Annotated in this window: 214 protein-coding genes, 6 tRNA genes and 1 riboswitch (2 of these 221 cut by a window edge); of the genes, 109 read left to right on the forward strand and 111 right to left on the reverse strand. The window is 66.5% G+C overall.

Features of this window, described 5'->3' with window-relative positions; translation table 11 throughout:
• The 4 genes from P6144_RS02775 to P6144_RS02790 all read left to right on the forward strand — a co-directional run.
• Window positions 1–697, forward strand: the 3' portion of a protein-coding gene (locus tag P6144_RS02775) for a ParB N-terminal domain-containing protein (protein ID WP_277766191.1). 1031 nt of this gene lie to the left of the window's left edge; the window shows 697 of its 1728 coding nt (coding positions 1032–1728); its start codon lies off the left edge, out of view; its stop codon occupies window positions 695–697.
• 57 nt (window positions 698–754) lie between these two features.
• Window positions 755–991: a sigma-70 region 4 domain-containing protein gene (locus P6144_RS02780; RefSeq protein WP_277766192.1), complete on the forward strand. Its 237-nt coding sequence runs from the start codon at window positions 755–757 to the stop codon at window positions 989–991.
• Window positions 992–1059: 68 nt separating this feature from the next.
• Window positions 1060–1983, forward strand: coding sequence for a HEPN domain-containing protein (locus tag P6144_RS02785; RefSeq protein ID WP_277766193.1), 924 nt, complete (start codon window positions 1060–1062; stop codon window positions 1981–1983).
• Window positions 1984–2340: 357 nt separating this feature from the next.
• A complete protein-coding gene (locus P6144_RS02790) occupies window positions 2341–3219 on the forward strand; it encodes a DUF6602 domain-containing protein (protein WP_277766194.1) in 879 nt (292 codons plus the stop codon).
• A 2-nt stretch (window positions 3220–3221) separates the two neighbouring features.
• Here the strand turns inward: P6144_RS02790 and P6144_RS02795 are convergent, their stop codons facing one another.
• The 4 genes from P6144_RS02795 to P6144_RS02810 form a co-directional block, all read right to left on the reverse strand.
• Window positions 3222–5444: a hypothetical protein gene (locus tag P6144_RS02795; protein WP_277766195.1), complete on the reverse strand. Its 2223-nt coding sequence runs from the start codon at window positions 5442–5444 to the stop codon at window positions 3222–3224.
• Window positions 5441–6214 (reverse strand): hypothetical protein, encoded by a 774-nt coding sequence (locus P6144_RS02800; protein ID WP_277766196.1) that lies wholly within the window; start codon window positions 6212–6214, stop codon window positions 5441–5443. The genes P6144_RS02795 and P6144_RS02800 overlap by 4 nt, the downstream gene beginning before the upstream one ends.
• 313 nt (window positions 6215–6527) lie before the next feature.
• On the reverse strand, window positions 6528–6737 hold the full coding sequence (locus P6144_RS02805; RefSeq protein WP_277766197.1) for a conjugal transfer protein TraD: 210 nt from the start codon (window positions 6735–6737) through the stop codon (window positions 6528–6530).
• Between the two features lie 16 nt (window positions 6738–6753).
• On the reverse strand, window positions 6754–7077 hold the full coding sequence (locus P6144_RS02810) for a conjugal transfer protein TraD (protein ID WP_277766198.1): 324 nt from the start codon (window positions 7075–7077) through the stop codon (window positions 6754–6756).
• Between the two features lie 172 nt (window positions 7078–7249).
• On the opposite strand from P6144_RS02810, the gene traA reads away from it, so the two are divergent.
• Window positions 7250–10156, forward strand: a complete 2907-nt coding sequence (traA, locus tag P6144_RS02815) for a Ti-type conjugative transfer relaxase TraA (RefSeq protein WP_277766199.1) — start codon at window positions 7250–7252, stop codon at window positions 10154–10156.
• Between the two features lie 10 nt (window positions 10157–10166).
• The gene (locus tag P6144_RS02820) at window positions 10167–10787 is read left to right on the forward strand and encodes a DUF6118 family protein (protein ID WP_277766200.1); all 621 of its coding nucleotides are present in this window, start codon (window positions 10167–10169) and stop codon (window positions 10785–10787) included.
• Window positions 10788–10904: 117 nt separating this feature from the next.
• On the opposite strand, the gene P6144_RS02825 is transcribed toward P6144_RS02820, so the two are convergent.
• From P6144_RS02825 to P6144_RS02870, 10 genes are all read right to left on the reverse strand, one after another.
• A complete protein-coding gene (locus P6144_RS02825; protein WP_277766201.1) occupies window positions 10905–11780 on the reverse strand; it encodes a DUF3800 domain-containing protein in 876 nt (291 codons plus the stop codon).
• A gap of 2 nt (window positions 11781–11782) precedes the next feature.
• On the reverse strand, window positions 11783–16144 hold the full coding sequence (locus P6144_RS02830) for a hypothetical protein (protein WP_277766202.1): 4362 nt from the start codon (window positions 16142–16144) through the stop codon (window positions 11783–11785).
• Window positions 16145–16269: 125 nt separating this feature from the next.
• Window positions 16270–17475 carry a hypothetical protein gene (locus P6144_RS02835; protein WP_277766203.1) on the reverse strand — a complete coding sequence of 402 codons (1206 nt, stop codon included), beginning with the start codon at window positions 17473–17475 and terminating at the stop codon, window positions 16270–16272.
• 43 nt (window positions 17476–17518) lie between these two features.
• On the reverse strand, window positions 17519–18418 hold the full coding sequence (locus P6144_RS02840) for a hypothetical protein (RefSeq protein WP_277766204.1): 900 nt from the start codon (window positions 18416–18418) through the stop codon (window positions 17519–17521).
• A 255-nt stretch (window positions 18419–18673) separates the two neighbouring features.
• Window positions 18674–18749, reverse strand: a tRNA-Lys gene (locus P6144_RS02845).
• A 101-nt stretch (window positions 18750–18850) separates the two neighbouring features.
• A complete protein-coding gene (rodA, locus tag P6144_RS02850) occupies window positions 18851–19987 on the reverse strand; it encodes a rod shape-determining protein RodA (protein WP_277766205.1) in 1137 nt (378 codons plus the stop codon).
• The gene (mrdA, locus tag P6144_RS02855; RefSeq protein WP_277766206.1) at window positions 19987–22020 is read right to left on the reverse strand and encodes a penicillin-binding protein 2; all 2034 of its coding nucleotides are present in this window, start codon (window positions 22018–22020) and stop codon (window positions 19987–19989) included. The genes rodA and mrdA overlap by 1 nt, the downstream gene beginning before the upstream one ends.
• On the reverse strand, window positions 22020–22529 hold the full coding sequence (mreD, locus tag P6144_RS02860) for a rod shape-determining protein MreD (protein WP_277766207.1): 510 nt from the start codon (window positions 22527–22529) through the stop codon (window positions 22020–22022). The genes mrdA and mreD overlap by 1 nt, the downstream gene beginning before the upstream one ends.
• Window positions 22530–23435, reverse strand: a complete 906-nt coding sequence (gene mreC, locus P6144_RS02865) for a rod shape-determining protein MreC (RefSeq protein ID WP_277766208.1) — start codon at window positions 23433–23435, stop codon at window positions 22530–22532. It lies immediately after the preceding gene.
• Between the two features lie 15 nt (window positions 23436–23450).
• Window positions 23451–24491 carry a rod shape-determining protein gene (locus P6144_RS02870; protein ID WP_277766209.1) on the reverse strand — a complete coding sequence of 347 codons (1041 nt, stop codon included), beginning with the start codon at window positions 24489–24491 and terminating at the stop codon, window positions 23451–23453.
• Between the two features lie 149 nt (window positions 24492–24640).
• Between P6144_RS02870 and mutL the strand changes: the two genes are divergently transcribed.
• On the forward strand, window positions 24641–26458 hold the full coding sequence (gene mutL / locus P6144_RS02875) for a DNA mismatch repair endonuclease MutL (RefSeq protein WP_277766210.1): 1818 nt from the start codon (window positions 24641–24643) through the stop codon (window positions 26456–26458).
• A gap of 6 nt (window positions 26459–26464) precedes the next feature.
• Here mutL and P6144_RS02880 read toward each other — a convergent pair whose 3' ends face one another.
• The 9 genes from P6144_RS02880 to P6144_RS02920 form a co-directional block, all read right to left on the reverse strand.
• Window positions 26465–27733 carry a S41 family peptidase gene (locus tag P6144_RS02880; protein WP_277766211.1) on the reverse strand — a complete coding sequence of 423 codons (1269 nt, stop codon included), beginning with the start codon at window positions 27731–27733 and terminating at the stop codon, window positions 26465–26467.
• A 100-nt stretch (window positions 27734–27833) separates the two neighbouring features.
• Complete coding sequence (locus tag P6144_RS02885; RefSeq protein WP_277766212.1) at window positions 27834–28121, reverse strand: hypothetical protein; 288 nt, start codon at window positions 28119–28121, stop codon at window positions 27834–27836.
• A gap of 55 nt (window positions 28122–28176) precedes the next feature.
• Window positions 28177–28893, reverse strand: a complete 717-nt coding sequence (locus P6144_RS02890) for a CAP domain-containing protein (RefSeq protein ID WP_277766213.1) — start codon at window positions 28891–28893, stop codon at window positions 28177–28179.
• Between the two features lie 128 nt (window positions 28894–29021).
• On the reverse strand, window positions 29022–29624 hold the full coding sequence (locus P6144_RS02895; RefSeq protein WP_277766214.1) for a CAP domain-containing protein: 603 nt from the start codon (window positions 29622–29624) through the stop codon (window positions 29022–29024).
• A gap of 322 nt (window positions 29625–29946) precedes the next feature.
• Window positions 29947–30558 (reverse strand): 50S ribosomal protein L9, encoded by a 612-nt coding sequence (rplI, locus tag P6144_RS02900; RefSeq protein ID WP_277766215.1) that lies wholly within the window; start codon window positions 30556–30558, stop codon window positions 29947–29949.
• A 12-nt stretch (window positions 30559–30570) separates the two neighbouring features.
• On the reverse strand, window positions 30571–30795 hold the full coding sequence (gene rpsR, locus P6144_RS02905; RefSeq protein WP_010543816.1) for a 30S ribosomal protein S18: 225 nt from the start codon (window positions 30793–30795) through the stop codon (window positions 30571–30573).
• Between the two features lie 13 nt (window positions 30796–30808).
• On the reverse strand, window positions 30809–31195 hold the full coding sequence (rpsF, locus tag P6144_RS02910; protein ID WP_277766216.1) for a 30S ribosomal protein S6: 387 nt from the start codon (window positions 31193–31195) through the stop codon (window positions 30809–30811).
• A gap of 290 nt (window positions 31196–31485) precedes the next feature.
• Complete coding sequence (locus P6144_RS02915) at window positions 31486–32421, reverse strand: hypothetical protein (protein ID WP_277766217.1); 936 nt, start codon at window positions 32419–32421, stop codon at window positions 31486–31488.
• Window positions 32422–32582: 161 nt separating this feature from the next.
• Window positions 32583–32918 (reverse strand): RcnB family protein, encoded by a 336-nt coding sequence (locus P6144_RS02920; protein WP_277766218.1) that lies wholly within the window; start codon window positions 32916–32918, stop codon window positions 32583–32585.
• Window positions 32919–33144: 226 nt separating this feature from the next.
• Here P6144_RS02920 and fabD point away from each other — a divergent pair, with 226 nt between their 5' ends.
• The 6 genes from fabD (at window position 33145) to mltG (ending at window position 38204) form a co-directional block, all read left to right on the forward strand.
• Entirely contained in the window at window positions 33145–34080 is a 936-nt protein-coding gene (gene fabD, locus P6144_RS02925; RefSeq protein ID WP_277766219.1) for an ACP S-malonyltransferase, read from the forward strand.
• A 26-nt stretch (window positions 34081–34106) separates the two neighbouring features.
• Complete coding sequence (fabG, locus tag P6144_RS02930; RefSeq protein WP_277766220.1) at window positions 34107–34844, forward strand: 3-oxoacyl-[acyl-carrier-protein] reductase; 738 nt, start codon at window positions 34107–34109, stop codon at window positions 34842–34844.
• A 29-nt stretch (window positions 34845–34873) separates the two neighbouring features.
• On the forward strand, window positions 34874–35410 hold the full coding sequence (locus P6144_RS02935) for a hypothetical protein (RefSeq protein WP_277766221.1): 537 nt from the start codon (window positions 34874–34876) through the stop codon (window positions 35408–35410).
• A gap of 111 nt (window positions 35411–35521) precedes the next feature.
• Complete coding sequence (locus P6144_RS02940; protein ID WP_180140491.1) at window positions 35522–35770, forward strand: acyl carrier protein; 249 nt, start codon at window positions 35522–35524, stop codon at window positions 35768–35770.
• A 159-nt stretch (window positions 35771–35929) separates the two neighbouring features.
• On the forward strand, window positions 35930–37189 hold the full coding sequence (gene fabF, locus P6144_RS02945) for a beta-ketoacyl-ACP synthase II (RefSeq protein WP_277766222.1): 1260 nt from the start codon (window positions 35930–35932) through the stop codon (window positions 37187–37189).
• A 103-nt stretch (window positions 37190–37292) separates the two neighbouring features.
• A complete protein-coding gene (gene mltG, locus P6144_RS02950) occupies window positions 37293–38204 on the forward strand; it encodes an endolytic transglycosylase MltG (protein ID WP_277766760.1) in 912 nt (303 codons plus the stop codon).
• A gap of 94 nt (window positions 38205–38298) precedes the next feature.
• Here mltG and P6144_RS02955 read toward each other — a convergent pair whose 3' ends face one another.
• The 4 genes from P6144_RS02955 to glk form a co-directional block, all read right to left on the reverse strand.
• On the reverse strand, window positions 38299–38727 hold the full coding sequence (locus tag P6144_RS02955) for a group III truncated hemoglobin (RefSeq protein WP_277766223.1): 429 nt from the start codon (window positions 38725–38727) through the stop codon (window positions 38299–38301).
• Window positions 38728–38863: 136 nt separating this feature from the next.
• Window positions 38864–39151: a GIY-YIG nuclease family protein gene (locus P6144_RS02960; protein WP_277766224.1), complete on the reverse strand. Its 288-nt coding sequence runs from the start codon at window positions 39149–39151 to the stop codon at window positions 38864–38866.
• 102 nt (window positions 39152–39253) lie between these two features.
• Window positions 39254–39844, reverse strand: a complete 591-nt coding sequence (gene eda / locus P6144_RS02965) for a bifunctional 4-hydroxy-2-oxoglutarate aldolase/2-dehydro-3-deoxy-phosphogluconate aldolase (RefSeq protein ID WP_277766761.1) — start codon at window positions 39842–39844, stop codon at window positions 39254–39256.
• A gap of 14 nt (window positions 39845–39858) precedes the next feature.
• Complete coding sequence (glk, locus tag P6144_RS02970; protein WP_277766225.1) at window positions 39859–40827, reverse strand: glucokinase; 969 nt, start codon at window positions 40825–40827, stop codon at window positions 39859–39861.
• Between the two features lie 187 nt (window positions 40828–41014).
• Between glk and P6144_RS02975 the strand changes: the two genes are divergently transcribed.
• Window positions 41015–41683 carry an OmpW family protein gene (locus P6144_RS02975; RefSeq protein ID WP_277766226.1) on the forward strand — a complete coding sequence of 223 codons (669 nt, stop codon included), beginning with the start codon at window positions 41015–41017 and terminating at the stop codon, window positions 41681–41683.
• A 95-nt stretch (window positions 41684–41778) separates the two neighbouring features.
• Here the strand turns inward: P6144_RS02975 and edd are convergent, their stop codons facing one another.
• The 6 genes from edd to P6144_RS03005 all read right to left on the reverse strand — a co-directional run bounded on the left by edd (window position 41779) and on the right by P6144_RS03005 (window position 47816).
• The gene (gene edd / locus P6144_RS02980) at window positions 41779–43599 is read right to left on the reverse strand and encodes a phosphogluconate dehydratase (RefSeq protein WP_277766227.1); all 1821 of its coding nucleotides are present in this window, start codon (window positions 43597–43599) and stop codon (window positions 41779–41781) included.
• Between the two features lie 116 nt (window positions 43600–43715).
• Window positions 43716–44423 carry a 6-phosphogluconolactonase gene (pgl, locus tag P6144_RS02985; RefSeq protein ID WP_277766228.1) on the reverse strand — a complete coding sequence of 236 codons (708 nt, stop codon included), beginning with the start codon at window positions 44421–44423 and terminating at the stop codon, window positions 43716–43718.
• Window positions 44424–44575: 152 nt separating this feature from the next.
• A complete protein-coding gene (gene zwf, locus P6144_RS02990; protein ID WP_277766229.1) occupies window positions 44576–46033 on the reverse strand; it encodes a glucose-6-phosphate dehydrogenase in 1458 nt (485 codons plus the stop codon).
• Window positions 46034–46211: 178 nt separating this feature from the next.
• On the reverse strand, window positions 46212–47153 hold the full coding sequence (argC, locus tag P6144_RS02995) for an N-acetyl-gamma-glutamyl-phosphate reductase (RefSeq protein ID WP_277766230.1): 942 nt from the start codon (window positions 47151–47153) through the stop codon (window positions 46212–46214).
• The gene (locus P6144_RS03000) at window positions 47150–47344 is read right to left on the reverse strand and encodes an SH3 domain-containing protein (protein WP_347275089.1); all 195 of its coding nucleotides are present in this window, start codon (window positions 47342–47344) and stop codon (window positions 47150–47152) included. The genes argC and P6144_RS03000 overlap by 4 nt, the downstream gene beginning before the upstream one ends.
• A gap of 118 nt (window positions 47345–47462) precedes the next feature.
• Window positions 47463–47816 carry a MarR family transcriptional regulator gene (locus P6144_RS03005; protein WP_180140508.1) on the reverse strand — a complete coding sequence of 118 codons (354 nt, stop codon included), beginning with the start codon at window positions 47814–47816 and terminating at the stop codon, window positions 47463–47465.
• Window positions 47817–48022: 206 nt separating this feature from the next.
• On the opposite strand from P6144_RS03005, the gene secG reads away from it, so the two are divergent.
• From secG to P6144_RS03020, 3 genes are all read left to right on the forward strand, one after another.
• A complete protein-coding gene (gene secG / locus P6144_RS03010) occupies window positions 48023–48406 on the forward strand; it encodes a preprotein translocase subunit SecG (protein WP_277766231.1) in 384 nt (127 codons plus the stop codon).
• A 121-nt stretch (window positions 48407–48527) separates the two neighbouring features.
• Complete coding sequence (locus P6144_RS03015; protein WP_277766232.1) at window positions 48528–50162, forward strand: CTP synthase; 1635 nt, start codon at window positions 48528–48530, stop codon at window positions 50160–50162.
• A 163-nt stretch (window positions 50163–50325) separates the two neighbouring features.
• The gene (locus P6144_RS03020) at window positions 50326–50889 is read left to right on the forward strand and encodes a hypothetical protein (RefSeq protein ID WP_277766233.1); all 564 of its coding nucleotides are present in this window, start codon (window positions 50326–50328) and stop codon (window positions 50887–50889) included.
• Here the strand turns inward: P6144_RS03020 and P6144_RS03025 are convergent.
• Window positions 50886–51716, reverse strand: a complete 831-nt coding sequence (locus P6144_RS03025) for a helix-turn-helix transcriptional regulator (protein WP_277766234.1) — start codon at window positions 51714–51716, stop codon at window positions 50886–50888. The two genes, P6144_RS03020 and P6144_RS03025, sit on opposite strands and share 4 nt — an antisense overlap.
• A gap of 94 nt (window positions 51717–51810) precedes the next feature.
• Between P6144_RS03025 and P6144_RS03030 the strand changes: the two genes are divergently transcribed.
• Window positions 51811–52704, forward strand: a complete 894-nt coding sequence (locus P6144_RS03030) for an SDR family oxidoreductase (RefSeq protein ID WP_277766235.1) — start codon at window positions 51811–51813, stop codon at window positions 52702–52704.
• A 150-nt stretch (window positions 52705–52854) separates the two neighbouring features.
• Here the strand turns inward: P6144_RS03030 and P6144_RS03035 are convergent, their stop codons facing one another.
• Window positions 52855–53247, reverse strand: coding sequence for a GFA family protein (locus P6144_RS03035; protein WP_277766236.1), 393 nt, complete (start codon window positions 53245–53247; stop codon window positions 52855–52857).
• 99 nt (window positions 53248–53346) lie between these two features.
• Here P6144_RS03035 and P6144_RS03040 point away from each other — a divergent pair, with 99 nt between their 5' ends.
• Both P6144_RS03040 and P6144_RS03045 read left to right on the forward strand, forming a co-directional pair.
• Window positions 53347–53985 carry a peptidylprolyl isomerase gene (locus tag P6144_RS03040; protein ID WP_277766237.1) on the forward strand — a complete coding sequence of 213 codons (639 nt, stop codon included), beginning with the start codon at window positions 53347–53349 and terminating at the stop codon, window positions 53983–53985.
• 204 nt (window positions 53986–54189) lie between these two features.
• Complete coding sequence (locus tag P6144_RS03045; protein WP_277766238.1) at window positions 54190–56046, forward strand: methyl-accepting chemotaxis protein; 1857 nt, start codon at window positions 54190–54192, stop codon at window positions 56044–56046.
• Between the two features lie 427 nt (window positions 56047–56473).
• Here P6144_RS03045 and P6144_RS03050 read toward each other — a convergent pair whose 3' ends face one another.
• Window positions 56474–56944 (reverse strand): Hsp20 family protein, encoded by a 471-nt coding sequence (locus tag P6144_RS03050; protein ID WP_277766239.1) that lies wholly within the window; start codon window positions 56942–56944, stop codon window positions 56474–56476.
• A gap of 252 nt (window positions 56945–57196) precedes the next feature.
• On the opposite strand from P6144_RS03050, the gene P6144_RS03055 reads away from it, so the two are divergent.
• Together P6144_RS03055 and P6144_RS03060 are read left to right on the forward strand one after the other, a co-directional pair.
• Window positions 57197–59671, forward strand: a complete 2475-nt coding sequence (locus P6144_RS03055; RefSeq protein ID WP_277766240.1) for a TonB-dependent receptor — start codon at window positions 57197–57199, stop codon at window positions 59669–59671.
• Between the two features lie 211 nt (window positions 59672–59882).
• Window positions 59883–60524 carry a hypothetical protein gene (locus tag P6144_RS03060; RefSeq protein WP_277766241.1) on the forward strand — a complete coding sequence of 214 codons (642 nt, stop codon included), beginning with the start codon at window positions 59883–59885 and terminating at the stop codon, window positions 60522–60524.
• Here the strand turns inward: P6144_RS03060 and P6144_RS03065 are convergent.
• Window positions 60518–61342 (reverse strand): PAS domain-containing protein, encoded by an 825-nt coding sequence (locus tag P6144_RS03065; RefSeq protein WP_277766242.1) that lies wholly within the window; start codon window positions 61340–61342, stop codon window positions 60518–60520. The genes P6144_RS03060 and P6144_RS03065 overlap by 7 nt on opposite strands.
• A 190-nt stretch (window positions 61343–61532) precedes the next feature.
• Complete coding sequence (locus P6144_RS03070; protein WP_277766243.1) at window positions 61533–61691, reverse strand: hypothetical protein; 159 nt, start codon at window positions 61689–61691, stop codon at window positions 61533–61535.
• A 14-nt stretch (window positions 61692–61705) separates the two neighbouring features.
• On the opposite strand from P6144_RS03070, the gene P6144_RS03075 reads away from it, so the two are divergent.
• From P6144_RS03075 to P6144_RS03105, 7 genes are all read left to right on the forward strand, one after another.
• Window positions 61706–62155, forward strand: a complete 450-nt coding sequence (locus P6144_RS03075; RefSeq protein ID WP_277766244.1) for a TadE/TadG family type IV pilus assembly protein — start codon at window positions 61706–61708, stop codon at window positions 62153–62155.
• 65 nt (window positions 62156–62220) lie between these two features.
• Entirely contained in the window at window positions 62221–63810 is a 1590-nt protein-coding gene (locus tag P6144_RS03080; RefSeq protein WP_277766245.1) for a TadG family pilus assembly protein, read from the forward strand.
• 10 nt (window positions 63811–63820) lie between these two features.
• Window positions 63821–64186 carry a PilZ domain-containing protein gene (locus tag P6144_RS03085; RefSeq protein WP_277766246.1) on the forward strand — a complete coding sequence of 122 codons (366 nt, stop codon included), beginning with the start codon at window positions 63821–63823 and terminating at the stop codon, window positions 64184–64186.
• A 346-nt stretch (window positions 64187–64532) separates the two neighbouring features.
• Window positions 64533–65783, forward strand: coding sequence for a lipoprotein-releasing ABC transporter permease subunit (locus tag P6144_RS03090; protein ID WP_277766763.1), 1251 nt, complete (start codon window positions 64533–64535; stop codon window positions 65781–65783).
• A complete protein-coding gene (locus P6144_RS03095) occupies window positions 65776–66450 on the forward strand; it encodes an ABC transporter ATP-binding protein (protein ID WP_277766247.1) in 675 nt (224 codons plus the stop codon). Before P6144_RS03090 ends, P6144_RS03095 begins: the two co-directional genes overlap by 8 nt.
• The gene (locus P6144_RS03100; RefSeq protein WP_277766248.1) at window positions 66447–67043 is read left to right on the forward strand and encodes a GNAT family protein; all 597 of its coding nucleotides are present in this window, start codon (window positions 66447–66449) and stop codon (window positions 67041–67043) included. Before P6144_RS03095 ends, P6144_RS03100 begins: the two co-directional genes overlap by 4 nt.
• Window positions 67040–67519: a glutathione peroxidase gene (locus P6144_RS03105; protein ID WP_277766249.1), complete on the forward strand. Its 480-nt coding sequence runs from the start codon at window positions 67040–67042 to the stop codon at window positions 67517–67519. The genes P6144_RS03100 and P6144_RS03105 overlap by 4 nt, the downstream gene beginning before the upstream one ends.
• Here P6144_RS03105 and P6144_RS03110 read toward each other — a convergent pair.
• Together P6144_RS03110 and P6144_RS03115 are read right to left on the reverse strand one after the other, a co-directional pair.
• Window positions 67476–67943, reverse strand: coding sequence for a hypothetical protein (locus P6144_RS03110; RefSeq protein ID WP_277766250.1), 468 nt, complete (start codon window positions 67941–67943; stop codon window positions 67476–67478). The genes P6144_RS03105 and P6144_RS03110 overlap by 44 nt on opposite strands.
• Window positions 67943–68452 (reverse strand): hypothetical protein, encoded by a 510-nt coding sequence (locus P6144_RS03115; protein ID WP_277766251.1) that lies wholly within the window; start codon window positions 68450–68452, stop codon window positions 67943–67945. The genes P6144_RS03110 and P6144_RS03115 overlap by 1 nt, the downstream gene beginning before the upstream one ends.
• A gap of 286 nt (window positions 68453–68738) precedes the next feature.
• Here P6144_RS03115 and P6144_RS03120 point away from each other — a divergent pair, with 286 nt between their 5' ends.
• Entirely contained in the window at window positions 68739–69989 is a 1251-nt protein-coding gene (locus P6144_RS03120) for a tetratricopeptide repeat protein (RefSeq protein WP_277766252.1), read from the forward strand.
• Window positions 69990–70047: 58 nt separating this feature from the next.
• On the opposite strand, the gene P6144_RS03125 is transcribed toward P6144_RS03120, so the two are convergent.
• Complete coding sequence (locus P6144_RS03125; protein WP_277766253.1) at window positions 70048–70509, reverse strand: Lrp/AsnC family transcriptional regulator; 462 nt, start codon at window positions 70507–70509, stop codon at window positions 70048–70050.
• Between the two features lie 180 nt (window positions 70510–70689).
• Here P6144_RS03125 and P6144_RS03130 point away from each other — a divergent pair, with 180 nt between their 5' ends.
• Complete coding sequence (locus P6144_RS03130) at window positions 70690–72948, forward strand: histidine kinase dimerization/phospho-acceptor domain-containing protein (protein WP_277766254.1); 2259 nt, start codon at window positions 70690–70692, stop codon at window positions 72946–72948.
• Between the two features lies 1 nt (window position 72949).
• Window positions 72950–73960 (forward strand): polysaccharide deacetylase family protein, encoded by a 1011-nt coding sequence (locus P6144_RS03135; RefSeq protein ID WP_277766255.1) that lies wholly within the window; start codon window positions 72950–72952, stop codon window positions 73958–73960.
• A gap of 1 nt (window position 73961) precedes the next feature.
• Here P6144_RS03135 and P6144_RS03140 read toward each other — a convergent pair.
• The 5 genes from P6144_RS03140 to P6144_RS03160 form a co-directional block, all read right to left on the reverse strand.
• Window positions 73962–74038: transfer RNA gene (locus P6144_RS03140), tRNA-Pro, on the reverse strand.
• A gap of 50 nt (window positions 74039–74088) precedes the next feature.
• Window positions 74089–74165 (reverse strand) — tRNA-Ile (locus P6144_RS03145).
• Between the two features lie 50 nt (window positions 74166–74215).
• Window positions 74216–75514, reverse strand: a complete 1299-nt coding sequence (dctA, locus tag P6144_RS03150) for a C4-dicarboxylate transporter DctA (RefSeq protein ID WP_277766256.1) — start codon at window positions 75512–75514, stop codon at window positions 74216–74218.
• 120 nt (window positions 75515–75634) lie between these two features.
• Entirely contained in the window at window positions 75635–75868 is a 234-nt protein-coding gene (locus P6144_RS03155) for a hypothetical protein (protein ID WP_277766257.1), read from the reverse strand.
• Between the two features lie 183 nt (window positions 75869–76051).
• Window positions 76052–77428, reverse strand: coding sequence for a M20/M25/M40 family metallo-hydrolase (locus tag P6144_RS03160; RefSeq protein WP_277766258.1), 1377 nt, complete (start codon window positions 77426–77428; stop codon window positions 76052–76054).
• Window positions 77429–77935: 507 nt separating this feature from the next.
• Between P6144_RS03160 and ettA the strand changes: the two genes are divergently transcribed.
• From ettA to P6144_RS03175, 3 genes are all read left to right on the forward strand, one after another.
• Window positions 77936–79615 carry an energy-dependent translational throttle protein EttA gene (gene ettA, locus P6144_RS03165; protein WP_277766259.1) on the forward strand — a complete coding sequence of 560 codons (1680 nt, stop codon included), beginning with the start codon at window positions 77936–77938 and terminating at the stop codon, window positions 79613–79615.
• 25 nt (window positions 79616–79640) lie between these two features.
• Window positions 79641–80087: a ribose-phosphate pyrophosphokinase gene (locus P6144_RS03170; protein ID WP_277766260.1), complete on the forward strand. Its 447-nt coding sequence runs from the start codon at window positions 79641–79643 to the stop codon at window positions 80085–80087.
• A gap of 143 nt (window positions 80088–80230) precedes the next feature.
• A complete protein-coding gene (locus P6144_RS03175; protein WP_277766261.1) occupies window positions 80231–81148 on the forward strand; it encodes a hypothetical protein in 918 nt (305 codons plus the stop codon).
• A gap of 36 nt (window positions 81149–81184) precedes the next feature.
• Here P6144_RS03175 and P6144_RS03180 read toward each other — a convergent pair whose 3' ends face one another.
• From P6144_RS03180 to P6144_RS03195, 4 genes are all read right to left on the reverse strand, one after another.
• Window positions 81185–81568, reverse strand: coding sequence for a DoxX family protein (locus P6144_RS03180; RefSeq protein ID WP_277766262.1), 384 nt, complete (start codon window positions 81566–81568; stop codon window positions 81185–81187).
• 114 nt (window positions 81569–81682) lie between these two features.
• Window positions 81683–81961 (reverse strand): acylphosphatase, encoded by a 279-nt coding sequence (locus tag P6144_RS03185; protein ID WP_277766263.1) that lies wholly within the window; start codon window positions 81959–81961, stop codon window positions 81683–81685.
• Between the two features lie 104 nt (window positions 81962–82065).
• Complete coding sequence (greB, locus tag P6144_RS03190; protein WP_277766764.1) at window positions 82066–82542, reverse strand: transcription elongation factor GreB; 477 nt, start codon at window positions 82540–82542, stop codon at window positions 82066–82068.
• A gap of 95 nt (window positions 82543–82637) precedes the next feature.
• Window positions 82638–84644 (reverse strand): lytic transglycosylase domain-containing protein, encoded by a 2007-nt coding sequence (locus P6144_RS03195; protein WP_277766264.1) that lies wholly within the window; start codon window positions 84642–84644, stop codon window positions 82638–82640.
• A 71-nt stretch (window positions 84645–84715) separates the two neighbouring features.
• Here P6144_RS03195 and dapA point away from each other — a divergent pair, with 71 nt between their 5' ends.
• Window positions 84716–85597, forward strand: a complete 882-nt coding sequence (dapA, locus tag P6144_RS03200) for a 4-hydroxy-tetrahydrodipicolinate synthase (protein ID WP_277766265.1) — start codon at window positions 84716–84718, stop codon at window positions 85595–85597.
• Window positions 85598–85720: 123 nt separating this feature from the next.
• Here the strand turns inward: dapA and P6144_RS03205 are convergent, their stop codons facing one another.
• From P6144_RS03205 to P6144_RS03215, 3 genes are all read right to left on the reverse strand, one after another.
• Complete coding sequence (locus tag P6144_RS03205) at window positions 85721–86443, reverse strand: 2OG-Fe(II) oxygenase (protein WP_277766266.1); 723 nt, start codon at window positions 86441–86443, stop codon at window positions 85721–85723.
• Between the two features lie 90 nt (window positions 86444–86533).
• Window positions 86534–87421 (reverse strand): RcnB family protein, encoded by an 888-nt coding sequence (locus tag P6144_RS03210; protein WP_347275104.1) that lies wholly within the window; start codon window positions 87419–87421, stop codon window positions 86534–86536.
• A 117-nt stretch (window positions 87422–87538) separates the two neighbouring features.
• Complete coding sequence (locus tag P6144_RS03215) at window positions 87539–88045, reverse strand: (2Fe-2S)-binding protein (protein WP_277766267.1); 507 nt, start codon at window positions 88043–88045, stop codon at window positions 87539–87541.
• Window positions 88046–88212: 167 nt separating this feature from the next.
• On the opposite strand from P6144_RS03215, the gene P6144_RS03220 reads away from it, so the two are divergent.
• Both P6144_RS03220 and P6144_RS03225 read left to right on the forward strand, forming a co-directional pair.
• Entirely contained in the window at window positions 88213–89013 is an 801-nt protein-coding gene (locus P6144_RS03220) for a class III extradiol ring-cleavage dioxygenase (RefSeq protein WP_277766268.1), read from the forward strand.
• A gap of 66 nt (window positions 89014–89079) precedes the next feature.
• Window positions 89080–89400, forward strand: coding sequence for a GIY-YIG nuclease family protein (locus P6144_RS03225; protein WP_277766269.1), 321 nt, complete (start codon window positions 89080–89082; stop codon window positions 89398–89400).
• Between the two features lie 58 nt (window positions 89401–89458).
• Here P6144_RS03225 and P6144_RS03230 read toward each other — a convergent pair whose 3' ends face one another.
• Window positions 89459–90217, reverse strand: a complete 759-nt coding sequence (locus tag P6144_RS03230) for a class II aldolase/adducin family protein (protein ID WP_277766270.1) — start codon at window positions 90215–90217, stop codon at window positions 89459–89461.
• A 121-nt stretch (window positions 90218–90338) separates the two neighbouring features.
• On the opposite strand from P6144_RS03230, the gene P6144_RS03235 reads away from it, so the two are divergent.
• Complete coding sequence (locus tag P6144_RS03235) at window positions 90339–90737, forward strand: hypothetical protein (protein ID WP_277766271.1); 399 nt, start codon at window positions 90339–90341, stop codon at window positions 90735–90737.
• Here the strand turns inward: P6144_RS03235 and P6144_RS03240 are convergent.
• Entirely contained in the window at window positions 90722–92119 is a 1398-nt protein-coding gene (locus P6144_RS03240; protein WP_277766272.1) for a short-chain fatty acyl-CoA regulator family protein, read from the reverse strand. The genes P6144_RS03235 and P6144_RS03240 overlap by 16 nt on opposite strands.
• Window positions 92120–92359: 240 nt before the next feature.
• On the opposite strand from P6144_RS03240, the gene P6144_RS03245 reads away from it, so the two are divergent.
• The 9 genes from P6144_RS03245 (at window position 92360) to P6144_RS03285 (ending at window position 107252) form a co-directional block, all read left to right on the forward strand.
• Entirely contained in the window at window positions 92360–93886 is a 1527-nt protein-coding gene (locus P6144_RS03245; RefSeq protein ID WP_277766273.1) for an acyl-CoA carboxylase subunit beta, read from the forward strand.
• 96 nt (window positions 93887–93982) lie between these two features.
• On the forward strand, window positions 93983–94402 hold the full coding sequence (gene mce / locus P6144_RS03250; protein ID WP_277766274.1) for a methylmalonyl-CoA epimerase: 420 nt from the start codon (window positions 93983–93985) through the stop codon (window positions 94400–94402).
• Window positions 94389–96521, forward strand: a complete 2133-nt coding sequence (scpA, locus tag P6144_RS03255; RefSeq protein ID WP_277766275.1) for a methylmalonyl-CoA mutase — start codon at window positions 94389–94391, stop codon at window positions 96519–96521. The genes mce and scpA overlap by 14 nt, the downstream gene beginning before the upstream one ends.
• 104 nt (window positions 96522–96625) lie before the next feature.
• On the forward strand, window positions 96626–97618 hold the full coding sequence (gene bioB, locus P6144_RS03260; RefSeq protein ID WP_277766276.1) for a biotin synthase BioB: 993 nt from the start codon (window positions 96626–96628) through the stop codon (window positions 97616–97618).
• Between the two features lie 124 nt (window positions 97619–97742).
• Complete coding sequence (locus P6144_RS03265) at window positions 97743–99761, forward strand: acetyl/propionyl/methylcrotonyl-CoA carboxylase subunit alpha (RefSeq protein ID WP_277766277.1); 2019 nt, start codon at window positions 97743–97745, stop codon at window positions 99759–99761.
• A gap of 109 nt (window positions 99762–99870) precedes the next feature.
• On the forward strand, window positions 99871–100512 hold the full coding sequence (locus P6144_RS03270) for a hypothetical protein (protein ID WP_277766766.1): 642 nt from the start codon (window positions 99871–99873) through the stop codon (window positions 100510–100512).
• Window positions 100513–100684: 172 nt separating this feature from the next.
• Complete coding sequence (locus tag P6144_RS03275; RefSeq protein WP_277766278.1) at window positions 100685–102463, forward strand: arylsulfatase; 1779 nt, start codon at window positions 100685–100687, stop codon at window positions 102461–102463.
• A gap of 315 nt (window positions 102464–102778) precedes the next feature.
• Window positions 102779–105556, forward strand: coding sequence for a TonB-dependent receptor (locus P6144_RS03280; RefSeq protein ID WP_277766279.1), 2778 nt, complete (start codon window positions 102779–102781; stop codon window positions 105554–105556).
• Window positions 105557–105593: 37 nt separating this feature from the next.
• Window positions 105594–107252: a sulfatase-like hydrolase/transferase gene (locus tag P6144_RS03285; RefSeq protein ID WP_277766280.1), complete on the forward strand. Its 1659-nt coding sequence runs from the start codon at window positions 105594–105596 to the stop codon at window positions 107250–107252.
• A gap of 205 nt (window positions 107253–107457) precedes the next feature.
• On the opposite strand, the gene P6144_RS03290 is transcribed toward P6144_RS03285, so the two are convergent.
• The 7 genes from P6144_RS03290 to P6144_RS03320 all read right to left on the reverse strand — a co-directional run bounded on the left by P6144_RS03290 (window position 107458) and on the right by P6144_RS03320 (window position 112838).
• A tRNA-Glu gene (locus P6144_RS03290) sits at window positions 107458–107532 on the reverse strand.
• 83 nt (window positions 107533–107615) lie between these two features.
• Window positions 107616–107963: a DUF952 domain-containing protein gene (locus P6144_RS03295; protein WP_277766281.1), complete on the reverse strand. Its 348-nt coding sequence runs from the start codon at window positions 107961–107963 to the stop codon at window positions 107616–107618.
• Between the two features lie 160 nt (window positions 107964–108123).
• Window positions 108124–110886, reverse strand: a complete 2763-nt coding sequence (gene gyrA, locus P6144_RS03300) for a DNA gyrase subunit A (RefSeq protein ID WP_277766282.1) — start codon at window positions 110884–110886, stop codon at window positions 108124–108126.
• Between the two features lie 137 nt (window positions 110887–111023).
• Window positions 111024–111596 carry a hypothetical protein gene (locus P6144_RS03305; protein WP_277766283.1) on the reverse strand — a complete coding sequence of 191 codons (573 nt, stop codon included), beginning with the start codon at window positions 111594–111596 and terminating at the stop codon, window positions 111024–111026.
• A 136-nt stretch (window positions 111597–111732) separates the two neighbouring features.
• Complete coding sequence (locus P6144_RS03310; protein WP_277766284.1) at window positions 111733–112158, reverse strand: hypothetical protein; 426 nt, start codon at window positions 112156–112158, stop codon at window positions 111733–111735.
• Between the two features lies 1 nt (window position 112159).
• The gene (locus P6144_RS03315) at window positions 112160–112648 is read right to left on the reverse strand and encodes a hypothetical protein (RefSeq protein ID WP_277766285.1); all 489 of its coding nucleotides are present in this window, start codon (window positions 112646–112648) and stop codon (window positions 112160–112162) included.
• 13 nt (window positions 112649–112661) lie between these two features.
• Window positions 112662–112838: a hypothetical protein gene (locus P6144_RS03320; RefSeq protein WP_277766286.1), complete on the reverse strand. Its 177-nt coding sequence runs from the start codon at window positions 112836–112838 to the stop codon at window positions 112662–112664.
• A gap of 120 nt (window positions 112839–112958) precedes the next feature.
• On the opposite strand from P6144_RS03320, the gene dnaE reads away from it, so the two are divergent.
• Together dnaE and P6144_RS03330 are read left to right on the forward strand one after the other, a co-directional pair.
• Window positions 112959–116432 (forward strand): DNA polymerase III subunit alpha, encoded by a 3474-nt coding sequence (dnaE, locus tag P6144_RS03325; RefSeq protein WP_277766287.1) that lies wholly within the window; start codon window positions 112959–112961, stop codon window positions 116430–116432.
• Between the two features lie 223 nt (window positions 116433–116655).
• The gene (locus P6144_RS03330; RefSeq protein ID WP_277766288.1) at window positions 116656–118248 is read left to right on the forward strand and encodes a long-chain fatty acid--CoA ligase; all 1593 of its coding nucleotides are present in this window, start codon (window positions 116656–116658) and stop codon (window positions 118246–118248) included.
• Here the strand turns inward: P6144_RS03330 and P6144_RS03335 are convergent.
• The 3 genes from P6144_RS03335 to P6144_RS03345 form a co-directional block, all read right to left on the reverse strand.
• On the reverse strand, window positions 118245–118442 hold the full coding sequence (locus P6144_RS03335; RefSeq protein WP_277766289.1) for a hypothetical protein: 198 nt from the start codon (window positions 118440–118442) through the stop codon (window positions 118245–118247). The two genes, P6144_RS03330 and P6144_RS03335, sit on opposite strands and share 4 nt — an antisense overlap.
• A gap of 10 nt (window positions 118443–118452) precedes the next feature.
• Window positions 118453–119418, reverse strand: a complete 966-nt coding sequence (locus tag P6144_RS03340) for a hypothetical protein (protein WP_277766290.1) — start codon at window positions 119416–119418, stop codon at window positions 118453–118455.
• Between the two features lie 288 nt (window positions 119419–119706).
• On the reverse strand, window positions 119707–122316 hold the full coding sequence (locus tag P6144_RS03345) for a M1 family metallopeptidase (RefSeq protein WP_277766291.1): 2610 nt from the start codon (window positions 122314–122316) through the stop codon (window positions 119707–119709).
• Between the two features lie 327 nt (window positions 122317–122643).
• On the opposite strand from P6144_RS03345, the gene P6144_RS20430 reads away from it, so the two are divergent.
• Window positions 122644–124755 carry a GDSL-type esterase/lipase family protein gene (locus P6144_RS20430; protein ID WP_347275113.1) on the forward strand — a complete coding sequence of 704 codons (2112 nt, stop codon included), beginning with the start codon at window positions 122644–122646 and terminating at the stop codon, window positions 124753–124755.
• Window positions 124756–124881: 126 nt separating this feature from the next.
• On the opposite strand, the gene P6144_RS03360 is transcribed toward P6144_RS20430, so the two are convergent.
• The gene (locus tag P6144_RS03360; protein WP_277766292.1) at window positions 124882–125952 is read right to left on the reverse strand and encodes a PA0069 family radical SAM protein; all 1071 of its coding nucleotides are present in this window, start codon (window positions 125950–125952) and stop codon (window positions 124882–124884) included.
• Window positions 125953–126004: 52 nt separating this feature from the next.
• On the opposite strand from P6144_RS03360, the gene P6144_RS03365 reads away from it, so the two are divergent.
• From P6144_RS03365 to P6144_RS03375, 3 genes are read left to right on the forward strand one after another with little or no spacing between them, the layout of a single operon-like run.
• A complete protein-coding gene (locus P6144_RS03365; protein WP_277766293.1) occupies window positions 126005–126346 on the forward strand; it encodes a VOC family protein in 342 nt (113 codons plus the stop codon).
• 49 nt (window positions 126347–126395) lie between these two features.
• Window positions 126396–126899, forward strand: coding sequence for a YbjN domain-containing protein (locus P6144_RS03370; RefSeq protein ID WP_277766294.1), 504 nt, complete (start codon window positions 126396–126398; stop codon window positions 126897–126899).
• A gap of 9 nt (window positions 126900–126908) precedes the next feature.
• Window positions 126909–127442, forward strand: coding sequence for a YbjN domain-containing protein (locus P6144_RS03375; RefSeq protein WP_277766295.1), 534 nt, complete (start codon window positions 126909–126911; stop codon window positions 127440–127442).
• 118 nt (window positions 127443–127560) lie between these two features.
• Here the strand turns inward: P6144_RS03375 and moaB are convergent, their stop codons facing one another.
• Genes moaB through P6144_RS03390 form a run of 3 tightly spaced genes read right to left on the reverse strand, consistent with a single transcriptional unit; the run spans window position 127561 to window position 130590 of the window.
• A complete protein-coding gene (moaB, locus tag P6144_RS03380) occupies window positions 127561–128088 on the reverse strand; it encodes a molybdenum cofactor biosynthesis protein B (protein ID WP_277766296.1) in 528 nt (175 codons plus the stop codon).
• On the reverse strand, window positions 128075–129871 hold the full coding sequence (locus tag P6144_RS03385; protein ID WP_277766297.1) for a lytic transglycosylase domain-containing protein: 1797 nt from the start codon (window positions 129869–129871) through the stop codon (window positions 128075–128077). Before P6144_RS03385 ends, moaB begins: the two co-directional genes overlap by 14 nt.
• 2 nt (window positions 129872–129873) lie before the next feature.
• Entirely contained in the window at window positions 129874–130590 is a 717-nt protein-coding gene (locus P6144_RS03390) for a uracil-DNA glycosylase family protein (protein WP_277766298.1), read from the reverse strand.
• A gap of 125 nt (window positions 130591–130715) precedes the next feature.
• Between P6144_RS03390 and P6144_RS03395 the strand changes: the two genes are divergently transcribed.
• From P6144_RS03395 to P6144_RS03435, 9 genes are all read left to right on the forward strand, one after another.
• On the forward strand, window positions 130716–132368 hold the full coding sequence (locus tag P6144_RS03395) for an electron transfer flavoprotein-ubiquinone oxidoreductase (protein ID WP_277766299.1): 1653 nt from the start codon (window positions 130716–130718) through the stop codon (window positions 132366–132368).
• Between the two features lie 757 nt (window positions 132369–133125).
• Complete coding sequence (locus P6144_RS03400; RefSeq protein WP_277766768.1) at window positions 133126–133953, forward strand: tetratricopeptide repeat protein; 828 nt, start codon at window positions 133126–133128, stop codon at window positions 133951–133953.
• Window positions 133950–134750, forward strand: a complete 801-nt coding sequence (locus tag P6144_RS03405; protein WP_277766300.1) for a 4-(cytidine 5'-diphospho)-2-C-methyl-D-erythritol kinase — start codon at window positions 133950–133952, stop codon at window positions 134748–134750. Before P6144_RS03400 ends, P6144_RS03405 begins: the two co-directional genes overlap by 4 nt.
• Before the next feature lie 288 nt (window positions 134751–135038).
• Window positions 135039–135761, forward strand: coding sequence for an enoyl-CoA hydratase/isomerase family protein (locus P6144_RS03410; RefSeq protein WP_277766301.1), 723 nt, complete (start codon window positions 135039–135041; stop codon window positions 135759–135761).
• Window positions 135758–136456 (forward strand): N-formylglutamate amidohydrolase, encoded by a 699-nt coding sequence (locus P6144_RS03415; RefSeq protein ID WP_277766302.1) that lies wholly within the window; start codon window positions 135758–135760, stop codon window positions 136454–136456. The genes P6144_RS03410 and P6144_RS03415 overlap by 4 nt, the downstream gene beginning before the upstream one ends.
• Window positions 136457–136646: 190 nt before the next feature.
• Complete coding sequence (ilvD, locus tag P6144_RS03420; protein ID WP_277766303.1) at window positions 136647–138368, forward strand: dihydroxy-acid dehydratase; 1722 nt, start codon at window positions 136647–136649, stop codon at window positions 138366–138368.
• A gap of 90 nt (window positions 138369–138458) precedes the next feature.
• Complete coding sequence (locus tag P6144_RS03425) at window positions 138459–138890, forward strand: hypothetical protein (RefSeq protein WP_347275118.1); 432 nt, start codon at window positions 138459–138461, stop codon at window positions 138888–138890.
• Complete coding sequence (locus P6144_RS03430) at window positions 138887–140281, forward strand: NAD(P)H-hydrate dehydratase (RefSeq protein ID WP_277766304.1); 1395 nt, start codon at window positions 138887–138889, stop codon at window positions 140279–140281. Before P6144_RS03425 ends, P6144_RS03430 begins: the two co-directional genes overlap by 4 nt.
• Entirely contained in the window at window positions 140272–141462 is a 1191-nt protein-coding gene (locus tag P6144_RS03435) for a class I SAM-dependent RNA methyltransferase (RefSeq protein WP_277766305.1), read from the forward strand. Before P6144_RS03430 ends, P6144_RS03435 begins: the two co-directional genes overlap by 10 nt.
• A gap of 112 nt (window positions 141463–141574) precedes the next feature.
• On the opposite strand, the gene truA is transcribed toward P6144_RS03435, so the two are convergent.
• Both truA and fmt read right to left on the reverse strand, forming a co-directional pair.
• A complete protein-coding gene (gene truA, locus P6144_RS03440; RefSeq protein ID WP_277766306.1) occupies window positions 141575–142318 on the reverse strand; it encodes a tRNA pseudouridine(38-40) synthase TruA in 744 nt (247 codons plus the stop codon).
• Window positions 142315–143274, reverse strand: a complete 960-nt coding sequence (gene fmt, locus P6144_RS03445; protein ID WP_277766307.1) for a methionyl-tRNA formyltransferase — start codon at window positions 143272–143274, stop codon at window positions 142315–142317. The genes truA and fmt overlap by 4 nt, the downstream gene beginning before the upstream one ends.
• A gap of 144 nt (window positions 143275–143418) precedes the next feature.
• On the opposite strand from fmt, the gene recR reads away from it, so the two are divergent.
• The 4 genes from recR to P6144_RS03465 all read left to right on the forward strand — a co-directional run bounded on the left by recR (window position 143419) and on the right by P6144_RS03465 (window position 146921).
• The gene (gene recR, locus P6144_RS03450) at window positions 143419–144015 is read left to right on the forward strand and encodes a recombination mediator RecR (RefSeq protein WP_277766308.1); all 597 of its coding nucleotides are present in this window, start codon (window positions 143419–143421) and stop codon (window positions 144013–144015) included.
• Window positions 144016–144171: 156 nt separating this feature from the next.
• The gene (def, locus tag P6144_RS03455; RefSeq protein WP_277766309.1) at window positions 144172–144699 is read left to right on the forward strand and encodes a peptide deformylase; all 528 of its coding nucleotides are present in this window, start codon (window positions 144172–144174) and stop codon (window positions 144697–144699) included.
• Between the two features lie 205 nt (window positions 144700–144904).
• Window positions 144905–146182, forward strand: coding sequence for a DNA recombination protein RmuC (locus tag P6144_RS03460; protein ID WP_277766310.1), 1278 nt, complete (start codon window positions 144905–144907; stop codon window positions 146180–146182).
• 55 nt (window positions 146183–146237) lie between these two features.
• The gene (locus P6144_RS03465; protein ID WP_277766311.1) at window positions 146238–146921 is read left to right on the forward strand and encodes a tetratricopeptide repeat protein; all 684 of its coding nucleotides are present in this window, start codon (window positions 146238–146240) and stop codon (window positions 146919–146921) included.
• 46 nt (window positions 146922–146967) lie between these two features.
• Here P6144_RS03465 and P6144_RS03470 read toward each other — a convergent pair whose 3' ends face one another.
• From P6144_RS03470 to P6144_RS03505, 8 genes are all read right to left on the reverse strand, one after another.
• Window positions 146968–147663, reverse strand: coding sequence for an META domain-containing protein (locus P6144_RS03470; protein WP_277766312.1), 696 nt, complete (start codon window positions 147661–147663; stop codon window positions 146968–146970).
• 89 nt (window positions 147664–147752) lie between these two features.
• On the reverse strand, window positions 147753–148553 hold the full coding sequence (locus P6144_RS03475) for an RNA methyltransferase (protein WP_277766313.1): 801 nt from the start codon (window positions 148551–148553) through the stop codon (window positions 147753–147755).
• A gap of 32 nt (window positions 148554–148585) precedes the next feature.
• Window positions 148586–148858: an HPr family phosphocarrier protein gene (locus P6144_RS03480; protein WP_277766314.1), complete on the reverse strand. Its 273-nt coding sequence runs from the start codon at window positions 148856–148858 to the stop codon at window positions 148586–148588.
• Window positions 148855–149262: a PTS sugar transporter subunit IIA gene (locus tag P6144_RS03485; protein ID WP_277766315.1), complete on the reverse strand. Its 408-nt coding sequence runs from the start codon at window positions 149260–149262 to the stop codon at window positions 148855–148857. The genes P6144_RS03480 and P6144_RS03485 overlap by 4 nt, the downstream gene beginning before the upstream one ends.
• 1 nt (window position 149263) lies before the next feature.
• Window positions 149264–150187 (reverse strand): RNase adapter RapZ, encoded by a 924-nt coding sequence (gene rapZ, locus P6144_RS03490; protein ID WP_277766316.1) that lies wholly within the window; start codon window positions 150185–150187, stop codon window positions 149264–149266.
• A complete protein-coding gene (locus P6144_RS03495; RefSeq protein WP_277766317.1) occupies window positions 150184–150609 on the reverse strand; it encodes an aldolase in 426 nt (141 codons plus the stop codon). The genes rapZ and P6144_RS03495 overlap by 4 nt, the downstream gene beginning before the upstream one ends.
• Window positions 150609–152189, reverse strand: a complete 1581-nt coding sequence (locus P6144_RS03500; protein WP_277766318.1) for a stimulus-sensing domain-containing protein — start codon at window positions 152187–152189, stop codon at window positions 150609–150611. The genes P6144_RS03495 and P6144_RS03500 overlap by 1 nt, the downstream gene beginning before the upstream one ends.
• Window positions 152158–152865: a response regulator transcription factor gene (locus P6144_RS03505; protein ID WP_277766319.1), complete on the reverse strand. Its 708-nt coding sequence runs from the start codon at window positions 152863–152865 to the stop codon at window positions 152158–152160. The genes P6144_RS03500 and P6144_RS03505 overlap by 32 nt, the downstream gene beginning before the upstream one ends.
• A gap of 175 nt (window positions 152866–153040) precedes the next feature.
• Between P6144_RS03505 and P6144_RS03510 the strand changes: the two genes are divergently transcribed.
• The 3 genes from P6144_RS03510 to P6144_RS03520 are packed head-to-tail and all read left to right on the forward strand — an operon-like array spanning window position 153041 to window position 155526.
• The gene (locus tag P6144_RS03510; RefSeq protein ID WP_277766320.1) at window positions 153041–154672 is read left to right on the forward strand and encodes a phosphoenolpyruvate carboxykinase; all 1632 of its coding nucleotides are present in this window, start codon (window positions 153041–153043) and stop codon (window positions 154670–154672) included.
• A gap of 38 nt (window positions 154673–154710) precedes the next feature.
• Complete coding sequence (locus P6144_RS03515) at window positions 154711–155160, forward strand: hypothetical protein (protein WP_277766321.1); 450 nt, start codon at window positions 154711–154713, stop codon at window positions 155158–155160.
• Between the two features lie 57 nt (window positions 155161–155217).
• Window positions 155218–155526, forward strand: a complete 309-nt coding sequence (locus P6144_RS03520) for a hypothetical protein (RefSeq protein ID WP_277766322.1) — start codon at window positions 155218–155220, stop codon at window positions 155524–155526.
• A 95-nt stretch (window positions 155527–155621) separates the two neighbouring features.
• On the opposite strand, the gene P6144_RS03525 is transcribed toward P6144_RS03520, so the two are convergent.
• Genes P6144_RS03525 through P6144_RS03540 form a run of 4 tightly spaced genes read right to left on the reverse strand, consistent with a single transcriptional unit; the run spans window position 155622 to window position 159273 of the window.
• Entirely contained in the window at window positions 155622–155945 is a 324-nt protein-coding gene (locus tag P6144_RS03525) for a DUF2809 domain-containing protein (protein WP_277766323.1), read from the reverse strand.
• Between the two features lie 44 nt (window positions 155946–155989).
• A complete protein-coding gene (locus P6144_RS03530; protein WP_277766324.1) occupies window positions 155990–157810 on the reverse strand; it encodes a DUF885 family protein in 1821 nt (606 codons plus the stop codon).
• 22 nt (window positions 157811–157832) lie between these two features.
• Complete coding sequence (locus P6144_RS03535; RefSeq protein WP_277766325.1) at window positions 157833–158282, reverse strand: NfeD family protein; 450 nt, start codon at window positions 158280–158282, stop codon at window positions 157833–157835.
• A 1-nt stretch (window position 158283) separates the two neighbouring features.
• On the reverse strand, window positions 158284–159273 hold the full coding sequence (locus tag P6144_RS03540) for an SPFH domain-containing protein (RefSeq protein ID WP_277766326.1): 990 nt from the start codon (window positions 159271–159273) through the stop codon (window positions 158284–158286).
• A 63-nt stretch (window positions 159274–159336) separates the two neighbouring features.
• Between P6144_RS03540 and P6144_RS03545 the strand changes: the two genes are divergently transcribed.
• The 3 genes from P6144_RS03545 (at window position 159337) to guaB (ending at window position 162138) form a co-directional block, all read left to right on the forward strand.
• Window positions 159337–160149 carry a CoA ester lyase gene (locus P6144_RS03545; protein WP_277766327.1) on the forward strand — a complete coding sequence of 271 codons (813 nt, stop codon included), beginning with the start codon at window positions 159337–159339 and terminating at the stop codon, window positions 160147–160149.
• Window positions 160150–160214: 65 nt separating this feature from the next.
• Entirely contained in the window at window positions 160215–160712 is a 498-nt protein-coding gene (locus P6144_RS03550) for a hypothetical protein (RefSeq protein WP_277766328.1), read from the forward strand.
• The gene (gene guaB, locus P6144_RS03555) at window positions 160681–162138 is read left to right on the forward strand and encodes an IMP dehydrogenase (protein ID WP_277766329.1); all 1458 of its coding nucleotides are present in this window, start codon (window positions 160681–160683) and stop codon (window positions 162136–162138) included. Before P6144_RS03550 ends, guaB begins: the two co-directional genes overlap by 32 nt.
• A gap of 3 nt (window positions 162139–162141) precedes the next feature.
• Here guaB and P6144_RS03560 read toward each other — a convergent pair whose 3' ends face one another.
• Window positions 162142–163176 (reverse strand): hypothetical protein, encoded by a 1035-nt coding sequence (locus P6144_RS03560; protein ID WP_277766330.1) that lies wholly within the window; start codon window positions 163174–163176, stop codon window positions 162142–162144.
• Between the two features lie 165 nt (window positions 163177–163341).
• Window positions 163342–163563, forward strand: a riboswitch (cobalamin riboswitch).
• Between the two features lie 182 nt (window positions 163564–163745).
• On the opposite strand from P6144_RS03560, the gene P6144_RS03565 reads away from it, so the two are divergent.
• The 3 genes from P6144_RS03565 (at window position 163746) to P6144_RS03575 (ending at window position 166645) form a co-directional block, all read left to right on the forward strand.
• On the forward strand, window positions 163746–164267 hold the full coding sequence (locus P6144_RS03565) for a hypothetical protein (protein ID WP_277766331.1): 522 nt from the start codon (window positions 163746–163748) through the stop codon (window positions 164265–164267).
• On the forward strand, window positions 164264–165187 hold the full coding sequence (locus tag P6144_RS03570) for a cobalamin-binding protein (RefSeq protein WP_277766332.1): 924 nt from the start codon (window positions 164264–164266) through the stop codon (window positions 165185–165187). Before P6144_RS03565 ends, P6144_RS03570 begins: the two co-directional genes overlap by 4 nt.
• Before the next feature lie 93 nt (window positions 165188–165280).
• The gene (locus P6144_RS03575) at window positions 165281–166645 is read left to right on the forward strand and encodes a hypothetical protein (RefSeq protein WP_277766333.1); all 1365 of its coding nucleotides are present in this window, start codon (window positions 165281–165283) and stop codon (window positions 166643–166645) included.
• 165 nt (window positions 166646–166810) lie between these two features.
• Here P6144_RS03575 and purT read toward each other — a convergent pair whose 3' ends face one another.
• Window positions 166811–167980, reverse strand: a complete 1170-nt coding sequence (gene purT / locus P6144_RS03580) for a formate-dependent phosphoribosylglycinamide formyltransferase (protein ID WP_277766334.1) — start codon at window positions 167978–167980, stop codon at window positions 166811–166813.
• 373 nt (window positions 167981–168353) lie between these two features.
• Between purT and P6144_RS03585 the strand changes: the two genes are divergently transcribed.
• Both P6144_RS03585 and P6144_RS03590 read left to right on the forward strand, forming a co-directional pair.
• A complete protein-coding gene (locus P6144_RS03585; RefSeq protein WP_277766335.1) occupies window positions 168354–169538 on the forward strand; it encodes an RsmB/NOP family class I SAM-dependent RNA methyltransferase in 1185 nt (394 codons plus the stop codon).
• A 29-nt stretch (window positions 169539–169567) separates the two neighbouring features.
• Complete coding sequence (locus P6144_RS03590; protein WP_277766336.1) at window positions 169568–170086, forward strand: tetratricopeptide repeat protein; 519 nt, start codon at window positions 169568–169570, stop codon at window positions 170084–170086.
• 46 nt (window positions 170087–170132) lie between these two features.
• Here P6144_RS03590 and rsmA read toward each other — a convergent pair whose 3' ends face one another.
• The 4 genes from rsmA to lptD all read right to left on the reverse strand — a co-directional run bounded on the left by rsmA (window position 170133) and on the right by lptD (window position 175722).
• Window positions 170133–170948: a 16S rRNA (adenine(1518)-N(6)/adenine(1519)-N(6))-dimethyltransferase RsmA gene (rsmA, locus tag P6144_RS03595; protein ID WP_277766337.1), complete on the reverse strand. Its 816-nt coding sequence runs from the start codon at window positions 170946–170948 to the stop codon at window positions 170133–170135.
• Entirely contained in the window at window positions 170945–171940 is a 996-nt protein-coding gene (pdxA, locus tag P6144_RS03600; RefSeq protein ID WP_277766338.1) for a 4-hydroxythreonine-4-phosphate dehydrogenase PdxA, read from the reverse strand. The genes rsmA and pdxA overlap by 4 nt, the downstream gene beginning before the upstream one ends.
• 1 nt (window position 171941) lies before the next feature.
• Window positions 171942–173327, reverse strand: a complete 1386-nt coding sequence (locus P6144_RS03605; RefSeq protein WP_277766339.1) for a peptidylprolyl isomerase — start codon at window positions 173325–173327, stop codon at window positions 171942–171944.
• 94 nt (window positions 173328–173421) lie between these two features.
• Window positions 173422–175722: an LPS assembly protein LptD gene (lptD, locus tag P6144_RS03610; protein WP_277766340.1), complete on the reverse strand. Its 2301-nt coding sequence runs from the start codon at window positions 175720–175722 to the stop codon at window positions 173422–173424.
• 122 nt (window positions 175723–175844) lie between these two features.
• Here lptD and P6144_RS03615 point away from each other — a divergent pair, with 122 nt between their 5' ends.
• On the forward strand, window positions 175845–176285 hold the full coding sequence (locus P6144_RS03615; RefSeq protein ID WP_277766341.1) for a DNA polymerase III subunit chi: 441 nt from the start codon (window positions 175845–175847) through the stop codon (window positions 176283–176285).
• 498 nt (window positions 176286–176783) lie between these two features.
• On the forward strand, window positions 176784–177206 hold the full coding sequence (gene ndk / locus P6144_RS03620; RefSeq protein WP_277766342.1) for a nucleoside-diphosphate kinase: 423 nt from the start codon (window positions 176784–176786) through the stop codon (window positions 177204–177206).
• Between the two features lie 209 nt (window positions 177207–177415).
• Here the strand turns inward: ndk and P6144_RS03625 are convergent, their stop codons facing one another.
• The 6 genes from P6144_RS03625 to P6144_RS03650 form a co-directional block, all read right to left on the reverse strand.
• A complete protein-coding gene (locus P6144_RS03625; protein ID WP_277766343.1) occupies window positions 177416–178819 on the reverse strand; it encodes a HAMP domain-containing sensor histidine kinase in 1404 nt (467 codons plus the stop codon).
• A 136-nt stretch (window positions 178820–178955) separates the two neighbouring features.
• Complete coding sequence (locus P6144_RS03630) at window positions 178956–179675, reverse strand: response regulator (RefSeq protein ID WP_277766770.1); 720 nt, start codon at window positions 179673–179675, stop codon at window positions 178956–178958.
• Window positions 179676–179793: 118 nt separating this feature from the next.
• The gene (locus P6144_RS03635) at window positions 179794–180228 is read right to left on the reverse strand and encodes an EF-hand domain-containing protein (RefSeq protein ID WP_277766344.1); all 435 of its coding nucleotides are present in this window, start codon (window positions 180226–180228) and stop codon (window positions 179794–179796) included.
• A 110-nt stretch (window positions 180229–180338) separates the two neighbouring features.
• Window positions 180339–181112, reverse strand: coding sequence for a thioesterase family protein (locus P6144_RS03640; RefSeq protein ID WP_277766345.1), 774 nt, complete (start codon window positions 181110–181112; stop codon window positions 180339–180341).
• Entirely contained in the window at window positions 181109–182632 is a 1524-nt protein-coding gene (locus P6144_RS03645; protein ID WP_277766346.1) for a class I adenylate-forming enzyme family protein, read from the reverse strand. The genes P6144_RS03640 and P6144_RS03645 overlap by 4 nt, the downstream gene beginning before the upstream one ends.
• A 58-nt stretch (window positions 182633–182690) precedes the next feature.
• Window positions 182691–183920, reverse strand: coding sequence for an MFS transporter (locus P6144_RS03650; protein WP_277766347.1), 1230 nt, complete (start codon window positions 183918–183920; stop codon window positions 182691–182693).
• A 272-nt stretch (window positions 183921–184192) separates the two neighbouring features.
• On the opposite strand from P6144_RS03650, the gene P6144_RS03655 reads away from it, so the two are divergent.
• From P6144_RS03655 to P6144_RS03670, 4 genes are all read left to right on the forward strand, one after another.
• Complete coding sequence (locus tag P6144_RS03655) at window positions 184193–185413, forward strand: acyl-CoA dehydrogenase family protein (protein WP_277766348.1); 1221 nt, start codon at window positions 184193–184195, stop codon at window positions 185411–185413.
• Between the two features lie 149 nt (window positions 185414–185562).
• A complete protein-coding gene (locus P6144_RS03660; RefSeq protein WP_277766349.1) occupies window positions 185563–186633 on the forward strand; it encodes an acyl-CoA dehydrogenase family protein in 1071 nt (356 codons plus the stop codon).
• A gap of 355 nt (window positions 186634–186988) precedes the next feature.
• Window positions 186989–189682 (forward strand): TonB-dependent receptor, encoded by a 2694-nt coding sequence (locus P6144_RS03665; protein ID WP_277766350.1) that lies wholly within the window; start codon window positions 186989–186991, stop codon window positions 189680–189682.
• Between the two features lie 174 nt (window positions 189683–189856).
• On the forward strand, window positions 189857–190216 hold the full coding sequence (locus tag P6144_RS03670) for a hypothetical protein (protein WP_277766351.1): 360 nt from the start codon (window positions 189857–189859) through the stop codon (window positions 190214–190216).
• A 13-nt stretch (window positions 190217–190229) separates the two neighbouring features.
• On the opposite strand, the gene P6144_RS03675 is transcribed toward P6144_RS03670, so the two are convergent.
• Entirely contained in the window at window positions 190230–191468 is a 1239-nt protein-coding gene (locus P6144_RS03675) for a TetR/AcrR family transcriptional regulator (RefSeq protein ID WP_277766352.1), read from the reverse strand.
• Window positions 191469–191610: 142 nt separating this feature from the next.
• Here P6144_RS03675 and P6144_RS03680 point away from each other — a divergent pair, with 142 nt between their 5' ends.
• The 5 genes from P6144_RS03680 to P6144_RS03700 all read left to right on the forward strand — a co-directional run bounded on the left by P6144_RS03680 (window position 191611) and on the right by P6144_RS03700 (window position 196840).
• Entirely contained in the window at window positions 191611–192894 is a 1284-nt protein-coding gene (locus tag P6144_RS03680) for an acyl-CoA dehydrogenase family protein (protein WP_277766353.1), read from the forward strand.
• Between the two features lie 96 nt (window positions 192895–192990).
• The gene (locus P6144_RS03685) at window positions 192991–194076 is read left to right on the forward strand and encodes a Zn-dependent alcohol dehydrogenase (protein WP_277766354.1); all 1086 of its coding nucleotides are present in this window, start codon (window positions 192991–192993) and stop codon (window positions 194074–194076) included.
• A complete protein-coding gene (locus tag P6144_RS03690) occupies window positions 194073–195089 on the forward strand; it encodes a phosphotransferase family protein (protein WP_277766355.1) in 1017 nt (338 codons plus the stop codon). Before P6144_RS03685 ends, P6144_RS03690 begins: the two co-directional genes overlap by 4 nt.
• A 100-nt stretch (window positions 195090–195189) precedes the next feature.
• Window positions 195190–195957: an SDR family oxidoreductase gene (locus P6144_RS03695; RefSeq protein ID WP_277766356.1), complete on the forward strand. Its 768-nt coding sequence runs from the start codon at window positions 195190–195192 to the stop codon at window positions 195955–195957.
• Between the two features lie 97 nt (window positions 195958–196054).
• A complete protein-coding gene (locus P6144_RS03700; RefSeq protein WP_277766357.1) occupies window positions 196055–196840 on the forward strand; it encodes an SDR family oxidoreductase in 786 nt (261 codons plus the stop codon).
• A 17-nt stretch (window positions 196841–196857) separates the two neighbouring features.
• Here P6144_RS03700 and P6144_RS03705 read toward each other — a convergent pair whose 3' ends face one another.
• From P6144_RS03705 to P6144_RS03725, 5 genes are all read right to left on the reverse strand, one after another.
• Window positions 196858–197748, reverse strand: a complete 891-nt coding sequence (locus P6144_RS03705; RefSeq protein ID WP_277766358.1) for an acyl-CoA thioesterase II — start codon at window positions 197746–197748, stop codon at window positions 196858–196860.
• A gap of 111 nt (window positions 197749–197859) precedes the next feature.
• Window positions 197860–198966, reverse strand: coding sequence for an acyl-CoA dehydrogenase family protein (locus P6144_RS03710; protein WP_277766359.1), 1107 nt, complete (start codon window positions 198964–198966; stop codon window positions 197860–197862).
• Between the two features lie 91 nt (window positions 198967–199057).
• Window positions 199058–200215: an acyl-CoA dehydrogenase family protein gene (locus P6144_RS03715; protein ID WP_277766360.1), complete on the reverse strand. Its 1158-nt coding sequence runs from the start codon at window positions 200213–200215 to the stop codon at window positions 199058–199060.
• Window positions 200216–200362: 147 nt separating this feature from the next.
• Window positions 200363–202390 (reverse strand): 3-hydroxyacyl-CoA dehydrogenase NAD-binding domain-containing protein, encoded by a 2028-nt coding sequence (locus tag P6144_RS03720; RefSeq protein ID WP_277766361.1) that lies wholly within the window; start codon window positions 202388–202390, stop codon window positions 200363–200365.
• A 160-nt stretch (window positions 202391–202550) separates the two neighbouring features.
• Window positions 202551–203774, reverse strand: a complete 1224-nt coding sequence (locus P6144_RS03725; RefSeq protein ID WP_277766362.1) for a serine hydrolase domain-containing protein — start codon at window positions 203772–203774, stop codon at window positions 202551–202553.
• A 217-nt stretch (window positions 203775–203991) separates the two neighbouring features.
• Here P6144_RS03725 and P6144_RS03730 point away from each other — a divergent pair, with 217 nt between their 5' ends.
• A complete protein-coding gene (locus P6144_RS03730; RefSeq protein WP_277766771.1) occupies window positions 203992–205692 on the forward strand; it encodes a class I adenylate-forming enzyme family protein in 1701 nt (566 codons plus the stop codon).
• 142 nt (window positions 205693–205834) lie between these two features.
• Here P6144_RS03730 and P6144_RS03735 read toward each other — a convergent pair whose 3' ends face one another.
• Complete coding sequence (locus P6144_RS03735) at window positions 205835–206122, reverse strand: GIY-YIG nuclease family protein (RefSeq protein WP_277766363.1); 288 nt, start codon at window positions 206120–206122, stop codon at window positions 205835–205837.
• A 19-nt stretch (window positions 206123–206141) separates the two neighbouring features.
• The gene (locus P6144_RS03740; RefSeq protein ID WP_277766364.1) at window positions 206142–207632 is read right to left on the reverse strand and encodes a glycerol kinase; all 1491 of its coding nucleotides are present in this window, start codon (window positions 207630–207632) and stop codon (window positions 206142–206144) included.
• A 56-nt stretch (window positions 207633–207688) separates the two neighbouring features.
• Between P6144_RS03740 and P6144_RS03745 the strand changes: the two genes are divergently transcribed.
• The 4 genes from P6144_RS03745 to P6144_RS03760 all read left to right on the forward strand — a co-directional run bounded on the left by P6144_RS03745 (window position 207689) and on the right by P6144_RS03760 (window position 209956).
• Complete coding sequence (locus P6144_RS03745) at window positions 207689–208369, forward strand: DUF2971 domain-containing protein (protein WP_277766365.1); 681 nt, start codon at window positions 207689–207691, stop codon at window positions 208367–208369.
• Between the two features lie 190 nt (window positions 208370–208559).
• Window positions 208560–209666 (forward strand): AI-2E family transporter, encoded by a 1107-nt coding sequence (locus P6144_RS03750; protein WP_277766772.1) that lies wholly within the window; start codon window positions 208560–208562, stop codon window positions 209664–209666.
• A gap of 46 nt (window positions 209667–209712) precedes the next feature.
• Window positions 209713–209789, forward strand: a tRNA-Asp gene (locus P6144_RS03755).
• A 90-nt stretch (window positions 209790–209879) separates the two neighbouring features.
• A tRNA-Asp gene (locus tag P6144_RS03760) sits at window positions 209880–209956 on the forward strand.
• Between the two features lie 119 nt (window positions 209957–210075).
• Here P6144_RS03760 and P6144_RS03765 read toward each other — a convergent pair.
• Window positions 210076–210318, reverse strand: a complete 243-nt coding sequence (locus P6144_RS03765; protein ID WP_277766366.1) for a helix-turn-helix transcriptional regulator — start codon at window positions 210316–210318, stop codon at window positions 210076–210078.
• A gap of 141 nt (window positions 210319–210459) precedes the next feature.
• Between P6144_RS03765 and P6144_RS03770 the strand changes: the two genes are divergently transcribed.
• Window positions 210460–210714, forward strand: coding sequence for a hypothetical protein (locus tag P6144_RS03770; RefSeq protein WP_277766367.1), 255 nt, complete (start codon window positions 210460–210462; stop codon window positions 210712–210714).
• Between the two features lie 3 nt (window positions 210715–210717).
• Here the strand turns inward: P6144_RS03770 and P6144_RS03775 are convergent, their stop codons facing one another.
• From P6144_RS03775 to P6144_RS03790, 4 genes are all read right to left on the reverse strand, one after another.
• Window positions 210718–210966, reverse strand: coding sequence for a DUF2842 domain-containing protein (locus tag P6144_RS03775; RefSeq protein WP_277766368.1), 249 nt, complete (start codon window positions 210964–210966; stop codon window positions 210718–210720).
• Window positions 210948–211499 (reverse strand): 5-formyltetrahydrofolate cyclo-ligase, encoded by a 552-nt coding sequence (locus P6144_RS03780; protein ID WP_277766369.1) that lies wholly within the window; start codon window positions 211497–211499, stop codon window positions 210948–210950. Before P6144_RS03780 ends, P6144_RS03775 begins: the two co-directional genes overlap by 19 nt.
• Before the next feature lie 339 nt (window positions 211500–211838).
• A complete protein-coding gene (locus P6144_RS03785; protein ID WP_277766370.1) occupies window positions 211839–212141 on the reverse strand; it encodes a cell division protein ZapA in 303 nt (100 codons plus the stop codon).
• Window positions 212141–212326 carry a hypothetical protein gene (locus P6144_RS03790; protein ID WP_277766371.1) on the reverse strand — a complete coding sequence of 62 codons (186 nt, stop codon included), beginning with the start codon at window positions 212324–212326 and terminating at the stop codon, window positions 212141–212143. The genes P6144_RS03785 and P6144_RS03790 overlap by 1 nt, the downstream gene beginning before the upstream one ends.
• 172 nt (window positions 212327–212498) lie before the next feature.
• Here P6144_RS03790 and tkt point away from each other — a divergent pair, with 172 nt between their 5' ends.
• From tkt to P6144_RS03810, 4 genes are all read left to right on the forward strand, one after another.
• Complete coding sequence (gene tkt, locus P6144_RS03795) at window positions 212499–214475, forward strand: transketolase (protein WP_277766372.1); 1977 nt, start codon at window positions 212499–212501, stop codon at window positions 214473–214475.
• Complete coding sequence (gene gap, locus P6144_RS03800) at window positions 214472–215479, forward strand: type I glyceraldehyde-3-phosphate dehydrogenase (RefSeq protein WP_277766373.1); 1008 nt, start codon at window positions 214472–214474, stop codon at window positions 215477–215479. The genes tkt and gap overlap by 4 nt, the downstream gene beginning before the upstream one ends.
• 118 nt (window positions 215480–215597) lie before the next feature.
• Complete coding sequence (locus P6144_RS03805; protein WP_277766374.1) at window positions 215598–216791, forward strand: phosphoglycerate kinase; 1194 nt, start codon at window positions 215598–215600, stop codon at window positions 216789–216791.
• Window positions 216792–216854: 63 nt separating this feature from the next.
• Window positions 216855–217382, forward strand: coding sequence for a thioredoxin domain-containing protein (locus P6144_RS03810; RefSeq protein ID WP_277766375.1), 528 nt, complete (start codon window positions 216855–216857; stop codon window positions 217380–217382).
• Between the two features lie 9 nt (window positions 217383–217391).
• Here the strand turns inward: P6144_RS03810 and P6144_RS03815 are convergent, their stop codons facing one another.
• Both P6144_RS03815 and P6144_RS03820 read right to left on the reverse strand, forming a co-directional pair.
• Window positions 217392–218465, reverse strand: coding sequence for a glycoside hydrolase family 43 protein (locus tag P6144_RS03815; protein WP_277766376.1), 1074 nt, complete (start codon window positions 218463–218465; stop codon window positions 217392–217394).
• 116 nt (window positions 218466–218581) lie between these two features.
• On the reverse strand, window positions 218582–219766 hold the full coding sequence (locus P6144_RS03820) for an MFS transporter (protein WP_277766377.1): 1185 nt from the start codon (window positions 219764–219766) through the stop codon (window positions 218582–218584).
• Window positions 219767–219897: 131 nt separating this feature from the next.
• Between P6144_RS03820 and P6144_RS03825 the strand changes: the two genes are divergently transcribed.
• Genes P6144_RS03825 through P6144_RS03835 form a run of 3 tightly spaced genes read left to right on the forward strand, consistent with a single transcriptional unit; the run spans window position 219898 to window position 221690 of the window.
• Window positions 219898–220812: a class I fructose-bisphosphate aldolase gene (locus tag P6144_RS03825; protein ID WP_277766378.1), complete on the forward strand. Its 915-nt coding sequence runs from the start codon at window positions 219898–219900 to the stop codon at window positions 220810–220812.
• 9 nt (window positions 220813–220821) lie between these two features.
• Window positions 220822–221301, forward strand: a complete 480-nt coding sequence (locus P6144_RS03830) for a hypothetical protein (protein ID WP_277766379.1) — start codon at window positions 220822–220824, stop codon at window positions 221299–221301.
• Window positions 221298–221690 carry an antibiotic biosynthesis monooxygenase family protein gene (locus tag P6144_RS03835; RefSeq protein ID WP_277766380.1) on the forward strand — a complete coding sequence of 131 codons (393 nt, stop codon included), beginning with the start codon at window positions 221298–221300 and terminating at the stop codon, window positions 221688–221690. The genes P6144_RS03830 and P6144_RS03835 overlap by 4 nt, the downstream gene beginning before the upstream one ends.
• Here P6144_RS03835 and P6144_RS03840 read toward each other — a convergent pair.
• Window positions 221680–222114: a hypothetical protein gene (locus P6144_RS03840; protein ID WP_277766381.1), complete on the reverse strand. Its 435-nt coding sequence runs from the start codon at window positions 222112–222114 to the stop codon at window positions 221680–221682. The genes P6144_RS03835 and P6144_RS03840 overlap by 11 nt on opposite strands.
• A gap of 68 nt (window positions 222115–222182) precedes the next feature.
• Here P6144_RS03840 and P6144_RS03845 point away from each other — a divergent pair, with 68 nt between their 5' ends.
• The 7 genes from P6144_RS03845 to P6144_RS03875 all read left to right on the forward strand — a co-directional run.
• Entirely contained in the window at window positions 222183–222848 is a 666-nt protein-coding gene (locus P6144_RS03845; protein WP_277766382.1) for an O-methyltransferase, read from the forward strand.
• A 21-nt stretch (window positions 222849–222869) separates the two neighbouring features.
• Window positions 222870–223559 (forward strand): thiamine phosphate synthase, encoded by a 690-nt coding sequence (gene thiE / locus P6144_RS03850; protein WP_277766383.1) that lies wholly within the window; start codon window positions 222870–222872, stop codon window positions 223557–223559.
• A gap of 198 nt (window positions 223560–223757) precedes the next feature.
• Entirely contained in the window at window positions 223758–224711 is a 954-nt protein-coding gene (locus tag P6144_RS03855; RefSeq protein WP_277766384.1) for a L,D-transpeptidase family protein, read from the forward strand.
• Window positions 224712–224716: 5 nt separating this feature from the next.
• Window positions 224717–225316, forward strand: coding sequence for a M23 family metallopeptidase (locus P6144_RS03860; protein WP_277766385.1), 600 nt, complete (start codon window positions 224717–224719; stop codon window positions 225314–225316).
• Window positions 225317–225478: 162 nt separating this feature from the next.
• The gene (efp, locus tag P6144_RS03865; protein WP_277766386.1) at window positions 225479–226042 is read left to right on the forward strand and encodes an elongation factor P; all 564 of its coding nucleotides are present in this window, start codon (window positions 225479–225481) and stop codon (window positions 226040–226042) included.
• Between the two features lie 129 nt (window positions 226043–226171).
• Entirely contained in the window at window positions 226172–226993 is an 822-nt protein-coding gene (locus P6144_RS03870; protein WP_277766387.1) for an inositol monophosphatase family protein, read from the forward strand.
• Window positions 226994–227072: 79 nt separating this feature from the next.
• On the forward strand, window positions 227073–227410 hold the 5' end (the start) of the coding sequence (locus P6144_RS03875) for a diguanylate cyclase (RefSeq protein ID WP_277766388.1). Its footprint extends 865 nt past the window's final position; only the first 338 of its 1203 coding nucleotides appear in the window; it begins with the start codon at window positions 227073–227075; the stop codon falls past the right edge of the window.

Here is a 227410-nt window from a genome sequence, read left to right on the forward strand (position 1 = left end):
GGCCGATCTTGCCGGGCAGACCTCGGTCGCGCTGCGGCTGATGGTGGCGCATGCCATTGCGGGGTCTCCGCTCTGGACTGTCCGGGTGGAAGACCAGCATGCCGTCAGTCCGGAAATCGGCGAGAGCGTGCGGGCCTGTGCTTCCGAGGAGCCGTTCGGCGAGAAGCGGCGGGCGGTGCTGGCGCTGCTCGGCTTCGACGCGGACAGCGCGTCCGTCACCGGCGGCTATGACGGCGATCATGGGCTGGCGGGGCTGTTCCTGCGCTTGCTCGATCTTCCCGATGCTGCGCTGCTCGATGTGGTGGCGGTGGTGATGGCCGAGACACTGCAGGCAGGCAGCGCGCTGATCGAAGTGCTGGGACCGTTGCTCGGCACCGACATGGCCAAGGTCTGGCAGGGTGACGACGCCTTGCTCGACCTGATCCGCGACCGCGAGGTGCTGGGCGCGGTGCTGCGCGATGTGGCGGGCGAGACGGTGGCGAACGCCAACGACGCCGCGACCGGCAAGGTCAAGCGCCGGATCATCCGCGACTGCCTGACCGGCAATGGCCGCGCCAAGGTCGAGGGCTGGGTGCCCCGGTGGATGGCGTTTCCGCCCGAGGCCTACACCGAACGCGGCGGCGTGCCGACCGTCGCTCGTGCCGCCAAGGTCGCTGGCCTTTCCGTGGTCGCCGAGCCGCTGCGTCAGGCGGCCTGAGCCTCATGCTGGCGGCCACCGTGCCGCCAGCGTCCTTTTCGTGTCGGGAGATTCCCCATGACCGACCAACTCGATTCCCGTCTGGCACGCCGGATGCGGCGTGCGATCCGCAACCTTCCGCGTGATCAGCGCGAGGTGTTCTGCGCCATCCGCTTCGAAGATCTCGACTATCATCAGGTCGCGGCGCGGTTCGATATCAGCCTCGCCGAAGTCGAGGCGCGCTTCGCCAAGGCGCTCGCCAGCTTCGTCCGCGCAGTCGATGCGCCGCCGCGTCCGTGGTGGCACTTCTGGTGACTTCCTGCCGCGCGGGGCAACCCGCGCGGTTGTTCTTTTCGGCAATGCTCGGATAGGATCGTTTCGCAATGCGCACCGACCTCGATCATCTTCCCCCGGCCAAGCAGCGCGAGCTGGAACGCGTCGTCCAGATTCTGTTCGAGGAGTTCGGCGACGCGGTCGCCATCGCGACTTCCGATTGGAAGAAGAACGCGCGCATCCTCAAGGTCATCCTGTACGGCAGCTATGCGCGCGGGGGCTGGGTCGATGAGCCGCACACCGCCAAGGGCTATCAGTCGGATTTTGACCTGCTGGTGATCGTCAACAACGACAAGCTGACCGACCGCATCGAATTCTGGTCGACCGCCGAGGACCGGCTCAACCGCGAACTGGCGATCACCAAGACGCTGCGCACGCCGGTCAACTTCATCGTGCACACCATGCATGAGGTGAACGACGGGCTGGCGCACGGGCGCTATTTCTTCATCGACGTCGCCCGCGACGGGATCGCGCTCTATCAGAGCGAGGACACCGAATTCCACGAGCCCAAGCCTAAAACGCCTGCTCAGGCACTGGCGATGGCGCGGGAATATTTCGAGGAGTGGATGCCGGCCGCAATGTCGCGTTTCAAGCTCGCCCGCTATGCGATGGCCGAAGGGCTCAAGAAGGATGCGGCGTTCGATCTTCATCAGACCGCCGAGCGCCTGTATCACTGCGTGCTACTGGTCTGCACGTTCTACACGCCGCACGTTCATAATCTCGGGTTCCTGCGCACCCAGGCTGAACGCATCGATCCTCGGCTGGTCGATGCATGGCCGCGTGACAATCGTGCCGACCGGTCCCGCTTCGAGAAGCTCAAGGAAGCCTATGTGAAGGCACGCTATTCGAAGCACTATCGAATCAGCGAGGACGAATTGGCTTGGCTCAGCGAGCGCGTTGAGGCGCTCGGCCAAGCGGTGCAGGTGATCTGCGAAGAATGGATCGCTGCGCTGGAGCAAAGCGCAGCAGCTTGACCGAGGGCTGCGGAAGCGAAGAGTCAGCTTCCGATCAGACCCGGACATTCTTTTGAATGACCGGCCGAGCCAGAAGCGGCCATTCCAGTCACGCCGAGCGGGCAATCTGCCTCGCCCCGTCTCGGTCATTCAGGTAACCCGAACCCGATCCCAATGGCCGGTGTTCATGTGATGCTATATTTCTCGGACCCCGTTTGTGCAGATCCGGCCAGATCCCGCGGCACCAAACGCCTCCGTCGTTTAAGCTTCGATGACGGGCGATTGCCACTTCGTGCGAAATTCCTCAGACGGGATCGCCCGCTGGCTATCCCTCCGCCAAATGTGTGTGGCTCCAGCTTAGACGAGAGTGATCTGCTGATGACTGACAGTAGCCTGCACAATGCGGCCAAGGGGCTTCGTGTTCGAGATTTCTTTGCGATCGAAGCCGATACACTGCTTCAAAGATACAAGGTGATCGAAACCCTATTGCCGCATCACAAGACGAGCGGAGCAGCCCATCGGGGCGAAGAGGGACGATATATCGAGGCTCTCGTGCGTACATTTCTCAATAAGCATCTGCCGGCCAATCTGCGCGCCGTTTCGGGATTTATCCTGTGCCCAGCGACGAAGACTGGCGTGCAGGACACCGCACGCGTGACTGAATACCCCGATCGGCACAGCTCCCAGCTCGACATCATAGTCTATGACATGGATGACTATCCGGTGTTCGAACAGTTCGAGGAGTTCTGCATCGTCCCGCCGGAAGGCGTGATCGGCGTCATCTCGGTCAAGAAGACCCTATATGACCAGGCTATCGCAGACGAGATCGCCGCGCTGAAAGGCGCTGCGGATCTGTGTCGCGCCTCGGGGCGGCGAGGGCCTTTCACCGCGCTGATGGCTTTTGCCGCGAAAGAGGCGAGTGACACGAAGCTGAACGAACGAATCTTTACGGCCATCCGCGACGTACATGCTGGAGCGGCATTCGATCCAATGGTCAACGAGGTATCGGTGCTCTCCCGCACCTGCGTGTTCAAGACGCGGATCGACAATGGTGGCGATGCCGGCGCCCGCTACATCGCCGTCGATTGTCGAACGGAAACGCACATCCCTCTCCAGCGTCTCCTCCAAAGCCTTATGTCGGTCTATTATGATCCAACCCGGATGGACGAGAAGCGGCGGCCGGGATTCGCGTCATTCCGCCAGCGAACCTTCGCGGACGCTTCTGAACTCGGCTATGTCCCACACAGCGGAATGTAGCTTCACTCATAGAAGCTGCTGGTGTCGGCGCTCGCCTTGACGAGCCGGCCACCGTCGTCCGGGCCGACCTCGTAGAGGAAGGTGCCGGGATAATTGTCGCTTATGTTGACGTCGCCATTACCATAGTTGAGCTCGACAGCCAGTTGAAGCGAGCCTTCGAACCGGAGGCAATAGCCCGGCTGGCGGGTGACCCGATCGATGCTGATATCGGCACCCTCGATCCGCGTATTTTGAGAAAGATCCAGTAATGTTTGATAGAGATCGTAGCGCTCGGGTCGCGTGAGCACTGCGTGGAGTATGTCGGCTTCAATCTGTTCGTGATACCGCTCGATCAGCTCTGAGGGCGAGCCTAGCGTCGATGTCATATATCGGGCGAGCCCTACCGGATTATCACTGCCCTGGAGAAAGGCGAACTCATCGAAGCGCAGGACGGGCGGTTCTTCGTCGAAGAACGCGGCGAAGCCTTTTCGCGCCTTGCTTGATCCGACCGACACAATGCTGTCCGGTGCCCCCAAATCGATATCGTCGCTATACGAAAGTGCGGCGATCACCTTGAAGGGCGCTACTCCGCCAATCAGAAGCGTGACTGCGTCATCATAATAGTCACGCCCCTCGATTTCGAAGCCGGCTGCCCTCATCACGATTTCGGTCGCTTCCGATATTGCCTTGAGGTCCGGTCCTTGCTCTTCGAACTCAACGCCGTGGACCAGAAGGCTAGTCTGGACCGGCACTGGCTGCTGCTGCATCCGGATCTGGTGCCAGCCGATATCGATCGTGTTGATATCCAGCATGCTGGATAACGATTTTTTCAGCTCGTCGCGGGCGTCTAGTCCGAGACGTCCGACTGAGGCGACGCGCACATCGGCGCTGAGAGCGGATCGCGCGCTGAAATGCAAATTGGCGAGACTGGCCACCGCTTGGCGCAGCGCGCGGCCCGCATTGGCGACGCCGCCGGGTTGAGATCCCAGCGAGAAGGCTGCCCAGTCATCGGCCCCCCCTGGCTCCTTAATGAGGGTTTCCGGTGTATGGATATGGTCCAGCCACGCGCGGACGAGGCGCGCGAGAGGATAGCGCGAGCGCGGGCCGAACAGTTCAGCATGACCGTCGACGATGATGTGGTGCTGGCTGAAATGGCCGAGCCATGCTGGCCAATAGGTGGACGGCCGCCTTGCGGTTTGTGCGCCGAGGATCAGGCCGAGCGTCACTGTAAAATGCTCGGCGGCTGTTTGATTTGCAGCCAGCGCCTCCGCCTGGCTTTGATCGTCCATGTCACATACGAACGCCATGTCGATCCTGCGACCGGCAAGAGCCTCAGCCAATTGTTCGAAGACATGAGGCTCTTCGGGATCGATAACGAGCATATCGCTGCGCGCTGAGAGTTCGCGCCCTCGCATCGCCCTCTGCGCGCGGCGACCGAAGGGACAAATCAGCCAGTTGGCTCTCTCAAGCGTATGGGCAGACCAAGATGTCCGGGTCGCTGGCTGCTTGGCGGTGACGGGAGCAGCGGCGGAGGAGGCCACGAACTGGAATGCCAGCTCGTCGACGCGCATCTGGAAAACGTCGAAGAATCGCGCGACTGATGCGCCAACCTCGACCTGCCACGCACCCGATTGATCGAGATCGGCTCGAAGGTCGGCACCAATCTCCACCGTCGGCCTGCCATCTGACTTGGTTAGGAAGACGGAGTTCAACTGCTCGTAATAGGAGAGCGGATCCTTCGTCCACCCAAGCACACGCGCAACGGCGAGCCGAAGTTGCCGGGTTAAAAAGACCCCGTCGCGCCAACGTTCCGCGTTTCTGGGCGAAACTTGCCCGAGTAGGTGTAGGGCCTGAGAAGCGGCATCGGCCAGCCGATCCCACCTTTGCGCAAATTCGACGGCGTCGAGCCGCAACAAGGGTCTGGTTTTAAGACGCGGATCGTCGATCAGCTGGGAGAGGCGAGGGGCGATCTCGTCCCGCGTTCCAATCAGAATGTGCTGCTCAGAGAGGCAGAAGCCGTGCAGGGCATGCCCACCTTCCTCGACGAAGTGCTCCTCATTCAGGGCATAGAAGGGAGATTCTGGTGCAGGTTGATAGTCAACGACCTCTCTCATCCGGCCATCAATCCCGATTACCTGCAGAAACATGCCATTGCCGGCGCCCACGCTGGAAAAGACCGGATGAACGAAGGTCGGCCATATGCCCGTTGCATTCATCATGCCCGAGGTTCGATAGCGCTTGGTCATGCTAGAGATCCGGGGCGATAATAATCTTGGACGGCGAATTGGATCGAGCGCAGAAAATCCTCGGGGCGAAACGGTGTTTCGTAGCGATAGGGGATCAGCTCTGCGCCCAGTCCGACAGCAAACTCGATCAAATCCTCGTCCATCGCCTCATCGGGAACGATGACAGCTGCAATCTTGCCGTCGAGGGCGAGCGGAACGGTGAACTGGAGTTCAACGGTCGAGCAGCGAGTGTCGAATGTCCTCGTTAGTGCTGCCGTGATCAGCCGGTGATATTGGCGCAGCCGGTCGTGTGACGCTGGAATATCGAGGGTCATTTTCGGCCGCGAGGAGAGATAATCCACGTCGCTGGCCCAGAAAGTCGAGACGACGGCAGTGACGCTGTCAGGCGTGCATCCGATCTCGAAATCATCCTTCGTCCAGCTTGGATGCATGGTCGGACCATAATGGACATAGCCACCGCTATCGAATGGCAGCGCACGTTTGGCGTCGCCAATGACAGATGGTTTTACAAGGAAGCAGACTGGCGCATAAATTATGTCGTCATAGACAACGTCCTCTTCGCTGCGCGTCGGCCGATATGCCGCGCGACCGTAGAACGTGTAGACCAACCTTTCGCCATAGACTTTGCAGTCCCGGTCAGATCGGAACGCACCCTCGCGCAGGATGGTCATCATCTTCGCATGCGAAGTGACATGGGTCAGGTTGAGCGCCGGGGGAGCTGAGGGGCCGGCATGTTTGCGTAATTGTCGCTCGAACTCACTGGCCGCCAATTTATACACACCCCTTAAAGTGCTGAAGCTGGCTTTCTAGGCAGGGTTACAGGACGCTGCCAATGGGCAGCAGTATAGTAAAGCCCGTCTTGAAAGGTCCGTGCGTGACCTCGCGGCAGTGTGGCCGCCGCGATGGATGGACGGATCGGCGGCCCGCTTTTTGGTTTGCTGGCCCGCTTACGGCCAGCTCGCCCGTTCCGGCATGGGATGCTGGGAGCTTCTGAACGTCCGATAATGCTGAAAGGGAACCGTCGACACCGAGCTGGCGAACGATGGCTCCCCAATTGCAGTCGCTTGTGACCGGCGACCATCATTAGCCATCCGTTTCTTCAAAAGCTCGTTTACCTCGCCGTCGCCACAGCGTGATTGCTTGATCGCGCTCGCCGCTCTGCAAGGTAGCCGCAGCGCTGACCAGCAGCCCAAAGATTATGGCCCGATCGTCCTCGGTCAATTCGATGAGCCCAGCCTTGGCGACCAGCCCGCCCAGTTCAATCAGCTGTCGGGTCCGCTCGCGACGCTTCACGACCCAGGCTCGCGCATCATTCCGCGCGATCCGGGCCTGACGGCGATGCCGCGCCGCTACCAGCCGCCGCAGCGCCGCGCGGTTGCTCGCCAGTGCTGCCGCTAGTTGCCGGTGCACGTTGAAAGAAGGCCGCGCCGCGCTTGCGCCAACCCTCCTTTGTCGCAGCGTCCTTTATCTCGACGGCATGCAGCAGCACACCGGCAAGCTGTTCGACCGGCAGCGCGTCAGCGCCGCTGGCCACGACCAGCTCGCCAAGCTGGCGCAGCTTCTGCTCGCGCAGTTGCCTGGCCTTGTCGGTGAGCGCCTTCAGTTCGGCATCGTAATCGCGGGGTTTGCGCATCGCTCTATCCTCATTTGCACGATGAGGATCGACCAGTTATCGCTGTCTTCGATCAGCGACAACGCCCTGAAATATCATGGGATTACGCAGTCCCGAGAAAGATGAATTCTTTCGAGGGCGCGCTTATACGTCGTGCCGACGTCGCTTGTTAGGTGTAGTTGGTGTGGTCGCCATGGCGATCTACCATTTCTCCGCGAAGATCATTTCCCGCGCCAACGGGTCCTCGGCGCTGGCGGCCGCCGCCTATCGCTCCGCGTCACGGCTCCATGACCAGCGTCTCGATCGCCATCATGATTTCTCGAATAAGGCCGGCGTCGTCCATTCCGAAGTGATGCTGCCCGAGGGCGCACCCGAGCGTCTGCGCGACCGCGAAACCCTGTGGAATGAGGTCGAAGCCGTCGAACTGCGCAAGGACGCGCAGCTTGCGCGGGAGATCGAGTTTGCAATTCCGCGTGAGCTATCCCCAGAAAGGGGGATTGCGCTCGCGCGCGACTTTGTTCGGCGCGAGTTTGTCGACTCCGGCATGGTCGCCGATCTCAATGTGCATTGGGATGTCGGTGCCGATGGCGAGGCCAAGCCGCATGCGCACGTGATGTTGGCCCTGCGCGACGTTGATGCGGACGGGTTCGGCAAGAAGAACCGCGACTGGAATCGTACCGATCTTCTGGAGAAATGGCGCGAGCGCTGGGCCGAGCACGTCAACACGCGGCTCGCCGAACTCGATATTGATGCGCATGTCGATCATCGCAGCCTTGAGGCGCAGGGCATCGACCTAGAGCCGCAAAACAAGATCGGTCCGGCGGCATCGCGCATGGCGGCGCAGGGGCTCGAACTTGAACGCGTCGACGAGCATCGCGAGATTGCGCGCGCGAACGGCGCAAAGATCATCGCGGACCCACGTATCGCGCTCGACGCGATCACCCACAACCAGGCGACCTTCACCACACGCGACCTCGCCATGTTCGTGCACCGGCATAGCGAGGGGAAGGAGCAGTTCGATCATGTGATGGCGGCCGTGCGCGGCTCGGCCGATCTGGTCGCACTCGGCAAGGACGGTCGCGGCGAGGACCGCTTCACCAGCCGGGCAATGGTCGAGACCGAACAGCGGCTGGAGCGCGCGACCGTTCGGCTGGAGGCGAGCCGGCGGCACGCTGTCGCCAGGCCGCATCGCGAACATGCGCTCGCCGCTGCCGCGAAGCGTGGCCTGGTGCTGTCGAGCGAGCAGCGTTCCGCATTCGAGCATGTCACCAGCGCCGAGGGGATCGGCGTCGTCGTCGGCTATGCCGGCACTGGTAAATCCGCGATGCTTGGCGTCGCGCGCGAAGCTTGGGAGCGTGCCGGCTATCAGGTGCAGGGCCTGGCGCTATCCGGCATCGCGGCGGAGAATCTGGAAAGCGGTTCGGGTATCGCATCGCGCACCATCGCCAGCATCGAACATCAATGGTCGCAGGATCGGGAGTTGCTGACCCGCGATCATGTGCTGGTGATCGACGAAGCCGGGATGATCGGCTCGCGGCAGATGGAGCGCGTGATTGCCGAAGCCGAGAAGCGCGGCGCCAAGGTCGTGCTGGTCGGCGACCCCGAACAGCTTCAGGCGATCGAGGCGGGTGCGGCCTTCCGCTCGATTGCCGAGCGCCATGGCGGCATTGAGATCACCGACATTCGCCGCCAGCGTGAAGACTGGCAGCGCGACGCTACGCGGCAGCTTGCCACCGGTCGGACTGGCGAAGCGCTGCAGGCCTACACCGAGCATGATCGCGTCCATGCCGCTGGAACCCGCGAGCAGGCGCGTACCGAACTGATCGAGCGCTGGGATCGCGATCGTCAGGCGATGCCGGCTGCGACCCGCATCATCCTCACCCACACCAATGACGAGGTGCAGGCGCTCAACCAGGCCGCGCGCGAGCGGCTGCGTATCGCTGATCAGCTCGGCGAGGATGTCTCGCTGCGCGCCGAGCGCGGGGCGCGGACCTTTGCCTCGGGGGACCGGATCATGTTCCTCAAGAACGAGCGCAGCATGGGCGTGAAGAACGGCTCGCTCGGCATCGTCCAAAGCGTGACCGCTGCGCGCATGGCTGTCACGCTCGATGATGGTCGCATGGTCGCGTTCGACCTCAAGGATTATGGGCATGTCGATCACGGCTATGCTGCCACGATCCACAAGGCGCAGGGCGTGACGGTCGATCGTGCCCATGTGCTCGCAACGCCAGGTCTCGATCGGCATGCCGCCTATGTCGCGTTGTCGCGGCATCGCGAGACCGTGGATCTGCATTACGGTCGCGGCGACTTCGCTGAACCCTCCCAGTTGGTCAGTGCATTGTCGCGCGACCGGGCCAAGGACATGGCCTCGGATTACACGCTCGACTTCGCCGACCGACGGCAGATCCAGTTGCCAGAGCCGGTGATGGTGAAAGGGAAGCCCGCCCCCGCGCGCGATCCGTTCGCGGGCCTGGGCCTGCGGCCCATGTCGCCACCGCCGACGCGCAGCATGTTCGATGGCGTGCCGCTTGCGACTCCTAAGCCGACGCGTGCGCCCCTATCGATCGGCTTGGAAACCGCGGTGCAGCGCTTTGCCCGAGCGGCCGCCGACGTCCTGCGGATGCGCAACGACGGCTATGCCGAATTGCCGCATCAGCGGATCGCCTATGACAAGGCGCGCGAGGCGCTGGACACGGCGCGGCCGGAAGCGTCGCGCGATTTGCGCGCCGCCTTTGCCCGCGATCCCGGCATGATCAGCGAAGCTGCGCGGGGGCGCACCAACGCCGCGCTTCGCGCGATGGCGCTGGAAGCAGAGTTGCGCGCCAATCCTGAGAAGCGCGCCGACCGGTTTGTCGAGGATTGGCAGAAGCTGGCTAAGGCGCATCGCGCGTTCCGCCACGCCGGTGACGAGGCGGGCACCCGTGCCATCGGCCAGCAGATGGGCGCCTGGAGCAAAAGCCTCGAACGCGATGCCCAGGCCGAGTCGCTGGTCAAAAAGCGGCTGCCGGAACTCGGGATGAAGGCCAGGGAAGGCGCTTCGATATCCCACAACGTGCAGGAATGGCTCGGCCTCTCGCGTGGCCGCGGGCTTGAGCGATAGACCTTCGCGAATGGATCAGAACACCACCCGCGAAGTCGATACCAGCCTTGCCGCCCATGCGTTTGGCGAGCTGCGTGCAGAGATCAGCCTGCTGCGTCGGGCCGTCGAAAGGCTGACCGACGAGCGAACATCGCAGCCCGATTATGCGCCCAGCCTTGAGGCGATCGCCAAGCGGTTGGAGGATGTCTGCGCCTCGATGCAGCGGCTATCAGAGCGGCCGGCGCTGAAGCTTACGCCCGAAGCCATGGCGCGGGAGATCACGGCGGCGGCGGCCGCAAGCCGGGAACGCGACCGGGAGATGTTGCGGAGTGCGGCCGCCAACATGAACGGGGTCGCCGGCAATCTCAGCACGGCGCTTGCAGGCGCGCGATCTGCTGCTGAGCAGAACCGCGAGTTGCTGCACAACCGTGTCGCCTTTGCCGTCGCTGGCATGGTGACGTTTGCGATCCTGCCCGGCGCTGTCGCGCGATCGCTGCCAGTCAGTTGGGCAGTACCCGAGAGGATCGCCGCGCGCATGCTGGGTGCCGATATGTGGCAGGCCGGACAGCAGATGATGGCAAAGGCCGATCCAGAACGCTGGGAGCAGATTGTCGTCCGCGAACCGCGGCACCCGCCAGCCAAACGAGACTAGCGGCGGCTTCGCGCCTAATCTCGGTCATTCCGGGCCCGCTACATCGATCCTGAAAACTGCCGTCGCAATCGACCAAAGAATCTTGCAACTCGTTCCATGCTGGCGCTCGGCGACGAGTCAGCAAGACGGTGGGCGATCGGCCGGCTTCCAGTCTTTCGGAGGATACAGACCAGCTGCAGTCACGGCATCGTTGAGCGCTTTAGCATGACCGCCCTCCCAGATCGGGATCATCTCGCGCCAACCTTGCTTGTCGATCCAGTCCACGCCCGGGATCGCAGCCAAACCGGCAGCATCGCGTTCGAGGGTCGCACGGTCGACCTCGATGAATCGGTTGACACCATAAACAACGAGCTTGTCCAACAGGCCATCATAGCCGGGCGGAAGCGGGCCATCGCCCTGACGCCGGATAAGCCAAGCGAGCATGTCAGCCGCCTGTATCGCGACCTCGTCCTTGTCGTCGGCAAACTTCACGCTGCCACTTATCCGGTCGCCCCAACTCCCGCCCGAGGTCGCGATCATGTCGTTGAGCATCGGCAGCGTCTTCTTGTCGAGCCCCGAATAATTGTCGAATACGAAGTCGCACGGCTCATCAACCGCTAGCGCTTCATGCATCCGTGCGACCCCGAACACGATCGCGTAGAACAACAAGAAATACGGCGTGCGCATTGGATAAGGCGCAACGGGCTCGACCAACTCGCGATAGTCGCGGGTGCTGACCGAGGCGTGAAAACCCCAAAGCGCATGCCGCGCGACAACGTCGGCAAGCGCGTGTAGCTTCCGGTTGCGTTCCTTCTCCGAAAATCCTTTGAACTGGTCGCGGCGGTTCTGCGCTTCAGCCATCTTCAGATAGGCGATCGCAGGGGGCGCGGCGAGCGCGTGTCGCCAGTCCAACTCAAAGGCGGACCAGGTCGCGTCGGTCTGGATCAAGGTCGCGAGGACGAGCCGCCGCTCGCCCACGCTGGAGATGGAGTCGTCGACATAAGCGCGTAACATCTTCAGGCGGCTTTCTTTGCTGCTGTCCGCGCGCGGGCCGCGGCGCGCTTGGCTTTCAGCGGTAGGATCGCCGAGACGTCGATCGCGACAACGATTGGCTGCGGCCCCGTCGCCGAAGCTTCGCGGAGCGCTTGAGCCTTGGCCTCCAGATGCGACACGACGGTGGAAAATGGGACAAGCGGCTCGCCCGAAACCATAGTCCAACCCCGGCGCGGCTTCTGGTGGACGAGCAGCAGGATACCATGTCGGGCCGTGCGGTGGCGCAGATACTGGCCGCATAATTGTGTTTCGAGCGCGGCTTCGATGTCGGCGACGGTCATTCCGTCGACGACTTTGATCTCAATCGGTAAATCAACCCCGCTATGCCTGCTGGTCAGCATGATGTCGGGCGCCTTGCTGTCGGGCACTTCGGTTTCGCGCTGCACTGTGTAGGATTCCTTTTGCCGGGCTTCCAGTTGGGTCGCCAACCAGCGCTGCACGGCATCCTCGTCGGCCATCGCCTGCAGCGTGTCGCCTTGCTGGAACTTGTGATGGAAGAGATCGTGCACAAGGTCTTCGAACCTCCGCCTTGCGAGCAGTTGGAGGTCGGCGGTCGTGACCGGCGCGCGATCCATGGTCCGCTCCATCACGATTACGTCGCCAGGGAACCAAGGCTCCAGTGCCGCATCGTTCTCGGCGCGCCGCATCGACTGTATCTGGAGCCAGTCCGGTTGAATCGAAAAGTTCGGGATCACCATCAACCGACGAAAAACGGCTTGGGTCGCCTCGCCTGGAGTCGCGGTGATCCGGGTAAAGATCGCATTGCGTGCTCCCTCGGCCTCGTCCCGCGCGCCGATCGAATAAGCCTCGCCATCGGGATGTTTGATATCCTCGTCCACCCTAATGCCCTCGAAGGCGAGGATCAGCATTTCCTCAAGCCGCGCGACAGAGAACTCCTGCTCGACGACCGCCCCGCGACTGAACCGGCCGCCGACCACGCGCGGCAACAGCCCCGAACACAAGGTCGTCTGATCAGCGGGATCGAACTGGGTCATCTTGGCGCGCAGTGCGTCCACCGCGTCGTCGCCGACGGCGGCGAACAGCAACAAGAGGTAATAGGCGGCGATAACCGGATCGGTGGCCGCTTCGGCGCGTGCCTGCGACAATGTAGCAAGCTCCGTCGTATCGCTGGGCAGAGCGCGTATCAGCACCGAGACGATCTTCTCCAGCATCGCCATCGAGATCGTCGGATGATCGGCGACATACGTCGCGAGGTCGTCGGCGATGAGTAGCGATAGCGCAGGATCGGCATATTCGAGGCGATCGAGCATGCCGTGCGCATCGGGCTTGTCGGCCGCGAGTTGCGACAGGACACGCCGCAGCAGCATCTGACGCACGATCTCGGTCTTCGCGCTGGCCAGGTCGAGCAGAAAGGCGGGGAAGCCATTGAGTTCCATTGCGGCCAACCGCGCGGCTTCACGCGCCTGATCGAGAGACAGAGTTGCCGCCCAGTTCGGGGTGGTTGCAGCCGCCAGCGACATACCGCCGAGGGCCATCAGATCGAAATTCGTCTCGCGGGCTTCGCCTTCCTTCGGCGCGGTGCGATCCACTCTAGAGCGCTCATAGGCGAACGCAATCAACGCGGCGCCGAATTTGGCCGTCAGCTCAGGGCCGAAAATGGGTTCGACCATCTCCAGTCCATCGATCGCGTACCGCGACCGGTTGGCGTCGCGCCAAGTGAGGAACTGCCACATGTGGAAGAGCCGCGAATCGACCGTTTCTTCGGTTGTCGGATTCAATCGATCGAGTATCGACGGGTCGGCCTTGAGGTTGGCGATCAACTCGATCCAGCTATTGTCACGCGTATTCTCCCGCCTTCGACTTTTCGCCTCGCTGCTCTTCATCTCGGCCATGAGTTTCGCGAGCGCCGGGTCCTCGGGGGGCGGGGTCAGCCATGTATCGACCTGCGCGGAAAGGATGGGGTCCGAGGCCACCGCCGCCTTGATCCTGTCAAACATTGCAGGCGTCGCGCCGTCATTCCGCCAGATCTGCGAGGCGGTCGACAGCGCGTTACGTCGGTCGATCGGCTCGGGGCGATGAACGGCATCGTCGAGCAGCCAAGCTAGGTCGCTCTCGTCGACCATGACCGGCCAGCCGTGATGAGTCAGATGAAAGAGGTTCACATCGTCGGATGCGCGGTGCCACGGGTGCGCGCGGGCCAGGGCGACCGCCCGCCAATAGGATGTGCGCCGCCGCCCGAACGATGTCCCGAATTCCCGGTCCAAGGCGCCGAGCAAAACATCGGCATCGCTCAGGCGCCGCGCTTCATGAAGCAGCAAGGCAAGGTCGGTGACCATGTTCGGGATTTCATTGGGATAAAATCCCAGCAGCCGGATGGCGGCATTTGCTGCCAGTTTCGCAAACGCCTCGCGGAAAGCCATATCGGCATCCTGCTCACCACGCCCCTTCATCTCACCCGATCGCGCGACGACCTGGGCGACGAACACCCAGAGATCGTCGCGGGTGGTAAGCCCGGCCAATAACCCCTCGTCGATTGGTAGGATCGACTTATACCCGCTCTCATCCCGGATCCCGATCGCGTCGATCAACGCGAAGAACTGGTCCATCGAAAAGAATCTCGGCGTCAGCCCGGCAAGCGCTTCGAGCACCATCGACCGGCGAAGGTCGCCAGCATGAGCGATGACGTGCTGCGCCAGGCGATTCTTGTCGGTATCGTTGCCTAGTTCGATGATCAGGCGGGCGGCGAGCAATTGCGTGATCTCGTCGCCATTGTGGTCGAATGCGACGGTTCGTGCCAGCACGACACCAGCCGGATATCTGCCGAACGAGGCGAGTCTAAGGACCAGATGCTGCGCTTCGGTATCGTCACCGGCTTGCTTCCACCAACTCGCAATTTCAGCATCGAGGGCAGGGTCGGCGAACCGGCGCAGGTTGCGGTCCATGAACCACAATTTCTCCTTGTCGATGGCCGCAACCCGATCGAGTATGATCGTGAAGGCCTTGATGCGGGTGGGGATTGGCAACGATCCTGGATCGCCGTTGCGCAAAAGCGCGAGAGGCGCGCGGGCGATCAACTCGTCGGCAATCGTCGGGTTGAGGTTTGCGAGCCACGCCGAGACGTCCTCCATTTGTGGCCGCAACAGGCGATAACCGTAGAGATCGGCGAATAGCAGATCGATCACGACCGAGACCGGGCAACCCCGTTCGAGCAGCCGATTGAGCCAGCGCGCCGCCAGATAGCTCCTGAGCGTGCCCTCATTATCGTTGTGGAGTTGGGCGCGGCCCAAAGTCGCCGGGTCGAAAACGGGACGACCTAAAAGGGCGAGGCGATCGCCATCGGACCACTCGGGCAACAGATCCTCGATCGGGATGGAATTTTCGGGCGGCGTGAGATCTATCCCCGAGGTCGGCACGCGCAATGAGTCCCGTCCGCAGAAGATGAATCCTGCGCCAATCCGGTCGAGCGCCTCGCCGCTCCGGATTCGGTTGAGTGAATCATTGCGGCGCCGTCTCGTATCGGGATCGATCATACGCGCAGCGAGGCTCGCTTCGATCATTTCGCGCAAAGTGCCGAGGCGGCGATGATCGCGCCAGAAATCCACCATCCAGGTCAGGTCGAGCGGTCGCGCGGCGAACCGCCACAAATCGTTATGCTCGATTGCATGGAGTAGTTTCTCGACGTCGGCGATGCCTGAAGCTTCGGCGAACCGTTTGACGCGGCTCGCATCGAGTCCGGCCATGCGCAGAACGGTGATCGGGTCCGTCGATGCCGGCTTCTCCGCTTTTGCTTGATTGCGCAGCGTCGCCTTCACTTCATCCGCGAGCGCCGGGACAGGTTCAGGGGGCGGCGGCGGCATCCGCAACCATTTATCGACGGTCAGGCGATCGGCGGTTGCATCCCAATCGGTAAAGCGGCTCGAAATGATCAGCCGGACGCGCTCCTCGCGACCTGCAATCGCTTCGGCGAGTTGGCGCGCCGCGTCTTCGAAATGGTGGCCTTGGTCCTTGGCCTCGTCGACGGAGTCGATGAACAGCCAGCACAGCGCCTCGTCGCTCGCCTTCCACGCGTCGAACCTAGTGCGATCGGCGGGCGTCAGCGAAGCAGCTAGCCCCAGCCGCGCGACGTTGCTGACACTGGCACCGAACGCGAATTGGCCGGCATCGGACAGTACCGCGCGCCGATGGTCGAACTCCTCGGACTTGCCACTGCCCGCTTCCGCAAGGACGACTGCACGCGGTTTTTCGAGTAAATCAGCCCAGACAAGGGACCCCCGTTCGAACCCGAATAACCGCGGATGCGCCCGCTCGTCATTCGCCGACGCGACGCTGAATTCCCGGTTGAGATCGATATGCGTGCTTGCCATTTGACCAGTATATTGCGCGCCATGCCGAGCGCCAACGAGCGCCATATCGGCGTGGATCATTCGACGATGAATATCTCGATGGCGTGGTCCTAAGCGCGAGGGAAGGGGCGAGCTGGCACAGCAATTCACTTGGCCGGGCTTGAAACCAGCTTCGCCTCGATTGCCCTGGGTAGCTCAGCCAGCGATCCACAGATTCGGTCCCTGTATTGAGGGAGCGCTCTCTGGAGCATGGCGCTGAACCGTCGGTCGCCTCTCCATAGGTCGACGTACGGCAGGTAGAAGGCGTGGAGGACGTCACCACCGATGCTACCCTCGATTGTCGAGCCACCGGTCGTGACGCCCACGATCTGGAGCGTATATGCCTCGAGCGCTGCTGCTGCGATCTCTGCCGACGGGAGCGGCAGGGCTGCATCAACATCCGCCGCGATCGAGTCGATGATCTCATCGCTGAGTTCAAACTCAGCGGCGGACAACCGGGCGAGCTCGAAGCTGATCGCTCGGAAGGCCGGCTTCAGGCGAGACACCAGCAGTGTTGCCTGTTTTCTGTCCTTAGCGCTCCGCAATGGGCCGACATTGTCCCGCACGGCGCTGAGGTAGCGAGACACCATTGTGCTGGCAGCGTTAATCCAGTTGGGCAGTGTCCCCATTGGGCCCCAGCGTTCGAAATACATGTCCACGAACACGGACGGCTTCGAAATTCCGGAGAGCATGCGCCGGCTAGCCTCCGCTGATGATATCTCGCCTCGCAGGAAAGGCACTACCGAGGCCAGCACCGCCTCGGTTGGGAGGCCGACCTCCTCCGCGATCTTCGGCGCTAAGCCCTCCACCTCGACACCCCAGTCGACAGTCTCCAGTATCTGCTCGGCGCGGTGGCGCATCGTCAGATCCTTAAGGCTCGTAGCCAGCGAATGCCGCGCTGCGGCATGCATACTCGCCCGAAGATCGTGCAACGTGTCCGTCAGGGACGGGAACCACAGACGGTCATCGGAAAGCATCTCAACGTGTGGAGAGTTGGGTATGAGGCCAGATTGATGGGCTCTGCGCGCCATCTCGATAGCGGCCAGCCTCGTCGTGGAAGGCATTGCATATAGGCCGCAGAGGCGTTCGACAGCCTCCGCCTTCCTGACTGTCGTTTGGCGATGGGCCGCATCGTACTGCAATAGCTCGCTCATGAGCGGCATGGTCACAGGGAATACCACATCGCCAGCCAGCTTTCGGGCCTCGAGATCGTTGAACAGCCTTTCGTGTTGGGCATCTCCCTTGCCACGCAGGACGTCGCCGAAGCGCGACAGGTCCTGAGTGTCGAGATAGACGATCAGTGGATGCTTCAATGCCCTGGCCTTCGGCTGAACCCAAAGGCGACACGATCGCGGGTCATGCTTGCCATCCGCGGTTGGCGTAGATCGCGTCGTAGCTACTCGCTTCGACGCACCGGATACCGATGTTCTCTAGGAAGAAGTGCCGACCCTTCTGTGTGATGTCGTCGGGATTGTGGGTGTAGGCATACCAAGCCGGTTTTCGTCGGTCCGGGAACTTGGCGAAGTAGCGGGCTCTTTCGATTAGCAGCCAGCGCAGGAAGACCTCATTCTCGCGAAGTCCGAGGCCGAAGATCAGAAGCGGCTTGTTGAAAACGAGGTGCACCCAGGTGCTCCGCCCTGCCCAGCGTTCGCGGTCCTTCGCCTCGAATAGCCGCTCCTCCCCCCGATGCAGCCAGCTGCGGGTGCGTTGGACTGAACCCATGTAGTGGGTCAGCCCGAGACGGATGCTGCGCGCGTAATTGGCCATTCCATTGACGTGCCAAATCCCAAACCCATCGCAGGGGTTCTTGAACAGCTCGAGCGCGTACCGACTATCCCACGGATACCAGTCAGTGAAGCCCTCGACCTTCGGCCGCATCAGTTGGGCGCCTGCGGCTTCGCTCAGGACCTCATCGAAATTCGTGGTGAGGACTGGCGTGGCGTGCCGGATGGACCAGTCTATGATCTGCCGGTGGTGTTCAAGCGGCCGCCAGTCGCGCATCAGCTCGCAGAACTCCTTCGCAAGCTCCCCGCTCCGACCGCGCGCATGCAACTCGATGACGTCGAATATCTCGGTCGCTGATGCCCCGACTGGCATCTTGTCGAGCTCAACACCGTGCCGATGCGCGAGATTGAGTAGTAGGTCGTCCCATGAGTTCACCCGTCGCGGGCCGTAACGATGGATGCCGTTACCGATCACCAGCGCCAGATTGTCACTATTCTCCCGCAGGACATCGGTAAGCGCCATGGCGTCCATCTCCCCGCGGCAAGAGTACGCTGCGGCAGTCATGGTTGCTAGGTGACGTGTGTTCGCGCTGATGTTCCGACAGAGCGGGAACTCGAGTCTGCCCCCGGACGAGGAGCGGATGTCATGCACAAGGTGCTGGAGCAGGGCCGGAAGCGCACCATCCCGCCGCAAAAAGATCTCACGGCGTCGCATGACGTCCGCTACCTAAAATGCTACCTTGGGGTATGACTGCTGCTCACGATGGGCGCTAAGTCATTGAAAAGGTGGTGGACGCACTTGGGCTCGAACCAAGGACCCGCTGATTAAGAGTCAGCTGCTCTACCAACTGAGCTATGCGTCCATTCCGGTGTGTTTCGGCGCCCTTGGTGCGTGCGCCTCCGCAGTGGAGGTGGGCCTTTAGCGGCGCGGTTCGCGGCTTGTAAACCCCCTATTTCGAAAAAATCACCAGCGCTGCACGCGGCGGCTCTGGCGGTCGATCGAAAGCAGGATTCCGAAGCAGATCATGAAGGTCATCACCGCGGTGCCGCCGAAGCTGATCAGCGGCAGCGGCACCCCCACCACCGGCGCCAGGCCCATCACCATCGCCATGTTGATCGCGCAGTAGAAGAAGATCGTCGCGGCGAGGCCGGAGGCGGTCAGCCGGGCGAAACGGCTCTGCGCGCGCATGCTCACGCCGATCGCCCAGCGGATCAGGATGCTGAAGCCGATGATCAGGAAGAAGCCGCCCATCAGACCCCATTCCTCCATCATCGTCGCCAGCGCGAAGTCGGTATGGCCTTCGGGCAGATAGTCGAGATGGCTCTGCGTGCCCTGCAGGAAGCCCTTGCCGAACACGCCGCCCGATCCGATCGCGATCTTGGACTGGCTGATGTGATAGCCGGTGCCCAGCGGGTCGCTTTCGGGATCGAGGAAGATCAGCACGCGGTTGCGCTGATAGTCGTGCAGCACGAAGTTCACCGCCAGCGGCGCGGCTACTGCCACCGCCAGCGCGCCGCCCAGGAACAGGCGGAGCGGCAGCCCGGCGAGGAACATCACGGTCACGCCGCCGAAGCTGATCGCCAGCGCGGTGCCCAGATCGGGCTGGAGCATCACCAGCGCGGCCGGGATGCCGATCAGCACGCAGCCCGGCCATAGCGCGCCGAACTTGCGGATCTCGCCGGCGGGCAGGATCTCGTAGAAGCGCGCCATCGCCATGATGATCACCGGCTTCATCAGCTCGGAGGGCTGCAATCGAATGAAGCCCAGGTCGAGCCATCGCTGGCTGCCGCCGGCGACTGCGCCGAGCAGCTCCACGCCCACCAGCATCAGCACCACGACGATGTACATCGGGAAGGCGCCCAGCGCCCAGAAGCTCTCGGGCACGCGCGACATGCCGATCGCCATCGCCAGGAACACGAAGAAGCGCAGCCCCTGGTTGAACGCCCAGGGCGTGATGCTGCCGCCCGCCGCTGAATAGAGCACCACCAGCCCGAACATGCCGATCGCCACCACCAGGCCGATGATCCGCCAGGGAAGCTGCGCCAGCGGCCCGGGAACGATGCCGGAGGGGCCAAGGCTCGAGGTGTGAAGCGTCGCCATCAATCCTGCTCCACACTACCGCGCTCGGCCGCGCTGCTGTCCACCGTATTGCTCGTCGTCGCATTGGCCGCTTCGGAAGCGACCGTGCTGGCGGCCTCCACCGCGTCCTCGGGAGTCTCGGGCGGCGGTGCGCTCTGTGCCACTTCGAAGGCCTTGGCCTGCTCGGCCATCCGGGTGCGATAGTCGCCGCCCCAGGTCGGCTCCTCGCGGTGCAGCGATTCCATTGCCGCCTTGCGATCGAACAGGAAGGTCATGATGTCGCGGCCGATCATCGGCGTGTCGAGGTTGCGCACGGTATGGCCATTATGCTCGAGCACGATGCCCGCGGCATATTTGGGATTGTCGGCCGGCGCGAAGCAGACGAGCAGCGCGTGGTCGCGCAGCTTGAACGGCAGCGAGGCGTTCTTGAGCACGCCCGAGCGGCGCTCCGCCATGGTGATACGGCGCACCTGCGCGGTGCCGGTCTTGCCGGCCAGGGTGATGCCGGGGACCTGCATGCGCGCGGCGCCGCCGGTGCCGCCCGAATTGATCACGCCGAACATCGCGTCGCGGATGATCGCCAGCTGTTCGGGCGTGGCGGCGAGGGGCGGGGCCTCCTGATGCGGGGCATCGGCGATCAGCCGTGGGACGAGCTGGCGGCCCGAAGCGAGCCGGCTCGCCATCACCGCCAGTTGCAGCGGATTGGCGAGCACATAGCCCTGGCCGATCGACGCGTTGAGCGAATCGGCGACGGTCCATTGCTGCTTGTAGCGCTTCAGCTTCCAGGCGCTGTCCGGCACCGTGCCGAAGCGCTGGGTGGTGAAGGGCAGGTCGAAGCGCTGGCCCAGGCCCAGCGCGCGCGCCATCGGCGCCACCGCGTCATAGCCCACGCGCCGCACCATCTCGTAGAAATAGATGTCGCAGCTCTGCATGATCGCATGCTTCAGGTCGAGCGGGCCATGGCCGCCGCGCTTGTGGCAGTGGAACACGCCATTGCCGACGCGCATCGCGCCCGAGCAGACCACGCGCGCGTTGGGATCGATGCCGGCATGCATCAGCGCAAGGCCGTTCATCGGCTTCACGGTCGATCCCGGCGGATACAGGCCCTGCAGCGCCTTGTTCATCAGCGGGACGTGATCGTCCTCGCTCAGCATCTTCCATTCGTTGCGGCTGATGCCGTCAGAAAAGCTGTTGGGGTCGTATGCCGGCATCGAGACCATGGCGAGGATGTCGCCATTGGTGCAGTCGATCACCGTCGCCGAACCCGAATTGGTGCCGAGGCGCCGCGCGACATATTCCTGAAGCAGCGCGTCGATGGTGAGCTTCACCGTCTCGCCGGGCTGATCGGGCCGCGTGGCAAGCTCCTTGACCAGCCGGCCATGCGCAGTGACCTCGACGCGCTTGGCGCCCGGCGTGCCGCGCAGCCGGTCCTCCAGCGTCTTCTCCAGCCCGTCCTTGCCCAGCTTGAAGCCGGGGGCGACGAGCAGCGGGTCCTTTTCCTTCTTGTACTGCTCCGCCGATGCCGTGCCGACATAGCCGACCAGATGCGCGACGCCGGCGGCCAGCGGATAGTTGCGCGAGAAGCCGCGTGTCGGCTGCACGCCCGGCATTTCGGGCACGCGCACGCTCACCGCGGCGAACTGCTCCCAGGTCAGGCTGTCGGAAACCTGGACCGGCTGGAAGCCCGATGCGCGCTTCAGATCGGTGCGGATCCGCGCCATCTCCTCCTCGTTCAGGCCAAGGATCTGCTGGAGCATGCCCAGCGTCTTCTCCTTGTCCTCCATCCGGTCGGGGATCATGTCGACGCGGAAGGCGGTGCGGTTGTTGGCGATCGGGATTCCGGCGCGGTCGACGATCCAGCCGCGCCGCGGCGGGGTGAGTGTCAGGCGCACGCGGTTGCTCTCGGCGGTCAGCCGGTAGCGTTCGTTCTCGAACACGGCGAGCCAGGTCATGCGGCCGGCCAGCACCAGCGCTGCGGCACCCTGCAACCCGCCCAGCACCAGCGCGCGGCGGGAGAAACTATAGGCCTGCGCTGCGTCGGTGATCCGTACCATTATCGCTGCTTCTTACCCCGATCGAGCCAGGCACAGAAGCGCGCGATAACGGGAAACAGCGCGGCGGAGACGCAGATCTGGATCAGCAGCGCGGTGTCGACATGCGCGATAAAGGGCGAGGCGATCAGCCGCCCGGCCGCCAGCACGAAGGCGATGGCGCCGCTGGCGATCAGCCAGTCCTGCCAGAAATCGCGCCACACCAGCCGCGTGTCGAGAATGTCGATCATCAGGATCGTCGCCGACCAGAGCAGCATCGCGCTGCCCAGCGGCTGCCCGCTCAGCATGTCGTCGAAGAAGCCGAGCGGCACCGGCATCCACACCTTCATCGCATCGCCGCGCACCAGCCGCCAGGCGAGCAGCAGCATCAGCCCGAAGGGCGGCAGGAAGGGGACGGTGGCGACGATGGGCAGCAGCGTCATCATCGAGCCGAGCATCACCGATACCGGCGCCAGCCACAGGCTGCGCGGCATCTTCTCGCGGCGCCCGAGCGGGATGAAGTCGGTCGCCACCTACTTCTTCTCGGCCTTGGGCTTGCTGCTGGGCGAAGGGGTAGGGGTCGGCGTGGGCGTCGGCTCGGGCAGGAAGGTCGCCTGCACCAGCGCGAAGTCGAGCGCGTCGGGATTGGCCGAAGGCTGGCCAACCGCGATGTCGCGCGAGGTGCGGATGACGCGCGCCACGGGGATGTTCGGCGGGAAGATGCCGCCGGTGCCCGAAGTGACGAAGGTGTCGCCGGGCTGGAAGATCATCGTCGCCACGCTGGCCGACCGGATGTCGAGCAGTCCGTCGCCGCGCCCCGTGGCGATCGCGGGCAGGCCGTCGCGCGTGCGGCGCACCGGCACGATGCTCTCCGAATCGACGATCAGCAGCACGCGTGCGGTGTTGGGGCTGGTCTCCACCACCTGGCCGATCAGCCCGTCGGGCTGGCGCACCGGCTGGCCGGCCTTCACGCCCTGCCAGTTGCCGGCGTTGAGCGTGGCATAGCGGCGCGTGCTGGTCATCGAGCTCGCCACCAGCCGCGCTACAACGATCGCATCGGTGGAGACGTCGCGCAGCTTCAGCATGTCGCGCAGGTGCCGGTTCTCCTGGTTCAGCGTGCGCGCACGCTCCACCAGCAGCTCGTTATCCGCGATCTGCTTCTTCAGCCGGGCATTCTCGCCGCGCACGTTCCAGTAGCTGGAAACGCCCCCGGGCACCCCGGCGACGCTGGTGCGCACCCAGGTGAGCCCGCTGGCGACGGGCGTGGTGATCTCCGAAAAGAAGCCGCGCACCGCGCCAAAGGCCGGCGGGTTGAAGATCGAGAGCAGCAAGAGGCCAGCCGCGATCAGCATGCCGCCGACCACGCCCACGTAACCGAGGAACAGCCCGTATTGCGCCCGCCGTGAAAAGCCCGGGCGCCGGTTGCGTGGCGGCGCCATGCCCCTTTGCTCCGATTAGACCGAGATCAGCACGCCGCGGAACACCGGATCCTCGAGCGCGCGGCCGGTGCCGAGAGCAACGCAGGTCAGCGGATCCTCGGCAATCGTGACCGGCAGGCCGGTTTCGTCACGCAGCACTTCGTCAATGCCCTGCAGCAGCGCGCCGCCGCCGGTGAGCACGATGCCCTGGTCGACGATGTCGGCGGCCAGTTCCGGCGCGGTGTTCTCGAGCGCGATGCGCACGCCCTCGACGATCGTGCCGACCGGTTCCGAGAGCGCCTCGGCGATCTGGCCCTGGTTGATCTGGATTTCCTTGGGCACGCCGTTGACCAGGTCGCGACCCTTGATGTGGATCGTCTGGCCGATGCCGTCCGCCGGCGGCTTGGCGACGCCGACTTCCTGCTTGATGCGCTCGGCGGTGGCTTCGCCGATCAGCAAATTGTGGTTGCGGCGCACGTACGAGACGATCGACTCATCCATCTTGTCGCCGCCGACGCGGACCGAGGTGGAGTAGGCGAGGCCGCGCAGCGAGAGCACCGCGACTTCGGTGGTGCCGCCGCCGATATCGACGACCATCGAGCCGATCGGCTCGGTCACCGGCATGTCGGCGCCGATCGCGGCCGCCATCGGCTCCTCGATCAGCCACACCTGCGAGGCGCCGGCGTTCGACGCGGCGTCGCGGATCGCGCGCCTTTCAACAGAAGTAGAACCGGAGGGCACGCAGATCACGATCTGCGGCCAGCGCATGAAGCGCCGCTGGCCGTGCACCTTGCGGATGAAGTGCTTGATCATCTCTTCGGCGATGTCGATGTCGGCGATCACGCCGTCGCGCAGCGGGCGGATCGCCTCGATGCTGCCGGGGGTCTTGCCCATCATCAGCTTGGCGTCGTCGCCGACGGCCTTGACCTTCTTGACGCCGTTCAGCGTCTCGACCGCCACCACCGACGGCTCGTTGAGGACGACGCCGCGCCCGCGGAGATACACCACGGTATTCGCGGTGCCGAGGTCGATCGCCATGTCGTGGGACATGAAATTGAACAAGCGGGAAAAGGCCATTTATCTTCCGTCCTGCCGTGCGGGCGCCCGCCGCCGGCTTTGCGTACAAAAACTTACTCCGGAACCCTTCCGGGACGGACTGTAAAATCCGGCCTGGTGCGATGCGGTTGGGGTCGCGGGATGCCGCCGCTTGGGCTAGAGCAACGACCATGTCAATACGCCGTCTCCCCGAACATCTTGTCAACCGAATTGCAGCGGGAGAAGTGGTCGAACGCCCCGCCAGCGCGCTGAAAGAACTGGTCGAAAACGCGATCGACGCAGGAGCCACCCGGATCGCCGTGAAACTGGCGGGCGGCGGCACCGATCTGATCGAGGTGACCGACGACGGATGCGGCATGTCGCCGCCCGAAATGGCGCTCGCGCTGGAGCGGCACGCCACCTCCAAGCTGCCCGATGACGAGATCGACCAGGTCACTACCCTGGGCTTTCGCGGCGAGGCCTTGCCCTCGATCGCCAGCGTCGCGCGGATGACGCTCGAAAGCCGGGTGCGCGGGCAGGAGGGGTGGAGCCGAATCGTCGACAATGGCGCGCTGGTTTCCGAAGGCCCCGCCGCGCTGCCGCCGGGCACCCGCGTGCGAGTCGAGCAGCTGTTCGGCCGCGTGCCCGCGCGCCGCAAGTTCCTGCGTTCGCCGCGCGCCGAATATGCCGCCAGCCTCGACGTGATGAAACGCCTGGCGATGGCCCGGCCCGACATCGCCTTCTCGGTCGAGCATGACGGGCGCAAGGCGCTCTACGTCCAGGGCAACGAGACCGGTCCCGAGCGCGTCGCCGGCCTCACCGATCGCGCGCTCGCCGAGAACAGCGTCGCGGTCGATTTCGAGCGGGAAGGGATCACGCTCGGCGGCGTCGCCGGCCTGCCGACCTTCAATCGCGGCGTCGCCGACCACCAATATCTGTTCGTCAACGGACGCCCGGTGAAGGACCGCCTGCTGATCGGTGCCTTGCGCGGCGCCTATGCCGAGATGCTGGCGCGCGATCGTCACCCGGTGGTCGCGCTGTTCCTCGACGTTCCGGCCGACCAGGTCGACGTCAACGTCCACCCTGCCAAGACCGAGGTGCGCTTCCGCGATCCCGCGCTGATCCGCGGCATGATCGTCTCGGGCCTGCGTCGCGCGCTCGACGAGGCAGGCCACCGCAGCGTCCAGCGCCCGAGCGAGGCGGCGCTGGGGATGTGGAAATCTGAAAGCCCCTCCCCTTCAGGGGAGGGGTTGGGGTGGGGCCTGGCCGCGGGCGCCAACCTCTTCGAGAATTCCCCCACCCCAAACCCCTCCCCTGAAGGGGAGGGGCTTAGATACGGCTATGTCTCCGATCGCCGTCCGAGCTTCTCGGCTCCGCCGCCGCTCGCCCGCGCCGAGCCGGCGATCCAGCCCGTCCCGCAAAGCATCCAGCACCCGCTCGGCGTCGCCCGCGGCCAGGTCGCCAAGACCTATATCGTGGCCGAGGCCGAGGACGGGCTGGTGCTGGTCGACCAGCACGCCGCGCACGAGCGTCTCGTCCTCGAGCGGATGCGCCGCGCGATGTCGGAGGGCGGCGTCGCCTCGCAGGGCCTGCTCGTCCCCGAAGTCGTCGAGCTCGACGAGCCCGGCTGCGACCGGCTCGAGGCCCGCGCCGCCGAGCTTTCCGAATTCGGCCTCGATATCGAGCGCTTCGGCCCGCACGCGGTGCTGGTCCGCGCCGTTCCGGCCGCGCTCGGCAAGGGCGATGTCCACGCGCTCGTCACCGATCTCGCCGACGAGCTTGCCAGCTTCGACGAAGCGCTCAGCCTCAAGGAAAAGCTCGACCATGTCGCCGCGACCATGGCCTGCCACGGCTCGGTCCGCGCGGGCAGGGTGCTCTCGGTCGCCGAGATGAACGCGCTGCTCCGCGAGATGGAAGTCACGCCCCACTCGGGCCAGTGCAACCATGGCCGCCCGACCTGGGTGAAGCTGGCGCATGGCGATATCGAGAAGCTGTTCGGGAGGAAATAGCCCGTTTCAGTCCGATCGCGAGGCCTCGCGCCGGTCGCCGTCGATCCATTCGATTGTCAGTGCGGAGCCACGGCCGTTCGTGCCGCGAAGAAAGGTGTAGCGAGTCGTCGGATCGCCGGCTGGATAGAAGCGATCCGCGCCTAACCAGCCCAGCGGCGTCTCGGTGCCCGTGGCGCCGATCAGATATAGTGTGCCTGCTCGGGCGATGAAACGATAGGTGCCATAAAGCCCCGCCAAGGCGGCAATGGTGTCCGGCGCGGGGCCGCTGGGTGCGCGCAGGGTTTCAAGCACGCGCGCCGCTTCGATCTTCTCCGCTGCCGGAAGTCGCGGCATGGCGTCCTCCAATGCCCGGCGCTGTGCGATGGCGAGCGTATCGGCATCCTCGACCTGCGTGTCCGGCTGAACGCCAACGCCTTCCCAGTTTGCATTGGTAATCGGATTGATTGGGGTGGCGTTGGAAATGAACACACTGAAGCCGCCCTTGAGCGCTACTGCGTCGCCCGGATTGGCTCCGCCGGCGCTGGGCTGGCCGATCACGATCGCGCGCTTCGCCGCCTGGAGTGTGTAGGCAAAGCTCTCCGCGGCCGATCCGGTCCGTCGGCTGGTGAGGATATAGACCGGCATCTGCAGCGCCTCTCCGGTGAAGGGGCGGGGCGGGCGCTCGCTCTGAGTCTGCCCGCGCGCATGGAAGACATTGTACACGTCCCGATCCGGCCCGATCAGCGCGCTCACCAGATAACCGACCATGCCGGGGTCGCCGCCATTGTTCCGCCGCAGGTCCACGATCAGCGCATCCGCCTTGCTGACCAGCCCAAGCGCGTTGCCCGCGGCCAGGGTCGCTGGCCATTTCGCATTGCCAAAGTCGATGGCAGCGAACAGTCGCAGGTCAATATAGGCGATATTGCCGGGAAGGATTTCGACCCGACGAAAGCCGTAGCCCGCGCGACGCTCCTGTTCCTCGGGCCCGTAGAAGGGCTCCCCTGGCCGGGAGCCTGCGTCATCGGCATCGGGACGCCAATGCACCGCGAAATGCCGATCGATCGCGCCAAGGCCGGCGGTCAGCCTGGCCGCGAGCTGTGGTGGCGTAAGCTTGTCGAACCGTCCGGCTCGTGCATCGGCCCGCAGGCGCGTCGCAATTTTGGCGGCGGCTGCAGGATCGAAATAGTGTTCCTCGATCGCATGGGCCACGGCTTCCACCGTTGCGCGAGGCGCGGTCGCCTGGGCCATTGCGGGAGGCGAGGCGGCGAGAGACATCGCGAAGAGGAAGTGGCGCATGCAGACCCCGAAGTTCGACGTGAGTGACTTATGTCACTAACACGCGTGACGGAGATTTTCGCGATGAGACCGGATATACACGCGATGAAGCCAGCTTCTTCTACCGCCGCACCTTCCCGAAATGCCACGCGCAATATGTCCCGACCACCAGCCAGCCGGCGATCACCGGCCACACGCCATGATCCTTGAGCGAATAGCTGAGCAGCGCCGCGATCCCGATCAGCAGGTTCGCCGTGCCCCAGTAGAAGTTCATCAGCGGCGAGGACGGGCCCACGCCGCGCGGCTGGGAGAAGGGGGTGGGGAAGGACTCGCCGCGCAGGCCCGCGGCAAGGTGCGGGATGGCGTTGCAGAGCAGCGCCCCGGCAAGGAACAGTACGAGATAGCCCATCGCCGCCGATCCTCACCGATAAGTGAGCATCTGGCAATTGCGCATTTCGGCAGGTTCAGCGCTTGGTCGTCGCCGGCATCCGGAAAACCTGGCCGCCGCGCGCCTTGGCCCAGGCCGGCACCACCGGCGAGCCATCGGCGGTGCCACTGAAATCGACGACGCAGATATTGCCGAAGCGGCGATGCGCGCCGCAGCCGACCCCGGCGAAGCGGAAGTCCGCCTGGAACAGCAGCGCCCGGTGCCCGCGCGAGCGCACCCCGTCGTCGACGATCAGGCTGCGCACCACCGCGCCGGCATCGCCATTGCCGTACCAGATGCCCTCGCCGACATAGATGTCGCCACCGCGCCGCTTCACGCGGTCGCCGGGCGTGAGGCCGTCGCGCGAGACATGGCCCGAGCCGCCATAGGCGCCCTGATCGTCGGCATGGTCCTGCGCCGCCAGCATCAGCAGCTCGGCGCGGCTGAGCGCGGGCAGGGGATCCTGGCGCTCGAGGAAGTCGATCGCCTCGTCCACTGCGTCGAGGCCCTCATTGGTGATCACGCCATTGGGGTCGCCCGGCAGGAACAGCACGCGGCCGTCGAAATAGCGGCGATAGTCGCGCAAGGTCTCGGCATATTCGCGCGGATGCTGGCGCGCATAGTTGATCTCGGTGAGCACGTCGCGCTCCAGGCGCGAAATGTCGGTGGCGCGTTCGCCTGCATGCGCGGCGGCGCTCGACAGCAGCATGGCGCACGCGCTCAGCGCGGCGACTAGGCGGCCCTTGGCAATCACTGTTGGAGCTCCCCCCGGAGCCGGTCGGGCCCCGCGCCCGTCCGTGATGTCTCACCGGTAGCGATACTGGCTTAACCGCTTGAGAAGGCAAGCGGATATTCGGGAGTTAACCTTAGGTCGAGATGCGCCTAGGGGCGCCCGTCCGGCTTGCGCCCCAGATCCGCCACGCACATCACCCGATAGTCGCGGTGCGGACCGCAGGCGACGCCGGCATAGACCATCTCCGCCGCGAACAGCGTCTTGCGGTGGCCGCGCCCGGGCACGGCGTCGTCGACGATCAGCTGGCGCACCACTTCCACGCCGCTCGGCGGGCCATAGGTGATCACTTCCGCCACATAGTCGCCGCCGCCGCGCCGCTGCACGCGCGTGCGCGGATTGCCGCCGTCTGGCGAGTAATGCCCGGTCGCGCCGCTCGGTCCCTGGTCCTGCACATGGTCGCGCGCCGCCCTGGCGAGCAGCGCGGCCGGCGCGATCGGCGGCAGCGGCGCCTGGCGCTCGAGGAATCGGATCGCCTCGTCCACCGCGCGCGTGCCCTCGCTGGTGCGCAGCCCGTCCGGATTGCCCGGATACCAGACGATCTTCCCCTTGAAGTATTTCCGATAGTCGCGGAGCCGCTCGGCATAAGCACGCGGCCGGGTGCGGGCGAAGTTGATCTCGGCCAGCACCGCCGCCTCGAGGCCCGATTGGGCCGGGGCGCCCAGCGCCAGCATCAGGGGCAGGATCGGCAGCATCGCCCGCCTATAGACCAGTTCGAGGTGAACGCTTCCCGAACAAAAGATTAACGGGCGCTGCAACCTTGCCCGGCCAGGCTCGTTTTACCTTCCGAGCGACAGAAAAAGGTTCGGGAAGATGACCAAGGTTCTGCCAGTGGTATTGGCTTTGATCCCGCTAGTCGCGGTGGTCGGTGCCTGTGTTTCGTGCCCGTAACGCCATGGCGTTACTTGGATAGCGCGAAGCTATACTGAGAATTTCGAATCCCTCGGTGGTCGCGCCAAGGAAAAAGGGCCGCCCCGGTATCCCGGAGCGGCCCTTCTTTTTACCTTGTGGCTGCGATCAGCCCTCGGCGGTCTCGCCTTCGTCGGCGGCCGGAGCTTCCTCGCGGACCTCGGCGGTCGCGCCCGGCTCGGCGTTGGGATCGTAATCCTCGACGAAGCCGGTCTCTTCCTTCTCGAACATCGCGGCCATCACGTCGACGCCCTGCGCCTGCATGTCAGCCTCTTCCGGCGAACGTGCAACGTTGACCTTGACGGTCACCGAGACTTCCGGGTGCAGCGCGACGCGCACTTCGTACACGCCGATCGCCTTGATCGGCTTGTCGAGCACGATCTGCGCCTTGTTGACCTTGTGGCCGTCGGCGACGAGCGCTTCGACCAGGTCACGCACCGCGACCGAACCATAGAGCTGACCGGTGTTCGAAGCCTGACGGATCAGGGTGACGGACACGTCGTTGAACGTGCCGGCTTCCTTTTCGGCGTCGGTGCGGCGCGAAGCGTTGTCGGCCTCGATGCGCGCACGGTTGGCCTCGAAGACCTTCTTGTTGGCTTCGTTGGCGCGCAGCGCCTTCTTGCGCGGCAGGAGGAAGTTACGGGCGAAGCCGTCCTTCACCTTCACCACGTCGCCGATGCCGCCGAGCTTCTCGACGCGCTCAAGCAGAATAACGTCCATGGGGTGCGCTCCTTACTTAACGATGTAGGGCAGCAGGCCCAGGTGGCGGGCGCGCTTGATGGCCTGGGCCAGCTCGCGCTGCTTCTTGGCGCTCACCGAAGTGATGCGCGACGGGACGATCTTGCCGCGCTCAGAGACGAAGCCCTGCAGCAGACGGACGTCCTTGTAGTCGATCCGGGGAGCGTCCTTCGCGGAGAAGGGGCAGCTCTTGCGGCGACGGAAAAACGGGCGTGCCATGGTCTATATCTCCTTATTCGCCGCCGAAACCGGTGCTGCCGGCCTCGTCGCGGTCGCGACGGCCACGGCGCTCGCGGTCACCCTTGCGCATCATCACGGTCGGACCCTGCTCCAGCTCATCGACCTTGACGGTCATGTAGCGGATCACGTCTTCGTTGATCTGCGTCTGGCGCTCGAGCTCGGCGACGACACCCGCGGGGGCATCGATCTCGAGCATCACGTAGTGCGCCTTGCGGTTCTTGGCGATGCGATAGGCGAGCGAACGAAGACCCCAGGTCTCGGTCTTCACGACCTTGCCGTTGTTGTCCTCGATGATCTTGGTGGCGGCTTCCGCCAGAGCGTCCACCTGCGCCTGTGCCAGATCCTGGCGCGCAAGGAACACGTGCTCGTAAAGAGCCATGCGTCTTTCTCACTGTTGGCCGATCGCTGACGCCACCCCGTGTGACGCCCCTCCGGCTGTCGTTCCAAATTCATGGTTTCGCGCGGGCGGGAATCGCTTCTGCTCGAACGAAGGGGCGCCCTTAGCGAAGGTGGCGGAGGAAGGCAACTGCCTTGCGTCGAAGTGCTTGGCGCTGCCGCGCTTAAATAATCGTCGTCCCCGCGAAGGCGGGGATCCAGGGTGACAGAGCGACGTCCTTCGTGACTCTGGATCCCCGCCTTCGCGGGGATGACGATCTAAACTAGCTAAACTCAGTACCGATCCCCATTCCCGCCGCCATTCCCACGCGGACGCGGGGCCGGGCGGGGCGGCTCGTTGCCCGGTACGATCGGCGCCGGGCTGCGCGAGAGCCAGCCGCCATCGTCGTCGAGCCGCGGCTTGGGGAATTCCGCCGGCGGATGGATCGGCCCGCACGCCTCGTCGTCCCAGGACAGGCAGCGCAGCCGGTCGTTGTAGATCACGCCGCGGATGTTGCCGGTGCTTCCGTCCATCCGGGTATAGCTGCTGTCGAGATACCATTCGCGGTTCTTCTTGCGCTTGCCCGTCTGGACCGGCTCGGAGACGCGGCCCATGTCGATGCCGCGGAAGTGGCGCGAATAGCCGTCGAGCTCGATCGCCGCCCGGAAGCGGCTTTCGGGGGCGCCCGGGCCGTCGAGCTTCTGGGTCAGCCAGTTGATCCGGCGGTCTCGGCGTGCCTCTTCCTCGCCCAGCTTGGTGATCCAGCCGGTGTCGCGCACGAACATGCCGACGGTGGAGAAGCTCACTTCGGATTGCTTGGGGATGCCGCGCACCGAGACGATCTGGCCCTGGAAGCCCTTGCTGCCGCAGGTCGTCGCCTGCCACATCGTGCCGTCGGCCTCGTACAGCTCGCAGCCGACCTGGGTGCGCCGCCCGATCAGCGTGCCTTCGCGCAAGCCGTTCGGCCCTTCGAACCCGCCGACCGAGTAATAGAAGCCGGTGACATGCTCGCCGTCGAAGCTCAGCACCACCTTCACGCCGCCGCCGACGACCTGCTGGTAGCAGCGCTGGTCCTGATAGGGGCAGGGTCCCTGGTCGCGGCGGCGCTGATCGGCGGTGACCGAGGTCTTGCCGGTATAATTGCCGAAATAGGCCACCTGGCCTTCGAAATCGGGGGAGAGGTTGCCGTCTTCGCGGTCGCCGGCATGGGCGGCGAGGGGCGAAAGCACTGCGATAGCTAGGGCCGTAAGGGCTGCCCGAAACATCCTGCACTCCTCCCAGTCGATCGCGTTAACCATAACACTAACGCGGGCGAAACGAGGAGTCGGATTCTTCTCATAGATGTAAAACGGCAGGGCATGGCCCTGCCGTTTCGTGCTTTTTCTTGGGGTTAGCGGATCGCGCCGGTGATCACTGCCGCGATGATGCCCGAGGTGATGCCCACCAGCACCGCATCATTGCCCGACTGGACGTAGCGATAGCCGCGCGGCGGAGCCTTCAGGCCGCGATACTTGCGATAGTCGATCTGGCGATAGTTGCGGGCATAGCGGCTGTCGAAGCGCTCGCCCTTGCGCCAGTTGCGATAGGTCGGCTTGGCGACGACGACCTTCTTCTTCACCACCACCTTCTGCACCGGCGGCTTGCCGTGCTGCGGCTGCGGGGCGGCGGCGAGCACCGGGGTCGCAACCAGCGAGGCGGCGACGGCTGCGAGAATGAACTTCTTCATGACTACACTCCTCTTTTCTCTCTGGCGCCGGCTGTCCCTCCGGCGTTGAGGTCAATTTGGGGAGGACGTGTCGCAGCGGTTTGTCTCGGGCATTGCGAAATGGTCGCAATGTTTCGCAATCCTGTCTGGAGCGTTCATCTTCGGGTGAAGCGGCGCAGGGTTGCGTCGGGAGGGGCGGCGGCCTAACGCGCCGCTCCATCACAGCGCCGCTGAGCAGGAGAGACATATGCGCGCCTTCATCTTCCCCGGCCAGGGCAGCCAGGCCGTCGGCATGGGCAAAGCACTCGCGGAAGCCAGCGCCACCGCGCGCGAAGTCTTCCAGGAAGTCGATGAGGCGCTGGGCCAGAAGCTGTTCCAGCTGATGAGCGAGGGCCCCGAGGATCAGCTGACCCTCACTGCCAATGCCCAGCCGGCGATCATGGCCAATGCCATTGCGGTGCTGCGCGTGCTCGAGAAGGAGGGCGGCATCCGCCTCGCCGACAAGGCCGATTTCGTCGCCGGCCACTCGCTCGGTGAATATACTGCGCTCTGCGCCGCCGGCACCTTCGATCTCGCCACTACGGCCAGGCTGCTGCGCGTCCGCGGCGATGCGATGCAGGCCGCCGTGCCGGTCGGCGTCGGCGCGATGGCCGCCATCCTCGGTGCCGATCGCGAAAAGGCCCAGGCGATCGCCGACGCCGCGGCCGAAGGCCAGATCTGCACCGTCGCCAACGACAATGATCCCTCGCAGGTCGTGATCTCGGGCCATCGCGAGGCGGTCGAGCGCGCATTGCCGATCGCCAAGGAAATGGGCGCTAAGCGCGCGCTGCTGCTGCCGGTCTCAGCGCCGTTCCACTGCCCGCTGATGCAGCCCGCGGCCGACGCCATGGCCGAGGCGCTGGCCAGGGTATCGCTCCAGGCGCCGCTCGTGCCGGTCTATGCCAACGTCACCGCCGCCCCGGTTGCCGATCCGGACACGATCCGCGCGCTGCTGGTCGAGCAGGTCACCGGCATGGTCCGCTGGCGCGAATCGGTGCTGGCGATGTTCGCGGCGGGCGTGACCGACTATGTCGAGTTCGGCGGCAAGGTGCTGGGCGGCATGGTCAAGCGCATCACCCCCGACGCCGCGCCGGTGAGCGTGGTGACGATGGAAGACATCGAAGCGCTGGCCAAGAGCCTCTGATCTCTCCGGATAGAAGGAAGAAGAACATGTTCGACCTCACTGGCATGACCGCTCTCGTCACCGGCGCCTCGGGCGGGATCGGCTCGGCGATCGCCAAGGCGCTTGCCGCGCAGGGTGCCCGGCTCGCCGTGTCCGGCTCCAATGCCGAGAAGCTCGAGGCGTTCCGCGCCGAGCTGGGCGGCGACCATGTCGCGTTGCCGTGCAACCTGTCCGACAAGGCCGAGGTCGATGCCCTCGTCCCGCGCGCGGTCGAGGCGCTCGGCAAGCTCGACATCCTCGTCAACAATGCCGGCGTCACCCGCGACAATCTGGCGATGCGGATGAAGGACGAGGAGTGGGAGCAGGTCATCTCGATCAACCTCGAGGCCGCCTTCCGCCTGATCCGCGCCGCCGCCAAGCCGATGATGAAGGCCCGTTTCGGCCGCGTCATCTCGATCACGTCCGTCGTGGGTGCGACTGGAAACCCGGGCCAGGCCAATTACGCGGCCTCCAAGGCTGGCCTGGTCGGCATGTCCAAGGCGCTGGCGCAGGAGCTGGCCAGCCGCAACATCACGGTCAACTGCGTCGCCCCGGGCTTCATCCGCTCGGCGATGACCGACGTGCTGCCCGAGGCGCAGAAGACCGCGCTGCTCACCCGCATCCCGGCCGGCGACCTCGGCACCGGCGAGGATATCGGCGCCGCCGTCGTCTATCTCGCCAGCAAGGAAGCCGGCTATGTCACCGGCCAGACCTTGCATGTGAACGGCGGTATGGCGATGCTGTGATCCTGGCGGGGGCCTGGAGTAGGAAGTCTATGCGTTTTCTCGGAATCATGGCCCTGGCGGCCGCAGCCCTCGCGGCGCCGGCCCAGGCGGCCGATCTCGCGACGATCGATTGCGTGGTCGGCAAGCTCAAGCCGGCACTCACAACGCAGATCACAGGCGACATCACCCGCAATATGGGCGATGCCGCCGCCGTGCGCCCCACCTATGATCCGGCAGTGGGCAGCGGCATCTCGATCGCGGCGAACGAGTGCGCGACCGAAAATAAATGGTCCGAAGCGGCGGTAGAAGCCGCCCGGGTCTATACGCTCGCCAAGCTCGGCCAGCCGATCGCCGAGAAGTTCGTCATCGCGGCAGGTTTCGACACCGGTGCGCTCGAGGCACAGTTCGACAGTCTGCCCGAAGACACGCAGAACCGGCCGCTTACCAAGGAGGAGATGCAGGCGCTCGTCATTGCCTCGGTCACTGACGAGGCGAAGCAGACGCGCGCCAACGCCGCGCTTCTCAACAAATATTTCCTCTTCCTCAGCACCGTGCGCTACGCTGCCTGGCAGTTTTCGCAGGCCTGAGGGAAAGGCTAACGTGAAGCTGCGCTCGCGCAGCCTCTTGCAACGGCACCATGTGCGATCTAGGTGCGTTCCAACGAATTGAGCCCCTAGCAACAAAGGAAAACAGGGACCATGGCCACTCAGGAAGAGATCACCACCCGCGTGACCGCGCTCGTTGTCGATCACCTCGGCGTCGACAAGAACGATGTGACGCTGACGGCGAGCTTCATCGACGATCTGGGCGCCGACAGCCTCGACATCGTCGAGCTGGTGATGGCGTTCGAAGAAGAATTCGGCGTCGAGATCCCCGACGATGCGGCTGAGAAGATCAGCACCGTCGGCGACGCGGTCAACTACATCTCCGAGCACCAGGCGGGCTGATCGCCCTCCGGCGATCGCGCCCCTATGGGCCGAGCTTGAATCAGCGGCTCCCCGTCCCGGGCTCGAAAAGAGTTGGGCGGGGAGCCGTTTTGTTTATGGCATGAAATCGCTGTTTTTCAGTGGCTTCGTGCAAGAATTGAAGTTTGACGGAGAAGACGGATGCGCCGTGTAGTTGTCACCGGCCTTGGCCTTGTCACCCCGCTGGGTGCCGATGTCGAAACGGCTTGGAAGAACATCATCGCCGCCAAATCGGGCGCCGCGACGATCACGCGCTTCGACGCGACCGATTTCCAGAGCAACTATGCCTGCGAAGTAAAGGGTCCGGAGCATGAATATGGCTTCGATCCGGGCAAGCGCGTCGATCACAAGATCCAGCGCCAGGTCGATCCGTTCATCGTCTATGGCATCGACGCCGCCGGCCAGGCGATCGAGGATGCCGGCCTCACCGACATGTCGGAGGAGCTGCGCTTCCGCGCCGGCTGCTCGATCGGCTCGGGCATCGGCGGCCTGCCGGGCATCGAGAGCGAATCGCTCGTCCTCGCCGAAAAGGGCCCGAAGCGCGTCAGCCCGCACTTCGTCCATGGCCGCCTGATCAACCTGATCTCGGGCCAGGTCAGCATCAAATACGGCCTGATGGGCCCGAATCACGCCGTGGTCACTGCCTGCTCGACCGGCGCCCACTCGATCGGCGACGCTGCGCGCATGATCGCGATGGACGATGCCGACGTGATGCTCGCCGGCGGCGCCGAGAGCACGGTCTGCCCGATCGGCATCGCCGGCTTCGGCCAGGCCCGCGCGCTTTCCACCGGCTTCCGCGACGATCCCACCAAGGCCAGCCGCCCCTGGGACCAGGGCCGCGACGGCTTCGTCATGGGCGAAGGCGCCGGCGTGGTCGTGCTCGAGGAATATGAGCATGCCAAGGCGCGCGGCGCGAAGATCTATTGCGAAGTGGTCGGCTATGGCCTGTCGGGCGACGCCTATCACGTCACCGCGCCGCATCCGGAAGGCTCGGGCGCGTTCCGCTCGATGCAGATGGCGGTGAAGAAGTCGGGCCTGGCGCTGAGCGAGATCGACTATATCAACGCCCACGGCACCTCGACCCCGCTCGGCGACGAGCTCGAGCTCGGTGCGGTTCGCCGCCTGTTCGGCAGCGACATCGGCGGCTTGTCGATGAGCTCGACCAAGTCGGCGATCGGCCATCTGCTCGGTGGCGCCGGCGCGGTGGAGAGCATCTTCTGCATCCTGGCGCTGCGCGACCAGATCGTGCCGCCGACGCTCAACCTCGACAATCCGAGCGAGAATTGCGCGGGCGTCGATCTCGTCCCGCACAAGGCCAAGGAGCGCAAGGTGAAGGCCGTGCTGAACAACTCGTTCGGCTTCGGCGGCACCAATGCCAGCCTGGTGATGAAGGCTGTCTGACGACACGCCTGCACCGGCAGCAGGGCCAGCCCGGAAGCCGCGCAAGCGGCGGCTGGGCGGCTGCGCGCTGCTGGTGGCGATCCTGGTGCTGGTCGCGCTCGGCATGGGCGTGCTCCAGCTCTGGGGCGGGGCAGGGCCGGCGAAGCAGAATGTCTCGGTCCTGATCCCCGAAGGCTCCAGCCTGTCGCGCGCCGCGACCGAGCTGGAAAAAGCCGGCGCGATCGGCTCGGCGCGCCAGTTCCTCTTCCTCGCCAAGGTGCTGGGCAGCAAGGATCCGATCAAGGCGGGCGAATATCGCGTGCCGGCACATCTCAGCCAGTCCGACATCCTGCGGATGATGCAGGGCGGCCGCACGCTCCAGCGCTTCGTGACGATCCCCGAGGGCACGCCGTCGATCATCGTTTACGAGACGCTGATGAAGGCGCCGCAGCTCACCGGCGAGATCCAGGTGCCCGCCGAAGGCTCGGTGCTGCCGGACAGCTATGCCTATAATCGCGGCGACACCCGCCAGTCGGTGCTCGATCGCATGCAGAAGGCGATGGCCAATTACCTCGCCAAGGCTTGGGAGGCCCGCAAGCCCGGCATCGCAGTCAACAGCCCGACCGAGGCGCTGAACCTCGCCGCGATCGTCGAGAAGGAAACCGGCAAGCCCGAGGAGCGCCGCACGGTCGCCGCGGTCTATTCGAACCGCCTGCGCCAGAACATGATGCTCCAGGCCGATCCGACCTTCATCTACCCGATCACCCGGGGCAAGCCGCTCGGCCGTCGTCCCTTGCTCTCCGAAGTGCACGCTAAGAACGACTACAACACCTATGAGAAGATCGGCCTGCCGGCGGGCCCGATCACCAACCCCGGCCGCGCCAGCATCGATGCGGTGCTCGATCCAGCCAGCTCCTCGGCGCTGTATTTCGTCGCCGACGGCACCGGCGGCCATGTGTTCACCGACACGCTCGAGCAGCACAACGCCAACGTCCAGAAATGGTATGCCATCCGCCGCGCGCGTGGGGAGATGTGACGACTTAGCCGTCATCCCGGCGAAAGCCGGGATCTCAGGCGAGGGTGGGAAAGAGCTGCACGAGATCCCGGCTTTCGCCGGGATGACGCGAGATTTACGCAAACCCCTCGCCCGGGGCCAATCCCATCTTCCCGTGACGATGGATCGCGATCCCGTTGAGGAAGCTGTTGGCGATCATCCGGGCGCGCTCATGGACATGCTCGGCGGCATCCCCGCCGCCGATCTCGGCCAGCGTCGCGGCGAACAGGTCGAGCCATCGCGCGAACATTGCCTTGTCGAGCCCGGGGATGGCGAGGTGGAGCGGCATCGGTCGCCCGAGATACTCGCCGCTGCTGAACAGGATCGAGCGCCAGAAGCGCTTCATCTGGGCGAGGTGCGGGCCCCAGTCGGCAATCCGCTCGGCGAACACTGGCCCCAGCACCGGATCGGCCTGCACGCGCCCGTAGAAGCGATCGACCAGTTCGGAGACGAACGTATCGTCGATCCCCATCTCGGCCGCCGTCCGGCGCTTCTCGACACGCATCGCGGTGGCATGGGGGAGGGGGTGCCGGTCTTTTCCATGGTTGCGATGTGGGGACGCGGGCGTGCGGTGGGAATGGGACATTCGGTCCCAGAGAGATAGACCGTCATCCCGGCGAAAGCCGGGATCTCAGGCGGTTCTATTCCCGAATGTCATCAAACAGATCGCGCCATTCTGGGTTGAAGCGCTCGATCAGTTCGATCTTCCAGTCCCGCTTCCACTCCTTGAGCATTTTCTCGCGGCGGATCGCGTCCTCGATCGTGTCATGGGGCTCGGCAAGGACGAGAAGCTTGAGATTGTACCGGGCGCAGAATTTGGAGCCTTTGCCTTCGCGGTGCTGTTGTACGCGCTGCGCGAGATTGGCGGCAACCCCGACATAGGGAATGCCGCGGGGCTTGTTGGTCATGATGTAGGTCCAGCCGGCCACCCTTCTCCTCCATCGCCTGAGATCCCGGCTTTCGCCGGGATGACGATGATATCAGATGGTCAGCTGAACCGTCATCCAGGCGAAAGCCGGGATCTCAGGCGGTTATCCCTTCAGCCCCGCCGCTTCGCGCGCCAGTGCCTCGACCTGCTCGTAGCTCGCGCCCTTCGGCGTAACCCACGACCCGCCCACGCACAGAATCGGGTCGAAGGCGAGCCATTCCGGCGCGGTCGCGGCCGAGATGCCGCCGGTCGGGCAGAATTTGCACTGGTAGAAGGGCGCCGCGAGCGCCTTCAGTGCCTTCAGGCCGCCCGAGGTCTCGGCCGGGAAGAACTTGAAATGGGTGAGGCCCAGGTCGAGCCCCCGCATGATGTCGCCGGCATTGGCGATGCCGGGGAGGTAGGGCACGCCGCTGCGCACGATCGCATCGCCCAACCGGTCGGTCAGGCCCGGCGAGACGATGAACTCGGCGTCGGCCTTCATCACCTGCTCAAACTGGTCGGTGTTGACCACCGTGCCCGCGCCGACGATCGCGCCTTCGACCTTCTTCATCTCGGCGATCGCTTCCAGCGCCGCCTCGGTGCGCAGCGTCACTTCGAGCACGCGCAGGCCGCCCTTCACCAGCGCCTCCGCCAGCGGCCGGGCCGTGGCGGCGTCTTCGATCACGAGCACCGGGATCACCGGTGCGGTCTTCATGATGGCTTCGATATTCAAAGGGCATGCTCCTGCGCGAACGCCGCGGCGGCGCCGTACAGGCCCGGTTGCGGGTGCGTGATGAGCTTCACCGGTATGGAAGACATCAGGCCCTGGAACCGGCCCTTGGCGACGAACCGCTGGCCGAAGCCCGACTGCAACAGATGGTCCTTCAAGCGCAACCCCAGACCGCCGGCAATCACTACGCCCTTGGGGCCGTGGCACAGCGCCAGGTCTCCGGCGACGGCGCCCAGGCTCAGGCAGAAGCGGTCGAGCGCGGCCACTGCCAGCTCGTCCTTGCCTTCGAGCGCCAGGCTCCAGATCGCCTTGTCGTCGAGCCGGTGGACCGGCTTGCCCTCCAGCTCGGCCAGCGTTTCGTAGAGCGAGACGATCGCCGGGCCGGCGACCACGCGCTCCTTGGAGACACGCGTATAGGTCTTGCGCAGCCGCTTCACGAGCGCATCCTCGATCGGATCGAGCGGTGCGAAGTCGCTATGGCCGCCTTCGGTGGCGATCACGTCATAGCCGGCGCGGTGGCGGAAGACCTGCGCGACGCCCAGCCCGGTGCCCGGGCCGCACACGGTGATCGCGCCCTTGTCGGGCAGCGCCGCGTCGGGGCCGCACAGGTGCAGGAAATGCTCGGGGCCCATCTGCGCCACCGCATGGCCGATCGCCTCGAAATCATTGACCACGGTCCAGGTGTCGGCACCGAGCCGGTCGGGAATCAGCGCGGGACGGATGATCCAGGGATTGTTGGTCAGCTTGATGATGTCGCCGCCTACCGGCGATGCCACCGCCAGCGCCGCGGCCTTGGGCAGCGGGCGGCCGAGCGCCTCGCCATATGCCTGCCAGGCGAGCTGGAGGCTGCCATGCTCGGCTACCTTCTGGGTGATCGGCTCGCTGATCGAGACGACGCGGCCATTCGCCACTTCCGCGACGGCAAAACGGGCATGCGTCCCGCCGATATCGACCGCGACGACTTCCATGCCTTCTCCTTCACGCCTCTCCAACCGCTGCGCGTCACATATGGCAGCGTTGTCGGCGCCCTTCTCTAGCTTAGTTGCACGGAAGTAAAGCGGCATCGGCAAATCCGACGGAATGCCTTTTGCGCCGCGTCAAATCGCTCCGGCGATCGCGGGCGTAACCGGGCCTCCTCAACCAAGGAGACCCAAGATGCGTCGCGCTATTCCCCTCGCACTGGCACTTGCCGCCGGCATCGCCATGCCCGCTCATGCCCAGGAGGAGACCGGCATCTCGGCCGGGGACGTGCTCGTCCGCCTGCGCGGCATCATGGTCTCGCCCACCGAGAAGGCCGGGCCGATCACCCCGGGCGTGCCCACCGGCTCGGTGAAGGTCGATGACGGCTACATGCCCGAAGTCGACTTCACCTATATGGCGACCGATCATATCGGCGCCGAGCTGATCCTCTCGACCACCAAGCACAATATCCAGGGCGCCGGTGCCATCTCGGGCCTGGGCAAGGTCGCCGATACCTGGGCGCTGCCGCCCACGTTGACGCTGCAATATCATTTCGCGCCGAAGAGCCATGTACGGCCCTATGTCGGCGCCGGCGTCAACTACACGATCTTCTATTCGAGCGACGCGAGCAGCTCGCTCAACAACGCGCTCGGCGCCACCAAGGTGAAGCTCGACGACAGCTTCGGTTATGCGCTCCAGGCCGGCGTCGACGTCGACATCACCAGGAAGATCTTCGTCAATCTCGACGTGAAGTTCATCGACATCGACACCACTGCGCGGCTCACCACCGGCGGCGCGGTGAACAAGGTCAATGTCAGCCTCGATCCGTTCGTGTTCGGCGCCGGCGTGGGCTTCCGCTTCTAGGGGCGGGGCGGCCTCTGGCGCGCCTTCTTGCCCATTGGGCGCGGAAGAGGCCGAGGGCGGCCGGCGGCTTTATCCCAGCCGCCGGCCGTTTTGTTTCAGAGCCCGGCCTCGGCCAGCATCGCCGAGGCGCCCTTTTCGGCCTCGTCGCAGTGATGGCGCAGCATCGCGAACAGCTCGCGGCCGGTGCCGATCGCCGGCGGCGGCGCAGCGACATGCTCGCGCGCATCCCACTCGGCGGCATCGACCAGCGCGGTCAGCTCGCCCGTCTCGGCGCAGAGCCGCACGACGTCGCCGTCGCGCAGCTTGGCGATCGGCCCGCCGCCCAGCGCCTCGGGACTGAGATGGATCGCGCACGGCACCTTGCCGCTCGCGCCCGACATCCGCCCGTCGGTCACCAGCGCGACCTTGAAGCCGCGATTCTGCAGTACGCCCAGCGGCGGGGTCAGCTTGTGCAGCTCGGGCATGCCGTTCGCCTTGGGTCCCTGGAAGCGCACCACCACGACCACGTCGCGCTCCAGCTCGCCCGCCTTGAAGGCGTCCTGCACCTCGGCCTGGTCCTGGAACACGCGGCACGGGGCCTCGATCGTCCAGCGCTCGCGCTCGACCGCGCTCACCTTGATGCAGGCGCGGCCCAGATTGCCCTTGAGGATACGGAAGCCGCCCTCGCTCGAGAAGGGATCGGCGGCGGTGCGCACGATGCTGTCGTCGCCGCTCTGCGCGCCGTGGTCGACCCACACCAGTTCGTCGCCCGCCATCTCGGGCTTGCGGCCGTAATCGGCCATGCCGCCCTTGCCGACGGTCATCGTGTCGCCGTGCATCAGCCCGGCGCCGAGCAGCTCGCGGATCACGAAGCTCGGCCCGCCGGCATCCTCGAAGCCGTTCACGTCGGCCGAGCCATTGGGATAGACGCGCGCCAGCAGCGGCACGATGCGCGAGAGACGGTCGAAATCGTCCCAGTCGATCGTGATCCCCGCCGCCCGCGCGAACGCCGGCACGTGGATCAGGTGGTTGGTCGATCCGCCGGTCGCGAGCAGCACGATCGCCGCGTTCACGATCGCCTTCTCGTCCACCACATGCCCGATCGGGCGATAGTCGTTGCCGTTCCAGCCGATGTCCGCCAGCCGGTGCACCGCGGCGCGGGTCAGCTCCTGGCGCAGCTTGGTGCCCGGATTGGCGAAGGCCGCGCCTGGCATGTGCAGGCCCATCGCCTCCATCATCATCTGGTTGGAATTGGCGGTGCCGTAGAAGGTGCAGGTGCCCTTGGAATGATAGGCGGCGATCTCGGCGTCGAGCAGCTCGTCGCGGCTCACCTTGCCCTCCGCATAGAGCTCGCGGATCTTCGCCTTCTCCTTGTTGGCGAGGCCCGAGCGCATCGGCCCGCCCGGCACCATCACCATCGGCAGATGCCCGAAGCGCAGTGCGCCCATCAGCAGCCCCGGCACGATCTTGTCGCAGATGCCGAGCAGCGCCGCGCCTTCGAAGGTCCGGTGGGAGAGGGCGACCGCCGTGCTCAGCGCTATCGTGTCGCGGCTGAACAGCGACAGCTCCATGCCCTGATAGCCCTGGGTCACGCCGTCGCACATCGCCGGCACGCCGCCCGCCACCTGCGCGGTGGCGCCGGCCTCGTGCGCCCAGATCTTCATCTGCTCGGGATAGCGGTAATAGACCGCGTGCGCCGAGAGCATGTCGTTGTACGCGGTGACGATCCCGATGTTCATCTTTCGGCCCGATTTGAGCTCGTCGCGCTGCTCGTCGGTGCCGGCATAGGCATGGGCGAGGTTGGCGCAGCCCAGCTTGGGCCGGTCGTTGCCCGATGCCAGCTCGGCCTCGACCAGCGCGAGATAGGCGCGGCGCCGGGCGCTGGAGCGCTCGATCACGCGATCGGTGACGGCGGCGATTTCGGGGTGGAGGGTCATAGTCTCATTCCATTTGCGGTACCTGTTCCCCGGCGAAAGCCGGGCCCCAGGGTTTCTCTGCCGGATCGCTCGTGACCCTGGACCCCGGCTTTCGCCGGGGAACGGCTAACGGGCAATCACGCCGCCCAGTGGATATCCACCGGCAGCTCGACATCGGCGAGCACGCGCCCGACCGGGTAGTTCGACGAGGCGCCCTGATCGATCGCCGCTTCCAGCACTTCCTTCTTCGCCTCGCCGGTGATCGCGATCATCAGCGCGCGGGCCGAGACGATGGCGGCGCGGCTCAGCGTCACGCGGGCCACCGGCGCCTCGGGCGGCAGCGGATCGGGCATCACGCCCAGCGCGCGGCGCTCCTTGGGGCCGTTCAGCGCCTCGTCGAAATCGGGGCCCGGGAAGATCGAGGCGCAATGCCCGTCGCCGCCCACGCCGAGCAGGCACAGGTCGAGCGGCCAGTGCACGTCCTGGAGCAGCGCGTCGGCCGAGCGGCCCGCCGCCTTGTAGTCCGGCGCCTTGTCGCTGACGAGCGGGATCACCCGCGCGCCCTTGGGGATGAAGATCTTGCCGATCGCGGTGACGTTCGACAGCGGGTCGCCCAGCGGGACGATGCGATCGTCGCCCGGAATGATCGTCACGCGCTTCCAGTCGATCTTGGCCTTGGCCAGCTTCTCGTAGATCGGCAGCGGGGTCTTGCCCCCCGCCAGCGCGATCACTGCGGCGCCGCGCGCATCGATCGCGCTCTCGATGATGAAGCCGATATCGCCCGCGACGGCCTCGGCCATCTCATCGGCGTCCTCATAGTCCCACCATTCGATTTCGGTCGTCATGTTCGTTCCTTGCGTTGCAGGTGGGTATTCCTGGCTCAAAAATCATCGTCATGCTGAACTTGTTTCAGCATCCAAGGCTCCACTCGGGAAGCCGTCGCCGGTGGCGCGTTGGACCCTGAAACAAGTTCAGGGTGACGGGCTTCCCTAAAATCCTACTCGTTCCACGTCACCCCGTCGCGCTCGGTGAGCGCAACCGAGGCGGACGGGCCCCAGCTGCCCGAGGCATAGGGCTTGGGCTTCACGCTTGCCGTCTTCCAGCCCTCGCGGATCGCGTCGATCCATTCCCACTGCGCTTCCACTTCATCGCGGCGGACGAACAGCGTGGGGTCGCCTTCGATCAGGTCGAGGAACAGCCGTTCATAGGCGATGCGGCGACGCGAGCCTGCGAACTCATGCTCGAGGCTGAGGTTCAGCGGCACTTCCTTCAGATGGATGCCGTCGCGGTCAAGGCCAGGCTCCTTGGCCATCACCAGCAGCTGGATATATTCCTCGGGCTGCAGGCGGATCACCAGCACGTTCGGTTTCAGCGCGCCGCCGCGATCCTCGAAGATCGAGTGCGGCACCGGCTTGAAGGTGATCACGATCTCGCTGCGACGTTCCGCGAGGCGTTTTCCGGTGCGCAGGTAGAAGGGCACGCCGTGCCAGCGCCAATTGTCGACATGCGCCTTGATCGCGACGAAGGTCTCGGTGTCCGAGCTCTTTTCCAGGTCGGTGTCGTAGGAGCGGACGATCTCGCCCTTCACCGCGCCGCCGCCATATTGGCCGGTCACGGTCAGGCTCGGCACGTCGGCGCCCTTGATCGGGCGCAGCGAGCGCAGGACCTTCACCTTCTCGTCGCGTACCGAAGTGCCGTCGAAGCGGGCAGGGGGCTCCATCGCGATCAGCGCGAGCAGCTGGAGCATGTGGTTCTGCACCATGTCGCGCAGCGCGCCGACATCGTCATAATAGCCCGCACGGCCTTCGAGACCCACCGTCTCGGAGATGGTGATCTGGACGTTCTCGATGCCCTGCGCATTCCACACCGGCTCGAACAGCGAATTGCCGAAGCGCAGCGCGAGGATGTTCTGCACCGTCTCCTTGCCGAGATAATGGTCGATCCGGAAGGTGCGATCCTCGGGAAAGGCCTCGGCTACGATGTCGTTGACTTCGCGGCTTGATTGCAGGTCGAAGCCGAGCGGCTTCTCCAGCCCGATGCGCACGTTCGCGCCGGTCAGCCCCGCCGATTCGAGTCCCTTGATCGTCGGGCCGAACAGCGAGGGCGCGGTCGACAGGAAGATCGCCAGCCCGCCCGAGATGTCGCCCAGCTTCTCGGCGAGCGCGGCGAAGCCGTCGGTCTTCGATGCGTCGAGCGCCTGGTAGAACAGCCGCTCGAGGAAGCTTCCGACAGCGCTGTCATCTTTCCTGTCGGCAGGCAGGAATTTTTCGAGCGACTCCCGGGCGAATTCGCGGAAGCCCGCATCGTCATGATCGGAACGTGCGGTGCCGGTGATGGTCAGGCCCTGGGGCAGCAAACCGTCGGCGTGGAGGCCATAGAGCGAGGGGAGCAGCATCCGCTGGGAAAGGTCGCCGGTGGCGCCGAACAACAGCAATTTGCCCGCGGGCTGGCTCATGGATCGCCTCTCTTTTTCGTTTCGGCCCCCGGAGACACCAACGCGCGGGAAAGATCAAGGCCACCCTTCCGTCATCCCGGCGAAAGCCGGGATCTCGCGCGACTCTATCCCCGCGCCTTCGCACGAGATCCCGGCTTTCGCCGGGATGACGATCAGGGGCGCTCGCGGTCTGGGTAAACTAGAGCACCAGCCCCTCGGTCGGATCGAACCCCGCCATCACGTTGAGGTTCTGCACCGCGGCACCCGCCGCGCCCTTGCCGAGATTGTCGAGCGTCGCCACCAGCCGCGCCTGGCCGGTCTCGGCGTTGCCGAACACCCGGAGCGACAGCCGGTCGGTGCCCGCGTCTTCCTCGATCGTCACTGCCGTCACGTCGTTCGGCAGCACCCGCACGATCGGCGAATCCTTGTACGCATCGCGCAGCGCGTTCTCGATCGCTTCCAGCGACGGCCGCCGGGTGAAGGCATGCAGGGGCAGGGGCACCTCGACCAGCATGCCGCGATAGGTCCGCGCCACTGCCGGCTGGAAGATCGGCGGATGCACGATGCGGGCGTGCTTGGTCATCTCGGGCACATGCTTATGGCCAAGGCTCAGGCCGTAGTTGCGGAACGCCGTCTCGGTATAGCCGGCGGCCTTCTTGTCCTCGAACTCGGCGATCATGCTCTTGCCGCCGCCCGAATAGCCCGAGACCGCGTTGACGGTCAGCGGATGGTCGAGCGGTACCAGCCCGGCGCGAATCAGCGGGCGGACGAGCGCCAGGAAGCCCGTGGGGTAGCAGCCGGGATTGGAGACGCGCGCTGCTTCCGCGATCTGCGCGGCCTGGCCCGGCTCCAGCTCGGGAAAGCCATAGGTCCACCCATCCGCCACGCGGTGCGCGCTCGAGGCATCGATCACGCGCACCTTGGGCGCCTTGATCATCTCCACCGCTTCGCGCGCGGCATCGTCGGGCAGGCAGAGGATCACGAAGTCCGCCGAATTGAGCGCGTCCTCGCGCTTGGCGGCGTTCTTGCGGTCCTTGTCGCTCAGGATGATCTGCTCGATCGCCGGGCGGCCTTCCAGCCGCTCGCGAATCTCGAGCCCGGTGGTGCCCACGGCACCGTCGATGAAAACCCGAATCGTCATGCTGCCGGCCGCTCCAGCACGGATGCAGGCAGATAGCCGACCAGCTGATGCGCCGGGGCGACACCCCAGGCATGATCGCCTGCCAGCTCGAGCACTTCGAAGATCTCGCCCTGCTTGAGCTCGATCAGCACGTCCGAATCGGGCTGCGGGCTCGCATGGAGCGGCACCTGGGTCTTGATCGCACGTGGCATAGGCGCAGCATAATGGGGTGCGAACACCCGATCCGCCAGACGCACGTCTGCCAGGTCACGACGAACGGCATCGACCCTGGGATCGATGGCTACCGAACGACCCTTCAGCGAGAAGCGCTTACGCGCTGGCCCTGCGGGCGACTGGTTCGGCGATGTGCCCCCCAGCGAGGAAATGCCCGAATTCTGCAAGAAACTCTGCCCCTTCCGCGGTCTTGGCGACGAAGATGTTCCGTTTGTCGGTATCGTCGCGTTGGCGGCGCAGATAGCCGAGCGTGCCCAGACGATTCAAGGCACGCGTTACAACGGGCTTCGATACATTCAAAGCCCGGGCCAATCCGCGCACGGTGTGGGGGCCGGGATCCAGATAGACGAGCATCAGCAGTGCCATTTGCCTATTGGTCAGGTCCGGTTCGCCCGATCGCACATAGTCGATCAGCGTGTTCTTCCACGAAGAAAGCGAGCTGTCGGTCATTGCGTTCACGGCATCTACTCTGTTGTTACGCCCGCGATACGCCGGGCTGTTCGTCTTAACGCGCATCAAGCGATCGGGTTTCGCTCCGGATGCGAAATGTTACATCTTTGTTGGGCATGCCTTTCAGTTAGGGGCGAGCCGGTGGTTGATCGCGGCGGGCTGCTCCCCTATGTGCCGCCTTTCTCAAAGAGGTCCGGCGCACTTTCATGTTCACCTTCCTGCTCGTCATCCAGGCAATCATCGCGGCACTGCTCGTGACCGTGATCCTCATGCAGAAGTCGGAAGGCGGTGGTCTCACGTCGAGCGGCAGCCCGTCGGGCCTGATGTCGGCACGCAGCGCGGCGGACTTCCTGACGCGCACCACGGCGATCCTCGCCGGGCTGTTCATCGCCATGTCGATCCTGCTCGCCTTCATCGCGGCGAACCGCCACGGCGCGACGATCGATGCCTCGCTGCAGCGCGCCGCCCCAGCGACCGCGCCGCAGGCGCTGCCGACCTCGGCGCCTCCGGGCGGAGCCTTCGCGCCGACCCAGGGCAACAGCACGGCACCGGCCGCGCAGGGCAACAGCGCGGTCCCGCTGGCTCAGTAAATCTGCCGGCTTGAAATTCGCTGGCCCCGGCCTTGCCGGGGCTATCCACAAAAAATTGTGCGCGGTTGCGTGATTCGCACGCTTGCCGCCGCGCGCCCATTGACGTTAGGCGTTTTCTCCCATGGCGCGGTATATATTCATCACCGGCGGCGTGGTCTCCTCGCTCGGCAAGGGTCTCATGGCAGCGAGCCTCGCGGCTCTGCTCCAGGCTCGTGGCTATCGAGTCCGCATCCGCAAGTTCGATCCCTATCTCAACGTCGATCCCGGCACGATGTCGCCGCACCAGCATGGTGAGGTCTATGTCACCGACGACGGCGCGGAGACCGATCTCGATCTCGGCCATTACGAGCGCTTCACCGGCGTCGCCTCGCGCCAGTCGGACAACATCACTTCGGGCCGGATCTACAAGACGATCATCGAGCGCGAGCGCCGCGGCGACTATCTCGGCGCCACCGTCCAGGTGATCCCGCACGTCACCGACGCGATCAAGGCATTCGCCCAGGCGGATACCGAGGATCTCGATTTCGTGCTGTGCGAGATCGGCGGCACTGTCGGCGACATCGAGTCGCTGCCCTTCGTCGAGGCGATTCGCCAGCTCCGCAACGATCTCGGCCGCAACCAGTCGGTCAGCGTCCACCTCACGCTGGTGCCGTACATCGCCGCAGCCGGTGAGCTGAAGACCAAGCCGACCCAGCACAGCGTCCGCGAGCTCGCCTCGCTCGGCGTCCATGCCGATGTCATCGTCTGCCGCAGCGAAAAGCCGCTGCCCGAGAGCGACCGCGCCAAGATCGCGCTGTTCTGCAACGTGCCCGCCTCCTCGGTCATTCCCGCGCTCGACGCGAAGACGATCTACGGCGTGCCGCTCCAGTATCACGAGCAGGGCCTCGACATCGAAGTGCTCCGCGCCTTCGGCATCGACGCGCAGGGCTCGCCCGATCTCACCCGCTGGGAAGAGATCGTCGATCGCGTCCTCAATCCCGAGGGCGAAGTCACGATCGGCGTGGTCGGCAAATATATGGGCGTGCCCGACGCCTATAAGTCGCTCACCGAGGCGCTCACGCACGGCGGCATCGCCAACCGGGTGAAGGTCAACATCCGCTGGCTCGACGCCGAATTGTTCGAGCACGACAATGAGGAAGAGATCACCGCGCAGCTCGAGCCGCTGCACGGCATCCTCGTCCCCGGCGGCTTTGGCGAGCGCGGCAGCGAGGGCAAGATCGCCGGCGTCAAGTTCGCCCGCGAGCGCAACGTGCCCTTCTTCGGCATCTGCCTCGGCATGCAGATGGCCTGTATCGAGGGCGCGCGGGCAGGGGGCGTCACCGACGCCTCCACTACCGAATTCGGCCCGACGCAGGAGCCGGTGGTCGGCATGATCACTGAGTGGATGACCGCGGACGGCCTCCAGAAGCGCGAGGCCGGCGGCGATCTGGGCGGCACGATGCGTCTCGGCGCCTATACCGCGAAGCTCGGCGGCAATTCGGTCGTCTCCTCGATCTACGGCACCGACGAGATCAGCGAGCGCCACCGCCACCGCTACGAGGTCAACACCGCCTACAAGCCGGTGCTCGAGCAGGGCGGCCTCGTCTTCTCGGGCATGTCGCCCGACGGCGCGCTGCCCGAGATCGTCGAGCGGCCCGACCATCCCTGGTTCGTCGGCGTGCAGTTCCACCCGGAGCTCAAGTCCAAGCCCTTCGAGCCGCACCCGCTCTTCGCCGGCTTCATCGAAGCCGCGGTGCGGCAGAGCCGGCTGGTCTGATAGCCGTCTTCCCGGCGAAAGCCGGAATCTCAGGCGAAGGCGCGATACGGCACGAGATCCCGGCCTTCGCCGGGATGACGATCTGGAAGAAGGCCGGGGCGCTAACCCCGGCCTTTTCTTTTGCGATCGCCCCACGCTAAGGCCCCGCACAAGGGGGCGCCGCATGTCGGATTTCGAATTCATCTTCTCGCTGTTCGGCCTGCTGCTCGGCCTGTCGATCGCCGAGGTGCTGGCCGGGCTTGCCCGCGCGATCGAGGCGCGGCTGCGCCCGGGCGCCGCGATCCGCATCGGCTGGCTCACGCCGCTGCTCGGCGCCTTCGTGATGCTCGACCTGCTGTCCTTCTGGCAGGCTGCCTGGGTGGTGCGCGACCTGATCGGCGTCTCGGGCAAGGCACTGATGGCGATCACCGTGTTCGCCAGCGCCTATTATCTCGCCGCGCATCTCGTCTTCCCGCGCGAGGCCGAGGCTCAGCCCGACTTCGATGCGCATTTCTTCCGCGTCCGCCGCGTCGTGATCGGGGTGATGTTCGGCCTGCTGTTCTGCCAGCTCGGCTATTACGCCAGCCTGCCCGGGCTCGCCCCGCATCTGCTGCGTCCGCTCGCGCTGGGGATGACGGTGATCCTGGTGCTGCTGATGGCCGCCGCGATGCTCGTCCGCGGCGAGCGCTGGGCGCGGCTGGTAATGCTCGCGCTCGTCGCGCGCTACGTCGTGGTGTACCTGCTCTAGCCCTTCGCCTCGATCGCCGCCCGGATTGTCGCCGCCACCTCGGGGGTGGCAGGGTTGTAGATCATCAGGTTGAGTTCGGGCCGCCCTTCCACTGCGAAGGTCGAGAATTCCAGCGCGATCAGCCCCAGTTCCGGATGGCGCAGCTTCTTCACCCCGTCGCCGGGATAGCCGGCGACGTCGTTGCTCCGCCACAGCGCCTCGAACTCGGCGCTGCTCCGTGACAATTCCTCCACCAGCTCGGTGATCTCGGCCGTGGCGCCTGCCCGCGTCACATCGGCGCGGAACGAGGCGACGACATAGCGCGCCACGCTGCGCCAGTCCTCCTGCGCCGCCTGCATCGCCGAATCGGAGAAGAGCCGCCGCAGCACGTTGCGCTCGCGCACCGGCACCTGGGCATAGTCGGTCAGCACGATCGCCGCGGCGCGGTTCCATGCCACCACGTCCCAGGTCGCGGTGCGGATCATCGCCGGGGCATAAGGAATCGCGTCGAGCACGCCCTGCAGCCGCGGCGAGATGCCTTCCATCCCGCGATATCTCGCCTCTGGCGGATGGCCGAAGGCGAGCATGTACATATGCGCGCGCTCGGGCTCGGTGAGCATCAGTCCCGCCGAGATCCGGTCGAGCACATCGGCCGAGGGCGCGCCGCCGCGGCCCTGTTCGAGCCAGGTGTACCAGGTCGGGCTGATGTTCGATCGCTGCGCCACTTCCTCGCGCCGCAGCCCCGGCGTGCGCCGCCGCCCGGGGCCGAAGCCGAAGCTTGCGGGATCGAGCCGGGTGCGCCGGTCACGGAGGAATTGCCCCAGGGGCGTGGCGCTGTCTTCGGGCATAGCCTGTTGGTCTTTATACTAGGATAACGTCACTACTTTAACAGGAAGATGGCCAGCGCCACAATGGCCTCCGAACAGACAAACGGAGTATCCCATGCGTGTCTTCCTCACCGGCGCCACCGGCTTCATCGGCTCGCGAATCGTCCCCGAGCTGCTCGCGGCAGGTCATCAGGTGCTCGGCCTCACCCGCTCCGATGCCGGCGCCGCCGCGCTCGCCGCGCAAGGCGCCCAGGTCCATCGCGGCACGCTCGAGGACCCTGCCGGCCTCGCCGCCGGCGCGGAACAGGCGGACGCGGTGATCCACACCGCCTTCGATCACGACTTCGCCAATTTCGTCGCCAATTGCGAGAAGGACGGTCGCGTCATCGCTGCGATCGGCGAAGTGCTCAAGGGCAGCGACCGACCGTTCCTGATCACTTCGGGCACCGGCATGGGTTCCCCCGGTCCAGGCCAGCTCGCCGATGAGGACGTATTCAACCTCGATCACCCCAATCCGCGCGCGATCTCCGAAACCACCGGCGCGGCGCTGCTCGATGCCGGTATCGACGTCCGCATCGTCCGCCTGCCGCAGGTGCATGACACGCATCGCCAGGGCCTGATCAGCCCGATGGTCCAGATCGCCCGGGCGAAGGGTTTCGTCGCCTATATCGGCGACGGCGCCAATCGCTGGCCGGCCGGCCCGGTCGATGCCGTCGCGAAGCTCTACCAGCTTGCACTCGACAAGGGCGCGGCAGGTGGCCGTTATCACGCGGTGGCGGAGGAGGGCATCACCGCCCGTGCCATTGCCGAGGTGCTGGGGGAGGGGCTCGGCATGCCCGTCCGCTCGATCGCCGCCGAGGAGTCGACGGCCTATTTCGGCTGGCTCGGCATGCTCGCCGGGCTCGATATGCCCGCCTCCAGCGCCAAGACCCGCGCCCGCCTCGGCTGGGACCCGCGCGGCCCGAGCCTGATCGAGGACCTCAAGGCGATGGACTATTCGGCGATCTGAGCGGTTCGTTTGCGGGAGTGAACGACCCCGTTCCCCGGCGAAAGCCGGGGCCCAGTATCGGTGAGGTAGTGAGGCAGCGGAACCTCTCGAAGGACGTTGCAACTGGGCCCCGGCTTTCGCCGGGGAACGGTAGGCGGCGGGGCGCCATCTCTATGCTTCCGAGCGCCCACCCCCCTCCCGATCCCGCTCATAGCTATGCTCCAGCGGAAACGCCGGCAGCCATTCCTCGCGCCGCACCGTCCACAGCTCATAGCCGGGCACGAAAGCGTCAGGAGCGTCCAGGGCGCCCAGCATCACTTCGATCTCGTCGCCATGATGCGCGAACACCGAAGAGCCGCAGGTCGGGCAGAAATGCCGCCCCTGATAGGCATGCGTCTCGCCATGGACCGTCACCGCGCCCTCGGGAAAGATCGCCCCGGCATAGAAGAGCGCGCCGTGATGCTTCCGGCAGTCCAGGCAATGGCACAGCCCCACGCGCCAGGGCGCACCGCGTGCCTCGATCCGCACCGCGCCGCACAGGCACCCGCCGCCATGTCGCTCCACGCCGCATCCTTCCACACGCCTCGGACGCGGAAGTTTAGGCACGTGGCGGAAACCCGAAAAGCCTTTCAAACCGGCCCCCGCATCGACTAGCGAACCCGCATGCGTATCCTGGTCGCGCTGCTCGCGCTCTTCCTCACTCCGTTGCTGATTGGCGCCGCCGCTCCGCAGGGTCCGGGCACGATACGCGTCCGCCTGGTCACCTCGGCGGGCAATATCGTCGTCGCGCTCGATGCCCGGCGCGCACCCAAGACCGTCGCCAACTTCCTCGCCTATGTCGATGACGGCCGGCTCGAGAACACGCAATTCTATCGCTCGGCGCGCCGCAAGGGCGATCCCACGCACGGCTTCGTCCAAGGCGGGATCGGCACCGATGCCCGGCGCATGCTGCCCTCGGTGCCGCTCGAATCGACCGCGCAGACCGGATTGAAGCATCTCGACGGCACGATCTCGATGGCGCACGGCCCGAACTTCGACGGCGCCAATTGCAACTTCTCGATCATGGTCGGCCCCAATCCGGGGCTCGACGCGCGCGGCCCGTTCCGCGGCTTCGCGGCCTTCGGCAAGGTGATCCAGGGCATGGACGTGGTGAAGCGGATCCTCGCGATGCCCACCGGCGGCGGCCGCGATGCGATGAAGGACCAGATGATCCTCAAGCCGGTGAAGATATTGCGCGCCGAGCGGCTGGACGGGGTTGCTCGGCCCACCGGCCGGGTCAAGCCCTGGCTGATCGGCGCATGATCGCCGGGTGCCGCACCCGAGCAATGTTTTGATTCAAAGCCGACATGGACCGGAAGAATATTTCCCGCCGTTTTGGTCCTAACCGCCCGCACTCTCCTATGACGGTAGTGGGATAGATCGAAACGGCCCTCCGCTCGCAGGCTCTACGTCTCGCCCGAATCTATTTCGGATGCCGGCCCCCCGGGGTCGGCTGGGAGGGAATTGATGTTTATTCAGAACATGCCGATTCCGCGCAAGCTCGCGGCGGCCTTCATCACGCTTGTCTGTATCTTCGCCGGCATCGGCTGGCTGCTCTTCTCGAGCCTGCACACCGTGGGCACCGCGTCGGAGGACAAGGAACGCGCTTTCGACGTCACGGCCAGCGCGCACGAGATCATGACGCAGATTCTCGAGGAGCAGAGCGCGATCCGCGCCTATGTCATCCTGCGCAACGCCGATTTCCTCAGCACCTATGGCGATGCCCGCAAGAAGATCGACGCGTCCGCCGAGACCTTCCGCACTCATACCAAGCTGCCCGAGCAGCGCGCTCGGCTGGAGAAGCTCATGGCGGCCATTGCCGAGCTTAACGGCAAGCTCGATCGCATGATCGAACTCGCCCGCAACCCGGCTACCCAGGCCGAGGCCGAGCGGCTCGCCGGCGTCAAGCAGCTCGGCACGATCCGTCAGGTCATGGGCGAGATCCTCGAGGTCCAGGAACAGCGCGTCGAATCGACTCGCAAGGTCGAGGCTGCGGCGCGCGCCGGCGCCGTCACGGCGCTTACGGTCGGCGGCATCTTCGGCATCGCCGTCGCCATCCTGCTCGGCTGGCTGCTCACCTCGATGATCGCACGCCCGATCAAGCGGATGACCGCGCTGATGGGCCGCCTCGCCGGTGGCGAGAACGGCATCGACGTGCCGGGTACCGATCGCAAGGACGAGGTCGGCGGGATGGCCCAGGCCGTGCTGGTCTTCCGCGATGCCGCAGTCGCCAAGGAAAAGGCCGATGCCGCCAAGCTGGTCGCCGATGCCGAGCAGAAGCACGTCGTCACCGAGCTCACCAACGGCCTGGAAAGTCTGGCCAAGGGTGATCTGACGGCCGAGATCAAGAGCGAGTTCGCCTCGGACTACGTCGCGCTCAAGGCCAATTTCAACTCGGCGCTCGATGCACTGCGCACGCTGATCGGCTCGGTCGTCGAAGGCGCCGCCAGCATCCGCACCGGCTCGGGCGAGATCGCCCAGGCCTCGGAGGATCTCGCGCGTCGTACCGAAAGCAACGCCGCCTCGCTCGAGGAGACCTCGGCTGCGATCAGCCAGATGGACGGCCGCCTCAAGGCGACGGCCAAGGCTGCCGGCACCACGCTCACGCGCGCCGACCAGGCGATCGCCACCGTCGGCGATGGCCGCTCGATCGCCGACGATGCCGTCCAGGCGATGACCCGCGTCTCGGAGAGCGCCAAGGGTATCGACAGCGTGATCGAAGGCCTCGACAAGATCGCCTTCCAGACCCGCGTGCTTGCGATGAACGCAGCAGTCGAAGCCGGCCGCGCCGGCGAGGCCGGCCGTGGCTTCGCAGTCGTCGCCGATCTCGTCTCGGCGCTCGCCATGCGTGCCGAAGAGGAAGCCGGCCGCGCTCGCGACCAGCTCACCGCTACTCAGACCGACATCGTCGCCGCGGTGGAGATGGTGCAGAAGGTCGATGGCGCGCTGCTCGCCATCTCGGGCGATGTCGATCAGGTCCACGATCTGCTTGCCAACATCGCTGCCGACAACGAGGCACAGTCCTCGGCGGTGACCCAGATCGCCGTCGCGATCGGCACGATGGATCAGGCGACCCAGCAGAACGCTGCGATGGTCGAGGAAACCTCGGCTGCCTCGCGTAACCTCAGCTCGGAAGTCCAGCTGCTCTCGGAGCAGGCCTCGGCGTTCAACATCGGTGCCGGCCAGGCGCCGGCCCGCCGTCCTGCCGCTTCCGGACGCTCCATCCGCGAAAAGGTGGCGCCGGCCTATATGTCGCCCGTCGCGCCCTTGCCGACCGCCGCGGTGGCTGCGCTCACCCGTCCGGACGAATGGGCGTCCTTCTGAGTAAAAATACATAAATTACGCATTTTATGCCCGGTTTCTCTAGGATTCACCTATAGTGAGAGTGCGAGCATTGGAGAGGGGAGGGCGAAAGCTCTCCCCTCTTTTTTTGGTCCGGGTATGCTTTCCTACATGCATATGTTCCACTAATGTTCCTGAGCCCCCGCAAGGGCCGCTCTTTGAACCAGTGAAGCAGCAGTGCGAACATCCACGTCCGGGCTATCTGGTCGTGCAACCCGCCATCCTCTCCGTGCAGCGGACGGAAACGTTCGCAAGCCACGGCACGAAAAGGCGCCCCGGCCGCAACGCTAGCGAACATCGGCGTGCGAAAGTGTATGGAAAAACAAAGGGCGCCCGAACCGATGGTCCAGGCGCCCCCCGCTGCGACGTCCAAAGGGAGGAAGACGTCGCGAGCCGTGGTCGGTCTTGCTTAGGCCGCGTCGGCCTCGCGATGCACGATCGGGGTCGGCTGGGTGCCGGCGTTCACCGCGATCTTCTTGGGCTTCATCGCCTCGGGCACCTCGCGCACCAGATCGATCACGAGCAGGCCGTCGGCAAGATCGGCGCTCTCGACGCGGACGAAGTCGGCCAGCTCGAAGCGGCGCTCGAAGCTGCGGGTGGCGATGCCCAGGTGCAGATAGGCGCCCTGGTTGTTCTCGTTCTCCTCGCGCTTCCGGCCGGCCACCAGCAGCAGGTTCTGCTGCGCGGTGATGTCGATCTCGTCGGCCTTGAAGCCGGCGACGGCGAGGGTGATCCGGTAGCGGTCTTCGGCGACGCGCTCGAGGTTGAACGGGGGATAATTCTCGGATGCCTGCTGGCGGGCGCTTGCCTCGAGCAGGTCGAACAGCCGGTCGAATCCGATGGTCGAGCGGCGGAAGGGAGTGAAGTCGAACTGGCGCATATCAAGACCTCTAGTCTGAGCGAATTGATCCTTCCCCGGCGCCCGGAAGGGCCCCGAAACGCCTGGGCCGCGGCCCCTTCTGGGCACCGCGCTTAACTTAGGTTGTGTTGAAGATCGGGGCTTTCAAGTGCGCCGAAACGAGGGTCCTGCGCGGCGATCAACCGCGGCTAGGGATCGCTAAACATCTCCTTGCTCGCTAATATCCACCAAATTAGTGGAAATTAAATGCGACACGGCCCAAAGGGGATGATGATGAGCCTTGCTTCGCTTTCGCTGCTGCTTCTGACGAGTACCGCGCCTGCACCTGCCGCTGCGCTGTCCGACGATCCGAAACCCGCCGCCGCGGCCGCTGCCGAAGGGCAGGACCAGGCCCGGCCAGCGCAGGACGGCGGCGAGATCGTCGTCACCGCGCGCCGCCGCGAGGAGAAGGCGCAGGACGTGCCGATCGCGATCTCGGTGATCGGTGGCGCGACGATCGAGAACACCGGCGCGACCAACCTCAACCGCCTGCAGACCTCGCTGCCCGCGGTGCAGTTCTACTCGAGCAACCCGCGCAATTCCGCCATCAACATCCGCGGTCTGGGCGCGCCGTTCGGCCTCACCAACGACGGCATCGAGCAGGGCGTCGGCTTCTATCTCGACCAGGTCTATATCGGCCGCATCGGCGCCTCGACCTTCGATTTCGTCGATGTCGAGCGGGTCGAGGTGCTGCGCGGCCCCCAGGGCACGCTCTACGGCAAGAACACCACGGCCGGTGCGATCAACATCACCACCCGCGCACCCAGCTTCACGCCCGAGGCCAAGGTCGAGCTGAGCCTTGGCAACTATGACCTGATCTCGGCCAAGGCCTCGGTCTCGGGTCCGCTGGTCGATGACAAGCTGGCCATCCGCATCTCGAGCGCCGTCACCAGCCGCCGCGGCACGATCTACAATGTCGCCACCGACGAATATGTCCACAAGCAGAGCACCAGCAGCTTCCGCGGCCAGCTCCTGTGGAAGGTCAATGACGATCTCGACCTGACCTTCGCCGGCGACTGGAACCTCCAGAACCCGGTGTGCTGCGTCCAATATTATGTCCGCACCGGCGCCACCCAGCGCGCGCTGACCCGCCAGTACGCCGCGCTCGCCGCCGCGCTCACTTATGCGCCGCCCAGCACCGATCCGTTCGACCGCAAGATCGATCTCGATGCCGATCTCAATTCGCGCCAGGAAATCGGCGGTGCCTCACTGGTCGCCAATTGGAACCTGGGCCCGGCGACGCTGACCTCGGTCACCGCCTGGCGCTATTGGGACTGGCAGCCGAAGAACGACCGCGACTTCGTCGGTCTGCCGATCACCACCGTCTCGCAGAACCCGTCGCAGCAGAAGCAGTTCAGCCAGGAACTCCGCCTCAGCTCGAACGGCGACGGCCGGCTCGACTACACGCTCGGCGCCTTCTTCTTCCACCAGACGATCGATACCCAGGGCTCGCAGGTCCAGGGTGCCGCGGCGAGCCGCTGGCTGCTCTCGGGAGCCGATGCGCTCAACCCGAATGTGCTTAACGGGCTGACCTCGACCAACACGATCAATTTCGACAACACCAGCTTCGCGCTGTTCGGCAAGCTCAACTGGGAGCCGCTGGACGGCTTCCACATCCAGCCGGGCCTGCGGCTGAACTATGACAAGAAGTCGGGCTATTACGACTCCGTCGTCAGCATCCACAACGCGCAGTATAATTTCGACGCCACGGCGGATAACGTCGCGGCGCTGTTCGCCGCCACCTCGGGCGCGGCGCGCACTACCTTCCAGAACCAGATCAACACGCTGGCGCCGCAGCGCTACAGCCCGCGCTTCAGCGACTGGAACGTCTCGGGCGACATCACGCTGTCCTACGACGTGGCGCCCGACGTGCACGCCTATGCCACCTATGCGCGCAGCTTCAAATCGGGCGGCATCAACCTCTCGGGCCTGCCGCTCAACTCGACCAGCACCGGCGTCGATCTCACCACCCAGACGGTGAAGCCGGAGAAGGTCGATCACTTCGAGATCGGCCTGAAGACCCAGTTCCTCGATCGCCGCCTGACGATCAACGCGGCAGGCTTCTGGACCGAGATTAGGGACTATCAGGCGACGGTGAACAACAACGCGATCAACGTGATCCGCGGCTATCTCGCCAATGCCGGCAAGGTCCGTTCGCGTGGTTTCGAATGGGATGCCTCGTTCCGACCCAGCCGGGCGTTCAACGTCTATTTCAACGGCGCCTATACCGACGCCAAATATATCGACTTCAAGAACGCGCCGTGCCCGCCCGAGCTGAGCGGCGGCACCGCGACCGCGCCCGGCGGGGTCACCGATCCGGCGGGCACGGCGGGTGGCCGCAGCCCGGCCTATTGCGACATTTCAGGGCAGGTGCTGCCGGGCATTTCCAAATGGTCGCTGAGCTGGGGCGGCGAGGTTCGCCAGCCAGTCGGCGATGGCGATATCTATCTCGGCTATGACGGCAACTGGCGGTCGAAATTCTCGTCCAACCCGTCGCCCTCGGCCTATACCTGGATCGACGCCTATTCGCTCTCGAACGTCCGCCTCGGCTGGCGGCGCGTCGATCTCAACATCTATGGCTGGGTGCGCAACCTCTTCGACCAGAACTATTTCGAGCTGCTCTCGACTCAGTCCGGCAGCACCGGCCTGATCGTGGGGCAGCCGGGAGATCCGAGGACCTATGGCCTGACGATCAGCAAGAGCTTCTGAGTATCACGGTCTGACCTCCTGCCATGGCCGGGGGAGGTTAGGGGAAGGGAGGCGGCGCCCGCACCGCCTCCCTTCTTTTTCCCGAAGATATTTCAAGACCGTTTCCGGCGTTTTGAAGCCGGCTTAACTGCCTCAAGCTATGTTCGTCCTCTATATTGGGGAGATCATGCGGGTAGTCAGGGCATCTGTACCGAGCTTCAGTGGGCCAGGGTTGCTCGCTGCGTTCGTGTGCGCATGCCAGATCGTCGGTGGCCTGGTCTGGGTGCAGTCGGCAGCCTTCAGCAATGCCGGCTATGCCAATGTCCTGCTGATCGCGTCGCTGTGCATCTCCGTGCTGGTCGTCTCGCGCCTGCGCATTCCCAATCCGGTCCGGGCAGTGCTGGTCCTCGGCTCGATCATGGTGCTGCTCGGCATCTCGGTTCGCGGGGACCTCACCGGCGTGAAGACCGTCAGCGAGACAGTGATCTCCGTGCTCGGCAAGCCGGGCAACGACATTCGTCAGCCCGATGAGCAGGCGGTCGGCAGGGCAAAGGCCAAGGCCGGCGCTGCCCGCGTCGAGCTTGTGGCGGGCGAGGGCGGGGACGGCGGCTGGGCCAATCGCCTCAACAATGAAGCGCGCGCGCGGATCGAGGGCGGCGCCCCGGCGGAGATCCACGGCAATGTTACGTTGGCCGGTGGCGATGCCGCGCGCCCGCGGATCGGCTGGTCGGTTGCCTGGGCGGGCGCCACGGTTTCCTGCGGCCGGTTGAGCGCGGTGGCAACCCGACCCGAGGGGCTTACCAACCAGGTGCTCGGTACGTTCCAGCGTTCGCTGGCGCGAACCGCGGAACTGAAGCGCCCGTCCTGCTACTGAACCGTTTCGGTACCCTGATCGAGCGTGACGATCACCATCGCACCGCCTACGGCATAGCCGCTGGCAAGCGGGGCGACCGAGATCCGCGCGCCGATTTCCTCCGCGCCACCGCATAGCAATCGTGCGTCGAACGCTTCGGCTTCGGCGCGGCCGCTCAGTACCCTTTCGATCGCTTCCCGGGCGACGGGCCGGTCACGCACGGCCAGCAGATCGGAGAAGCGCAACCCCAGGATGCGTTCGCGCGCCAGGCCAACCAGCTTGGCGAACTCGGCCTCGACCATCGTCACGGTGCCGCGCACGGTGAGCCGCAACACTTCGATCCGGCCATGCGCTTGCCGCGCCTTTTCCAGAGCGGTCTGCTCGACGAGCCGGGCTTCCTCGTCATCCTCATAGCTGACGCGCAGCAGCAGTGCGACGCCTTCCACCCACGGGAAGGCGCGGACACGCAGCCGGGTGCCATTCTCTTCGTCGAGCAGCAGGTCGAACTGTGCCTGCTCGCCGCTGCGCAGCACATGGCGCAGACTCGAGAGCACCGTGGCGTGCGTCGCACTGGGCAAAACGTCGGTGATCGGGGACCCGACCAGCGTCGCCGCGGAACGGCCGACGATCAATGCAGCCGCGCTGGAGGCATCGGTGATGCGCAGCGACGTGTCGGCGACCAGCAGGCCGCCGTCCATATGCTCGACGAGAAACTGATATTCGAGCTCGCGCTTGGCGCTCTCGCCATCGCTGATCGAGCGTTCGGCATCCCAGCTTTCGGCGGCGAGCAGCACGTAGCGCGGCCGACCATGATAGGTGATCGTGACGGGGCCGTGCATTGCGCGGTCCTGCCAATAAGCAAAATTACGGGTAAGTTCTGCGGATGAAACTGTCTGTGCAGAGGATCGTTGCATGGGGCGAAACTCCGAACGTTTTCTATTGATGTTAAATTGTTTCCTTGGAGTCCCAGTAAATCTGATAATTACGTAAATTACTCAATTTCAGTTGGACTCCAAGAATATCAGGAGATTAACGTAAATCAATACCCGGTTGATCGAAAATGGAGTTAAAAATCAATAGGATCGCCTGGAGGATGTCGATTCCGGGGCCGTTTGGCGGCGGCATATGTTTACTGAAAATGCGGATATCCAACTTGTAGCGACGCGAGGGAATTGAAAGCTCCGCCATGCGACACATCGCGCATGTACCCGCGTCCTCTCCGGCAAGATTTTGAGCGCTTCCGTGCCGCCCCCGGGCTGTGGCGCGATCGGCGGGGTGCGGCGGCGATCGAAATGGCATTCTCGCTGCCGATCCTGCTGATGCTGATCTGCGGCATCGTTACCTATGGCGGCTGGTTCCTCTGCGCCAATAGCGTGCAACAGGCTGCGAACGAGGCGGCGCGCGCCGCGATCGGCGGGCTCGATCCCAGCGAGCGTGCCGGGCTTGTCCGCCAGGCGCTCGACGCAAATATGCGCAAGACCGGCACGCTCAAGGCCGAGCGGATGAACAGTCTGATCGACGACGACGGGCATACGCTCACCGTCCATCTCAGCTACGACGCGGCGAAAGATCCGCTGATGTCGATCAAGCTCGTTCCGCTGCCTGCCACGATGATCGAGCGCAGCGCGACCATCACGCTTTCCGCACCATGAGCCGCGCCATGCCGATCCTGCCGCTTTTCCGTACTCTCGCAACCGATCGCCGGGGCAACATTACGATGTTGTTTGCGGGGGGATTCGTAATGCTCGCGGGCTCGGCGGCTTTCGCGGTGGATACCGGCTCGCTTTATCTCGAAAAGCGCCGGTTGCAGGGCGTGGCGGATGCGGCGGCGCTCAGTGCGGCAAGCAGCGCGTCGGCGGAAAGCGCGGCGCGATCGGCGATCAGCGCCAACCAGGTGAACGACGCCAATATCGAGCAGATCGAACGCGGCAGCTATTCGCCCGACACCTCGCTGACCCCCGATGCGCGCTTTTCCCCCTCGGGCAGCGACGGCAATGCCGTTCGGCTGACGATCGGGCGCGACGTCCCGCTGTTCTTCGGCAAGTTCCTGACCGGCCGCTCCACGGCACGGGTCTCGGTCCGCGCAGTCGCAGCACGCGTCGACCTCGCTTCCTTCTCGATCGGCTCGCGGCTGGCCTCGGTCGGCGGCGGGCTGCCCGGCCAGCTGCTCTCCAGCATCGCCGGGACCGATCTCAACATCAATGTGATGGATGCGAACGGGCTGGTGAACGCCGATGTCGACATCCTCGCCTTTTCCGACGCGTTGCGCACCCAGGCCAACCTCCAGGGACTGACCTTCGGCGAGACGCTGGCAAGCAATGTGAGCCTGCCCAAGGCGATCACCGCGCTGGCGAGCGCCGTATCCGGCGCGAGCGCGAAATCGGCGCTGCACGCGATTGCGGTCAAGGTGCCGCCGGTCAGCATCAAGCTTTCCCAGCTGATCGATCTCGGCCCGCTTTCGGGAGAGAGCAAGGTCGATCCCAACCGCCCGATCAACGCCAGCGCCTATGCGCTGGTACGCGAGGCGCTGGAGACCGCGACCGGCAAGCGCCAGCTGGACCTGGATCTGGGCGCGACGATCCCGGGCGTGGCGTCGACCAAGGTTACGCTGGCGATGGGCGAGCGCGAGGCACATTCGCCCTGGCTCGCCGTTGCCAAGGACAATAGCGTCAAGGTGCGCACCGCCCAGACCCGGCTGTACGTCGATGCCAGGGTCGGCGGATCGGGCTTGCTGAGCGCTGCGAGCGTGCACCTGCCGATCTTCGTCGAGCTCGCCAAGGGCGAGGCGTCGTTGCACAGCATCTCGTGTCCGACGCCTTCCACGGCGAAGGTATCGCTCGACGTGACCGCCGCAGCCGGCCAGATCGCGATCGGCGATATCGACACTGCCATGCTCGGCAATTTCAACGCTGCGATCGCGCCGCGACGCACGACCCTGGTGAAGCTGCTGGGCATCGCCGAGGTGACCGGCCAGTCGAATGTCACCCTGGGCGGAACGGGGGCGCAAAAGGCGACCTTCACCGCGCAAGAGATCGCGGCGGGCACCGCCCATTCGGTCTCGACGCACGACCTGACCGCGGGTGTCGCGGTCTCGCTGATCCGTGGGATGGACATACAGGCAAGCGCGCTGGGCATCGGCATCAACCTCACCCCGGTCACGAGTGCCGTTGGCACCTTGCTGCAGGGTGTCGCGGCGCCGATCGATTCCGCGCTGACCGATCTGACCGGGCTGCTGGGTGTGAATGTGGGGCAGGCGGATGTGCGGGTGAACGGGCTGCGTTGCGGCAAGCCCATCTTGGTGGGGTAGGATAGAAGAAATGCCGGGCGATCGTAGAGGACTGAAGATTACGCAGGGCATCGATCGGCGCGACGCGATGCGCTGGCCCGTGTCGATTGCGGCGAGCGTGAAGGAATCGCGCCTCTGCTATCAGAATGTCGCGCTGGTCGAGATCTCGCGTACCGGTTGCCGGCTCGAGACCGGCTTCGTGCTGCCGCCCGGCATGCAGACCATCGTCCGCCTGCCGGGTTTCAAGGAGCTCAACGCCACGGTGATCTGGAGCGATCGCAATGCCGCGGGCCTGCGCTTCGCCGCGCCGCTGCATCCGGGGGTGGTGACGCATCTGATGAGCCTGCCCACCCGGCAGGAACAGGCGGAATATCGTCCGCTCTCCGCACTGCGCTGAAGCAATCCCGGAGCCCGGAAACGGCAAACGCCCGGACCGTTTCCGATCCGGGCGCCTGCGTGACGAATGCTCGTCAGCCCCCTTTGTCAGGTCCATGCCCACGCACTCGTACTTGCCTACGAGCGGGACTTGGAACCTCCCCGAACCACGGCCTTTCGCCTGCGCTTCGACAGGGGTTTTGCTAGGCGCCCGAACCCGCTTTGTCACTGGCATTACAAGGGGTAGGCGCAGATTGGTGTCACCCTGTGTTGAATCGGCAACATAGCGGTTGCCAGTAGGAATTCGCGCGCTTCTGCCCTAGATCGAGGTGAGAGCTGTTTCCCCTGGCGAGTTGCTGGCCCGCATGTTGTTGATTTCACGTTACGAGCGGATGATCGCCCGCCGCTATCTGCTGCCCGGGCGGAGCGAGGCGTTCATCGCCGTCGTCGCCGGATTCAGCCTTGTCGCCGTCATGCTCGGAGTCGCCGCGCTGATCGTGGTGATGAGCGTGATGAACGGCTTCCGTGCAGAGCTGTTCGACAAGATCACCGGGCTCAACGGCCATGCCGTGGTGCAGGGCTATGGCGGCCAGCTGCGCAACTGGCGCGAGGTGCTCGAGGAAGCCAAGAAGACTCCGGGCATCACCAGCGCTACGCCACTGATCGAGCAGCCCCTGTTCGCCACCTATAATGGCCGCGCCGAGTTCATTCAGCTGCGCGGCATGCGGATGGAGGATATCCTCGGCAACCCGTCGCTCAAGGGCAAGGAGATCCTCGGCTCGCTCAAGAGCCTGAAGCCCGGCGGCGAGCAGGTGGCGATCGGCTCGCGGCTGGCGGAAGCGCTGGGCGCGACGGTGGGCAGCGAGATTTCGATCCTCAATCCGGCCGGCGCCGCCACGCCCTTCGGCACCATGCCGCGCATCGTGAAGTACAAGGTCGCCGCGATCTTCGAGATCGGCGTGTACGATTATGACAAGGTGTTCGCGATCATGCCGATCGAGGACGCGCAGACGCTGCTTCTGCTGGGCGATGGCGTCTCGATGATCGAGCTGGAGACGACCAATCCGGACAAGGTGGGCGAGATTCTCCAGCCGCTCAACGAGAAGGTGAACATGGTCGGCCAGGTCACCGACTGGCGGATGATGAATGCCGAGCTGTTCGAGGCGCTGGCGGTCGATCGCACCGTTTCCTTCACCATCCTGTCGATCATCCTGGTGGTGGCGGCGTTCAACATCGTCTCCTCGCTGATCATGCTGGTGCGCTCGAAGACGCGCGACATCGCCGTGCTGCGCACCATGGGCGCCACGCGCGGCGGGCTGATGCGCATCTTCGTGACCGTGGGCACCACTATCGGCGCGCTGGGCGTGGCCGCGGGCGGTGTGCTCGGCTTCCTGTTCATTACTTTCCGCGAGCAGGTGGTGAGCCTGATCGGCCTGGTGAGCGGTCAGAATATCTGGGATCCGTCGATGCGGTTCCTGACCGAGCTTCCCGCCAAGACCGATCCGTTCCAGACGATCGGCATCTGCGTGATGGCGCTCATCTTCTGCTTCCTCGCCACGCTCTATCCGGCCTGGAAGGCTGCCAATACCGATCCGGTGCAGGTGCTGCGTTATGAGTGAGGCTGTTCTCCAGACGCGCGGCCTGAAGCGCAGTTTTAGCCAGGGTGGCGAGACCATCGAGGTGCTGCGCGGTGTCGATCTCGACGTGCAGCCGGGCGAGATCGTCGCGCTGCTCGGCCCTTCGGGCTCGGGCAAGTCGACACTCCTTCAGGCTGTCGGCCTTCTCGAAGGCGGGTTCGACGGATCGATCCGCATCGCCGGCAAGGAAGCGGCCCAGCTCGACAGCCCGGGCCGCACTGCGGTGCGCCGTGACAATCTGGGTTTCGTTTATCAGTTCCACCATCTGCTGCCCGATTTCAGCGCGCTCGAGAATGTCGTGCTGCCGCAGATGATCCATGGCGCAGTGCGTGCCGATGCCGACAAGCGTGCCGAGGAACTGCTCACTGCGCTTGGCCTGGCACATCGGCTCACCCACCGCCCCAGCCAGCTCTCTGGGGGCGAGCAACAGCGTGTCGCCGTCGCCCGCGCGCTTGCCAATCGCCCGGCCCTGGTGCTGGCCGACGAGCCGACGGGCAATCTGGACGAGGCGACCTCGGACAAGGTGCTCGCCGAGTTTCTCACCCTGGTGCGCACCCAAGGTTCGGCGGCGCTGATCGCCACGCACAACGAGCGGCTCGCCGCGCGGATGGACCGGGTAGTAAGGCTGCATGAGGGGCATCTGGAGTGAGCGCCTGGCGCGACGTGCCGACGCTCAGCGGCCGTCACGTCACGCTGCGGCCGATGGTGCGTGCGGATCGCGAGGGCATCCTGTCGGCCTTTGACGGGTTGCACGGCCAGTTCACCACCATCGTCCCCGATGCGGCGAGCTTCGATGGCTGGATGGCCGGCATCGAGAGCGCGCGCGAAGCGGGCAGGGCGCTACCGTTCACCGTGCTCGATGCCGAGGGGGCTATCGCCGGCGTCACCCGTTTCATGCGCATGAACGAGCCGCACCGCCGGCTGGAGATCGGCGGGACGATCTATGCCCGCCGCGTCCAGCGCACCGGGCTCAATAGCGAGGCGAAGAAGCTGCTGCTCGCGCATGCCTTTGACGTGCTCGGCGCCAATTGCGTGCAGCTGCGCACCGATTTCCTCAACCGCGAATCGCGCCGCGCCATCGAGCGGCTGGGCGCGCGTTTCGACGGGGTGCTGCGCGGGCACATGATCCTGAACGGCCATCACCGCGACAGCGTGGTCTATTCGATCCTCGCGCATGAATGGGCCGGCGTGCGCCGCAACCTGGATCTGCTGATGGCGCGTTACGATGGAGAAGCCGCATGACTGCGATCACCGATATCCCCGTCACCAAGCCGGGTGGCGAGCAGACCACGCTTGCCGAGCATGCCGGCGAAGTGCTGCTGATCGTCAACACCGCTTCGAAATGCGGCTTCACCCCGCAATATGAGGGGCTGGAGGCGCTACACCGCAAGTACAAGGATCGCGGCTTTTCGGTGCTGGCCTTTCCCTGCAACCAGTTCGGCGCGCAGGAGCCGGGCGACGCGGCCGAGATCGCGAACTTCTGCTCGCTGACCTATGACGTGACCTTCCCGGTCTATGCCAAGATCGACGTCAACGGCGACGCCGCCGCGCCGCTGTTCGAAGCGCTCAAGAAGGCCGCGCCCGGCGTGCTGGGCAGCAAGGGGATCAAGTGGAACTTCACCAAGTTCCTGGTCGATCGCAGCGGCAACAAGGTCGAGCGGTTCGCGCCGACGACTAGCCCCGACGCGATCGGACCCGAGATCGAGAAGCTGCTGTAAGCCGAGCGGGCGCCGGCAACAGGCGCACGGGCTGCGGCACCGGTCGGGCAGGGCGCCGCAGGCGATCGAAGATGCTCGCCATCACGAACCGCCCCGTTAGTCCCACCAGCATCGCAACCCCGGCGCGGTAGGGGCGGGTGCGGCGCTGGCCGCGCGCCTCGATGGGTGCCGCGTGGCGCGGGCGATGGCGGCGCGGTGCGGGCGGCAGGGTCATGCGCTCGGCTACGGCCGCGGCGGTGCTGCCCTGGTCGCGGCGTCGCCACACTACCTTGTGGCCGGCGGGCACTTCCGCCCATTCCTCGCCATCGACGGCGCGAAGCAGGTCGTCGCCGCACCGGATGCAGAGCGAGAACTCGGTTTCGCCGTTGCGATAATGGGTCGGCATCGCCGCATGGCCGAGCAGGCAGCAGCGCAGCGCGCCCATCAGCGACGGACCGGGCGCGCGCGGCGGCTGCCGGCGCGCGGCGCATGGCGATGCGTCACCTGCCAGCTGGCAAGCTCGCGGAAGCGGCCGTCGCTGTGCGCAACGGCGAGCTGCGGGTTCCAGATCTCAAAGCGGTCTCCGGCGCCGACGACCAGCGCGACGCTCTCGATCCGACCGAGATGACGCATCACGGCCGGCAGCAGCAGCCCGTGATCGTTGCGCGGGGCGACTTCGACGATGCCGAACAGGCGGCGCATGCGATCTTGATGGAGGCGGGCGTCCCGGCCGGCATCCTCGTCGGCCAGCCGCCAGCGCTCGGTGCGCGTCTGGATTTCCTGGAGGTGGGACCGCGCGTAACCGACCAGGCATTGGTCGCGCTCATGCGTGGAGAGGAACAGGGGCTCGTCAGGGGCGGGCAATCCCAGGGCCCGGGCGGTGGGTTCGGCCAACAGGATATTGCCGTCCGCATCGACTTCGCAAAGCGCGCACCCGAGATAGAGCGAACCCATATTACCCCTTCCAACGCAACGCGTTACGTCAACTTTCCACAAACTTATCCACAGGGTTAATGCACATCAACCAAAATGTTTCCGACAGACCGGGCCGTTCCCGCGACGAAGCGGACTTTTGGTGCGGGAATGGTGGGATTTCCGGCCCGGCATGGGACAGCCGTTAAAACGACATTCATCGGAAACGCGTCATCGGCATGGGGGATCGGCTTGAACGGGGCGAGCGTGGCAACTAGAGGTTGCCCCGAAAGCCCCCCGCTCTTTCCCCGTATATGGAGAGTTTCGCATGAACTTCGCTTCCAAGCTCGCGCTGGCCGCCGTGCTGTCGCTGGGCACCACTGCGCTTACCGTGGCCCCCGCCGCCGCGCAGAAGAAGGATGACAAGAAGGCCGATCCCAACGCGCTCAAGGTTAGCGACGAGTTCCGCAAGCCTGCCGCTCTCGCCGAGGCTGCGGTCAAGGCCAAGGACTGGGCCACCGCCGAGCCGCAGATCGCCGCCGCCGAAGCCGCCGCGAAGAACGACGACGAGAAATATTATTCGGCGTGGCTCCGCCTTCAGCTCGAGCTGTCGCGCGGCAACGAAGCCGGCCAGGCGATCCCGCTCCAGGTGCTCGTCAGCAACCCGCGCACGCCGCCGGAGAATGTGCGCCCCTATAATGCGCGCCTCGCCTTCCTGCAGGGCAAGGCTGCCGCATCGGCGAAGAAGCCTGCCGACGTCATCACCTTCATGACCAAGGCGCGCGAGCTCGGCGAGAAGAATGTCGACATCCCGCTGATGATGGCCAATTCCTATGGCGCCATGGGCAAGAATGCCGAGGCCGCTGCCGAGGCGCGCAACGCGATCGAATATGCCAAGTCGAACGGCCAGAAGGCGCCGGAGGCCTGGTACCAGTTCGCCATCCCGAAGGTGAATGCCACCGGCAACCGCGATGCGATCGCGGACTGGCTGGCCTATTATCTGAAGGACTATCCGACGGTGAAGAACTGGCGCTGGGCGATGGAAGTGCTCGGCCAGGGCGCCAAGGGCACTGATCGCAACGCCAAGATCGAGCGCATCGACCTGTTCCGCCTGCGCCGCGTGACCAACGCGCTCGCCGATCGCGGCGACTATGCCGACTATGCCTATGTCGCCCAGTCGGCGGGCCTGCCCTGGGAGTCGATCTCGGTGATCGAAGAAGGCCGCAAGGCCGGCAAGGTGCCGCAGACCGATCCCGATACGGTGAAGATCCTGAGCGCGGCCCAGAAGGGCGTCAGCGGCAGCCCGTCGCTCGACGCATTGGTCAAGCAGGGCGGCGTCGACAATGCCGATGCGCTGCTCGCCGCCGGCGACAATGCCCGCGCGCTGCAACTCTATGATGCGGCGCTGGCCAAGGGCGGCGCCAATCTCGAGGAAATCAACCTGCACCGCGGCATCGCGCTCAGCCGCCTCGGCCGCAAGGATGAAGCGAAGACGGCGTTCCAGGCGGTGAAGACCGGCCCGTTCGTCAATGTCGCCTTGCTCTGGCAGGTCTCGCTCGAATCGCCGCCGCTCAGCTGAGTACGGCCTCGGGTCCGAGAACAGGAAAGGGGCGGCCTGGTGCCGCCCCTTTTTCGTTTCAGGCGACCGGAACGCCCGGCAGCGCCTTGGACGTGCGGATGGTGAGCGACGTCTTCACATGCTCGACATTCGGCGCCGGGGTGAGGCGCGTGGTCAGGATGTGCTGGAAGCTCTGCAGGTCGGGCGCGACGATCTTGAGGATGAAGTCGATCTCGCCGTTGAGCATGTGACACTCGCGGACCTCGGGAATCTCGGCCATCATCTGCTCGAAGGCGCGCAAATCCGACTCCGCCTGGCTCTTCAGGCTGACCATCGCGAACACGGTAAGGTTGTAGCCGAGCGCGGCCGGATCGAGCGCGGCATGATAGCCGGTGATCGCCCCCTGCTGCTCGAGCGCCCGGACGCGCCGGAGGCACGGCGGAGCGGTCAAACCGACACGTTCGGCAAGCTCGACATTGGTCATCCGGCCATTATCCTGCAACAGGCCCAGGATCCGTACGTCGATTTCGTCGAATCGCATTTATGTTCCTTTTGCTTTTGATTCGTTTCCTTGTGTTGCGTTTAGACATAATATTATTACGTCGCAACGCAATTGTCCCACAATGCGACGTGCCGAAATGGACGGTTCCGAACGGGCGGCTGGCGGGTTAAGGAATCGTTACGGCGCGCGTTGCGGCGCCGGGTAAAGGGTGGGCACGCGTTGCGCTTCGACGACACATTGGAGACCGTGCTCGCTTCGGATTTGAGCACGCCCTATGGCGTGCAGTCCGCGTGGCGCCAGATCGTTGATCTGATCGGCCGCCGACGCGCGGTGGCAGGCAGCCGCGCGATGGGCGTGCTGCGATCGATCCGCGAATCGGTGCCGCTTCCTGTCCGTGCCGCCAGTGCCCGGGCGCTCGAATCCGCCGATCCGCCGCCGCCGCTGGTGCGCCTCTTCGCGATGGACGAGCTTCAGGTCGCGCTGCCGGTGTTGCGCAGCGCGCGGATGAATTCGTCCGAATGGATCCAGTTGCTACCCGAACTCGCCCCCGCCGGCCGCGCCGTGCTGCGCAATCGCCGCGACTTGAGCCCGGTGGTGCGCCGCGCGCTTGAGAGCTTCGGCCCGATCGACTTCGTGCTTCCTGACGAAACGGTGAAGGACGTGCCGGTCGAGGTCACGGCGTCCGAGCCGGAATCCGTGGAGGAAATCGTCGAGGCGGTGGCGATCGACTGGTCTGCCGTGGTTGACGCCGGTCCCGCCGAAGTCGAACCGATCGATGCAGGGGTGCCGGCCCCGGCCGAGGCGACGGAAGAGCGGGTCGTCGCGGACGCGACGTCCGAACTCCCAGAGCCGGTCTCCGCGGCGGCGGAGTCGGACGAAAGGCCGATAGTCTATTGGAGCGCCACGGCACCGGCGCGGGCGGCGGCATCGTCCGAGAGCCTGTCGGCACTGCTCGCGCGGCTGCCCGATCCTGGCGCACCGGTCGAGCCTGTGGCGGAGATGCCTGTAGAAGCGTCGGCGCTCGATGCCGGCGAAGCCGAACCAGTCGAGTCGATGACGGACACCGCAGTCGTTGCGGCCCCGGAGTCGGCCATCCCGCTGCCCGACGCGGAGGACCTTTCCTTCGTCGCACTGGCCGGTCTCGCGCCGTCGCTGACCGCTGCTGCCGCGCAAGCCGTTGAAACCCCCAAAATTCCGATCCGCCCGGTCCAATCCGGGACAGACGAGTCAGTCATTTCCGCCGAACCGATTGCGCGCCCCGAGGACCGCGCGCAGGGTCTCACCATGGATTACGGGGATGCTCTGGTTGCGCAGAATGCGCAGCGGCTTGCGGAAGGCGCGACCCAGGACGACGGCACGTTCGAGATCGCCGAAGTCGTGGCGCGGATCGACGCGTTCTGGCGCCACCGCGAGGAAGCGGGAGCTGTCGAGCCGCCCGTGCTGCGCCCCGCCGACGAGTTCCGCTTCGAGACCGATGCCAAGGGCATGATCCGCTGGGTCGACGGCGTAAGCCGCGCGCCGCTGGTGGGCGTGTCGCTCGACAGTCAGGCCACGCCGGGTGTCGCCGAAGCATCGCGGGTCGATGGCGTTGCTGCCGGCGCGTTCCGTCGGCGCGCCGGCTTCTCCAACGCCCGTCTCGCCGTCGAAGGTGAGTCGGACGCTGCCGGCGACTGGCTGATCTCCGCGATTCCCGTGTTCGATCCCGCCAATGGCCGCTTCACCGGCTATCGCGGTACCGCGCGCCGCCCGCGCATCGACGAGCGCGCCGAGCCGGTGCGTACCGCCGGGCCGGCAATGCCTGCCGATTCGCTACGTCAGCTCGTCCATGAGCTGCGCACGCCCACCAATGCGATCGCCGGCTTTGCCGAGATGATCGAGGCGCAGATGCTCGGTCCGGTCGGCGATGCCTATCGCGATCGTGCCCAGGTGATCCGGGCGCAGGCGCGCGAGCTGCTCGGGGCGATCGACGATCTCGATCTCGCCGCGCGCATCGACAGTGCGGCGCTCTCGCTGGTGCCGGGCCAGATCGCGCTGCGCCCGGTGCTTGCCGCGATCATCGACGATCTCGCGCCGCTTTCGGAGCTGCGCGGATCGGTGATCGCGCTGCCGATCGCCGACCTGGCGGTCACCGGCGACCGCCGCGCGGTCGAGCGACTGCTGGCGCGGTTGCTGGCGACCCTGGTCTCGGCGAGCGGGCAGGGTGAGCGCATCGGCGTGCACATGGCGGCCGAAGGTGCGGACAAGGTGGCGATCACGATAGACCGGCCCCAGGCGCTGGCCGACTATCCGGGCGACCAGGTGCTCGACATCGACGACGAGCGCGAGGACGCGACGCTGCTCGGCACCGGCTTCGCGCTGCGCCTCGCGCGCAATCTCGCCCGCGAGCTGGGCGGCGCGCTGGTGATCGGTCCGGAAAGCTTGACTTTGCGGCTTCCGGCCGCCGTAAACGAGCAGGTGGGCCAGGCACATCTGAACTGAAGTGGGAGAGGGGGCTCCCGAGCGTGGCGGCTATCGCGTGCCGGCGCCTGAGCGCGACGCGTGCGTCGTGTGGCCGGACGATTTCGGCACCCGCTTCACCATCTTCGTCGATACCGAGGAAGAGTTCGACTGGGGCGCCCCGCTGCGCGCCGATGCGGACGGCACCGGCCATCTCGCTGCGTTGCCGCCGGTCCACGCCCGCTTCGCCGCCGCTGGCGTGCCGCTCACCTATCTGATCGACTATCCCGTTGCCTCATCGCCGCTCGCGATGGACGTGTTGGGCGGCCTGATGGCCGACGGTCGCTCGGCGATCGGCACGCAGCTCCATCCCTGGGTGAACCCGCCGTTCGAAGAGGAAGTGAGTGGCTTCAACAGCTTCACCGGGAATCTCCCGCTCGCACTCCAGCGCGCCAAGCTGGTGGCGCTGACGGATCAGGTGACGCGGGCCTTCGGCAAGCGGCCGGTGGTCTATCGCGCGGGGCGGTATGGGATCGGCCGCGACACGCCGGCGCTGCTCGCCGAGCTCGGCTATCGGCTCGATAGCTCCATGCGGTCGGGCTACGATTATTCGGCGGAGGGCGGGCCTGATTTCGGCGCGGTGCCGAACCAGGCCTTCCGCTTGCCGGGCGGCGTGGTCGAGCTGCCTTTCACCACCGTGTTCACCGGGCGGCTGCGCGCACACGGCGCGGCGCTGCACCGCAGGCTGGGCCGGTTGCCGCGCGGGATCGGCGTGGCAGCGCGGCTGGGGCTGCTTTCCCGGGTGTCGCTGACCCCGGAGGACATGCCGCTGCACGAGGCCAAGGAGGCGGTGCGGGTTGCGCTGGGCGAGGGCGTGCGACTGCTCAACTTCGCCTTCCATTCGCCTTCGGTAGAACCCGGCCACACGCCCTATGTGAAGACACAGGCCGATCTGGCGGCGTTCCTGCGCTGGTGGGACGAGATGCTGGCGCTACTCAACAAACTGGGCGCCAGGCCCGCATCGGTGGACGAAATCGTTCGCGCGATTGGGTAAGTGGTCGGGGAGACAGGATTCGAACCTGCGACATCCTGCTCCCAAAGCAGGCGCGCTACCAGACTGCGCCACTCCCCGACGCGGATTGCGGCCCTAGGCGGTACGGCGCGCCGACACAAGGGTGCTGCTGGTGGGCCCGGCAGGACTTGAACCCGCAACCTAGCCGTTATGAGCGGCCAGCTCTAACCAATTGAGCTACAGGCCCCCCAGCGAACCGCTGCCCTAGCGGAAGAAAAGCCCGCCCCGCAAGCCGCCTCAGACCGGCTTGCCATCGAGTGCGCGGGCCAGCGCCTCGCGGTCGAGCCGGCCCTCCCAGCGCGCCACCACGATCGTCGCAACTGCATTGCCGATGAAGTTGGTCAGGCTGCGGCACTCGCTCATGAACCGGTCGACGCCCAGGATCAGCGCCATGCCCGCCACCGGGATCGACGGCACCACCATCAGCGTCGCCGCCAGCGTGGCGAAGCCTGCGCCGGTAACGCCGGCAGCGCCCTTGGAGGTGAGCATCGCGGTGCCGAGCAGGATGAGCTGATCGGCGAGCGACAGATGCACGCCGGTCGCCTGGGCGATGAACAGCGCAGCGAGCGTCATGTAGATGTTGGTGCCATCGAGATTGAACGAATAGCCCGCGGGCACGACCACGCCGACCACTTCCTTGTCGCAGCCGGCGCGCTCGAGCTTGTCGATCAGCGCGGGCAGGGCGGCTTCGGACGAGGAAGCGCCGAGGACGAGCAGCAGCTCGGCCTTGAGATAGCGCAGCAGCTTGAGGATCGAGAAGCCCGCCAGCCAGCCGACCACGCCCAGCACGCCGAGGATGAACAGGAGCGAGGTGAGGTAGAAGGTCGCGACCAGCCCGCCCAGGCTGAGCAGCGCGGTGAGGCCGTATTTGCCGATGGTGAAGGCCATCGCGCCGAACGCGCCCACCGGCGCGGCGCGCATCAGGATGGCGACGATGCGGAACACCATCTCCGATGCCTGTTCGAGCAGGTCGACCAGGCCGCGCACCCGCTCGCCGATGCTGGCCAGCGCGATGCCGCACAGGATCGCGACGAACAGCACCTGGAGGATCGATCCGGCGGTGAGCGCCGAGACCAGCGTGGTCGGGATGATCGCCATCACGAAGCCGGTGATCGTGGTCTCGTGGGCCTGCTTCTCGAAGCCGGCAACCTTGGCCTCGCTCAGGCCGTGCGGGTCGATGTGCATGCCGGCGCCCGGCTGGACGACATGGGCGACGATCAGGCCCAGGATCAGCGCCAGGGTGGAGAAGAACAGGAAATAGCCCAGTGCCTTGAGCACCACGCGGCCGAGCGAGCCCAGTTCGCGGGCGCCGGCGATGCCGGTCACCAGCGTGAGGAAGATCACCGGGGCGATGATCATCTTGACCAGGTTGACGAAGGCGAGGCCCAGCCATTCCAGCGAGGCGCCGAACGCGGGCCAGAGCGCGCCGACCAGCACGCCCAGGGCAATGCCGATCAACACCTGGATGTAGAGCACCTGCCACCAGCGCTGCGGCTTGGCCGGCCCCGCAGCGGGGCTGGTTGCGACTAGGCTCATATCCTCTCCTTCACCTGCCGGCCCCGCATAGCGGAGATGGCCCCCGACGGAAAAGGGCGCCCCCTTGCGGGAGCGCCCTTCCTATCTCTCGGTCCGGCCAGGCCGGGTGCCGATCAGAGATCAGTGCGCGTTCGCCTCAGCGGCGTCGGCCTTGTTCTCTTCCACGTCGGCAGCGTTCTCGAGGACGGCCTCGGCAGCGGCGTTGGTGGTGTTGTCGGCAGCGGCTTCGTACGCAGCAGCGTTCGCAGCGGCGTCGGCAGCGACGTTCTCGGCGGCGGTGTTGGTGGTGCCACCGTTGCAAGCCGCGAGCGACATCAGGCCGGCGGTCGCAGCAACAATCAGGATCTTCTTCATGTGGTGCTCCTAGAGGAACTCAAACGTTTCGCAGGCGGCCCGAATGCCGATGCGAACCGCTGGAATAGCGGTCGTTGCGTTTGCGTCAATCGCAAATTCACCCGAAGGCAGGATTTAGGACATTTTTTTGCCCAAATCTTGCCCGCTGGCCGCCATCAATGAACCGAGCCCTGATAGGTTCCCTTACTCGCCCTCGCCCTTGGGGATCGGGCCGATATCCTCGGGCGCGTTGGCGGCGATCGCCAGCATCGCCGTCCAGGCTGCCACATTCTGCCGCAGTTGCTCGGGATCGATCTTGTCGAGCGTGTCGTCGGGCGTGTGGTGATAATCGAAATAGCGCAGCCCGTTCTGGCTGAGATCGATCACGCCGACGCCGGTGTTGATCACCGGGCCGACATCGGTGCCGCCATGCGCGGTGCCGCGTCCGCGCGAAATGCCGAGCGGGAACAGCGCCTTGGCCAGCCGGTCTGCGATCGGCTTGGCGCCTTCGGGCAGGTTGGTCTCGAACTTCCAGACGCGATCGGCGCCGAAATCCGATTCCTGCGCCAGCACATGGCGCTCGTTCGCATGCGCCCTGGCATAGGCCGCGCCGCCGAAGCCGCCCGGCTCCTCCGCACCGAACCAGACGACGCGGATCGTGCGGCGCGGCTGGCCCGCATCCATGATCCGCTTGGCGGCGGCGGTGGTGATCGCCACGCCCGCGGCGTCGTCGATCGCGCCGGTGCCGAGGTCCCAGCTGTCGAGATGGCCGCCGATCAGGATGATCCCGGCGGCGGGATCGCTGCCCGGCACTTCGGCGATGACGTTGCCCGATTCGGCCTCGCCCTTCATCCCTGCGGTGATCTGGACGCGCAGCTTGACCGGGCCGCGCTTGAGCAGCCGCTCGAGCTGCTCGGCATCGGGGAGTGACAGGGCGGCGGCGCCGATCGGCTTCACGTCCTTCGCCCAGTTGGTCACGCCGGTGTGCGGGTTGCGGTGATAGTCGGTGCCGATCGAGCGGATCAGGATCGCTGCGGCGCCCTTGGTCGAGGCGATGTTCGGGCCGGCACGGCGGGCGGCGCCGTAATAGCCATATTGCGAGCCGTCCTGGGTCGCGGTCATCGCATTGCTGACGAAGACGATCTTGCCCTTCACCGCCTCGGCCGGAGCGGCCTGGAGATCGGCGAGGGTGGGGAAATAGGCGACCTCGGCCTCGATCGGCCTGGGGCCGGTCGAGCCCGAATTGCCGAGCGCGGCGATGGTCAGCTTCTGCGCCGAGCCGCCGAGCACTTCGGCGGTCTCGATCCCGCGCTCCCAGAGCGGCATCTTGTACGTCTCGATATGGACGTTCTTGAAGCCCAGCGCGGTGAGCTTCTTCACCGCCCAGGCCCGGGCCCGTGCTTCCGCCTCGGTCGCGGCCAGCCGCTGGCCGATCTCGGTGGTGAGGCCTTCGGTGATTTCCCAGGCGAGGTCGTCCTTCAGCGCGGCGTCGCGCAGGGCGACCACGTCATGCGTCTGGGCGAGGGCGGGAAGGGGGAGGGCAAGGGCGGCGACGGCCGCCAGCAGGATGCGCTTCTTCATGGCAGTGGAGGCTAGTCGCCGCCGAAACATTCGGCAATGCGCCGCGCGTTTCCCCTGCGTTTCCGAGCGACATTCAACCGAGTGGTTGTCCAATTCATTGACTCCGTTGACGCGCTCTTACGTGTGGCAAAGCACAACCGGACGGTTGAATGTCACCGCCCGGCCGGCACCCGCCGACCCAGTCGACGACAACAGACGAAATCCAACATTGCAAGCGGATTGGGGGACTGGAAACCAGAAGTGGGATCAAAAACTTCTCGTCACCCTGACCCCGGATCAGGTCTGGGGTTCAGGGTCCAATTCTCCACGTGCGATACCGTCTGTGGCGCGTTGGATGCTGAAACAAGTTCAGCATGACGCAGGTGGAAAGGTCCGGCGCAAGGCGAGGGAGACGGGCCGGGGTTTGTCGACGCCCGCCCGCCACCGGCGCGTTGCCATTTGGCCGGGCCATCGCTACATCGCGGCCAAACTTCCTGCATATCCAGACCTGCGAACGGAGACCGCCACGTGGCCGCCCAATACGCCTTCGTCATGAAGGACATGACCAAGACCTTCCCCGGCGCTCCCAAGCCGGTGCTGAACAACATCAACCTGCAATTCTACCAGGGTGCCAAGATCGGCATCGTCGGCCCCAACGGCGCCGGCAAGTCGACCCTGATGAAGATCATGGCAGGCATCGACAAGGACTTCTCGGGCGAGGCCTGGCCGGGCGAGTACATCACCGTCGGCTATCTGGCGCAGGAGCCCGAGCTCGATCCGAGCAAGAACGTGCTCGAGAACGTCAAGGACGGCGCGCGCGAAACGGCCGACATGGTCGATCGCTTCAACGCGATCTCGGCCGAGATGGGCGACCCGAAGGACGACACCGACTTCGACGCGCTGATGGAAGAGATGGGCGACCTCCAGACCAAGATCGACGCGGTCGACGGCTGGACGCTCGACAACCAGCTCGAGATCGCGATGGAAGCGCTGCGCTGCCCGCCGAGCGACTGGCCGGTCGAGAACCTGTCGGGCGGTGAGAAGCGCCGTATCGCGCTCACCCGCCTGCTGATCCAGAAGCCGGACATCCTGCTGCTCGACGAACCGACCAACCACCTCGATGCCGAGAGCGTCGAATGGCTGGAAAACCACCTGAAGGAATATGCCGGCGCGGTGCTGATGATCACCCACGACCGCTACTTCCTCGACAATGTCGTCGGCTGGATCCTCGAGATCGATCGCGGCAAGTATTTCCCGTACGAGGGCAATTACTCGACCTATCTCGAGAAGAAGGCCAAGCGCCTCGAGCAGGAGGACCGCGAGGAGTCCGGCCGCCAGAAGGCGATCAAGGACGAGCTCGAGTGGATCCGGCAGGGCGCCAAGGGCCGCCAGACCAAGTCTAAGGCGCGTATCGCCAAGTTCGAGCAGCTCCAGGCCGCGCAGGACAACCGCACCCCGGGCAAGGCCCAGATCGTCATCCAGGTGCCCGAGCGCCTGGGCGGCAAGGTGATCGAGGTAGAGAACATCTCGAAGGCCTTTGGCGACAAGCTGCTGTTCGAGAATCTCTCCTTCACGCTGCCGGCCGGCGGCATCGTCGGCGTGATCGGCCCGAACGGCGCCGGCAAGTCGACGCTGTTCAAGATGATCACCGGCCAGGAAACCCCGGACACCGGCACCATCGAAATGGGCTCGACCGTGCGCCTGGGCTATGTCGACCAGAGCCGCGACCACCTCGATCCCACCAAGAACGTCTGGGAGGAAATCTCCGACGGGCTCGATTACATGAAGGTCAACGGCCACGACGCCTCGACCCGCGCCTATGTCGGTGCGTTCAACTTCAAGGGCGCCGACCAGCAGAAGAATGTCGGCAAGCTCTCGGGCGGTGAGCGCAACCGCGTCAACATCGCCAAGATGCTGAAGCGCGGCGGCAACGTGCTGCTGCTCGACGAACCGACCAACGACCTCGACGTGGAAACGCTGGGCGCGCTGGAAGAAGCGATCGAGAATTTCGCGGGCTGCGCCGTGGTGATCAGCCACGATCGCTTCTTCCTCGATCGTCTTGCCACGCACATCCTCGCCTTCGAAGGCAACAGCCATGTCGAATGGTTCGAAGGCAATTTCGAAGCCTATGAGGAAGACAAGCGCCGCCGCCTGGGCGACGCTGCCGACCGCCCGACCGCGCTGGCCTACAAGAAGCTGACGCGCTGATGATGAACCGGGCGCCTGCGTTCTGATGGCACGCAAGGCGCCCGGCTTCGGCGAGACGCTCGACCAGTGGCTGGTCGCCGAAGGCCTGGTACCCGACGACAATGGCGCGGCTGCGATCGCGGACGTGGCGCGGGTGCGGGCGATGCTGATCGCCGCGGCGCGCGAGCGGCGGGTGCTCAGCTATTCGGAGGCGCTCGCCGGGCTCGGCCTGCGCTTCAGCCGGCCCAAGATGCGGGCCTTCTGCAAGACCCTGGACAAGATCGACGCGGACGGCGCGACCGCCGGCGAACCGGGGCTGGCGGTGCTGGTGGTCCGCGAGAGCGACCGGCTGCCCGGACAGGGCTGGTGGACCGGCGCTGCAGAGACGCATGACTATGCGGGCGATTGGACGGGCGCCGAAGCGACGGCGCTTGTGGCCCGGCTTCAGGCCAAGGCCTTTGATCATTGGGTGGCCATGGGCCGTCGGGACTAGCTTGTGTCGACAGCCAGCAATGGCAAGTCGGCACCTGTCCGCTATCACGCGCTGAAGGACACGCCCGACAAGCTCGACTATGACCGTCTGCGCGGGGCACTGGCTGGAGCGGCTGGTGCGCGGGTGGAAACAAGGGGACGCCAATGCTGAAATCGATCGTCGCGGCCGTCGCGCTGCTGGCCGCCATGCCCGCCGCGGCGCAGGCGCCGGCGCTGCAATCCACCACCGATGCCTTTGACGGCTTTGCGACCTCCACCGCGACGATGCCGCCTGCCGAGCGCGTGAAGGCGTTCCGCGCGAAGTTCGATGCGCTGGTGCCGGGTTTCTATGAGCCGCGCTTCGGGGCGACCGAGGCGCAATATGACGCGCGGGTGCAGAAGGCGCTTGAGGGCTATCCGGCGGAGCGCGACAAGTTCCTCGACGCCGCCAAGCGCTTCCAGGCTTCCTATGCCACCGCGAGCGCGCGTTTCCGCACCTTCTTCCCCGATTATGCGCCCGACATGCCGGTCTATCTGCTCCATTCGCTCGGCGAGATGGACGGGGGCACGCGCGATCTGCGCGGCCGGATCGCGGCGGTCTTCGGCGCGGACATGATCGCCAGGATCCACGATCCGGCGTCGATCGGGCCGTTCCTCGACCATGAGATGTTCCACTTCCACCACGCGAAGTTCTTCCCGGACTGCCCGGCCTTGTGGTGTTCGCTGTGGCAGGAGGGACTGGCGGTCTATGTCGCGGCGCGGATGAACCCGGGGACGGACGATCGGGCGCTGCTGCTCACCTTCCCGCGCCCGATCCGGCCGGAGGTGGAGCCGCGGCTGGCCGAGGCGATGTGCTTCGTGCGCGGCAAGCTCGCGTCGACCGACGAGGACGACTACGCGACCTTCTTCTTCGGCAGGGGCTCCGAGGCGCAGGGCGGCTGGCCGCCGCGCTTCGGCTATTATCTGGGATATGTGCTGGCGAAGCAGCTGGGCGACAGCCTGTCGCTCGATGCGCTGGCCAAGCTGCCGCCGGAACAGGTGAAGGCGAAGCTGGAAGCGGCGCTGGCCGGCTATCGCTGCTGACCGTGCCGGGGGTGCCGGCACGGTCGACACGGAGGGTCAGGCCTTTTTGGCGAGGACCGCGTCCGCGCTCCACGAACCGCCGCCGGCGGCTGCGAAGAACAGGAAGATGAAGCAGTAGAGCATGATCGCCTCACCGCCATTGGCGGCGGGGAAGAAGCCGTTCGGCGCATGCACCATGAAATAGCCGACCGCGCACATGCCCGAGGCGATGAACGCCACCGGGCGGGTGAACAGGCCGATCAGGATCAGCGCGCCGCCGACCAGCTCGATCACGCCGGCGGCGGTGAGCATGCCGCTCAGCGGATAGGGGAAGGGCGGCACCCCGAAGAATTTCGAGACGCCGTGCTGCAGGAAACCGAGGCCCGCGACGATGCGCAGGACGCTGAGAAGCTTGTCGGACCAGGTGGCGGGAATGGGCATGACCATCTCTCCTCACGGCCACGCCCCAAGCGCGCCGTTTCGAGGCTGAAATGTTTCATCTCATGTCCCGCCGGTCAACCGACGCCCCGGAAACCGTCCGTTTCCCGAAGCGCGTCAGGCCGTGAAGCGCTTGGTGAAGCCCTTGGCGTGCTTGTCGCCCGCGGTCTGGAAGGCCTCGACATTGTCGACCACCGCCATGGGCGGGCCCTCTCGAAGTGCTTCGGTGAGCGAGACCAGTGCCTCGTCATCCCCTTCGGCGAGCAGTTCCACCCGCCCGTCATTCAGGTTGCGAACCCAGCCCCTCACGCCAAGCTGCTTGGCCAGGCGCACCGCCCAGTCGCGATAGCCGACGCGCTGCACGCGCCCCGACACATAGATACGCTGTGCCGTCATATATCCCCACGCTCTTGTACACGGCCGGCGTCCCTCGCGGCCTGGCACAACTCTATCAATTTGAAGATGCAAGGGAATCGGGGTGCGGTGCGGCTCGTCGCGCCTTAGGGGTAAGTGATCGCAATCACTTCATATTCGCGCTCGCCCGCGGGCAGCATCACCTTGCGCAGGTCACCGATCCCGGCGCCGCGCAGCGCACGGGCAAGGGGGGCGTTCCAGCCGACCAGCCCCTTGCCGGCATCGGCCTCGTCATCGCCGACCAAGGTCAGCGTGCGGTGGTTGTCGTCCTCGTCGGCGATGGTGACAGTGGCGCCGAAATAGGCGCGGCTCTTGTCCGCCTGCTGCGCCGGGTCGACGACCTTGGCCGCCTTCATCCGCTTCGACAGCCAGCCCAGCCGCCGATCGATCTCGCGCAGCCGCTTCCGCCCGTAGATATAGTCGCCATTCTCGGAGCGATCGCCGTTGCTCGCGGCCCAGGAGATGGTCTCGACCAGGGCAGGGCGCTCGGTGGCGAACAGGGCGTCATATTCGGCCCGGAGCGCGGCATAGCCGGCAGGGGTGATGTAGTTGGGGCGGTCCATTGTCTCTTTCGTCATCCCGGCGAACGCCGGGATCTCGTGCCACATGCCGTTCGCTTGCCTCCTGAGATCCCGGCTTTCGCCGGGATGACGGATTCCTAGCCCGGCCGGTTCTTGCCCAGATACCAGCTCGTGTTCGCCGGCCCGCGCGAGCGCGAGCGCTCGGGGTTGAGCAGGTCATAGACTACCGCGTTCTCGATCACGCGCTGGACGTAGTTCTTGGTCTCGAAGATCGGGATCTGCTCGATCCACTGGACGATGTCGCCGCCGGGCAGGCGCGGATCGCCATTGGCGCGGATCCATTTGTTCACATTGCCCGGGCCGGCATTATAGGCCGCGATCGCCAGCGGGTAGCTGCCGTAGAGATTGTACATCCGCTGGAAATAGGTGGAGCCGAGCTGGATGTTGTAGTCGGTGTTGGTGGTCAGCGAGCCCGGATCGTAGCTCATCCCGAGCCGGGTCGAGACTTCGCGCGCCGTGCCCGGCATCAGCTGCATCAGCCCGCGCGCGCCGGCATGGCTGACGGCGGTGCGATCGAACTGGCTCTCCTGCCGCGCGATCGCATGGACGATCGTCCAGTAATCCTGCTGCGCCACCGGCACCGCGACCGTGGGGTAGCCTGCCGCGGTATAGTCCGACAGGCCGTTCTGCAGCGCGCTCTTGCCGACCAGCACGCCCAGGTCCGGGCGGCCGATCGCACGGCTCAGCTCGGCGGCGAGGATGTGATCGGTGTCGGTCGTCGCGTCATTGGCGATCTGGCGGATGAACAGGCTCTGGTCGGCGCGGTTGCCCATGGTGCCGAGCAGCTGCGCGGCGCGCACCGTCTCCTTGCGGAAAAAGGCGTCGCGCACCGCCGGATCGCCGACGCGCGCGTTGAAATCGGGCGGGCGCTTGAGCGGCTGGCCCATGCGTTCGCTGGCGAGCTGCCCGTAATAGACGTCCGGGAAGCCTGCGGCCTGGGCATAATATTTCTGCGCTGCGGCCTGATCGCCCGATGCCTCGGCGGCGCGGCCGGCCCAGTAGAAGCCCTTGGACTGGGTGGTCGGCGTCTTCGAGCCATGGCCGTAGCGATCGAACATGCCGACCGCATCGCGGCTGCGGCCGAGATTGTTGAGCGCCACCGTGCCAGCGAGCCAGGTGAGGCTGGTGTAATCGTCGCGCTCGCCGAGCGGCTGCTCGCTGATGTCGGTGCCTGCCGGGAAGGCGTCGTCGACCTGGCTGGCGATCTGATAGGCGAGGCTGAACTGCCCGTCGGCCTGGGCGCCGCGCGCCGCGGTCAGCAGCACCTCGTACCATTCCTCGGCGTCGCCGGGGAAGGAGGTGAGCTGGCGCGGCTGGGCGAGATAGGCGCGCATCGCCGGGCTCTGGCCGGTGTCGCGCAGCCACAGCGCGCGATCGGCGATGAAGCCGGGATTGGTGCGGCCGAGCGCCAGCGCGGCCGAGCCCTTCACATCGGCATCGGGCGCCTTGGTGCGGAAGGCGATGCGCGCGTCGAACACCGGGCGCATGCCGGGCGAGACATAGGCGAGCTGGCGCTGGGCGGCGCTGAGCGAGCCGGCCCAGAGCAGCATGTCCATCCGCGCGTCATGATCCGCCGGGGTGAGCGCCGAGGAGAAGCCGGCGAGCAGCGCAGTCTCGTCGCGCTGGCGCAGCACGCCGTGGCGCCAGGCACGGCGGGCCTGCTCCTCGCCTTCGCTGCGCCGGCCCGAGGCGACCAGCGCCTCGGCATAGCGGGTGCGGCCCGCGGCGGTCAGCGGCGGGAAACGCTCGAAATAGCGGGCGACCAGCCCGGGTGCCCAGGTGCCGCTCTCGAGCACGGTCTCGGCCGCGGCGCGGCGGCTCTTCTCGCCCGGCCAGCCCGGGTGCATGAGCAGGAAATTGGCATAGTCGGAAAAGGGATAATTGTCCGACTGCTGCAGGCGCTTCCACTCGACCAGCGCATCGGAGAGCTGATCGGCCTGGATATAGGGCGGGGGCACGCGGGGCATGCCCGCCTCCAGCGCCACCTTGTACCACTGGATCTGTTCCTGCGTCAGTTGCGAGGAGACGGCGAGCCCCGAAACGCCCGCGAACAGCAACGCACTTTTGAGGAGCGGAGCAAGCATACTGGACATGATACGCGACCCCCGCCTATCTGCCAGCCCCGATTTGGGGAATTAAGGAAGATTCTGAGACCATGTTTTCGGGCTCCATTCCCGCGCTGGTGACGCCGTTCCGTAACGGCAGCTTCGCGGAGGAAGATTATCGCGCGCTGGTTGAATGGCAGATTGCCGAGGGCTCTGCCGGGCTGGTGCCGTGCGGCACCACCGGCGAGGCCGCGACCATGCCCAAAGACGAGCATTTCGAAGTCGTCCGCGTCTGCGTCGACCAGACCAAGGGCCGCGTGCCGGTGCTCGCCGGCGCGGGTTCGAACGACACGCTCGTCGCGATCGAGAACGTCAAGGCTGCCCAGGCCGCCGGCGCCGACGCGGCGCTGATGGTCCCGCCCTATTACAACCGCCCGAGCCAGGAAGGCATCTTCCGCCATTTCGAGGCGGTGGCCGAGAAGACCGATCTGCCGATCGTGCTCTACAACGTCCCCGGCCGCACCGTGACCGACATCCAGCCGGGCACTATGGCGCGGATCGTTCAGGCGTTCCCCGGCAAGTTCATCGGCGTGAAGGACGCCACCGGCGCGCTTGGCCGCGTGACCGAGCAGCGTGCCGGCTGCGGCGCCGACTTCATCCAGCTTTCGGGCAATGACGAGACCGCGCTTGCCTTCAACGCGATGGGCGGCACCGGCTGCATCTCGGTGACCGCCAACGTGGCGCCGAAGCTGTGCGCCGAATTCCAGGCGGCCTGGGCGGCGGGCGACACGGCAAAGGCGCTGGCGCTGCACGACCTGCTCTATGCGTTGCACCTGGCGATGTTCACCGATGCCTCGCCGGGGCCGGTGAAGTACGCGATGACCCGCGTCCGCCCGGGCTTCCCCGACGAGCTGCGCCTGCCGATGACGCCGGCTGGCGAAGCGAGCCGGGCGGCGGTGGACGCGGCGCTGGCGAAAGCGGGGCTGGTCTAGGGGATTCCGTCACCCTGAACTTGTTTCAGGGTCCAACCATCGGCGAGCGCCGGACAAGAGGTTCAGGCGCTTTCGCCCGATGCCCGCTGGATGCTGAAACAAGTTCAGCATGACGATTGGAAGTTAGGTCCGCTGCTCGCCGCCCGAATAATAGGTCGGCACCGGGCCCTTGATCCAGGCGTTCTCGCGGAACCACTTGGTGACGATGTACTTCGTCCCCTCGATCACGCGCATGCCCTCGTGGAGCGTGTCGTAATTGGGGGTGCCGTCCTCGGCCATGTTGTTCCAGATCAGCATCAGGCCCTTTTTAGGCTTGAAGCGCACGCCGGCGCGCGGGAACCAGGTGGCGCCGCCCTCCTCGACATCGTTGAGATAGACCATCGCGGTCCAGGTGCGCTGGCCGCCGGTCTCGATCATGCGATCCCAATATTCGGCGTTCTCGTGGAAATAGTCGCAGTGCGCGCGGAACTGCTGGCCGGGCGCATAGCGCTGGCCCTGCAGCGTCTCGGCATTGACCGGGGGAATGCCGAGCGTGTGGGCGATGCGATCGTCGATCGGCCAGATCTCTTCCGACCAGCGATCGAGATCGGTGGAGCTGCTGGTGCGGAACTCGGGATCTTCGTGCACCGCGAGCAGCGTCGACGGGCGCGCCGCGCCATCGATCAGCCGGATCAGCAGGTCGCATTCCTCGTCGCTGAAGAAATTGGGATAGGTGAACATCTGCGCCGCCTCGACCTTGGCGCGCTTGACGTTGGGATCGGCCTCCAGCTTGGCGACCACCTCACGGGCGATCCGCGCCCGGTTGGGCGAGGGGGATCCCGATATTCTGCCGATATTCTTGCTCACAAGGGGCCAATTCGCGCCTGAAGGATGGAAATGCAAGAGGCCCGGTCCTTGCGGTCCGGGCCTCCCGTTTCTGGCAAGATGCGGGCTCGCTTACCAGAAGATGTCGTAGATCACATCGACGACTTCGCCGGTATCGACGTCCACCAGCAGGGCGTCGTTATAGTAGCGGACCCAGCGATAGGGGCCGTACACGTCCGGCAGGCGATAGTAATAGGGATCGTTGATCCAGTATTGCGACGAGAACAGCATCGCGCTCAGCGTGTAGCCGATCGAGAAGCGGCGATAGCCATAGCCCCAGCCCGACGGCGCATAATAGCGCGGCAGGCGGTAGATGCCGCGGTTCGAATTGCGATAGCCGCGCCAGTCGTAACGGTTGTCGTTGCGCCAGCCATTGCTCCAGCGACCGCTGTTGCCGTTCCAGCCGCGGTTGTTGTCCCAGCCGCGGTTGTTGCCGCGATTCCAGTCCGGCCGGCCGTTGTTGCGGTTGCGGTCGTTCCAGCCCGGGTTGCCGCGGTTGAAGTCGGGACGCGGATTGTTGTTGCCGCGGTTGAAGTCCGGACGCCCGTTGCTGCCGCCACGGTTCCAGTCGGGGCGGCCGTTGCTGCCGCCGCGATTGCCGTCCCAGCTGCGCTGCGGCTGCTGCTGCGGCTGCGCCTGGACCTGCGGGGTGCCGCGCGGCTGGCCGCCATTCCACTGCGGGCGATCGCCGCCGCGGTTCCACTGGCCGCCACCGTTGCTGCCGCGGTCGCCGCCATTCCAGCTGCGCTGGGGCTGCGCCGACTGCTGCTGGCCACCCGACGACGGACGGCTCCAGTTGCCGCCATTGCCGCCACGGTTCTGCGGCGCGGGCTGCGAGGCGCCCGAATTGCCGCCGTTGCGGCCGCCGCCGTCTCCACGGTGCCCACGATCCTGCGCCAGTGCCGGCGGGACCAGGGCTGTTGCGGCGATGATCGCCGCGAGCAAGGTCTTCTTCATCATGTGTCTCCGCTGGGACCGGCAAACACGCCGGGCTTTCGAGGGTAAACGTCCCTTAAAGCCCGGTGGCTGACACGACTCTGAATTCGCCTGTCAGCTTATTGAAAGCATTTGAAACATTCACGGTTCGGGCATGGTGGGCGCATCCTGGCCCGCAGGCGGCTCGGGCGCGTCGCCGCGGGCGATGCGGGCGGCGTTCTGGATGGCGTCCATCAGCCGCGGATAAATGCCGCAGCGGCAGATATTGGGGATCGCGTCCTTGATGTCCTGCTCGCTCGGATTCTTGTTGGCGCGCAGCAGCACCGATGCGGCCATCACCACACCGGGGATGCAAAAGCCGCATTGCGGCACGTTCGCCGCGATCAGCGCCTGCTGCACCGGATGGCTGCGATCCTTGGACAGGCCCTCGATCGTGGTGACGAAGGTGCCCTCCAGCGCGCCGATCGTCTCCTGGCAGGCGAGGCGGGCGGTGCCGTCCACGTCGACGGTGCAGGCGCCGCAATCGCCGGTACCGCAGCCATTCTTGGTGCCGGTGAGGTTCGAGGCGTCGCGCAGCGCCCAGAGCAGCGGCGTGCGCGGATCCATCTTGTAGGCGACCGGCTGGTTGTTGACGGTGAAGCGAGTCACTCGTTCCCCTCCCGCTTGCGGGAGGGGTTAGGGGAGGGGCTGTTCCTCTGCATTGTCGCTACATGCCCTCCCCCGACCCCTCCCGCAAGCGGGAGGGGAGAAGCGGGAAACGGGGTGTTTCCGAAACCGGCATTGTGCCGCGTCGTGCGCCACGCGACATCAACCGCATGACACTTCCTTCGCTCTTCATCCCGCATGGCGGCGGCCCCTGCTTCTTCATGGACCCCGATGGCGGCCCGCCCGATCCGATGTGGGTTCGCATGCAGGCCTATCTCGCCGGGCTGATCGGCTCGCTGCCCGAGCGGCCCAAGGCGATCCTGCTGGTCTCCGGCCATTGGGAAGAGGAGCGGGTGACCGTCCATGCCGGCAACGGCCAGCCGCTGCTGTTCGACTATTATGGCTTTCCCGAGCACACCTATCGGCTGCGCTGGGACGCGCCGGGCTCGCCGGAAGTGGCGGCGCGGGTGAAGGCGCTGCTCGAAGGCGCGGGCTTCCCGGTGGGCGAGGAAACCGAGCGGGGCTGGGACCACGGCGTGTTCATTCCCATGATGGTCGCGGTGCCGGGCGCGGACATCCCGCTTGTCCAGCTGTCGCTGCGCAAGGACCTCGATCCCACAGACCATATCGCGATGGGCGAGGCGCTCGCTCCCCTCCGGCAGGAGGGCGTGCTGATCGTCGGATCGGGGATGAGCTTCCATAATCTGCGTGCCCGCGGCCCGGAAGTGACGCCCTATTCGGACGTATGGGACGATGCGCTGACCGCGGCGGTGACGCATGCCGATCCCGCCGAGCGGGCGAAGCGCGTCGCCGCCTGGGACAAGCTGCCCTACGCCCAGTTCGCCCATCCGCGCGAGGAGCACCTGCTGCCGCTGATGGTCGCGCTCGGCGCGGGCGGGGACGGGCCTGCGGTGCGCGATTACCGCGACCATGTGTTGGGGTGGACGGTCTCGGGCTACCGGTTCGGGTAACCACCTCCGCTCTGGATACATCTCCGTCACCCCGGCCTTGTGCCGGGGTCCACTGCGCCGCACACAATGTTGCTCGTGATCGAAGGCACGCCCTGCGTCTATATTCTGGCCAATCGCTACAATGGCGCGATCTATGTCGGGGTGACGTCCAACCTGCTGGGCCGGGTGATCCAGCATCGCGAAGGTGCCTTTGAAGGCCATACCAAGCGGTACGGGATAACGCGGCTCGTCTATTTCGAAACCGGCGAGAGCATGGAAGGGGCGATTGCGCGCGAAAAACAGCTCAAACGCTATCGGCGCGATTGGAAACGCAACCTGATCGAGTTGCGGAACCCGATGTGGAATGACCTTGCGGTTGGTTTCGGGCTTGAACCGTTGTCTGCATGACCCGCCGCACGGTGGACCCCGGCACGAGGCCGGGGTGACGATTGGGTGGGGCTGCCCCTTACTCCCGCCAGCTCTTGTCCGTCCGGTCCACCAGCCGCACCATTGCCGCGAAGTCCGCCGCGCCGGGGCCGCCGGGGACCTGGGCCATGTGGAGGTCGCGCTGGTGCACGGCGATCACTTCGTCTGGCACCACCAAAGGCTCGCCCATGCTCGCGGTGGCGACCTGGATCTCGCAGGCGCGCTGGAGCGACCAGTGCTTGATGAACGCCTCGGGCAAGGTGCGCCCCATCACCAGGATGCCGTGGTTCTTGAGCAGCATCACGCGCTTGTCGCCGAGATGCTCGAGCAGCCGCTCGCCCTCCTCGTCGCGCACCGTCACGCCTTCGAAGTCGTGATAGGCGATCTGCCCGGCGAAGCTCGCGGCATAGAAATTGGTGGGGCGCAGGCCGCCCTCGACGCTGGCGACCGCCATGCCCGCGGTGGTGTGCGTATGCGCGATGCAATGGGCGTCGGGCAGATGCCGGTGGAACAGCGAATGCTGGACGAAGCCGGCGCGGTTCACCGGATAGGGCGAGTCGTCGAGCTTGTTGCCGTCGATGTCGATCTTGACGAGGTTCGAGGCCTTCACCTCGCTGAAGTGCAGCCCGAACGGGTTGATCAGGAACGCGCCTTCCTCGTCGGGCACCTTCAGCGTGATGTGGTTGTAGATCATCTCGGACCAGCCGAGCATGTCGAACACGCGGTAGCAGGCGGCGAGTTGCTGGCGGGCTTCCCACTCAGCTTCGGTCATCTGCGAATTGCGCAGCGCGGTGGCCATGATACCTCTCCCAAGGCTTTTTCGTTTTTCGGGTATGCCACGCACCAGGCCGTCGCCGCAACTGTCGCGCGCGCCTTCAATATTGTTGCATTGCAGCGAAGATGCGGTCAGCTTCCGGATCATGAAGCTCAGCCGCATCGCGTGGACGATCGCCCGGGTCCTGTTCGGGCTCTTCTTCCTCTACGCGCCGATCATGATCATGATCTCGTTCGGCGGGCAGCACCCGCCGGAGACCGTGCCGGCAGCGGCGCATTTCACCGAGGCGCTGAACGCCACCGGCTTCATGAACCCGGCGCTGATCGCGGTGCTGCTGCTGGGCGGGGCGTGCATGTTGTTCGATCGCTCTGCGCCGATCGGGCTGATCCTGCTGGCGCCGCCGATCTTCGTGATCGCACTGTTCCACTGGTTGCTGACGCACAACTATGTGTGGGGCAGCATCTGGCCGATCTGGTTCGCGGTGCTGGCATGGCACTATCGCGCGGTGTTCGCGCGGCTCTGGGAGCCTCAGCGGAAGGCGTAGGGCACCACGCTTCGCCGATCCGGATCGATCGAGATCGCGGAGGCGGCGGGCGGGAAAGCGCGCTGGTCGCAATCGGCGCGCGGGCAGATGCGGCAGCTCGATCCGATCGGCGTCGCCGCGCCGCCGGGCTTCAGGTCGTCCGCATAGACGAAGTCCGCCGCGTGCATCTCCTCGCAGCCCAGCGCCACCGCATAGCGGCGCGAGGGGCGGGCATAGCTGCCCGAGGGCTTCACCAGCCCCTTGGCCATCGAGACATAGCGGGTGCCGTCGGGCATCTCGGCATGCTGGACGAGGATCCGATCGGGGATCGCCACCGCCTCGTGCACCATCCAGAGCGGGCAGGCGCCGCCGAAGCGGGCGAATTGCAGGCGCGTCGCCGAGTGGCGCTTGGTGATGTTGCCCGCCATGTCGACCCGGCAGAAGAAGAAGGGCAGGCCCTGCGCGCCCGGGCGCTGCAGCGTGGAAAGGCGGTGGCACGCCTGCTCGAAGCTCACCCCGAAGCGCTGGCGCAGCCGGTCGATGTCGTGGCGGACGTCGCGGGCGGTGTCCTTGAAGGCGGCATAGGGCATCAGCAGCGCGCCGGCCGCATAATTGGCGAGGCCGATGCTGAGCAGCTCGCGAGAGGCGGGCGAGGCCAGGCCGGAGCCCTCGACCACTGCGCGCATCTCGTTCTCGAACTCATAGCGCACCAGCCGGTGGGCGAGCAGGAAGGCCCGGCTCTCGGGCGGCAGCGCGCTGTTGACCGCAAGCGTCCGATCGCCGGCGTCGAAGCGGCTGAGCTGGCTGCCGTCGCCATCCTCGCCGGTGACGCGCACGCCGTGCCAGCGCAGCCGGTCCTCGAGCCCGCGCGTCGGGCGGTCGGGATCGAGGTCGGCGGCGAGCGCCTCGGCCGAGAGGTCGATCGTGTCGATATAGTTGCCCTCGGCCTGGAACCAGTCGCGCACTTCCTCCCAGGGGAGCGGCGCCGCGTCGCTCGAGCCGCTGTCGAACCGGTCGTCGAGCACGCGCAGCTGCTCCTGGCTGCGGCGCCACGCCTCGTGCAGCGCCACCATGCGGCGGGCGAGCAGGGGCTGCTGCTCGATGCCGCGGCGGACATCGGCTTCCTCGATCCGCTCGGCGGGGACGCTGGCGTCGGTGGCCGCGTCGATCGTGCGGAGCAGGGCGGAGCTGTCCGCCGCGTCGCCGAACGCCTCGAGCGGGAATTCGCGCGAGAGCGCGACCAGCACGATGTCGGTGATCGGCCGGTCGTTGTTCTCGATCTGCGAGAGGTACGAGACCGAGATACCGAGCCGCGCCGCCATCGCTGCCTGGCTCAGCCCCACGCGCCGGCGCAGCTCGCGCAGGCGGAAGCCTTCGAAGACGCGGCGGCGGGGGGTGCTCAAAGCCCCTCCCCTTCAGGGGAGGGGTTGGGGTGGGGCAGTGCCGCGGGTGCAAGGCTCGGTGAGACGGACAGGCCCCACCCCCAACCTCTCCCCTGAAGGGGAGGGGCTTGATAGGCGGTTCGGCTCGATCTGCGCATATCCGCAGTATATCTGCAAACCTGCACGATACAACTTTGCAACATTGCATTTGCGGTGCGTGCGTGTCCCGATGCAGAAGCCGCGACTTCCAAGGGGAATTGCATGTCGTCGACGATCGAGGAACTGGAACGCCGCCGCGCCGCCGCCCGCCTGGGCGGGGGGCAGAAGCGGATCGACGCGCAGCACGCCAAGGGCAAGCTCACCGCGCGTGAGCGGCTCGAAGTGCTGCTCGACCAGGGCTCGTTCGAGGAGCTCGACATGTATGTCGAGCACAATTGCGTCGACTTCGGCATGCAGGACCAGATCGTCCCCGGTGACGGCGTCGTCACCGGATCGGGCACGATCAACGGCCGCCTCGTCTTCGTGTTCAGCCAGGACTTCACCGTGTTCGGCGGCTCGCTCAGCGAACGCCACGCACAGAAGATCTGCAAGATCATGGACATGGCGATGAAGGTCGGCGCCCCGGTGATCGGGCTCAACGACAGCGGCGGCGCGCGCATCCAGGAGGGTGTCGCGTCGCTCGGCGGCTATGCCGAGGTGTTCCAGCGCAACGTGCTGGCATCGGGCGTGGTGCCGCAGCTCTCGCTGATCATGGGCCCGTGCGCCGGCGGCGCGGTCTATTCCCCGGCGATGACCGACTTCATCTTCATGGTGAAGGACTCATCGTACATGTTCGTCACCGGCCCGGATGTAGTGAAGACCGTTACCAACGAGATCGTCACGCAGGAGGAACTGGGCGGCGCTGTGACGCATACCACGAAGTCGGGGGTCGCCGACGTGGCCTTCGACAATGACATCGAGGCGCTGCTCGCGGCCCGCGACTTCGTGGACTTCCTTCCCGCCTCGAACCGCGAAGAGGTGCCCGAGCGGCCGAGCGACGATCCCTGGGATCGCCTCGAGCCGAGCCTCGACAGCCTGATCCCGCCGAGCGCGAACCAGCCCTATGACATGCACGAGCTGATCAAGAAGACGCTCGACGAGGGCGAGTTCTTCGAGCTGCAGCCGAGCCATGCCGGCAACATCCTGATCGGCTTCGGCCGGATCGAGGGACGCACGGTGGGCGTGGTCGCCAACCAGCCGATGGTGCTGGCCGGGTGCCTGGACATCAACTCGTCGAAAAAGGCGGCGCGGTTCGTGCGCTTCTGTGACGCGTTCGAGATTCCGATCGTGACGTTCGTCGACGTGCCGGGCTTTCTGCCGGGGGTGGGGCAGGAGCATAGCGGCATCATCAAGCACGGCGCCAAGCTGCTCTATGCCTATGCCGAGGCGACGGTGCCCAAGATCACGGTGATCACGCGCAAGGCCTATGGCGGCGCGTATGACGTGATGGCCTCCAAGCATCTGCGCGGCGACTTGAACTATGCCTGGCCGACCGCCGAGATCGCGGTGATGGGTGCCAAGGGTGCGGTGGAGATCATCTTCCGCGGCAAGACGCCGGAAGAGATCGCTGAGCGCACCGCCGAATATGAAGCACGCTTCGCCAATCCGTTCGTCGCGGCGAGCAAGGGATTCGTGGACGAGGTGATCATGCCGCATTCCACGCGCCGCCGGATCGCGCTGGGGCTTCGCAAGCTGCGCAACAAGCAGCTCGAGAACCCGTGGAAGAAGCATGACAATATTCCGCTGTAACCCTGTCCGTCATCCCGGCGAAAGCCGGGATCTCGGGCGGCGGGCGCACGGTTTGTGGCACGAGATCCCGGCTTTCGCCGGGATGACGGAGGAAGCATGAAACTCGGCCGCCTCAACCATGTCGGCGTCGCGACACCTTCGATCGAAGCGTCGATCGCCTTTTATCGCGACGTGATGGGCGCGGAGGTGATCCGTGAGCCCTTCGATTTGCCGGCGCAGGGGGTGAAGGTCTGCTTCGTCGATACGCCGAACAGCCAGATCGAGCTGATTGAGCCGCTGGGCGATGCTTCGCCGATCCATGGCTTCCTCGCCAAGAACCCGGCGGGCGGCCAGCATCACCTCTGCTACGAAGTGCCCGATATCCACGAAGCCAAGGCCTGGTTCGAGGCCAAGGGCGCCAAGGTGCTCGGCGAGCCGCGCATCGGCGCGCATGGCACGCCGATCTTCTTCGTCCATCCCAAGGATATGGGCGGGGTGCTGACCGAGATCATGGAGACGCCGCGTGGCGACCACTAAGGACTGGGAAGCCCTCGCCGCGAAGGAGGTGAAGGGCCGCGACCTCGACTGGCAGACGCCGGAAGGCATCACGGTCAAGCCGCTCTACACGGCCGAGGACACCGCGAACCTTGATCCCGGCCTGCCGGGCTTCGCGCCCTTCACGCGCGGCGTGCGCGCGTCGATGTATGCCGGGCGGCCCTGGACGATCCGCCAGTACGCCGGCTTCTCGACCGCCGAGGAGTCCAACGCCTTCTACCGCCGCAACCTCGCGGCCGGGCAGAAGGGGCTGAGCGTCGCCTTCGATCTCGCCACCCACCGCGGCTATGACAGCGACCATCCGCGCGTCACCGGCGATGTCGGCAAGGCGGGCGTGGCGATCGACAGCGTCGAGGACATGAAAATCCTGTTCGACGGGATCCCGCTCGATCAGATGTCCGTCTCGATGACGATGAACGGCGCGGTGATCCCGATCCTCGCCTTCTTCATTGTCGCGGGGGAGGAGCAGGGCGTCGACAAGAGCCTGCTCGACGGGACCATTCAGAACGACATCCTCAAGGAGTTCATGGTCCGCAACACCTATATCTACCCGCCCGAACCGAGCATGCGGATCATTTCGGACATTTTCGCATATACCAGTGCGAACATGCCGAAATTCAACAGTATTTCGATTTCCGGCTATCACATGCAGGAAGCCGGGGCGACGCAGGTGCAGGAGCTTGCCTTCACCATCGCCGACGGCATGGAATATGTGAAATACGGCGTCGCCAGCGGCCTGGATATCGACAAGTTCGCAGGACGTTTGAGCTTCTTCTTCGCAATCGGCATGAACTTCTTCATGGAGATCGCGAAGCTGCGCGCGGCCCGGGTGCTCTGGCACCGGGTGATGACGAAGCTGGGCGCGCAGGACGAGCGCTCGAAGATGCTGCGCACCCATTGCCAGACCTCGGGCGTGTCGCTCACCGAGCAGGACCCCTACAACAACGTCATCCGCACCACGATCGAGGCGATGGCGGCGATGCTCGGCGGCACGCAGAGCCTGCACACCAACGCGCTCGACGAAGCGATCGCGCTGCCGACCGATTTCTCCGCCCGCATCGCGCGCAACACCCAGCTGGTCATCCAGGAGGAGACCGGCATGTGCAATGTCGTCGATCCGCTGGGCGGCAGCTATTATATCGAGAGCCTGACCCAGGAGCTGGTCGACAAGGCCTGGGAGATCATCGAGCGGGTCGAGGCCGAGGGCGGCATGGCCAAGGCGGTGGCGGCCGGCTGGCCCAAGGCGATGATCGAGGAGGCGGCGGCGGCGACCGCGGCGCGGATCGATCGCGGCGAGCAGGTGATCGTCGGCGTCAACAAGTATCGCAAGGCCGAGGAAGAGCCGATCGACATCCTCGATGTCGACAACCATGCCGTGCGCGAGGCGCAGATCGCGCGGATCAAGCGCGTGAAGGCGAGCCGCGACGACGCCGCCTGCCGCAAGGCGCTGTTCGCGCTGCAGGAAGGAGCGCGGGGCGGCGAGAACCTGCTCGCGCTTGCCGTCGAGGCGGCGCGTGCCCGCGCGACGCTGGGCGAGATCAGCGCGGCGATGGAGGCGGGCTTCGGCCGCTATGCCACCAAGCCGACCCCGGTGCAGGGCATCTATGGCGGCGCCTATCAGGACGATGCGGTGTGGGAGCGGCTGAAGGACGGCGTGACCGCCACCGAGCGCCGCCTGGGCCGCAAGCCCCGCATGCTCGTCGCCAAGATGGGGCAGGACGGCCATGACCGCGGCGCCAACCTGGTCTCCTCGGCGTTCGGCGACCTGGGCTTCGAAGTGGTGCCCGGGCCGCTCTTCCAAACGCCGCAGGAAGCCGCCGCGCTGGCGATCGACAGCGATGTCGACGTGGTCGGCGCCTCCAGCCTTGCGGCGGGGCACAAGACGCTGATCCCCGAGCTGATCCGCGAGCTGCAGGACGCCGGCCGCGCGGACATCAAGGTCGTCGCGGGCGGGGTGATCCCGGCGCAGGACTATGAATTCCTGCGCGAGGCGGGCGTCCAGGCGATCTTCGGGCCGGGCACCAACCTTGTCAAAGCCGCCGAAGAGGTGCTGAGGCTCCTCGGGCATAACATGCCCCCGATCGAGGAAGCTGCAGAATGACCCAATCCCCAACCGTTCGCCCTGAGCTTGTCGAAGGGTCGTCCTTTTCTTCGTCCCATGGGGCGAAGAAGAGCAGTGCTTCGACAAGCGCAGCACGAACGGGTTTGGCGCGTACCGACTGGACCCGTGAAGAGATCGCCGCGCTGTTCGATCTGCCCTTCACCGAGCTCGTGTTCCGCGCCGCCGAGGTCCACCGCGCCAATCACCCGGCCAACGAGGTCCAGCTCTCGACGCTGCTCAGCATCAAGACCGGCGGCTGCCCGGAGGATTGCGGCTATTGCAGCCAGTCGGTCTCGGCCGAGACCGACCTCAAGGCGACCAAGCTGATGGATGTGCGCCAGGTGCTCCAGGCCGCGGCACAGGCCAAGGATCATGGCTCGTCGCGCTTCTGCATGGGCGCCGCCTGGCGCAACCCCAAGGACCGCGACATGCCCGCCATCGTCGAGATGGTGCAGGGCGTCCGCGCGATGGGGATGGAGACCTGCATGACGCTGGGCATGCTCAGCGAGAAGCAGGCCCAGATGCTCGCCGATGCCGGGCTCGATTACTACAACCACAATATCGATACCTCGCCCGAGCGCTATGCCGAGGTGATCACCACCCGGACGTTCGGGGAGCGGCTCGACACGCTTGAGCATGTCCGCGAGGCGGGGATCAATGTGTGCTGCGGTGGCATCGTCGGCATGGGTGAGACCCGGCCGGACCGTGTCGGCTTCATCCATGCGCTGGCGACGCTGCCGGTGCATCCGGGCAGCGTGCCGGTGAACGCGCTGGTGCCGATCAAGGGCACGGTGCTCGGCAACATGCTCGCCGATACGCCGCTCGCCCAGATCGACGACATCGAGTTCGTCCGCACGATCGCGGTGGCGCGGATCACGATGCCGGCGAGCATGGTCCGCCTCTCGGCCGGCCGCGAGAGCATGAGCGACGCCACCCAGGCGCTGTGCTTCCTGGCCGGCGCCAACTCGATCTTCACCGGCGACAAGCTGCTGACCGCGGGCAATGCCGGCGACGACAAGGATTCGGCGCTGTTCGCCCGGCTGGGCGTCAAGCCGATGCAGGCCGAGGTGAAGGTGGAGCTGGAGGCGGCGGAGTGACCATTACCGGCCGTCATGCTGAACTTGTTTCAGCATCCAATTCTCCCCCAGCGAAACCGCCTGAGGCGCGTTGGACCCTGAAACAAGTTCAGGGTGACGAAGAAAAAGAAAGCCGAGGGGCCTGATGTTCAAGAAGATTCTGGTCGCCAATCGGGGCGAGATCGCGTGCCGCGTGATGCGCACCGCCAAGAAGATGGGGATCGCCACCGTGGCGGTCTATTCGGATGCCGATGCCCGCGCCCCGCATGTGCTGATGGCCGACGAGGCGGTGCGGCTCGGGCCGGCGCCGGCGGCGGAATCCTATCTCAAGGCGGAGCTGATCCTGCTGGCCGCCAAGGAGACCGGGGCCGACTGCATCCATCCGGGCTATGGCTTCCTCTCCGAGCGCGAGAGCTTCGCGAAGGCCTGCGCGGACGCCGGGATCGCCTTTGTCGGCCCGCCGCCCAAGGCGATTGCGGCGATGGGTGACAAGATCGAATCGAAGAAGCTCGCCAAGGCCGCGGGCGTCAACGTCGTGCCCGGTTTCGTCGGGGTGATCGAGGATACCGAGCATGCCGTGCGCATCTCGAACGAGATCGGCTATCCGGTGATGATGAAGGCTTCGGCCGGCGGCGGCGGCAAGGGCATGCGGCTCGCCTGGAGCGAAACCGACGTGCGCGAAGGCTTTGAGGCGACCAAGCGCGAGGGGTTGGCGAGCTTCGGCGACGACCGCGTGTTCATCGAGAAGTTCATCGAGTCGCCCCGCCATATCGAGATCCAGGTGCTGGGCGACCAGCATGGCAACATCGTCTATCTCGGCGAGCGCGAATGCTCGATCCAGCGCCGCCACCAGAAGGTGGTCGAGGAAGCGCCGTCGCCCTTCGTCTCGCCCGAGATGCGCAAGGCGATGGGCGAGCAGGCGGTCGCGCTGTCGCGGGCGGTGGGCTATTTCAGCGCCGGCACGGTCGAGCTGATCGTCTCGGGCGCCGACAAGACCGGGCAGGGCTTCTACTTCCTCGAGATGAACACCCGCCTGCAGGTCGAGCATCCGGTGACCGAGGCGGTGACCGGGCTCGATCTGGTCGAGCAGATGATCCGCGTCGCCTATGGCGAGAAGCTCGCCTTCACCCAGGACGACATCAAGCTGACCGGCTGGGCGATCGAGAACCGCGTCTATGCCGAGGATCCCTATCGCGGCTTCCTGCCCTCGACGGGGCGGCTGGTGCGCTATCGCCCGCCGGCGAGCGAGGAGACGCCCTATGGCGCCCCCGGCACGCGCGGCGATCATGGCTATGTCCGCGTCGATGACGGCGTGACCGAGGGCAGCGAGATCTCGATGTTCTACGACCCGATGATCGCCAAGCTGATCACCTGGGGCGAGACGCGCGACGAAGCGGCGGACCTGCAGGTGGCGGCGCTCGACCGGTTCCGGATCGACGGCATCGGCCACAATATCGATTTCCTCTCCGCACTGGTCCAGCATCCGCGCTTCCGCGAGGGCGCGCTGACCACCGGCTTCATTGCCGAGGAATATCCCGAGGGCTTCCACGGTGCGCCGGCCTCGCCCGCGCTCAAGCGCAAGCTGGCGGCGCTGGCGGCGGTGATCGACATCGAGCGCGCCGAGCGCGCCGCGGCGACGGCGGGCCAGCTCAATGGCGCGGTCGATGTGGGCGACGATCGCGTGGTGCTGATCGGCGGCGATCGCTTCGCGGTCGTGGTCGACGAGGACGTCACGGTCGATGGCCAGCCGATCGACATCGACGGCGAATGGCAGGCGGACAATCTGATCCTCTCCGCGACGGTCGACGGCGCCCCGCTCAGCGTCGGGGTCGCGCGCAAGGGGGCGGCGTGGAGGCTCACCGCGCACGGCGCCGCGCACCTGGTCGAAGTCTATCCCCCGCACATCGCGCAGTTCCGGCACCATATGATCGAGAAGGTGCCGCCGGACATGAGCAAGTTCCTGCTCGCGCCGATGCCGGGCCTGCTCACCCAGCTCCACGTGTCGCCCGGCGACAAGGTCGAGGCCGGCCAGCCGCTCGCGGTGGTCGAAGCGATGAAGATGGAGAACATCCTGCGCGCCGAGCGGGCAGGGGTGGTGAAGGCCGCCAATTTCGGCGCCGGCGACAGCCTGGCGGTGGACGCGGCGATCCTCGAGTTCGAGTGAAGGCAGGGTGGGCAGGGTGCTTGACGCTTGCGGCGGCAGATGATGGAACGGCCCCGTGAGTGACAGTTCTTCCCCGCCCGAGCCGCCCGTCCAGCCCGAAGCGGAGGCTATCCAGACCCAGGCCCAGCAACGGGCCGAGGCGCGTGCCGTCGAATCCGCGGCGATCCGGCGGCGCTGGATCACATTGGGCGAAGTGCTGGCGGTGATCGCGGTTATCATCTCGGGGCTGACGCTGTGGAACAGCTGGAGCGAGCGTAGCGACAGCAAGGCGGCGCAAAGCGCGGATGCGGCGCGCGCCTCCAACCGCGCCGCTACGCTGGTGCTGGTCGCGACCGATGCCGGCAAGCACAGCCTCACCCTGAAGACTGCCTCGGCCGAGCAATCGGTCCAGAGCCAGGAGATCTGGTTTCCGACCGCGCTGGGCGCCGCCTCCGCCCAGACCACGGGCGAACCGCGGATCGAGACCGACTGGTTCGAGCGCGCGCTGGAAAAGGCGCGCGAGGCAGCGAAGCGTCCCGACAACAGCCGCGGCGACGAACGCCTGCCCGTGGCGATCGTTACCCGCTTCCTGGCGGACGGCGAGGCGCATGAGGACGTTGCGCTCTACGATATCGGCTACACCATCTCCGGCCGCCTGCTCGGCGGGCACAGCGTCGAGCTGCGCGGGCTCTCGTTCGTGTCGCGAGTGAAGAAGGGCACTGCGCAGGCAAAGCTCGATGCGCGCTGGAAGGCGTTGTTCCCGGGGAAATAGCATCGGGACGCACCGGCTGCAGCGCTCCGCGCGCAAGCGGAGCGAATTCTCGTGCCGGACCTCTTTTTCCGCTCCCTCCGCGTTGAAGGTGCCCCGGCACACTTCTGCGACAAGATATATTTATCAGATAATTATCGCCTCACGAATGCGGGCGGAAATGGGAGAATGCGGAATGAAGCTGTCTCGGCAACTGCGCGCGCTGACGCGCCGAAGTCTGGTAGGTGCGGTGGCGGCCGCGCTTCTCGTCGGTGGGGCAGCGCAGAGCTTCGCCCAGCATTCCGCGGCGCCGGTGCCGGCTGCTCCGGTCGCGCAGGCACCGCGCCCCAATGTCATCGTGATCCTCGTCGACGATATGGGTTTTTCGGACATCGGGCCGTACGGCAGCGAGATCCCGACGCCCAATCTCGACCGGCTTGCCGCGAACGGCATCCGGTTCACCCAGTTCTACAACACCGCGCGGTGCAGTACCTCACGCGCTTCGCTGATGACGGGCCTCTATCCGCATGAAGCGGGGATGGGGAACCTGGACGGTGTCGTGCAGCCTGAGTCGCGCGGCCTGCACGGCCGCCTCGACGAGCGCGCCGTCACGATCGCGCAGGTGATGAAGCCTGCGGGCTATTTCACCGGCATGGCGGGCAAGTGGCACATGGGCGCGGCGCATGGCTCGCCGCCCGAAGCCCGCGGGTTCGACCGGTCCTTCTCGTTCCCCGGCGGGACCTATTTTCCGGATCAGGTCGGCCGCAAGAACATGCAGATCGACGGCAGACCGGTGCCGCTCACCTCTCCCGAAGTCGGGGAGGGCGAATGGTATGCCTCCGACCTGCTCGTCGACTGGACCAACCGCTTCGTCGGCGAGGCCAAGGCCCAGAACAAGCCGTTCTTCCTCTACCTGCCGTTCACCGCGGTGCATTTCCCGGTCATGGCGCCGCAGGAGGATGTCGCCAGGTTCAAGGGCAAGTACATGGCGGGCTGGGACGCGCTGCGCCGGGCGCGCTTCGAGCGCCAGAAGAAGATGGGCCTGATCGATCCCAAGGCGAAGCTGCCGCCGCCGCTCGACGAGGCCTATGACTGGAGCAAGCTGTCGGCGGCGGACAAGGACCGGTTCGACACGATCATGGCCGTCTATGCCGCTGCCGTCAGCCGGATGGACAAGGCGGTGGGCACGCTGCTCGACGACCTGAAGAAGCAGGGCCAGCTCGACAACACGCTGATCCTGTTCATGGCCGACAATGGCGGCAATGCGGAGAGCGGCCCGGACGGCCGCACCGGCGGCCGCGAGCCGATGGGCGGGCCTGCGTCGAACATCTTCGTCGGGCTGAACTGGGCAACGCTCCAGAACACGCCCTTCCAGTATTTCAAGCACTATACCGAGGAAGGCGGCATCGCCACGCCGCTGATCGCCTATTGGCCCAAGGGCATCGACCCGAAGCTGCACGGCAGCCTGGTGCGCGAGCCGGGGCATCTGATCGATGTGATGCCCACGCTGGCGCAGCTTGCCGGCGCCACCTATCCGACGACGTACAACGGCACCGCGATCCTGCCGATGGAAGGGCGCTCGATGGTGCCCGCCTTCACCGGCCAGAAGCTCGCCCGTGGAAACCCGATCTTCTGGGAGCATGAGGGCAACCGCGCGGTGCGCGACGGCAACTGGAAGCTCGTGGCGCAGTGGCAGGCGCCGTGGGAGCTGTACGACATGTCGGTCGATCGCTCTGAGACCAACAATGTCGCGGCCCAGCATCCCGACATCGTCGCGCGCATGGCCAAGCAATATGAAGACTATGCGGCGCGCGGCTTCGTCGATCCGTGGCCGAGAAAGGTCGATGGCGGCGTGTTCAAGGGTGCGCTCGAGGGCGGCGCTCCGCGTGCGGTCAACGCGCCGCCAAAGGCGAAGGGAAAGCGGGGCAGGGCCGGGCGGCGCCAAATGGCACCCGATGCCGCAAGCCAGGACTGAGCTTTTGACGGGACGCCAGGGTCGGGCCTGCATTTCGCATCGGCGGAATGCGGGTCCGGTCGGCTGCCTTCGTGCGGCTGTTGAACGCCAATCATAGCGCCGCCGGCGCGAACTGCGCGTGATCTTCCGGAGCATCAGCGGCGGCCTTGCCGGCCCGTTGGTGCCCACCATTGCCCGCATATTTGGAGGCCCCCGTCGCATTCGGTGACGGAAAATAGGGAAGACGCACTCTTCCCAATCATCCGGGCAACGATCCGGAGCAATCAGAGGGAGGATGTTATGGCTTGGCGCGCTGCGTTGCTTCTCACCGCTTCGGTGATTCCGTTCACTCACGCCTATGGACAGACGACGCCCCCGGCGCCGCAAACCCCCGACGCCGATCAGAGCACGCCGGCGGCGGATCCCGACGAGCCGCAGGATGGCAATGCGATCGTCGTCACCGGCATCCGATCGTCGCTGACCCGCGCCGCGGAAGTGAAGCGCGACGCCGTGCAGGTCGTCGATTCGATCGTCGCCACCGATATCGGCAAGCTGCCCGATCCAACCACGGCGGCGGCGCTGCAGCGCGTGCCCGGCATCCAGGTGCAGACCGATCGCAACAATGAGTTGAGCGGCGTCAGCATCCGCGGGCTCACCGACATCAACACCACGCTCAACGGCCGCGAAGTGTTCACCACCACGGGGCGCGGGTTCGACCTGAAGGACGTGCCCGCCGAGGCGCTCGGTCGCGTCGACGTGTTCAAGTCGCAGACTGCCGATCTGATCGAAGGCGGCGTTGCCGGCGCGATCGACCTGAAGCTCAATCGGCCGTTCGATTTCACCAAGCCCATCCTGGCGGTCAACCTTCGCCAGAACTACGCCGCCCGGCTGCACAAGAGCAGCCCGCAGATCGGCGTGCTCGCATCGGCCCGGGCGGATACGGGGATCGGCGAGATCGGCGTGCTGGTCAACGGCAGCTGGTCCCGCGCCGACAGCCAGCGCGGACAGCTCAACATGAGCGATCGCCGCGCGTCGAGCGCGGCGCCGCTGAACGGGCCGGCCGGCTTCCTGATCCCGCAGGTGATCAACAACATGCCCAATGTCGGCACGGTGACGCGCGGCGAGATGAATGCCGCGATCCAGTGGCAGGCCACGCCGTCGCTCCAGGTCTATGCCGACGGCCTGTACACCTATTTCCAGACGACCGCTGGCTTTGCCGGCTTCAATCCGCAGCCGTTCAACAACGGCACGACGATCACCGACATCGTGGGGAGCACCGACTGCTTCCAGGCGCGCGTCAACGCCAACGGCACCAATCCGCAGATCGTCAACAATGCCGACGGCACGCGCTCGCTGCAGCCCTACACCGTCCAGTCGATGTGCAATATCAAGAGCGCGACGCTCCATAACGTCATCGTCAACCAGAACTCCTCGTCGGATCGCCTGACCCAGAAGAACAAGATGATCGCGGGCGGGCTGAAGTTCGATCGCGGCGGCACCAAGGCCACGCTCGACGTCGGATACCAGACCTCGTGGAGCTATGACGAGAACGTCAATGCCGAGGTCGGCCAGCGGGTAGGCACCATCTATCTGAACACCGATGTCGACGATGGCGCGTCGATCACGCTCGATCCGTCGATCCCGATGAGCAGCGCCAACCTGTCGATCCGCAACGCGTTCAACCAGAACTACACGTTGGCGACCGGATCGCTGTTCCAGGCGCGGCTCGACGGCGAACAGGAGATCGGCGGCTTCCTGCGCAAGATCCAGGCGGGCATCCGCTATGCCGATCGCGAGGCGGTCAACCGCAACGTCCAGCAGACCAACCCGACCAGCGGCATCGGCTGCAACAATGTCGAGACGGGCCGGCCGTCCTGCCTGGTGTCGAGCCTGGGGCTGTCGCCGGACTTCATCGCCACGATCGGCAATTCGCTCGGCATCAATGGCGGGCAGGCCTTTGTCGGCGTGAACCCGGACTTCCTGCTGTCCGAGAGCGGCCGCAACCAGCTGCGCGCGCTGTTCCACCTGCCGCTGCGGGCGCCCGACTTCGATCCGACGCACCAGTTCGACGCGTCGGAGCGGACGGTCGCCGGCTACGTCCAGGCTAGCTACCAGCTGGGTATCAGCGGCGACGTCACGCTCGATGGCGTGATCGGCGTGCGCGGGATCAAGACCGATCGCACGATCAGCACCTACACGAAGAACAGCGCGGGTGCGATCGTGCCGGTCAGCGCCACCACCAGCGATTTCGACCTGCTGCCCAGCGCCACCGCGCGGCTGAAGCTGCCCGACGGCTTCCAGCTGCGGTTCAACTATGCCCGCACGATGCGCCGGCCCGGCTTCGAATCGCTGAATCCGACGCAGTCGCTGACCTATGTCGGGAACATCTTCCTGCTCAACACCGCCTCGGCCGGCAATCCCAACCTCAAGTCGCAGAAGTCGGACAGCTTCGATGCGACCGCGGAATATTATTTCCGTGGCGGCCTGCTCGCGGTCAACGGCTACTACCGGACGATCCGCAACCGTGTGGTCAATTCGTCGACGCAGACGGTGATCGACGGCAGCAACTTCCTGCTCACCACGCCGCGCAACGTCGGCGAGGCGACGCTCAGGGGCGTCGAGGCCAGCGCGCAATATTTCTTGGATTTCCTGCCGGGGGTGCTGTCGGGCTTCGGCGTGCAGGGGGCCTTCACCTATGCCGATTCCGAGATCGGCGGCAACGATCCGCTGGCCGGCTATGCGCTGCAGGGCGTGTCCAAATATAATTACACGCTCGGCGCGCTCTACGACAAGCACGGGCTGAGCGGCCGGCTGATCTACACCTTCCGCTCCAAATACTACACGGGCGACAACAGCGGCGCGGTTTCGCTGCGCCCGATCGACGCGGCACGGGTCAACGAGGTCTTCATCCCGACCCAGCTGATCTATGTCCGTCCCGCGGGGCGGCTCGATTTCAGCATCGGCTATGACGTGAATTCCGCCTTCCACATCGATGTTGGCGGCACCAACATCACGCGCACCAAGACCAAGCAGTATCTGGGCCAGACCTACCTCAACCAGCTCGTCTATGGCGACGAGACGACCTACTCGATCGGTCTGCGGGTGCGCTTCTGATGTCCGGCACGATCTCCAACCGCAAAGAGGTGATGCAATGAAGCGGCGTGAATTTCTGGGCAGGGCTTCAAGCGCGGTACTCGCGTCGGTGATCGCGGGAGGCGCCTCGGCGCAGACGACGCCCGGGCAGGATCGCGGGCCGTGGCCGGCACCGGTGCCGACGCCCCGAATGGAGGGGCCGAGCCCCAACATCATCCTGCTGATCACCGATCAGACCCGGGCGGGCCTCACCCGAAAATCGGGCTATCCGCTCGATACCATGCCCACGGCCGATGCGCTCGCCGCGCGCGGGGTGGATTTCGCGCGCGCCTATTGCACGATCCCGGCCTGCACCCCCAGCCGCATCTCGATGCTTACCGGGCGCTGGCCGCAGGCGCATCGGGTGCGGATGAACCTCAACCCCCAGGATGCCTTTTTCGACAAGGACATCTACCAAGTCGCGCGAAGCCAGGGCTATCGCACCGGTCTGTGCGGCAAGAACCACACCTATCTGAAGGCCAAGGACGTCGACGTCTTCCGCGACTATTCGCACGAGGGCGGACCCAAGGACGGGCTGACACCCGAACAGGCCAAGTTCGAGGAATGGCTGAAGGGTCTCGATTTCAACGTCGCGCTCGAGCCCGCGCCGTTCCCGCTCGAGACCCAGCTGCCCTATCGCATCGTCTCCGACGCGATCGATTTCATGGGTGCCGCCAAGGGCAGCCCGTTCTTCCTCCAGGTCTCGTTCCCCGAACCTCATGACCCGGAGCAGGTGCCGGCGCCCTATTGGGACATGTTCCCGCCCGACAAGCTGCCGCCGCGCGCTGCCGGGCCGGAAGTGATCCCGCAACTCGGCTACCGGGCCCAGTGGCTCGACCGGCTGGCCAAGGACGGCTTCCCCGACACCGAGAAGCAGTGGCGCCGGTATGTGTCCAACTATCTGGGCGCGCTCCGGATGGTCGACGATCAGGTCAAGCGGATGCTCGATTTCATGCAGGGCGCCGGCCTGCTCGACAACACGATCATCGTGCGCGTCGCCGATCATGGTGACTATCTGATGGACTATGGCCTGGCGCGGAAGGGCGTCGGCCTGCCCGAGGACCTGACCCGCATCCCGATGACCTGGACCGGCCCGGGCATCCGGCCGAACCCCGCGTTCGAGAAGACGGCGTTCGTCTCGATGGCCGACGTCATGCCGACCCTGTGCGAAGCGATGGGCGCCGATATCCCGGCCGGCGTGCAGGGACGCAGCCTGTTGCCGCTGTTGCGCGGACAGGATTTCCCGGCCGAGGAGTTCCGCAGCATCGTTTCGCAGGTGGGGCTGGGCGGGCTCTACTACGAAGCGTCGGACAAGGTGCCGGTGTCGATCGCGCGCACGACCGGCGGTCATTGGGATGAGCTCGATGGCGTCACGCAAAGCGGCAACATGCAGATGGTCCGCATGGGCGACTGGAAACTGATCTACGACATGATGGGCTATGGCCAGCTCTACAACCTGGCCAGGGATCCGCACGAGCTAAGGAACCTGTTCAACCAGCCCGCGGCGGCAAAGGCGCAGTCGAGCCTGATGGCCGAGCTGGCGATGTGGACCATCCGTAACCAGGACAGCCTGCCCACCGGGCCGCAGAACAGGAAATACCACACCAAATGGGCGCGGCCGCACAATTGGTACGCGCCGTTCCGACACGGCACCGCACCGGCGGCCTTCATTCCCTGACGGGCACGGGCTGCCGCATCCGGTGGCTCTGGCATGCCTGGCGGACCTTCCGTCAGGCATGCCGCCGTTCGAGAATCTGTCCAACGGACGGGAATTGGAATGCTTCGCCTTGCGACGCATTCTTATACGTCATGCATTTGAAAGCTGGAGACGGCTTCGCCGGTCATCGGCGGTAAAATCGCGCCCCGCGCGATTTCGTCGCTGCTGGTGACCCCTACGAGAATCGAACTCGTGTTTTCGCCGTGAGAGGGCGACGTCCTGACCGCTAGACGAAGGGGCCGTGCTGCAGCGGAAGCGGGCAATTACGGGCAGCGTCCCGGCCCGTCAAGCGCCTTGCAGGCTTTTATTTCGGGAGCCGCGCGATCAGCCGGCGACGGGCAGGCGCAGCGCGCCGTCCGGCTCGTAATGGACTTCGCTGTACGCGGTCACCGCGGCGAGCGGCAGCGGGGCATAGAGGTGCGGGAAGAGCTGGCCGCCGCGCGAGGGCTCCCAGCGCACCGCGTCGCCCATCGCCTCCAGATCGACCGCGGCGAGCCACAGGCCGGCTTGGCCGGCGAAATGCTTGTCCAGCGTCTCCTGCGCCTGCGCGGCGGTGGAGAGGTGGATATAACCGTCCTGCAAGTCGATCGGCGCGCCGTCGAACACGCCCGCATGCTCGAGGACGTGCATCTGCTCGGCGGTGAGGATCTTGTAGGCGGTGGTTTCGGGCATGGGAGCTCCATCGAACTGGGCTGATCTCGCCGCAAATTACATCGTCACCCCGGACTTGTTCCGGGGTCCACCATGCCGCGAGGGAAGGGGCTGAGCGTCTTGCCCAATACGCGCCTCCCGGTGGACCCCGGCACAAGGCCGGGGTGACGACTACTGCTTGTTACTGCCCGTCCTCAGGCCCGCTTGCGAGGTCTTCGCTCGTGGTGGCGTCCGGCGTGGGCTCGCCCGTGGTCGGGCCGTCGCCCAGCTCGGCCTCGGCCTCGTCCTCGCTCTCCTCGATCCGCGCGGCCGAGACGACATGCTCGTCCTTGGCGACGCGGAAGAGGATCACGCCCTGGGTGTTGCGTCCAGTGACGCGCACCGAACCCACTGTGGTGCGGATCAGCTTGGCCTGATCGGTGACCAGCATCAGCTGCTCGCCGCTATGCGTCGGGAAGCTGGCGACCACCGGACCGTTGCGATCCGAGCTGACGATGTTGGTGATGCCCTGGCCACCGCGATTGGTGCGGCGATACTCATAGGCCGAGGTGCGCTTGCCATAGCCGTTCGCGGTGACGGTGAGGATGAACTCCTCCGACGCCTCGAATTCGGCCATGCGCTCGGGGCTGAGCGTGATCTCGCGGTCGCCTTCCTTCCAGGGGGCGGCCTTGAGATAATCCTCGCGCTCCTGCGGCGTGGCGTCGAAGCCGCGCAGCACCGACATCGAGATGACCTCGTCGCCTTCGGCCAGGCGCGCGCCGCGCACACCGGTCGAATCGCGGCTCTGGAACTCGCGCACGTCGGTCGAGGCGAAGCGGATCGCGCGGCCGCCCTTGGTGGCCAGCAGCACGTCGTCGGTCTCGGTGAGCAGCGACACGCCGATCAGGCGATCCTCGCTGCCTTCCTCGAACTTCATCGCGATCTTGCCGTTGGTGCGGATGTTCGCGAACGCGTCCATCGAGTTGCGGCGGACATTGCCCTTGGCAGTGGCGAACATGACGTGGAGATCGCCCCACGCATCCTCGTCCTCGGGCAGCGGCAGCACGGTCGAGATCGTCTCGCCATTGGCGAGCGGCAGCAGGTTGATCATCGGCCGCCCGCGCGTGGCAGGCCCGCCCTCGGGCAGGCGCCACACCTTCATGCGATAGACCTTGCCCGCCGTGGAGAAGAACAGCACCGGGGTGTGCGTCGAGGTGACGAAGAGGTGCGTCACCGCATCCTCGTCCTTCGTCGCCATGCCGGCGCGGCCCTTGCCGCCCTTGGCCTGGGCGCGGAAGGTATCGAGCGGGGTGCGCTTGATATAGCCTTCCATGGTCACCGTAACGACCATGTCCTCGCGCTCGATCAGGTCCTCGTCCTCGATGCCGTCGGCTGCGGCGGCGATCTCGGTGCGGCGCGGCGTGGCATAGAGGGTGCGGACCGTGGTCAGCTCCTCCACCATCACTTCGTACAGCTTGGCGCGGTTGCCGAGAATCTCGAGCAGCTCTGCGATCGAATCCGCCAGCTCCTTGAGCTCGTCGCCGATCTCGTCGCGGCCGAGCGCGGTGAGGCGGTGCAGGCGCAGGTCGAGGATCGCGCGGACCTGCGCTTCCGACAGGCGATAGATATCGCCGGTGACTTCGGTTTCGACTGCCTCGACCAGCTTGATGTACTGGGCGATCTCCGCGATCGGCCATTCGCGCGCGAGCAGCTTGTCGCGGGCGTCCGCCGGGCTCGACGAGCCGCGGATGATGCGGACGACTTCGTCGAGGTTGGTGACCGCGATCACCAGGCCGAGCAAGATGTGCGCGCGCTCGCGGGCCTTCGCCAGCTCGAACTTCGAGCGGCGGGTGATGACCTCCTCGCGGAACTTGACGAAGGCCTCGATGATGTCCTGCAGGTTGAGCAGTTCCGGGCGGCCGCCGCGGATCGCGAGCATGTTGGCCGGGAAGCTCGATTGGGCAGGGGTGTTGCGCCAGACCTGGTTGAGCACGACCTCGGGAGTCGCGTCGCGCTTGAGGTCGATGACGATGCGCACGCCCTCGCGGCTCGATTCGTCGCGGATGTCGCTGACGCCTTCGATCCGCTTGTCCTTGGCGGCCTCGGCGATCTTCTCGACCAGCGCGTTCTTGCCCTGCTGGTACGGAATCTCGGTGAGCACGATCGAGCGGCGATCGCCGCGCTGCTCGAACTCGTGGCGCGAGCGGACGATGATCGAGCCGCGGCCGGTCTGGTATGCCGAGCGGCAGCCAGAGCGGCCGAGGATCAGCGCGCCGGTCGGGAAGTCCGGACCCGGCACGATCTCCATCAGCTCCTCGAGCGTCAGCGGCGCGCGCTTGCCCAGCATCGCATCGATGTGCGTCAGGCAGGCGTCGATCACTTCGCCCAGATTGTGCGGCGGGATGTTGGTCGCCATGCCGACCGCGATGCCGCCGGCGCCGTTGACGAGCAGGTTGGGGAAGCGGGCGGGCAGGACCGCAGGCTCGCTTTCCGACCCGTCATAGTTCGGGACGAAGTCGACCGTGTCCTTCTCGATGTCGTCGAGCAGCGCCGAGGCGACCTTGGCGAGGCGCGCTTCGGTGTAGCGCATCGCGGCGGGCGGATCAGGATCCATCGAGCCGAAATTGCCCTGGCCGTCGATCAGCGGCACCCGCATCGCCCAGTCCTGGGCCATGCGCGCCATCGCGTCGTAGATCGAGCTGTCGCCGTGCGGGTGGTACTTACCCATCACGTCACCGACCAGGCGGGCCGACTTGCGATAGGCGCGGCCGGCGACATAGCCGCCTTCCTGCGCGGCATAGAGGATGCGGCGGTGGACCGGCTTCAGGCCGTCGCGAACGTCCGGGAGCGCGCGCGCCACGATCACGCTCATCGCGTAATCGAGGTAGCTCGTCTTCATCTCGTCGACGATCGAGATCGGCGTAATGTCGGAGGGATCGTCGGCGAGGATGGTCTCGTCGGTCAAAGTGTCACGCTTTCGGGTTCTTGAGTGTGTCTTACGGCTCTAGCCGGGCCGATGCCTCCTGCCAACCCCGCCCGCGCGCACGCGCGTACGCGAGGGAAAGCTGGGGATAAGTCCGGGACGTGTTTCCTCGGCGGTGTTCAGTCCGGCAGTCGTGCGCAGGCCTGGAAGAGCGTGTCGAGGTTCCCGAGTTGCAGCGATGCGCGCAGCACGTTGTCGAGGAGGCGCATCTGGCTGGCTTCGTCGTTCAGGTGCCGTGCCGCGTTGATTCGCATCGCGCGCGGGCCGAACCTGGCCTGCTGCTTGGCGATGTCCGCCCGCGCATCCGCGTCATCCCTGCCGGCCTCGCCAGTCAGCACGGTGACGCCGTAGCAGAGGTAATCGCGATCGAAGGGCTCGGCGGGCAGTTTTGCGGGAGCTTGCGTGCGGGCCAGCGGGAAGCGGGCATCGCACGCGGCGAGCGAAGGCATCGGCGCCGGCGCCTCCCTGCTGATGCCAGTAACGATGTGGTGCATGTCTTCGAGGAGCAACCCGGGGCCGGCGGCGGACTCGGTCATGCTGAAATAGGCAATCTGCGCCATGCCGCGTCGCCGGCCTGGGTCATCCACCGCGATGCTCGAGATAAGCGCTCGCAGGCACTGATGCGCCGCTTTGCTGGTGTCGGTGTCGAGCGGAACCGATTGGCCGATCAGGGCCAGTGAGAATAGCAGCATGACATCCCCCCTTGCTTGCCGGGGGATCGTAACGGCGGGGCAGCCGCGAGGAAAGGTGGCCGGTGGCGAGGTGGGAGGAGTGCACCCCGCCACCGGTACTTGGGCGAGCCGCGTTTGCGGTGCGGCCCGCCGGAACTCAGTGCCTGCTCGAGTGCGGCAGGCGGATCACATACTGGCCGCTCGGCTCGATGCCGGTGGAGTCGTCCTCCACCTCGCCGCCCACCAGCTTGCCGAGGTTGGCAAGCGCGCCGACCATGCCGAAGGCGTTGCTGAACGGCCGGCCGCGCGGATCGCGGCGCGGCGTGGGACGGGCATTGCGCGGGGCGCGACGGCGCGGGGCGGGGGCCATGCGTGCCATCCGCTCGGCGACCGAGGCGGCGTCGCTCGTGCGGCCGAACTCGCGCCACACCACCTGGAAGCCCTCGGGCACTTCGCTCCATTCGCCGCCTTCGGGGCGGACCAGGTCGCAGCCGCAATGGTGGCACATCGCGAAATCGAGACCCTGGTTGTGATGATGGGTGGTGCCGGCGGCATGGCCCATCACGTTGCAGCGGATACTCATCTCAATGCACTCCCTTGGTCGTCTTGCTCCCGCGCATCCGCAGCCGGAATTCGGCCAGGGCGCGGAAATGCTCGTCGTCGCTTTCGAGCGCGAGCTTGGGGTTCCAGATTTCGAAGCTGTCGCCGGTGCCGACGAACAGCGCGAGGTCGTCGATGCGGCCGAGATGGCGCATCGCAGCTGGGATGCGCAGCCGCCTGGCGTCACGGCCCATCCGCTCGGACAGGCCGAAGGTGCTGCGCATGCGGTGATAATGGCCGCGGGCTTCCTCGCCGCGGGCTTCCTCGGCCAGGCGGCGGCGCTCGGCGCGCTCGGCAAGCGTGGCAAGATGGTCGCGGCCATAGCCGATCAGGCACGCATCGGCCTGGTGCTTGGCGACAAGGATCTCGGGGCTGGTTTCGGGGGCGAGAGCGGCTTCGAGAAAGGCCGGGATGGCGACGTTTCCGTCCGCATCGACCTCGCAGAGCTCGCTACCATGGTAAAGGGCGTTCATAGCATTCGACTCGTCAGAAAAGGGTGGTGCTTTGCTGGTAAGTCACTGAAACCTTATCTGGTTTCCTTGCTTGCCTTATGTTTGCCATAATAACGCCCAATTCTGATCCGCCGATGAACCGTTCCGTTTCATCGACGAAATGTTTACTGCCATTAACCATGATGTGGACCAGCCGAGCGCGCGCTTCCATTCCGGAGAGCACCCGTCCGAGTCCGTGCGTAGGGAAGAATCCTGAGCCCAAACGCTTGAAAATTGTGGAAAACGCTCCCCACGGGTGGCGCGGCTGAGAGCGGCGCCTTACACTCGGCCCATGCATTCCGGCTTCGTTCCGCTTCGGGTCTTCTCGTCCTTCACGATGCTGGAGGGCGCGATCGAGCCGAAGGCGATTGCCAAGCGCGCGAAGGAACTGGGTTTTCCCGCCGTGGCCGTCGCCGATCGCAACGGTCTCTATGCCTCGATGAGCTTCGGCGATGCCTGCATGAAATCGGGCATCCAGCCGATCATCGGCACGCTGCTGGCAGTCAAGCGGCCGGACATGCCCGACGGGGTCGCGGCACCGATCGACTGGCTGGCGCTCTATGCCCAGGACGAGGCCGGCTATCTCAACCTGTGCGATCTCGTCTCGATGGCGCATCTCGATCGCCCTGTCGAGGAAGACGCGCATATCCCCTTCGACGCGCTCGAAGGGCGGACCGACGGACTGCTCTGCCTCACCGCGGGGCGCGAGGGCGCGCTGGCGCGGCTCTATGCCGATCAGCAGGATTCGGCCGCGGCCTCCTATGCGACTCGGCTCGAGGGGCTGTTCCCCGAGCGGCTCTATATCGAGATCGTCCGCCGCCTCGACGAGACCGAGGGCAAGGCCGAGCCACGGCTGCTCGATCTCGCCTATGACCGCAACCTGCCGCTGGTCGCCACCAATCCGAGCTGCTTCGCCGAGCCGACCTTCCACGAAGCGCATGACGCGATGCTGTGCATCGCCAACAGCTCGTACATCGCCTCCGACGATCGCCCGCGTTCCTCGCCCGATGCCTGGATCAAGCCGTCGAACGAGATGCGCAGCCTGTTCGCAGACCTGCCCGAGGCGATCGCCAACACGCTCGTCGTCGCCCAGCGCTGCGCCTATGCCGCGCCGAAGCGCAAGCCGATCCTGCCCAGCCTCGCCGGCGATCGCGAAGGCGAGGCGAAGATGCTGCGCGACCGCAGCTGGGAAGGGCTGGAGAAGCGCTTCGAAAAGGCCGGGATCACCGATCCCGCCGAGCGCCAGGTCTATAACGACCGGCTCCAGTTCGAGCTCGACATCATCATCCAGATGGGCTTCCCGGGCTATTTCCTGATCGTCGCCGACTTCATCCAATGGGCGAAGGCGCACGACATCCCGGTGGGGCCGGGCCGTGGCTCGGGTGCGGGCTCGGCGGTCGCCTGGGCGCTGACCATCACCGATCTCGACCCACTCAAGCTCGGCCTGCTCTTCGAGCGCTTCCTCAACCCGGAACGCGTCTCGATGCCCGACTTCGACATCGACTTCTGCGAAACCCGCCGTGGCGAGGTGATCCGCTACGTCCAGCAGAAATACGGCGCCGATCACGTCGCGCAGATCATCACCTTCGGCACGATGAAGGCGCGCGCGGTGGTCAAGAACGTCGGCCGCGTGCTGCAGATGAGCTACGGCCAGATTGACCGGCTGGCCAAGCAGATCCCGAACCACCCGACCGATCCCTGGACACTCGAGCGCACGCTGAACGGCGTCAGCGAGTTCCTCGCCGAGTACAACGCCCAGAAGGACATCAAGTACCTCGTCGACCTGTCGATGCGGTTGGAGGGCCTGCCGAGCCACTCGTCGACGCACGCCGCCGGCGTGGTGATCGGCGATCGCCCGCTGTCGCAGCTCGTCCCGCTCTACCGCGATCCGCGCTCGGACATGCCGGTCACCCAGTTCGACATGAAATATGTCGAAGGCGCCGGGCTGGTGAAGTTCGACTTTCTCGGTCTGAAGACGCTGTCGGTGCTCAAAAAGGCTGTCGAGCTGCTGGCCGATCGCGGGCTCGACGTCGATCTCGATGCGCTCGCCTGGGACGACACCGAAGTCTATGACCTGCTCCAGCGCGGCGACACGGTGGGCGTGTTCCAGCTCGAATCCGAAGGCATGCGGCGCACGCTGACCGCGGTGCGTCCGACCAATTTCGGCGACATCATCGCGCTCGTCTCGCTCTATCGCCCGGGCCCGATGGACAACATCCCGAGCTTCGGCCACCGCAAGGCCGGGCGCGAGGAGATCGTCTATCCGCACGACCTGCTCGAACCGATCCTGAACGAGACCTACGGGATCTTCGTCTATCAGGAGCAGGTGATGCAGGCCGCCCAGATCCTGGCCGGCTACTCGCTCGGCGGCGCCGACATGCTTCGCCGCGCGATGGGCAAGAAGATCAAGGCGGAGATGGACGCCCAGCGCGAGACCTTCGTGAAGGGCTGCGCCGAGCACAACAACATCAAGCCGGCCAAGGCCAATGAGCTGTTCGACTTGATCGACAAGTTCGCCGGCTATGGCTTCAACAAGTCGCACGCCGCCGCATACGCGCTGCTCGCCTATCAGACCGCGTGGCTCAAGGCGCATCACCCGCACGAATTCTTCGCCGCCTCGATGGCGTACGACATCCACCAGACCGACAAGCTGGCGATCTTCGCGGACGACATGAAGCGGCTCGGCGTGCAATGCCTGGGCCCCGAGATCAATTGCAGCGAAGCCGACTTCTTCGTCGAGAAGACCGAGGACGGCCTCGCGGTGCGCTATGCGCTCGGCGCGCTCAAGGGCGTGGGCGAGCGGGCGATGGAGCTGCTGGTCGAGGAGCGCGAGGAGCGGGGCAGCTTCAAGTCGCTCGACGATTTCGCCAAGCGGGTCGATCCGCGGCTGCTCAACAAGCGCCAGGTCGAGACGCTCGCCGGTGCCGGCGCGTTCGACGCGCTCGATGACAACCGCGCCGGGGTCTATGCCGCGGCCGAGACGATCCTCGCGGTCGCGCAGCGCACCTGGTCGAACAAGACCAGCGGGCAGGGCGGGTTGTTCGGCGATGCCGAGCCGAGCGGCGGGGCGATCCAGCTGCCGCAGAGCGCGCACTGGTCATTGGCTGACCGGATCGGCGCCGAGCGCGATGCCTTCGGCTATTATTTCTCGGCCCACCCGCTCGATCGCTACCAGCACCTCGCCAAGACCTTCGGCGCGCGCGAGATCGCCACGCTCGGCGAGATCGACGTGCCGCCGGGCGCCCGCATCGGCGCGACGATCGCGGCGCTGATCGAGGATTGCCGCCCGCGCACCTCGGCACGCGGCAACAAGTACATGATGGCGACGATCTCCGATAAGTCGGCCCAGACCATCGCCACCTGCTTCGAGGACAGCGCCGTCCCCGATCTGGAGCGTTGCGCGCGCGAGGGCGGCTGCGCGGTGCTGACGGTGGAGCTCGACAAGCGCGCCGGCGAGGATACGCCGCGCGTTTCGATCAAGCGCGTCCAGAGTTTCGAATCCCTCGCCAACACCGCCCGCCTCGTGCTCGATGTGACGATCGACGACGTCCGGGCGATTCCCGTACTTGCCGAGATCATCGGCGAGCAGCGCGGCGGCCGCGGCGAGGTGCTGGTGCGTGTTGGCATCCCCGGCGGCGAGGCGGAGCTGGTGCTCGGCCGCGACTTCCGGCTCGACGGCGAGCTGCGCCAGAAGATCGAGAATGTCCCTGGCATCCGCTGGGCTTCGCTCAAGAGCGCCGCGGCAAAGCTGGCCGAGGCGGCGTAGAGGCGGACCAAATCACCGTCATGCTGAACTCGTTTCAGCATCCAAGGTGCGGCAATCGATAGCGCTCGAGCCCCTTGTCCCTCGTTTGCGGAGAGTTGGATCCTGAAACAAGTTCAGGATGACGGTTTGGGGAAACCGCCCGACATCCTTCGTTACACAGCCTGCCCTCGACACCTGCGCTCGCATCGGTTTACCTTCTCGAAAAATCGGTATGGAGAGCCGGATGTTTGGCGGGATGCAGGATTTCGAATTGCGCGTGACCACGCTGCTCGATCACGCGGCGCGCGAGCATTGGGGGCGCGAGATCGTCACCCGCTGGGCCGATGGCAGCGAGACGCGCACCACTTGGGCGGGCATCGCCCGCGATGCGCGCAAGCTCGCGCAAGCTCTGGAACGGCTCGGCCTGAAGAAGGGCGACCGCGTCGCCACGCTGGCGATGAACCATGGGCGCCACCTGGTCACCTGGTATGGCGCCGCCGGCATGGGCGGGCTGATCCACACGATCAATCCGCGCCTGTTCGACGACCAGCTCGCCTTCATCGGCAATGATGCCGAGGACAAGGTGCTGTTCTACGACCGCGCCTTTGCCCCGCTGGTCGAGCGGCTCAAGCCGCACTGGAAGACGATCGAGCATTATTACTGCTTCGACAGCGACGGCCCCGACGGGTTCGAGGCGCTGCTCGCCGCCGAGGACGGCAATTACCAGTGGGTGGCCGGCGACGAGCGCGAGCCCTGCATGATCTGCTACACCAGCGGCACCACCGGCAATCCCAAGGGCGTGGTCTATACGCACCGCTCGACGGTGATCCACGCGATCACCGAGCTGCAGCCCGCCGAGTTCGACCTGTCGACCCAGGCAGTGGCGATGCCGATCGTGCCGATGTTCCACGCGGTGGGCTGGGGCCTGCCCTGGGCAGGCGCGGCGGTGGGCGCCAAGTTCGTGTTCAGCGCGGTCAACGAGCCCAAGGTGCTGTGCGAGCTGATGAACCGCGAGAAGGTGACGCATTCCGCCGGGGTGCCCACCGTCTGGTTCGCGATGTTCCAATATATGGATGCGACCGGCGAGGAGCCGAAATACCTCAAGATCGTCACCATCGGCGGCTCGGCCGCGCCGCGCGCGATGATCGAGCGGCTGATGAAGATGGGCATCCGCGTCAACCATGCCTGGGGCATGACCGAGACCTCGCCGATCGGCACGATGGGCGCGCCGTCGCCCGACTGGGACGATCTGAGTTTCGACGAGAAGGTCGATCAGGTCTCGAAGCAGGGCAAGGTGCCGTACGGGGTCGAGCTGCGCGTGGTCGATGACGAGGGCCGGGTGCTCCCGCGCGACGGCAAGAGCTCGGGGCGGCTTCAGGTGCGCGGACCCTGGGTGGTGAAGCAATATTTCAAGGCGCCCGAGCCGGCGGTCGACAAGGATAATTGGTTCGACACCGGCGACGTCGCGCTGCTGCATGCGGACGGCACGATGCAGATCACCGATCGCGCCAAGGACGTGATCAAGTCGGGCGGCGAGTGGATCAGCTCGGTCGATCTGGAGAATGCCGCGGTCGGCTGCGACGGCGTCGGCGAGGCGGCGGCGATCGGCGTCCATCACCCCAAATGGGACGAGCGCCCGATCCTGCTGGTGGTCCGCAAGCCGGGCAGCGACGTGACCGCCGAGCAGGTCCAGGCGCATCTCGCCCGGCATGTCGCCAAATGGTGGCTGCCCGACGAGGTCCATTTCGTCGAAAGCCTGCCCCACACCGCCACCGGCAAGCTGCTCAAGACCGCGATCCGCGAGCAGTACAAGGACTTCAAGCTCGCGGCGGCTTAGGTGTCCGTGGCGGCGATGTGTTCGTCGAAGGTCTTGGTTTCGGCGCAGGGTGGGTAGGTGATGATGACGGTGTAATTGCCATCGGGCTGCAGGACCGATTTGACGTCGGTAGGGTTGCCGATATGCGCGTCGACCATCACCCCGCCCAGCTCCGACGCGGGTATGTCGGTGATCTGATAGATTCCGCAGGGCATTCTAAGCTCCTCAGGGGATGTTCAGGGCGGCAATGACCTTGGCGCGCTCGTCGGCGAAGGCGGCAGCATTCATGAAAACCGGCACCAGTACCTGGCCGAGGTTAAGCTTGGTCATTTCGGCCTGGACCGATGCGAGGTGGGCGGGGTCCGGCGCCTTGATCACCGCGCCCGAGGCGTCGATCGGCTGATTGTCCAGCACCTTGACCATCGCCGGGAAGAGATATTTGCGGATCCGCAGCGTGTTCGCGTCCGCGCCGAACTTGACGGCACGATATTCTTTGAGCGCCGCGCTTGCCGCTTCATCCTTGTCGGTCGCGGCCTTCTGCACGGCCTTCAGCGCGCCGTCGATGCTGCCGGCCCGCTTATAGGCGAGCAGGTCCCGGATCGTGTCGGAGATCGAATATTCGGCCAGCGGCCTGGCTTTTCCCGTCAGGATAGGGATCAGCGCGGCTTTTCGTTCGGCGTCCATTTGTGTGATCAGCGCCGAGGTTGTCCGGTCGGCATAGTAGTTCTTCTCGATCGCAGCGCGTCCGCCGGTGAAGCTGGTGATGATCGCGCCGAGCACAGTCTTGGCATGTTTGCTGTCCGACAGCGTCGTCGCGAGGCTCAGGCCGATGACGGTGAGGTCGGCGATTGTCTCGGCGTCGGTGCGTCCAGCGCGCAGATTCTGGGTGAAGCGCTCATATTCGAGATCATACACCGCTAGGCGAATCTCGATGAAATTGTTGCGCCGAGCTTCCGTTGGGGTAGTGCCGTCGAAATATTTGGCGAGCGAGCCGTCCGACTTGACGGCCTGTGTCCCCGTTCCGGTACCGCTGTCCGAACCCGTCGCGGGCCGATCCTGGGTAAGCGCCGCAATGTCGCCGTCTATCGTGTAGTAGCTTCGCGGCGCGAAGCCCGTCTCGGTCATCGCGCACGCCGGCAGCACCAGCACGCACAGAAAGGCCAACAATATCCGCATGGTCGCGTCCCCCATCCGTGCAGGCTGGTGCCTGAAGTGGTTACGCGACTCACAAACCCCCCGGTTCGTGCGCGCATAGCAGCCCCGAACCCGTCCGCCGGGCAAGCGGAGTTGGCACCGAATTCGAGGAACCGCCCACAACCGTCTCCGATCCGGGCGTACGCCCGCCCCTGCGGATTATCCCGCCCCCGGCGTTGCGGCTCGGTCTGGTATCGGCCCCAGTTCGTTGGCTCGAACGTGCAGTATATCGTCGTCGCCCAACCCTGAAGGTTCGCCCCGGCCTTGTCAGCCGGGGCGGGGAACTCACATCCCGGCGAAGGCCGCAGTCACTTCGCCGGCCTTGGCGTCCTTGAAGCGGGCGCAGTTGCGGATGCCTTCCACGGCGCGGTCGAGCGACAGCGTGCTGCCGCCCGCGGCGCGGAGCTTGGCATCCACCGCCTCGGCCGCCGGCAGCGTGCACAGCGAACCGAACATCTGCGCCGCCCGGCCCGAGAAGATGCCGCCGCCGCCGGTGATCTTCGCGAACTCGTCGAAATGGGCGAGCATATAGTCGAGCGCGGCATCGCGGGTGTTGGCGTGGCTCATGAAGATCGCCGCCGCGAACAGCCGCTCACGCGGCGAATAGCGGGGATCGGCGAACTCGCTGAAATACCATTTGGCGACATCGGCATTGCCCGACGCGGCGATGGCGCGGAAGGCGGCCTGGCGCAGGCCGGGAACCTTGCCCGCAAGCGCGGTCTCGGCCAGCGTCTTGGCGAAGGGCACGCCGCGATCGTCGACGGTCACGGCGAGCGCGAGCGGGGCGAAATCGCCGTCGAGCGCCTTGGTGTCGCCCGCCAGCCAGGCATCGGCCGCCTTGCTCAGCGTCGCGCGGAGCGTGGCGTCATGGCCGTTGTCCGCCACGAAGCCCACCAGCTGCTCGCGCAGCTCGGCGGTGTCGGCATTGTCGCCCTGATGCGCGCCGGCCTTGGGATCGAAGCCGATCTTCGCGAGCATCGGGCCGTAGAGGTCGACGAACAGCTTGCGATAGGCCGGCTGCGCTGCCGGGCCGATCAGCCCGCGTGCTTCCAGGCCGGCGAGGCGATCGCCGTTCGCGAGCTGCATCTTGGTCTTGGGATGGCCCGCCATCGCGCGGGCCAGCGCGACGAGCTGCGCGGTCTGGGCCTTGCCGGCATAGAAGCTGGCCCACAGGCTGTCGTCCAGCGCCAGCGCCTCGCCGGTCGGCAGCGTCGGCGCCGCGGCGATCAGCGCGTCCCAGTCGGCGGGGTCGAGGTCGAAGCGATAATAGCCCCAGCCGCCTGCATTGGGGACGAGCGCCCCGGTGCCGTTCGCCACGATCGACGCGCTCGGCTTGTCGAGCAGCGTGCAGCTCTTGGTCTCGCCCTGGCGGACGCAGACCGGGACGATCCACTGCTCGGCCGGCGCATTGGTGCCGAAATAGGCGAAGCGCTGCTGGCTGGCGGTGAGGATGCCGTTCTGTCGGTGGAAGGTCACCACCGGCACGCCCTGCTGGTCGACGAAGCTCTTGAGCGAGGCCAGCACGCGCGGATCATGTGCGGCATCGGCGAGCGAGCCGAAGAACTGCTCGGTCGAGGCATTGCCATATTTGTGGCGAGACATGTGCAGGCGGACGCCGGCCTTGAACTTGTCGTCGCCCATATAGGCCGCGATCATGCCGACGACCTGACCGCCCTTGCCATAGGTGATCTGGTCAAACGCCGCGTCGATATCGGCATCGTTGGTGATTTTCTGGTGGATCGGGCGCCCGGCGACGAGCGCGTCGAGGTCCATCGCGTCGAAGCCTTCGGAGATCGCGTCCACGCCGATATCCAGATCGGGGCGCCATTCGTTGCCGATGCGATAGCCCATCCAGTTGGCGAAGCTCTCGTTCAGCCAGATATCGTCCCACCACGCCGGGGTGACGAGATCGCCGAACCATTGGTGCGACAGCTCGTGCGCGACGACCATGCCGAAGGTCTGCTTGGCCGAGGTCGCGTCATGCTCGTCGACGAACAGGATGCCGTCGCCATAGATGTCCGCGCCGGCATTCTCCATCGCACCCGGCATGATCGGCGAGCCGATCTGGTCGAGCTTGGGGAAGGGGAAGGGCTGGCCGAAATATTTCTCGAGCAGCGCGACGATCGGGCCCGAATTGTCGAGCGCGAACTGCATCTCCTCCTTGTTCGGCTGGGTGCCGACGATGCGGAGCGGCAGCGGCGCCTTGCGCTGCGGCGTCGGGGCGACCTTGCCGGGGAGCGTGGCGAACGGGCCGACGACGAAGGCCATCAGATAGGTCGGCAGCGGCTTGGTGGCGAGGAAGCGGTGCTTCACCAGCTCGCCGGCCTTCACCGGCTTGCCCGTCTCCGGCGCGTTGCTCACCGCGACCAGGCCCGGCTTGGTGGTGATCGAAACGGTGAACGGCGTCTTGTAGCCGGGCTCGTCGAAGCCGGGGAAGGCGGCGCGGGCGTCGATGGATTCGAACTGCGTCCAGCTGTACCAGCTTCCGGCGATATTCAGGCGATAAGGCCCCGATGCGCCGCTGCCGAAGGGGGCATCATAGTCGAACTTCAAGGTGAGCTTGCCCGGCTGCACCATCTTGCCGAAGGCGAGCTGGGCGAGGCCATATTCGCTCTTCTGGGTGAAGGTGACGGGCACTTCCTTGCCGCCGATCACCGCCACCGCCCGGGTAACGTTCAGCCCGCGGCCGTGCATCCACACCGCCTCGGCCGCCTTGTTCAGCGTCACGTCGATCTCGGCATGGCCGCTGAAGCGCGGCTTTTCCGGAACGATCGTCAGGTCGAGCCGATAGGCGAGGGGCTTCACCGTCTCGGGCAGCTTGCCGGTCGGCTGGGCGTCCTGGGCGAAGGCAGTGGCGGGAAGCGTGAGGGCGACGGCAAAGGCAAGCGCGCGCATGGAATTTCCTTATCGTTTGCGCGTTGCCTAGGCCCGGTCCGGGAGACGCGCAATCCGCTAACTATTCCGTTCGCTACTGTATGTTTCCGGATTGTGTCAGTCAGATGTTTCGGTATGGTGATCCTCGGTCGAGTGGCAACGCTCGAAGACCACCGGGCGGCGCTTTGGATCCCTCTTTCCGCCGCCCGGCCTATACCTTCTGGCCACTGCTCCCTGCGCGGTGGCCACCATTTTCCCGGATACGGTATCGAACAAACGCCATTGCGCGCGTCGGCCGTGTGGCTATGGTAGCGCTATCATAACGACGAATGTCGATGGGAGAGGGATATGGGGCTGATCGCGCGCCTGGCCGTGCTCGTGCTGCTGCTGGGCGCTGCTGCGCCGCCGGGCGCCGATGCCGGCGAACGCTGGGTCACCGCCTGGGCGGCGTCGCAGATGGTCCCGGGCAACAATGCGCTGCCGGCCGAGGACCTGAAGGACGCGACGTTGCGCCAGGTCGTCCGCATCCAGATCGCCGGGGCGAAGCTGCGGGTGCGGCTGACCAACGCCTATGGCACGCAGCCATTGCGGGTAAGCGCGGCGACGATCGCCCGCGCATTGGACCCGGCTTCGGCGAAGATCGATGCCGCCAGCCTGACCGCGCTCCGCTTCGGCGGCGCGAAGAGCGTCACCATCCCGGCAGGCGCGGACTATTGGTCCGATCCGATCGCCCTGCCGGTCAAGGCGGGTGCGGACCTGGCGATCACGCTCTACCTGCCCGATGCCCCCGCCCAGCAGACCGGCCATCCCGGATCGCGCGCGACCAGCCATTATCTGCACGGCGATCATAGCGGCGATGCGGACCTGCCGGGTGCCAAGACCGCGGAGCGCTGGTACCAGCTCGGCGCGATCGAAGTGGCGTCGCCCAGGGCATCGGCAGTGGTGATCCTCGGCGATTCGATCACCGACGGCTATGGCGTGCCCGCGAACAGCAACACGCGCTGGACCGACGCGCTCCAGCTGCGCCTGCACGCCACCCCGGCGCTGGTGGACATGGCGGTGCTCAATGCCGGCATCGGCGGCAACCGGCTGCTCAACGACGGGCTCGGCCCCAATGCGATGGCGCGCTTCGACCGCGAGGTGCTGAGCTATCCCGGCGTCACCCATCTGGTGATCTTCGAAGGCGTCAACGATCTCGGCACGCTCACCCGCGACGCCCCGGCGACGCCCGAGGCGCATGCCGCACTGGTCGAGGGGATGATCGGCGCCTATCGCCAGATGGTCGCGCGTGCGCGTGCGCACGGCATCAAGGTGATCGGCGCGACGATCACGCCCTATGGCGGATCGGGCTATTACCACCCCGACGCCGCGAACGAGGCGGACCGCGCGGCGGTCAACGCCTGGATCCGTACCCCCGGCAATTTCGACGGGGTGATCGACTTCGATGCGGCGATGCGCGATCCCGCCGCGCCGACCAGGCTCCTGAAGGTGTTCGACAATGACGGGCTCCACCCCTCGGTCGCCGGCTATCAGGCGATGGCCGATGCGGTGCCGCTGTCGCTGTTCTCGGACAAGGTGGTCGACAAGGGCAGGGTGGCTACGGCGCCGGCCGCGCCCGCGCCGATGATCGCCTTCACCTTTGACGATCTGACGGCGCATGCCCCGCTGCCCGCCGGCTATACGCGGGTCGGCATCGCCGAGCAGATCATCGCCGCCCTGAAATCGGGCGGGGCGCCGGCGATCGGCTTCATCAATGGTATCCAGCTTACCAACGAGCCTGCCTCGGCCCCCGTGCTCGACAAGTGGCGCGCCGCCGGGCTCACTCTCGGCAACCATGGCTGGAGCCACGCCAATCTCGACCAGCTCAGCGACGAGGCTTTCCTGAGCGAGCTCGAGAAGAACGAGCCGATCCTCAAGGCCAAGGCCGGCACCACCGACTGGCGCTGGTTCCGCTATCCCTTCCTTTCAGAAGCCGCGGCCAATCCCGAGCGCCGTGCTCGCATCCGCAAGCTGCTGGCGGAGCGCGGCTACAAGGTCGCGACGGTGACGATGGATTTCTCGGACTGGGCCTATAACAACGCCTATGCCCGCTGCGTCGCCAAGGGCGACAGCGATGCGATCCTCCGGATGGAACATGCCTGGCTCGGCACCGCCTCGGTCCAGGCCGATCGGGCCCGCGCAATGGCACAGGCGCTCTATGGCCGCGACATCCCCTATGTGCTGCTGATGCACCTCGGCGCCTTCGACGCGCACATGATGCCGAAGCTCGTCGCGCTCTACCGCGAGAAGGGGTACCGGTTCGTCTCGATCGCGGAGGCGGGCAAGGACCCGTACTACGCCCCCGAGATGAACCCCGCGCTCACCCCGCAGCCCCAGGGCCTGAACGGCGCGATGGCCGCCAAGGGGCTGAAGGAGCCGCAGGCCCCGGCGCTGCTGCCGCTCGATACGATGTGCATGTGAGCCAAAGCCCTCTCCCCTTTGGGGAGAGGGTTGGGAGAGGGGCAGGAGTTAGCCTTCTCTCCGGGGGCTAACGGCTCAGGACACATTTCCCCTCTCCCCGACCCTCTCCCCGGAGGGGAGAGGGAGTTAGAACAGCTCCCCCTGCGGACCGCGCGGCGGCCGGAACAGGTCGGTCCGCAGCCGCAGCACTTCCTGCTCCAGCCCATAGCGCTTCGCCGCCATCCGGAAGCGCGTGCGCAGCAGCTCGGCCCAGGGGCCGTGGCCGCGGAAGCGGGTGTGGAAATTGGGATCATTGTCCTTGCCGCCGCGGATCGAGCGGATCGTCGCCATCACCTTGCCGGCGCGATCGGGGAAATGCGCGTCGAGCCAGGCGCGGAACAGCGGCGAGACTTCGTGCGGCAGCCGCACCGGCAGGAAGAAGGCCGTCCGCGCGCCCGCTTCCGCCGCGCGCTCGAGGATATGCTCGAGCTCGTGATCGGTGACGTGCGGGATCACCGGCGACAGCGAGACGAACACCGGGATCCCGGCATCGGCGAGCTGCTTCACCGCCTGCAGCCGCTTCTCCGGATGCGGCGCGCGCGGCTCGACCGTCATCGCGATCCTGGGATCGAGCGATGTGACCGAGAGCATCACCGCCGCCAGCCCTTTCGCCGCCATCGGTGCCAGCAGGTCGATGTCGCGTGTCACCCGGTTCGACTTGGTGGTGATCGTCAGCGGATGGTCATGCTCAGCCAGCACCTCGATACAGCCCCGCGTGATCCGCCACTCCGCCTCGATCGGCTGATAGGGATCGGTGTTGGTGCCGAAGGCGATCGGCCGGCAGACATAGCCGCGCTTGCCCAGCTCTTCGCGCAGCAGCGCCGGTGCATCGGGCTTGGCGAACAGCCTGCTCTCGAAATCGAGCCCCGGCGACAGGTCGAGATAGGCATGGGTCGGCCGGGCGAAGCAATAGATGCAGCCATGCTCGCAGCCGCGATAGGGGTTGATCGAGCGATCGAAGGCAATGTCGGGCGACTGGTTGCGCGTGATGATTGTCCGCGCCCGTTCGACCGTCACGCTGGTGCGCAGCGGCGGGGGCGCATCGTCGAGTGCGGCGCGCGCATCGAGCCAGTCGCCATCCGCCTCGCGCGCGGGCAGGTTGAAGCGGCTGCTCGCTTCGTTGAGCGTGGCGCCGCGCACGGGACGATTCTTCGCCATTGCCAAAGCCTAGGCCCGGCGTTAGAACATAGCAAGAACATTGGAGGAATGCATGGCACGGATCAGCTATCTCGAACTGCCCTCGAAGGACGTCGCCGGCACGCGCGATTTCTATGCCAGGGCATTCGACTGGCAATTCACCGATTTCGGCCCGGACTATGCCGCCACCACCACCGGCGACACCGATATGGGCATCAACGGCAGCACCGATCACGTGATCGAGCAGCTGCTGCCGGTGATCGAGGTGCAGGATCTCGAGGCGGCGTTCGAGGCGGTGAAGGCTGCGGGCGGCGAGATCGTCGTGCCGATCTTCAGCTTCCCCGGGGGCCGCCGCTTCCATTTCCGCGATCCCGCGGGGAACGGGCTGGGCGTGTTCGTCAACGAACCGGAATGAATTGCCGCGCCGCCGCGGCATGATAGGGTGGGCGCGAAGGGGGAATCCGATGCGCCTGATCGTCATGGCCGCGGCGGCCGCGGTGCTGGCCGGCTGGGCGCTGCCCGCCGCTGCGCAGGACCGCAAGCCCTGCGGCAAGGACCTGGTCTGCGCCAATGCACCGGACAGCGTGGTCCAGGCGATGCTCGCCGCGAAGCTCAAGGCCAGGCTGGCCAAGGACGAGAATGACGATCCGATGGTAGAAGTGACCGGCGAGCCCTATCGGTTCGACGTGTTCTTCTATGGCTGCGAGCAGCACCGGAATTGCGATTCGCTGCGCTTCGAAGTCTCTTTCGCCAAGGACGAGCAGGCGACCGTCGCGCTCGCCAACAAATGGAATGCCGGGCACCGCTTCCTCACCGCCGCGGTGAAGGACGATGGCAGCTTCGTGCTGTCCTACGATATCGGCATGATCGGGGGCGCCACTCGACGCAATTTTGCAGACACGCTCGACTGGTGGAGCTCGATGCTGGGCGAGGCCGGGGATTTCTTCGTCAAGGAACTCAAGCAGTAAGGGGGATTGATGCGTACATTCTTGATGGTTGCCGGGCTCGTGGTCAGCGCATGGGCGATGCCTGCCGCGGCCCAGAACCAGGTGCAGGCGCCCTGCGCCAAGGACCAGGTCTGCGCCAATGCGCCGCAGACCGTTCTTGCGGCGATGGAAAAGGCCGGCCTCAAGCCCAAGATGACCACCGATGGCCAGGGCGACCCGATGATCGAGAGCGACGAGGCCGTCTATCATTTCGACGTCTATTTCTATGGCTGCGACGACAGCCACAAGAATTGCGATTCGCTGCGCTTCGAAGTGCTGTTCGAGAAGGCGCCGGAGAATACCCCCGAATTCGCCAACAAGTGGAACAAGGGGAAGCGCTTCCTCCAGGCCTTTATTCGGGACGATGGCCAGATGGGGCTGGCCTATGACCTGGCGATGATCGGCGGGCTCAACCAGCGCAACTTCGCCGACGTGCTCGACTGGTGGGATTCGCAGCTGGGCGAGCTCGGCAAGTTCTTCAAGGCGGAGCTCAACCTGCCGGACAAGCCGGCGGAGAAGAAATAGGCCAGGCTGAAGCCGTTCCCCGGCGAAAGCCGGGGTCCAGGGTTTCTCTGCCGTGTCGCTTGTGGCCCTGGGCCCCGGCTTTCGCCGGGGAACGAGGAGGGCAGCTGCGCAGGAGGGCCTAGCGCTCCTCCAGCCGCGGCAGCAGCTCGACGAAGTTGCAGGGGCGGTGGCGGATATCGAGCTGGCTCGCCAGGATCCCGTCCCAGGCATCGGTGACGGCGCCGGTCGAGCCGGGCAGGGCGAAGATATAGGTGCCGCGCGCCACGCCCGCGGTCGCGCGCGACTGGATCGTCGAGGTGCCGATCGACTGGTAGCTGAGCCAGCGGAACAGCTCGCCGAAGCCGGGGATTTCCTTGTCCCAGACGCGGGCCAGCGCCTCGGGCGTCACGTCGCGCCCGGTCACGCCGGTGCCGCCGGTGGTCAGGATCACTTCGACCGCCGGGTCTTCGATCCAGGCTTCGAGCTGCGCGGCGATCGCATCGGCATCGTCGCGGACGATCGCGCGCGCGGCGAGCGAATGGCCGGCCGCGCCAAGCCGCTCGACCAGCCGGTCGCCCGAGCGATCCTCGGCCAGCGTCCGCGTGTCGGAAACCGTGAGCACTGCGATCCGCACCGGGCGGAACGGCACCGCGTTATCGATTGGCATTGCTGTCCTGGTGGAAGGCGAGCTGCTTGACGCTCAGCTTCACCGCGGCGGGCCCCTGCATGCCCGGGAATTTCGGCCACATGCCCTGCGCCAGCGCTTCGCGGCTCGAGGACTTCCGGCCTTCCTGGTTCTCGTACATCCAGTAGTTGCGCAGCACGGTCATCACATAGCCGCGCGTCTCCCAATAGGGGATGCTCTCGATATAGAGCAGCGGATCGCCGCCGTCCTTGATCAGCGTGTTCCAGTTCGAAACCGGGGTGGGGCCGGCATTGTAGGACGCGATCACCTTGGGCAGCAGGCCGCCGGTGAAGGGCTGGTCGCGCAGCTGCTCGAGATAGGACTGGCCGATCTCCATGTTGACCGAGGGCCTGGTCAGGTCGCTGGCGGCATAGGTCACGCCGTGGCGGCGGCCGATGTCGATCGCGGCGCCGGTCTTCACCTGCATCAGGCCCATCGCGCCGGCGGCGCTGCGGATCTCCGAGTTGAAGCGCGATTCCTGCAGCGTGTGGGCGAACACCAGCGCCTTGTCGACGCGCCAGCCGCCGGCCGGGGTCCAGTTCGGCGCCGGATAGCGCGCGGCGGTCAGCGGCTGGGTGCCCTGGGGGCAGTTGTGGGTGAGCCAGAGCTGGGTGGAGGGCAGGCTCAGCCGGCCGGCAAGGCGGGTGAGCGCGGCATGTTCCGAAGGCGAACCGAGCTTGGCCTGGTAGCGCAGCACTTCGTCGGCCAGCCCGTCCTCGTCGATCTCGACCAGCGCGGCGGCGACGCGCACGTTCGGGCGGCGCTCCAGCGCGCGCCAGTCCTCGGCGACGAACTTCTCGCCGCGCGTCGGCTTGTCCTCGATGCCCAAAGCCGCCTTGGCGAGCAGGCCGTAGAAGGTCTCGCCATATTGGGTGGCGGCGCGCAGCTTCACTTCGACCTTGTCCGGATGGCCGCACGCCATCTCGGCGCGCGAGCCCCAATAGAGGCCGGCGGAGCGCAGCTCGGTGTCGGTGGCGCGGGTGGCGACGCGCTCGAAGGCGGCGGTGGCGCCGGCGCAATCCTGTTCGCGCCAGGCGGAGAGCCCGGCGACCCAGTCGGCCTGGGGTGCCCAGTCGCCAATGCCGTCCTGCGCCTTGGCGGCGACGCGGCGGGCATTCTCGTCGTCGCCCGCGACATAATAGATCCAGGCGACCTTCTGCTGCCACTCGGTCTTGGCCTCGGGCGTCAGGTCGGCCTCGAACTTGCCTACCACGCCTTCGGCCTCGAGGCCCTGATCGGCCTTCACATAGGGCTGGATGGCGAGCGCGATCTCGGTGGCGGCGGCGTCGCTCTTGATCGAGCGGGCGCGCTGGCGGACCGGCGCGCCGTCATACCAGATCAGCCGCGCCGCGGCGGGGATGGCGGGAGTGGTCACTGCGCCGCGGGTCTTGGCCATGCGGCTCAATTGCTCGGCCTGGGGAAGCTCGGGCGCGTCGCCGATCAGCTGGAGCAGCGGCGCCAGCTCGACCTTCGGCGAGTTCTTGGCGGTGTAGAGTTCGGCGCGCGCGATCGAGTGGAGCGGGCCGGGCTTCATCGAATCGAGCTGGAGCTGCGCGTCCTGCCAGCGCTCGGCACGGATCGCGGCGAACACCTTGCGGTATCCGGCCTTCTGATCGCCATCGAGCTGATCGGGGATGCCGTCGGCTTCGCGCGGCGCGGCGGCGGAGGCCGCGGCGGAATTGTCGTCGTCCGCGCGTGCATCGGCATGGGCGGCAATGGGGATTGCCGTGGACGCAAGCAGCGTGGCGGCAAACAGGATACGCATGGTCACAGGCTCCCCCGGGTCAACAGCAACATATGCTTCCAGGCTTCGCTTTTGGCGGCGGGACGGTCCAACAGGAACCGCGGGTGCAGGCTCGCCACCGCCTGCGTTTTTCCGCCGAAATGGTTAACATCGACTAAACCATTCGCCGGGGCGTCGTCATTCGTCTCAGGCACGACACGGCTCGCCGTTTGCCCGAGAATCAATAGCTTGGCTGGCTGGAGCAGCTTCAGATGATGCCGGGCGATCTCGATCAGGCGGCCTTCCTGATCGGGCGAAATCCGCCCGGCCAAGGGGCGGGCGGTAGCGAGCGACAGGAAATAGACCGAATCGCGCGCGACTCCGGCGGCAGTCAGCATCCGCGAGAACAGCTTTCCGGCCGGGCCATCGCTCAGAAGTTCGCTCTGGTCGTCGCTTTCCGGCATGTCGGTCAGCACGACAAACGCGGCATTTGCCGGGCCGCTCGGGGCGATCCGCGGAGTCAGCCATTCGGCCTCGGGAACGGTTTCGCCGGTGCGCCAGGCAGTGAAGGCGGCGAGCGTATCGGGCAGGGTTTCGGGCTGGGGCGACGTTACGGCAGCCTGCGCCACCTGCACGGGCGCGGGCCGCGCGAGCCAGTCGCGAGCCTCGTCTTCCTGGAGTGTCTCTACCCCTGCATCGCGCCACCATTCGAGCGCGCTCGCAAGGGTTCGCCCCCAATCCGCTGTGTATTCGCCTCCCACGCTCCCTAAGAGTCATGCCTTGACGGGCGGGTCAATCTGCCTTCATCGACCAAGGGACAAGCCGTTGCCAGCATGCGACGACAAGCATGTGGCCTGTGCCAGACCAAGACTAGAAGGATGCGATGATGAGCGAACGGGAGTCGATGCCCTATGACGTCGTGATCGTCGGGGCAGGGCCTGCGGGCCTGTCGGCGGCGATCCGGCTGAAGCAGCTGGCCACGGAAGCGGGCAGCGAGCTTTCGGTGTGCATCCTCGAAAAGGGCTCCGAAGTCGGCGCGCATATCCTTTCGGGCGCAGTGATCGACCCCAAGGCGCTCGACGAGCTGTTGCCGAGCTGGCGCGACGATGGCTGCCCCCTCGCCGCGACGCCGGTGACCGAGAATCACCACTGGGTGCTGAGCGAGAAGGGCAAGTCGAGCTTCCCCGAGTTCATCACCCCGCCGTTCCTCCACAACAAGGGCACCTATACCGGTTCGCTCGGCAACCTTTGTCGCTGGCTGGCGGGCAAGGCCGAGGAGCTCGGCGTCGAGATCTTCCCGGGCTTCGCCGCGGCCGAGATCCTCTACCACGACAATGGCAGCGTGAAGGGCGTCGCCACCGGCGACATGGGCGTGGCGCGAGACGGCGAGCACAAGGGCGACTATCAGCCCGGGCTCGAGCTGCATGCGAAGTACACCTTCTTCGCCGAGGGCTGCCGCGGCCACCTGACCAAGCAGGTCATCCGCAATTTCGAGCTCGACAAGGACAGCCAGCCGCAGATCTACGGCATCGGTATCAAGGAGCTGTGGGACATCGATCCCGCGCTGCACGTGCCGGGCCGCGTGATCCACACCCAGGGCTGGCCGCTGACCAAGGGCGCCAATGGCGGCGGCTTCCTCTATCACCAGGCCGACGGGCAGGTCGCGCTCGGCTTCGTCACCTGGCTCAACTACAAGAACCCCTGGCTCTCGCCCTTCCAGGAGATGCAGCGCTGGAAGACGCATCCGGAGATCGCCGCGATCCTCAAGGGCGCCAAGCGTGTTTCCTACGGTGCCCGCGCCATCTCGGACGGCGGCTTCCAGGCAGTGCCCAAGCTGGTCGCGCCCGGTGCGGCGCTGATCGGCGACGCGGCGGGCTTCCTCAACGTGCCGCGGATCAAGGGCACCCACACTTCGATGAAGAGCGGCATGATGGCAGCCGAGGCGGCCTTTGCCGCGGTGACCGCCGGCCGCGAGGCGGACGAGCTCGCCGCCTATCCCGAGGCCTATGAGAAGAGCTGGGTCTATTCGGAGCTGCGCGGCGTCCGCAACGTCGCGCCGCTGGTCAAGAAGTTCGGCGACAAGTTCGGCACGATCCTGGCCGGCGCGGCGATGTGGAGCGAGCTGCTCGGCATCCGCTGGCCGTTCACGATGCAGCACAAGCCGGACAATGAGAGCCTGCTCCACGCCTCCGAAGCGCCGAAGATCGACTATCCCAAGCCCGACGGCGTGCTCACCTTCGATCGCCTCTCCTCGGTGTTCATCTCGAACACCAACCATGAGGAGGACCAGCCCGTCCACCTGACGCTGAAGGACCCGGAAGTTCCGATCGGGTACAATCTTCCGATGTACGCCGAGCCCGCACAGCGCTACTGTCCGGCGGGTGTCTATGAAGTTGTCGGCGAAGGCGATGATCTGCGCTTCCAGATCAACGCGCAGAATTGCGTCCACTGCAAGACGTGCGACATCAAGGATCCTACCCAGAACATCAATTGGGTGGTCCCTGAGGGCGGCGGCGGTCCCAATTATCCGAACATGTAGCCTCGCGCTGGCGCTGCTGGCGGCGCTGCCCGCCACGGCCCAGAACGCGCCGCCGCCGGCCGTCGACCTGCGCGACTATGCCCGCGCCCGCGCCGCCGATGCCGCGGGCGACGCCGCGCGGGCGGCCGCCGGCTATGCCCGCGCGCTCGATGCCGTGCCCGACGACCAGGTGCTGGCGATGCGCGCCTATCGCCAGGGGCTTGCCGCCGGCGATTTCGCGCTGGCCAGCCGCGCCGCCGCGGTGCTTGATCGCGCCACCGTCGCGCCGCCCGATACCGCGCTGCTCGCCTTCGCGCTGGCGCTGCACGCCGGCGATCGGGCGGGGGAGGATCGTGCGCTCGTCCGCCTTTCCCAGGCGCAGCTCGATTTCCTGGTGCCGGTGCTGCGCGCCTGGATCACGCTCGATCGCCGCCAGGACCCGTTCATCCCGCTCGACGCCGCGCGCAGCAACGGCCTTGCCGCGCCCTTCGCCCAGCGCCACCGCGCGCTGCTGCTGATCGCGCTGGGCAAGGCGGACGAGGGGCTGTTCGCGCTCGCCGCCGCCAGCGGCTCCGATCCGGCGCAGGATCCCCGCATCGACGCCGCGATCGCGCTGCTCCGCGCCGGCAAGCCCGACAAGGCCGATACCATCCTCTCCGGCCTGGCCGGCGCCTCCAAGGCGTGGCGCAAGCGCCAGGCCAAGGCGGGCAAGCCCGATGCCCGGTTCGGCGCCGCGCACCTGTTCCTCGGCCTCGCCAGCGACCTGCGCGATGCCGATATGGCGCCGCTCTCGATCCTGCTCGCCCGTGCCGCGCTGCTGCTCGATCCGCAGGAAGACCGCGCCCGCCTGCTGCTTGCCGATGCGCTGTCGCGCAGCAATGCTGGCGAGGTCGCGCTCGACACGCTCGCCGGCATCCGCCTCGACGGTCCCTTCGCCCGCAGCGCCGCGGCAGGGCAGGTGGGGACGCTCCGTCGCGCCGGCCGCCTGCCCGAGGCGCTCGCGCTGGCCGAGAAGCTCGCCAGTGCCGAGGGCGCCACGGCGCAGGACCTGCGCAGCTATGGCGAGCTGCTGTTCCAGACCGGCCGCTATGGCGCCGCCGCCGCCGCCTTCGGCCAGGCACTGGGCAAGGCCAAGGGCGATGGTGGCTGGGAGCTGCATTATCTGCACGGCGCCGCGCTCGATCGCGCCGGCAAGTGGAGCGAGGCGCTGCCCGCGCTCCAGCGCGCGGTCGCGCTTGGCCCCGACGAGCCCGAGGCGCTGGCCTGGCTCGGCAATGCCCAGGTCGAGCGCGGGGTCGACCTGACCGGCGCGCAGGCGCTGCTCGAGCGCGCCCGCACCCTCAAGCCCGACGATCCCGAGATCACCGATTCGCTCGGCCGCGCCTATTATGCCGAGGGCCAGCTGGCCAAGGCGGTGCCGCTGCTCGAGCAGGCGGTGCGTGCCGATCCGGGCAATGCCCGCGCCAACGAGCATCTCGGCGATGCCTATTGGACGCTCGGCCGCCGCACCGAGGCACGCTATGCCTGGCGCGCCGCCGAAGTCACCGCCGAGGAAGGCGACCTCGCCCGGATCAAGGCCAAGCTCGCCGACGGCCTGGCCAAATGATCGTCGAAATCGCGAAGGCCAAGCTCAACCTGGCGCTGCACGTCCGCGCCCGCCGGAGCGACGGCTATCACGAGCTGGAAACGCTGTTCGCCTTCGTCGCCGACGGCGACATCGTCACCGTCGCGCCCGCCGACGCGGACAGCTTCGCGCTCGCCGGGCCCTTCGCCGCGGTGCTTGGCGGGGAGGGCGACAATCTCGTCACGCGCGCGGCCCGGGGCTTTCGCGAAGCCTTTGGTGGCGGCGCGCATGCGATCACGCTCGACAAGCGCCTGCCGGTTGCCTCGGGGATCGGCGGCGGTTCGGCCGATGCGGCAGCGACGCTGCGCGCGCTCGGGCGGCTCCACGGCGTTTCGCTCGACGCGCTGTTTCCGCTCGCCGACGCGCTCGGTTCGGACGTTCCCGCCTGCCTCTATGGCGTCACCGCGATCGGGCGGGGCAGGGGCGAGCAGCTCGAGCCGGTCCCCGGCCTGCCCGGTGTGCCGGTGCTCCTGGTCAATCCCGGCGTCGCGGTCTCGACGGCCGAGGTGTTCCGCCGCTGGGACGGCGTCGATCGCGGCCCGCTCCCCGCCGATCCTGCGGCAGGCCGCAACGACCTGGAGCCGCCCGCCCGCGCGATCGCCCCGGTGATCGGCGACGTGCTCGACGCGCTGGCGGCGCAGCCGGGGGCGGGGCTGGTGCGCATGTCCGGCTCGGGCGCCACCTGCTTCGCGCTGTTCGACAGCGATGCGAGCCGGGATGCGGCGGCGGATGCGCTTTCGGCGCGCGGCTGGTGGATGCTCGCATCAAACCTGAGCTGATCCCCGGCGAAAGCCGGGGCCCAGTTTCGGCGCACCTGGTTAGGCACGACAGCCTCTCGAACGACACTGCAACTGGGCCCCGGCTTTCGCCGGGGAACAAGTGAGGCGCAGTTAACCAGTCCATTTAGCGAGATATTGGGAGCTCGGCGCCCATAACATCCGCAGCGGATCGATTGCCGGGAGCAGGACGTCCGTTGGTGGCGCGGGCAGGGGGCATGGGCCCCAGCCCGCCCCATCCCAGGACGCTCGGGCCTTAACAGCGCGGCTCCGATCGGGCACAGCCTGCGCATGATCCACGTCACGCGAACCGGCACCGTCGCCACCATTGCTCTGGCCCGCCCCGAAGCGAAGAACGCGCTCCCCACTGCCGCCTGGCAGGCGCTCGCCGCCGCTGCGGCCGAAGTCGCCGATGCCCGCGCAGTGATCCTCCGCTCCGATGTCGCCGGCATCTTCTCCGCCGGCGCCGATATCCGCGAGTTCGAGCAGCTCCAGTCCGATCGGGCGCTGCGCACCCAGTTCCGCCAGGCGATGCGCGCGGGGATCGAGGCGGTCGCCGCACTGCCGATGCCGGTGATCGCCGCGATCGACGGGGGCTGCTTCGGCGCCGCGGTGGCGCTGATCCTTGCCGCCGACATCCGTATCGCCGGCAATCTCTCCGAATTCGCGATCACGCCCGCGCGGCTCGGCATCGGCTATCCGCGCGAGGACGTTGCCCGGCTCCAGGCGCAGGTCGGCAAGGGTATGGCCTCGCTCCTGCTCTTCACCGGCGACAAGCTCCGCTCCGATGAGGTCCACAAGATCGGCCTGGTCGAACTGAAGACCCGCAAGGCGATCGACACCGCCACGGCGATGGCGACCGCGATCGCCGGCAACGCGCCCGAAGCGGTCCGGCTGCTCAAGCGCACGCTGCGCGGCGAGCAGACCGATCAGGGCTTCGAGGATGCGTTCGGCGGTGCCGAATTCGCCGAAGGGCTGGCGTCGTTCCGCGAGCGCCGGAACCCGGTCTGGTGAGCGTCGCGGAGATTGTCGAGGGCGGTGCGGCGGACGTGCTGCTGCTGTGCGACCATGCCTCGAACGCCGTGCCGGCCGACATCGATCTCGGTATCGATCCGGCCTTGCTCGACAATCATATCGCGATCGATATCGGGGCGGCCGCGGTCACCCGCGCGCTGGCGGCGAAGCTCGATTGCCCGGCGATCCTCGCCACGGTCTCGCGGCTGGTGATCGACCTGCACCGCGAGCCCGATCATGTCGGCCTGATCCCGCATCGGAGCGACGGCCATCTGGTCCCCGGCAACGAGAGCGTCGACAAGGCCGCCCGCATCGCGCGCTTCCACGCGCCCTATCACCGGCTGATCCGCGAGCGGGTGCGGGCGCAGCGCCCCCGGCTGATCCTGTCGATCCACAGCTTCACGCCCTGTCTCGAGCATGGCGGCACCGATCGCCCCTGGCAGGTCGGCATCCTCTACAATCGCGACACCCGCGCTGCGCGCCCTGCGGTGCAATTCTTCCGCGACCGCGGCTTCACCACCGGCGACAACGAACCCTATTCGGGCCGCCTGCTCAACGCCACGCTCAACCGCCATGCCGAGGGGCAGGGCATCCCCTCGGTCGCGATCGAGATCCGCAACGATTTGATCCGCGAGGATGCGGGGGTGGGGGAATGGGCCGGGGTGCTGGCCGATCTGGCGCGGCATCTTCTGTAAATTCCCCTCCCTGGAAGGGAGGGGCTAGGGGTGGGTGGGCTTCAACAGGCCGTGGTGCTCGTGGAGAGCAACCCACCCCCGACCCCTCCCTTCCAGGGAGGGGAGTAAGTAGGGATTCACGCCGGGCCATAATTTCTTTGCGCAAGACTATTGCGCAAAACGCCGCTTTCACGACATAGGCTTGCGCATCATGACCAAGCGATTCGACAAGTCCAAGCTCCCCAGCCGCTACGTTTCTGTCGGCGTCGAGAGCGCTCCGCACCGCAGCTATTATTACGCCATGGGCCTCACCGAGGAGGAGATCGCCCGGCCGTTCGTCGGCATCGCCTCGGCGGGTAATGACAGCGCACCCTGCAACACCACGCTCGATCAGCAGGCCGACTGGTGCCGCCAGGGCGTGAACGAAGCCGGCGGCATGCCGCGCCGCTTCAACACGATCACCGTGACCGACGGCATCGCCATGGGCCATCAGGGGATGAAGTCCTCGCTGGTCAGCCGCGAAGTCATTGCCGACTCGGTCGAGCTCTCGGTGCGCGGCCATTGCTATGATGCGCTCGTCACCTTCGCCGGCTGCGACAAGTCGCTCCCCGGCATGATGATGGCGATGCTCCGCCTCAACGTGCCGTCGATCTTCGTCTATGGCGGCTCGATCCTGCCTGGCCGCTACCAGGAGCGCGACCTCACCGTCATCGACGTGTTCGAAGTCGTCGGCCGCTATGCCGCCGGCAAATGCCCGCTCTCCGAAGTCACCGCGATCGAGAAGGCCGCCTGTCCGGGGCACGGTGCGTGCGGCGGCCAGTACACGGCGAACACCATGGCCTGCGTCGCTGAGGCGATCGGTTTGTCATTGCCGAACAGCAACATGGCGCCGGCACCTTACAAGTCGCGTGAAGAGATCGCGATCGCCGCGGGCCGCCAGGTGATGACGCTGATCGAGAAGCAGATCCGCCCGCGCGACATCTGCACCCGCGAGGCGTTCGAGAATGCCGCGCGCATCGTCGCTGCGACCGGCGGCTCGACCAACGGCGCGCTCCACCTCCCGGCGATGGCCAACGAGTGCGGCATCGATTTCGACCTGTTCGACGTCGCCGAGATCTTCAAGTCGACGCCGTACATGGCCGATCTCAAGCCCGGCGGCCGCTATGTCGCCAAGGACATGCACGAGGCCGGCGGCATCTACATGCTGATGAAGTCGCTCGCCCAGACCGGCCTGCTGCACCTCGATTGCATGACGGTGACGGGCAAGACGCTCGGCGAGAATATCGACGAGGTCACCTGGAACCCCGACCAGAAGGTCATCTACGACGCCAAGACGCCAATCACGCCGACCGGCGGCGTGGTCGGTCTGCGCGGGTCGCTGGCGCCCGAAGGCGCGATCGTGAAGGTGGCGGGCATGCATCGCCTCCAGTTCACCGGCACCGCCAAGGTGTTCGAGCGCGAGGAAGATGCCTTCGCCGCGGTCGAGGCCAATGCGATCAAGGAAGGCACCGTCGTCGTCATTCGCTATGAAGGGCCCAAGGGCGGCCCGGGCATGCGCGAGATGCTGTCGACCACCGCTGCGCTCTATGGCCAGGGGCTCGGCGAGAAGGTGGCGCTGATCACCGACGGCCGTTTCTCGGGCGGCACCCGCGGCTTCTGCATCGGCCATGTCGGCCCCGAGGCGGCCGAGGGCGGCCCGATCGCGCTGGTCGAGGATGGAGATGAGATCAGCATCGATGCCGAGGCCGGCACCGTCGATCTCAACGTGCCGGAGGACGTGCTCGCCGAGCGCCGCGCCAAATGGGAACCGCGCCGGAACGATTACCAGGCCGGCGCGCTCTGGCGCTTCTCGCAAAATGTCGGCCCGGCTTATAAGGGGGCTGTCACGCACCCTGGAGCCAGCGCCGAAACCCATGTATTCGCTGATATCTGAACTGACATTCCCCTCCCTGGAAGGGAGGGGCTAGGGGTGGGTGGACGCCTGGCGATACTGAGGCCGGATGCGATGCGCTTGCTGTATCGCGTGTATCGACCCACCCCCGACCCCTCCCTTCCAGGGAGAGGAGCTTGGGCGCTCACCGCGTTCGTCCTCCTCACCGCCTGCAACACCCAGGTCCGTGACAAGGCCGCCGAGGCCCGCAACGAAGCCCATGCCGAGAAGATGGAAAAGGCCGAAGGCCGCGTCGAATGCGCGCCGCCCGGTGCCGAGACCTTCTCCTATGCCTGCACGATCGATCGTACCCAGTCGCAGGACGGGCTGTTCCTCACGCTGCGCCACCCCGACGGCGGCTTCCGCCGGCTGCTGGTCACCACCGACGGGCGCGGCGTGGTTGCCGCCGACGGCGCGGAAAAGGCCGAAGTCACCATTCTCGCACCCGATCAGATCGAAGTCGCGATCGGTGGCGCGCGCTATCGCTTGCCTGCAACCGTGCGCGGGGCCAAACCGGGCGCATGATCCCGCCCGGCGTACCGATCGTCACCGCTGCCCAGATGCGCGCCGCCGAAGAGGCGGTGTTCCGGCGCGAGCCCCAGGAAGACGTGATGGAGCGTGCCGGCGCCGCAGTCGCGCGCGAAGCAGCGCGCTTCGCGCATGGGTCGCCCATCCTCGTCCTGGCCGGCCCCGGCAACAATGGCGGAGACGCCTATGTCGCCGCCCGCCTGTTGAAGGCAGCCGGCCATGACGTCGCGGTCGCCGCCAGTGGCGAGCCCGGCACCGGCGTCGCCCGCGCGATGCATGCGCGCTGGGAGGGGGAGGTCGGCTCGCTCTACCAGGCCCGGCCGCGCCCCGTGCTGGTCGACGGCCTGTTCGGCACCGGCCTGACGCGCCCGCTCGAGCGCGGCATCGCGCCGGTCTTCGCCGAACTGGTCGCGTCCGCGCGCTTCAGCCTCGCGATCGACCTGCCTTCCGGCCTGGCGACCGACAGCGGCGCCGATCTCGGCGCGCCGCGCGGCATCAGCGCGACGCTGGCGCTCGGCGCGCTCAAGCCCGCGCATGTCCTCGATGCCGGGCTCGATCGCTGCGGCCATGTTCTCCACGCCGATATCGGGATTCCGGTCGAGAGTCCGAGGCGCACGGTTGCGCGGCCCCGCCTCGCCGCACCGGGTACGCGTGCCCACAAATATAGCCGCGGGTTGGTCGTGGTGGTCGAAGGCGACATGCCCGGTGCCGCCCGGCTCGCCGCGCATGCCGCGATGGCGGGCGGGGCGGGCTATACGATCCTCGCCGGCGCGGGCGAGCCGGGCGGTGGCCCCGACGCGCTGGTGCGCCATAAGGTCGCCAAAGGCGACGATCTCGCCGATTTCCTCACCGAAAGCCGGATCGGCGCCGTCGTCATCGGCCCGGGCCTCGGCCGCGATCGCCGCGCCGAGGGGCTGCTCAAGGCCGCGCTCGGCGCCAGTCTCCCGCTCGTCCTCGATGGCGATGCGCTGACCCTGCTCGGCAAGTCCGCCACTGCCTGGCTCCAGCGCCGCATCGCCGCCACCTGGCTCACGCCGCATGCCGGCGAGTTCGGCCGGATGTTCGAAGGCGAAGGTAGCAAGATCGAGCAAAGCCTTGCATTCGCTTTGGAATCCAAGGCGGTGATCGTGCACAAGGGCGCCGATACGGTGATCGCCACGCCGCGCGGCGAGGTTCGCGTCCTCGCCCAGGCTTCGTCCTGGCTCTCCACCGCAGGCACCGGCGACGTGCTGGCGGGCACGCTCGCGGCGCAGGTCGCGGCGGGCAACAAAAATGCTGCCGAGGCCGCTGTCTGGCTGCATGCCCGTGCCGCGGCGCTTGCAGGACCGGCGTTCATCGCCGATGCGCTGCCGATGCATCTTCCACAAGCGATCTCCGAATGTCTCTGAGCGAAGTCCTCCGCGTGGCGGGGCGCGGCGAGGGCGTCACCGCCGATGGCCGCTACGTGCCCTTCGCCGCGCCCGGCGACCGGGTCGACCCTCAGGGCGCCGTCACCCCCGGGCCGCACCATCAGGCGCCGCCCTGCCGGCATTTCCCGGAATGCGGCGGTTGCCAGCTCCAGCATCTCGACGATGCCGCCTGGGCCGGGTTCATCGCCGATCGCGTGTCCGCCGCGCTCGCCCAGCACAAGCTCGCGACCGAGATCCGCGCGCCGCTGCTCTCCCCGCCGCGCACCCGCCGCCGCGCCACGCTCCATGCCGAGCGCCGCGGCCGCCAGGTGCTGCTCGGCTTCACCGGCCAGGGCAGCCACAATCTGATCGACCTGGCCGAGTGCCATGTCCTCGATCCCGCGCTGTTCGCGCTGCTGGCGCCGCTCCGCGGCCTGCTCGCCGCGCTGCTGCCGACCTCGCGACGGATCAACGTCCATCTCGCGCTGGCCGATCAGGGCGTCGATGTGCTGCTCGACGGGCTCGAGGCCGAAGGGCTTGCCGCTGCCGAGGCGATCACTGCCTTTGCGCATCGCCACCAGCTCGCCCGCTTCTCGATGGACGAGGGGCTCGGCCCCACGGCGCGCTGGGAGCCCGATCCCGTCACGATCACGCTGGGCGGGGTGCCGGTGCCGTTCCCGCCCGCCAATTTCCTCCAGGCGACGCCCGAAGGCGAGGCGGCTCTGGTCGCCGCCGTCCAGGAGATCGTCGGCACTGCCGGCACCGTCGCCGATCTGTTCGCCGGGCTCGGCACCTTCACCTTCGCCTTCCCCCGGACCAAGGTCTATGCCGCCGAGGCCGCCCGCGATTCGATCCTGTCGCTCAAGGCTGCCGCCGGCCAGGCCCGGCGCCTGGTCTTCGCCGATCACCGCGACCTGTTCCGCCGCCCGGTCACCAGTGCCGATCTCGACAAGTTCGAGGCGGTGGTGCTCGATCCGCCGCGCGCCGGCGCCCGCGAGCAGGTGGCCGAGATCGCCAAGGCTCGGACACCCTTGCTCGCCTATGTTTCCTGTAATCCCAATACCTTCGCACGCGATGCCGAGATATTGTGCGAGGGTGGCTACACGCTCGACTGGATCCAGCCGGTCGGCCAGTTCCGCTGGTCGACCCATGTCGAGCTGGCGGCGCGTTTCAGCAGATGACCGTCACCCCCGCGAAAGCGGGGGCCCATCTCGTGCGGGAGCCACGAATCCAACATCTGTGAGGCGGGTGGGCAGCTCGGGAGATGGGTCCCCGCTTTCGCGGGGATGACGACTAGGCCGGATAATCCGCCCGCAGGAAGAACAGCCCGTCCGACGGCGCATTGAGGCCCAGCGCGGCGCGGTCGCGCGCCTCCAGCGCCGCGGTCATGTCGTCGGGGGTCCAGCGCCCCTGGCCGACCAGCACGATGCAGCCGACCATCGAGCGCACCTGATGATGCAGGAACGAGCGCGCCGAGGCGAACACGCTGATCCGCTCGCCCTCCGCCACCACCTCGAGCCGGTCGAGTGTGCGCAGCGGGCTGTCGGCCTGGCAATGCGCCGAGCGAAAGGTGGTGAAGTCATGCCGGCCGAGCAACCGCGCCGCGCCCTCGGCCATCAGCCCGGCATCGAGCGGCGGGATCACGCGCCAGGTCAGCCCCTTCTCCCAGGTGAGCGGCGCCCGTCTTGTTGAGATTCTATATTCATAATGGCGTGCAACACACGAGAAACGCGCATGCCAATCGTCCGGTACCTCGACGCAATCGAGGATCGCCACCGGATTGGGCCGCACGCGCGCGTTGAGCGCCTCCATCAGCCGGAAGGCGCTGATCGGCTTCTCGATATCGATATGCGCGCGCATGCCGAGCCCGTGCACGCCGGCATCGGTGCGCCCGGCAGCATGAACCGCGGCGCGTTCGCCGGTCACCGCGAAGGCGGCATCCTCGATCGCCTGCTGCACGCTCGGGCCATGGTTCTGCCGCTGCCAGCCCATGAACGGGCGGCCGTCGAATTCCACGGTCAGCGCGAACCGCGTCAAAGCTGGGTTCCCGCCGGGATATTCAGGCCATTCAGAAGCTCTCGTGACGTCATGACGCCGCGCCCGGCGCGTTGGACGAGGGTGGGGCGGATCGCGCCTTCGGCACAGGCGATGGTCAGCTTGTCGTCAATAACCGTTCCCCGGCGAAAGCCGGGGCCCAGGGTTTCAGGCGTAGCGGCTGGTGACTCTGGGCCCCGGCTTTCGCCGGGGAACAGCTGGGCCGCATGCACCCGGAAGCGCTCCCCCTGAAACTCGAAGAACGCTCCCGGTGCCGGATTGAACGCCCGTACCTGCCGCTCAACCTCCACCGCTGATCGGCTGAAATCCAGCCGCGCTTCGGCCTTGTCGATCTTGGCGGCATAGGTCACGCCCGCTTCGGGCTGCGCGATCGGAGGATGACCGTCCAGATCCGCCAGCACCGTCACCATCAGCCGCGCGCCCATCGCGCTCAGCTCGGCGGTAAGATCGCCCGCGGTCTTGCCGTCGATCGGCGTGCGTTCCTCGAGCCGCACCGGCCCGGTATCGAGCCCGGCCTCCATCTGCATGATGCCGACGCCGGTCTCGGCATCGCCGGCCAGGATAGCGCGCTGGATCGGCGCGGCGCCCCGCCAGCGCGGCAGCAGCGAGCCATGGACGTTGAGGCAGCCATGCCGGGGCGCGTCGAGAACCGCCTGGGGCAGGATCAGGCCATAGGCCGCGACCACCGCCACATCGGCGTTCAGCGCCTGGAAGGCCGGCAGCGCCTCGGGATCCTTGCGGAACGAAAGCGGCGTGCGGACCTCGATCCCAAGCGCCTCGGCGCGGGCATGCACCGGCGACGGCGTCAGCGCCTTGCCCCGCCGCCCGCCGGCGCGCGGCGGCTGGCTGTAAGCCGCCACGACGTCGTGCCCGGCCTCGACCAGCGCATCGAGCACCGGCACGGCGAATTCGGGCGTTCCCATGAATATTACTCGCATGGGATGCCCTTAGCCCCAACCGTCATCCCGGCGAAAGCCGGGATCTCAGGCGAAGGCGCGGGGCAGGAGCCGCACGAGATCCCGGCTTTCGCCGGGATGACGGAGTGGTTTCCTTTCTGTTCCCGCGTAGCTACATCCCTCTCCATGGCATCTCCCGAGATCGAAGCGCTCACCCAGGCCCTGTCGCGATTGCCCGGCCTCGGCCCGCGCTCGGCGCGTCGGGCGGTGCTGCACCTGCTGAAGAAGCGCGAGACTGCGCTCGATCCGCTGCTCGCCGCGCTCGGCGCGGTCAGCCGCAATCTCGCCACCTGCGGCATCTGCGGCAATGTCGACACCAGCGATCCCTGCCAGATCTGCGCCGATCCGCGCCGCGACACGCGCTCGCTCTGCGTTGTCGAGGAAGTGGCGGACCTCTGGGCGCTCGATCGCTCGCGGCTGTTCCCGGGCCGCTTCCACGTGCTGGGCGGTCGCCTGTCCGCGCTGGAAGGCGTGCGCCCCGAGGACCTGCGCATCGACAAGCTCGTCGCTCGCATCGCGCAGGGCGGCATCGACGAGGTCGTGCTGGCGATGAACGCCACGCTCGAGGGGCAGACCACCGCGCACTATATCGCCGAGCGGATCGAGACCTATCCGGTTCGCGTCACCCAGCTCGCCCACGGCCTGCCGGTGGGCGGCGAGCTCGACTATCTCGACGAAGGCACGCTGGCCCAGGCGCTGCGGGCAAGGCGGCCGGTGGCCTGATCGTCATGCTGAACTTGTTTCAGCATCCAACTCTCCTCCGACGATAGCCTTTCGAGGCGCGTTGGACCCTGAAACAAGTTCAGGGTGACGAAGGGATTGTGGCTGCGGGGTTTCCCCTCTCTTGCCCGAAAAGCCCCAACGGCCTAAATTGCCCCCATGGCCATTCTACCGATTGTCGAAGTACCCGATCCGCGTCTGCGTCTCATCTCCGAACCCGTCACGGAGGTGAATGACGAGCTGCGCGACCTGATCGCGGACATGTTCGACACGATGTACGACGCGCCCGGCATCGGCCTCGCGGCGATCCAGGTGGGCGTTCCCAAGCGCGTGATCGTGATGGATCTCCAGGAAAAGGAAGACGAGGAAGGCAAGCCGATCCGCGAGCCGCGCGTCTTCATCAATCCCGAGATCCTCGATCCCGCCGAGGAGCAGTCGGTCTATACCGAGGGCTGCCTGTCGATCCCCGAGCAGTTCGCCGATGTCGAGCGGCCGGCCACCTGCCGCGTGAAGTGGCTCGACGAGAATGGCGCCGCGCATGACGAGCTGTTCGAGGGCCTCCTGGCCACCTGCATCCAGCACGAGATGGACCACCTCCAGGGCATCGTCTTCATCGATCACCTCTCGCGGCTGAAGCGCGACATGATCCTGAAGAAGCTCAACAAGGCCCGCCGCGCCGCGGCCTGAGCCAGGCTCTTTGCGAAATCACGGCCGCGGGCGGAAACGTCCGCGGCTTTTTCTTTGGCCGCAAATCGTCCGGGGCCGCAAATTCGCGCTGTCCTACGCGGATCGTTCGAGTTATGTTCCTCGCCGGGCCGCCCTTGCCGGCATGCCCGATCGCGCAATCTTGTCTCTTTTGTGCGCGAGCTTGGTAAAGTTTGGGAGATCTGGGGTGGACGTTCTGGCGCTGGTGATCGCGGTAGCGGCGCTCATTATCGGGCTTGGCCTCGGCATGTTCCTGGGCGGGCGCCCGGCGGCGCAGATGCGCTCGGAGCGCGATGCCCGGGAGGCCGAGTTCAAGGCCGCGGCCGCCGAGCTTGGCCGCGCCCAGATCGAGCTGGCCGGGCTCAAGGCCGAGACCACCGGCATGGAGAGCCGCTTCGCCGAGCTGGCGCACCGCATCCTCGGCGAATCGCAGAAGAGCTTCCTCGATCGCGCCGATCAGCGCTTTGCCCAGGCGGGCGAGAGCAACGAGGCCAAGATGAAGGCACTGCTCGCGCCGGTACAGGAAACGCTCCAGCGCTATCAGCAGGGGCTGAGCGACGTCGAGAAGGAGCGGGTGGGCAGCTATCAGGCGCTGCGCGAGGCCGTGCAGCAGCTCCATGCCGGCCACGCCCAGGTGCGCGACGAGACTGCCAAGCTGGTCAACGCGCTGCGCGCCAGCCCCAAGGCGCGCGGCCGCTGGGGCGAGCAGAGCCTCAAGAACGTGCTCGAGCAGGCCGGGCTGTCGCCCTATGCCGATTTCCAGATGGAAGTCTCGGTCAACACCGATGACGGGCGTCTGCGCCCGGACGTGGTGGTGCGCATGCCGGGCGGGCGCAAGCTGATCATCGATGCGAAATGCTCGCTCAACGCCTTTCTCGATGCGAGCGAGGCGCATGACGAGGCGACCCGCGCCGGCCATCTCCAGGCGCATGCCGCGGCGATCCGTCGTCACGCCGAGCAGCTCGGCTCGAAGAATTATTGGGCGCAGTTCGGCGACGCCGCCGACTATGTGATCCTCTACATCCCCGGCGAGCATTTCCTCACCGCCGCGCTCGAGCAGGACGATGCGCTGTGGGAGTGGGCGTTCGAGCGCCGCGTGCTGCTGGCGACGCCGACCAACCTCGTCGCGATCGCGCGCACCGTCGCCAGCGTCTGGCGGCAGGAGCGGCTTGCCGAGGAAGCCGCGGAGATCGCCCGGCTCGGCAAGGAGCTGCACTCGCGCCTGGCGACGATGGGCAGCCATGTCGCGCGCATGGGGCGCAACCTCGAGCAGGCGACCGGCGCGTACAATGCGATGGTCGGCAGCCTGGAGAGCCAGGTGATGACCCAGGCCAAGCGTTTCGAGGCGCTCGAGGTGTCGAGCGGCACCAAGGAGATCGAGCCGCTGCCGATGGTCGAGACCGCGCCGCGGCCGCTCACCAAGCTCGTCTCGGGCCCGGTCGACGAAGCGGAAGCCGCCGAATAGCCATGGCGTCAAACCCGGGCTAAGGCTGGTCGTGACAAGTCAAAGGGGGATTTCGATGAAGCTGGTTCTCGCGCTCTTGCTCGCCGCCGTGCCCGTCGGCGCTGCCTCTGCTCAGGAAAGCCCGGCGGAAACTGCCCGCAACGCTCGGCTGACCGAGATCATCCAGCTGATCCAGGGCGGCCAGCCGCAAGCGGCGATCGACAAGGTCAACCCGCTGATCGTCGAGTATCAGGCGCTCTATCCCACCGAGAAGCAGAAGCTCTGCAAGGTCGAGGACTATGAGACCGCGGCCTATGCCACGCTGCCCGGCGGCAAGAATGCGGTGCTGGTCGAGGGCGGCTGGTGCATCGCGCTCTGGGCGAAGGGCTTCGCGATGATCGACCTGCAGCAGCTCGACGCTTCGGTGCTGTTCCTCGAGCGCGCAGTGACGATGGCGCCGCTCCACCCGCATTACCTGTCCGAGCTCGGCTATGCCTATCAGGCGCAGAAGCAGTGGCAGAAATCCTACGATGTCTATGCCCGTGCCGTCGATGCGGCGAAGCGCGAGAGCGGCGAGCGCCAGCAGAAGTCGCTGCGCCGTGCCTGGTTCGGCATGGCCTATGACGCGATCGAGATGGGCCGGCTCGACGAGGCGGAGGCGCTGCTGCGCAAGTGCCTGGCGCTGACGCCCGACGACCAGAAGGTGAAGGACGAACTCCAGTACGTCCTCGACCAGAAGGCAAAGAAGAAGACGAGCTAGAAAATGCCCGTTCCCCGGTTTTCGCCGGGGAACAGGGAGCCACGCCTCAGGGCCGGCTGCGGACGAGCGTCAGGGTGCGGCCACGGGCACCGCTGAGTACCAGCTTGCCCTGGCGATTGCTCGACACGGTCAGCCGCTCGCCGAGCAGGTTCAGGATCGCGGTCTCCTGCAGGCTGCGGGCGCGGTCGAGGCAGGCCATGCGGGTGCTGGCCAGCGGCCCGGCGTTCAGCCGGCCGCGGGCGAAGTCATAGCTGCCGTTGAAGCGGTTGCAGCCGGCGTTGCCCGAGATGCGGCCGTTCTCGAACGAGACGGTCGGGTTGGTGCCGCGGACGACCGGGCGCCCATTCAGCGCCTCGATCCGCCAGCTGCCCTCGATCGGGCCGGCGCCGGGCAGGGCACGCGGCTCGCCGCCGCAGCCCTTGTAGGTGCGGCCGTCGATGGTGACGGTCACCGTGTCGGGATAGCTGCGGTCGCTCATGCCGTCGGTGCACCGGACGTGGTTGGTGTTCACGTTGATCCGGCGGGTCTGCCAGATCTCGCCGGCAAAGCCGTGGATCACCCGGGGCGTCGGCACCGATACCGGCGCGCGGCCCGGTGCCTCGAAGCGCATCGTCCTGGCGCCGATGGTCAGGCTCCAGAACGGCTCGGTGCCGGCGGCGCGATAGTCGGCCTGGGCCTGGGCGGCGGCGGGCAGGGCGGTCAGCGCGACCAGGCTGGCGGCGGCGATGGTCGAGATACGCATGGTCACTCCTCTTTCGCGAAGGGGAATGCGCCGGCGCGGCTGAACCGGCCATGGCCGTAACGATTATCGCCCATTCATCTTCCCGGCGTTCAGCTTCGCTGTTGGCCGAGCACCTCATAGGCCATTACCGCAGTGGCGATCGCGGCATTCAGGCTGTCCGCCTTGCCGAGCATCGGGATCTTGACCAGCAGGTCGCAGGCCTCGGCCATGAAGCCGGGCATGCCCTGCGCTTCGTTGCCGGTGAGCAGGAAGGTCGGCGCCTGATAATGCGGTGCGCGATAATCGTGCTCGGTGTCGAGGCTGAGCCCTACCAGCTGGCCCGGCCCCTTGCGCAGCCAGACGAGGAAGTCGCCCCAGCTCGATCGGGCCACCGGCACGGTGAACAGCGCCCCCATGCTGGCGCGCACCGCCTCGACCGAGAAGGGATCGACGCAGTCGTCGATCAGGATCAGCCCGCCGGCGCCCACCGCATCGGCGGTGCGCAGGATCGTGCCCATGTTGCCTGGATCGCGCAGCCGCTCGGCGACCAGCCAGATACCCGCCTTGCTCCGGTCGAGATCGGCCAGCGTGACGGCGAAGTCGGGATAGACGCCCACCACCGCACCCGGATTGTCCTTTCCGGAGAGCTTTGAGAGGATGTCGTTGTTGGTCTCGACCGCCCAGCCGCCTTTGGCCTCGGTCGCCTCGATCAGGGTGCGGACCAGTGCGTGGCCGGCCATATCCTTCGAGAAGAACAGATATTCCGGAACCCGTCCCGCTTCGTGCGCCTCGGTGAGGATGCGCAGCCCCTCGGCGAGGAACAGTCCCTCCTCGCGGCGATGCTTCTTGTCGCGCAGGTTGCGGACGCGCTTGATCAGGGGATTGGAAAAGGCAGTGATTTCGCGAGGCATCGGCCGCCTTTAGCTATTCCGTGCCTGCGAGGCTATTCCTCGTTGAAGCGCGCCTCGACCAGCTCGACGAGCGCTTGCACCGCGCCCTCGGCGCCTTTGCCCTCGGCGCTGATCGAGATCGTGTCGCCCTTGGCGGCGCCCAGCATCATCAGATCGAGGATCGAGGTGCCCGAAGCGGTGTTGCCGTCCTTCTCGACGGTGAGCTCTACCGGCTGGGCGGTGGCGAGCGTCACGAAAGCCATGGAGGCGCGCGCGTGCAGGCCGCGCTTGTTCAGAATCGTGACGTTGCGGATCGTGCGACTCAAGCGGCAGCCTCTCCAAGGACTTCGGATGCGACGGTAATATACTTGCGGCCCGCATCGCGCGCGGCGGCCACCGCTTCGGTGACCTTCATCGTCTTGCGCGCGCTGCCCAGGCGGATCAGCATCGGCAGGTTGATCCCGGCGATCACCTCGACGCGGCCGGCCTCCATCAGCGAGATGGCGAGGTTCGAGGGCGTGCCGCCGAACAGATCGCTCAGCACAATCACGCCGCGACCCGAATCGACGCTCTTGATCGCCGCGGCGATGTCCGCGCGGCGACCTTCCATGTCGTCCTCGGGCCCGATGCAGATCGAGGCGATCTGCTCCTGCTTGCCCACCACATGCTCCATCGCGACGACGAACTCCTCGGCGAGTCGTCCGTGCGTCACGAGCACCAAACCGATCATCTCAAACTCCGCCCCCTGCCACGGTCACCGGGTCCCCCTCCAGCGAGTCCTGCGGCGCGGTCTTGGTATCACGATGCGTCACCGTGGGCGAAAAACCCGCGGCGCGCAACCGCGTGGAAATACGTTCGGCGACATGGACCGAGCGGTGACGGCCCCCCGTGCATCCGAACGCTATCGTAACATATGCCTTGCCCTCCGCCTGATAGCGGGGAAGCAGCAGGAGCAGCAGCGACTCGATCTGTTCCATCGCCGCCGGATAGGCGGGATCGGCGGCGATATAGGCGGAAACATCGGCATCCTTGCCGGTGCCGGGGCGCAGCTCGGGTACCCAGTGCGGATTGCGGAGGAAGCGCATGTCGAACACCAGGTCGGCGTCGCGCGGCAGGCCGCGGGCGAAGCCGAACGACACGACCGAGAGCACCGTCTCGCCCAGGCCTTCGCCGGAAAAGGTGGTGCGAATCTGCTGCGCCAGCTCGTTCGCGCTCAGATCGCTGGTGTCGATCAGCCGATTCGCCCAGCGGCGCAGCGGGGTGAGCAGCTCGCGCTCATGCGCGATGCCGTCCTGCGCCGGGCGGTCCTGCGCCATCGGGTGGCGGCGGCGCGTCTCGGCATAGCGGCGCTCCAGCTCGGCGCCCGAGCATTCGAGGAACAGCGTGCCGACGTCATGCCCCTGTTCCTCGCGCAGCCGCTTGATCCGGCGCACGATGCTCTCGGGATCGAAACCGCGTGTGGTGGTGCCGATGCCGATCGCCAGCGGCCGATCATCGTCCACCTCGGCAGGCGCAGTGTCGAGCAGGCGGTTGAGCAACAGCAGCGGCAGATTGTCGACGATTTCCCAGCCGAGGTCCTCGAGCGTGCGCAGCACCGTCGACTTGCCGGCGCCGGACATGCCGGTGACGAGCAGGATCTGCTTGGGCCTGCTCACTGTGCGAAGGCCTTCAGCGCATAATCCACCTTGATCGGCGCGGCAGGCTCGGCGGGGCCGAGCGCCAGCACGGGGACGGCAATGCCGGCGATATTGCGGAAACGCCGGTCCTCGGGCAGCCGCGGCGCGGCTTCGAGCACTACGACGATCAGCGCAATCTCGGCCTCGGCCAGGCTTTCCATCTCGACCGCACCGATGCCGCGAATCTCCAGTTGCCCGGCGGCGCCGGCAGGTGCCGCGATCAGGCTGTTGGCCCGGCGCGCGCAGGCAGTACGGACGTCGGACACCAGGGTGGCGCCGCGATCGATAAGGCGCAGCAGCAGGTCGGTGCGCTGGGCATCGTCGCGCGCTTCGATCAGCACACCGCGCGCCCCGATCGCCACGCAGGCGGCCTGGATCGTCTCCGAAGAAACTTCTGCCATCACGCGCGTCCCGCCAGTGGCAGATGGACGACGAATCGTGCCCCGCTCAATCGATCCTCCCGCGATTCGACGGAGATGCTCCCCTGGTGGCCCTCGACGATCGTGCGGGCGATGGCAAGCCCCAGCCCGGAATGCTGGCCGAACGCCTCTTCCTGCGGGCGCACGGTGTGGAAACGGCGGAAGATGTTCTCGCGCGCCTCCTCGGGGACGCCGGGGCCTTCGTCCTCCACCCGGATGGTCAGGAACGCGTCGTCACTCGATGCCGAGATCGCGATCAGGCTCTTGGGGGGCGAGAAGGAAATGGCGTTCTCGATCAAATTCTCGAACACCCGCTCCAGCCGTGCCCCTTCGCCGAGCACGGTTAGTTTGACGCCGCGCCCGCGATCGAAGGCGATGCGGATACCGTCGGGGATGCCGCGCGCCTCGCGCTGGTCGAGCAGTGCCTGGATCATCGCGCCGATGTCCACCGGCTCGAAGGTGGCGCGGCTGAGCTGTGCGTCGAGGCGCGACGCTTCGGAGATGTCGGTGATCAGCCGGTCGAGCCGCAGCACATCGTCGCGCACGATCTCGAGCAACTGGTCGCGATGTTCCTTCTTCTTCACCGCCGCCAGGCTGTCGACCGCGGAGCGGAGCGAGGCGAGGGGGTTCTTCAGTTCGTGCGTCACGTCCGCGGCAAAGGCCTCGGTCGCATCGATGCGGGCGCGCAGCGCGCCGGTCATGTCGGAAAGCGCGCGGGCGAGCAGGCCGATCTCGTCGCTGCGGTCTGGCAGGCGCGGCACCACCACTTCGCGGGCGCGGCCCAGCCGCACCCGGATCGCGGCGCGGGCGAGCAGGCGCAGCGGCCGCACGATCGTGCGCGCCAGGAACAGCGAGAGCAGGATCGAGAAGGCCGAGACGAACAGCAGCACCATGCCCAGCCGGAAGCGCTCGGCGCGCACCGTCTGGGTGATGTCGCGGGCGTTCACCGTGGTCATCACCACGCCCAGCTCGGTGATCGGCGCGGCGGCGGTGATAACCGGGGTGCGGTCGGGCGCGCGCCACACGGTTGCGGGCGTGCCATGGGCGGAGAGGGCAGTACGCACGTCGGGCCAATCGAGCCCCATGTCTGCCGGGCGCTCGCGGTAGAGCGGGTCTCGCCCGGCCCCGGCGACCGTGTCGATCACCGCATCGAGGAAGCGCGCTGCCTCCAGCCCCCACGGATCCTTGTCCGGATCGCGCAGCACGACGTTGCGCAGCCCCAGCGCCTTGCTGTCGGCGAGCAATTTGCCCTTCTCGTCATAGAGGCGGATGCGCGTTCCGGTGTCGCGCGCCAGGCTGAGCACCAGCAGGTCGCGCCTTTTCTCTTCCTTGGCGGAGGCGAGCGCCTGGGCGATCAGCCGCACTTCGCGCCCGGCCTGCTCCACCCGGCTGTCGACGATCCGGCTGCGGTACGAATCGAGATAGGAGAAGCCGCCGCCCAGCAGCGCCAGCGCGAAGATGTTCACCGCGAGGATTCGCGGCGTCAGGCTGACGCGATTGGACCATTTGAGCGCGAGGTCGCGCTCGTCCCTATTCGTCCGAGAACCGGTAGCCCGCGCCATAGAGCGTCTCGATAGCATCGAATTCCGGATCGACCTGCCGGAATTTGCGGCGGACGCGCTTGATGTGGCTGTCGATGGTTCGGTCATCGACATAGATGTCGTCCTGATAGGCGGCATCCATCAGCTGGTTGCGGGTCTTCACGATGCCCGGGCGCTGCGCCAGCGTCTCTAGGATCAGGAACTCGGTGACGGTGAGGGTGACGTTGGTGCCGTTCCAGGTGACGCGGTGGCGCGCCGGGTCCATCACCAGCCGGCCGCGCTCGAGCACTTCCGCCGGGGTTTCCTCGCCGCCTTCCGCCGTCGGCTGTGCGGCTTCGGTGCGGCGCAGGATCGCGCGGATTCGGGCGATGAGCAGGCGCTGGCTGAACGGCTTGGCGATATAATCGTCTGCGCCCATCGCCAGGCCCAGCGCTTCGTCCAGCTCGTCGTCCTTGCTGGTGAGGAAGATCACCGGGATCGCACTCTTCTCGCGCAGGCGGCGGAGCAGCTCCAGCCCGTCCATCTTGGGCATCTTGATGTCGAGCACCGCCAGGTCCGGCGGATTGTCGATCAGCGCCTTCAGCGCGCTCTCGCCGTCGGAATAGACGCGCGTCAGGAAGCCCTCGGTCTGCAGGGCGATCGAGACGGAGGTGAGGATGTTGCGGTCGTCATCGACCAACGCGATCGTAGCGGTCATGCGGTTGCGGCACTCGGATCCATTGATTCAGGGGCGTAACCGAAACTTCTTTGCCGCTCAATCGGCTGACAACGTTTACTCGGGTTGACCCTGTTTCCGGCACGGGCTTATGCCCACGCAATAATATTGCACGGGGCGGCAACAGCCCCGGCAAAACCGACACCCGACAGGGTGCATGGAGACGGAGGCCAAATTGACCGAGCGCACGCCGCGCCACGGTCTCGATGCCATGGGCATCGGGACCGGCGCCGAACTTTTCTGGAATCTCGAAACCGCCCAGCTCGTGGAGCACGCCGTGCGCCACGGCGAGGGCAGGCTGGCCAAGGACGGCCCGCTGGTGGTCACCACCGGCAAGCACACCGGCCGCAGCGCCAAGGACAAGTTCATCGTCCGCGACGCTACCACCGAGGACAGTGTCTGGTGGGGGAACGTCAACAAGGGCATGACGCCGGGGCATTTCGCCGCGCTCAAGGCCGATTTCCTCGCCGAGCTGGCCGAACGCGACACGCTCTACGTGCAGGATCTTTACGGCGGCTCGCAGCCCGAGCACCGCGTCACCGTGCGCGTGATCAACGAGCTGGCGTGGCACAATCTGTTCATCCGCACGCTGCTGGTGCGCCCCGAGACGGGCGAGCTGGCCGGGTTCGCGCCCGAATACACGATCATCGACCTGCCGAGCTTCCGCGCCGATCCCGAGCGCCACGGCACCCGCAGCGAGACGGTGATTGCGGTCAATTTCACCGAGAAGCTGATCCTGATCGGTGGCACCGCCTATGCGGGCGAGATGAAGAAGAGCGTGTTCGGGCTGCTCAACTATCTGCTGCCCAGGGATGGCATCATGCCGATGCACTGCTCGGCCAATATCGGGCCGGAAGGCGACACCGCGGTGTTCTTCGGCCTGTCGGGTACCGGCAAGACCACGCTCTCGGCCGATGCCAGCCGCACGCTGATCGGAGACGACGAGCATGGCTGGTCGGACACCGCCGTCTTCAATTTCGAGGGTGGCTGCTACGCCAAGATGATCAACCTTTCGGCCGAAGCCGAGCCGGAAATCTTCGCGACCACCAGGCGCTTCGGCACGGTGCTCGAGAATGTCGTGATGGATCCGGAGTCGCGCACGCTCGACTTTGCGGACAACAGCCTCGCGGAGAACAGCCGCGGCGCCTATCCGATCGACTTCATCCCCAACACCTCCGAGCGCAACCTCGGCCCGGTGCCCCGCAACATCATCTTCCTGACCGCCGACGCCTTCGGGGTGATGCCGCCGATCGCCAGGCTGACGCCCGACCAGGCGATGTACCATTTCCTCTCGGGCTACACCGCCAAGGTGGCCGGCACCGAGATCGGCGTGACCGAGCCCGAGGCGACCTTCTCGACCTGCTTCGGCGCCGCGTTCATGCCGCGCCACCCGGCGGTCTATGGCAATCTCCTCAAGGAGCGGATCGCGGCGGGCAAGGTCGATTGCTGGCTGGTCAACACCGGCTGGAGCGGCGGCCGCGCCACCGATCCGGGCATCAAGCGCATGCCGATCAAGGTGACGCGCGCGCTGCTCAACGCGGCACTCGACGGCAGCCTGGCCCAGGCCAAGTTCCGCAAGGACCCGAATTTCGGGTTCATGGTGCCGGTGGCGGTCAATGGTGTCGACAGCGCGATCCTCGATCCGCGCGCGACCTGGGCGAACAAGGCCGACTACGACGCCACTGCCGGCAAGCTGGTCGATCAATTCGTCGAGAACTTCGCCCAATTCGCGGATCACGTCGATGTCGGGGTTCGTGACGCCGCACCGAAGGTAACCGCAAACGCCTGACTGGTCCGGTCATCGAACGGGCGCTAGGAGCCCGATCGATGACCGAGTTCTCGCCAAGACTGTTCGCCACCGACGCCGAGATCGTCCATCTCGGCGAAGGGCTGCTCGCCTGTTCGCTCGCCAAGGAGGAATGGACGCATGAGGCGCATCTTGCCGCCTGCCTCTATCTCCTTTCCGAGCGGCCCGATGTGGACATCGATGCCGAGATCGCCGGGCTGATCTCGCGCTTCAACGAAAGCGTCGGCGGGGTGAACAGCGATACGGGCGGCTATCACGACACGATCACCCGCGCCTATGTCGCCGGCGTGCGCCTGTTCCTGTCGCAGACCGGCGAAGCCAGCCTGCTCGGCCGGGTCAATGCGCTGCTGCTGTCGCCGATCGGGCGCCGCGACTGGCCGCTCGGCTTCTACAGCCGCGAGCTGCTTTTCTCCGTCCCGGCCCGCCGTGGTTTCGTGCCTCCCGACCGCGCGCCATTGCCATTGGGCTGAGCCGAGTCGGCGTGCTAGATACGCTTCCGTTCCGAACCCTCGTAACAGGAGCAGTATATGAGCATTCTCGACGGCATCCTCGGCCAGGTCACCCAGAATGTGGACGTGGCCAATCTCGCGGCAAAGGTCGGGCTCTCGCCCGAGCATGTCGAGCAGGCAGTGCAGGCGCTGGCCAAGTTCCATCCGATGGACGTCGATACCGCTGAAGGCGCGGCCGCCTCGACCGGCTTGCCGGTCGACAAGCTGCAGGAGATCATCGGCCATATCGGCGGCGAAGGCTCGCTCGGCCATTTCGCCAATCTGCTGAAGGGCGATGGCGCCGGCATTCTCGGCCAGCTCGGCGGGCTGTTCGGCGGGAAGCAGTAAAGACTAGCCAACACCCCCGTCATGCTGAACTTGTTTCGGCATCCAACCCGCTTCCAGGCGATACCGCTGGTGGAAAGTTGGACCCTGAAACAAGTTCAGGGTGACGGGGATTTGAGAAGCCGCTCGATGCCCAATGAGGCCAATGCCCCTGCGGCATAGGCGACAAAGTCCAGCCACTCGAAGCTGCCGCCCAGCACCACGCGCAGCACCCGGCCGTGCAGGCCGAGCAGGTCGAGCACGTGGATCGCCTGGCCGAACTCGATCAGCGCCGCAATCCCGAAGGCTGCGGCAGCGGCGGGCAGGGGCCGTAGCGGCAGCACCGCGCGCAGCCCGCAATAGACCAGCACCACCGCGAGCACGTCGCCCAGATAGGGCCGCACGAAGCGATCGCGCACGAACAGCGCGATGCAGACCTCCACGATGAAGATCGCCGCCGCCAGCGCGGCATGGCGCGGGCGCCAGGTCAGCCCTTCCGCTCCGCGATATGCCGGTCGATCACATGGCCGAGCACAGTCATCGGCACGTTCCCGCCCAGCACCACGGCATCGTTGAACGCGCGGAAGTCGTAGCGGGCGCCCAGCGCCGCCTGCGCCTTCTCGCGCAGCCTGACGATCGCGCTCTGGCCGACCTTGTAGCCGCATGCCTGGCCCGGCCAGGAACAATAGCGATCGACCTCGCCCGAGACTTCCTCCACCGACGAGCCGTTGTTGGTGACGAACCAGTCGATCGCCTGCTGGCGCGTCCAGCGCTTGGCGTGCAGGCCGGTGTCGACCACCAGCCGGCATGCGCGGAAGCCCATCGACTGGAGATAGCCGAGCTTCTCGGCCGGGTTCTCGGCATAGACGCCCAGTTCGTCGGCCAGCTGCTCGGCATAGAGCGCCCAGCCCTCCGAATAGGCGTTGAACGCCAGGATCGAGCGGATCAGCGGCATCTGGTTGGCATATTCGCCCTGCCAGACATGCCCCGGAATGCCTTCGTGATAGGCGAGGTCGGGCAGGCTGAACCTGGTGTGCAGGCCGGTGGTGCGCAGGTTGAGCCAGATCTTGCCCGGCACGGTGCCGTCGATCGATCCGGCGCCGCCATAGGCACCCGGTGCACCGGGCTCCTCCTCGAGCGGCAGCCGCTTCACTTCGAGATTGCCCTTCACCAGCGTGTGGAATGCCTGGGGCATGCGCCCGCGGATGTCGGCGACGCGCTCCTGCATGAACTTGATGATCTCGGCCCGGCCCGCGTCATTGTCCGGGAAGGTGAAGCGCGGATCCTTGGCCAGCGCTTCCATCCGCGCGCCGACCGAGCCCTGCGAATAGCCTTCCTTCTTCAGGATCGCGTCCATCTCGGACTGGATCTTCGCCAGCTGGTCGAGGCCCATCTGGTGGACTTCGTCGGGCGTCATCGTCGTGGTGGTGCCCGCGCTCAGCGCCCAGGCGTAATAGGCGTCGCCGTCCTTGAACTTCCACACACCCGCGTCGCTGGTCGCGCGCTTGCGGTGTTTCTCCAGCTCGGCGATCTGGCGGTCGAGCGCGGGGGTCAGCTTGTCCTTGGCGAGCAGCCAGGCACGCTCGCCGAAATCGCCGTCGAACCCGGCGGTGCGATTGGCGACCGAGGTGACCACGCCCCAGCCGGCGGGATTGCCGCTGCGCGCGATCTTGATCTGCTTCAGGCACTTGTCGAGCAGGAAGTCCGGCGCGATCACGCCCAGCGCGGCGGCGCGCTTCAGCCGCTCGGTCTCGCCATCGACCTGCTCGGCATAGCTTTCCAGTCGGTCGAGATAGGCCTCGCCGTCCTCCGCGCTGGCGATCTGGTGGTCGCTGTCGAGCATGCGCGGCGTATCGAGGAACGCCCCGACATTCTGCACAACCACATAGGGCGAGTTGCGCCAGCTCCCCGTCGCGACGTCGCCATAGCCGAAGGCGAAGCCCTGCAGCGCGTTGGAGAAGCTCGCCTGGATCACATCGACATGGGTGCGCATCGCCGGGCTCAGCGCGTTGAGGTCGAGCTTGGCGATGTCGGCCAGCGCCTTTTTCAGGTTCGCGGCGATCTTGGCCTGGCCCTTTGCCGATCGGTCCATCAGCTGGTGCTTCAGGTCGGCGCGCTTGCCCTTGTCGACGCCCAGCGTGGTCGCTGTCTCGGGATAGTCGCGCAGCATCTGCTCGGCGATCCGGTCGATCAGCGCCTGGGCGGGCGCGTCATTGTCGGCAGCGCGCGCGCAGGCGGTGAGCGGGAAGCCGGCGAGCGCAAGCGTCGAGCCCGCGCCGAGCAGCAACTGGCGGCGAGTGGTGTCCAACTCAAAACTCCTCAAAGAAACATCAGGCGGGCTCGACGTCGAGCGAGCCGCCCCTTGCGCCGGTGATGCGTACCTTGGCGCCGGCGGGCGCATCCGGCCCGTTGGCCAGCCATTCGCCGTCGCCCACCTTCACCCGGCCCTGGCCCGATGCGATCGGCTCCACCACCGTCACCACCTGGCCGATCAGCCGGGCGACACGGTCGTTGAGCAACGGGTCTTCGCTCGGCACCGGGTTCCGGCGATACCAGCGCCGGCCCACCGCGACCGCTGCCGCCGACGAAGCGGCGAACAGGAACACTTCGAACATGAGGTCGAAATTGGGGACGAGCAGCGTGACGATGCCGGTCACCGCGGCGCCGGCGGCAATGAACACCAGGAAGATGCCCGGCGCCAGCAGCTCGGCGATCGCCAGCAGCGCCGCTAGGATCAGCCAGGCCAGCCCCGGCACCGCCAGCAACTCGTTGAGGTTCATCTCAGCCCTCCTTCGGCTCGAACGGGCGCGGGCGCGGCGGAGTGGGGGGCGCAGGCGGGCGCGGCGCGCCGCCATTGCTGCCGGCCAGCGCATCCTTGGCTAGTTCGCCGATGCCGCCCAGCGTGCCGATCAGCTGCGTCGCCTCGACCGGGAACAGGATCGTCTTGGCATTGGGGCTGGTCGCGAACTTGCCGACTGCCTCGACATATTTCTGCGCGATGAAATAGTTGAGCGACTGGCTCGAACCCTGCTCGATCGCGTCCGAGACGAGCTGCGTCGCCTTGGCCTCGGCCTCGGCCGAGCGCTCGCGCGCCTCGGCGTCGCGGAAGGCGGCTTCGCGGCGGCCTTCCGCCTCGAGGATCTTCGACTGCTTCTGGCCCTCGGCGCGCAGGATCTCGGAGGCGCGGGTGCCTTCTGCCTCGAGGATGTTGGCGCGCTTCTCGCGCTCGGCCTTCATCTGCCGGCCCATCGCGTTGACGATGTCGGCGGGCGGGCGGATGTCCTTGATCTCGACGCGGGTGATCTTCACGCCCCAGGGCGTGGTCGCGTGATCGACCACCGAGAGCAGCCGGGCGTTGATCTCGTCGCGCTTCGACAGCGTCTCGTCCAGGTCCATCGAGCCCATCACCGTGCGCAGGTTGGTCGTGGTGAGCTGGAGCAGAGCGATGTAGAGGTCGCTGACTTCATAGGCGGCCTTGGCCGCGTCGAGGACCTGGAAGAACACCACGCCGTCGGTGGAGATCATCGCATTGTCCTTGGTGATGATCTCCTGGCCGGGGATGTCGATCACCTGCTCCATCATGTTCACCCGGCGGCCGACCCGGTAGAAGAAGGCGGGGTAGAAATTGAAGCCCGGCGTGGCGACGGTGGTGAAGCGGCCGAAATGCTCGATCGTGTACTGATAGCCCTGGCGAACGATCGTAACGCTGGAGAAGAGGTAGAGCACGACCACCGCGGCCACTGCGCCCAGGAAAACATTGAGTACGAGCATTCGACTCCCCCTTAAGACTCTTGGCCCTTCACGATTTGCCTCTTGCTAGCATAGAGAGCGGCCATGACCACAGCCCGTCTCGCACCGCGCACCGCGCTATTCCTGCCCGCCTCCAATCCGCGCGCGATCGAGAAGGCGCGCGGGCTCGCCGCGGATCTGGTGATCCTCGACCTGGAAGACGCAGTGAAGGACGCGGACAAGGCCGCCGCGCGCGCCGCCGCTGTGGAGGCGGTGGCGACGGGATTCGGCCCGCGGCTTGCCGCGATCCGGCTGAACGGGATCGAGTCGGGCGAGCATTTGGAGGACGTTGCTGCAATTGCCGGCTCGGTCGCCGATTTCGCGGTGCTCCCCAAGGCGGAAAGCGCGGCGGACGTTGCGCAGGTGGCAAGGGCGCTCGGCAAGCCATTGCTGGCGATGATCGAGACGCCGCTCGGCGTGCTTGCTGCCGCCGAAATCGCCGCGGTGCCGGGTGTCGCGGGGCTGATCGCCGGCACCAACGATCTTGCCGCCTCGCTCCGCCTGCCGCCCTCCAGCGGCCGCGCGCAGATGTCGGTCGCGCTGCAGACGGTCGTGCTCGCAGCCCGCGCCGGCCAGGTCTGGGCGATAGACGGCGTGTTCAACCGGCTCGACGATCCCGAGGGTCTTGCTGCCGAATGCCGCGAGGGCAGGGCGCTCGGCTTCGACAGCAAGTCGTTGATCCATCCGGGTCAGATCGAGACCGCCGCCGTCGCCTTTGGCCCCACCGTGCAGGAGCTTGAGGATGCCCGTGCGCTGATCGCGGCTGCGACGGGCGGCGCAGAGCGCTATCAGGGGCGCATGATCGAGACGATGCACGTCGATCAGGCGCGCGCGCTGCTCGAACGGGCCGCAGATTAAACCGCTATGGAACATTACGGGGGTCTGATCCGCCTCCGTAACGATCTTCCCTCTACAAAGGGGGTATGGCCGACCTGCCGACGCTGCACCGCGACCTGCTCGCGGCGCTCGACGAGATCGAGATGCTCATCGCGCAACCCGAGTGCGATGCGCTGCGCCTGTCGCGCGTCCGCCTCTATATCTCCAAGGTCAATGGCGAGCGCCGCAATCGGGTCGATGCGTTGTGCGAGCAGCGCGAGCGCCAGGCCACGGGAGTAGTCGCCCGGCAATTCGCGGCGCTGCGCCAGTCGACGATCGAGCACCGCATCGAATATACGATGCATGTGGGCCTCTGGAGCCCGCAGAAGCTGGCGCAGGACTGGCCGGGCTATTGTCATGCCGCGCTGGCGCTGGCCCGCAGCATCCGGCAGCAGGTTGCGATCGAGCGGGCAATGCTCTGCGCGTCATCTCCCGATGCCGACCCCCTAGCGCTTTCGCACCCTCGCGGTTACATGGGCCGCCAACTTCCGAATCAGGACATTGGCGCACCCCATGGACATCCCCCTCGGCCTCACCTTCGATGACGTTCTCCTCTATCCGGGGGAATCCGAAGTCCTGCCGAGCATGGCCGACACCCGTACGCGGGTAACCCGCGGCCTTTCGCTCAACATTCCGATCCTTTCCTCGGCGATGGACACCGTCACCGAAGCCGACATGGCGATCGTCATGGCGCAGCTCGGCGGCATCGGCGTCCTCCACCGCAATCTCGACATCGAGGAGCAGGTCGAGGCGGTTCGCGCGGTCAAGCGCTTCGAAAGCGGCATGGTCGTCAATCCGATCACCATGGCGCCCACGGGCACGCTGGCCGAAGCGCAGGCGCTGATGGCCCAGCACAAGATCAGCGGTATCCCGATCGTCGAGGCGTCGGGCAAGCTCGCCGGCATCCTCACCAACCGCGACGTCCGCTTCGCCGAGCGTCCGGACCAGCTCGTCTCCGAGCTGATGACGCATGAGAACCTCGCCACCGTCCGCGCCGGCGTCAGCCAGGAAGAGGCGCGTCGCCTGCTGCACCAGCGCCGGATCGAGAAGCTGCTGGTCGTCGACGATGCCTATCGCTGCGTGGGCCTGATCACCGTGAAGGACATCGAGAAGGCGGTTAACTACCCCAATGCGACCAAGGACGCCGCCGGCCGCCTCTGCGTCGCCGCCGCCACCACCGTGGGCGACAAGGGCTTCGCCCGCACCGAGGCGCTGGTCGATGCCGAAGTCGATCTGATCGTGATCGACACCGCGCACGGCCATAATGTCGAGGTCAGCCGCGCCGTCGAGCGGGTGAAGAAGCTCTCCAACCGCGTGCAGGTGATCGCCGGCAACATCGCCACCGCCGAAGCCGCCAAGGCGCTGATCGGCGCGGGCGCGGACGGCATCAAGGTCGGCATCGGCCCGGGCTCGATCTGCACCACCCGCGTTGTCGCCGGTGTCGGCGTGCCGCAGCTCACCGCGGTGATGGAAGCCGCCAACGAAGCGTCGAAGCATGACGTGCCGGTCGTCGCCGATGGCGGCATCCGCACCTCGGGCGATGTGGCGAAGGCAATTGCCGCCGGCGCCTCGACCGCGATGATCGGCTCGCTTCTGGCGGGCACCGAGGAAGCGCCGGGCGAGACCTTCCTGTACCAGGGCCGCGCCTACAAGTCGTACCGCGGCATGGGCTCGGTTGGTGCGATGGCGCGGGGCTCGGCCGACCGCTATTTCCAGCAGGACGTCAAGGACCAGCTCAAGCTCGTCCCCGAGGGCATCGAGGGTCAGGTGGCGTTCAAGGGCCCGGCCAAGGACGTGATCCACCAGCTGGTCGGCGGCGTGAAGGCCTCGATGGGCTATGTCGGCGCCGCGACGATCGACGAGTTCCAGAAGAAGGCCCGCTTCGTCCGCATCACCAATGCCGGCCTGCGCGAGAGCCATGTCCACGACGTGACGATCACGCGGGAAGCGCCGAACTACCCGACGCGCTGATCGCTAGCGCCGGTTCGCCTCGGGAACGGCGCGCAGGGCTGCGTTGAAGGCGCCGGCCTGTCCGCGAAGCGTCTCGTCGAGGAAGCCGAGCACCAGCCCGGTTGTGGCGGCATGGGCGCGTTCGCCGCCGATCGGGCCGAAGCGATTGCGGCGCTGCGCCTCGGGCACCAGCCCGGCCGGCAGCAGCGCGGCGTCGGCGAAGTCGAAATGCCGCAGCGTCGCGATCTGCACGATCGTCGCGTCCGGATTGCCGCCGGCCACCATCTTCCAGTCGCCCAGCCGCCGCGCCACGCTTGCTTCGCTTTCGCCGTCGGTCTTGCCGATCAGGTAGAGGATCGGGCCGGAGGCCGCCGCACTGCGCGCGGCCCCCGCGAAATCGCCGTCCAGGTTCACGGCGACGGCGCCGTTCGGTAGCTGGGCGAGCGCCAGTACCGAAGCAGCGCCGCCGATCGAGTGGCCGATCAGCCCGATCCGGCCGGGCGCGAGATGCGCCCCCAGCGCAGTGCCCTTCGCCCAATCGCGCAGCGCCGGCACCAGCGCCGCCAGTTCGCCTGCCGCCGCGCCATATCGCTCGGCGCCGGCGGGCGGCGACCCGAGCGGATGCGTCATCGCCACGACATAGCCGTGGCTGGCCAGAGCCTCGACGAACAGCCGATAGTCGCGTCCGCCCATGGTGGCGCCGGGGCTGAAGACGAGCAGCGGAAACCGTCCTTCGGCAACCGGCGCGTCGGCCCGGGCATGGCCCGTCATCGCCAGCAGCGCCGCGGCTGCATCCGCGCCGAAGCGTCGGGCCAGGCCGGTGCCATAGGGCGAGGGCAGGGGCCCATCCGCCTGCGGCTCGATCCTGGACGCGGCGGCGGGATAGTAGAGCCAGACCGGCGGTTGACCTTCCGGCGAAGCCTCGATCCTGCCCACCGCGAACCGGCCCGAGGGCTCGATGCGCTGCAGCGCCGCCACCGCGCCGGCCGGCGCCTGGATCGTGGTGGGGTCCCGAACCGATTCCTGCGCGCCCGATCCACAGGCGGCCGGCAGCATCATCAATAGGACGGGTGCGAGCATCCGCCCGCCAGGCCTGGACATCATCGCCCGATCCTGCCCCGCCGGGAACGATCCTGCCAGCGTGCAAATCGGCCCGGTTTCACCCATTGCGCTTGCGCGGCGAAGCGGCGCTGGTTTATCCAAGGTCCGTGGGGTGGCCAAACCACCCCGCATGATCGCGCCGGTGCCCGAAAGGGCTTCAAAGGGAATGCGGTGCGGGCGGAGCGATCCGCCCTAGTCCGCGGCTGTCCCTGCAACTGTGAGCGGCGAGTTCGATGCGCTTGGCTCCCCGTCAGAGGGAGCGGCCACTGGAGGAATCTCCGGGAAGGCCGTGCATCGGGCGACGACCCGCGAGCCAGGAGACCTGCCGGCGTCTGGTCGCTCTTGCCTTGGTCCAGGGAATGGCCCGGGCACGGTCACTCCGTCTGAGCGACGAACCTGAGCGGCATGGGGCCGCAAGGGTGCGCCGGACGGGGGATCAGCGCCCTCCCGACCCTGCGCACCGCCGTGCGTCCGCGCCCGGCAGGTCCCGTGCCGTCGTCGACCGGCGCCGAGGGAAGGACCGAATTTTGAACCTGGAACGCAGCGTCCCCTGGGCGGCCGCGCTTGCCATCGCCACCGTCGGCGGCAGCCTTGTCGCCGCCTGCCTGATGCCCTTCGTCGCCCTCGCCGCGATGGCCGCGTCCACGCTGCCGCGCCGCGAAGGCGTGGCGACGATGCTCGTGGCATGGGCCGCCAACCAGCTGCTCGGCTTCACCTTGCTCGGCTACCCCCTCGATGCCGCGACCCAGGGCTGGGGCGTGGCGATCGGTGTCGCCGCGCTGGCGGCCTATGGCGTGATCGCCACCGTAATCGCCCGCTCGAACGCGCTCCTTCCGCTGCTCGGCGCCGCGGTTCTCGGCTTCATTGCCTATGAGCTGGTCCTCTACGCCTATGGCGCCGCCGGCGGCGGTACCGGCGCGTTCACCCAGGCGATCGTCCTGCTGCTCGCCAGGAACGAAGTGCTGTGGCTGGCCGGGCTGCTCGTGGTGCGCGCCGCCGTGCTTCGGCTTGCGCCGGGCTGGGCACCGTCGCTCCGCGCTGCCGCATGAGCGCCGTCCCCCGGATCGTCTCGCTGCTGCCCAGCGCCACCGAAGTCGCTGTCTCGCTCGGCCTGGGCGAGGCGCTGGTCGGCCGCTCGCACGAATGCGACTTCCCGCCCTTCGTGCGCGACCTGCCGGTCTGCACCGCCACCAAGCTCGAGAAGGGCCTGCGTTCGATCGAGATCGACCGGCGCGTGCAGGAGATCGTTCGCCAAGGCCTGTCGGTCTATGAGGTCCATGCCGATCTGCTGCGCAGCCTCAAGCCCGATCTGATCCTCACCCAGACGCAGTGCGCAGTCTGCGCGGTCACCCCGGCGGACCTCGAGGAATCGCTCTGCGCCTGGACGGGCATGGCGCCGAACCTGCTCTCGCTCGCGCCCGACAATCTGAGCGATGTCTGGGGCGATATCCGCGCGGTCGGCGCGGCGACCGACCGCGAATTCGCCGCCGAGAAGGTGCTGCTGTCGCTCGATCACCGGATGGACGCGATCCGCGAGCGCTCGATCCGCCGCGGCGCCACCCCGCGCGTCGCCGCGATCGAATGGTTCGATCCGCTGATGGCGGCGGGCAACTGGGTGCCCGAGCTGATCCAGATCGCCGGTGGCGAGCCGCTCTACGTCACCCCCGGCCAGCACTCGCCCTGGCTCGATTGGGACGTGTTCGTCGAAAGCGATCCCGATGTCATCGTGCTGATGCCCTGCGGCTACCAGATCCCCCAGAGCCGCGCGGATATCGACGCGGTGGTCGGCGATCCGCGCTGGGCCGGCCTGCGGGCGGTACGCCACGGCCATGTCTTCATCGCGGACGGACACCATTTCTTCAACCGGCCAGGCCCGAGGCTGGTGGAATCGGCGGAGATCCTGGCGGAGATCTTCGATGCCTGGGCGGGCGAGCCGGCGCTGGGCGGGATGGGGTGGGAGCGGTTTTAGCGGCCTAGGCATCCCAATAATGTCACACCGTTGACGGCTCGACAAACACTCCCGAATCGCGGACATTCTACCTGAACAGGGGAGGGGTGCCGCGTGACTGCTGAAATCGCATTGCTGAATAAGCTTGCCGTCACATTAGCGGCTGACAGTGCTGTGACCATTGGTGGCGGAGCAGGTACCAAAATATACAACTCAGCGGATAAGATATTCGAGGGAACAAATTACGATCCTATCGGTATCATGGTCTATAATAGCCCAGAGCTAAGCGGGGTCCCCGTCGAGTCGATCGTAAAAATGTTTCGTGATCGAGTATGTGTATCACATTACGCGACGGTATTCGATTTTTCTGAAGCTTTTCTGAAGCATCTTGAGGAGATAGAAACGCCAGATGTAACCATTAATTCTAACATTAGATCACTTATCGCGGCAAAATTGATCGGTCTTCGTGGCGCTATCCAAGCTATCACAGACGAGTTTTTTAGGACGCTCTCTTCCGCAGAAAATCCGACGGTTGAGGGCGCGCTTGAAGCTCTTGAGGAGAGTATAATTTCCTATTTGGATAGCGAACTAGGCAGAGTGTCCAGCTTACCTGCTCGCGAATGGTCTGACGGTATTACCAAGGACGATGTAATAGAAGCGCACGGCGATTCTATAAGTGAATTCATAGATGCAGTTTTTGAAGATGATCCTCCTTCTGTCGAACGAAAAGTACGGCTGGTTGATATACTTTCTTGGTCTCTATTGAGGGAGTTTCAGAAATCCGAACTTACTGGTCTGGTTTTTGCAGGGTTTGGGCAGAATGAGATATTTCCGTCCCTAGCGGCATATGAAATTTATGGCACAATCGCAGGAAGGCTGAAGTTCGTTGAAACTGCACATTTCGACGTGGATCGGAAGTTAGTTCCGGATGCCGTGGTCATACCATTTGCTCAGAAGGAGATGGTTGATCGATTTATGTATGGGCTAGACAGTGAGTTTTTAGAGGTCTGTCACACCTATTTCTCCGGCGCACTCGGGAAACTGAAGGACAACCTTGATGAGCTCCTGGCTGGAGATGAGACTGGTGTCAGTGACGCAGTCCATCCTGCAGTTGACGCGATTCTTGGGGAATTTCAGAGCGAGGTCGTCCCAGGGCATCTAAATAGACTGCAGAAGGAATTTTCGGACATGGTGCGATCCATGCCGAAGCAGGAGCTTGCGGCTCTATCCGAAAGCTTGGTTCACATTACATCTCTAAAGCGAAAGTTTTCTACGGCTGCCGAGTCGGTGGGTGGCCCGATCGATGTCGCAATGATAACTCGCGCGGAGGGATTCGTGTGGGTGAAGCGGAAACACTATTTCGACCCCGCGCTTAACCCTCGGTACTTTTTTAGACATTATGGTCACGGCATTGAGAAAAGGCCTGTTGGCATCCCTGATGCCGACGCGATCACTGGGAGCGAAGCGCATGGCGCATAGCGTATTCGACCGGAATCCTACGCAGCAGACGCCGAAATTTCATCGTCCGGATACCGCCCGAGAGGCTGCACAGAAAAGCGTCGATCGCGTATCGCATTCTTTGGATAGAATTTTCGACGATGCGAGGAAGGCTGCAAAGTAACTTGTGGTGAGTTGGGATGGGGCTCAATCTCCATACCCAATCCGCACCAACCCCGCCGCCTCAGCCGCCACCCGCCGCGCCGCATCGGTATCCCCCGCCGTCGCCAGCGCCACCCCCATCCGCCGATAGGGCCGCGAATTCGGCTTGCCGAAGATCCGCAAATCCACGTCGCCGCCCGGCACCACCAGCGCCTCGGCCAGCCCGTCGTAGGACAGCGTCTCCGACGCCTGATCCGCCAGGATCACCGCGCTCGCCGACGGCCCCCGCAAGGCAATCGACGGGATCGGCAGGCCCATCACCGCGCGGGCATGCAGGTCGAACTCGCTGAGGTTCTGCGAGATCAAAGTGACCATGCCGGTGTCGTGCGGGCGCGGCGAGAGTTCGGAGAAGATCACCTCTTCGCCCTTCACGAAGAACTCCACGCCGAAGATGCCGTAGCCGCCCAGATCATCGACCACCTTGCGTGCCATCTCCTGCGCGTCGGCGATCGCCTGGGCCGACATCGCGGCGGGCTGCCAGCTCTCCTGATAGTCGCCGCGCTCCTGGCGGTGGCCAATCGGCGGGCAGAACAGCACGCCGTCGCGGGTGCGGATCGTCAGCAGGGTGATCTCATAGTCGAAGGCGACGAATTCCTCGACGATCACGCGCTTGCGGTCGCCGCGCATATTGGCGACGGCATAGTCCCAGGCGGCCTCGAGCTGGTCCGCCGCGCGCACCGTGCTCTGGCCCTTGCCCGAGGAGGACATGACCGGCTTGATCACGCAGGGCAGCCCGGTGTGTTCGGCGCCCGCCAGCACCTCCTCCAGGCTCTCGGCGTACCGGTACCGAGACGTGCGCAGCCCCAGTTCGACGGCGGCGACTTCACGGATGCCGTCGCGGTTCATCGTCATCTGGGTGGCGCGGGCCGAGGGGACGATGGTGAAGCCTTCGGCCTCCAGCTCGGCCAGCACTTCGGTGCGGATCGCCTCGACTTCGGGCACGACATAGTCCGGCCTATGCTTTTCCACCGCGGCGCGCAGCAGTTCGCCGTCGAGCATCGAGAAGACTTCGAAGCCGTCGGCCACCTGCATGGCGGGCGCGCCTTCATAGGCGTCGCACGCGATCACGTAAGCGCCCAGCCGCTTGGCCGAGATCACGAACTCGCGGCCGAGTTCGCCCGAGCCGAGAAGCAGGATCTTCGCCGTGAACGCCATGTGCTTGCCTTCCTGATTGGTTGGCGCGGCTGTGGCGGGATGGCGTCCGCTTGTCCATTCCCCAACTTCATTCCTCTCCCGGAGGGAGAGGGGGACCGCCGGCGAAGCCGGTGGTGGAGAGGGAACGCCACAGGCGATATCGCTCGCTGCAAGCCCCCTCCACCAGCTTCGCTGGTCCCCCTCCCCCTACGGGGGAGGATTTTCAGATCAGCGCGCGCCGCCGCAAGATTTCGCTACCAATGTAGGATTTCCTCTGCTTGAGCAGAGCGATGCCGTGCGCGCCGAAAAACTGCCCGCTTGCCCTCCGCGCCAGGCTCCGCAGCGCAAAGTGGAATGATTTGTCGCGACTCCCTTCACTTTGGAGCCCGGGTCAATGAATCCCGCGGCCCGCCTCCAGGCAGCGATCGACCTGCTCGACAGGATCACTGCGGCCGCGCGCGATCAGGGCGGATCGGCGGATACGATCATCGCCAGATGGTTCGCCGAGCGCCGCTATGCGGGCTCGAAGGACCGCCGCGCGATCCGCGAGCTGGTCTATGACGCGATCCGCATGCTCGGCGAGCGGCCGGAGAGCGGCCGCGCCGCGATGCTGGCGCTGGTGGCGCGGCGGCCCGAGCTGGCGGCGCTGTTCGATGGCTCGCCCTATGGCCCCGCGCCGATCGAGCCCGGCGAGCCTGTGGCCGATGCCGGCGTGCTGCCGGCCTGGCTGGCCGATGCCTTTGCCGCCTCCGGCCTCGATGCCGAGGAGCAGGCCGCGCTGCTCGAGCGCGCGCCGCTCGATATCCGGGTCAACACGCTCAAGGCCGATCCCGCGGTGATCCAGGCGGAGATTTCCGGCTCGGTGCCGCTGCCCTGCCTGCCGGCCGGGCTCCGCGCGCCTTCGGACACGCCGATCGAGCAGCTGCCCGCCTACAAGGACGGCCAGCTCGAGGTGCAGGATGCCGGCAGCCAGTTCGTCAGCCTCGCGGCGGGTGTCGAGCGTGGGCAGCATGTGGTCGACCTGTGTGCGGGCGGCGGCGGCAAGACGCTGGCGCTGGCTGCCGCCATGGCCAATCACGGCTCGATCCTCGCCTGCGACATCGATCGCCCCCGGCTATCGCGGCTGATGCCGCGGGCGGAGCGAGCGGGGGTCTCGATCGTCGAGACACGCCTGCTCAATCCGAACCAGGAAGCGGGCATGCTCGCCGATCAGGTCGGCCGCGCCGATGTGGTGCTGATCGATGCGCCCTGCTCGGGCACCGGCACCTGGCGGCGCAACCCCGAAGCGCGCTGGCGGCTCACCCCGCAGCGCCTGGAGCGTTATGTCGCGACGCAGAAGGCGCTGCTCGATATCGCCGCCGATCTCGTCCGCCCCGGCGGTTCGCTCGTTCATGTCGTCTGTTCGCTCCTCGATGCCGAGGGGGCAGGGCAGGCGCAGGACTTTCTCGATCGCCATCCCGGCTGGATCGCCGAGCCGCTGTCGCTCGGTGCCGGTACGCCGCGCGGGCCGGGCCTGCGCTTCACCCCGCTCGGGGACTCGACCGACGGCTTTTTTGTCGCGAGGATGCGCCGGCCATGATAGCGACGGGGCAGATTTCGGAGAATGTGATGCGTTTCACTGCGATTGGGGCGGCCGGTGCGCTGATGCTGCTCTCGGTTTCGACGTCGCTGATGGCACAGCGGGCAGACAATCAGATCGATCCCCGCTCGGTGGAGCTGGTCAGGCAGGGCCGCGCGGCGCTCGCTGCCGGCAATGTCCCTGGTGCCGGCGACCTCCTGGAAAGCGCGCTCGCCGTCGATCCGCGCAATCGTGATGCCTTCATCACCCTCGCCGAGATGGCCCGCAGCGCCGGCCTGCCCGGCAAGGCGATCCGCCTCTACCGCGAGGCGCTGAGCCTCGAGCCCAACGACACCGCCGCGCTGCGCGGCCAGGGCGAGGCGATGGTCGCCAAGGGCGCGATGGAGCGGGCCAAGGAAAACCTCGCCAAGATCGAGAAGCTGTGCGCCAAGGCCTGTGGCGACGCGACCCAGCTCTCCGCCGTGATCGCGAAGGGGCCGCCGGTTACCACCGCCCAGGCCGATCCGGCCCCGAGCGCCACGCCGACGCCGGCAGTGAAGCCGAACTGAGCCTGTTTGCGACACGCTTTTGGCGTGTACTTCGTGTACTTTGCGCTTAGCCCAGCGCCCGGGCGAGCGCGACGAACTCGGCGACGGTCACCGTCTCGGCGCGGCGGCTGGAGTCGATACCCAGGGTCTCCATTGCCGCGAGCGCGCCGGGCACGCCCTTCAGGCTCTGGCGCAGCATCTTGCGGCGCTGGCCGAATGCAGCGGCGGTGAGCGTCTCCAGCGTCTTGAGGCGAACGCCCTCGGGCGGCTCGGCCGGGACGATATGCACCACCGCCGACATCACCTTGGGCGGCGGGGTGAAGGCCGAACGGTGGACGTTCATCGCGATCTTCGGCGTGGATCGCCATTGGGAAAGGACGGCGAGGCGACCGTAATGCTCGGTGCCCGGCGCGGCGACGATCCGCTCGGCGACTTCCTTCTGGAACATCAGCGTCAGGCTGGCCCACCAGGGCTGCCATTCCGCCGAGAGCCAGCCGACGAGCAGTGCGGTGCCGACATTGTAGGGCAGGTTGGCGACGACGTGCGGCTTGCCGTCGAACAGCGCCGGGGCGTCGACCTCGAGGGCGTCACCCTCGATGACGCGGAGCTTGCCGGGGAAAAAGGTGCCAAGTTCTTCCAGCGCCGGGATGCAGCGCCGGTCGCGCTCCACCGCAGTGACGCTGGCGCCGCCCTCCAGCAGTGCGCGGGTCAGGCCGCCGGGGCCGGGGCCGACCTCGAACACCTCGGCGCCGTCGAGCTTGCCCGGCACCTTGGCGATGCGGGCGAGCAGCTGGTGGTCGAACAGGAAATTCTGCCCCAGCGCCTTGCTCGCGCTGAGACCATATTTGCTGATGACTTCCCGGAGAGGCGGCAGGCTGGTCACGCCGCCCCTTCGGCCCGGCGCAGCGCGGCGCTGGCGGCCATCTTGATCGCCGCGATCATCGCGCCGGGATTGGCCTCGTCCTTACCGGCGATGCCGAAGGCAGTGCCGTGGTCGGGCGAGGTGCGGACGATGGGCAGGCCAAGGGTGATGTTCACGCCCTCGTCGAAATGCAGCGTCTTGATCGGGATCAGCGCCTGATCGTGCGTGGGGCAGAGCGCGGCGTCATAGCCGGCGCGGGCACGGGGGTGGAACATCGCATCGGCGGCGAAGGGGCCGATTGCGTCGATCCCTTCCTCGCGCAGGATGGCGATGGCGGGGCGGAGCACGTCGATTTCCTCCCGCCCGATCTCGCCGCTTTCGCCGGCATGCGGGTTCAGGCCGGCAAAGGCGAGGCGTGGCCGCTCGATGCCGAAGTTGCGCAGCAGCCCGCGGGCTGTCACCCGCGCCTTAGCGAGCACCAGCTCGATCGTGAGCAGCTGGGGCACCTTGGCCAGCGGCTCGTGCACAGTGATCGGCACCACGCGGAGCGTGGGCCCGGCGAGCATCATCACGGCATTGTCGGCCGAGATGCCGCAGCGCTCGGCGACGAATTCGGTCTGGCCGGGATGGGTGAAGCCGATCTTGTAGAGCTGGACCTTGGAGACCGGCCCGGTCACCACGCCCCCCGCTGCGCCGGCATTGGACAAGCCCACTGCCAGTTCGAGCGACTGGAGCGCGGCCTTGGCGCTGGCTTCGTCCGAACTGCCCGGCGTCACCGCGCAGGTGTCACCCACAGCAAGCACCGGCAGGGCCGTGTCGAAAACCCCTGCCGCCTCGTCGGGGTTGGTGATCCGGGCGATCGGACCGTCCCACACCTTCGTCACCGCATCGGGGCAGCCGACGGCGAAGAAGGGCGCGAGCGAATGGAGCTCGCGCGCCTTCCAGGCCTTGGCGGTGATCTCGGGGCCGACTCCGGCCGAATCGCCCATCGATATGGCGAGCGGCCGGATCACCTCAGCGATATTCGATCAGCGCGTCGCGCCGGATGTCGCGGAGCATGCGGTTGGCGCGCAGATTGACGCGCTGGTCCTCGAGGCCTTCCTTCACCTGGTCCAGCGACGGCAGGTTGGCGGCAGGCGGATCGTCGCGGCCGCAGACCACGAGCACGCGCACGCCTTCCTCGATCGTGCCGAAGGGCTGGGTAACCTGACCGACCTGGAGCGGCAGGATGATCTGCTGCAGCGCGTTCGGCAGCTCGCCGATCACGATGCCGTCCTTCTCCACCATTTCGGCATTCTGCGCGGCGGCGACATTGGCCGCGTCGCCGCAGCCCTTGATTGCCTGGGTCGCCTGGGCGAACGAGCCTGCGCGGGCCTGCGCCTGCGCCTCGGTCGTGCCCTTGGGGAAGGTGATCGTGATCTGGCGCAGCGAGAGCTTGGCCAGCTTCGGGTCGGCCATGCCGACCTTGCGCTTGTCGGCGAGATAGACGATCGAGAAGCCGGTCGCGAGCGGGATGGGGCCGGCGACCTGGCCGGGCTGCATCTCTTCCACTGCCTTGGCCATCTCGTCGGGCAGGATGCCCGGAGCCAGGCGCACCCAGCCGAGATCACCGCCGCGACCCTTGGTCGAGCTCTCCGAATAGGTCTTGGCGAGATAGTCGAACGGCGCGCCTTCCTTCATCTGCTGGATGATGCGCTGCATGCCGGCATAGACTTCCTGCTTCCGGTCATCCGTGGCGTTCAGATAGATCTCATAGACGTGATATTCGTCGCTGCCCTGGGCGGCCTTGAGGCGATCGATGACCGACTTCGCTTCCTCGTCGCTCACATTGATGTCGACCTTGCGACGCAGCACGCGGCTCCAGGCGATTTCGCCTTCGATCTGCTTGCGCATCGTGCGCTCCGAGGCGCCGGCCTGGCGCAGGAAGGCGCGAAGCTGCTCCGGTGTCTTCTGCAGGCGGCGGGCGACCGCGCCGAAGCTGCCGTCGATCTCCTTGGCATCGACGGTGATCTCGTTGGCCTTGGCCTCCTGGATCTGCAGCGTCTCGTCGATCAGCTGGCGCAGGATCATCATGCGATACTGATCGCGCTCTTCCGGCTTCAGGTTGAGCTTGTTCAGAGCGATGATCAGGTTGAGCCGCTGATCGACATCGGTGCCGGTGAGCACCGTGTCGTTCACGATCGCGGTGGGCTTGCGGATATTGGGATCGGCCTTGCCGAAGATCTTCAGATCCGCGGGCAGATCGAGCTGGGCGGCGAGGGCCGCGGTGGGATCCTGCTGCGCGGGCGCGGCCGGTTCGGAGACGGTCTGCGCCATCGCGCCCGACGCCAGGCTGGAGATCGCGAGCGCGAGAATGGACAAGCGGCCTGCGCGGATCGCCTTGGTAACACCAATGTTCACGTGATTCCGTACCCTCAAATCTGCCGGAAAATGGCGCATAATCGCCAATTGTGCCTGAACTTAGGCTTACCGGTGGTTCCCCTCGGCGGAAAGCCTAGCGCCCGAGGTTCTTGAACGCCAGCGTCAACAGATAGGAATTGCCCCTCGCCGCGTCGCCGGTGGTCGCATAGTCGCGCTTCCAGGTGAAGCCGAGGCGGAGGCAGTCGTCCTCATAGGTGATGCCCAGCCGGTGGCGCACCGGCTCGAAGCCGTCCGCGAGCGAGGTGGGGTCCTCCTTGCGGTCGGTAAGGTCGATCAGCGTCGAGCCCGAGACCGACCAGAAGCGGGCGATCTGGATGCGCGCGCCCACCCGGGCCTCCTCGCGGTCCTGCAGATCCTCGAGCGTCGGGTCGATGTTGCGGTTGAGGCGCAGATAGCCGAGCGTGAAATAGGTGGCGCGCGAGCCCACCGTCATGTCGACCTCGTTACGCCGGAACGCCAGGCCGTCCTTGTCGAGCCGGTAGCGGTGCGAGAAGCTGATGAAGTCGCGGAAGCGGATCGTGGTGCGCCCGACAATGTCCGACACCCGGCTGTTCAGCCCGGTACCGTCGGGGAACAGGGTGGGACGCGAGGTGAGGCGATAGCTCTGGCCCACATTGGCGTCGATCGAGAAGCCCGGCAGGTACAGCGCATAGTCGAGACCCCAGGTGAAGCGCGTGGAGTCGTCGAACCGGTCGTAGCCGGGGAAGCGGTTGAGCGCGAAGAGGTTCGAATCCTCAAGATCGACCGCGCGCGCGTCCTCGTTGGGCACCTCGAGGTTTGCGGTCTTGGGCGAGGCCACGACCTGCACCCGCGGGGTGATGCGCTGGGTGCCGCCGAAAAGCGTGCCGACCAGCGGCCACTTCACATCGACCGCCGCCGCCGCGATGCCGCGGGTGTGGAAGCCGTCCTCGCCGCGATAGCTGGCGATCGTGGTGAGGTTGGTCTCGGAGGCATTGTACAGGTCACCGCGGGCAAAGGCCGTGAAGATCACTTCCTGGCCCCAGTTGGTGAGCTTGCGCAGGTCCCATTTGGCGCTGGCAAAGGCCCGCTGCGAATCCTGCCCGTCCGAGCGGCCGATCGCCAGGCTGTTGACCTGGAACTCGAAACGGCCGCCGATCAGCCCGTCGTCCATGCGGCGACGATAGTCGATCTCGGGCAGCGCATAGGGCTGGAGGCCCTGGCGCTCGCCGACGCGGAGCGTCTGCACCACCCATGCGTTGATCGACAAATAGCTATCCGAATCAATGCGTTCTATCCGAACATTGTTACGCAGCCTGTCGTCGCGCGAGATGTCGTAGCGGCGCAGGAAGGTGCGATCGGTGGTCAGCCGGAACGAGGAGCTGACGCTCCAGTACGGATCGAGCTGGAAATTGCCGGTCGCATCGAGATAGCCGCGGAAGTCGTTCTTCGAGGTCGCCGGCGTGACCGGCACGGTCAGGTCGTCGGCGCGGCGGCTATAGGTGCCGTAGCCGGTGATCTGGAAGGCGCCGAGCGAGTTGAGCTCGCGATACTGGGCCTGCAGCATCGGCAGCACGCTGGTATAGACGCGCGGGGTGACGGTCAGGTCGCGATTGGGCGCGAAGCTGAAATAATAGGGCAGCGCGAACTGGAAGCCGTTGGTGCGGTTGTAGCGCAGATCGGGCGACAGGAAGCCGCTGGCGCTCTCGCCGCCGATCGGATGCGAGAAGACCGGCAGCGGGATCGTCGCGAAGCCGAACACCGAGACGCGGGCGCCCGAATAGCGCAGCCGCTTCTTGCCGGGTTCATAGACCACCCGGTTCGCAGTGACCTTCCAGCTCGGCTCCTTGGGGCAGCCGTTCGAATCGGAGACCGAGCAGGGCGTATAGGCCGCATTGTCGACGATGAAGCTGCCGTCCTCGTGCCGCTCGCCGCGCTGGGCGGCGATGCGCCCGCCAGCATCAAGCACCACCAGCATGTTCTCGACGACGCCGTCCTTCAGGCTGTCGGTGAGCTGGACCTTGTCGCCATAGGCGCTGTCGCCCTGGGGATTGACCATGACGACATTGCCTTCGGCGGTCACCTGGCCGGTGTTGCGGTTCCACACCACCTTGTCGGCGCGCAGGCGTTCGCTGCGGCGATAGAGGCGCACGTCGCCGGTGGCGGTGATCACCTGCTGCTGATCGTCATATTCGAGCAGATCGGCAGTGAACTGGATCTGGTCGTCCGCCTCGGGCAGCGCCGTGGGCGAGGGGGGAGGCGGCTCGACCGCGGGGGTCTGCAGGCTCGGGCTGGCGTCCTGCGGCGCAGCCTGAGTCGGCTGCTCCTGAGTCGGCTCGGGCGCCTGCTGCGCGCGTGCCTCTGCCGCCTGGCACAAGCCGAGCGCGGCCGAGAGCAGCAAGGCCTTGCGCGTCACTTCGATTCCCACCTTTGTTTCTCACTCCCGTGCACGCGGCCGTTTTCCGCCCTATCGCAGCGGTTGCGCCACCGCAACGTCACGTGCGTTGGCCCGAACGCACGGAAGCGCTAACAGGAGCCATGCAGGTCGATTTCTATCATCTGACGCAGCTTCCCCTGGAGCGTGCGCTGCCCAGGATCGCCGAACGCGTGGTCGAGACCGGCGGGCGGCTGCTGATCGTCGCGGGCGAGGCGAGCCAGCGCGCCCGGCTCGACCAGCTGCTATGGACCTATAGCCCGGAAAGCTTCCTGCCGCACGGCCAGGCCGGCGGGCCCGACGACGATCGCCAGCCGATCCTGATCGGCGAGGCGATGACCGCCGCCAACGGCGCCCGCAACGTGGTGCTCGCAGACGGGGTGTGGCGCGACGAGGCGCTGGGGTTCGACCGGGCCTTCCACTTCTTCGACGAGGAGAAGATCGCCGAGGCGCGGCTCGCCTGGAAGGGGCTGGCCGGGCGCGAGGACGTCGAGCGCAACTATTGGAAGCAGAACGAGCAGGGGCGCTGGGAGAAGGTCGCCTAGCGGACAGTTGCGAACGCGGAAGTTGGCTCCGTTTGCGCGGCGGGCAGGGTTTCCAGGGCCGGTTTTCCGTACGCATTTTCGTCCGTTCTCCACCGTGCGGGGTGTTGCACCTCCGGCCATTTCGGACGGCGATGTTTGCACGCCCCTGCTTTGACCACTTCGTCATTCCCGCGAAGGCGGGAATCCATTGGCGCTGCCATTGCGCTTCCTGTCGAAAGCCTGGCCGGAATGGATCCCCGCCTTCGCGGGAATGACGGGGGTAAGGTGCGGGATGACGACGGTAGGGTGCGGAGATGACGTTGGTGAGGTAACGTGGGCACGCGTCGGCGATCCCGGCCGTGCGGGACATCGCATCGATTTCACTGTTCAAAGAGCGTCGCGCGGGAACAATAGCAGAACATCTGCCTGTAGGACAGCAGGCAGCACTTGCATCCTGCGCAACCCCGGACTAGGGAGCCGCGACTTTTCCACAACTTCAAAAGCAGGAGCCGCACGGCCATGGCCGCGACCCGGACCTTTTCGATCATCAAGCCCGATGCCACCCGCCGCAACATCACCGGCGCCGTCACCAAGATGCTGGAGGAGGCCGGCCTGCGCGTCGTCGCCTCGAAGCGCATCCAGATGAGCCGCGAGCAGGCCGAGGGCTTCTACGGCGTCCACCGCGAGCGCCCCTTCTTCAACGACCTGGTCGAGTTCATGATCTCGGGCCCGGTGGTGGTGCAGGTGCTCGAGGGCGAGAACGCCGTGCAGCGCAACCGCGACATCATGGGCGCCACCAACCCGGCCAATGCCGACGCCGGCACGATCCGCAAGGAGCTGGCCGAATCGATCGAGGCGAACTCGGTGCACGGTTCGGACTCGGAAGAGAATGCTGCGATCGAGATCGCCTTCTTCTTCAAGCCGGAAGAGATCGTCGGCTGATAGCCGCCGGTTTCTACACCGAATTGGATGCGAAACGGCCGGGGTGAAAGCCCCGGCCTTTTTCGTTTGTGGCGGGTGCGAGCTTCGGGGTTTGGACTGTCCAGTCCCCGTCATCCCGGCGAAAGCCGGGATCTCGTGCGGCTCTTTTCGGACCATCGCCTGAGACCCCGGCTTTCGCCGGGATGACGGCTGTGATGCCTGCGCGAGAGCTAGCTCCGCGGCAGGGTGATCGTTGCGACCAGGCCGCCGCCGTCGCGGTTGGCGAGGCTGATCTCGCCGCTGGAATCGCGGACGATGGCGCGGGCGAGGGCGAGGCCGAGGCCCGCACCGCCGGTCTCGCGGTTGCGCGATTCCTCGAGGCGGGTGAAGGGATCGAAGACCTTCTCGAGCTTCTCGGGCGGGATGCCGGGGCCGCGGTCGCATACTTCGATGCGGACGTTGCGGTCGTCGGAGCGCAGGCGGACCTCGGTGGCGCCGCCATACTTGACGGCATTCTCGATCAGGTTGCGCACCGCGCGGCGCATCAGCGCGGGGCGGAGATGCATGCGCAGGCGCGGCGCCTCCTCGAAGGTGACGTCCTGGTCGAGATCGCGGAAATCCTCGACCACGGCGTCGATCAGCGCGGAGAGGTCGACATCGGTGGGCGGCTCGCTCGGGCGTCCGAGCCGGGCGAGGCTGAGGATGTCGTCGAGCGTGTGGTTCATCTCGTCGATCGTGTCCGCCATGCGGGCGCGGTCCTCGTCGTCCTCGACCGATTCGATGCGGACGCGCAGGGCCGCCAGCGGGGTGCGCAGATCATGGCCGATCGCGCCGAGCATCCGGTCCTTCTCGTCGAGCATCGCAGTGACGCGCTTGCTGAGCGCATTGTAGGCGGCGATCACCGCGCGGACGTCGCTGGGGCCGCTCTCCTCGAGCGGATCGGCATCCTCGCCCGGATGGAAGGCGCGCGCGGCGGCGGCGAGCTTGCGCAAGGGCCGGGCGATCCGGTGGCCGGCCCAGAGCACGGGCAGCAGCACGACGATGTAGAGGATCAGCGTCTGGGCGAGCAGCTGCCAGATCAGCGCGCGTTCGGAGCGCGGCCAGGCCGAGCTGAGCGACAGCCAGCCCCGGCCGGGCAGCTCGACCGCGATCATCAGCTCGGCACCGAGCCGGCGGAAGCGATCGGCGCGGGCCGGGTCCATCCGCTTGAGCAGCGGACGGCTGCCGTCGATCGGGCGAACTACCGCGATCACCTGGCCCACCTGGACGCCGCCATCGGTGAGGCCGCGTCGCAGGTCGCGCTCGATGTCGGCGCGGCGGGCCAGCTCGACCGGGATCGGATTGGCGGGGACGAAATCGACGCGGCCCCGGGCCTGGCGGCGGCCGTCCCGGCCATCGCGCCCGTCGCGGCGATCGGCGGCGGCGGGCGTGTCCGGCCGCGGATTGATCGGGGTGCCGAGCCGCTCGGCAGCGTCGATCAGCCGGGTGACGGTGGGGACGATCACCTGGGCGAAGCGCGAATTCTGGCGCTCGCGGACGAGCAGGCCGAAATTGATCGCCTGTGCCACGAACAGCGCCACCGCGACGAGCAGCGCGATCTGGCCGGGGAGCGAGCGGGGGAAGAAGCGGGTCATGCGCAGCGCCCGTGCGCAATGGCTGTTCCCCGGCGAAAGCCGGGGCCCAGGGTCACAAACGAATCGGCAGAGAAACCCTGGGCCCCGGCTTTCGCCGGGGAACCGATTGGTTTCAGAGCTCTGTGCACACGAGACTTCAAAGCCGGGTCACTTCGGCGGCAAGCGTGTAGCCGCCGCCCCAGACGGTCTTGATGATCGCGGGGTTCTTCGCATCGACCTCGATCTTCTTGCGCAGCCGGCTGACCTGGTTGTCGATCGCGCGATCGAAGGCGGCGGCTTCGCGGCCTTGCGTCAGGTCGAGCAGCTGGTCGCGGGTGAGGACCGCGCGGGGGCGAGTGACCAGCGCGTGGAGCAAATTATATTCGCCGGTCGACAGCGGGACCGACACGCCTTCGCGGTCGACCAGCGCGCGTTCGCCGGTCTTGAGCACCCAGCCGGCAAAGGCATAGCTGCCCGCTTCGGGCGCATGCTGGCGGGTGCCGCCCGCCTGGAGGCGGCGCAGCACCACCTTGATCCGGGCGGCGAGCTCGCGCGGGGAGAAGGGCTTCACGACATAATCGTCGGCGCCCATCTCGAGCCCGACAATGCGGTCGGTCTCCTCGCCGCGCGCTGTGAGCAGGATGACCGGGGTGTCGCTGGTCTCGCGGATATGGCGGCAGAGCGACAGACCGTCCTCACCGGGCATCATGATGTCGAGCACCACCAGATCGATCGCATAGGCGGCCATGCGGGCGCGGGCGCCCTCGGCATCGCCGGCCTGGGTGATCCGGAAGCCTTGCTTGGTGAGATATTGCGCGAGCGGTTCGCGGATCGAGCGCTCGTCCTCGACGAGCAGCAGGTGCGGCGTTTCCGACATATCGGGTTCGTAGGTCATGGGCGTGCCGCAAGACAAGGGGGCGCAGGGAATAGGCAAGGGGTTGCCCGGGCGGGCTACGAGAGGAGGCACACTGCCCGCCCGGGCAAGGTCCGGGGGCTCAGTCGTTGGCCGAGCTGCCCGGGGGGGAAGCCTGACGGTTGCCCATGCGGGCGCGGATCGCATCGCGCTCGGCCTGGTCGATCTTGCCGTCATGATTGGTGTCGAGGCGCTCGAAGCGCTTGTCGGCGCGGGCCTGCATGTCGGCGAGCGTCATGTCGCCGGTCATGCCGCGGGCGCCCATGCCGCCGGGGCTGGCGGCCTGGAGCTCGGCCTGGCTGACCTTGCCGTCCTTGTCGGCGTCGAGCTTGGCGAAGCGCCGGGCGACGTCGGCGCTGAACTCATCGCGGGTGATGACGCCGTCCTTGTTGGTGTCGAGCCGGTCGAGCATCGCCATGCCGCCCGGGCGGGGCGGCTGCGGCGGGGCGTCCTGGGCGAAGGCCGGGGCTGCGATCGCGGTCGCGCCGAACGCGGCGGCGAGGAGGAACTTCTTCATCGGGTGCAACTCCTTGGTCTCGGAGGTCCCAAGCCCCCGACAGGAGATGCTTTTCACCCGATGCTGTCGCACGGGTTTGTCAGGGCCCCGGCAAAGTGTCGCAACTTGTATCAGCCGAAGATGGCGACGCCCTGCATCGCCTCGGCGACGGGGGCGCCGGCGGCGTCCCAGATCGTCATGCGCTGGGTGGAGAAGCCGTCGCGCGCGGTGGCGGCATGGGCGTGGAGCAGCCACCAGCCATCGGTGGTGGGCGGCGCCGCCGCCTGGAAATTGATCTGCCAGTTCAGCGAGCTGAGCGGGGTGCGCTTCTCCTCGAGCAGCTTGAAGGCGGCGGGCGGCAGCGCATCGCCGATCGCCATCAGCTCGACGAACGGGTCGAGCCCGTCGCGGGCGCGCAGCCGCGCCCAGCGCAGCCATTCGGCCGGGCCGGTGGCCTGCTTCTGATCGAGGAAGTTGAAGTTGCCGGTGAAGAAGTCCTCGGGGCCGGTGTAGAGCGCGGCGTCGGCGGCCGGCGGCGCGACCGGCGCGCGCGGGGCGTCGTCATGCGCGATGCTCGACGCCAGCGGCGCCATGAACACGAAGGTGGCGCGCAGGCCGAGCCCGGCTTCGGAAGTCACGTCCGACTGGAGGAACGCGGCGTTGCGGCCGCGGCGGAGCTTCGTCGCGGTGACGGTGACGTCGCCTGCCAGCGGGCCGATGAACGCGACCTGGGCCGAGCGGAGCGGTGGCAGGTCGGGCTCGGCCTCGAGCGCGGCCTGGAGCGCGAGCGCGGCGGAGAGGCCGCCGAACGCGGTGCGGCCCTGCATCCAGTCGCCCGGAATCGCGGAGCGGAAGCCGCTGCCGGTGCGCGCGGCACCGGCGAGGATGTCGGCAAGCGGAGTCACGCCGCCAGATACCGGTCGCGCAACTCGCGCTTGAGCACCTTGCCGATCGCGCTGCGCGGCAGCTCGTCGATCGGCAGCAGCGCGGAGAGGCGCTGCGTCTTGCCGACGCGCGCGTTGAACCAGGCAAGCGCCTCGGCGGGATCGGCGGTGCCGGTGAAGAAGCCGAGCGGCGTCTCGCCCCATTGCTCGGACGGCACGCCGATCACGGCGCAATCGGTGATGCCCGGATGCTCGACCAGGATCGCCTCGAGGTCGGACGGGTAGATGTTGAACCCGCCCGAGATGATCAGGTCCTTCTTGCGGTCCATCAGGATCAGGAAGCCGTCCTCATCGAAGCGGCCGACATCGCCGTGGCGGATGAAGCGGTTGCCGTCGCCGTCATGCCAGGTCGCGTCGCGGGTGGCTTCGGCGCGGCCGTGATAGCCGCTCATCATCGCGCCCGAACGGCCGACGACCTCGCCCATCTCGCCGCGGGGCACTTCCTTGCCGTCCTCGTCGATCAGGCGGATGTCCTGCCCCGGCAGCGGCACGCCGACGGTGTGGAGCTTGGTGGGATTGGCGTTGCAGACCAGCGCGGTGGTGCCGCCACCTTCGGTCATGCCGTAATATTCGACGAGCAGGCCCGGCCAGCGCGCGAGGATGTCGGCCTTGAGCGCGGCGGAGAAGGGCGCGCTGGTGCAGGTCTTGAAGACGAAGCTCGACAGATCGAAGCTGTCGAAATCGGGGAGCGCCATGATCCGCTGATACTGGACGGGGACGAGCATCGCATGGGTGGCGCGGTGCTTCGCGGCCTGGCTGACAAAGGCGTGCGCATCGAACTTGGCGAGCAGCACCGCGGTGCCGCCCCAGGCGATCGTCGGGATGAAGCTGACCAAAGTGGTGTTCGAATAGAGCGGCGTGGCGACCATCGTCACTGCGCCGCCGAAGCCGCCGGGCGCACGGGCGATATGGACCCAGCGCATCGACTGAGGCTGGACGATGCCCTTGGGCACGCCGGTGGTGCCCGAGGAATAGATGATGTTGAAGGGATCGTCGGGGCCGACCTGAACCGGCGCGGGCACGGTGCCCTGAGGCGCGAGGAACGCGGCCCAGCCGGGCCCGTCCATCTCTACCCGCTTCGCGGTGACGGGCGCGTCGCCCAGCGCCTTGGCGCCCATCGCGTCGAGGAACAGTACCGGGGCGCCGCAATCGGCGATCATCGCGGCGAGCTGCGCCGGGGTGGCGGAGGGCTGGAGCGGGGTTGGGACGCCGCCGGCCCGCAGCGCGGCGAGGAAGGCGGCGCCATATCCGATCGAGCTGGCGGCGAGGATCGCCACCGCCTGGTTCTTGCCGACGCCGTCGCGTTGCAGCGCCGCGGCGAGGCGATCGAGCAGCGCGTCGAGCGCGGCATAGGAGATCGCATCGTCGCCGCAGATCATCGCCGGCTTGTCCGGCCGCTCCGCGGCGTGTGCGCGGATCAGGTCGGAAAGCGACGCAAAGTCGCTGGCCAGCAAGGCGGCCGAGTTCAGTTCTTGCCCCATCGCGACAAGGCTAGAGGGGCACGACGGCGAACGCCATACGCAATTTTCGAAAAATACTTCAATGCGCCGCAGGAGTCTCGCCCGCGGCCGCGGGGGCCGCCTTGGGGACGAACAGCGCGACGATCGCCGCCGCTGCGATCAGCAGGCTGCCGGCGACGAGGAAGGCGGCGCCGTCGAAGCCGTGGCGCGATCCGGTGGCGAGCGCCTGCGAGGCGAGCAGCGGGCCGATGATCTGCGCGACGTTGTTCATGCTCGAGATGCCACCCTGGAGCGCGCCCTGGTGCGAGGCGTCGACCATCCGCGACAGGGTGCCGTTGAGCGCCGGGAACACCAGCGCCCCGAGCGCGCCGATCAGGAAGAAGGCATAGACCTGCCAGCCGAACACGGTGAAGGCATAGGTGAGCAGCGTGGCGCCGCCGCTCGCCAGGCCGAGGATCGCGCCGTTGCGCTCGCCGATCCGGCCAAGGATGCGCCCGGTGAGCGTCACCTGGACCAGCGCCATCAGGAAGCCGACATAGGCGAGCGACCAGCCGATCGCCGCGGCGTCCCAGCCGAAGCGCATCGACGCCCAGAATGCCCAGGTGGCGGGATAGACGGCGCCGCCGACCTGCCAGAGGAACCAGGCGAGCAGCAACGGTGCGGCGTTGCCGGCGTGGAAGAGTGGGCGGAACGAGCTGATGACGTGCGCGTCGCGCCAGCGGAACGCGCGGCGGTTCTCGGGCGCGAGCGTCTCGGGCAGGAAAAGCAGCATCAGCACCGCGTTGATCGCGGCGCAGCCGGCGGCAACGAAGAAGGGGGCGTGGACGCCGAACTGGGCGACGAGCCCGCCCAGCGCCGGGCCGAGGATGAAGCCGATGCCGAAGGCGGCGCCCATCAGCCCGAAGGTGGCGCTGCGCTTCTCGGGCGCGGTGACGTCGGCGATCACGGCGCTGGCCGGGCCGAAGGTGGCGCCCGCCACGCCGGCGATCACCCGGCCGAGGAACAGCCAGGCGAGCGACGGTGCCATCGCCATCAGTGCATAGTCGATCGCGAAGGCGGCCATCGAGGCGAACAGCACCGGCTTGCGCCCGAACCGGTCGCCGAGATTGCCGAGCACAGGCCCGGCGAAGAAGCCGGCGACGGCGAACGCCGCCAGCATCCAGCCTGAGATGCGCGTCGCGGATTCGAGATCGACCTTGCCGAGCGTGGTGATCAGCTCGGGCAGCACCGGCAGCACGATGCCGAAGCCGATCACGTCGATCAGCACGGCGAGCAGCACGATCGGCACCGCGCGATGTTCGAACTTCATGTGGTTCCCCTTTGGCTGCGCGCTTTAGCAGAGACGGGTGCTGCGGCCATGCGCAATCGCGCTGGAACGTATAGTGAACACTGTGGCGTGGCAATCCCCCAGCCGTCATCCTGGCGGAAGCCCTGATCGCAGGCGAAGGCGCGGGGAAAGAGCCGCACGAGATCCCGGCTTTCGCCGGGATGACGGCTGGTGGCGGACGGCGCGTTGGTTGGGCTTGACGACGCGCAAGCCATACCGCAAATTCGAAACAACGAGAAACTTCGGAGAGTGCGATGGCCACGGCCCCCGATATCGATGCGCCGGCGAATCCCCTGGATGCGTTTCGCGCTGAGGTCCGCGACTGGATCGCGGCGAATTTCCCGCCCGAACTGAAGGGCAAGGACAATGCAATGTCCGCGGTGGAGGGGCCGCACACCAATTCGCCCGCCGAGGATGCCTGGCAGACGGCGATGGGCGAGAAGGGCTGGGGCGTGCCGACCTGGCCGAAGGAATATGGCGGCGGCGGGCTGAACCGGGCCGAAGCGCGCGTGCTGCAGGAAGAGATGCAGCGCGCCGGCGCCTGGAACCCGATCGGCGGCATGGGTGTGATGATGTTCGGCCCGACGCTGCTCGAATATGGCACCGAAGCGCAGAAGCGCGAGCATATCCCGGCGATCGCCAAGGGGCTGGTGCGCTGGTGCCAGGGTTATTCGGAGCCGGGCGCGGGATCGGACCTGGCGAGCCTGCAGACCTTCGCCGAGGATCGTGGCGACCATTATGTCGTCAACGGCCAGAAGACCTGGACCAGCGGCGGCCAATGGGCCGACAAATGCTTCATGCTGGTCCGCACCGACAAGACCAAGAAGCATGAGGGGATCACCTTCCTGCTCTGCGACATGGACACGCCGGGCGTCGAGGTGAAGCCGATCCGGCTGATTTCGGGCAGCTCGCCCTTTTGCGAGACCTTCTTCACCGACGTGAAAGTGCCCAAGGCCAACCGCGTGGGCGCGGAAGGCGAGGGCTGGACGATCGGCAAAAGGCTGCTCCAGCACGAGCGCTCGAGCCTGTCGGGCGGCGGATCGAGTGCCGGGCGGATGTTCGCGGGTGCGTCGCTCGGCCAGATCGCCAAGAAGTTCGTCGGCGTCGATGCCGAAGGGCGGATCGCCGATGCCGATCTGCGGTCGCGGATCGCGCGGCACGAGATGGACCTGCGCAGTTTCATGCTGACGCTGCGGCGGACGGCGCTGGAGGCCAAGTCGAACCAGGGGCCGAGCGCTGCCACCTCGATCATGAAGAATGTCGGCGCGCGGATCATGCAGGAACGCTCCGAGCTGCTGATCGAGATCCGCGGATTCGCCAGCATGGGCTGGGAAGGCGAAGGCTTCGAGGAGGATGCGCTGAAGGATGTGCGCAGCTGGCTCTTCGGCAAGGCGGTGTCGATCTATGGCGGCTCGACCGAGATCCAGAACAACGTGATCGCCAAGCGCATCCTGGGGATGCTGGATCATCAGTGATTTAAAGCCCTCTCCCCTCCGGGGAGAGGGTTGGGAGAGGGGCCCGGACTAGACGTTCGAAGCCCTTCGGCATCGGATCAAGACACACTTCCCCTCTCCCCGACCCTCTCCCCGGAGGGGAGAGGGAGAAGGAAGAAAGAGAGAGCTTCATGGCCATCCTGACCGAAGAACAGACGATGCTGCGCGACATGGCGCGCGAGTGGGCGGACAATGAGGCGCCGGTTTCCGCCTATCGCAAGATGCGCGATGCGGCGCCGGCCGCCGGCTATGACGCGGCCACCTGGGCCGCGCAGGCCGAGATGGGCTGGACCGGCATCCTGGTACCCGAGGCGCAGGGCGGGGCAGGGATGGGCTATGTCTCGCTCGGGCTGGTGCTCGAGCAGCTGGGGCGCAACCTGGTCGCGACGCCGCTCGCCAGCATCGCCGCGGCGACGAGCGCGATCCTGATGGGCGGCTCCGAGGCGCAGAAGGCCGCGTGGCTGCCGAAGATCGCCGCGGGCGAGGTGGTGGCGACGCTGGCGATCGACGAAGGGCCGCGCTTCGATCCGTCGAAGATCGAGGCCCGGGTCGAGGGCGGCAAGCTGAGCGGCGTGAAGGCGTTCGTGCCCGAGAGCGACAGCGCGCAGCTATTCGTCGTGGCGGCGGCCGACGGGCTCTGGCTCGTCTCGGGCGATGCCGGCGTGACGCGCGCGCCGCGCCACCTGATCGACGCGCGCAGCCATGCCCAGGTGACGTTCGACGGCGCACCCGCCGAGGCGCTGGACGGCGGCGTCGAGCTGATCGGCCAGGTGGCAGACCGCGCGGCGGCGGCGTGGAGCGCCGAGATGCTCGGCATGGCCGAGAGCGCCTTTGCCCAGACCAACGACTATCTGAAAACGCGCGTGCAGTTCGGCCAGGTGCTGGCCAGCTTCCAGGCGCTGCAGCATCGCATGGCCCGGATGTTCACCGAGCTCGAGCTGACCCGTTCTGCGGTGGAAGGCGCGCTGGAGGCGATCGACAGCGGTCGTGCCAATGTCGCGCAGGAAGTGAGCCTGGCCAAGGCGAGCGCCAACGAGACACTGCACCTGGTGAGCCGCGAAATGGTCCAGCTGCACGGCGGCATCGGCATGACCGACGAGCATGACGCGGGCTTCTACCTGAAGCGCGCGCGCGTGCTGGAGGCGCAATGGGGCAATGCCGCCTGGCATCGCGAGCGGTTTGCGCGGCTGAACGGGTACTGAGGGAATAAAGGAGGGGCGGCGCACTATCCGTCATCCCGGCGAACGCCGGGATCTCAGGCGATGGCGCGGGAAAAAGCCGCACGAGATCCCGGCGTTCGCCGGGATGACGTAGAAGGCTATAGGAGACCAGAAAGTCCGCTTGCCGTAGGGGAAACCCGGCGGACACATTATGACATTTGCGCAACACCCTGCGTTTAGTCCCCTTTTGCAACTCTTGTTCTGCTTGACGTCCCTCAGGGACCTGTCACTATTCGAGGATAGGGTATGGAGCCGCTAAAGTGCTCCGGCCCGTGGTGGGAGAGAGATGATGATGCGGTTTCGCCTGTTGACGGCCGTTGCTGTTCCCGCGCTTACCATGGCACTCGCGACGCCAGCTTTCGCACAGGACACCCAGACACCGCCGGCGGACGCCACGGCCCAGGAGGATAGCGGCGTCCGCGATCCCAACGAGATTGTGGTGACCGCGCAGGGCCGCGCCCAGGTGCTGGCCGACGTGCCGCTCGCCGTCTCGGCCGTGAGCGCCGAGCAACTCGAGCGCACCGGCGCCACCGATATCCGCACGTTGAACCAGGTCGCGCCTTCGCTGCTCGTCTCGTCGACCGGCAGCGACGCCAACACCTCGGCCCGCATCCGCGGCGTCGGCACGGTGGGCGACAATCCGGGCCTGGAAAGCTCGGTCGCGACCTTCATCGACGGCGTCTATCGCTCGCGCACCGGCCTTGGCCTCAACGACCTGGGCGAGATCGAGCGCATCGAAGTGCTGCGCGGCCCGCAGGGCACGCTGGGCGGGCGCAACGCCTCCGCCGGCATGCTGAGCGTCACCACCAAGGCGCCGAGCTTCACCTTTGGCGGCATGGCCGAGGCGACCTATGGCAATTACGACTTCTGGCGCCTGCAGGGCGCGGTGACCGGCCCGATCTCCGAGCAGGTCGCCTTCCGGCTCGAGGGGCTCTACGCCAAGCGCGACGGCTTCTACAACGATGTGAACACCGGCCGCGATATCAACAATCGCGACCGCTACCTCGTCCGCGGGCAGCTGCTGTTCCAGCCGAACTCGGACATCTCGGTCCGCCTGATCGGCGACTATAGCTATCGCAAGGAGGATTGCTGCGCCGCCGTCTATGCCACGGGCGACGTGTCGCGGTCCAATGACGGGCTGATCGCGCCGGGCACGCCGGTTGCTACGGTGCTGACCGGCATCACCGGCACCACCTTCGCGCAGTATTTCCCGGGCTATAACAACGCCTATTCGCGCCAGATCGCGACCAGCGCCAACCGTTCCTATACCGGCGTCACCAAGGACTGGGGCTTCTCGGGCGAAGTGAACTGGGACCTGGGCGGCGTCGAGATGACTTCGATCACGGCCTATCGCGACTACAAGAACACCCAGGCGGCCGATGCCGATTACGGCCTGGCCGACATCCTCTATTTCGGGCCGAAGAGCGGCCGCGAGTTCAAGACCTTCACGCAGGAACTGCGCTTCCACGGCACGGCCTTCAACGACAAGCTCGACTGGCTGATCGGCGGCTATTACGCCAATGAGGACCTGATCACGAAGAGCGAGCTGAAGTTCGGCAACGATTATGGCCGCTTCGCCGCCTGCCGCATCGTCTATGGCTCGTTCAGCGCCTTCTACAACCCGAACAATGTCGGCTGCCTGACGCCCACCGGCGTGGCAGTGCTGAGCAACACGCTCGGGCCGCTCGGCGCGGCGGGTGCGACGATGGTGCAGGGCCTGCAGCGGCTCGACACGGTGCGCAACGTTGGCGACGACACGGCGAACTTCAACCAGAACAGCTCGAACTTCGCCTTCTTCACGCACAACATCATCCACATGGCCAAGGGCTTGGACCTGACCCTGGGGCTTCGTTACACCAACGAAACCAAGAAGATGGATGCCAACTTCAACAACACCAACACGATCTGCCCGCAGCAGCAGGCGGCGCTGCTGCCCTATATGGGCGTGGCCGCGCTGGCGCCGCTGGCCGGCGGCATCATCACGCTGAGCTGCCAGGGCGGATCGTCCTCGGCGCTCAACGGGCTGACGCTCAACGACACGCGCAAGGAGAACAAGTTCACCGGTACCGCGATCCTGTCGTACAAGCCGAGCGACGATCTGCTGCTCTATGCGAGCTACTCGCGCGGCTACAAGTCGGGCGGCTTCAACCTCGACCGCTCGGCCTTCAAGAACCCGCTGGCGACCCAGCCGCTGCCGATCTTCCCGATCAGCACCGCCAATGCCGGCTATTATGCCGACGTGCTGCAGTTCGACGAGGAAACCGTGACTGCCTATGAGGCGGGCATGAAGTATTCGAGCCGGGGCTTCAACCTGAACGTGGCGGGCTTCCGCCAGGAGTTCAGCAACTTCCAGCTGAACACGTTCAACGGCACGGTCTATCTCGTCCAGAACATCAACGGCTGCAAGGCGAGCCTGAACGGCGGCGACCGCGACCTGAGCGCGACCACCGGCGTCTGCCCGTCGGACCAGATCAAGCCGGGCGTGGTTTCGAACGGCTTCGAAGTCGAAATGGGCCTGTCGCCGGTGCGCGACATCAACTTCAACTTCGGCGTGACCTACGCCAAGACGAAGTACGCCAACAACCTGGTGGGCTCGAAGACCGGCGCGCCGCTCGATCCGGCGCTGCGCCTGCTGCCGGGCAAGCTGCTGTCGAACGCGCCCGAATGGGTGGTGACGAGCTCGGCGGCCTGGACCCCTTCGCTGGGCGGCAGCCTGCGCGGCCTGCTCTATGTCGATGCCCGCCTGGCCGACGACTACAACACCGGCTCGGACCTGTTCCCGCAAAAGGCGCAGGACAGCTTCGTGGTGGTCAACGGCCGCATCGGCCTGAGCGCCGACGACCAGAAATGGGCGCTCGAGTTCTGGGTGCAGAACCTGACCAAGTCCAACTACATGCAGGTCGGCTTCAGCTCGCCCTTCCAGGCAGTGAGCACCACGCCGACGGCGGCCTATCCGGGCGGCTCGCAGATCTTCTCGGCCTATCTCGCCGAGCCGCGCCAATATGGCGTGACGCTGCGCTCGCGCTTCTGATCTTCGGATCGGGAACAGAGGCGGGCCCGCGGAGCGATCCGTGGGCCCGTTTTCGTTTGATCTTCATGGGTTTGGGCAGAATTTCAGACATATTCCGTCGGCGCCGGGCATGAGGTTTCAGACCGGGTTCAGGGACGGGGTGCCAGCAGGGACGCCGATTTGGAGAGGTGCCCGATGCGCTTGATCATTCCCGCCTTGTTCGCGCTCACCGCGCCGCTTCCCGCCCTGGCGCAGGGCACGCCGCCGGCGCACTGCGCGGTGGGCGTACAGTTCGGCAGCTATGCGATGGGGATCGACCGGCCCGCGCTCGAACGCGTGCGGACGCTGCTGGGGCGTGATCGCGGGGTGCTGACGGTGGAAATGCGGCGCTGGGGCCGCGAAGGCGAGATGACGCTATGTGTGCAGCTGCGCGATCCGCGCGACGCCCGGCGCGTCTTCGCACGGGTGAAATCGGTGCTGCCGGCCAGGCCGCGCGGACCGATCACGGTGGAGACCAGGGAAGGGCTGCGCTTCGAGACGCCGCGCCCGCGGTGACCGCGCGGGGCGCTCAGCCCGCCAGCACGCGATCGTCGAACAGGCCGAAGGTCAGCGTGGAGGCGTAGAAGGCCACCGCCCGCTCGCGCGACATCGTGCTTGCCCATTTGCGCATGTCGAACGCGGCGTTCTGCAGCGCCATCAGCGTCTGCGAGGCGACCAGCGGGTCGATTGCGCGGATCGAGCCCTCGGCGATGCCGTCGGACAGCATGCCGGCGAAGCGGCGGGCAATGCGGTTCGAACGATCGATCATCGTCGAGCGGACCTGGGGCGGCAGGCCCGAAAGCGCGGTGGTGCGCAGCAGCGGACCGCGCTCGCTGAACTGATAGTCGAGCAGCGTGGCGATCGCGCTTTCGAGCTGCTGCCAGTGATCGCCGCTGTCGGCCTCGGCCAGGCGCTGGGCATCGGCGATGATGTCGAAGCTGCGCTTGTAGCAGGCGATGACCAGTTCGTCCTTGGCATCGAGATGGTGGTAGAAGCTGCCCTTGGTGACGTTGAGCTCCGACGCGATCTTCTGGACCGAGGCACCGCGATAGCCGAGCTCGTTGATCAGCCGCGTGGCGGCGAGCAGGAAGGCCTCGCGGCCCGGCTCGGGCTCGTCATGCTCGAGATCGAGGATGTGCGGCGTCCAGGCCTGGCCCGGGGCGGCGATGCCGGTGCGGAACACGTCCATCAGCCGCGCCTCTACGCGCGGATATTCATCGACCTCGTAGCGCGGCAGCCAGGCGGTGAGCCAAAAGGTGTTCTCGAGCAGCACGTGCGCGCGGGCGCCGTGGAGATCGGTCTCGGCGCGGCTGGCAGCGGGGCCCCAGAGCGCGCGGGTCTTGCGGAAGATGTCGCGCCAGCGATCGAGCAGCTCGCGCTTGATCGGGTCTTCCATGGCGCGCAGATCGGAGAGGATCGCGAAATCGCGCTCCTCGCCGCGGCGGATGCGGGCGAGCCGCTCCATGTTGATGTTGAGATAGCGGGCGACGCGCGCCTCGGGGTTCGGCTCGCGCGCGGCATCCTCGAGCATCGCGTCGAGCCGGTCGAGCGTGTGCTCGAAAGCAGCGGCGGCGAGATCTTCCTTGCGCTTGAAGTAATAAGTGACCGACGTGGTGTTGAGGCCGACGCGGCGGGCCACGTCGGCAAAGGTCATCCCCTTGGCGCTTTGCTCGTTGATCGCGTCCGCGGCCGCGGCGAGGATCGCATCCCGCTTGGCCTGGAAGCGTTTCGTCGCGCTTGCGATTTCGACTTTCCCCGGTGCATTCATTGCAACCAGTCTAACGGATTTGGTGTGAACCCAAAGCGTTTTTTCGAATCGCGGTTGTGCCGATTTTCGCCGCTGCCCGACTTTACCGAATATCCGGTATGCTCTACGCCGGTTCGCGAACCAGAGACGGAGAGGATGCGCCATGGATTTCACGCTGAACGAGCGCGAGACCTATTTCCGCGACCGGGTGAAGACCTTCATCGACACCAGGATTCGGCCGCGCGACGGCGAATATCACCGGCAGCAGCGAGAGGGTGACCGCTGGAAGGTGATCCCGGTGATCGAGGAAGTGAAGGCCGAGGCCAAGGCTGCGGGCTTGTGGAATTTCTTCATGCCGCCGCATTCGGGCCAGGCGCATGTCGATGACAGCTTCGAGTTCCAGGGCACCCAGCTGACCAACCTCGAATATGCGCTGTGCGCCGAGGAAATGGGCCGGCTGGGCTGGGCGTCCGAATGCTTCAACTGCTCGGCACCCGACACCGGCAATATGGAAGTGTTCCACCGTTACGGCACGCGGGCGCAGAAGGACCGCTGGCTCAAGCCGCTGATGGAAGGCGAGATCCGCTCGGCCTTCCTGATGACCGAGCCGGCGGTGGCGAGCTCGGACGCGACCAATATCCAGACCCAGATGGTGCGCGACGGCGACCATTATGTGATCAATGGGCGGAAATGGTGGAGCAGCGGCGTGGGCGACCCGCGCTGCGCGGTCTCGATCGTGATGGGCAAGACCAATCCGGACGCCGCCAAGCATGCCCAGCAGAGCATGATCCTGGTGCCGATGGACGCGCCCGGCGTGAAGATCGAACGGATGCTTTCGGTTTTCGGGTATGATCATGCGCCGCACGGCCACGGCGAAGTGATTCTCGAGAATGTTCGCGTGCCGGTCGAGAATGTGCTGCTTGGCGAGGGGCGGGGATTCGAAATCGCGCAGGGGCGGCTCGGGCCGGGACGCATCCACCATTGCATGCGGACGATCGGCGTCGCCGAGGAGGCGATCGAGGCGATGGCCAAGCGGCTAGTCTCGCGCGTCGCGTTCGGCAAGCGGATCTCGGACCATTCGATCTGGGAGCAGCGCATCGCGCGCGCGCGCATCGACATCGAGATGACCCGGCTGCTGTGCCTCAAGGCGGCGGACATGATGGACAAGGCGGGCAACAAGGCGGCACAGCTCGAGATCGCGATGATCAAGGTACAGGCGCCGCAGATGGCGCTGCAGATCATCGACGACGCGATCCAGGCGCATGGCGGCGCCGGCGTCTCGGGCGACTTCCATCTGGCGCATGACTGGGCGGGCATCCGCACGCTGCGGCTCGCCGACGGGCCGGACGAGGTCCATTGCCGGGCGATCGCGCGCAACGAGTTCGGCAAATATGCCGAGTTCAAGGCGGATCGCGCTTCGAGCGGGGATATCGGGGCTTCGCGCTGATCGTCATCCCGACAAAAGTCGGGATCTCAGGCGAAGGCGCGGGAAAAGAGCCGCACGAGATCCCGGCTTTCGCCGGGATGACGGGAAGGGAGAAGGATGAAGGCCGCAGTCCTGTTCGAAGCGGGCAAGCCGCTGGAGATCACCGAGGTGCGCATATCCAAGCCGGGCCCGCGCGAGGTGCTGATCCGCACCGCGGCGGTGGGCGTGTGCCGATCGGACCTGCACTTCGTCGACGGCGCCTTCCCGCATCCGGTGCCGACGGTGCCGGGGCACGAGGCGGCGGGCGTGATCGAGGCGGTGGGCAGCGACGTCGCGCATCTCAAGGTGGGCGACCATGTCATCACCTTCTTCACCGTCTTCTGCGGCAGTTGCGAGATGTGCGTGACCGGGCGCCCCTCGCTGTGCATCGATCCTTCGACCCGTCGCCCGGCCGATGCCGAGCCGCGGCTGTCGCTGCAGGACAGCACCGGGCTGGCGCCGTTCCTCAACCTTTCTGCCTTTGCCGAGCAGATGCTGGTGCACGAGAATGCCTGTGTCGCGATCTCGAAGGAGATGCCGCTCGACCGGGCGGCCCTGCTCGGTTGCGCGGTGATCACCGGCGCGGGCGCGATCTTCAACGACAGCCGCGTGCGGCCGGGCGAGAGCGTGGCGGTGATCGGTGCGGGCGGGATCGGGCTGGCCGCGATCAACGCTGCCAAGATCGCCGGCGCCGGCATGATCCTGGCGATCGATCCGGTGGCGGAGAAGCGCGAGCTGGCGCTGAAGCTCGGCGCGACGCATGCGCTCGATGCGATGGCCGGGACCCTGGCTAAGGACGTGCTCAAGCTGACCGGCGGCGGGGTCCATTATGCGATCGAGGCGGTCGGCCGACCCAACACCGCCGAGCTGGCCTGGACCATCCTGCGGCGCGGCGGCACCGCGACGATCCTGGGCATGATCGCCCCGGGCGGCAATGTCAGCCTGCCCGGGCCGACCTTCCTGACCGGCAAGAAGATCCAGGGCTCGCTACTGGGCTCGACGCGCTTTCCGATCGACATGCCGCGGCTCGTCCAGATGTATCTCGACGGGCTGCTCGACCTCGACACGATGGTGGCCGAGCGGATCAAGCTGGAGGAGGTCAACGACGCGCTCGACAAGCTGCGCAAGGGCGACAGCGTGCGCTCGGTGATCGAATTCGCATGAGCGACCTGGACGAAACCAGGCTGGGCGCCTGGCTGGCGGCGGAAGTCGATGGCTTTGCGGGGCCGATCACCGTCACCAAATTCCCGGGCGGGCAGAGCAACCCGACCTACCGGATCGATGCGGCGAGCGGCGCCTATGTGCTGCGCAGGAAGCCGTTCGGGCCGATCCTGCCCTCGGCACATGCGGTGGAGCGTGAACATGCGCTGATCGCGGCGCTGCACCCCACCGGTTTCCCGGTGGCGCGGCCCTATGGGCTTTGCGAGGATTCTGAAGTGATCGGCGCCCCCTTCTACATCATGGAGATGGTGGAGGGACGGACGCTGTGGGACGGCGCGCTGCCCGGCATGCTGCCGGCGGAGCGGACCGCGCATTACCATGCGATCATCGATACGCTCGCGGCGCTGCATGCGGTGGATTACGAGGCGGTTGGGCTGGGCAGCTATGGCAAGCCGGGCAACTACTTCGCCCGGCAGGTCGAGCGCTGGTCGAAACAGTACCGCATGAGCCAGACCGACGACCTGCCCGAGGTCGAGCGGCTGATCGAATGGCTGCCGCGTACGGTGCCCGAGCAGACGCGGACCAGCATCGTCCATGGCGACTTCCGCATCGACAACATGATCTTCGACGCCGGCGGGCCGAAGATCCTGGCGGTGCTCGACTGGGAGCTGTCGACGCTCGGCGACCCGCTGGCGGACTTCTCCTATTTCCTGATGAGCTGGGTGACCGAGCCCGAGGGGCGCTCCGGCTTGAAGGGCCTGACCGGGCCGGAGACCGGCATCCCGACGATCGCGCAGGTGGTGGAGCGCTATTGCGCGGCGACGGGGCGCGACGGGGTGCCCGATCTCAACTGGTATTTCGCCTATAACCTCTTCCGGCTGACCGGGATCGTCCAGGGCATCAAGAAGCGGATCATCGACGGCAATGCCTCGAGCGCGCAGGCTTCGAAGACGGTGGAGCGGTTGCCGGGGCTGGTGGCAACGGCCTGGCACTTCGCGCAGGAGGCTGGGGCGTGATCGTCATCCCGGCGAAAGCCGGGATCTCGTGCGGGTCTTTCCCCGCGCCTCCGCCTGAGATCCCCGCTCTCGCCGGGATGACGGATTGGGGAAGCCAGATATGACGGGACTTTTCGACCTGAGCGGCAAGGTGGCGATCGTCACGGGATCCTCGCGGGGGATCGGCAAGGCTTCGGCCGAGGCGCTGGCGGATGCGGGCGCGAAGGTGGTGATCTCGAGCCGCAAGCAGGATGCGTGCGACGCGGTGGCGGCGGCGATCGACGCCAGGCACGGCGAAGGCACGGCGCTGGCGGTGGCGGCGAGCATCTCGGACAAGGACGCGCTGCGGCATCTGGTCGAGGAGACGCGGCGCGTGTTCGGCCGCGTGGACGTGCTGGTCTGCAACGCCGCCTCCAACCCCTATTACGGGCCGCTGGAGGGGATCGCCGACGACCAGTTCCGCAAGATCCTCGACAACAACATCCTCTCCAACCACTGGCTGATCCAGATGGTGGCGCCGGAGATGCGTGCGCGGCGCGAGGGCTCGATCGTGATCGTCTCCTCGATCGGCGGGCTGCGCGGATCGCCGGTGATCGGGGCGTACAACGTCTCCAAGGCGGCCGACCTGCAGCTGGCGCGCAACTATGCGGTGGAGTTCGGGCCGGACAATGTGCGGGTGAACTGCATCGCGCCGGGGCTGGTGCGGACCGATTTCGCCCGGGCGCTGTGGGAAGATCCCGAACGGATCAAGGCGACCAATGCCACGACGCCCTTGCGCCGGATCGGCGAGCCGGAGGAGATTGCCGGCGCGGTGGTGTATCTGGCGAGCCGGGCCAGCGCGTTCATGACCGGGCAGGCAATGGTGATCGACGGGGGCGTGACGATCTGAGTTTAGCCGTCACCCCGGCGCACGCCGGGGTCTCAGGCGGTAGCGCTGCGCATGCGGCACGAAATCCCGGCTTTCGCCGGGATGACGAGGAGGAAATATGCAGTTCGAAGGCAAGGTTGCGATCGTCACCGGCGCCGGCTCGGGGATCGGGCGGGCGACGGCGCGGGCGTTCGCGGAATCGGGCGCGAAGGTGATCGCGGCCGATTTGAGCGAGGCCGTGGACGAGACCGTCGCCGGCCGCGAGAACATGATCGCCGTGCATATGGATGCCGGCGACGAGGCCGATGTCGAGCGGGTGATCGCCACCGCCGTCGACACGTTCGGGGGGCTCGACATCTTCTACGCCAATGCCGGCATCTCGGGCGGCGCGACGGGCATCTTCGACACGCCGGTGGAGCTGTGGACCGAGGTGCTGCGGGTCAACCTGATCGGGCCGGCGCTGGCGATCAAGCATGCGGGGCCGCGCATCGTCGAGCGCGGCGGCGGCGCGATTATCTGCACGGCGAGCGTTGCGGGGCTGCGCTCGGGCGCGGGCGGCCCGGCCTATTCGGCGAGCAAGGCCGGGGTGATCAACCTGGTGCAGACCGCCGCACAGCAGTTCGCCGGATCGGGCGTGCGGGTCAATGCGATCTGCCCGGGTCTGATCGAGACGGGCATGACCCAGCGCGCGTTCGACTATGCGCGCGAGACGGGCAAGGAAGACAAGCTCGGGCGGCTCAACCCGCTGCGCCGCGCCGGCGTGCCCGCCGAGATCGCGCGGGTGGCGCTGTTCCTGGCATCGGACGCGGCGAGCTATGTCAACGGCCAGGCCTGGGTGGTGGATGGCGGGCTCTCGTCGAGCCATCCGGTGACCCGCCAGGAATTCGGCAAGCCGGCGTTCTGAGGGCGGCCGGCGCGCGCCTATTCCTTGACGCGGATCAGCCCTTCCTGCGCGACGCTGGCGACCAGGCGGCCGTCGCGGCTGTAGATGCGGCCGCGGTTGAAGCCGCGGGCATGGCCGGCCCAGGGGCTGTCGGTGGTGTAGAGCAGCCATTCGTCGAAGCGGAACGGCTCGTGCAGCCAGACGGCGTGATCGAGGCTGGCGGTCTGCACACCGCCGGTCATCCAGCTGACGCCGTGCGGGAGCATGCAGGTGCCGAGCAGCGTCATGTCGGTGGCGTAGGTGAGCATCGCGCGGTGGAGCGCGGGATCGTCGGGCAAGGGCGCGACGACGCGGAACCAGCTGTGCTGGACGGGCTCCTGCGCCACCGGCTTGAACCAGTTGCGCGGATTGACCGGGCGGATCTCGATCGGGCGGGCGCGCAGGAAGAAGCGGCGGAACTTCTCCGGCACCTCGTCGCGGATCGCCTCGCGCAGGTCGCGCTCGGAGACCAGGCTGTCCGGATCGGGCACGTCGGGCATGTCGAACTGGTGGTGCAGGCCATCGGCCGCCGACTGGAAGCTCGCAGTCATGTTGAGGATGGGCTGGCCGCCCTGCATCGCGATGACCCGGCGATTGGCGAAGCTGCGCCCGTCGAAATCGCGGACCACGCGGTAGATGATCGGGTGGTTCTCGTCGCCCGGGCGCATGAAATAGGCGTGGAGCGAATGCGCGGTCTTGCCGTCCTCGACCGAGCGTTGCGCCGCCTGGAGCGCCTGGGCGACGACCTGGCCGCCGAACACGCGGCCGACCCCGCCGGGCTGGCGCGGGCCGCGATAGAGATCGGTGTCGATGCGCTCGACATCGAGCAGCGCGGTGAGCTGGTCGACCAGGGCGGCGGGTTCGGTGGCGCGTTCGGGGGTGTCAGTCATGCGCCAATACTCCGTCATCCCCGCGAAGGCGGGGATCCATTACCGCCGTCGGTATTGAATGGATCCCCGCCTTCGCGGGGATGACGAACAAAGGAACGCAGCGTGAGCGCATCAATATCCCGCCGCTTCCGCCAGCGCGTTGACGTGGAAGTTGCTGTCGCCGAACATCTCGGCGAGGACGCGGGCGCGCTTCATGAAGAAGCCGATGTCGAACTCGTCGGTCATGCCGATGCCCCCGTGCATCTGGACGCCTTCCTGCACCGCAAGCGTGGTGGCAAGGCCGGTCATCGCCTTGGCGACGGCGACGGCCTCTGCCGCGTCCTGCCCGGCGTCGAGCAGCTGCTGGGCCTTGAGCATAGCGGCGCGGGCGACTTCCATCTCGCTGTAGAGATGCGCCGCGCGGTGCTGGAGCGCCTGGAAGCTGCCGATCGCGACGCCGAACTGCTTGCGCTCCTTGAGATAGGACATGGTCATGTCCATTGCCCCGCCGCCGACGCCGACCATCTCCGCCGCCGCGCCGGTGCGGCCTGCGGCGAGCAGGCGGGCGAGGGGGGCGTCGCCCTGGTCGACTTCGCCGATCACCGCATCGCCATCGACTTCGACGCCGTCGAACTGGAGGCGGGCGGCGATGCTCGAGTCCGCCAGGCGCTCGGGCGTGGCGGTGAGGCCATCGGCGTCGCTGGGAACGGCGAACAGGGTGGTGCCGTTGTCGGTCTTTGCGGCGACGATCAGCAGGTCGGCGACATGGCCATGGGTGACGAACTGCTTGGCGCCGGTAAGGCGGAAGCCGTTGCCGGCGCGCTCGGCCCGCATTTCGATCTTGGCGTTGTGCTTGGCGCCCTCGTCGATCGCGAGCGCGGCGACGGTCTCGCCGGCGAGGATACCGGGATACCATATCGCGGCGGCGGCAGTGCCCCTCAGTGCCTCGACCGCGGCGACCGCAGTGGCGAGGAAGGGGGAGGGCGAGAGGTTGCGGCCGATCTCCTCGAGCACCACGCCCGCCTCGACATGGCCCAGGCCAAGGCCGCCATCGGCTTCGGGGATCAGGATGCCGGTGAAGCCCATCTCGGCGAACTGCTTCCACAACGGGCGCGAGAAGCCGGTGGCATCGTCGGCGTCGCGGAGCGCGCGCATATGGCTGACCGGGGCTTCCGAGGCGACGAAGTCCTTCGCGGTGTCGCGGAGCATGGTCTGGTCGTCGTTGAGGTAGAGGGGCATTTTTCACTCCGTCATCCCGGCGAAAGCCGGGATCTCGTGCCAAATGTCGTTCGCTTGCCGCCTGAGATCCCGGCTTTCGCCGGGATGACGATCAGGATGGCAAATCCAGGATCCGCTTGGCGATGATGTTGAGCTGGATCTCGCTGGTGCCGCCTTCGATCGAGTTGGCCTTGGTGCGCAGCCAGGCGCGCGGGGCGGCGCCGTGCGCGCTGGCGTCGCTTTCCCATTCGAGCGCGTCGCTGCCGCCTGCGGCCATCTGCAGCTCGTGGCGGGTCTTGTTCAGCTCGGTGCCATAGTACTTCATCATCGAGGGCTGGGCAGGGTGCGCCCGGCCGGCCTTGAGCTCGTCGATGAACTTCTCGGACATCGCCGCGAACGCCTTGGCGCGGACCTGGAACAGCGCGATCTGGGCGCGCAGGATCGGATCCACGCCGGCGCGGGCGGCCTCGACCAGCGGGTCCTTGCCGCTGCCGCCGAGGCCGAAGCCCGAGATCATCTCGCGCTCATGGCCGAGCAGGTACTTGGCGACATCCCAGCCCTTGTTGAGCGTGCCGAGCAGGTTCGCCTTGGGCACTTCGACATTGTCGAAGAAGGTCTCACAGAAGGGCGAGTTGCCGCTGATCAGCAGGATCGGCTTGGTCGAGACGCCGGGCGAGGCCATGTCGAACAAGAGGAAGCTGATGCCGGCCTGCTTCACGCTCTTGTCGGTACGGACGAGGCAGAAGATCCAGTCGGCCTTGTCGGCATAGCTGGTCCAGACCTTCTGGCCGTTGACGAGGAAATGGTCGCCCTTGTCCTCCGCCGAGGTCTGGAGGCCGGCGAGGTCGGAGCCGGCGTTGGGCTCGGAATAGCCCTGGCACCAGCGGATCTCGCCGCGGGCGATCTTCGGCAGATGCTCGCGCTTCTGCTCCTCGGTGCCGTATTTCAGCAGCGCCGGCCCGAGCATCGAGATGCCGAAGCTGTTGAGCGGGTTGCGCGCCTTGATGCGCTTGAGCTCCTCGCGGAGGATCTTGGTCTCGGCCGGGCTGAGGCCGCCGCCGCCATATTGTTTCGGCCAGTCCGGCACCGTCCAGCCGCGCGCGCCCATCCGGTCCATCCAGAGCTTCTGATCGGGATGCGCATATTCCGGGTGACGGCCGCCCCAGGTGGCGTCCTTCTCGGATTTGGGCGGCGTGCGCATCTCGGCCGGGCAGTTTTCCTCCAGCCAGGCGCGGGTTTCGGCGCGGAATTGGTCGAGTGCTTCGGTCATTTTCCTCTCCAGATCCTCCCCCGGAGGGGGAGGGGGACCGCGAAGCGGTGGAGGGGTAGTCTCCGCGGGCTTTGCCGCTTGTGGTGAGCTACCCCTCCGTCAGCCTTCGGCTGCCACCTCCCCCTCCGGGGGAGGATTTAAGTTACTTCACTTATTGAACTTCTCGCCCTTCTCCGCCTTCTCGCGGAGCAGCGGGGCGACTTCGAAGCCGTATTTCTCGAGGCCGGCGACGATCTTCGCCAGGCCCTCGGTGTCGGCCCAGAACATCGGGCCGCCGCGATACGGGGGCCAGCCATAGCCATAGACCCACACCACATCGATGTCCGACGCGCGCTGGGCCATCTTCTCGGCGAGGATCAGCGCGCCTTCGTTGACCATGGTGTAGAGCGTGCGGACGACGATCTCCTCCTCGGTGATCTCGTGTGCGGGCACGTTCAGCTTCTCGCGCCACTCGGCGATCAGCTCGGCGACGCGGGGGCTGTTCGAAGGCTGGCGCTTCTCGTCATAATCGTAGAAGCCGGCGCTCTTCTTCTGGCCCCAGCGGCCCTCGGCGGCGAGCGCGTCGCGGATATTCTCGATCCGGTTCGGATCGCGGTGCCAGCCGATGTCGACGCCGGCGAGATCGGCCATCTGGAACGGACCCATCGGCATGCCGAAGGCGACATGGACCTTGTCGATCTGCTCGGGCGTGGCGCCTTCGAGCAGCATCTTGTTGGCCTCGACCTGGCGCGGCATCAGCATGCGATTGCCGATGAAGCCGTAGCAGACGCCGGCGATGACGGCGACCTTCTTGATCTTCTTCGAGATCGCCATTGCGGTGGCGAGCACGTCGTCGGCGGTCTTGGCGCCGCGGACGATCTCGAGCAGCTTCATCACGTTGGCGGGCGAGAAGAAGTGCAGCCCGAGCACGTCCTGCGGGCGGCCCGTCACGGCGGCGATCTCGTCGATGTTCAGATAGCTGGTGTTCGAGGCGAGGATGGCGCCCGGCTTGGCGATCTTATCCAGCTTGCCGAAGATGTCCTTCTTGACGTCCATATTCTCATAGACGGCCTCGATGATGAGGTCGCACTCGCCAAGCGCGTCGAAATCGAGCGTCGGGTTGAGCAGGCCCATCGCGCCTTCCACCTGCTCGGCGGTCATGCGGCCCTTGGCGGCGGTCGCCTCGTAATTCTTGCGGATCACGCCGGTGCCGCGATCGAGCGCTTCCTGCGCCATCTCGACGATGGTCACCGGCACGCCGGCCGACAGGAAGTTCATCGAGATGCCGCCGCCCATCGTGCCGGCGCCAATCACGCCGACGCGCTTGATTTCGAGCAGCGCGATGTCCTCGGCCACGCCGTCGATCTTCGCGGCCTTGCGCTCGGCGAAGAAGATGTGGCGCAGCGCGGCGGACTGGGTGCCCATGATCAGCTTCATGAAGCCCATGCGCTCGGCCTGGACGCCCTCGGCATAGGGCTTGCCGGCGGTCTGCTCGATCAGGTCGATGATCGTGTTCGGCGCGTCCTGGCCGCGGATGCGCTTGCCATTGGCCTTGCGGAAGGCCTCGAACACCGCGGGATCGACGGAGATCGGGCGCTCGGAGGAACGCGAGACCGGCTTGCCGATCACTTCGTTCGCAAAGGCGACCGCGTCGGCGACGAGATTGCCCTCGGTCGCGAGACGATCGACCAGGCCGGCGGCCTTGGCCTGCTCGGCCGGGATCGGATCGCCCTTCACCGCCATTTCGAGCGCGACCTCGACGCCCGCGACGCGCGGCATGCGCTGGGTGCCGCCGGCGCCGGGCAGGATGCCGAGCTTGACTTCGGGCAGGCCGAACTTCGCCGAGGGCACGGCGATGCGATAGTGCGAGGCGAGCGCGACTTCGCAGCCGCCGCCGAGCGCGGTGCCGTGGACGGCGGCGATCACCGGCTTGTCGAGTGCCTCAATCGCGTCGACCAGCACGGGAAGCGAGGGTTCCTGCATCGGCTTGCCGAACTCGGTGATGTCGGCACCCGCGAAGAAGGTCTTGCCGGCGCAGGTGATGACCACCGCCTTGATGCTGTCGTCGCCCTTGGCTTCCTCGATGCCGGCCTGGATGCCCTGGCGGACCGCTGCGCCGAGCGCGTTCACCGGCGGATTGTCCGAGGTGATGATCAGGACGTCGCCCTGGCGGGTGGTGGTGATGGGGGAGGTCATTTTCGTCTCCATTTGAACAACAACCGTCATCCCCGCGAAAGCGGGGACCCATCTCGTGCGATAGCCACACAATACGACAGCTGTCGTGCGCGGGCCCCGTTCAGGAGATGGGCCCCCGCTTTCGCGGGGGTGACGAAGAAGGGGTGGGCGGCGGCGGGCATCAGTCCGCCAGTGCCGAATAGATCAGCGTCTTCAGCTCGCGCCGGATCGGGTAGAGCATCGACGGGGAAAGCTGCGTCATGAAGACCATCGAGAGCTGCTCAACGGGATCGATGAAGAACGAGGTCGAGAACATCCCGCCCCAATAATATTCGCCCGGCGAGCCCGGGATCATCGCCTTGACCGGATCCATGGTGATCGCGAAGCCCAGGCCGAAGCCGGCGCCGGCATTGGTGGTCTCGCTGAACAGCGACTGCGACATGGCGTGCAGGTCCGAGCCGCCGGGCAGGTGGTTGACCGTCATCAGGTCGACGGTCTTGCGGCTGACCAGGCGGGTGCCGCCCAGCTCGCCCTTGTTCAGGAAGAAGGTGCAGAGGCGGTGATAGTCGAGCGCGGTCGAGACCAGGCCGCCGCCGCCCGAGACGAGGCGCGGCTCGCGCGACCAGGCGCTTTCGGCGCCGCGATCGTACATCACCCGGCCCTTGCCCTGAACCATCGCCCAGCAATCGGCGAGGCGATCGGTCTTGTCGGCGGGGACGGTGAAGCCAGTATCGTGCATGCCGAGAGGCGCGAAGATGCGCTGCTCGAAAAAGGCGCCGAGCTTCATACCCGAGACGCGCTCGACCACCGCGCCGAGCACATCGGTCGAGACCGAGTAGTTCCATTCGGTGCCTGGCGAGAATTCGAGCGGGATCTCGCCCAGCGCGGCGATGAAGCCGTCGAGATCGAGATTGCCGTGCCAATCCTCGATCTTGCCCGCGCGATAGGCGGCATCGACATTGGTGCGGTTCTGGAAGCTGTAGGTGAAGCCCGAAGTGTGGCGGAGCAGATCGATCATCCGCATCGGCTCGGCGAGCGGCGTGGTCTGATAGGGGACGCCACCGCCGCCCGCCTTGAACACGCCGAGATTCTTGAGCTCGGGCAGGACGTGGTGGACGGGGGTGTCGAGCCCGACCAGGCCTTCCTCAAGCAGCATCATGAAGGCGAGGCTGGTGACCGGCTTGGTCATCGAGGCGATGCGGAAGATCGTCGTCTCGTCGACCGGCGCGCCGCCTTCGCGCGCGGCGCCCTGGCTCGAGAAATGCACGATCTCGCCGTTCCGCGCGATCAGCAGCTGGACATGGGGCAGCTTGCCCGAGTCAAGATAGCGGGTCTTCAGATAGGGATCGATCCGCGCCAGCCGGGCCGCATCGAAACCATGGTTTTCGGGCTTGGCAAGTTTCATGCGGCTGGCATACCTCTCATTCGAAACCGGTGACTCGCATCTTCTTACGGACGCGGTTCCCCTATTGCCTTGAGCGCGCGATGAATCAACACTAACGTTGTTTACGGTACGGCATCCGATGCCAAACCCAACATTCTAGAAACATGACGCACATCATCTGGAGAGAATCGCCTTGGCCCCCGAACCGATCGTGCCGCTGGACCCCAATTGGCCCGCGATGCCGCTGGAGCAAGTCAAGGCGTTGCTGACTGCCCCGGGGCAGCGTTTCGAGATGGACGAGATCGACATTCGCGGGGTGCCGACGCGGGTATGGAAGAACGCGCCGCCGACGCTGGGCGTGCTCCAGCAGCTCTCGCGCCTCTATGGCGACCGCGTCTTCACCATCTACGAGGACGAGCGCGTCACCTATGAGGCGAACTACCGCGCGGTGTGCCACCTGGCGCAGCGGCTGAGCGAGATGGGCGTTGCGAAGGGCGACCGCGTTGCGCTGGCGATGCGCAATCTGCCCGAATGGCCGACGATCTTCTTCGCGGCGACCAGCCTGGGCGCGATCATCGTGCCGCTCAACGCCTGGTGGACCGGCGGCGAGCTCGAATATGGCCTGAAGGATTCGGGCGCGAAGGTGCTGTTCGTCGATGCCGAGCGCCATGCGCGGCTCAAGGACTGCTACGACCATCTGCCCGACCTGGAGCGGGTGGTGGTGAGCCGTTGCAGCGAGGAGCTGGGCGGGACGGTGAGCCGGCTCGAGGTGCTGATCGGCACGCGGCACGACTGGGCGAGCCTGCCCGACATCCCATTCCCGCAGGTGGCGGTGACGCCCGAGGACGATGCGACGATCTTCTACACCAGCGGCACCACCGGCAACCCCAAGGGGGCGCTGGGCACGCACCGCAACATCTGCACCAACATCCTGTCGAGCGGCTATAGTGCTGCCCGCGCGATGCTGCGCCGGGGCGAGATGCCGCCGGCGGTGATCCCGCACAAGGTGGGCCTGCTGGTCATTCCGCTGTTCCACGTCACGGCGTGCAGCGCGGCGCTGATGGGCGGCATCGCCACCGGCCAGACGATCGTGTTCATGCGTCGCTGGGACGCCGAAAAGGCGATGGGGGTGATCCAGGACGAGAAGGTGACCTTCACCGGCGGCGTGCCGACGATCGCCTGGCAGCTGCTCGAGCATCCGGCGCGCGACCAGTACGACCTCTCCAGCCTCGAGGCGATCTCCTATGGCGGCGCGCCCTCGGCGCCCGAACTGGTCAAGCGCATCTACGAGGAGTTCGGTGCGCTGCCCGGCAATGGCTGGGGCATGACCGAGACGATGGCGACGGTGACGCAGCATAGCGGCGAGGACTATCTGAGCCGCCCGACCAGCGCGGGGCAGCCGGTAGCGACCGCAGACCTCAAGATCATGAGCGTGGAGGGCGACCGCGAGCTTCCGATCGGGGAAGTGGGCGAGCTGTGGGCCAAGGGGCCGATGATCGTGAAGGGCTATTGGAACAAGCCCGAGGCGACGGCGGAGACCTTCGTCGACGGCTGGGTGCGCACCGGCGACCTGGCCAAGCTCGACGAGGACGGTTTCCTCTACATCGTCGACCGCGCCAAGGACATCATCATCCGTGGCGGCGAGAACATCTATTCGAGCGAGGTGGAGGATGTTCTCTACGCCTTCCCGGGCGTGATGGACGCCGCGCTGATCGGCGTGCCGCACAAGACGCTGGGCGAGGAGCCGGTGGCGGTGGTCCATATGGCCACGGGCGCGAGCGCGACGCAGGAAGACCTGCAGGCCTTTGTCCGCGAGCGCCTCGCGGCGTTCAAGGTGCCGGTGCAGATCCGCTTCGTCGGCGACACCCTGCCGCGGAACGCCAATGGCAAGATCCTGAAGAAGGATCTTCGCGAGCTGTTCGTGGGGGAGGCGGCGTAACTCCCCTTTCGTCATCCCCGCGAAAGCGGGGACCCATCTCCCTCGCGCGCAGCAATCACAGCCGTTGTGCGATGGGATAGCCTACGAGATGGGCCCCGGCTTTCGCCGGGGTGACGGATTGGCTCGCGGGTAACGGCGCGCATCAGCAATTCAGGTCAAAGAACAGATCGCGCCAGTCGGGATTGCTCTCCTCGATCAGCGCGATCTTCCACGCCCTGCGCCATTTCGTGATCCGCTTCTCGCGGAGGATCGCGTTGTCGATCTCGTCGTGGAATTCGACATAGACCAGTCGGTAGATGCCGTACCTAGCGGCGAACTTGCTGCCAGCTCCTTCGCGGTGGTCGAGCGCCCGGCGGGACATTTCGGCAGTGACGCCGGTGTAGAGCGCGCCGTTCTTTCGGTTGGCGATGATGTAGGTGTAGCCTGCCATATCGCCGTTCTGCCTCTGGTCAGTCCGGAAGATGGGCCCCCGCTTTCGCGGGGGTGACGACCGAGGTGACAGCGTTGCGCCAGCCGAGGAGGCGGGCCTTGCGTGCGCCATCCTCCAGCTTCGGTTCGAACGTCAGCCCTGCGCCGCGCATCGCTGCGGCGTCCTCGAGGCCGCGGAACATCCCGCAGCCGATGCCTGCCAGCATTGCGGCGCCGAGCGCGGTGGTCTCGGCGAAGTCGGGGCGGTCGACCGGGATGGCGAGGATGTCGGCCAGGTCCTGGGCGATCCAGTCGTTGGTGACCATGCCGCCATCGACCCGCAGGCGCGACCAGTCGGCGCCGTCGGCGGCGAAGGCGGTCTTAAGGTCGTGGCTCTGGTGCGCCATCGCTTCGAGCGCGGCGCGGACGATATGGGCGCGGGTGGCCGAGAAGCTGAGCCCGGAGATCGACGCGCGCGCCTCGGGCTGCCACCAGGGTGCGCCGAGGCCGGACAGGGCGGGGACGAGATAGACGCCGCCATTGTCCTCCACCGAACGGGCCAGCGCCTCGGTTTCCTGCGCCGTGCCGATCAGCTGCACCGAATCGCGCAGCCACTGGACGAGGCTGCCGGCGACGAACACCGATCCCTCGATCGCGTAGGTGCGCCGCCCGCCGAGCTGCCAGAGCACGGTGGCGAGCAGGCGGTTCTTCGAGCTGGGCGGGGCGGTGCCGGCGTTGGTGAGGACGAAGGCGCCGGTGCCATAGGTCGCCTTGGTGTCGCCGCGCTCGAGACAGGCCTGGCCGATCGTCGCGGCCTGCTGGTCGCCCGCCAGGCCGCAGATCGCAATCTCGCCGCCAAAGACCTTGGTCGTGCCGAACTTGCCCGCGCAGTCGACGATCTCGGGCAGCGCGTCACGCGGGGCGGAGAACATCTCGAGCAGCCCGTCGCTCCACCCGCCCGAGCCCAGGCCCATCAGCAGGGTGCGCGAAGCGTTGGTGGCATCGGTGATGTGGAGGCCGCCGGTGAGCTTCCACACCAGCCAGCTCTCGATAGTACCGATCGCCAGCCGATCGCCGACGCCCTTCAACTGCGGCCAGTGCTGCATCGCCCAGGCGATCTTGGTGCCGGAGAAATAGGGATCGAGCAGCAACCCGGTGCGCGCCTGGACACCGGGCTCCTCGCCGGCATCGCGCCAGGCGCGGCACATCGCGGCCGAGCGGCGATCCTGCCAGACGATCGCGGGGGCGAGCGGCTCGCCGGTCGACTTGTCCCAGAAGACGATCGTCTCGCGCTGGTTGGTGATGCCGATCGCGGCGACGTGCTCGGGGCCGCCCGCCTCTCGCACCATCGCCGAGGCGCATTCGAGCGTGCGCTTCCAGATCTCGTTCGCATCATGCTCGACCAGGCCGGGGCCGGGATAATGCTGGGTCAGCTCGGCGCTGTGGCTCGCCAGGCACTTGCCCGACGGCGCGAACAGCATCGCGCGGGTGGAAGTGGTGCCCTCGTCGAGGACCAGGATGTTCTCGCCCATGGCGGGAGGCTAGCGTTTGGCAGGAAATGCGCAACGTAGCGTGCTAGGCGATCTGCATGACGAGCAAGCAGCCCAATGTCCTGAAGCGCTTCACGCCGCTGGTCGCGGCGATCGACATGCTGGTGAACGAGCGACTGGCGCTGCTCAATCCCGCCAGTTGGACCGACACCAACGATGTCGCCTTTCTCAGCGAATATGGCAGGCAGCGCGGCGCCACCCGGCTCTTCGCGGCCTGCTTTACGCAGGCGCCAGAGACCTATCATCACTGGCAGGTGTTCGCCGGGAGCAATGAAGGCGTGTGCGTCGAGTTCGATCGGGGCGCACTGCTCGGCGCGCTTTTGGACGATGACAGCTATTACTGGCGCGACATGGAATATGTGACGATCGAGAAGCTGCGAGCGCGGCGCTCGCTGGCGCTTGAGGATTTGCCGTTCCTCAAGCGCTGGGGCTATCGCGACGAGCAGGAATTCCGGCTGATCCATGAATGCCGCGCGGAAAGCCCGCCGCGGATCCATCATGTGCCGATAAAGCGCGCCTGGATCACGCGGATCGTGCTCAATCCCTGGTTGTCGGAAGGGCTGGCTGATGGGGTGAAGCTTGCCCTGCGCTCGCTGCCCGGCTGCGGCAAGCTCAAGGTCGCGCGGACCACGCTTATCGACAATGCGCGGTGGAAGGCGGCACTGGGCGATGTCGAGGATTATGCGCCGATACTCGGCCCGCCCCCCAAGGCCATATGACGCCGTTGCCCCGGAGACTCGCGCGCCCTAGGGTGGCTGCAGCGAGGGAAGGGCGGACGTGAACGAAAAGACTGGTATCATCGACGGGGAGCCTGAAGGCGAAGGCGGGGCGACGGGGCCTGCGCGCGCGCCGCTGCTCGGCCCGTCGAGGCAGGAAAGCCTGGGCGACGGCCAGAAGCGCGACCGGCTGATGGCCGCGCTGGCGCTGATTGCGGGCATCGGCCTGCTGCTCGCCTTGCCTTTTGCGTTGCAGGCGGGGGCGGTGTTCTTCCTGCCGCTCACCACTGCGCTGGTGATCGCGATCGCGCTGGTGCCGCTGCTCGAATGGCTGGAGCGGCACCGGCTGCCGGCGCCCGTCGCCGCCTTCATCTGCGTGCTGCTGTTCCTGATCGCGGCGAACGTCGCACTGGCTTCGATCGTGGTGCCGGCCTGGCAGTGGATCCGCGACCTGCCGGCGAAGATCCCGCAGATCCAGGAGAATCTGAAGCCGCTTATCGAGTTCTATTCGAACCTCGATTCGTTCGTGAACAAGACCGTGATGAACTTCGCATCGGCGCCGATGAAGCAGCCCGAGGTGATGGCGGCAGCGCCGCCGCGCTCGCTGATCGACCTGTTCGCCACCTCCGCGCCGTCGGCGCTGGTCGAGATGTTCTTCGCCATCCTCGTCATCTATTTCTTCCTCTCGGGCTGGACGCGGCTGCGCCGCAACGCGATCACCAGCCGCTCGAGCTTCGGCGGCGCGATGGCGACCGCGCGGGTGATCCAGGACGTGGTCGACGATACCTCGGCCTATCTGGGCACGATCACGCTGATCAACCTCACGCTGGGGCTGATCGTCGCCGGGGTGCTCTGGATGATCGGCATGCCGACGCCGCTGATGTGGGGCGGCATCGTGACCCTGCTCAACTACATCCCCTATTTCGGACCGGTCTTCGCGGCGCTGCTGCTCGCCATGGGCGGGCTGATGACCTTCCCGGACCTGGGCTGGGCGTTCGTGCCGCCGATCGTGATGATCGCCTGCCACCTGGTGGAGGCGAACGTGGTCACTCCGTTGATCGTGGGGCACCGGCTGACGATCAGCCCGATCATGATCCTGATCTCGCTGAGCTTCTGGGGCTGGGTGTGGGGTACCACCGGCGCATTGCTGGCGGTGCCGCTGCTGATCATCATCCAGACCGTGCTCAACGCCGCGGGCAAGCCCGATATTGCGGGTTTCCTGTTCGAGCACGGCACCTTGGTGAGCGATCCTGTGGATAATCGGCCGCTGCAGCGAAAAAGTCGCGACCAATCCGGTTGACACCCCCGAAAGCCGCGTCTAGTGCCCGCCTCCTCGCTTCGAGAGAGCGGGTGTAGCTCAGTTGGTTAGAGCGCCGGCCTGTCACGCCGGAGGTCGCGGGTTCGAGCCCCGTCACTCGCGCCATTCCCCATAGAACGGCCTGGAAAGGCGCCACATACAGGCGCCGGATGGGTCGATATCTGCCGGGGTCGGCCAGTTCTCAATGTGCGTATTGCGGGTGTAGCTCAGTTGGTTAGAGCGCCGGCCTGTCACGCCGGAGGTCGCGGGTTCGAGCCCCGTCACTCGCGCCACGCCTTTCAGGGCAGGCGCATTCTCCCCACCGTGAAATAGATTTTCGGGAATGCGCGATTCGGCGGGCGCCAGCGCTGCGCCCGGTTTCCTTGAAATTGCTACAGGCCTCGAAATTGCTTCAGGCGCGCCAGGCAGTGACCTGCTGGCTGCTGCGATAGGCTTCGATGCGCCGTACCGTTTCCCGGAACATTTCAACGGGATCGAGCTGCAGCACCACGCAGATCGCATAGAATTCGAGCAGATCTACGCGGCGCTGACCACGCTCGATGTTGCTTACATAGCTCTGGCTGCGACCCAGCTTCTCGGCAAATTCGAGCTGGGTAAGGCCCGCCTGTTTGCGTGCATCTGCAATGATCTGCACGAGTTCATGGTGTCCCGTGGAAAATATTGAATTCGGCATTGTTTCAGCTTCTCCGGCGAACCCCACGAGAGGCCGTTGTCCAAAATTCAAAAACCGGATATTCGACTTTCGAATTTTCTGGTATGATGTTTTTTCGGCGTAGTGAAGGGTGGCGTGATGGGGTTCGGCGTTGGTTGGCAGTCAATTCGTCAGCTCCCCGACCTTCCCTTTTTCATGTTCCGGCCGCTCTACTGGCCCCGGAACATCCGCCGCGCCTTCATCCTCCTGCTCCCGGTGAGCTTGCCGACCTGGCTGGTGCTCCTTGTGGCAGGTATCGTCGCCAGCGTGCTGCGCGCCTGCTGGCGGCCCATCCGCTATTTCTGGAATGAGCCCCATCGCCGCAGGGGGCGCTACTGAATATTATGGCGTAGGCCGGCCACGGGGGGTGGACCGCCAGCGGCCGGTTTCCATCCAGCGCAGTGCGCCGCCCAGCGGCAGCACCCAGATCACGCCGGTGAAGATGTAGATCGGCAGCTGGGCAAGCACGGGGAGACGACCGATCCAGCCCGAGAAGCTGGCGACCAGGATCACCCAGAGGAAGATCCAGGCAATGATCCCCAGCGCGCCGGCAGGCTTGCGCCAGCTCGGCTTCACGCCCCCTGATGCCATGTCATGCCCTTTTCGGTGATCACCGCGTGGAGCGGCACGTCCCAGATGTCCGACGGGATCGCCGGCACTTCCTGCACCGACCAGGCGACGCCGACGCGCCAGGCATCGGGATAGCGGGCGAAGGCGCGGTCATAATGGGCGGCGCCCTGGCCAAGCCGGTTCAGCCGCGCGTCGAAGCCGACCAGCGGGGTGAGGATCACGTCGGGCGCGACCTCGGGGCTCTCCGGGCGGGGCTGGCGCAGGCCGAAGGGGCCGTCGACCAGGGGTTCGCCCATTTCCCAGACGAGGAAGCGGATCGGCTCGGCCCGGCCGATGACGAAGGGGAGGGCGAGCGTGCAGCTGCGCTCGGCCGCGGCGGCGGCGAGCTGCGTGGGATCGGCCTCGCTGCCGATCGCGACATAGGTGGCGACCGTCATGCCGGGCTGGAGGTGCTCGAGATAGCGATCGGGCGCGAGGATCGCCTCGCTCGCTTCGATCGCGAAGGCGTCGCGCTCGGCACGAAGCTGGGCGCGGAGGGCAAGCTTGTCGATCATGCCTTGCCTTTACGGGAGCGGTAGCGGAACCACCATGGGTCGTTTGCCTGAATATCCACTGACGCCCGTTACGTCAGGTGGGGACCATATGCCGCGGACCAGGATCCGCACAGGGACAGCCCCCATGGATGATGAATAGCCTCAGGGATAATTGCAACGGCTCGTGCCGGGCAGTTCCGCCGCGGAGGGATGTAGGCGTTGAAGGTCGCGTTAGCAACGGCTTGCGCCAAATTCGTCATCCCGGCGAAAGCCGGGATCTCGCGCGGCTCTTGTCCCGCGCCATCGCCTGAGATCCCGACTTTCGTCGGGATGACGCAGGAGAGGGGATGACGGCTTGGATCAGGCCTCGCTGGCATCCTCTTCCAGCGCCGCGGCCACGGCTTCGAGCCGGTCGGCGATGCGTTCGAGCAGCACCGGGGAGACACCCTCCGGCGGGTTGCGCTCGGTTTCGTCGAGCAGGTCGGCGAGGATCAACGCGAGATAGACGAGCGTACGCTCGGCATTGAGCCCGCCCGAGGCGCGCAGCGCGGTGTCGGCATGGCTCTGGAGGATGGATTCGAGGTGACGGAGATGCGCCTCGTCGCCCTCGCGCGCGGCGACGGTATAGCTGCGGCCGGCGATCGAGATGTCGATATCCGCCATCAGTCTTCCTCACCGCGGGCTTCGCGCGCGATCAGCGCGTCGAGCGACGACACCGCATCCTCGATCCGCGAGCGGAGCTTGGCGTGGCGCTGGGTGATCCGTTCGCAGGCATAGGCCCGCGCTGCGGCGGCTTTCTCGATGCGGACGAGGGCCTGTTCGATACGATCGGCGGGCGTACTTGCCATATCCAAGCGTTACGCACCCCGTCCGAACCAAGCAACCCCGAATGGCACCGGTTTCATTGCGGGTTCGACAAGGCGTACCAAGGCGGCGCCAGCCCGATTCCGGGGTTGGAGCCGGTTGACGTGGGCCCCCAAGGGCACCAAAGGCGTGCGCGCCAGCATCAGGGGACTCCAAGTGACCGCAAGCTTCACCGATTGCGCCAATGCCATCCGGGCATTGTCGATGGACGCCGTGGAGGCGGCCAATTCGGGCCATCCCGGCATGCCGATGGGCATGGCCGACGTCGCCACCGTGCTGTTCCAGAACTATCTGAAGTTCGATCCGGCCGATCCCAAATGGGCGGACCGCGATCGCTTCGTGCTCTCGGCCGGCCATGGCTCGATGCTGCAATATTCGCTGCTGCACCTGACCGGCTATGCCCGTCCGACGCTGCAGGACATCAAGGACTTCCGCCAGATCGGCAGCCCCTGTGCCGGGCATCCCGAGAATTTCGAGCTGGAAGGCGTGGAATGCACCACCGGCCCGCTCGGCCAGGGTTTCGCCATGGCAGTCGGCTTCGCCGCCGCCGAGCGCCACCTCAACGCTGTCTATGGCGACGACCTGGTCGACCACCGCACCTGGGTGATCGCCGGCGACGGATGCCTGATGGAAGGCATCAACCACGAGGCGGTCGGCCTGGCCGGGCATCTGAAGCTCGGCAAGCTGATCGTGCTGTGGGACGACAACAAGATCACGATCGACGGCGCAGTCTCGCTCTCGTCGAGCGAGGACATCCCCGCGCGCTACCGTGCCTCGGGCTGGCAGGTCGTCGAATGTGACGGCCATGACCAGGCCGATATCGCCCGCGCGATCGACGAAGCGCTCGCCAGCGACCTGCCGTCGCTGGTCAAGTGCCGCACGGTGATCGGCAAGGGCGCGCCGAACAAGCAGGGCTCGTCCAAGGTCCATGGTTCGCCGCTGGGCGCGGACGAGGTGGCTGCCGCCCGCGAGTCGCTGGGCTGGAACCACCCGGCGTTCGAGGTCCCGGCGGACATTCGCGAAGCCTGGCTCGAAGCCGGCAAGCGCGGCGCCGCGCCGCACGCCGAATGGAAGCAGCGCCTCGAGGCGCATGAAGACCGCGCCGAGTTCGAGCGCCGGATGCGCGGCGAGCTGCCGGCCTGGTTCTCGATGGCGGACCATATCCAGGGCCTGATCGACGCGCCGCAGAAGGTCGCGACCCGCAAGGCGAGCGAAATGGCGCTCGAGGCGATCAACGCGCAGATCCCCGACACCGTCGGCGGCTCGGCCGACCTGACCGGCTCGAACAACACGCTGACCAAGGGCCTGGGCGCGTTCAACGCCGACAATTACGCCAGCCGCTACGTCTATTACGGCATCCGCGAGTTCGGCATGTCGGCGGCGATGAACGGCATGGCGCTGCACGGCGGCGTCATCCCCTATGGCGGCACCTTCCTGGTGTTCGCGGACTATGCCCGCGCGGCGATCCGGCTCTCGGCGCTGCAGCAGGCGCGCGTCGTCTATGTGATGACGCACGACTCGATCGGCCTCGGCGAGGACGGCCCGACCCACCAGCCGGTGGAGCACCTGACCAGCCTGCGCCTGATCCCCAACCTCGACGTCTATCGCCCGTGCGACGTGGTCGAGACCGCGGAATGCTGGGAGCTGGCGCTGCAGAAGGCGGACGGCCCGGGCCTGCTTGCGCTCAGCCGCCAGAACCTGCCGCAGCTGCGGCTCGAGGCGGGCGAGAACCGCTCGGCGCGCGGCGGCTATGCGATCCGCGAGGCCGAGGCCCCGCGCCAAGTGGTGCTGATCGCCAGCGGGTCGGAAGTCGAGATCGCGGTGGCGGTGCGCGACGAACTGGAAGCCCAGGGCATCGGTGCCGATGTCGTCTCGATGCCGTGCTGGGAGCGCTTCGACGCGCAGGATGTGCAGTACAAGCGTGACCTGCTGCCGGCGCATGCGCTCAAGGTCTCGATCGAGGCCGGCACGACACTCGGTTGGGAGCGATACACCGGCTTGGACGGGCTAAACTTCGGCGTGGATGGATTTGGCGCCTCGGGTCCCTATCTGAAGCTCTACGAACATTTCGGGCTCACTGCGGGAGCCATCGTGCCGCAGATCATCGAGAAGTTGAACGGAGAACAGGCATGACGAAGGTTGCGATCAACGGGTTCGGGCGTATCGGTCGGCTGGTCGCGCGCGCGATCCTGGAGCGTCCCGACAGCGGGCTCGAGCTGGTCACGATCAACGATCTCGCGGACGCCAAGTCGAACGCCTGGCTGTTCTCGCGCGACAGCGTGCACGGCAAGTATCCGGGCACCGTCTCGGCCGAGGGCGATGACCTGATCATCGACGGCAAGCGCATCAAGGTGACCAAGGAGCGCGACCCCGCCAACCTGCCGCACGCCGCCAACGGCGTCGAGCTGGTGCTCGAGTGCACCGGCTTCTTCACCGATCGCGCTTCGGCCCAGAAGCACATCGATGCCGGCGCCAAGAAGGTGCTGATCTCGGCCCCGGGCAAGAATGCCGACCTGACCGTCGTGTTCGGCGTGAACAACGACAAGCTCGAGGCCGGCCACACGATCGTCTCGAACGCGTCGTGCACCACCAACTGCCTGGCGCCGGTCGCCAAGGTCCTCAACGACGCGATCGGCATCGAGCGCGGGCTGATGACCACGGTCCACGCCTATACCAACGACCAGAAGATCCTCGATCAGATCCACCCGGACCTGCGCCGCGCGCGCGCCGCGGCGATGAGCATCATCCCGACCACCACCGGCGCCGCCCGGGCCGTGGCCGAGGTGCTGCCCGAGCTGAAGGGCAAGCTGGACGGCTCGGCGATCCGCGTTCCGGTTCCGGACGGCAGCCTTGTCGACCTGACCTTCACCCCGGCCCGCGACACCACCGTCGAGGAAGTCAATTCGGTGCTGAAGGCCGCCTCGGAGAGCGGTCCGCTCAAGGGCATCCTCTGGTATTCGGACGAGCCGCTCGTCTCGATCGACATCGTCCACACCTCGGCCTCGTCGACCGTCGATAGCCTCGAGACCGCGGTGATCGACGGCAAGCTGGTGCGCGTCGTCAGCTGGTACGACAATGAATGGGGCTTCTCGAACCGCATGGTGGATACCGCCGGCGCGATGGCGAAGCTGGGCTGAACCGTCATCCCGACGAAAGTCGGGATCTCGTGAGGCAAACTGCTCGCTCCACCTCCTGAGATCCCGGCTTTCGCCGGGATGACGGAATTGGAGCGGGCGGCACATTTTGAGGAAGCACATGACCCGCCCCTTCAAGACGCTCGACGACATGGGCGACATCGCCGGCAAGCGCGTGCTGGTCCGCGAGGACCTGAACGTGCCGATGGCCGATGGCCAGGTGACCGACGACACGCGCCTGCGCGCCGCGGTGCAGACCGTCGCCGAGCTGGCGGACAAGGGCGCCAAGGTCGTGGTCCTCGCGCATTTCGGGCGCCCCAAGGGGCAGCGCAATCCGGAGATGAGCCTGTCGCTCGTCACCCAGCCGTTCAGCCATGTGCTGGGCCGCGAAGTGCGCTTCATCGATACCGATGGCGCCGCCGAGGCGATTGAGGCGATGGGTGAGGGCGACATCGCGCTGCTCGAGAACACGCGCTTCGATCCAGGCGAGGAGAAGAACACCCCTGAGGCGATCGCTTCGCTTGCCGCGCTCGGCGACCTGTACGTCAACGACGCCTTCTCGGCCGCGCACCGTGCGCATGCCTCGACCGAGGGGCTGGCGCACAAGCTGCCCGCCTTTGCCGGGCGCCAGATGGAAGCCGAGCTCGATGCGCTGGAGAAGGCGCTGGGAACGCCGCAGCAGCCGGTGGCGGCCGTGGTCGGCGGGGCCAAGGTCTCGACCAAGCTCGACGTGCTCAAGCATCTGGTCGACAAGGTCGATCACCTGATCATCGGCGGCGGCATGGCCAACACCTTTCTTGCCGCGCGCGGCGTCGACGTGGGCAAGTCGCTGTGCGAGCACGACCTTACCGGCACCGCCGAGGAGATCCTCGATGCGGCCGATCGCGCCAACTGCACCGTGCACCTGCCCTATGACGTGGTGGTGGCGAAGGAGTTTGCCGCCAACCCGCCGAGCCTGCGCACCGTCAACGTCCACGAAGTCGCGGCCGACGAGATGATCCTCGACATCGGCCCGGCGGCGACCGAAGCCCTTGCCGACGTGCTCAAGACCTGCCGCACTCTGGTGTGGAACGGTCCGCTCGGCGCGTTCGAGACGCCGCCGTTCGACACCGCGACGGTGTCGCTGGCGAAGACCGCCGCGGCGCTGACCAAGGAAGGCCAGCTCGTCTCGGTCGCTGGTGGCGGCGACACGGTGGCCGCGCTCAACCAGGCCGGCGTCTCGGGCGACTTCACCTTCGTCTCGACCGCGGGCGGCGCCTTCCTCGAATGGATGGAAGGCAAGGAACTTCCGGGGGTCGCCGCGCTGGCGCGCTGATCCGTTCAGCTCCGGGAAAGATCGTTACGACTACAGTTGTAAACGTTCTTCCCCGGAGTTTTCATGCGTACCCTTTTCCTGCTTCCCTTGTTGCTGCTCGCCCCTGCCGCTGCGCCGGCGGGGTCTCCAACGCTCGATACGCGCTGGACCGAGGCTGCACGTGCCGCCGTGGTTAGGTCCGGCGGCCAGATCCGCCTGCCCGAGGTCCGCGTCTATGACGGGCGGGGCCGGCTGCTCCTGCGCAATTTCGGCGGCGGCAAGCCGGGAGCGATCGTGCCCCAGGTCGCCGCGGCGCTGCGCGGCGGCAAGACGATCGCCGGGCCGAGCCTGACCGAAAGCCTGCGCGCGCTCGAGACGCGCGACGGCCGCGCGGCGCTGCCCCAGCTCCGCGGCGACCGGCGGATCATCGTGATCGACTATTGGGCGACCTGGTGCGTCGGCTGCAAGGTGGTGAGCCGGGAGTTGGCCGAATGGAGCGCGAAGCAGGGCGGCAAGGTGCTGCTGGTGCGTGCCGAGACCGATCCGATGCAGGGCAAGCCGGTGCAGCACCGCTATTTCGACAAGGACGGCAAGGAGATCAAGGCAAGCTGATCGGACCCGTCAACGGCGGCCAAGCGGGCGCGGCGTCACGCCTTCGCGCGTGATCCGCACCGGCGCGATGCTGCCGTCCTCGCGAAAGATCATGCGTTCGATCGCCAGCTGGCGATGATTGCCGTCGGTGTCGCCGATCGGGCGGCGATGATAGCAGATGTACCAGTCATCGGTGCCGGGGATGTTGATCACCGAATTGTGGCCGGCACCGCGGGCGATGCTGTCGTCCTGCTGGAGCACCACCCCGCGCGGGGTGAAGGGGCCGATCGGGGAGGCGCCGGTGGCATAGGCGACGCGGTAGTCCGGCCCGGTCCATTCGCCTTCGGACCACATCAGATAATAGATGCCGTGGCGCTTCAGCATGTACGGCCCCTCGACATAGTCGGGAGAGGGGGTGATCGCCTTGAATATCGTGCCGTCGGCGTGCGGCACGAGCCCGGTCAGGCTGTCGTTCAGGCGGGCGACATTGCAGTGCTGCCAGCCGCCATAATAGAGGTAGAGCGACCCATCATCGTCCTTGAACGCCATCTGGTCGATCGGCTGCGCGCCGTTCACGATCCGGCCGATCAGCGGCTTGCCGATCGCATCGCGGAACGGGCCCTGGGGTCGGTCGCCCACCGCGACGCCGATGCCTCCCAGTTGGTTGTCGTTCTTGATGTCGTTGGCGCCGAAGAACAGGAAATAGCGCCCCTTGTGTTGAAGCACCGAGGGCGCCCACATCGCATAGGCCGCCCAGGAGACATGCTCGACGTCGAGGATTCGCGGATGGCGCGTCCAGTGAACGAGGTCGGGCGAGGAAAAGGCGTCGAGCTGGGTCTGGTGCAGGAACGGCGCCCAGATCTTCGGGTTGCGGCGCTGCGCCACCTGCCACGGTGTGAAGCGATTGGCCGGCATCGGCCCGGAGCCGTCGGCAGATAGCGTGGGATAGATCCAGTACCGGCCGTCGAAGATGTGAATCTCCGGATCGGCATACCAGCCGGGGACGATCGGGTTATCAGCCCGGGCGCGGCCGGGGATGCCGGCAAAACCCAGTGCGCCCAAGCCTGCGGCGCCTTCCAGAAAACGGCGTCGGTCGATCGTCATTGGATGCTCCCGCTATGGCGCTAGCGCAGCGAGGCGCGGCGGCGCGAAGATCGCCCCTTCATGGCATTGCCCCGCAACAGTGCCGGCAGGCAGGGTGTCGCGGGGCGGAAAGGGCGTCAAGTGCGGGGCTTGCGGTCCATCAAGCCGAACACGACGAGGCACAGCGCACCGATGCCGGCGCCGATCAGCGCCGTGAGCGACCAGCCGCCGCTTTCGTAGCTGGCGGTGCCGATCACCGAGCCGAGCGCGCCGACGACGAAGATGATCGTCATGTAGATCGCGTTGATCCGGCCGCGGGCGTGCGGATCGAGACCGAAGATGATCCGCTGGCCGGAGATCTGGTTGAGCTGCACCGCCGCGTCGATCAGCACCGCGGTCACGGCGAAGGCGATCACGCTGCCCAGCGCGACCACCCAATCGGCGGCGAGGAAGGAAAATGCGAGCAGTGCCATCGCACAGGCCGTCGTGAGCTTCGCCTTGCCCTTGTCGGCAAGGTGCCCGGCGATGGGTGCCGCCAGCGCGCCGCCGGCACCGGCCAGCGCAAACAGCGCGACGCCGCCATGGCCGAGGTGGAAGCGGTGGATCAGGACGAGTGGCGCCACCGTCCAGAACAGGTTGAACGCAAGGAACAGCAGCGCCTGGTAGAAGGCGCGCAGGCGGAGCTGGCCATGCTGGCGGAGCAGCGCGAGCAGCGAAGCGAGGATCGCGCGATAGTGCAGCCCCGCCTTGGGCCGGCGGCTGGGCAACCACAGCCAGAGCGCGGCACCGGTGGCGGTCAGGATCCCGGCGGAGAGAAAGAACACGGCGCGCCAACCGGCGATCTCGGCGACGAAGCTGGCAAAGGGGCGGGCGAGCATGATGCCGGTCAGCAGCCCGCTCATCACCAGCCCGATCGTGCGGCCCTGGCGCTGCTCGCTGCTCAGATGCGCGGCCATCGGCACGAGGATCTGCGCACCGACCGAGCAGATACCCGTGAGCAAGGATGCGACGAGGAACACCTCCGGTCCGCGCGCGAAGGCGATGCCCAGGCAGCCCAGGATCGCGCCTGCGGTGGAGAGCAGGATCAGCCGCTTGTTCTCGTACAGGTCCGACAGCGGCACGATCAGCGCCAGGCCGATGCCGTAGCCGAGCTGGGTGAGCGTGACGATCGCGCCAGCGATCCAGGGCGACAGGCCGATATCGGGCCCGATCCCGTCGATCAGCGTCTGCGCATAATAGAGATTGGCGACCATCAGCCCGCAGGCCGCGGCCATCAGCAGGGTGAGGCCGGGGCCGAGATCATGCGTGTCGGAACTGTTCATTCGGCCGCTCAAGCGCTGCGGTGCAGCAAAGGCAAGCTCAAATGGGTGACAGGTGGCAGCGTTGTCAGCCTTTTCGCCTGCGAAACAGGTCGATAGGGGCTGCGGAGCACTACACGAATCAGGGGACAAAAATGTCGATCACCCCGGCCGTCAAAGCCATTCTTGCGAACTACGAGTCCGACAATCCGGGCGTGAAGGCCAATCTTGCCCGCATCCTGATGCAGGGCAAGCTGGGCGGCACCGGCAAGTTGATCATCCTGCCTGTTGACCAGGGATTCGAACATGGCCCGGCGCGCAGCTTTGCGGTGAACCCGGACGCCTATGATCCGCATTACCACTATCAGCTGGCGATCGATGCCGGCCTGAGCGCCTATGCCGCGCCGCTCGGCATGCTCGAGGCAGGTGCCGACACCTTTGCCGGCCAGATCCCGACCATCCTGAAGTGCAACAGCTCGAACAGCTGGGCGACCAGCGCCAACCAGGCCGTGACCGCAGGCGTCGACGACGCGCTGCGCCTGGGCTGCTCGGCGATCGGCTTCACCATCTATCCGGGCTCGGACGACGTGTTCGAGATGATGGAGGAGATCAAGGAGCTGTCAGCCGAGGCCAAGTCGGTCGGCATCGCCACCGTGCTCTGGTCGTACCCGCGCGGCGGCAAGCTGCCCAAGTCGGGCGAGCTGGCGCTCGACGTCGGCGCCTATGCCGCGCACATGGCGGCGCTGCTCGGCGCGCACATCATCAAGGTGAAGCTGCCCAGCGACCATATCGAGCAGGAAGACGCCAAGAAGGCCTATGCAGGCACCGACTGGTCGGCCCAGTCGACCCGCGTCGGCCATGTCGTGAAGAGCTGCTTCAACGGCCGTCGCATCGTCGTCTTCTCGGGCGGCGCGGCCAAGGGCGCCGACGCGGTCTATCAGGACGCGCGCGACATCCGCGACGGCGGCGGCAACGGCTCGATCATCGGCCGCAACACCTTCCAGCGCCCGCGCGACGAAGCGCTGGCGATGCTCGAGAAGCTGGTGCGCATCTACAAGAACGAGGAATAAGCTTCCTCGATGGCCCGAAGCGAACATCCCTATCATCGCAGCCTCGCGCCGATGATGTGGGTGTTCGCCGGGCTTGCCGGCCTCGAGCTGGTGATCGTCCATTTCCTGCTGGCATTGTGGGACTGGCGCATCGCGCTGGTCGTCACGCTGGCGAGCCTGGCCGCGGTGACCTGGCTGGTGCGGGCGATCCGATCCTTCCGCACATTGCCGGTGACGATAGACGATGGCTGCGTGACCTTCCGCGCCGGGCATATCGCGACGCTCGCGGTTCCGGTGGCGAACATCGCCGCGATCCGCACGCAATGGGCCGGCCCCGAGATCAAGCAGCGCGACCTGCTAAACCTTGGGCTGATCGCCTATCCCAATGTGCTGGTGGAGTTCTCCGCGCCCGTGCCGCGCCGGCGCCGGGCGATCCGCGCGGTTGCGCACCGGTTCGACGATCCGGCGGCCTTCATCGCGGCGCTGGAAGCGGCTAGGATGCCCGCATGACCCTGTCCCGCAGACCCGTGCTTGCCGGCCTCGCGCTTGCGATGCTGGGCGGGCCTGCTTTTGCCGGAGCGTTGCGCATGGAAGAAGTCGAGCTCTACGGCATGATCGGCAAGATGAAGGCGCAGCCGGGCAAGCGCGCCGAGCTGCTGGCGATCCTGGGCGGCGGCACCGCCGACATGCCGGGCTGCCTGGCCTATATCGTCTGTGAGGACCTGAAGGACCCCGACGCGATCTGGATCACCGAGGTCTGGAAGACGAAGCAATATCACGACGACTCGCTCAAGCTGCCCGCGGTGCGCGATGCGATCGCCAAGGGGCGGCCGCTGATCGCCGGGTTCGAGATGGGCGCCGAAGTGAAGCCGGTCGCCGGGATCGGGATCAAGGGGTAGGCGGCGCCCCGCAGCCGATTCCGGGCGTGCCGGCATCGACCGGAGCGAGGCGCACGGGGCGGAGCGGATTTTCCGGCATGGCGAAGAGCAAAGCGCCCTTGGCATCGCGGGCGAAGCGGATGCGAAAGCGATCGGGCCGGCCGCCCCATTTGCCGTCCATCTCCACGCCGCCGTTCAGCACGCGGTAGGTGCCGGTGGCGTTGCCGAAGCCGTTGTACCACAGGAATCGGCCACCCGCCTGGAAGACGAGCGGGCCGGAATCGCACGGCGCGAGCAGACCCCAATCGACATAATGGCCGGGCAGCAGGCGGGTCAGTTCCGCAGCAGGGACGGGGGCGGGATAGTGCTTCGTCGCAGCAGGCGCGCCGCCGCACGCGGTTGCCGCCGCCAGCATCGGGAGCAGGGCCAGATGAAATGCGCGCATGCCTCTCCCCTTTGTCGCGACTTTGCGCCATCGGTGGCAGATCGGCAACGGGCGCGAGGATGCGAGCGATGATGCAGGATTGGGCAGCGGTCGACAGCTATATCGCAGGGCATTTGCTGGCGCCCGATGCCGCGCTCGACGGCGCGCTGGTCGCCAATGCCGCGGGCGGCCTGCCGGCGATCGACGTCTCGGCGCCGCAGGGCAAGCTGCTCCAGCTCGTCGCGCAGATCGCGGGGGCGCGGCGGATCCTCGAGGTGGGGACGCTGGGCGGCTATTCGACGATCTGGCTGGCGCGGGCGCTGCCGGCCGAGGGCAGGCTGGTGACCCTGGAGCTGGAGCCGCGCCATGCCGAGGTGGCACGGGCGAACCTGGAGCGGGCCGGGGTGGCCGAGCGCTGCGAGGTGCGCACCGGGCCGGCGGTCGACAGCCTGGCGGCGATGGTCGCGGCGGGCGAGGCGCCGTTCGACCTGGTGTTCGTCGATGCCGACAAGCCGAGCAACGTCGCCTATCTCGACGCGGCGCTGAAGCTCACCCGGCCGGGCAGCGTGCTGGTGTTCGACAATGTCGTGCGCAGCGGCGCGGTGACCGATGCCGGCAGCGCCGATCCGAGCGTGCGGGGCACGCGGGCGCTGTACGACGTGATCGCCGCCGAACCGCGGCTCGACGCCACCGCGATCCAGACCGTGGGCGACAAGGGCTGGGACGGGTTTCTGCTGGCAGTGGTGAAGCGCTGAGGCTTGCGCTAAGCGCGTGCCATGACCGAGTTCGAAGAAGACGGCCTGCCGCCGCTCGACCCCAATTTCGCAGACCAGTTCGTGCGCGACGTCCGTCGTCCGCCGTGCCAGCTCTACCTGATCTCGCCGCTCGACGTGGGCGGCGCCTTTCCCGAGCGGCTGAAGCGGGCGCTCGGCGCGGGGGAGGTTGCGGCCTTCCAGTTCCGCGTGAAGGGTTTCGACCAGCATGAGGCGGCGCGCCTGGCCGAGCCATTGCAGAAGATCTGCGGCGATGCCGATGTCGCCTTCATCGTCAACGACGACGTAAGCCTCGCCAAGCGGCTGGGCGCCGACGGCGTGCATCTGGGCCAGGAGGACGGCGATCCGCGCGAGGCGCGTTCGGTGCTGGGGCCGCAGGTGCAGATCGGCGTGACTTGCCACGACAGCCGCCATCTGGCGATGGAAGCGGGCGAAGCGGGGGCGGACTATGTCGCGTTCGGCGCCTTCTATCCGACCACGACCAAGGAAACTCGCCACCGGCCGGAGCCGGTGATCCTCAGCTGGTGGTCGGCGCTGTTCGAACTGCCCTGCGTCGCGATCGGCGGGATCACGCCTGACAACGCCGCGCCGCTGGTAAAGGCTGGCGCGGACTTTCTCGCGGTGTCCAACGCGGTTTGGGGCGGGGACGAGGAAGCGGCGATGAAGGCGTTCATGGGCGTTTTGGCCGGCTAGTATCGTCATCCCGGCGAAAGCCGGAATCTCGTGCGGCTTCGTCCCCGCGCCCTCGCCTGAGATCCCGGCTTTCGCCGGATGACGGAAATTCTTCGGGTTCCAGCCGTTGTTCTTGCGGAACATCCTCTGCAGGAGCTTGAATCGGTGCGGAAATTTCTCGGATTTGCAGCTTGCCTCGCCTGCGCCTCGGTCGGTCCCGTGGCCGCTGGGCAATCGGGAACTTCCGCGAAGCCGCCGATCGACTGGACGATCCTTCATGCCCAGGTGATCCTCGATCATCTCGGCTTCTCGCCGGGTATCCTCGACGGGCGCGAAGGCCAGTCGCTTACCGCGGCGCTGAAGGGCTTCCAGATCTCGCGCGGGATCGATCAGAGCGGCGCTCTCGATCCCGCCACGCTGCGCGCTCTGGCGCCCTATGCGTCGCTTCGCCCCGTCCGCCGGCTGACGCTCGACGCGGCGACGCTGAAGGGGCCGTACATCAACCCGATGCCCAAGGATCCGGGGGAGCAGGCCAAGATGCCCTCGCTTGCCTATACCCGGCCGCTCGAGAAGCTGGCCGAGATGTTTCACACCACGCCCGAGGTGCTGGTGGAGCTGAACCCGGGCGGCAAGGCGATCGAGCCGGGTGCGGAATTCGTCTTCCCCAACGCGCTGCCCGCCTCGCGCGACTATCCGGCGGACATCAAGCCGGAGTGGCGCCAGACGCTGAACGACCTCAACGTCGAGGCCAAGGTGCCCGAGGCGGACCACATCGTCGTCGACAAGAGCGACAAGGTGCTGCGCGTGTTCGACAAGCAGGAGCGGCTCGTCGCCCAGTTCAGCGCGACGATGGGCAGCCAGCACGATCCGCTGCCGATCGGCACCTGGAAGATCTACGGCGCGGACACCAACCCGAAATTCCACTATAACCCGGCGCTGTTCTGGGACGCGAAGAAGGGCGACGAGAAGGCGATGCTGCCGCCCGGTCCCAACGGACCGGTGGGGGTGGTGTGGCTGGACCTTTCCAAGGAGCATTACGGCATCCACGGCACGCCCGAGCCGCAGCTGATCGGCCGCACGCAGAGCCATGGCTGTATCCGCCTGACCAATTGGGACGTTGCGCGGCTTGCGCTGATGATCAAGCCGGGCACCAAGGCCGTATTTCAGGAGTAGGCGCGATGCTTGTCTGGGCGAAGCGGATCGGCTGGGGGATAGCCACGCTGCTGCTGGCGCTGGCGGTGGGTTTCCTGTCGCTGGTGCGGATCAGCTTCGAGCCTGCGGCACCGGCGGCCCAGCCGATCCTGGCTGCTCCTCAGGCTGCGGCTCCCGCCAGTGCCAACGACGCGGTGCAGTTGATCATTCCCGTCCAAGGCGTCCATGCCCGCCAGCTTTCGGATACCTGGGGCCAGAGCCGCGGCGGCGGCACTCGCGAGCATCATGCGATCGACATCATGGCCGCCAAGGGCACGCCGGTGCTCGCCGCGGCATCGGGCCGGGTCGAGAAGATCTTCGAGAGCGTGAACGGCGGGCATACGATCTATGTGCGGACGCGCGACGGCGGCACGATCCATTATTACGCGCATCTCGATACCTATCTGGTCACCGAGAAGCAGGCGGTGCGCCAGGGAGAGGCGATCGCCACCGTGGGCAATACCGGCAGCGCCGCGGGCGGGGCGCCGCACCTCCATTTCGAGATCAAGCTGATGCAGCCGGGCGAGGGCTGGTGGCAGGGCCAGAACATCAATCCCTATCCACTGCTAAAGGCTACGGAAAATTAGGGACAGGTCCGTCATGGGCGTGGAAGCCGGGTTCTCGTGCCGCAATTTGGACAGCATGTGGCACGAGGCCCCGGCTTCCGTCCGCGCCGGACGGCTTGCCCAAGCGCGCGCGCGCAGCTAAAGGCGCCCGCTCAGCTCTTTCTCAAGTTCAAGGTCTCGATCATGAAGATCAGCGGCGTGGACATCCGTCCCGGCAATATCATCGAATATGAAGGCGGCATCTGGCGTGCGGTGAAGATCCAGCACACCCAGCCCGGCAAGGGCGGCGCCTATATGCAGGTCGAGCTCAAGAACCTGCGCGACGGCCGCAAGAACAATGTCCGCTTCCGCTCGGCCGAGACCGTGGAGCGCGTTCGCCTCGACACCAAGGACTTCCAGTTCCTGTTCGCTGACGGCGACAGCCTGGTGTTCATGGACAAGGAAACCTACGACCAGACCACGCTGCCGCGCGACCTTCTCGGCGATGCGGCTGCCTTCCTGCAGGACGGCATGGACGTGGTCATGGAACTCTATGACGAAGAGCCGATCAGCGTGCAGCTGCCCGACACGATCGAGGCGACGATCGTCGAGGCCGATGCGGTGGTGAAGGGCCAGACGGCCTCGTCGTCGTACAAGCCGGCGATCCTCGACAATGGCGTGCGCATCATGGTGCCGCCGCACATCGCTTCGGGCACGCGCATCGTCGTCGATGTGTACGAGCAGACCTACGTCCGCCGCGCGGACTGAGTCCAGTTCCCCTTCCGCTTGCGGGAGGGGCTAGGGGAGGGCGTGTGCCGGGCCTCACGCTCTCCGTTTCGATTATCTGACAGGCCCTCCCCCGACCCCTCCCGCAAGCGGGAGGGGAGGAGATTAGATTTGGTAGCCCATTCCGGCCTCATCACCGTCATGGAGCGCGCCGCCCGCAAGGCCGGCCCGCGCCTGCGCCGCGACTTCAACGAAGTCTCGCAGCTGCAAGTCAGCCGCAAGGGGCCGGCGGACTTCGTCAGCCTCGCCGACAAGCGTGCCGAGGACACGCTGATCGAGGAGCTGAAGAAGGCGCGTCCGGACTGGGGCTTCCTGGTCGAGGAGCGCGGCGAGATCGCCGGCGATCCGGACAAGCCGCGCTGGATCATCGATCCGCTCGACGGCACCAGCAACTTCCTGCACGGCATCCCGCATTTCTGCATCTCGATCGCGGTCGAGGATCCGCGCGGCGCCCAGGGCAAGCCCGAGGTGACGCACGGCTATGTCTATCAGCCGCTCACCGACGAGAGCTTCTGGTCGGAAAAGGGCCGCGGCGCCTGGCTGCAGGACCAGCGCCTGCGCGTTTCGGCGCGGCGTGACCTGTCCGACGCGCTGATCGCCACGGGCATCCCGTTCCTCGGCCATGGCAATTTCGCCGAGTGGAGCCGCATCTTCGGGGCAGTGGCGCCCGAAGTTGCCGGCATTCGCCGGCTGGGCTCGGCCGCGCTCGACCTCGCCTGGGTCGCTGCGGGCCGCTTCGACGGCTTCTGGGAAAGCGACCTGAAGCCCTGGGACGTCGCTGCCGGTATGCTGCTGGTCAAGGAAGCCGGCGGCTTCGTGACCGATTATCGCGGCCAGGACCTGTCGCGCGAGCGCAACCAGTATCTCGCCGCGAACGACGTGCTCCACTCCAAGCTGCACAAGCTCGTGGCGGGTGCGCTTCGCAACGCCTGACCTTCATTTACTTGCAGAAGACAAGCCGGCGTTAACTCCGGCGCTCTAGGATATTCCAGTCGAGGATTGGGAGCAGAGCGTGCCAGAGCGTGCCATTGTCAGGGAGCGGTATCTCAAGGCGCGGGCTGAGGCGTTCTATTCCACTTCGCTGCCGGGCACGGCGATGAGCATGGTCGGCGCGATCGTGATCGCCGGAGCGACCTGGAGCGGCGCGAACCGGCTGGCCGTCGGCAGCTTTGTGGCGATGACCGGGCTCATCCTCGTCGTCCGCATTGTTTCGTTGCTCTTCTATCGCCGCAGCCAGGGGACCCATTCCGCGCGGTGGCTGTGGTGGGCTACCGCGCTGGGCGTCGTATCGGGCCTGGCCTGGGGCGCGATAATGATCTGGGCGACTCGCAGCGCCACCGACAGCGAACT

The sequence above is a fragment of the Sphingomonas sp. HITSZ_GF genome (assembly GCF_029543155.1).
Taxonomy (GTDB): Bacteria; Pseudomonadota; Alphaproteobacteria; order Sphingomonadales; family Sphingomonadaceae; genus Sphingomonas.

Coding starts and splice junctions, on each gene's coding strand:
- P6144_RS02780 (WP_277766192.1), top strand. CDS start 755: ATGACCGACCAACTCGATTCCCGTCTGGCACGCCGGATGCGGCGTGCG.
- P6144_RS02785 (WP_277766193.1), top strand. CDS start 1,060: ATGCGCACCGACCTCGATCATCTTCCCCCGGCCAAGCAGCGCGAGCTG.
- P6144_RS02790 (WP_277766194.1), top strand. CDS start 2,341: ATGACTGACAGTAGCCTGCACAATGCGGCCAAGGGGCTTCGTGTTCGA.
- P6144_RS02795 (WP_277766195.1), bottom strand. CDS start 5,444: ATGACCAAGCGCTATCGAACCTCGGGCATGATGAATGCAACGGGCATA.
- P6144_RS02810 (WP_277766198.1), bottom strand. CDS start 7,077: ATGCGCAAACCCCGCGATTACGATGCCGAACTGAAGGCGCTCACCGAC.
- traA (WP_277766199.1), top strand. CDS start 7,250: ATGGCGATCTACCATTTCTCCGCGAAGATCATTTCCCGCGCCAACGGG.
- P6144_RS02820 (WP_277766200.1), top strand. CDS start 10,167: ATGGATCAGAACACCACCCGCGAAGTCGATACCAGCCTTGCCGCCCAT.
- P6144_RS02825 (WP_277766201.1), bottom strand. CDS start 11,780: ATGTTACGCGCTTATGTCGACGACTCCATCTCCAGCGTGGGCGAGCGG.
- P6144_RS02830 (WP_277766202.1), bottom strand. CDS start 16,144: ATGGCAAGCACGCATATCGATCTCAACCGGGAATTCAGCGTCGCGTCG.
- P6144_RS02840 (WP_277766204.1), bottom strand. CDS start 18,418: ATGGACGCCATGGCGCTTACCGATGTCCTGCGGGAGAATAGTGACAAT.
- rodA (WP_277766205.1), bottom strand. CDS start 19,987: ATGGCGACGCTTCACACCTCGAGCCTTGGCCCCTCCGGCATCGTTCCC.
- mrdA (WP_277766206.1), bottom strand. CDS start 22,020: ATGGTACGGATCACCGACGCAGCGCAGGCCTATAGTTTCTCCCGCCGC.
- mreC (WP_277766208.1), bottom strand. CDS start 23,435: ATGGCGCCGCCACGCAACCGGCGCCCGGGCTTTTCACGGCGGGCGCAA.
- P6144_RS02870 (WP_277766209.1), bottom strand. CDS start 24,491: ATGGCCTTTTCCCGCTTGTTCAATTTCATGTCCCACGACATGGCGATC.
- mutL (WP_277766210.1), top strand. CDS start 24,641: ATGTCAATACGCCGTCTCCCCGAACATCTTGTCAACCGAATTGCAGCG.
- P6144_RS02880 (WP_277766211.1), bottom strand. CDS start 27,733: ATGCGCCACTTCCTCTTCGCGATGTCTCTCGCCGCCTCGCCTCCCGCA.
- P6144_RS02885 (WP_277766212.1), bottom strand. CDS start 28,121: ATGGGCTATCTCGTACTGTTCCTTGCCGGGGCGCTGCTCTGCAACGCC.
- P6144_RS02895 (WP_277766214.1), bottom strand. CDS start 29,624: ATGCTGCCGATCCTGCCCCTGATGCTGGCGCTGGGCGCCCCGGCCCAA.
- rplI (WP_277766215.1), bottom strand. CDS start 30,558: ATGGACGTTATTCTGCTTGAGCGCGTCGAGAAGCTCGGCGGCATCGGC.
- rpsR (WP_010543816.1), bottom strand. CDS start 30,795: ATGGCACGCCCGTTTTTCCGTCGCCGCAAGAGCTGCCCCTTCTCCGCG.
- rpsF (WP_277766216.1), bottom strand. CDS start 31,195: ATGGCTCTTTACGAGCACGTGTTCCTTGCGCGCCAGGATCTGGCACAG.
- P6144_RS02920 (WP_277766218.1), bottom strand. CDS start 32,918: ATGAAGAAGTTCATTCTCGCAGCCGTCGCCGCCTCGCTGGTTGCGACC.
- fabD (WP_277766219.1), top strand. CDS start 33,145: ATGCGCGCCTTCATCTTCCCCGGCCAGGGCAGCCAGGCCGTCGGCATG.
- fabG (WP_277766220.1), top strand. CDS start 34,107: ATGTTCGACCTCACTGGCATGACCGCTCTCGTCACCGGCGCCTCGGGC.
- P6144_RS02935 (WP_277766221.1), top strand. CDS start 34,874: ATGCGTTTTCTCGGAATCATGGCCCTGGCGGCCGCAGCCCTCGCGGCG.
- P6144_RS02940 (WP_180140491.1), top strand. CDS start 35,522: ATGGCCACTCAGGAAGAGATCACCACCCGCGTGACCGCGCTCGTTGTC.
- fabF (WP_277766222.1), top strand. CDS start 35,930: ATGCGCCGTGTAGTTGTCACCGGCCTTGGCCTTGTCACCCCGCTGGGT.
- mltG (WP_277766760.1), top strand. CDS start 37,293: ATGGGCGTGCTCCAGCTCTGGGGCGGGGCAGGGCCGGCGAAGCAGAAT.
- P6144_RS02955 (WP_277766223.1), bottom strand. CDS start 38,727: ATGCGTGTCGAGAAGCGCCGGACGGCGGCCGAGATGGGGATCGACGAT.
- eda (WP_277766761.1), bottom strand. CDS start 39,844: ATGAAGACCGCACCGGTGATCCCGGTGCTCGTGATCGAAGACGCCGCC.
- glk (WP_277766225.1), bottom strand. CDS start 40,827: ATGGAAGTCGTCGCGGTCGATATCGGCGGGACGCATGCCCGTTTTGCC.
- P6144_RS02975 (WP_277766226.1), top strand. CDS start 41,015: ATGCGTCGCGCTATTCCCCTCGCACTGGCACTTGCCGCCGGCATCGCC.
- edd (WP_277766227.1), bottom strand. CDS start 43,599: ATGACCCTCCACCCCGAAATCGCCGCCGTCACCGATCGCGTGATCGAG.
- pgl (WP_277766228.1), bottom strand. CDS start 44,423: ATGACGACCGAAATCGAATGGTGGGACTATGAGGACGCCGATGAGATG.
- zwf (WP_277766229.1), bottom strand. CDS start 46,033: ATGAGCCAGCCCGCGGGCAAATTGCTGTTGTTCGGCGCCACCGGCGAC.
- argC (WP_277766230.1), bottom strand. CDS start 47,153: ATGACGATTCGGGTTTTCATCGACGGTGCCGTGGGCACCACCGGGCTC.
- P6144_RS03000 (WP_347275089.1), bottom strand. CDS start 47,344: ATGCCACGTGCGATCAAGACCCAGGTGCCGCTCCATGCGAGCCCGCAG.
- P6144_RS03005 (WP_180140508.1), bottom strand. CDS start 47,816: ATGACCGACAGCTCGCTTTCTTCGTGGAAGAACACGCTGATCGACTAT.
- secG (WP_277766231.1), top strand. CDS start 48,023: ATGTTCACCTTCCTGCTCGTCATCCAGGCAATCATCGCGGCACTGCTC.
- P6144_RS03015 (WP_277766232.1), top strand. CDS start 48,528: ATGGCGCGGTATATATTCATCACCGGCGGCGTGGTCTCCTCGCTCGGC.
- P6144_RS03020 (WP_277766233.1), top strand. CDS start 50,326: ATGTCGGATTTCGAATTCATCTTCTCGCTGTTCGGCCTGCTGCTCGGC.
- P6144_RS03025 (WP_277766234.1), bottom strand. CDS start 51,716: ATGCCCGAAGACAGCGCCACGCCCCTGGGGCAATTCCTCCGTGACCGG.
- P6144_RS03030 (WP_277766235.1), top strand. CDS start 51,811: ATGCGTGTCTTCCTCACCGGCGCCACCGGCTTCATCGGCTCGCGAATC.
- P6144_RS03040 (WP_277766237.1), top strand. CDS start 53,347: ATGCGTATCCTGGTCGCGCTGCTCGCGCTCTTCCTCACTCCGTTGCTG.
- P6144_RS03045 (WP_277766238.1), top strand. CDS start 54,190: ATGTTTATTCAGAACATGCCGATTCCGCGCAAGCTCGCGGCGGCCTTC.
- P6144_RS03050 (WP_277766239.1), bottom strand. CDS start 56,944: ATGCGCCAGTTCGACTTCACTCCCTTCCGCCGCTCGACCATCGGATTC.
- P6144_RS03055 (WP_277766240.1), top strand. CDS start 57,197: ATGAGCCTTGCTTCGCTTTCGCTGCTGCTTCTGACGAGTACCGCGCCT.
- P6144_RS03065 (WP_277766242.1), bottom strand. CDS start 61,342: ATGCACGGCCCCGTCACGATCACCTATCATGGTCGGCCGCGCTACGTG.
- P6144_RS03070 (WP_277766243.1), bottom strand. CDS start 61,691: ATGGCGGAGCTTTCAATTCCCTCGCGTCGCTACAAGTTGGATATCCGC.
- P6144_RS03075 (WP_277766244.1), top strand. CDS start 61,706: ATGTACCCGCGTCCTCTCCGGCAAGATTTTGAGCGCTTCCGTGCCGCC.
- P6144_RS03080 (WP_277766245.1), top strand. CDS start 62,221: ATGTTGTTTGCGGGGGGATTCGTAATGCTCGCGGGCTCGGCGGCTTTC.
- P6144_RS03085 (WP_277766246.1), top strand. CDS start 63,821: ATGCCGGGCGATCGTAGAGGACTGAAGATTACGCAGGGCATCGATCGG.
- P6144_RS03095 (WP_277766247.1), top strand. CDS start 65,776: ATGAGTGAGGCTGTTCTCCAGACGCGCGGCCTGAAGCGCAGTTTTAGC.
- P6144_RS03105 (WP_277766249.1), top strand. CDS start 67,040: ATGACTGCGATCACCGATATCCCCGTCACCAAGCCGGGTGGCGAGCAG.
- P6144_RS03110 (WP_277766250.1), bottom strand. CDS start 67,943: ATGGGCGCGCTGCGCTGCTGCCTGCTCGGCCATGCGGCGATGCCGACC.
- P6144_RS03115 (WP_277766251.1), bottom strand. CDS start 68,452: ATGGGTTCGCTCTATCTCGGGTGCGCGCTTTGCGAAGTCGATGCGGAC.
- P6144_RS03120 (WP_277766252.1), top strand. CDS start 68,739: ATGAACTTCGCTTCCAAGCTCGCGCTGGCCGCCGTGCTGTCGCTGGGC.
- P6144_RS03125 (WP_277766253.1), bottom strand. CDS start 70,509: ATGCGATTCGACGAAATCGACGTACGGATCCTGGGCCTGTTGCAGGAT.
- dctA (WP_277766256.1), bottom strand. CDS start 75,514: ATGAGCCTAGTCGCAACCAGCCCCGCTGCGGGGCCGGCCAAGCCGCAG.
- P6144_RS03155 (WP_277766257.1), bottom strand. CDS start 75,868: ATGAAGAAGATCCTGATTGTTGCTGCGACCGCCGGCCTGATGTCGCTC.
- P6144_RS03160 (WP_277766258.1), bottom strand. CDS start 77,428: ATGAAGAAGCGCATCCTGCTGGCGGCCGTCGCCGCCCTTGCCCTCCCC.
- P6144_RS03170 (WP_277766260.1), top strand. CDS start 79,641: ATGGCACGCAAGGCGCCCGGCTTCGGCGAGACGCTCGACCAGTGGCTG.
- P6144_RS03175 (WP_277766261.1), top strand. CDS start 80,231: ATGCTGAAATCGATCGTCGCGGCCGTCGCGCTGCTGGCCGCCATGCCC.
- P6144_RS03180 (WP_277766262.1), bottom strand. CDS start 81,568: ATGCCCATTCCCGCCACCTGGTCCGACAAGCTTCTCAGCGTCCTGCGC.
- P6144_RS03185 (WP_277766263.1), bottom strand. CDS start 81,961: ATGACGGCACAGCGTATCTATGTGTCGGGGCGCGTGCAGCGCGTCGGC.
- greB (WP_277766764.1), bottom strand. CDS start 82,542: ATGGACCGCCCCAACTACATCACCCCTGCCGGCTATGCCGCGCTCCGG.
- P6144_RS03195 (WP_277766264.1), bottom strand. CDS start 84,644: ATGCTTGCTCCGCTCCTCAAAAGTGCGTTGCTGTTCGCGGGCGTTTCG.
- dapA (WP_277766265.1), top strand. CDS start 84,716: ATGTTTTCGGGCTCCATTCCCGCGCTGGTGACGCCGTTCCGTAACGGC.
- P6144_RS03210 (WP_347275104.1), bottom strand. CDS start 87,421: ATGATGAAGAAGACCTTGCTCGCGGCGATCATCGCCGCAACAGCCCTG.
- P6144_RS03220 (WP_277766268.1), top strand. CDS start 88,213: ATGACACTTCCTTCGCTCTTCATCCCGCATGGCGGCGGCCCCTGCTTC.
- P6144_RS03225 (WP_277766269.1), top strand. CDS start 89,080: ATGTTGCTCGTGATCGAAGGCACGCCCTGCGTCTATATTCTGGCCAAT.
- P6144_RS03230 (WP_277766270.1), bottom strand. CDS start 90,217: ATGGCCACCGCGCTGCGCAATTCGCAGATGACCGAAGCTGAGTGGGAA.
- P6144_RS03235 (WP_277766271.1), top strand. CDS start 90,339: ATGAAGCTCAGCCGCATCGCGTGGACGATCGCCCGGGTCCTGTTCGGG.
- P6144_RS03245 (WP_277766273.1), top strand. CDS start 92,360: ATGTCGTCGACGATCGAGGAACTGGAACGCCGCCGCGCCGCCGCCCGC.
- mce (WP_277766274.1), top strand. CDS start 93,983: ATGAAACTCGGCCGCCTCAACCATGTCGGCGTCGCGACACCTTCGATC.
- P6144_RS03265 (WP_277766277.1), top strand. CDS start 97,743: ATGTTCAAGAAGATTCTGGTCGCCAATCGGGGCGAGATCGCGTGCCGC.
- P6144_RS03275 (WP_277766278.1), top strand. CDS start 100,685: ATGAAGCTGTCTCGGCAACTGCGCGCGCTGACGCGCCGAAGTCTGGTA.
- P6144_RS03285 (WP_277766280.1), top strand. CDS start 105,594: ATGAAGCGGCGTGAATTTCTGGGCAGGGCTTCAAGCGCGGTACTCGCG.
- P6144_RS03295 (WP_277766281.1), bottom strand. CDS start 107,963: ATGCCCGAAACCACCGCCTACAAGATCCTCACCGCCGAGCAGATGCAC.
- P6144_RS03305 (WP_277766283.1), bottom strand. CDS start 111,596: ATGCTGCTATTCTCACTGGCCCTGATCGGCCAATCGGTTCCGCTCGAC.
- P6144_RS03310 (WP_277766284.1), bottom strand. CDS start 112,158: ATGAGTATCCGCTGCAACGTGATGGGCCATGCCGCCGGCACCACCCAT.
- P6144_RS03315 (WP_277766285.1), bottom strand. CDS start 112,648: ATGAACGCCCTTTACCATGGTAGCGAGCTCTGCGAGGTCGATGCGGAC.
- P6144_RS03320 (WP_277766286.1), bottom strand. CDS start 112,838: ATGGAAGCGCGCGCTCGGCTGGTCCACATCATGGTTAATGGCAGTAAA.
- dnaE (WP_277766287.1), top strand. CDS start 112,959: ATGCATTCCGGCTTCGTTCCGCTTCGGGTCTTCTCGTCCTTCACGATG.
- P6144_RS03330 (WP_277766288.1), top strand. CDS start 116,656: ATGTTTGGCGGGATGCAGGATTTCGAATTGCGCGTGACCACGCTGCTC.
- P6144_RS03335 (WP_277766289.1), bottom strand. CDS start 118,442: ATGCCCTGCGGAATCTATCAGATCACCGACATACCCGCGTCGGAGCTG.
- P6144_RS03340 (WP_277766290.1), bottom strand. CDS start 119,418: ATGGGGGACGCGACCATGCGGATATTGTTGGCCTTTCTGTGCGTGCTG.
- P6144_RS03345 (WP_277766291.1), bottom strand. CDS start 122,316: ATGCGCGCGCTTGCCTTTGCCGTCGCCCTCACGCTTCCCGCCACTGCC.
- P6144_RS20430 (WP_347275113.1), top strand. CDS start 122,644: ATGGGGCTGATCGCGCGCCTGGCCGTGCTCGTGCTGCTGCTGGGCGCT.
- P6144_RS03360 (WP_277766292.1), bottom strand. CDS start 125,952: ATGGCGAAGAATCGTCCCGTGCGCGGCGCCACGCTCAACGAAGCGAGC.
- P6144_RS03365 (WP_277766293.1), top strand. CDS start 126,005: ATGGCACGGATCAGCTATCTCGAACTGCCCTCGAAGGACGTCGCCGGC.
- P6144_RS03370 (WP_277766294.1), top strand. CDS start 126,396: ATGCGCCTGATCGTCATGGCCGCGGCGGCCGCGGTGCTGGCCGGCTGG.
- P6144_RS03375 (WP_277766295.1), top strand. CDS start 126,909: ATGCGTACATTCTTGATGGTTGCCGGGCTCGTGGTCAGCGCATGGGCG.
- moaB (WP_277766296.1), bottom strand. CDS start 128,088: ATGCCAATCGATAACGCGGTGCCGTTCCGCCCGGTGCGGATCGCAGTG.
- P6144_RS03385 (WP_277766297.1), bottom strand. CDS start 129,871: ATGCGTATCCTGTTTGCCGCCACGCTGCTTGCGTCCACGGCAATCCCC.
- P6144_RS03395 (WP_277766299.1), top strand. CDS start 130,716: ATGAGCGAACGGGAGTCGATGCCCTATGACGTCGTGATCGTCGGGGCA.
- P6144_RS03400 (WP_277766768.1), top strand. CDS start 133,126: ATGGCGCCGCTCTCGATCCTGCTCGCCCGTGCCGCGCTGCTGCTCGAT.
- P6144_RS03405 (WP_277766300.1), top strand. CDS start 133,950: ATGATCGTCGAAATCGCGAAGGCCAAGCTCAACCTGGCGCTGCACGTC.
- P6144_RS03410 (WP_277766301.1), top strand. CDS start 135,039: ATGATCCACGTCACGCGAACCGGCACCGTCGCCACCATTGCTCTGGCC.
- ilvD (WP_277766303.1), top strand. CDS start 136,647: ATGACCAAGCGATTCGACAAGTCCAAGCTCCCCAGCCGCTACGTTTCT.
- P6144_RS03430 (WP_277766304.1), top strand. CDS start 138,887: ATGATCCCGCCCGGCGTACCGATCGTCACCGCTGCCCAGATGCGCGCC.
- P6144_RS03435 (WP_277766305.1), top strand. CDS start 140,272: ATGTCTCTGAGCGAAGTCCTCCGCGTGGCGGGGCGCGGCGAGGGCGTC.
- fmt (WP_277766307.1), bottom strand. CDS start 143,274: ATGCGAGTAATATTCATGGGAACGCCCGAATTCGCCGTGCCGGTGCTC.
- recR (WP_277766308.1), top strand. CDS start 143,419: ATGGCATCTCCCGAGATCGAAGCGCTCACCCAGGCCCTGTCGCGATTG.
- def (WP_277766309.1), top strand. CDS start 144,172: ATGGCCATTCTACCGATTGTCGAAGTACCCGATCCGCGTCTGCGTCTC.
- P6144_RS03465 (WP_277766311.1), top strand. CDS start 146,238: ATGAAGCTGGTTCTCGCGCTCTTGCTCGCCGCCGTGCCCGTCGGCGCT.
- P6144_RS03470 (WP_277766312.1), bottom strand. CDS start 147,663: ATGCGTATCTCGACCATCGCCGCCGCCAGCCTGGTCGCGCTGACCGCC.
- P6144_RS03475 (WP_277766313.1), bottom strand. CDS start 148,553: ATGCCTCGCGAAATCACTGCCTTTTCCAATCCCCTGATCAAGCGCGTC.
- P6144_RS03485 (WP_277766315.1), bottom strand. CDS start 149,262: ATGATCGGTTTGGTGCTCGTGACGCACGGACGACTCGCCGAGGAGTTC.
- P6144_RS03495 (WP_277766317.1), bottom strand. CDS start 150,609: ATGGCAGAAGTTTCTTCGGAGACGATCCAGGCCGCCTGCGTGGCGATC.
- P6144_RS03500 (WP_277766318.1), bottom strand. CDS start 152,189: ATGGCGCGGGCTACCGGTTCTCGGACGAATAGGGACGAGCGCGACCTC.
- P6144_RS03505 (WP_277766319.1), bottom strand. CDS start 152,865: ATGACCGCTACGATCGCGTTGGTCGATGACGACCGCAACATCCTCACC.
- P6144_RS03510 (WP_277766320.1), top strand. CDS start 153,041: ATGGAGACGGAGGCCAAATTGACCGAGCGCACGCCGCGCCACGGTCTC.
- P6144_RS03515 (WP_277766321.1), top strand. CDS start 154,711: ATGACCGAGTTCTCGCCAAGACTGTTCGCCACCGACGCCGAGATCGTC.
- P6144_RS03520 (WP_277766322.1), top strand. CDS start 155,218: ATGAGCATTCTCGACGGCATCCTCGGCCAGGTCACCCAGAATGTGGAC.
- P6144_RS03535 (WP_277766325.1), bottom strand. CDS start 158,282: ATGAACCTCAACGAGTTGCTGGCGGTGCCGGGGCTGGCCTGGCTGATC.
- P6144_RS03540 (WP_277766326.1), bottom strand. CDS start 159,273: ATGCTCGTACTCAATGTTTTCCTGGGCGCAGTGGCCGCGGTGGTCGTG.
- P6144_RS03545 (WP_277766327.1), top strand. CDS start 159,337: ATGACCACAGCCCGTCTCGCACCGCGCACCGCGCTATTCCTGCCCGCC.
- P6144_RS03550 (WP_277766328.1), top strand. CDS start 160,215: ATGGCCGACCTGCCGACGCTGCACCGCGACCTGCTCGCGGCGCTCGAC.
- guaB (WP_277766329.1), top strand. CDS start 160,681: ATGGACATCCCCCTCGGCCTCACCTTCGATGACGTTCTCCTCTATCCG.
- P6144_RS03560 (WP_277766330.1), bottom strand. CDS start 163,176: ATGATGCTGCCGGCCGCCTGTGGATCGGGCGCGCAGGAATCGGTTCGG.
- P6144_RS03570 (WP_277766332.1), top strand. CDS start 164,264: ATGAGCGCCGTCCCCCGGATCGTCTCGCTGCTGCCCAGCGCCACCGAA.
- purT (WP_277766334.1), bottom strand. CDS start 167,980: ATGGCGTTCACGGCGAAGATCCTGCTTCTCGGCTCGGGCGAACTCGGC.
- P6144_RS03585 (WP_277766335.1), top strand. CDS start 168,354: ATGAATCCCGCGGCCCGCCTCCAGGCAGCGATCGACCTGCTCGACAGG.
- P6144_RS03590 (WP_277766336.1), top strand. CDS start 169,568: ATGCGTTTCACTGCGATTGGGGCGGCCGGTGCGCTGATGCTGCTCTCG.
- P6144_RS03615 (WP_277766341.1), top strand. CDS start 175,845: ATGCAGGTCGATTTCTATCATCTGACGCAGCTTCCCCTGGAGCGTGCG.
- ndk (WP_277766342.1), top strand. CDS start 176,784: ATGGCCGCGACCCGGACCTTTTCGATCATCAAGCCCGATGCCACCCGC.
- P6144_RS03625 (WP_277766343.1), bottom strand. CDS start 178,819: ATGACCCGCTTCTTCCCCCGCTCGCTCCCCGGCCAGATCGCGCTGCTC.
- P6144_RS03630 (WP_277766770.1), bottom strand. CDS start 179,675: ATGTCGGAAACGCCGCACCTGCTGCTCGTCGAGGACGAGCGCTCGATC.
- P6144_RS03635 (WP_277766344.1), bottom strand. CDS start 180,228: ATGAAGAAGTTCCTCCTCGCCGCCGCGTTCGGCGCGACCGCGATCGCA.
- P6144_RS03645 (WP_277766346.1), bottom strand. CDS start 182,632: ATGGGGCAAGAACTGAACTCGGCCGCCTTGCTGGCCAGCGACTTTGCG.
- P6144_RS03650 (WP_277766347.1), bottom strand. CDS start 183,920: ATGAAGTTCGAACATCGCGCGGTGCCGATCGTGCTGCTCGCCGTGCTG.
- P6144_RS03655 (WP_277766348.1), top strand. CDS start 184,193: ATGGCCACGGCCCCCGATATCGATGCGCCGGCGAATCCCCTGGATGCG.
- P6144_RS03660 (WP_277766349.1), top strand. CDS start 185,563: ATGGCCATCCTGACCGAAGAACAGACGATGCTGCGCGACATGGCGCGC.
- P6144_RS03665 (WP_277766350.1), top strand. CDS start 186,989: ATGGCACTCGCGACGCCAGCTTTCGCACAGGACACCCAGACACCGCCG.
- P6144_RS03670 (WP_277766351.1), top strand. CDS start 189,857: ATGCGCTTGATCATTCCCGCCTTGTTCGCGCTCACCGCGCCGCTTCCC.
- P6144_RS03675 (WP_277766352.1), bottom strand. CDS start 191,468: ATGAATGCACCGGGGAAAGTCGAAATCGCAAGCGCGACGAAACGCTTC.
- P6144_RS03680 (WP_277766353.1), top strand. CDS start 191,611: ATGGATTTCACGCTGAACGAGCGCGAGACCTATTTCCGCGACCGGGTG.
- P6144_RS03685 (WP_277766354.1), top strand. CDS start 192,991: ATGAAGGCCGCAGTCCTGTTCGAAGCGGGCAAGCCGCTGGAGATCACC.
- P6144_RS03690 (WP_277766355.1), top strand. CDS start 194,073: ATGAGCGACCTGGACGAAACCAGGCTGGGCGCCTGGCTGGCGGCGGAA.
- P6144_RS03695 (WP_277766356.1), top strand. CDS start 195,190: ATGACGGGACTTTTCGACCTGAGCGGCAAGGTGGCGATCGTCACGGGA.
- P6144_RS03700 (WP_277766357.1), top strand. CDS start 196,055: ATGCAGTTCGAAGGCAAGGTTGCGATCGTCACCGGCGCCGGCTCGGGG.
- P6144_RS03705 (WP_277766358.1), bottom strand. CDS start 197,748: ATGACTGACACCCCCGAACGCGCCACCGAACCCGCCGCCCTGGTCGAC.
- P6144_RS03710 (WP_277766359.1), bottom strand. CDS start 198,966: ATGCCCCTCTACCTCAACGACGACCAGACCATGCTCCGCGACACCGCG.
- P6144_RS03715 (WP_277766360.1), bottom strand. CDS start 200,215: ATGACCGAAGCACTCGACCAATTCCGCGCCGAAACCCGCGCCTGGCTG.
- P6144_RS03720 (WP_277766361.1), bottom strand. CDS start 202,390: ATGACCTCCCCCATCACCACCACCCGCCAGGGCGACGTCCTGATCATC.
- P6144_RS03725 (WP_277766362.1), bottom strand. CDS start 203,774: ATGAAACTTGCCAAGCCCGAAAACCATGGTTTCGATGCGGCCCGGCTG.
- P6144_RS03730 (WP_277766771.1), top strand. CDS start 203,992: ATGCCGCTGGAGCAAGTCAAGGCGTTGCTGACTGCCCCGGGGCAGCGT.
- P6144_RS03735 (WP_277766363.1), bottom strand. CDS start 206,122: ATGGCAGGCTACACCTACATCATCGCCAACCGAAAGAACGGCGCGCTC.
- P6144_RS03740 (WP_277766364.1), bottom strand. CDS start 207,632: ATGGGCGAGAACATCCTGGTCCTCGACGAGGGCACCACTTCCACCCGC.
- P6144_RS03745 (WP_277766365.1), top strand. CDS start 207,689: ATGACGAGCAAGCAGCCCAATGTCCTGAAGCGCTTCACGCCGCTGGTC.
- P6144_RS03750 (WP_277766772.1), top strand. CDS start 208,560: ATGGCCGCGCTGGCGCTGATTGCGGGCATCGGCCTGCTGCTCGCCTTG.
- P6144_RS03775 (WP_277766368.1), bottom strand. CDS start 210,966: ATGGCATCAGGGGGCGTGAAGCCGAGCTGGCGCAAGCCTGCCGGCGCG.
- P6144_RS03780 (WP_277766369.1), bottom strand. CDS start 211,499: ATGATCGACAAGCTTGCCCTCCGCGCCCAGCTTCGTGCCGAGCGCGAC.
- P6144_RS03785 (WP_277766370.1), bottom strand. CDS start 212,141: ATGGCGGATATCGACATCTCGATCGCCGGCCGCAGCTATACCGTCGCC.
- P6144_RS03790 (WP_277766371.1), bottom strand. CDS start 212,326: ATGGCAAGTACGCCCGCCGATCGTATCGAACAGGCCCTCGTCCGCATC.
- gap (WP_277766373.1), top strand. CDS start 214,472: ATGACGAAGGTTGCGATCAACGGGTTCGGGCGTATCGGTCGGCTGGTC.
- P6144_RS03805 (WP_277766374.1), top strand. CDS start 215,598: ATGACCCGCCCCTTCAAGACGCTCGACGACATGGGCGACATCGCCGGC.
- P6144_RS03810 (WP_277766375.1), top strand. CDS start 216,855: ATGCGTACCCTTTTCCTGCTTCCCTTGTTGCTGCTCGCCCCTGCCGCT.
- P6144_RS03815 (WP_277766376.1), bottom strand. CDS start 218,465: ATGACGATCGACCGACGCCGTTTTCTGGAAGGCGCCGCAGGCTTGGGC.
- P6144_RS03820 (WP_277766377.1), bottom strand. CDS start 219,766: ATGAACAGTTCCGACACGCATGATCTCGGCCCCGGCCTCACCCTGCTG.
- P6144_RS03825 (WP_277766378.1), top strand. CDS start 219,898: ATGTCGATCACCCCGGCCGTCAAAGCCATTCTTGCGAACTACGAGTCC.
- P6144_RS03830 (WP_277766379.1), top strand. CDS start 220,822: ATGGCCCGAAGCGAACATCCCTATCATCGCAGCCTCGCGCCGATGATG.
- P6144_RS03835 (WP_277766380.1), top strand. CDS start 221,298: ATGACCCTGTCCCGCAGACCCGTGCTTGCCGGCCTCGCGCTTGCGATG.
- P6144_RS03840 (WP_277766381.1), bottom strand. CDS start 222,114: ATGCGCGCATTTCATCTGGCCCTGCTCCCGATGCTGGCGGCGGCAACC.
- P6144_RS03845 (WP_277766382.1), top strand. CDS start 222,183: ATGATGCAGGATTGGGCAGCGGTCGACAGCTATATCGCAGGGCATTTG.
- thiE (WP_277766383.1), top strand. CDS start 222,870: ATGACCGAGTTCGAAGAAGACGGCCTGCCGCCGCTCGACCCCAATTTC.
- P6144_RS03860 (WP_277766385.1), top strand. CDS start 224,717: ATGCTTGTCTGGGCGAAGCGGATCGGCTGGGGGATAGCCACGCTGCTG.
- efp (WP_277766386.1), top strand. CDS start 225,479: ATGAAGATCAGCGGCGTGGACATCCGTCCCGGCAATATCATCGAATAT.